Below are 230,686 nucleotides of genomic sequence, written 5' to 3'. Positions count from 1 at the left end.
TGCTCGATGGTTTGAGCGATACAAAATACGGCTTTAGTCATAACTTACTCCCACGCCTTCAAGGCGCTTTAGTTTCAAGTTGATTGTCTACCTGCAGAGTACCGGCCGTTTCTCGACTGATTTTTTGCAGTTTTATGCTTTCGTCCGTCGTTGCAACGGGGCCGCGTAAGGTCACCGACACCGCATATGTGTCTCGTCACAGCGATCGATAGAGTCGTTTTCAAGCAAAAATCGACAGTAGCGCCAAAATTTACTGGAGCTGCCGCACCGCGTCGGTGCGTTGGCCAACATTGCGGCCAAGCACGTAAGATGGGAACTCGTTGTCGGCGCATATGGCTTTACGATATCGAGCGGTGGGATGTCGACCCGGAAACTGAAGCGGAATTCATATGGGTGAACCGGTATCAACCTCGCTCTTTATGTTCGTTGCCGTACTGTGTTTTCTCCAGGCGCCGGCTAAGCTCTATGTGTATCATTCGCCGTCGATAAGGAATAATCATGAGACAGCTGGTTTTAGGTTTCCCGGCGATACAGCCGCTATATCGTCTTTCTTTGGCTCTGCTTCACGCAGTTCGCGGTATCGGCTGTGTGGGTAATGAATCGGAAGATCCAGTGCCGGCAAACGGCGGCAGGGTAAGCGCAGTGATGTCTTGATGAACGATTTTCCTGTCGTTTGTGTGGGTGGTTCGGCGGGCGGGCTCGATGCTTACATTCGGTTATTGCAAAATTTACCGGCTAACTTGGATGCGGCTGTCATCATTGTTAATCACATCACCAAAATGCCGACCATGCTGCATGAAGTGCTGCCGCGCTTCACCAGCATGCCGGTTGAGCTAATCACGGAAAGTTTGCTGATCAAACCTAACTGCGTGTTTATCATTCCAGCCAATCGGGATCTACACGTCACCGATGGAAAGTTTCACTTAAAGTCCATATCAAAGCCTCGCGGCTGGCCCGATGTCATCACGGTCTTCCTGCGCTCTTTGACTCAGCACTGGGACGGTAAGCTGATTGCTGTGATTGTCTCCGGCTATGATGGCGACGGAGCCGATGCGCTTTGCGGCATCAAAGAAGTTGGCGGCATCACTATCGCGCAACAGCTCGATACCGCTATACAGCCGGATATGCCGGAATCAGCCATTGCCAGTGGTTGCATCGATTTTGTCCTGTCACCGGAAAATATCGCTCAAGAAATTGCGCGCATCGCCCAACGGGAATTGTAGTGACCGTTGAATAAACGCATCGACCAAATGTTTGGTGACTAACTTTTAGGGCTTTGGAAAACTTAGAATTTGAAAGCTGATTGTTAAGGCTTTTTCTATAAAAAGCCAAATAAACAAGCATTTAAGTGTGGTACACCGTACAGACCCCAAGCGCTAGGTGTCGGATGATCTTTCGATCATAAGCCGACACGCTAAATCCATTGGGGATGCATCATGAGTAAAGCAAAAACACCTGTTTCAACCGTAGCTAATGCATCAGCCCAGGGAGGGGAGGGAGCATCGATAATCTCGATCGGCCATGGCGGCGAGTGGCACCAGTCAGCCATCGCCGACCAGCCAACTTTGACGACAAATCAAGGTTTACTGATTGCCGATAATCAAAACTCCCTAAGAGCCCATCCGAATGGCCCGACACTGCTGGGAGATTTTATTCTGCGCGAAAAAATCACCCATTTCGACCATGAGCGCATCCCGGAGCGCATCGTCCACGCCCGCGGTACCGGTGCACATGGTTATTTCGAGCTCACCGAATCCCTGGAAAAATACACCACTGCCAAAGTGCTGACCGAAGTGGGCGCACAAACGCCGCTGTTTACACGGATATCCACGGTTGCCGGCGGCTCCGGGTCCGCCGATACGCCGCGCGATGTACGCGGTTTTGCCGTCAAGTTTTACACCAAGGAAGGCAATTGGGATTTGGTCGGCAATAATATCCCTGTGTTTTTCATCCAGGACGCCATCAAATTTCCCGATCTGATCCATGCCGTTAAAATGGAGCCCGACCGCGGCTTTCCGCAAGCGGCGTCGGCGCATGACACCTTTTGGGATTTTATTTCGCTGACGCCGGAAGCCATGCATATGGTGATGTGGGTGATGTCTGACCGCGCCTTGCCGCGTTCGTTACGCATGATCGAAGGCTTCGGCATTCATTCGTTTCGTTTGATCAATACCGCGGGCGAATCGACCTTCGTGAAATTTCACTGGCGGCCGAAACTCGGTTTGCAATCCACTCTTTGGGATGAGGCCGTGAAGATCGCCGGCGCTGATCCGGATTTTCATCGCCGCGATATGTTTGACGCGATTGGCGCCGGCGATTTTCCAGAATGGGACTTGGCGGTACAATTGTTCTCGCAAGAAGAAGCCGATGCCTTCCCGTTCGATCATCTCGATCCGACCAAACTGATCCCGGAAGAGTTGGTGCCGTTGCGCGTTATCGGCCGCATGGTATTGAATCGCTGGCCGGACAATTTTTTCGCGGAAACCGAACAAGTGGCGTTCTGTCCATCCCATGTCGTGCCCGGCATCGATTTCTCCAACGATCCCTTGTTACAGGGGCGGCTGTTTTCCTATCTGGATACGCAACTGTCCCGGCTGGGTTCAGCGAATTTTCACCAAATCCCGGTCAATGCGCCGCAGTGTCCCTTCGCCAATCAGCAACGCGATGGACATATGCAAATGGCGCAACCACAAGGACGGGTGGCCTACGAACCCAATACGCTGGCAATGGATTCGCCACGCGAACAAGCGGAAACCGGCTTTCATAGTGCGGCAATTGAAGAAAGTGGTGCCAAGGGGCGGATTCGACCCGAGAGCTTTGCCGACCATTACAGTCAGGCCAGGCAGTTTTATCTAAGTCAGTCTGCCTACGAACAATCGCATCTGGCCTCGGCCTTGGTCTTTGAGCTATCCAAGGTAGAACATCCGCATATCCGTGTCGCGATGGTCGGTCACTTGCGTCACATCAACGAGGACCTTGCGCACCGGGTTGGATCGGGCCTAGGCCTGATTGAATTGCCACCAGCGCCAACTGCGGCGGTGGCGCCCCAGGAACTGGAGCCATCGCCGGCGTTACAGCTGATCGGGAACATGAAGAATACACTTGAGGGCCGGAGTGTTGGGATATTGATCGCGGAGGGTTCGGATGCGGCAAGTATTGCCGCTGTGCAGCAAGCTGTGACCGGTGCCGGCGCAACCAGCAAAATTATCGCTACGGTAATCGGTGAAACGACACTCGCTGACGGCTGGCTGATGAAAGTCGATGGCCAATTGGCGGGTACGCCGTCAGTAATGTTCGACGCGGTCGCCATCCTCCTGTCCGAACATGCCGCCATGCTATTGGGAAAGGAAGCCGCCGCCATCGATTTCGTGCGCGATGCGTTTGGTCATTTGAAAGCGCTAATTGTTGACGAGGGCGGCGCAGTCTTACTGACCACGGCGAATATTAAACCCGATGTCGGCGTGTTTAACATTGATTGCGTGGATGATTTCATCGCTGCTGCCAAGACCCGGCAGTGGGAGCGCGAAGCCAGTATCAGAACATTGGCTTGATCACTGCGACTTCCACAGCTTGTGCCGCACCTTTAACTTCCAGGCGTAAAGCGCTTAATACGTCTGGTTTGTTGAAGGGGGCATTGTTGAGCGTTTCCAATGGTACTAATCAAATTGCCACACTCTACTGGTAGGATTCACAAACATCCGATGAATTTCAAACTGATAACCCTAAACCGGTTATTTTTGGTCATTTTACTGATAGGGTTATTTGCCTTTGGCAGTATGCTAATAATATTTTCCTATTCCGATAACTTTAGAGTCTGGTTTATTGAGAATAGCGTTAATACCCAAAAGCTAAAACTTGATATAAAAGGTGAAACTGTTTTTGAATATGGCTGGCAACCTGAGCTCACTCTTCATAATATTTCAATCAAAAATACGGCTTGGCCTAGTCCTGAAAACTTTGCACAGATAGATAAAATATCATTGCAAATTTCTATTTCAAGACTGTTCCATGGCGAAATATTCATTAACGATTTAAGCATTAGCAAGCCCGAATTATTTCTTTTAAAAAATAAGAAAGGTGATGCAAATTGGCGTTTTACGGGCCCGAAAGCTGATTCAAACGCTCTTGAGTTGCCGGTTATTTTCGAGAATCTGCATATTGTTTCCGGAATATTTCATTATTATGATGAAATCCGTGATATGAATTTTGAAGGAGATATAGATTCCTTGAAAGGCTCTGGCGGCTGGCAGCTGCCGATTATCATTGAAAGTAAGGGCAGCTACCAACACAAAACGCTAAATATCCAGGTTGACGCCGGTTCCTATGCAGAATTACGCTCAGAAAATAATCCCTATCCTGTCAAATTGAATATGGTGTTCGGCCAAACGGAAATAGCAATCCGCGGCACAGTGACTCATCCTCTACAAGCGCCCGATCCAAAGCTTAAGCTTTCTTTTTCAGGAGCTGATATTGCCGAATTATTTCCTTTAATCGGCATTCCTTTACCACCCAGCCCTGCCTATAAAATAACGGGGGATTTAAGCCGTCAGGATCGCACTTGGCGCTTTGACAATTTTAATGGTGAAATTGGGCATAGCGATTTGCAAGGAACAGTTCTCATCAATCCAACACGTGAGCTCTTGTATTTCGATATGGATTTGTTCGCCAAAACGCTTGACCTTGCCGATTTAAGCGGATTCATTGGCGGCGAACCCAACCTGACAGATCAGCGTGTTACCGAAGACAATACTTTGATCCCCGAGCGTCATTTCAACTTTAAACAAATTCGTGCAGCCAATGGCAAAGCTAGGCTTCGCGCCACAAATATCATTAACAAGGAAATCCCCCTAAGCAACTTTGACGGTCAAATATCGCTCAACAACGGTGTGTTGACATTCGAACCCGTCACCTTCGGAATTGACGATGGACGGATAAACCTTTGGATGTCAGCCTATGGATCGCAAAATCCGCCAGACGTTGATATCCAAATTAATGTGATTGATCCGCCTTTAAGTAAGCTAATTGGGGAAGTTAAAGATATTCAGAACACGTTGGGGAAAATTAACGGTAAATTGAAAATAAAAGGGGAGGGCAATTCGCTTAAAGATATACTTTCAAGCGCCAACGGAGAAGCGTATTTAGTGCAATACGATGGCAAAATTAGCGCTTTGATAGTAAAGTTGATAGGCTTGGATATTTTCCACGCTCTTGGTTACTATATCTCGGGAGATATTCAAATTCCTATTCTCTGTGCGATTGTTGATGTGGATATTAAAGACGGGGTTGGCCAGTCAAAAACTTTATTGCTCAACACCAAGGATAGTGTTGTTCATGGCAATGGCTATTTGTCATTTAAAAACGAAACCTTTGAAGTGGCGATGACCCCTTATCCTCGTGAATTTAGTCCGCTTACCCTTCGTTCCACCTTAAATGTTTCCGGCACTATATTAAAACCAAAATTTTCAATTGATCCTTTGTCTACTCTCATGCTGCTACCGCCGATTGATATAGGTGAGGTTGAAAAGATCGATTGTCAAAAAATGATACGCGGGGCAAGGGACTAAACTCTGGTGCGTTTATATAAACGCTAAAATCCGTCAACATTCACCTATCAAACGCAAATATCGCTTCGTTGGGATTAGCTTTTTTGAATAGTATGTCCCTAATTATTTCCGCGGCAATGACCGAAAATGTTATGCCATTGCCACCAAAACCCAGAGAAAATAAACCATTTGGTTTGGGTGCATAATGCCCAATATAGGGAAGACCATCCTTTGTGACTCCAAAAGTACCGGACCACGAAAACTCAGGCTGGAAACGGAGTTTAGGAAACAGTTTGGCAAAATCGTCTGCTAATTGCCGCGTTTTTAACGCCAGTTTAGCTTGCCTGATCTTTGGGTTATTGGTTTCTTCATCCCGGCCTCCGAGCATAATCCGTTTATCTGCTGTTGTTCGTAAATACAAGTAAGCTTCTTTGGATTCCCAGATTAGACAGTTTTGGTACCAAAATTCTTTTTGGTGTTCTATCTGCTGACTAACAATGGCCCAGGTACTCTGTAGCTGAACTATTTTTTTATCGATTAAGTCAACCACTTCAAAACCTGTGGCATAAATCAGCTTATTACAATGAAGTTTATGTCCTTGGATGGACTTAAGGGTAACACCGCTCTTACTGTGTTTGATATCGACTATTTCTGACCGATCATATATTTTTAGTCCTTTTTTGATGCAGTACTGAAAAATCAGATGGCATAACTTATAGGCATCGATTTGCGCGGAATGATTGCTATAAAGTGCAGCCGGAGCGGAAAATCCCATTTTTTCTTTAACCGTATTTTCATCCCAATATTGAATATCCAAACCAAGCGATGTATGCAGTTCATATTCCTTTTTTAGCATAGCTACATCTTTTTTATAGGATGCAAAATATAAGCTGCTTTTCCTTTCAAAATCGTCGTACCCCACTTTTTTACTGATATTGGCCAAGGTATCAATCGACTCGGCACATAGACAATACGCCTTATTCGCATGCTTTTCGCCGCGTAGTTCAATTAATTTGCTCAAAGGCGTGTCGATCTGGTATTGCAAAAGAGCGGTCGTGGCAATGGTGCTACCAAGACCGATGCTCCTTTTTTCTATCAGAACACAGGGAATACCCGCCTCAATCAAGATAAAGGCATTTATAGCGGCAGTAATGCCGCCGCCAAGGATTATCACCTCGCATTTAATATTTTTATCTAATTGCGGATAATCGTACGGTAGCCCATTTTTGACCAGCCAGAAAGGTAAGCCTGTTGAAAGATCCATATATAAAAAACTAATAGACTCAGTTCTGGTTCAGGTATTGTTAGTACTGCCAGCTATACCTGCTGTAGCGATAAAACGTAGTGCATCCTCAACAGACATATCAATTCCTACTACATGTTCGCGTGAGATCATAACCGTTTGTCCACCCACCTGATAACTAAATGGTATATATACTGCAATCTGATCATCGGCGATAAATGTATGAGAAGTTTCTTCAAAGTCAGAAACTGTAATAAAACCGATCTGTTGGCTATTGCCAGGCGGTGTATTTACCAAAACAACTTGCTTAAATTTACCTTTATTCTCATGGGAAAATAAAGAGGTAAAATCACGCATTGTGGTATAGATGCTTTTGATAAAGGGAATCTGGATCACCTGTTCTTCAAAGGTGTTAAACACTTTTCGGAAAGATCGAGACTCCAAAAAACATCCGAAGAAAAATACCAGCGGAATAGCTAACGCAACGCCAAAACCTCTTATGTACCAATTGTCGGGAAAGAAAAACTTGAAAATATATCCCAGCGCCATCTCCAGTGTGCCTGCGAACCAGAAGAGCAAATAAAGGGTAAATATTAGAGGGATAATGGCAATTAATCCTTTGATGAAAGTTCTTCTGATTGACTTCATTTTTTATGTCCAATGAGTTTTTTTGATAACCAATTTGATATTAGCGGCATATTGCTTGGATATCCAAGGCCGTTCGTGATTCGGTAACAGAAGGCTGCACTGGAGTGTTTTGAGCGTCGCCAGGGGCTTCCAAGCATAGGCAAGGTGATGAGCAGAACAAATCTGGCAATTAATTTATACATGTTGGAACTCCCTCTAAGAACGGTTTTCAAGTTAAAGCGATTACACCGTAGATATATGCCTGCTGCTGTAACTAGTCTGTACGATTAATCACATAGCATTTTCGGTGTGCAGTTGCGGATGTTCGCGTTCGGATGATTGGTAAGAATTTAGCTATCGCAACAAAGATATGGCCCGGCAAAGGCCGAGAAAAGTTAGCGTTTTAAAGCTCCAAAACGGCTTCGATGATGTTCTGGAAAAATCAAGGAATCCCCAAAAAACGCTTGGCATTCAGCGGCTCGAACCGCCTCATAAGGTTGGTCTGGTTTGTTTCAAGAGGCGTTGCTACCAGAGAAACTTTAAGTCGCAAGCATGGTTTGTTGACTACGGTAATTCTGGATATTTCCGCTACCAATGTTGGATGCCGAACGGATCAGAACCACCAATCTCTAATAAGCTATGCTGTTGAACAGTGTGTTTTTTCAGACGATATATCAGGCCTTAGCGTATATCCTCGTAGCGCTGGACTTCATCTCCCGAATTAAACAGTTTCGGGAACTCTTTAATGCAATGATAAGACGCCGAAACTATTCATTTGCTTCAAGTTGGTTATCATGCAAAAAAATACTCCTTATATTCTTTTTCTAACCTTCGTTTTGTTAGTGACTGTATCTTTTTTCCTATTGATTAAAGATTTTTTATTAGCCTGTTTTTGGGCCATTATTCTGGCGGTGGTTTTTTATCCTGTTTACCAGTGGATTAACCGCTATTTTAAAAACTCGGAAATACTGCCGTTGATTTTGACCATGTTAACGATTATTCTGGTATTTGTTATTCCATTATTGATGATAACCTTGATGATAACGGAGGAGAGCACAGCCTATTATCAAAAAATCCAAAGTGGGGAAATTAATCCTCAAGTTTATTTTCAAGATACTCTCGCGCTTCTTTTGCCAAAATTCAATAAATTGTCTCATATACAGGAAATAAGCGTTGAGCAGATAAGCGCCTCGGCAGGGAATGCCTTTACTCAAGCAGTACAATATATAGCGCAACAACTTCCCGCATTGACCCAGAACCTATTAAATCTTATCGTCCAAGTAGCCTTGTCCTTCTACATTCTGTTTTTTCTATTGCGGGACGGCCAGCAATTGATTAGAAAATTCATATCGTTAATCCCGATTGGTGACCAAATTGAAATAGAATTATTTGAGCGTTTTACCAGCGTGGCGCGAGCGACTGTCAAAGGCGGGTTACTAGTCGCTGTCCTTCAGGGTAGTATCGGGGGTTTATTATTTTGGTTTGTGGGTATTCCTGCGGCTTTTTTATGGGGCATGTTAATGATAGTTTTATCGTTATTGCCGATAGGTAGTGCGTTAATTTGGGCTCCTGCTGCGGTCATTTTATTTTTACAGGGGCACACGTTAAAAGCAGTCATTCTGCTATCCGTCGGTATTTTTGTCATTGCTATGATAGATAATTTTTTACGGCCAAGGCTGATAGGTAAAGATAGTAAAATGTCGGATTATCTGGTACTGGTATCAACTTTGGGTGGGATAAGCTGGTTTTCATTAACAGGATTTGTATTAGGCCCTATTATTGCCGCTTTATTCATAACTTTTTGGGACATACTGGGAAAATATAATCAGGCAAGTAATTCGTAAATGGAGACTGTGTTAAACCTGGGGAGGCAGTGAGTCTTAGCGTTAATGCCGCCGCTAGCCCTCATTGTTTGCAGTGATAATTACTTGTCCCGATCAGTCGCGCTGAAGATTCTTGCTAATTAGGTTTATTTATAGGCCGGTAACAGAAGCAAGTAAGCCAGCGCGAATCAATTTGAACTCACGCTGACTTCGTTTAAAACTGCGTACTTAGGACCTGAAACTACTCAGTTTCGACGGCCAAAAGCCGATCCAAAGTTCGAATATGCTCTTGTTGAGCCGGTAAAAGTTTGGTTTCAATCAAAGAGCGGATATCCAAAGGCAGTTCGGTTTTTTGCAATGCTTCTTCATAAGCCTCTGCACCACTTTTCTCGCCGCTCTGCAAGGACCGCAATGCCACTTCTTTACCCAGCAGATTAGCGCCTCCCTGGACTATTTGCGCCCAAGTGCCCCAAGCGCCTGAATCTGCGCTCGGCGTTCCGCCCAACTGACTGATGAGTGTCTGTAAACTCGAAACGGCCTCTTTGTGCTCCTCGTACAGGAGCGTAAGGTCTTGGCATTCGCCCAGTCCGGCGTCTTCAGACAGTTTGGTCTGTACCTGTTGATAGGTTTCTGTTGCAGATAATTCATCTTCTAAAAATTTGTTGAGTGTGTCTATGTTATGCATGATAAAACTCCTGGTTGATTATATTTTTTGATGACATGCGATAGCTGCCTCTAGCTTAAACTGACGATTCGCCCGTCGAGGAAATGTCCTCGGCGTGAGCCTCCTCAAAGACTTTTTTTGCCAGATCGACCGCTTCGCTGTTTGTGGTATGGACAGAAATCAAAGCGTTGCCGCCGGTGATTTTTCCTTCATAGCGTTTAGCTTCATATTCGGGGATACCCAGCCCGATTAAAACGCCAGCCAAGCCGCCGGTGGCGGCACCTACCGCTGCTCCGCTCAACGCCCCCATAATGGGCCCTGCAGCGATAAACGGACCGACACCTGGAATAGCCAAAGCGCCGATCCCGGCTAACAAGCCAACTACCGCGCCGGTGCCTAAACCCACTGACCCGCCGATAGCGGCCCCTTCCGGCGCTTTGGTATGCTTTTCATGCGCAAAATCCTGGGTATTGGATTTGTCGGAAAACAGCACCGAAACATCATTATTTGAAAAGCCAGCGGTAATCAGGTCATTAACAATGCTCTCGGCCTGATCGGTGTTTTGGGCGATACAAAAAACTGCTTTATTCATGTGATTCTCCAACGCCTTTATGGCGCTTTATATTCAAGGTTATTAGTTACCTGAAGTACACCAGGCGTTTGCTTGGCGATATCTTGCAGTTTAATTTTTTCGGCTTCATTTTTAACCGGCCCACGTAAAGTCACAGCGCCATTACGGGTGATGATCTTTACATTCTGTGCATTGACTGATAACGACGCATTTTTAACCACAGCCTGCCGGATGGCCGCTGTGACTTTAATATCGCCCTCTGTTTCTTTTTGATCTTCCGGGGTTAACGTCGAGTTATCCTTATCGCGAGCGTTGATCTCGGTGTTTTCCAAGGTTGAGTCGGCCGCTAGATAAATGGCGCTGTTCTGTTCGGCGCGAACAGTCCCCGTCATCATTATTAAACTGCCAGTCAAAGTGAACATAACTAACAATAGATTTGTGGACATAATAATCTCCTAAATAGTGAGTGTTTCTTTTTTGAAATAATTGAGCGGCATTGGTCTTATCCTGCTGATTTAACGTCCACTCATTAACCGACTTAATAGAAAACCGGCTCCGGCAGCGATACCCAATGAAGTTGCGGGATTTTTATCAATGAAACTGCGGCAATCTTCTAAAAACTGCTGCTCTGCATTTTTCAATTCCTCACCTTTTTGACCTAGCGATTCTGCCGCCTGACTGGTTGCATTGGCTACTTTGTCAACGGCCGAGTGAACACCTGATCTAAGCCGGTCAACGGTGTCATCGATCGAGTTGGTATTGTCTGTTGCTTGCATAATGGAGTCCTTATAAAAAATGAAAATCATAAATTAGTTTTAAAGTATGGTTATTTCAAAACTCTAATGATTAAAGATGGCACACTGACCTTTACAGTCTTTTAAATAGATACAGATCAACTGAACGATTAATGATTGAAAAATAAATAAATAATTATCAATACAATCGTCGGCACGCCCAGTATCCAGCCTATAAAATATTTGCCCATGACTAATCTCCGAAAATATTTGTGTATAAAAGTCTGCTTATTGATTTTTGTTTACATTAAAACAGGGTGTTTAAAGACATCAAGAAGCAAGCTAGGCAAAGTTTCTATTAAAATCGTCTTAGAGTCGGTGTGCTGTCGCACATTGAAGAGGAATTGCTTTATCTAAACAGGTTCAGGTTTTATGAAAAATATTTTGCCCGCCCAAATTTCTCTTTAGGTCAATATTCATCCGGTAAATAATCCAATATTTATGTAGATGACAAGGTACGGCATTTCAATTTTTCTCCAATCTGGCTTTCAATGCGTACTTTTCGCGGTCGATTTCTCCTCGGGTCCGAATGCCCAAGCGGCGTAATAAGGGTAAAGGCGGACACCAGCCTTGTAAGCCGTGTTGAAGTAGAAATGGCAAAACTATCCCCGGCAAAAACAACCATTTGCGATTGGCCGTTAGCCCCATAATCAGGCCGGTTAGGGCTAAAGTCGAGGCATTGACCTCAAGCAACCTCTCGATATCCCATTCTTTATCCAAGGCTTGAATACGCTCCAGGGTTTCCGCCCGATTTTTGTCTTTGTATAACTGAATATTGAGATCCGTTTGATGATCTATTGCTGCGTTTACATGGACGGCAGTAGATTTACGCACGCGATCAGGACTAGATTTTGTTGAATCTTCGGCTTTGAATAATGACATGATACTTCTCCAATTAAGGTCTGAATCCAACGTCAATTTAATGATTGAGTGTTTTTGCGCAACGCCAATGGGCCGCATTAAAATCGACTTCCGCGCCGGCTTCTTTTTCCATGCAAAGCCAATATTTGGCCGGCTTCAATTCCGTTTTGCAAGAAGCGGAGAGCGACGCGAGTGCAGCTTTTCCCGTTCCCTTATCTTTTTCCTGTTGTTCGAAGCGCTGAGTGGCGCGTAAGCAGATCTCGTAAGCTACGCTTTGCGTGTCGGTAGCCCCTCCGTTGGTTTCTCCGGAGGTTTCGGTGGCGGACGAGCGAACCGGAGAACGTTGAGCGCTGGTAGGCACTTCGGCCTGACAAAGCAAGGGCAATGTGATGATCAGTAAAAATCCGGCAATTGATTTACGCATGTTGGAACTCCCTCTAAGAACGGTTTTTAAGGAAAAACGATTTCACCGTATGTATATGCCTTGCCGCTTTAGGTAGTCTGTACGATTAATCACATAGCGTCTTGTGGTGAGCAGATGTTGGCTTGATTGATCAAGTTTGAAATGAGATTTCGGGATATACGTCTTTTAGTCGATTCGTTCTAATTCGGCTGACGAAAGAGATGCGACCTATCAGAAGCGGAGACTACGCCAGGCTTAAAGCCGAGTTCTACAAGCAGTACCGCACCGATCAATAGAAAAACTTAGTCCGCGAGCATTTTTCTTGGTTTACGGCGATTCTGAATAATTCCGCCACCAATGTGGGATGCCGAACGGATCAGAACCTTCAATCCGCTTATAGTCAGTGACAGTCAAAGGGTTTTAATAAAACTCGCTATTCATTCGATGAGCGCCCGGCGACATGCAGGTCAAAATACCGAGCCGGTAATTTCAAAATGACTGGCTTTAATTAAGCCAAAAGGAGAAGCACTATGATTCGTCCCGACCAGATTAAACCCGATATGCCTGTTGTCTGCTCAGAAGACGGCCAGTTTGCCACCGTCGATCATATGGAAGGCAGCAATTCTATTAAACTGAAAAAAGATGAAGCCGGTCAGCATCATTTCTTTCCACTGTCTTGGGTAACTTCGACCGAGCACGGCAAGGTTAAGGTGGACCGTCCGGGTGATAAGGCTATGCAAGAATGGTCTACAGTCTCCCCAATACTTTAAACGTATTAAAGCCCGAGCAATTTTTGTTCGGGTAAAAACGTTATCGCCAACTCAAGCCAACCATAGTCCCAATATTGTTACTTGACTGCGGTTGAGGTTCGGGTCTCGGGTTTAAATGCCAAATTTGATCGATCAAGATAGACCACGGTCGCTCAGTAGTATCGCTTATTACCGGTTAACACCGGCCAAGATTGCGGGCGTCGGCTATCTTTAATTCCGAGTATTATTTTTAGGTTCAATCGGCATCGCCCGGATGCGCGATTGCATTTTTGGAAAACAAATAAACCTGAAGCTTATTGGAGAAGCGCGAGTCCTGGCGTTGAATCCACTCCAGCAGCATCGCCGCGTGCTCCTTTTCTTCGTCCCGATTGTGTTCCAGAATAGCTTTTAGTGCTGTATCCACACACACATCGGCACGTTGATTGTAATTGTCGATGGCGTCCAACTCCTCCATCAACGACACCAGAGCGCGGTGCATGTCACGTGTCTCAATGGATAGCGCTTCTATAGGTTCCTGATACCCGGTACTGGACATTGCTGTCTCCTGTTTGCGGTGAATGTGAATGCCAAAATGGCTAGACTAGGGATTGGTAAACTAGTCCGCGTAAAGGTGTGTTGTACTATTGCGGTGCTAAAGCCGTAACCCGCCAGATGGTATTGCCGACATCATCGGCCACCAACAATGCCGCCCGTTTATCGATCGCAACACCCACCGGTCTGCCGTAGGCTTCATCGTTTTCGTTAATAAAGCCGGTCAAAATATCAATGGGTGCTCCGCTGGGTTTGTCTGCCTGGAAGGGCACGAAGATGACCCGATAACCGCTGCGCGGCTCGCGGTTCCACGAACCGTGTTGACCGATAAAAACGCCGTTATTGAACGGTGCCGGCCAATGGTTACGGTGAGAATAAACCAGACCGAGCGATGCCGTATGCGGCCCGAGTGCATAGTCCGGCGCTGTGGCTGTTGCCACCAGATCCGGCCGTTGCGGCTGTATGCGTTGATCCAAATGGTTGCCGTAATAACTGTAGGGCCAGCCAAAGAAACTGCCTTGGGGGACGGAAGTCAGATAATCCGGTACCAGATCGCTGCCGATTTCATCGCGCTCGTTAACTACCGTCAAAAGTGCTCCGCCGTCCGGCTCCCAGGCCAGCCCGTTGGGATTGCGCAGGCCGGACGCGTAAATCCGGTAACTGTTTTGCCGCGGATCGACTTCCCAGATGGCGGCGCGCTCTAACTCTTGATCCATACCATTTTCGGCAACATTACTGTTAGATCCCACCGTCACATACAGCCGTGTGCCGTCGCGACTGGCCAGTAGATTTTTCGTCCAGTGATGATTGATAGGGCCGGCCGGCAGATCTAATACTTTGACGCCCGGTCCAGCAATATGTGTTTCGCCGTCGTTATAGCGAAACTTCAGCAAAGCATCCGTGTTGGCTACATAAAAATCGTCTCCGATCAGCGCCATGCCGAACGGGGAGTTGAGTCCCTCCAGAAATACCGAGCGGGTCTCCGCTATGCCGTCGCCATCGATATCTCGCAGCAAAGTGATGCGATTAGCGCTGGGCGTTCCTGCACCAGCCTTGCTCATCACCCGCTGCATCAACCAGCCTTTAATGCCCCAGCCATCGTCTGGCCGTTGCGGGGCATTGGTTTCGGCCACCAGCACATCGCCGGTCGGTAGCACATAGAGCCAACGCGGGTGATCAAGCTTTTCGGCAAAGGCATTGACCGTCATGCCGGATGCAGGTATCGGTTTAGTATCGGCTGGCCAACCCACTGCCTGGGCAATGTTTACCGTCGGTATTACGGTGGGATTGGGTTTCGGCAATTGCGGATGGGGCCCAATGCCGGCAGAAATCGGCAACTGGGCCGATTCGCCGCACGCCGATAGCGTGATCGCCAGCGCCACGCTTAACATCCCATGCTTACTATTCGGTAGTGTGATCATGGAAACCTTAGGCCTCGTGCTGGGTACTGAGTATTTGCCGGCAACTGTCGGCGCTGTTCATCATCAGCTGGAAATGTTTGGCTTTGACTGGTTTGCTACATGTTTCCGGACTGTGATTCATCGCGGTTTGTAGGCTAACCCGATGGCAATTGCAGCAAGCATCTATAAAAGCTGGCATGGCATGTCCGGATGGGGAATATTGATGCATGGACTACTCCTGAAGTAAAGGCAGCCAGCGCGACTCTGTATGGATATGGCATATTCGATCTGGAGTCGGGTGCCAGCGCCGGCAGTATTCGCAAACAGTTGAATGTGATCGCTTGCTTAGCGTTTCGAAGATGTCGGCGGATCCAAGTTACCGGTCTTTCTGTGCGGTGTCGGTGCGGTATCAAACATTCCGGATATTCCGTCGAACAGTACCGTTTTCAGACTAGACATCCGGCCTGAGTTTTGCGCGTCTCGTTTATTTGGACCTTAAGGACCATCGGTCCGGGCGTTGGTTAGATATCGCTAAAAACCGGCATGGATGAACGGGCTGCGCTTGGTATTTACGGTCTAGCGACTCAGAAGACCGTGTTTTGTCTTTGCCTAAGCCTAGTCTATCGTTAAGTTCGTTAACGCACAGAGTTATTCCCTTTGGTTCAGTATGCTTTTTTTGAGTTTAGGCGAATTGAAATATAAGTCTGATAAAACCGTTTAAAGCGAACTCATTAGAAAAAACATAGGGAGCTACAAAGTGACGACACCAGAAAATCCTAGACAAAATTTATTATTAGGTGCGCTACCGCTGGACACCTATAAACGACTACTTCCACATTTCGAATTGGTACATATGAACTATGGTCAAGTCATTTACGAATGCGGGCGTGCGCTGAATTACGTTTACTTTCCGACGACTTGCGTCGTGTCGAAGGTGAATTTCATTGAAAACGGCACATCGAGCGAACTTGCGTTGGTCGGTCATGAAGGCTTCGTGGGGCTTGGACTTTTAATGGGGGGAGGGACGATGACCCATCAAGCCATTGTCAGCCGCGAGGGTTATAGCTACAGGCTGCGAAAGCAACTTTTCATACAGGAGATCGATCGTCATGCCGGACAGTGTAACGATCCGGTGTTGTTACAGCTGTTATTACGCTATGTCCAGGCGATGATTACCCAAATAGCGCAGACCGCGGCTTGTAATCGCCATCATTCAATTTACCAGCAGCTATCGCGTTGGTTACTGGTCAATCTCGATAGACAATCCTCGAATGAATTGATTGTGACTCAGGATCACATCGCCGCTATGCTGGGGGTGCGCCGTGAAAGCGTTACCGATGCAGCGGGAAAATTACTGCAAAAAGGTTTGATTAGTTACAGTAGGGGGCATATTAAAGTCTTAAGCCGCCCTGGCCTGGAAAGTCAGGTTTGCGAGTGCTACAACGTGGTTAAAACCGAATACGACCGCCTTGCGCCAATACTTTCCGACATAGCCGCTTAAAACATTAAGTCCGGCATTGCGATAATAATCGCGATTATTCAACCAGCGCCTTGGTTCATCTGTCGGTCGAAAAATCGATCCCAAGGCCAAACCGCCACCATCAAACAACGTCATTATTTCGTGGATTTACGTGCGTTACCGTACTGTGTTTATAAGTTCTTCCGCCTAATCTGAGCACAGTAATTTACTGGGCAGCTTTACCGTGTGGCGCTCCATACGCCGCAAGCAGCTAGCACCGAATTACTGTTAACTTCCATACCGCTACCGGAGAACTCAGATGAGTCACCAACTTAAATTTGCAAATTCGCCAGTGAAAGCCTCGAATATCATCGGCACCCCTATCGCCAATCCGAAAGGTGAAAGCCTGGGCGATATCAAAGAAGTCGTTATCGATCCCAACTCCGGCCGAGTAGCCTATGCCGTCGTGTCGTTTGGCGGTTTTCTGAGCATGGGCGAAAAACTGTTCGCGATTCCGTTTAGCGCGTTCGAATATAACTTGTCGAAAAATCAGTACATTCTTGATGTTTCGAAAGAGCGTTTGGAAAAAGCCCCCGGTTTCGATGCCGATCATTGGCCTTCGATGGAGGATGAACAGTGGAACCGCGATGTGTATGACTACTACGATCGTTCGCCTTATTGGGAATAGCGGTCTCTCGGGTTCTAATCAGGAGTAATCATGACAACATTAGATCAAACTGTTTTGGATGCAACGCCGGATACAACAATATCCGGCGTATCCTGGGCTTCGATTTTTGCCGGCGCGGCCGCTGCGGCCGCGCTGTCATTAATCTTGCTGATTTTAGGCGTGGGCTTGGGGTTCCCGGCGATTTCGCCTTGGTCTCATCAGGGGGTAGGCGCGACGGCTATCGGTATATCGTCCATCCTCTGGCTTAGCTTCGCGCAAATCGCGGCATCGGGTGTGGGCGGTTATCTGGCCGGGCGGTTGCGTGTCAGGTGGGCCAGTGTGCATGGCGACGAAGTATTTTTCCGGGATACTGCGCACGGCTTATTGGCTTGGGCGGTCGCTTCGTTGGCGACGGCCACGCTGCTGGGAACAGTGGTCGGTAATGTCTTGGCGTTTGGCGCATCCACTACTAGCGATGCCGTATCGACTGCAAACGGGATAGCTGCCGTTCGTGCGGTGACTGCGGAGAAACCCAGTCATACGCCGCCAATAGAAATAGATGCCGGCAACGACAAAGGCAATGGCGAATTGGGCTATTGGTTTGATTCCTTGTTCAGATCAAGTCAAGCGTCGGACGACGCGGCACAAAGAAACTATGGCTTGGTCAGGCACGAGGCTGCGGGAATTGTTGTTAACGGCCTGCGCTTGAATGGCTTACCGGCGGAAGACCAAAAGTATCTGGGGCAAATCGTTGCCAAACAAACCGGTTTGTCCTTGGCCGATGCCGAAAAGCGCGTAATCAATGTGTTTGGTAAGTTGCAGGCTGAGATTGCAAAAGCCGAGCAGCACGTTAAGCAGACGGCTGACGCTGCGCGAAAATTTGCCGCTTATACGGCGCTGTGGATGGTGGTAGCGCTGTTGCTGGGGGCTTTTGTCGCCAGTCTGGCTGCGACGTTTGGCGGCAGACAGCGCGATAGAGTGACTTCTACGGATAGCGTGGCCTTTAGCTAATGGTTGCAGGCTTAGTCATATCTACACTTAACCTAAAATCAGGAGAAGACTCATGCGTTCGCTTTTACTGTTGTTGCTGGGTATACCCATTCCAATCATCATTTTGATTGCATTGCTGACCCATTTTTGACTAAAAATGACCGCGTTTCATTCCGAACGCGGTCATTATCGTTTGTCAGCACAGCCGAATTTATTGCAGCCAAGTGGCAAACATCGCCAATACCACAATAGTCATGCTCGCGGTTGCCAGCCAGCCGAAAATCCGTAGCCAGCGGCTAATCACAAACTCGCCCATTACATCCTCGCGCACGGCTATCAGCAACATGACGATCATAATAGGCACCGATATGACACCGTTGATCACCGCACTCCAAAACAAGGCTTTGATCGGGTCGACCGGGGTAAAATTTAGTGCCACACCGAGCACAGTGGCGACGATGACAATCGTATAAAAACCGCGTGCCTGTAACAGCTCCAGCCCCAATCCGATATGCCAGTTAAAGGCCTCGGCAATACCGTAAGCCGCCGAACCCGCCAAAATCGGCACGGCAAGAAGTCCGGTTCCGACAATGCCTGCGGTAAAGAGTACGAAGGCGAAATCGCCAGCCAGCGGACGTAAGGCCTCTGCCGCCTGGGCGGAAGTCTGAATATCGCTTATGCCGTGCAGGTGCAAGGTGACGACCGCCGTCAACATGATAAAAAAGGCAACCAGATTGGAAAACCCCATGCCGACGTAGGTATCGATATTGATGCGTTGCAATTCGGCTGTTGCCTGTTCCGGCGCATCCACTAGCGGTTCCTCGCCGGGCGCGGCGCGTTGGTCTTCAACCTCTTGCGATGCTTGCCAGAAAAAAAGATAAGGGCTGATAGTGGTCCCGAATACCGCGACCACGGCGAGCAAGTAATCTGCTTTGATCGATAACGACGGCATGACGGTCTGATAGAGGACTTCGCTCCACGGCACCTTGACCACAAATATAGTGGCCACATATGCCAGTAGCGCAAACGTTAGCGCTTTCAGTATGGGGGCATACCGCGGAAACGGCACGAAAATCTGTAGCCCTAACGAGAGCATACCAAAACCGATGGCGTACCAATGGGCCGGCCCACCGATGAGTAGCTTGAGGGCTGCGCCCATAGCGCCAATATCGGCGGCTATGTTGACGGTATTGGCGATCAGCAGCAGCAAGACAATGCCGTACAGCAGCCAGGGCGGATAGTGTCGGCGGATGTTTGCCGCCAAGCCTTGCCCGGTCACCCGGCCGATGCGGGCGCTGATGGTTTGGATACCCACCATCAACGGGAAGGTGAAGAACGCGGTCCATAGAATTGCGTAGCCAAACTTGGCGCCGACTTGGGAATACGTGGCAATGCCGCTAGGGTCATCGTCGGCGGCACCGGTAACCAGGCCTGGACCAAGTTTGGCCCAGAATGACTGTTTTTTGGGGGATGCAGTTGCTTTGTTCAAGGAAGGCTCAAACCAGCGATTCCAATTGCTGTATTGCTAACCGATTATCAGGGTGAAATTGATTATCCGCTTAACGGCCGGTCAATATGCGGCTCAGCAGAAAACCGACCGCTGCGGCAATGCCTACCGATGTCATTGGGTGTTTACTGACATAGTGGCGGCTAGTCTTCATCATTTGTCTTTCTGCCGCCAACAAGTCCTCGCCTTTCTCGCCCAGTGATTCCGCGGTGTTACTAGCGGCTTTGGCGACCTTATCGTAAGTCTCGTGTGCATAATTTGATGCTTTGTCTAGTGTGTCCATTATCGTTTCCTATCGAAGTGAGCCTTGCAGCGTTCAGGCTTGAAGTATGAATGTGCAGTCCGTGCCAACATTGTGCTGTTCGACTGCATACATGGCGTTGGTTTGTTAAAAACCCTTGGGTTAAAAGCGAGCAAATCGCGTGCGATGGCTTTGTCGGCCATTAAACGGGTAAAAAATACCCACGCATTTCAGGCGTGGGTATTGGACTTTTAAAAGTTAAGGCTTTACGCGATAAAACTGGCCGAGTGCCTCGCGTTGTTCTTCCCATTTTTCAGAATTCTCCGGCCAATGCTTTTTGTCGAAACCGGGAGCCTTTTTTAAGGTGTCTTTATCCAGATCGAGGACGTAATAATCCTTGGGACTGGTCCAATGCAACGCTCTCCAGGGGATGGCAAACAGCTTGTCGCCCATACCCATCAGGCCGCCGAAGGACACCACCGCATAGACGACTTGACCATTCTCGGGATCGATTACCAAATCCTTGATGTCGCCAAGACTGTCTCCCGTGGTGTTTTTTACTTTGGCGCCGGTAATCTTGCTGGCCCTGCTCACCTGTTGCATCGACTTGTTGGCTTCCTGTGCGCGTTCTACCGCGACTTCCTTGTTGGCTTGATTAAGTTCGACTTGCTTTTCTTTGACCTGTTCTTGTTTTTCGAGAACGTCTTTTTGTTTCTCTTTTAAGTCGTCGGCGTAGACCGGACTTATAAATGCCGCGCTCAGCACAGACACGGCTACTGCGGAAATAACTTTTTTCATACGATTCTCCATTTTGGATAATGAGCAGTGTGTTGCTTGTTTGACGGCGCGCCTTGCAAGGCTCCGCAAACTGTTTCCACTCTATCCGACCGGGCCTGCGCAGTCGGTACGCTGTCGAACATACCGACTGCGCAGGTCTAAGCGCTGTCGCATTGGTTCAGATCGTTAAGGTCTAGACAGGTTATTCAGCCGCTTTTTCGTATGCAATTTGCTTTAAACCGAGCGATGACCAATGCGTTGCGGCTTTCCGTGTTTTTTATGCCAGCTGTAAAAACCTTTTTTGGCCAGTTCTACTACGAACAGATACGACACCGCCATCGCCGCCAGGATTAAATAAAACCGGGCGGGCGGCGGTACGAAGCCGAAATAAAGGCCTAGCGGGGTAAACGGCAGGATGGCGCCGATCAACGCAATCGACAGCGAGGTGGCGACCAGCACCGGATGTGCCCGGCTTTTGAACGGGTTGCCACGCGTGCGGATGATGAAGATCACCAAGACTTGGGTACACAGCGATTCGACGAACCAGCCGGTTTGGAATAGCGCTTCGTCGGCTTTCAAGACCGTTAACAGAATGTAAAAGGTCAAAAAATCGAATGCGGAACTAATTGGGCCGATCACCAGCATGAAATTGCGGATAAAGTTCATATCCAAAATGCGCGGGGTACGGAGTTCTTCCGGATCGACCTGATCCAATGGGATAGGTATTTCGGAAACGTCGTACAGAATGTTGTTCAGCAGAATCTGCGTCGGCAGCATCGGTAAGAAGGGCAGAAATAGCGCAGCGCCGGCCATGCTGAACATATTGCCGAAGTTGGAACTGGTGCCCATCATGATGTACTTCAGAATATTGCCGAAAGTGCGGCGGCCTTCCAGTACACCGTCGTGCAGAACTTGTAAGTCTTGATCCAGCAAAATCATATCGGCCGCTTCCTTGGCCACATCCACCGCCGAATCCACCGACAGCCCGACATCCGCCGAATGCAAAGAGGGTGCGTCGTTAATGCCGTCGCCCAGATAACCGACCACATGGCCGCGTGCTTTCAGAGCCAGAATCACCCGGTTTTTCTGCGCCGGATTAACCCGGCAGAACAGATTGGCTTTTTCGACGCGGATGCGCAGGGCATGGTCGTCCATCGCCTCTATGTCCTTGCCAGTCAACACGCCGGTGATTGGTATGTTCAATTGTATACAGACGTGTTGGGTCACCAAATCGCTGTCGCCGGTGACAATCTTAACAGTCACGCCGCTATCTTTTAGAGCGGCCAAAGCCGCGCCGGCACTTTGCTTGGGCGGGTCGAGGAAGCCGGCAAAACCGGCAAAGATCAACTCGCTTTCATCGCCGACCACTGCATGCGGATGATCTTGCGGCACTTCGCGCCAAGCGATGCCCAACACCCGAAAGCCTTCCCGTTCCAGCGCATTATGCTGCTCGTGGATGCGAGCTCGACTGGCTGGATCGAGCGGCACTTGCTCGTCGCTGCCTTGTTGCTCGTAACGGGTACACAGGGTGATGATTTCTTCGGAAGCGCCTTTTACCACCAGCAAGCGGCCGCTGCCTTTATCCAGCAGCACTGATACCCGCCGCCGCTCGAAATCGAACGGCACTTCGTCGATCTTTTGCCAGGCGCTGACGTCGATGCTTTCATGAGCCAAAATTGCCTCGTCCAGTGGGCTTTTCAGTCCGGTTTCGAAAAAGCTGTTCAGATAAGCCAACTCCAGCACTCTGGCACTGGGTAGGCCTTGCGGATCGACATGTTGTTCCAATTTGATCTTGGCCTCGGTCAGGGTGCCGGTCTTATCGGTGCACAGCACGTCCATCGAGCCTAAATTCTGAATCGCCGCCAGACGTTTGACGATCACCCGTTTTTCGGCCATGTGCATCGCCCCGCGCGATAGCGTGACCGAAACCACCATCGGCAATAGCTCCGGCGTCAAGCCCACCGCCAGCGCCACGGCAAATAAAAACGACTCCAGCCAGGGTTTGCCCAAATAGGCATTCACCAATAACACGAACAACACCAGCAGCACGGTCAGACGCATGATCAGCAAACCAAAGCGATGGGTGCCGACTTCAAACGCAGTCGCCGGCGGCTTACTGGTCAGGCTATCGGCAATAGCGCCGATCGCGGTGCCGGTGCCGGTTTTGATGACGCGCATTTTGGCGCTACCGCTGATTACAGTGGTGCCCATAAAAACCGCATTGCTGGCATCCTGCAAATCGGTGGCATCGGCCGGCAATTCGCCCGGATGCTTTTCGATGGGGTAGGCTTCGCCGGTCAACAAGGCTTGTTTCACGAAAAGATCGCAGGCTTCCATTAACAAGCCGTCCGCCGGCACCATATCGCCGGCCGAGAGCAGGGCGACGTCGCCGGGTACCACCTCGGTCACCGGCACATCGGCGGGCTTGCCGTCGCGCATCACACGGGCTTTGACCGAAACCGAATGCCGCAGACTTTCCGCGGCCTTGCCGGCGCGATGTTCCTGGACAAAATCCAGGGTCACGCTGAACAGCACCATAATACTAATGATCACGAAGTTGGTGATCTCGCCGGTGAACGCGGAAATCGCGCTGGCTACCAATAGCAGTAGCACCAACGGGTTTTTGAAACGCGCCAGAAATTGCAGCAACAAGGCTTGCTGCTGACGATCACGGAATAAATTCGGGCCGAATTCCGCCAGTTTGGCACCGGCTTCGGCGCTGGATAAACCGACGGTATCGTTAGCACGGGCAGTGCGTAGTTGCGAAGCGGATAAAAGCCACCAAGCCGTATCGCCGGTAACGGGTTTTGTTCGGATAGACTTTTTCATAGGCTTAACACTAGGGCAGGTGATCGGTAGAAGTGGTCGGCGCCATTGGGAGCGTGCAGCCGGTTTATCGTTTAAGAAACGCTGAACCTATCGGCTGCTTAGATTGCCTAAATGTAAGCGCAACGGGCAATTCGGGTCTGTGCGTTAGCGAACCTACATGGGCTGTGAAGCTTAGTATCCGTCATAATTTTCAACACCGTGGCGAATATGTACGATGGCGTACAGACATCGATGGATTTTAGGCCTAGGCTGGCGCAAGCGGTTTGGCAAGCGGTTTGGCAAGCGGTTTGGCAAGCGGTTTGGCAAGCGGTGCGAGCCGGTGCCGAGACCACTCTATTTTTTCAGATGAGGTAAGTATTCATGAACACGACCATAACTACCGAAAAAACCACCGAAGATTTCGCCGCGCTGAAAAAGCTGACTGCAACGGTTTACCTATGCCAGGTATTGACTTTTGCCTTCGCCGGCTTGCCCTTATTAATCGGTGTAGCCATTAATTTTTTCTATCGTAGCAATGTGAAAGGGACTTGGCTGGAATCGCATTTCAATTGGCAGATCAAAACTGTCTGGGTCACTTTGGCCGGATTTGCTTTGTCCGGTTTGGTGTTGATGGTGGATATCCAGCTGAGTTTGATTATTCTGATTCCCACGTTATTGCTGCTAATCTATCGAATTGTCATCGGCTGGACCAACCTAACCGCCGAGAAATCCCTGCAAGATTTGAGTTAAACCGTTCCGCACCCGCTAGTCCGACACCGGTAAAACCGGCGTCGGACTAGTCTGGTTTTATTCGCAGCCCAGGATTCGATCGTAGGTCGCTTTCTCGGTTTGATAACAAGCGCAAGCCGCCGCTTCCAAGCCCGCGCGATCCAGAATCGTAATGTCGCCGCGCCGGTAACTGATCAGTTTTTTTTCCTGCAGGGAAAGCGCGGCTTTGGTGATACCGACCCGCCGCACGCCGAGTATATAAGCCAAAAAAATGTGCGTGACGTGAAAGGTATCGGCATGGGCGCGATCGTGAGTCATCAGCAACCAACGCGCCAGCCGCGACTCCACCAGATGAAAGCGGTTACAAGCCGCCGTTTGCGCGAGCTGGCTCATCGATACGTATAGATAACGTTTTAATTCCAGCTGTAATGGTTTGCTGCGTTCCAGCTCCTGCAAAAACAACGGCAGTCGAATCCGCAGTGCCGGCCCCGCGCCTTGCACCAGCGCTTGAAACGGGGCGATGTCCACACCCAATATCAGGGTGATACCCAGTATGCCTTCATTACCGATCAAGCCCACCTCCAAGCCCGAATCGCCATCCACCGGTGTTACCAGGGAAATGATGCTGCCGGTCGGAAAATACACGTGCGGAATCCTGGCGCCCGCCAAGTAGAGGACTTCGGCAAAAGCCAGATCCACCGGTTCGCAATGCGCGAGTAAATGCTGACGATCGAGATAAGGCAGCGCGGCCAGGAGACGATTGGCCGCGGGTACTGCAGGTATAGGCGACACGGGCGTTCTCCGGCGATGGATTGGGTTTGGCCCGACAGGCGTTGGGATGCGAATAGGTCTGAACGCGGTGCCGGCACATGCCAGAGACATTACTCCAACTGGTCTGAGCCCGAGATTACCGACTAAGGCGTCTGTTGTCTGTATGTTAGCGCACGTACTATCGGTCTGACGGTCGGCGTTATCGGAATAATTGTTCGAATCCGGAGGCTATGTACTCTAGCGCACAGACTTTCGCGAGACGCTGCCGTAATCTAAACCCAGCTTAGGTGACATCACCCAGCAACCGGGATGTGGACGGCCAGTTGCAGTCTTAACGTCGCGGATTCAGAGCATTATGCCAATTCGTCAGTCGCTAATTTACAGCGATCGAAGCGTGCCATCTTGCACCTATATAAAACATACACACTAGGTAAATTTATGACAATTAGACCCTTCTTGATGGCATTGCTTTTGTCTCTCGGCTCTTTCGCGGTACAAGCCGCTGGCAGCCCGTTGAACGAAAGCTTCACTAACCTGATTGCCTTATCCAACAATGCATTGGAAATCGGCAAGAAAGGCGATACCCAAGCGTTTATCGATAGCGCGACCGTCGCTTGGGAGGCACTGAAAGAACAAAACGAGAAAGGCAGCTCCATTCGTCTGCAACGGGCTAACGCCAAGCTAAAAGCCGCCATAAAGGCAGCTAAAGCCGGCAACTTGCAAGAAGGCATAGCCGATGTTGAACAAGGTATTGTGGAAATGCAGCTGGAAAAAAAATAAACTTGAAGCCGGCATAGCGGCAGGGAATGTCGTCAGCTTCAGAATAAATCGCTTTTGGTAAGCGCGTTTTAAAGCCGGTTAACACCGGCTTTTTTGTGACACATTGTCTAATATATTGCTTAAAGTAGGGGCTTAGTTCTGTAAACGCTCTTTAATCATGCGTTGCTATTTAGTTATATCCTAAGCTCCGCGGACGGTTTGCCGAGCGGAGTCGAGGCATTGCTTTATCAGAAGGCGCTTAACTCAACGGGGGGGGGAGAAGCCTATCGGATTCCGCTTTTACCACGTGGTAGCATTCGCAAACCCGTTCTTCCAGGCCCGGTCGATCCAGCACGGTAATGCGGCCGCGGCTGTAATGGATCAAGCCGGCGTGCTGCAATTTACCGGCGGCCTCGGTGACGCCTTCGCGGCGCACGCCCAGCATATTGGCAATCAATTCCTGAGTCATGGTCAATTCGTTCGACGGCAGCCGGTCCAGGCTTAACAATAACCAACGGCACAGTTGCTGATCCACCGAATGATGCCGGTTGCATACCGCGGTCTGCGCCATTTGCGTAATCAAGGCCTGGGTATAACGCAGCAACAGGTGCAACATTCCTTCGTAGCGGTTGAACTCCTTCATCAATAGTTGCCCGCGCAAGCGGTAAGCATGACCGGCACTTTGCACCACGGCGCGATTCGGCATGCTGCCGCCGCCCATAAATAACGCTACACCGATGATACCGTCGTTGCCGACGACGGCGATTTCCGCCGACGCGCCGTTCTCCATTACATATAGCAAGGATACGATGCAGGTACAGGGAAAATAGACGTAACGCAGTTCGGCGCCGGATTCGTAGATTACTTCGCCGAGCGGCATCTCCACTTTTTCCAGATGCGGTAACAAGCGTTCGTATTCGGCCGCCGGTAACGCTTTCAGCAAATGGTTGTATTGCGGGCTATCGGGATCAGTCATTTGCTACCTTGAGGTTATCGGACAAATATAGATTGGCTCCGGCAATCGAGGCTAGTGTAAACCTTAATTGTACCGAGAAATAAATTTCCGCTCCGTGCGTTAGCGAACAGAGCGCTGTGCGAGTTAAATGTTAATGCAGCCCCAGCGAAAGCCCGCTTATGTACGGTAGCGTACAGACCGAGACCGTCAAGGTCTTTAATCTGTAATTTCCGATGTCGGTGACAGCTTGTTTAACCGAGTCGCCGGCAACGATGTTTAGGTTTCGGGCAGCCTCCAAGACCATGCGTGCCACTCGCCGCAGCAACGTTTTTTTGTTGCGGCGGTTTTTTTTGCGTCCATAAGCCGCGGCGGACGCCGCTAGCCATTCCCGTTAAATCAGAGAACTAAAATCATGCTGACAGAAAACTCTTCACCGCCCGGTTCGGATGTTGGCGACTATGCTTTCGGCAAGACGTCGGTGAATCTGGATCAGGCCATTACGCTAGCCAAACGGCAATTGCTGCAGTTGCAGGACCCAGCCGGCTATTGGGTATTCGAACTGGAAGCAGACTGTACGATTCCCGCCGAATACATTCTGATGATGCACTACATGGCCGAGATCGATACGGCGCTGGAAGCCAAGATCGCCAATTTTCTGCGCGGTCAAGCCGCTGCCGACGGCAGTTACCCGCTGTATAAAGGCGGCGCGGGCGATCTCAGCTGTACCGTCAAAGTCTATTACGCGTTAAAAATGGCCGGCGACGCGATAGATGCGCCGCATATGTTAAAAGCTTGCGCCTGGATACTGGCTCAAGGCGGCGCGGCCAAGGCAAATGTATTTACCCGCATTATGCTGGCGATGTTCCGGCAAGTGCCATGGCGGGCGGTACCGTTTATACCGGTGGAAATCATGCTGCTACCGCGCTGGTTTCCGTTCCATCTGGATAAAGTCTCGTATTGGTCGCGCACGGTGATGGTGCCGCTATCGATACTGTGTACTTATCAGGTTAAGGCGCGCAATCCGCATAACATCGATATTGCCGAGTTATTCGTCACCGCGCCGGGTCAAGAAAAATACTATTTCTCGCATGTGAAAACCCCGTTAGGCAAGGCCATTCTGGTATTGGACCGGCTTGGTCGGCTGATGGAGCCTCTGATACCCGGCTTTATCCGGCGCAAGGCCACCGCCAAAGCCACGGCATGGTTCATGGCCCGTTTGAACGGCTATGACGGTTTGGGCGCCATATTTACCGCGATGGTCAACGCTTACGAGGCGATGGATTATTTGGGCATTCCGGCGGCAGACGAACAACGGCAAATCGCCCGAGCGGCCATCGATAAATTGTTGGTGGTGAAAAACGACATGGCTTATTGTCAGCCCTGCGTGTCCCCGATTTGGGATACCGGACTGGCCGTATTGGCCCTGCAAGAAGCCGATATTCACGATCATGACAGCCACAGCGGCCAAGCCACACGATCGGCCCTAAATTGGCTGGCGGATAAGCAATTACGTGAAGAACCGGGGGATTGGCAAGTTCAACGTCCGGGCTTGGCTGGCGGCGGTTGGGCTTTTCAGTTCGGCAATAGTTATTATCCGGATGTCGACGATACGGCCGTGGTGGCCTATGCGATGACGCAAGCCGACACGCCGGCGTTTACCGGGCATATCCGGCGGGCGGCGGACTGGATTGCCGGCATGCAATCGCGCAACGGCGGTTACGGGGCTTTCGATGTCGATAACGACCATTATTATTTAAACCAGATTCCGTTTGCCGATCATGGCGCGTTGCTGGATCCGCCAACCGCCGATGTTAGCGGCCGTTGCATCATGCTGTTGGGTAAATTGGGCGCCCGGCAATTGGAATACAGCGATGTAATCGACCGTTGCGTGGCCTATTTGCGCACGGAACAGGAAACCGATGGTTCCTGGTTCGGGCGTTGGGGTACCAATTACATTTACGGCACCTGGTCGGTATTACTAGGGTTTGCCGCGGCCGGTGTTGCCGCGGACGATGTCAGTGTGCGGCGGGCGGTCATTTGGTTGAAATCCAAACAACGTTCCGATGGCGGCTGGGGCGAGGGCAATATCGGCTATCACGATCCGACGATTCGCGGCGAATTCGAAACCAGCACCGCCTTTCATACCTCATTGGCCGTGCTGGCCCTGTTGGCGGCAGGGGAAACGGGATGTCAGGCAGTCGCGGACGGCGTCGGTTACCTGCTAAAAAATCAACAAGCCGATGGCTTCTGGCATGACGACTGTTTCAACGCGCCCGGCTTTCCCAAGTTTTTTTATCTGAAATATCACGGCTACGACAAATTTTTCCCGCTGTGGGCCTTGGGCCGCTACCGTAACGCGCAAAATGCCTCTCTTGAAACTCCCGTATCAGTCTAAACCGACAGCCGAATTCTTTTATGCCATTTCCGACCGCAACACGAACTAGCGCATTCATTGCCGGCTTATCGCTATCGGCGCCGCTGACCTTGCTTGCCTGCCTTAAAGCCGGCGGTCTCGTCGGCGTTGGCATTGACGATCCGCGAGTGGTAGGTTTTTCCGTGATCTACGCGGTGCTGACCGGGGCGGTGTTCGTGCTTGATGTCAGAACATTTGCGCCTAAACAGCTGAAAACCCGGATGCCATTGGTCTATTTCCCCACCGATAAGGCAGGCGTGGATTTTCTGTTGGCGGTATTCGGCAGAATGCTGGTTTGGCTTTTGGGCATGGTAGCGGGCATCGGTTTACTGGCGCCGCTCTGGTATTTTGTGCAAAAGCGCTAGGCCCAAATACCCGTTACCGGCTTGACGCAAGCTTGGCTTTGCTGCGTTTTACGGGTTTTTTCCTGGCGATCTTGGTCTCGATTTTGACTTGGGCCGTGCCGTCTTGTTTCATATCGAGTTTATTGGCCGCGCCGCTGGAAAGGTCGATGGCTCTATCCTGTTTGGTCGCCGGGCCTCTGTCATTGATGGTCACATCAACTTTTTTGCCGTTATCCAGATTGGTGACGGTGGCTTTGGTGCCCATCGGCAAACTGGGGTGGGCGGCAGTCAGCTTTTTTTGATCGAAGGTTTCGCCGCTGGCGGTTTCCTGGCCGTGGAATCCCGGCCCATACCAGGATGCCTCGCCGACTTCTTTGTGAGTCTCAGTGTTGGCTGCATCGGGTTTAACAGCCGGCTGTTCCGCGTTTTGCTCGGTCGAGCGGTCGGATCTGCAGCCGATAACAAACCCTAAACTAACCGTCGCCGCAATTAACAAAGCAAAATGTCTATGTCTTAAGTTCATGTCGATGCCCCGAGCGATTTCATGATCACGGTGCGCCGAATCTTTGGCAAAGTCTGTACGCTAGCGTACCAATTCGCAACTGCTGCAATGTGGCCTGCCGTACAGACCGGCGCGCGGGAGGCCTTCATACTGATGGCTACAATGATGCCGCCTGATTATGACCCCTGCGGCGTCGAACCGACGCGTTTTCAGTTAAGCCGGCAAAGGAGGGGAGATGAACGCCCAGGAATTGCGTACGGAATCGCGCCGATCGGCGCAGACTCGGCGTGTCGCCGATAGGCGGCAAGTCCCTTATGAATTCGGTTCGGCGGAATGGCTGGAAAACGTCAAAAATGCGTATGTGGCCTGGCCAATATCGGATAGGCGCGATCAAAACCGGCGCGCGGAGGACAGGCGCCTGTCCGATCAACGTATGGCGCAGGCATCCGAACAAGCCCGCTCCGCGCAAAAATATTCCAGGCTGTTGCTTACCCAGGACGAGAGGCGACTGATTGAAAGTCTGTATTCGACCGAAGCTGATTAGCAGTGGAGGGTGTTGTTATATCAAGGCCAGGATGCATGAAGCTCATCAGTCTGTGCCAGTTGGTCATCGTAATGCCATAAACGACTTTTACCAACAGTCTCACACTGGCCCATTGAATCAGTGTTCGCCGATTTCGCTCAGAAACACCAGCAACATAATTTGTTGTTCCGCAAATTCGCGGCGGCGGCAAGCGAGATGGGCATGAAACACCGAGCCGTCGCTGCGTAACATAGCCAGTTCGAACGATAAGCTTTTAGGTTCGGCTGCATCCATCATCTGCCGAAACTGGCGATACCACTGATCGCGGTCCGTGCCGGCGACAAAAGAGGAGAACCGCGATTGATATAACTGCTCGCGAACAATGCCCAGCATAGCCGCGCCAGTCAGATTGATTTCGTCGATTTGGTCCGCGGAGTTGACAACGATATAGCCGGCCGGCGCAAACTCGTATAAATCCTGATAACGGTCTCGCGATTCCGCGATGACGGCATGAGTTCTTTGCAGTTCTTCATTCTGCATTTCCAGTTCGATTTTGTGCACCAGCAGTTCGTGCAGCAACATTTCGGCCGGCTGGGTCTGCATGTCAGCGGGCGATAGGCTAGCTACCAATGCTTCGGCCTTCGTGCGTAAGGATTTACGCCGCTCGATTCCATCCCATTTTTGCTTCATATAGCTGGTTCTCCTGATCGATGTATCGACGTTTGTTACCCGCCACGTCGGGCTTATGTACGCTAACGAACTGTGTTGTATCGCACAAAGGCGTTTAATCGATATCGACGCTTTCCTCAACCAGTTCTCTTCTCATCCTATCACCCGCTTCGGGACGGAGCATGAAAATTTCCAGGGACGCTGAATTCATCCGGCGCAAGAGCATGGATCGGAAAGCCGGGCAGCGATGCTATTCGATGTTTAACTCACAGGACAACAATCATGACAACAATTAAATATCCCGGAACGTCTCGGACGATATACGGCATTGGTTTGGCAACGGCGGTGTTTGTCGCCGGTTGCGCCAGTTTACCGCCGCCTACCGAACAAATGGCGGTTTCCAAGGCGGCGGTGAACAGTGCCAGCAGTGCCGGCGGCAACGAATACGCGCCGATACCCTTGAAAGCCGCCATGCAGAAAATGGATGCTGCGGAGCGGGCGATGACCCAGGAAGATTATCTGCAAGCCCGGCAATTAGCCGAACAAGCTCAGGTCGATGCCCAACTGGCCGCCGCGACGGCGCGTTCCGCCAAGGCTCAGAAAGCCGCGCGCGAATTGCAGGAAAGCAATCGCGTGTTGCGCGAAGAAATCGACCGTAAAGCCCAATAATCCTCAATGGAGTTCATTATGCAAACCTACCGCGTTTTTCCGCTGACGCTGATCGCCGCCGCGATAATATCGGGCTGCAGCGCAGTGCCCAATGCATCGTTAATCGATGCCCACAATACTTACAATAACGCTCGTATCAATTCCGAAGTGGGGACGCTGGCGGAATTGGAAATGAAGCAGGCCGACGATACCTTGAAAAAAGCCGACCGGATATACGCCGAAGACGACGAGGATGAAGCGGTTACCCATCTGGCATATGTCGCCACGCAACAAGTCGGCATTGCACAGGCAACCGCCAAACGCAAAACCGCTGAAACAGCGGTGAATGACGCGGAAGCCAAACGCAATCAAGTGCGTCTCGACGCCAGAACGGCGGAAGCCGACGCTGCGCATCAGAAAGCCGCGCTTAGTCAGCAAACCGTGGATCGGCAAGCGACAGAACTGGTGCGGGCCGGCATCAACAGCGAACGCGACGAAGCCCTGATTGCTCAACAGAACATCTTGATCAACGAATTGAATGCGAAAAAAACCGCGCGCGGTCTGGTGATCACATTGGGCGACGTGTTGTTCCGTACCAATAAGGCCCAATTGCAAGCCGGCGGCCTGCGCAACGTCGATAAGTTGGGCGAATTTCTGATGCAATATCCGGACTACAAGGTATTGGTCGAAGGTTATACCGACAGCCGGGGCAGCGACGAACTGAACCAGGAATTATCCGATCGCCGAGCCTACGCGGTGCGCACAGCCTTGGTCGATGGCGGCGTGAATAGCGACCGGGTCAGAACTCGCGGTTACGGCGAGGAGTATCCGGTGGCCGATAACAATACCGCGGCCAGCCGGCAATTGAATCGGCGGGTGGAAATCATCCTGTCCGATGAAAAAGGCAATATTGTATCGCGCTAGCATGGCGCAAACAGGCGACTTAACCGCCGAATCCTAAAACGGGCGGGGCTTTTGGGCCCCGCTATGCCAGATACCAAGGAGCAAGAACGATGAAACGCATACAACTAATGCATTTTTCGCTGTGGATTCTTTACAGCTGCTCGGCGCTGGCCGACTCATCCATGTTAGAGGAGCGGAGCCAAGGCGACGTGAACTTTATTAGCGGCGGTGTCGGCGGCGAGGAGCGGGCGGCCTTGAAAACCGTCCGTACCGATTACAATCTCGGCTTGTTGTTCTCCATGCAAGGCACCGGCGAATATGTCAGCGATGTGATCGTTGGTGTCAGCAACGCGAAAGGCGAGACGGTGTTGGATACCGTATCGGAAGGGCCGATATTATTCGCCAAGCTCAAGCCCGGCCGTTATCGGGTAAGCGCCGACCACAACGGTCAAGTACTTCGCAAAGCGGTAAAGGTAGACAGTAAACACCGCGCGTCGCTGGCGTTTACCTGGTCCGGACATTGATGTTGGGCAACGCACCGACGCCGCCGACTATTGTCGTTACATTGCCGAAACCGGCTCGCGGGCCTGAAGCGTTTTCTCGTCGAACTCGGCATTGTCGTTTTCCCACCTCTACATAAGTGAAATCCATGAAATCCAAAAACGAATACATCGAAGACCTGTCGACCCAGCTGCGAGAATGGAGTGCTCAGATAGATCAATTAACCGCGGAAACCGAGAAAGCGGCGGCGCTGGCGAAACTGAATTATGGCGAAGACCTGAGCGCCTTACGCGCTAAAAAACAATTGGCCAATCAAAAACTGCAAGAATTGGAAGCAACCAGCTCGGAAGGTTGGGAGTCGCTAAAAGATACGGCCGACAATGTTTGGGACGATCTACGTATCGGGTTGGCGGACGCCGTGGCCAAATTTAAATAAATTCGGCAGCGCCAACACGGCAAGTAGTTTTACCTCGGGCGCCTGATGTTTTTGACTAGTGACGCATAACTACTGGGAATGCGCCTGGATATTCCGAATTGACTCCGAACATCGAGTAACCTAATCCAACTCACGCTCAGGCAAATCAATATGCGCAAAAATTCCAAGGCCTATCTGGTGGGAGGCGGAATCGGCTCATTGGCCGCCGCCGCTTTTATGATCCGGGATGCCGGTCTGTCCGGCGAGAATATAGCCATCCTGGAATCGGCGCCCGCCATGGGCGGCAGTCTGGATGGCGCCGGAGATCCAGTAAACGGCTATTCCATGCGCGGCGGCCGGATGTTAACCACCGATAATTACGAATGTACCTGGGATCTTTTCAAATCCATCCCTTCGCTGCAAATCCCCGGTAAGAGCGTATTCGACGAAACCGTCGAATTTAATGCCGAACATAAAGCCTATTCGATGGCCAGACTGGTGGATAGGCGGCGGGCCAAAGTACCGGTATCGTCCATGGGGTTTTCCATGCGGGATCGCATCGAATTATTGAAACTAAGCGAAGCCGACGAAACGGATTTGGCCGCCAGTTGTATCACCGACTGGCTGTCGCCGGGTTTTTTCGAAACCGAATTCTGGTATATGTGGGCCACCACCTTTGCCTTTCAGCCTTGGCATAGCGCCATCGAATTCAGACGCTATCTGCATCGTTTCGTGCTGGAATTTTCCCGTATCGAGACGCTGGCCGGGGTCAAGCGTACCATTTATAACCAGTACGATTCCTTGGTACTGCCCTTGCAAACCTGGCTGCAAGGGCAGGGCGTGCGTTTTGTTGCCGATTGTCTGGTTACCGATGTCGAACATAAAACCGTCGACGACGAGTTCATCGTCACCGGTCTGCATTGCCACCGTAATGGCGAAACCGAAGTGCTGGACGTAAACGACAATGAGTTGGTGTTTATGCAAAACGGTTCGATGACAGACGCTTCCAGCCTGGGTTCCATGACGACTGCGCCGGCCAAGTTGAATAAAGTGTTTAGCGGCGGCTGGCTGCTGTGGGAGAAACTGGCGCAAGGCCGGCCGCAGTTCGGTAAACCTGAAGTGTTTAATAGCTGCATAGCCCAATCCTGCTGGGAATCGTTTACCGTTACCCTGCGCAATCCGGCGTTTTTCGAACAAATGCTGCAATTTACCGGCAATCAAGCGGGTACCGGCGGCTTAGTCACTTTCAAGGATTCGAATTGGTTACTGTCGATTGTGTTGGCCCATCAACCGCACTTTCCGAAGCAACCGGAGGATGTGCAAGTGTTTTGGGGCTATTCGCTGTTTCCGGACCGGATAGGCGATTTTGTGGCAAAGCCGATGGCCGACTGCAACGGCGCGGAAATCTTGCAGGAACTCTGTGGTCATTTGCGTTTTGATTTGGAGACGTTGACATCGGCTAACTGTATTCCGTGCCGGATGCCTTACATAACCAGCATGTTCATGCCGCGCAGCCGCAAAGATAGACCGTTGCCGGTGCCGCGCGGTTCGAAAAACCTCGGTTTCATCAGCCAATTTGTCGAAATTCCGGAAGATGTGGTGTTTACCGTGGAGTATTCGGTACGGGCGGCGCAGATCGCCGTTTACGAATTATTGGGTATCGATCGCGCCATTCCCCCCGTCACTCCGCACGATCAATCCTTACGCGCCCAGTTCGAGGCGTTGATTAAAGCCTTGAAGTAGATTAGGCTCGCCTTTACCTGTTTTAATAAATTCGGTTCGGTTTTTAGCACCGATAGGAGTGAATAAATGACATGGCTAAATAGTAGCGAACGTTACGGCCGAATTTCCATGGCGCTGCATTGGATGATCGTATTATTGTTTGTCGCGGTTTACGCCAGCATCGAACTGCGCGAATTATTCCCTAAAGGCAGCGATCCGCGCGAGGCCATGAAAACCTGGCATTTCATGCTGGGTTTAAGCGTGTTGGTATTGATTTGGCCGCGCTTGTTGTTCATGTATCACGGGCGGTTTCCGATCATCCAGCCTGAGCCGCCGCGCTGGCAACAACTGCTGGGCAGAACTATGCATATAACGCTTTACGGACTGATGATAGTCATGCCCGTATTGGGATGGCTGTTGCTCAGCGCCAAAGCCAAACCGATAGTCTTTTTCGGTCTGCAATTGCCGGCGCTGATCGGCGAGAGCAAAACCCTGGCGGAATCCATAGCGGAATTTCACGAAACTATAGGCAACTTGGGCTATTTTCTGATCGGTTTGCATAGCGCCGCCGCACTGTTTCATCACTACCGGTTACGCGATAATACCTTGCGGCGCATGTTGCCACAGCGCTTCGACACCAATGGTGATTTAAATAATTAGCGGTATCCGCGTAAGTAAACGGCATTGTGGGTTTAGCTCTCGCAGAAACGAGACAATTAGTCATTAACTTGGCCGCTTCGGTGTTTATGGCTCGCCAATCCGGCTGGTATACCGGCCATGGTCATCGTCGGGCAAGCGATTTACTAACAAATCCCGATGTGCCAAGAAATACGCCATGCTATCGAGCTTCATGCTCCAGCGGTTTTAGTTCGGAACTCGGCGGTTCGAGTTATTTGCTGCAGTGTTCCGGATTCACGCTCGGCCAACCGAGCTTTTTGCGACAAGGTTTTAGCTTAGCGCTCGGGCGGCCGAGCTTTTCGCTAAAACGTTTCAGTTTCAAGCTCGGCGATCTTCGTTATTTGCTTCGAGGTTCGATTCTCGAGCTCGGCTATCCGGGCAATTTTCCGCACCGGCCGAGTTTTGAGCTCGGTTGTCCGAGCTTTTTGCGACAACGTTCAGGCTTAGAACTCGGCGGGCCGAGAAAATAACTCGAAAGTTTGGGTAACGGACCGGATGCTTGCTGTTCGGAACCGGTCGAGCCGGCAGCGGACGTCGAACTTGTTAAACTCATGCCAACCCCGAACGGATTTTTCTATCCGGACTGGAAACAGGGCGTTAATAAATTGGTTTCTACACCGCTGTTTTTGATACGAGATCAATTGAATAAGGCGGGAAGTGGCTGTAAATCGCTGAACATTAAAATCCCTTGTATTAGTTAGCGTTGGCGCGAGCCGGTTTAGCGCGATGACAACCCAACTTATTTAGATCAATTTAGATTTCTACTGATGTTAATTGCCGATTTGATGCGGAGAATCAAATCTCGGGGCGAGAAGGGCTTTGTAATGTAATCATTGACCCCAACTTCAAACGCGCGAATCCGGTCATTTTTTTCCGCACGTGCGGTCAGCAGAATAACGGGCAGCATGCTGTACCGCGGATCGTTTTTTAAACGTCGAGTCATTTCGATACCGCTGATACCCGGCAGCATCCAATCCAGAACCAGCAAATCCACCTCGGTTTTTGTCAACGATTGCTGTGCTTCTTCCGCCGTTGCAGCAGTCGTAACATTCATCCCGGCGTTTTCCAGCGCCATCATCAGCATCTCTCTGATGGATTCCTCGTCGTCTACGACAAGAATATTTAAATTAGGCATAATTTTTCATCGTGAAGTGATTGCTGATAGCCCCCATGTTTGGCTACGCACAATGCAGACTAAATATTGAATTACTTGAGTAGGCGAATTAATGAGTCGGTAAAATTGCGGCGCTGAATGGCATTATCCAAAATACAGCTGTTTGGAATATGTCAAGCATACGACCGATATATGACAGAAATATGACATATCAGGAGCATCTCGGCAAACGGTGGTTTGAACAGCGAATTGAAATGCTCTCGGACCAGCCGGCTACCAAGTTTGTAATAAGCTATTACAGGCAAAGCGCGCGGCTAAGGAAGCCAAAGCAAACTTGGGGGGCAATGCCTGCTTAATGCGCAAACGGATTATTAATCCTTCGTCGAGCTGGGGCGGCCGGTCTGCACTTTTTCCACTTTTTCCATGGTTTGCTTTAGTGCTTCCGCGTCTAGTTGCGTCAGTAAGTACAAGCCGGCCCGGAGTACTTCACTTTTCTTGACGTGCATGCCGGCGGATAAGCAGGCTTTTTTGAGTTCAGAAATTTTTCGATAATCGGATTCAGGAAAGGAAAAGCTGTCTCTAATGACTTTGGTTTTTCCTGACTTTCTTTTTTTTATCGAAGATTTTTCTTCGCCATCGGCCGTTTCAAACGGGGTTTCAGGTTCGGGGTTTAAATTCGATTCAGCAGTAACCGGCTCGTTTATGGTCGATTGGATTACTTCATGCTTTGTCTTTGGCTTCTTGCTATTCATCACTGTTTTCCATCAGGGTATCGGAGCTATCAGTATAAACCGTTTATACTGTTTTGTGAGGAATGAATATTACGCGGTGGGAATATGCTGAATCAAATGCGATTAACTCAAATATTCAAGATCAAAAATTGTTATTAGCCGCTAAGAGGTTCGTATTGTCCGCGCAAGTTTTTCAAGCCACTTTAAATTGGGAAATCAAATGCTGTAATTTAGCATTCACGGTAGAGATAGCGGTGGCACTGAGCTTGTTACTTTGCGCTTCGCTGGAGGTTTGCTTGGCCAGATCGGCAGTGTGCAGGAAACTGCCGGCAATTTGTTCGCTTACTTGGGATTGTTGCTCGGATGCTGTGGCAATGGAATGGCTCTGACTGAAAATATGGCTGATCGATTCCTTGATACCGCTAAAAACTTGATGAACCGTTTCGACCGCTTGGGTTGTATTGCGCACGGCGGCTTGCTGACTCGCCATTAGCGTAACGGTGTTATTCGTTGCCCGATTCAGTTTTTCCACCAGGGACCGAATCTGATCCGCCGAAGACGCTGTCTGCGTGGCGAGTTTTCGGACTTCATCGGCCACAACGGCAAACCCCCGCCCGTGCTCGCCGGCCCGGGCCGCTTCGATTGCGGCGTTTAAAGCCAGTAGGTTAGTCTGCTCGGTAAAGCTTTGAATGACGCCCAACACATTTTCTATGGCCGCCGCATCGTTTTGTAATAAGGTCAGGGCCGCCGCGGTTTCCTCCATCTCCCGTACCAGAAAAATGACATGTTGATGGGTGTTTTGCATTTGTTCCATCCCCTGATCGGTCAAGTTGCGTGCCAAAGTCGTTGCTGTTTTGGATTCGGCGGCATTTTGCGCAACATGCCTGAACGAACTGGACAATTCTTGCATTTGATAGGCGGCTGCTTCGGTTGCCGTTTGCTGATCGGCAATAATGTTCTCCAGACTTTGCGCAACCAGCAGGATATTTTGTCCGTAGTTATCGAGCACCGAAGATTCGTGATTGATGCTTGCAATTAATTCGTTGAAATAATTATGCAGTTTTGTCAGAGAATACGTGAGCGTCTGTATTTCGCTGATTTTGCTTTGCAATACAAAGGCTATCCGTAAATCGCCATTGGCCAATTTATCGATATAGTCGCTGATTTGACTGATGGCGGCGGCTAAATGCCGTTTTAACGCAATCATCATAGTGCTGATAACGATTAGCAACAGGGCGCAGACGCCTATGATGATGTATAGCGTACGTTCATAGAATTGATAATCCTTGGTAACATCCGCTTCCAACACCGTTAACTTCTGCTGTAGTTCCTGCATTTGTCGACCGATTTTGGCCTGACTTTCCAATTTTTGCCGATATAGCCGCTGTGCATTTTCCAGCTCTTTACCATATCGCTGGGTAAGTCCGGCAATTTCGCTAAGAGGTTCAATCGCTATATCTTCGGCTAAAGAGGATTTAATCTCTCCGAGACTGAATTCATCCGAATCGCGCTTTTGCTTGCTCATTACCCCCAATAGCGGCAGCTTTTTCAGCTCTTCCACTTTGACCAGCATGTCTTGCAGCCTGCGACTAATTTGCTCGGGTGATGCCCCTTTGCCCGCGGTAAAATAACTTTGCCTGGCTTTGGACAGGTTAAACAAGCATCCCTGAATTTGCCCCAGGAGTTGCCAATAGTTTTGCTTATCCGTTTGCGGGGCTGAATGCGCTTGGGCAACATAATTTAGTAAGGTCTGTAGATGAACGGATAATTGGTGCTCATTATTTAGCAGCAGGACCTGAGGATCGGCCAACTTACCCGCTGAAGTCAATTCGACGCCGATGGATTGCAGCACGGCATTCAGCAAGGCGATAAACGGGGTTTTCACATCACCGGACAGATCGGCTTTTTTTTGCACATTCTCGATAGCTTGTTGGGCGTTATGTTCTATGTCGTGCAGCAAAGTCGTTTCGCCGCTAGCAAGATAAGCGAAAATCGGCTGACTGATTTGAGTATAGAAAATAGCCTTTTGCTGTCCAAAAAACTCCACCGTGGCGAATGAGTGGCTTAAATGCCTGAGCGACCAGCTTACCGAAATCAAAAAGCCAAGAAGAATGACGATCAACGAGAAGCTGATGAGCTTGGAGATGTGACTGATTTTCATAAATACAGGGAGCGGTAGATAGGCTGCCAATGTAGCCATCCTCTATGACAACTTTGTTACAGGCTAAATAGCCGACAGCCGATTTGTGATGTTTATAGCAATTATCGACTAAGTGGTGTACGCCACTGCCGAATCTACCGGGCGAAAATGTGTTGCAGTGGATTGCATTTTTGCCGCAGGATGCGATCAAAATCATGGTCGAAGATAGCTGGATTACGCTGTCCGGTGTTGCCTGGGAGTAGCGCTATCGAGGCCGACCTTGTAAGGGCGTGCGCTTGAAATAAACGCGCATATTCCGAGTAACAAACAATTTTTGAGTTGACCTATGCCGAAAACACGAACCGTTTTCTTATCCGTCATTTTTTTGCTAATCGCAGTTGCCGGCCTGATGTACTGGACGCTGGCCGCCTCGTTGCCGAAACAGAACGGCGAACTGAAACTGCCCGGTTTGACAGCCGCCGTTAGCGTTCAGAGCGATACCCTGGGCGTGCCGTTCATTGCCGCCAACAGCAGAGAGGATGCCTTTCGTACCCTGGGTTATCTTCATGCGCGCGACCGCTTGTTTCAAATGGAACTGATGCGGCGCAAAAGCGCCGGCCGTCTGGCGGAATTGTTCGGCGCATCGGCACTTAAACTGGATCGCAAGCAACGGACTTATCAGCTGTCCCGAACCGCCGCTACCATCGTCAAGGATTTGCCCGCAGGGCAGCGGCAGGCCCTGCAAGCTTATGTCGAGGGCGTCAACGCCTATATACTGCAAGCCCGTGTGTTGCCACCGGAATTTCTGGTATTGCGGCATAGCCCGGAACCTTGGCGAGCCGAGGACAGTATTTTGGTAGCGTTGGGGATGTTCCAAACCTTGAACGGCCAGGAGCAGGACGAACGTATGGTGAGCGTGATGGAACAAGCCCTGCCGGCCGATTTGTTAACGTTTTTGACGCCCGATACCGATACTTTCGCCACTGTGTTGGTTGGTGGTAATAGTTCGCGGCGTTTCAGCGAAACCATCCCGGTGCAAGCCCTGGCGGCTTTGCCGAATGTTGACGCAGATCTGGCTTACAACCGCGTCGATGCCGAGAATGTGGTTGCCGGTTCCAACAATTGGGTAGTGGCCGGCAGCAAAACGGTGGATGGCCGAGCCATCGTGGCGAACGACATGCATCTGGGTTTGGGCGTTCCCAACGTGTGGTACCGCGCGGATTTGAAGTATGGAGACAGACATATCTACGGCGTTACGCTGCCCGGTCTGCCCGCCGTAGTCGTTGGCGGCAATGACGATGTGGCGTGGGGCTTTACCAACGTCACCGCCGACTTGGTGGATTTGGTCCGGCTGGATATCGATCCCGCTAATCCCCAACATTACCGGACGCCGCAAGGCTGGCGCGACTTCACCGGCCACATAGAAACCATAAAAGTGAAGGGTGCGGCCGATGTCGAAATGAGCTTACAAGACACAATCTGGGGACCGGTTTCCGATCAGCTGTTGCTGGGCCGGCCGGTTGCGGTGAAGTGGGCAGCGCTGGAACCGCACGCGGTAGACCTGGGCTTGCTGGAGATGGATAGTGCACGTAGCACCCAACAGGCCATGATTATCATGAATGCCGCGGGCGGTCCGCCGCAGAATGTGGTGTTCGCCGACCGGCGAGGCCATATCGGTTGGACTTACATGGGGCGTTTTCCGAAACGAGTCGGTTTCGACGGCTTAGCCAGCCGCTCCTGGGCCGATGGCGGTCCGGCGTGGCGGGGTTATATCCCCCCGGAAGAATTGCCGCGCTTATTGGATCCGGCCGAGGGGTTTATTGCCACGGCCAATAATAGGACCTTAGGCAGCGAATACCCTTATGTCATCGCCCACAACTGGGCACTAGGCTATCGTGCATTTCGCATCGCCGAACTATTGCGCGGCCGCCAGGGCTTAACCGAACCGGATTTATTGGCTATTCAACTGGATAGCCGCAGCGGGGCCTTGGATTTTTATCGTCAATTGGCATTGGCCGAGATGGGCGGCTTAAATACCCAGGATACCGAGCTACAAGAAGTGAAACTTGCCTTGCAGGCTTGGGATGGGCAGATGCGGACCAGCAGCGTCGGCGCCGCATTTTTGCAAGAATTTAGAAAACGTTTGGCGGAACAGGTATTTGCCAAGGTCGTGGCCGCTTGCCGCGCGCACGATCCCGATTTCCATTACGCCTGGCGGGAAATGGAAACGCCGCTACGACAGGTGCTTACGCAGCGGCCGGCCGGTATGCTGAGCAGCCGTTATCATGACGACTGGCGGCAGATGATTACCGATACCGTCCGCCAAACTCGCCAGGAGTTGCACAGGCAATATCCGGACACGGATTTGAGGAACCTAAGCTGGGGCCTAACGCACGGCATGACTTTGCAGCATCCCTTCAGCAGAGTAGCGCCTTTTTTAGGCAATGTTTTGGATATGCCGGCTTTTGCCAGCGATGGTTGCGCCAGCGTATGTGTCAGAGTGATGGATAACGGTCACGGTGCCAGCGAAAGGCTGGTGCTTTCGCCGGCCCATCCGGACGATGCAATCTTTCATATGCCAGGAGGACAGTCCGGGCATCCCTTATCGCCGCATTATCGCGATCAACAGCTATTTTGGCAGAATGGAATTGCTAGCCCCTTACAAACAATTATCAAACCTTACACCTTGTCTGTTACACCTGAGTAAGAGGGCGAATTGTAGGATGGAAGATTGTTAAGTTTTCCAGTTCGGGTTCGGCCAATTGCCATCAGGCGTCCAGCTCGAGCCACTCGAGCTGTTGTGGAGTCTTGCCAGGAAAGCGGCTACGGTAACTACGGTAAACGCCTGCATCGGGTAAAAAAGCGATCATGAAAATTTCCGCAAGTTCGCTGAGTACTTATGCCATCATAACTTTTGAAGAATTTCATCCGGCCTCGGCAAGTTTGATTTTAGTGTCGAGATTTAAACGGAAAACGTTCTAGCGTTGCTGGTTAGCGAGGATTTCACTTTCTCGCCCTTTTTTACATGGGAAGCGCCTGTGTCTACCCCGCAGGAAGTGTTACTGGAAAAGATCAAAGCTCCGGAAATTGAATTGATTGCGGAGCTACAAAAACAAGAGGAAGAACTCTTTTACGAAATTCGCAAAAGCATATCCATTTCGATGAAAACCTCTGCTGGCAGATAAATTCAGCCTTTAGACGTGTGGGATTATTAGACCATTTCAAACCTTTCCTCCGCCCTTTAGGAGTACCTCATGCCCGTCGTAACATTGGTAATATTTTTGGTGATGTCGATGCTGCTGGTCGCCATGATCCAGGTACAGTTTTTTGAGATTGCTTTTACCAAGCTTGGATTGACGCCTCATGCCACGCTGATGGTATTGCTAGGTACTTTAGCCGGCAGCGGTATCAATCTACCGATTTTTAAGATGAAGACTCGGGAAACCGGGCATCTGGTGACGTTACCAGGGAGAAAACCGGTATGGGAATTGTTTCAACCGGCGCGTGAAGGCAGCACGGTCATCGCTGTCAATGTCGGCGGCTGTGTAATTCCGGTGGGCTTGTGTCTTTATTTCATCTCATTGCAAATGGTTGATCCCTTTAAATTGGGTATCGCACTCACCGCCGTTACCGCATTAAGCTACCGGCTGAGCCGTCCTGTTCCGGGCGTGGGTTTTGGGATGCCGCTTTTCGTCGCTCCCTTGGTGGCGGCCGTGTTGGCACTGATATTGGACTCGGAACATGCGGCTCATCTGGCCTATATCGCGGGTGTCTTGGGTGTATTGATCGGCGCCGATGTATTGCATCTGAACGACGTCGGCAGCCTGGGCGTTCCGGTCGCGTCGATCGGCGGAGCCGGCACTTTTGACGGTATCTTCATGACCGGCATCATTGCAGTGATTTTGGCCTAAGCTTGAACATTTTTAAACGGGCTCGCATTCGCTATATTCTGCACCGCTATCCGATTCCACATGCACTCTGGTTTGAGTTTGCCGAAACCTTACTGGTACTCCAAGGATTGACGGCAGTCGAAAAAGCCCATCTTAGAGAACTAGCCACCTTGTTTTTGCGTGAAAAAAACCTAATTGGCGCGCAAGGGCTAGCGGTAACCGACCGTATGCGCGTCAGTATTGCCAGTCAAGCCTGTTTGCTCGTCTTGCGACTGGGCCTAAGTTGTTTGTCGGGTTGGTCGGACATTATCGTTTATCCGGATGCGTTTCGAATCAGCCGGGATACCACCGATAGTGCCGGGGTAGTGCATCGGCAGGAAAAGGTCTTGAGCGGCGAATGTTGGTCCCGCGGCCCTATCGTTCTGTCATGGGGCGATATTGAGCAGGATCTTCGGGAATATCATTCCGGTCGAAATGTTGTGATTCATGAGATCGCCCATAAGCTCGACGGGTTGAATGGAAGTACCAACGGCTATCCGCCGCTGCATTATCAGATGTCGGTGCCGCAATGGACAGCCGCGATGAGTGCGGCCTACGAAGACATCCTGCAACGCTTGGAGCATAAGCAGTGCACGATGATCAATTCTTGTGCCGCAAGCAGTCCGGCGGAATTTTTTGCAGTCATCAGCGAATATTTTTTCTGCTCGCCTGAGGTGCTTTATCGGCATTTCGCCGACGTCTATCGGCAATTGCAACTGTATTATCGGCAGGACCCATTCCAGCGTCTGGATTTGAATTAGATCGCTTGAAGGCTAGGTTATGAAAATACTGCTTACCATCGTTTTGCTTTGGGCTTCCCCATCGGCCCATGCCGTTTTCTTTTCCGGTTCCGATCTGTTGCGATGGCTGGAAAACGACATGAACGGCATCGAAACCTACGAAGGCGGCATGGCCAAAGGCTATTTGATGGGGGCATTGGATATGTTGGCCGGCGCTGTGCCGCCAACAGTGTGCTATCCCAAAAATACCGGTATCAGCGCCTACGAGGTGAAATCGGTTGTTTATAGTTACATGCTCAGCCATCCCGATAAAATCAAACTCGCACCCGATAAAGTTGTCTATCATGCGCTGACGGAACATTGGCCTTGCAGATAATTAAGCGCGGGCGATAAAGTAAACAGGCGCACATCAATCGGCAAATCCAGCGCTGTCAAACGGCAATACGGAACTCGCAACTAACCGAGGTGCCATGCTGTATGAAAACAATTGCCAGGAATGCCATACCCAGCAAGTCCATTGGCGAGACAAAACGCTGGTAAGAGATAGCAAGCCGCCTATTCGCCGAAGTGCCCAGTTGGCGCCCCTATGCGCTTAGATCATCTGATTAGATTAATTTGGCAACTATTTTCCCGGCTAACGCGAATTTAAAGCGGCTAATCGAACCGTTCCAGCTCATCCTCATTAATCCCTCTGGCTGCTGAATAAGCAACAGCTTTCCAGCAGAATGCGTTGCGTATTCAACACATAGGTAATCCGCCAACTGCCACAAGGCACGTATTTTCTGCACGTTTCCGTTGGCACGTTAGCTGCAATCTTGGTTTCGAGCCGGCGCGCACAGTTTACAGGCGCCTGCTTGCTTGAATTTGGCCGGCGTTGTTGCTCACGACCAAATTAGGGATGTCATCAAAATTACAACTGAGAACGATATGAACGCAAAAAACGCTTTGAAGCTTTCTACGGCGATACTGGCCTTGGCTATGTCCGCCAATGCATCCGCCGATTTCGTCGGGGCATACGACACGGCTAACTGGACGATCAGCAACCCCGGCGGCGGCGCGGTGGACCTGAGCGCGGCTCCCGGTTCCATTACGCTGACCAGCGGCAATGCCGGTATAGCCGGGGATACGTTGTTTACCATAGCCGCTGTCAACGCCGCAACGGTATCGTTCGATTGGTCTTACGTAACTAACGACTTGTGGGGTGAGTCGGGCACCGATGCGTTCGGCTACGTGCTAAACGGCGCGTTTACCTCGTTGATCGATCCGAACCAGGATTTTACGGTTTCCACCCAATCCGGCAGCACGACATTCAGCGTAAACGCCGGCGACGTGTTCGGTTTTAACGCCAATACCTTTGACGGTCTATACGGTTCATCGGTCACGACGGTGTCAGCTTTTAACGTCGCCGCGGTACCGGTTCCGGGTGCGGTGTGGTTGTTCGGTTCTGTTATGGGCATGTTCGGTGTCGCGTTAGGTAAACGCGGCAGCCGTGGCTGAATCCCGAGCGCTCCAACATACTGCCGTTCATCTATTCATATCATTTAATAACAGGATTTGTTTATGCCTACCGTCAATTCGAACAAACGCAGCGTGCCGAATTTTGCTCGCACGCTGATCTCCGCCGGATTAAGTACCTCCATACTGGGCAGCGCATTTGCCCCGATATCCGTGGAAGCAGTGGTCCAAGGTCCGCTAGCCGCTTCAAAACCCAATATTTTGTATATTGTTGCCGACGATCTGGGTTACTCCGATTTGAGCGCATTCGGCGGCGAAATCCGCACGCCCAACCTGGATCAGCTGGTCAAGACCGGCCGGGTGCTGACCAACTACCATACATCCACCGTGTGCGCGGTGACTCGCTCGATGCTGTATACCGGCACCGATCATCACCTGGTCGGCGAAGGCACCATGGGCGCGCCGAACGACGAACGTCGCGGTCTGCCAGGCTACGAAGGTTACCTGAACAACCGGGCGCTGAGTGTCGCGGAACTGTTGAAAGACGGCGGCTACCATACCTATATCGCCGGCAAATGGCATTTGGGTTCGTTAACGCCAGGCGCGCAAACCGTTAGCCCGGCAATCAATAAAACGCCCGATCAATGGGGTTTCGAACGTTCGTTTACTTTGTTGGGCGGAGCTACCGGTAATCACTTCGGTCACGATCTGGCGACTGCCAGGACTTATACCGAAAATGGTCAATACGTGGGGATTCCGGCGACCGATGCCAACGGCAAACCTTGGTACGACACCAACGCCTACACGCAAAAACTGATTCAGTACATCGACGCAAACATCGGCGACGGTAAACCGTTTGCCGCGTTTGCCACCTACACTTCGCCGCACTGGCCGCTGCAGGTGCCTGAGCCCTGGTTAAGCCAGTATGCCGGATTCTATGACGCAGGCTACGAAGCGGTGCGCAATCGCCGCCTGCTGCGGCAAAAGCAATTGGGTTTACTGCCGAACGACTATACAGTTGCCAGCCAACGCTTGCCGGACGCCACCAGCGCATCGCCGGCCACCGCCAATAACGGTACCGCCAATGCCAGTTACATTAATGCCGATACGGTACAGACCGGCAATCTACAGAATGTCGATCACGGTGCGGGCAAGGTCAATCGCGACTGGAACAGCTTGAGTACGGCGCAGAAAAAAACGCAGGCGCGTTACATGGAAGTCTATGCCGGTATGGTATCCAATCTGGATTACAACGTCGGTCTGTTGATTCAACATCTTAAGGACATCGGTCAATACGACAACACCTTTATCGTGTTTCATTCCGACAACGGCGCCGAAGGCTGGCCGATTTCCGATGCGCAGGATACGACCAACTTCAACAACTTTGCCAATCTCGGTAAAGATCAGGCCTTGTTCCCGGTTGCTAATCGCACCAACATTCAGTACGGGCTGCGTTGGGCGGAAGTCGGGGCCACGCCATTCCGCCTGAGTAAAGGCTTTACCACGGAAGGCGGCACCTCGGTACCGACTATCGTGCATTTGCCGGGTCAAACCCAACAACAGCCAACCTTGCGCGACTTCGCCCATGTACGTGATGTAGTGCCGACGCTGTTGGAACTGGCCGGCATTCCCCAACCCAGCGTACCGTCGGCCAATGTCGGGGTCAACAATCTGCCGTTGGTGTCTTATAACGGTCGAGACGTTTACCCGATTACCGGTAAATCCTTCCTTGGCCAACTGGCCGGCACCAGCAATAGTCCGATTCACAACGACGTAGTGGGTGAAGAGCAATATGGCCGCGCCTATTTGCGGAAAGGTCAATGGAAGGCCTTGTGGGTGGAACCGCCTTACGGTCCGGCCGACGGCCATTGGCAATTGTTCGACATCGGAGCCGATCGCGCCGAAACCAAAGATGTGTCGGCCGCACATCCGGACGTGGTTAACGATCTGTATCTGGAATGGAAAGACTATCTGTACAGCACCGGAGGCGTCAATCCTAAGCGTCCGCTGGGTTATTACTAGGTCGGCGGCATGGATTTGACCAGCAAATCCCTGGCCGGCGCGGGCACAGCCTGCGCCGGCTTTGCCGTTCTCGGGTTAATCGCTTATGCCAATCTGCAACCGCTTTCCGCAAGCCCGTCGATGCCGATTCTCGGTGGCCGGCAGGCCTGCGAGGCCTATTCCGGACTGCCGGCCGATTGGCAGCGTAACCCACGTAGCGGTATGGTCCGCATCGAAGGCGGAGGCTTTACTTTAGGCACTCGCCTAGGCTACGAAGAGGAACAGCCGGAATTGCCGGCACAAACACAGACGTTCTGGATCGATCAAACCGAAGTCACAGTGGCGCAATTTGCCAGCTTCGCCGAGGCAACCGGCTATGTCAGCGAGGCAGAACGCGAAGGCGGGGCGGTGGTGTTTCATCAACCCAGTCAACAGGAATTACAACAACGACCTTATGCCTGGTGGGTCTATCAATCGGGCGCCAGCTGGCGACATCCGTCCGGTCCGGGCAGCACGCCGCTCGGCAATCGTCCGGTAACCCTGGTGACCTTTAACGACGCTCTCGCCTACGCCAAGTGGCTGGGTCGCGACCTGCCGACCGAACGGGAGTGGGAATATGCGGCCAAGGCGCATCGTCAGGACGGCGAATTGGAACACGAACCGCGCAATGCGCAAAATCAACCGCTCGCAAACTTCTGGCAAGGCAGTTTTCCGCAACAGAATCTGGCGGAAGACGGCTATAGCGGGCTGGCGCCGGTCGGTTGCTTTGCCGCCAATCCCTGGCAGTTGTTCGACATGATCGGCAACGCTTGGGAACAAACCAAAGATCCATATACCCCATCGCACGCCGTACTGGCTAATACCGCCGATACCGCTGCGAATCGCGCCATGGTGGTCAAAGGCGGATCGCATTTGTGCGGCCGCGACTTCTGCGTACGTTACCGACCGTCGGCACGGGAAGCTCACGAGGCTAATTTGCCGATTTCGCATATCGGCTTTCGCACCGTGATGCGCGAGACTGCCGAAACGGTCGCCGCCTTCGAGGTATGGTAATGGGCAAACCCGAGTTTACAATGGCTGCGGCATCGCCTGTTGCCGGCGACATCGGCTTCTCGTGCAACGCTTGCGGCAAATGTTGCAACAGCCCGCCGCTGATGAGTATCGGCGAACTATTGCATCACGAGGACCGGTTTATCGGGGCTTTAAATTTGCGCGGCGTGCCGTCGTTGCGGGCCGGCGACATTTACGCCGGCTATGTTTTATCCGACACCGATGCGGCAGCGTTTGACCGACTGGCCGAACAGCAATTGTTCAGCTTGCCGCGCGAGCAGCGTTATCGACTGGCGCTGATGACCCAGGCGGTCGATTACGAAACCTTGGCGCGCTGCCCGGCTTTGGCCGAAGACAATCAATGCGGCGTATATAACGACCGCAAACCGGCAGTCTGCGACATGGTGCCGTTCGACGCGCTCTACCCGGACGATTTGCAGCATCTGGTACTCAATGGCCGGCGTTATGACGCGGCTTGTATCGTGCAGGGTCCGGTGCCGGATAACTACGCTAAGGTGGTACTCAATCGCCGCGTCAACGACGATGGCTATCGTGAGGCATTGCAACTGCGGCGCAACGATTTGGCGCGGGAAAAACAGCTGTGGGGCGATGCCTTGTTTGCGTCACTGAATGCGGAATTGCTCGCCAATCCGGCGGCGTTGCGGCAATTTGGCGAGCAAAATTCGGCAATGATATGGCCGCTCGCACCGGTACTGGCCATTATTGCGGCCTATTCGGACGCCGCCCGCGAGCGCTGCCTACATTACGCCGAACGGCAACTGATACTACTGGAACAACAGATACAGCGCGCTATTGTGCGCAAGGTGCCGGCCGACAAACCGATGACCGCACTACTGCGCAGCTTCGTTCAGCAATATTCCGCGTTTATTGGGCAGGCGTCCGCCGGCGGCCCGACGGCAAGAACCGGCGAGCTTACCCTGTCAGAAATTCACCGCTATTTGGGTGCTTAAAAACGATACGCGCGAGCCAAGCACTCGTCGGGATAATTTCCGACGCCTACCGCTTTTTATCCGCACCTTTGACTTTGCATCCTTCACTGACACGTAGCGTAAATTTGCAAGGGGTTGGCTGTTGAGTTACCTGGCGGTCAACGCCGACAGAACAGCCCGCGTCTTCCATAATGGCTTGAGTTTCGTCTAAGGTGCACAACAGTAGTACTGCATAGGGGCTTTGATATTGCACTTTTAGGACATAGGATTCGAATTCGTCGGCCAACAGCTCAGGCTTGTGGTGGGTGGCTTCCTTAAGCAGGCTGCTGGGGTCCTTGCCGGTAGGCGCCTCATGTAGATCGTTAAAATATTGATCCACTACCGCACTCAGATTCGCCAATTTCGTGGTCAATAGGTTACGCAACTTCGGATCGGGCAAACTGGTCGGCAGATGGAAACCATAACATCCGGCTAATAGCGTGATAAAGCCGAAAATGATCAATACCCGGTGTTTCAACATGTCAATTCCTGTAAATCATAAATAGATTGCAAAGTGCGGTTTCATATCGCCATTACGGGATTGGAAAAAACGCACGAACCTTCTAAGCAGAAATCGCGCCTAAATAAAACAAGGCCCGGCAGCAAATGAAATTAACCATAGCGTTGCCTCATCTTGTTGTTTTTTAACCAATAAAAGTAAGTCACCTTCGATAAGTTTTGCAAAACCGCCTTTGTCGTTGCGCCGGGACAATCAGTCGGCTGCTTAAAGAGCAACAAAATTTATAAAAAATGCTGATTATGTGCTGAGTTTGAAGCATCGAACGAACTTCGGTCATTCGCAATTAAACCCGGATATCGTCTGATCACCTGGGAACAGTTCTGCTTTCGATATGCTCGACCAAGCCTCGGCTTGCAATAAGTAATTGCGGGCCCGGATTTGTCGGCGGCTCCCGTCGAAATGCTACGACGCTTGGCATAGGGATTTTTCCCAAATAAGGAGATTTCGGTTAATAGCCGATAAGGAACGGCAAGTGCGACCTGAAACAGGTGTGTGCGATAGCGTACAGACCCAACAGGCACTTGGCGTTAAGCTCCAATCTCCACTATTCGAGGAGGTTTATCATGAATCTGGCAATCGAACCCTTATTGGCCTTAGTAATCGGGATCTTGATTTTAATAGTCCCCCGGTTTCTAAATTATTTTGTGGCGGTCTATCTGATCGTTGTGGGGGTGTTGGGCCTAATACACCGCTAAGCAGTGTGTTTAGTTCAAACAATTTTACGCCGTCTCAAGTTAACGTCCTCACTCCATAAGGAGCACTACCATGTCACTTAGCACACTGATACTCATCATACTGATCCTGATGCTGCTGGGCGTAATCCCGGTTTGGCCGCACAGCCGTTCCTGGGGCTATGGACCCAGCGGCGGCTTAGGTTTGGTACTGGTCATCGTATTGATTCTACTGGTTCTCGGCAGAATCTAGTTAAACCACCTCTGAAGAAACGTTGGGTTCGATTTGCTTCGGCCCAACCGGTCTTTGCCAGCACCCTCCCAGCGAGGAACCAATCAGCATCGTCGACAGGCGATTCGCGACCACATTCATCAGATCGGAGCATTAATCCATGGCCAAGCGGCGAGAACAACGGCGGCATGTTAGAAGCGAGCATCCGGGAGGCGAGGAAGCACCGATACGCTTTGAATTGTTCAACACGGAACGCCTGGAACAGCACGCGGTAAGCCTGGCAAAAGCGCAAAAAATCACCACGCTGAAGAAAGGCCATAAATTGATTCCGCGAGTGCGCGAGAACGCCTTGGTATTGCTGGAAGCTTATAAGTCGGTCGCCAAGGCCGTGCGCGAGCAACACGCCATTACGCCTGCCGCCGAATGGCTACTGGACAATTTCCATGTCATCGAAGAACAGGTTAGCGACATTCATGTCGATCTGCCGGAAAGCTATTCGCGGGAACTGCCTAAACTAGCAGAAGGGGTGCTGGCCGGTTATCCGCGCGTTTACGGCATAGCTTGGGCCTTGGTGGCCCATACCGATAGCCGGTTTGCGCCGGATTTACTGACTTTGTTCGTTAAAGCCTACCAAAGTGTAGAGCCGCTCACGCTGGGTGAGCTGTGGGCGATCCCGATTACCATGCGAGTGCTGCTGGTGGAAAATCTGCGCCGTTTAGCCGTAAGTATCATGCGCTCGCAAAACGGTCGGCGCCTGGCGGACCAGTTCGTCGATCACGTCGAACAAATCGTCGCCCGCAGCGACAGCCCGGATCAGGCAATTCCAGCCGGCGTCTTACCGGCCGAGTCCTTACGGCAAGCCTATGCCGTACAAATTTTGCAACGGTCGCACGATCCGCATCCGGCAATAGCACTGTCATTGAAATTCCTCAGCGATTGGCTGGGCGAACAAGGGCTGAGCCTGGACGATATTGTGCACCGGGAACACGCAGCCCAAATCGCCGACAATATGACGGTGCGCAACATTATTACCAGCATGCGCGCGATCTCCGCATTCGAATGGCCGCAGTTTGTCGAGGATGTCAGCCTGGTGGATGCTTGTTTGCGCACGCATGAGGGTTATTTGGCCATGGATTTCCTGACCCGAGACCGTTACCGGCATGCAATCGAAGAACTGGCCAAGCGCTCTCCAGCCTCGGAAGTCGAAATCGCGAGGCGGGCAATTGCCGAGGTCCAAATCGCCGTCGATCAAGACAGCGGTGACGAACGCCAAATGGAGCCCGGTTACTACCTGATCGGTGCCGGCCGCTACGCTTTCGAAGCAAAAGTCAAATACCGCTCGACTTTCAAACAACGCCTGTTGCGCAGCTATGTTGCGCATGCCGGCTTGGCCTACGTCGCCAGTCTCGGCGTATTGACGCTGCTGTTGCTGGGATTGCCGTTAAGCGTATCGGCTGCTGCGGGACTAAACGGTTTTCAGTTGCTGTTGCTGGCCTTGGTATTAATGTTCCCGGCGTCGGATATCGCCGTTGGCCTGATGAATCATTTTATCGTCGCCGGTTTGCCGCCCAATCATTTACCGCGTCTGGAACTGAAAGACGGCGTGCCGGAAGCCTTGAGCACGTTTGTGGTGGTGCCGACGATGTTTGTCAGCGAAGCCGGGGTACGTCAACAAATCGAACAAATGGAAATCCGCTATCTGGCCAACCCGGACGGTGCGGTGCGTTTTGCCTTGTTGTCGGATTGGGCCGATTCGGAGCAGGAAACCCAAGCCAACGACGGTAAGTTGCTGAGCGTGGCTGTTGGAGCCATCAACGCATTGAATGCCAAATACCGGCAACAACGATTTTTTGTGTTTCACCGTAAACGCTTGTGGAATGCCAGCGAAAGCAAATGGATGGGTTGGGAACGCAAGCGCGGCAAATTGCAGGAATTCAATCGCCTGCTGCGCGGCGCCACCGATACATCATTTTTGCCGACAGCCGGGCAAGCGGCAGTCGCGCCATCCGGTATCTGCTATGTAGTGACCTTGGATGCCGACACCAAATTGCCAATGGGCGTGGTCGCGCAATTGGTCGGCGTGGCGGCGCATCCGTTGAACAAGCCCGTATTCGATGCCGACAGTCAAACCGTCGTGGACGGCTACGGCATCTTGCAGCCCCGCGTGACGCCGACCCTGCCGCAACGCCAGGAACGCTCGATGTTCCATCAAATATTTGCCGGCGCTTCCGGCACCGACGCTTATTCCAGTTCGGTATCCGAGCTATATCAGGACTTGTTCGGCTTGGGCACCTACAGCGGCAAGGGCTTGTATCATGTGGACAGTTTCGAGGCGGCGCTGGCCGGGCGAGTACCGGATAATACCCAGCTCAGCCACGATTTGTTCGAAAGCGTTTACGTGCGTTGCGGTTTGGTTAGCGATATCGAGTTTTTCGAGGAATTCCCGTCGCATACCGAAGTGGCGGCGTCGCGGGAACACCGTTGGACACGCGGCGACTGGCAGCTGATACCCTGGATTTTCGGCGCGCGCGGCAAAGGCATGCCGATGATAGGCCGCTGGAAAATGCTGGATAATCTGCGCCGCTCGCTGTCGGCGCCGGCGGCGTTTTCCGCATTGGTGGTTAGCTGGGCCATGCCGCATGCGCCGCTATTGCCCTTGATCGGTTTTGTATTGACGGCTCTGGCTTTTCCGGCGGTGTTAGCGATCACCGCCGGCTTTGCCGCACCTCGCCGCGGTATTAGCCTGGCGACGCATCTGCGCGGTGTAGGCGAGAACGTGGCTTGGGCGCTGTGCAATAGCCTGGTGGCGCTGACGCTGCTGGCGCAACAGGCCTGGTTGATGACCGATGCCATCGTCACCACCTTGATCCGGCTTTTTATCACTCGCCGCAAGTTACTGAAATGGGTCACGGCCCTGCAGGCTAAAGCCGGGGCAGGGCATGCGCTAAAGAATTTGATCCGTCCGTTGAGCCATTCGTCCTCGGTGGTATTTGGTGCCGGCGCGCTGGTAGTGCTGTTCAACCCGGACGCGATTGTGGCGGCCGCGCCGTTTTTGATGCTGTGGTGGTTGGCGCCTGTGGTGGCGCGGGCCTTGAGTCTGCCGCCAAAAATCGATAGCGCCGAAGCCTTATTGCCGGCCGATAGCGCGCAATTGCGTTTGTACGGGCGGCGCATCTGGCGATTTTTTACCACCTTTGTCACGGCCGAAGAGCATTATCTGCCGCCGGATAATTTTCAGGAAGATCCGCAGCCGGTGATCGCCCACCGCAGTTCGCCGACCAATTTCGGTTTGTATCTGTTATCCGTGGTTTCCGCCCGGGATTTTGGCTGGCTGGGTTTGAGCGATACCGTTACGCGCCTGGAAGCCACGCTGGCAACCCTTGCTGAATTACCTAGGTTACACGGCCATTTTTATAACTGGTACGACACCCGCGATTTGCAGATGCTGGAACCGCGCTATGTGTCCACTGTCGATAGCGGCAACTTGGCCGGCCACTTGTTGACGCTGGCGCAAGCTTGCCGGGAAATGGCCAGCCGGCCGCTGGACCTTAGCAACGCCCTGAGCGGATTGGCCGATACCCACCGCTTATTGCTTAAGGCCTTGGCGGACATAAAAGACGACCGCCGCACGCTGACCGTAACCTTAGCAGAATTACGACAAAAAACCGACATTCTGGGCAGGCTGTTAGCCTGTCGTCCAGTCGATGCCGCAGCCTGGAGTGCGTTATGGCAACAACTGACAATTTGCGCCAATGCCTTGCACGATCTAGCCAACGCCCATGCGGTCGAACGCGGCGACAGCCTGGACAACGAGGTATTGGCTTGGGCCGGTCAGTTATGCGATGACATCCGTTCGCATGCGCGAGACGTGGCTACTCTAATACCGTGGATTCATTTTCCGGCTCAATATGCTTCGGTCTGTTCGCAGGCTGCCGATTTAAGCCAACAATTCGGACTGGAAACGCCGCTTTGCCTGCTCGCCGCCAGTTATGCGCTTTGGTCTGATCACGAAGAGTGTTCGCAACCGGAACCGGCCGCATCGGAAGTAAAAGCGCTGATTGTCCTGCTACGCCGGGCCGGCGACCAAGCCAAGGCCTTACATGATCGTCTGGAAAGCATGGCCGAACTGCTGGAAGGCTTGTTCCGGGATATGGATTTCCGATTTTTGTACGATGCCAATCGGCACATGTTTGCTATCGGTTATCGGGTCGCGGAAGGGGCTATCGATCCCAGTTATTACGATCTGCTGGCGTCGGAAGCCAGACTATCCAGCATTATCGCCATCGCAAAACGCGACGTGCCGAGTACTCACTGGTTCCATCTGGGTCGGCGGGTGACTCGCGTCGCCCATGGCACGGTGCTGCTGTCCTGGTCCGGTTCGATGTTTGAATATCTGATGCCTTCCCTGGTGACATTTACCCCGCGCTACAGCCTGCTCGATCAGACCTGCCGCTTGGTGGTAAAACGGCAAATCGAATACGGCAAACAGCGCGGCGTGCCCTGGGGCGTGTCGGAGTCGGCCTTTAACGGTCGTGATTTGTATTTTACCTATCAATATTCCGCGTTTGGCGTACCCGGTCTGGGCATGAAGCGCGGCTTGGGCGAGGAACTGGTCATTGCGCCCTATGCCACGGCATTGGCGGCGATGTATCTGCCGCATGCCGCGGTCGAAAATTTCACTCGCCTGGAACGGGAAGGCGCGCAGGGGCGCTACGGTTTCTACGAGGCTTTGGATTTCACGCCGATCAGGTTGGCGGAAGGACAGCGCGTGGCCATGGTGCGTTGCTATATGGCGCATCATCAGGGCATGTCGTTGGTTGCGTTCGCCAACGTGGTACACGACGGTGTGATGCGGCATCGTTTTCATCGTGCAGCGCTAATCCAGTCGGCGGATTTATTATTGCAGGAACGCATTCCGCACGGTGCCGACACCAGTGTGCTGCCGTTGTTGCAGGAACTGTCCGATGTGAAGGAAACCGTGCAACCGCCGGTACGGCGAGTGCCGTCGCCGATGTCAGCCGTGCCGTCCACACTGCTTCTCTCCAATGGCCGTTACTCGGTGATGATGACCGCCGCCGGCTCGGGTTACAGCCAATGGCGAAACTTGGCGGTGACCCGTTGGCGCGAAGATACCACCCGCGATGCCTGGGGCAGTTATTTATATCTTCGCGACGTCGACAGCGGCCAGGTTTGGTCGGCTGGCTACCAACCTACAGTCGCAGCACCCGAACACTACGAGGTGGTGTTTGTAGAAGATAGGGCCAGAATCACGCGCACCGACGGCGCCATAGTCAGCACGCTGGAAATCGTGGTGTCGCCGGAAGACGACGCCGAAATCCGCCGGCTGAGTTTGACCAATAACAGCATGCATGAGCGTGAAATCGAAGTGACTTCGTATGCCGAAATCGTGCTGACGACCATGCAAGCCGATATAGCGCATCCGGCTTTTTCGAATTTGTTTGTACAAACCGAATATCTGCCGCAAACCCGGTCTTTGCTCGCGCATCGTCGGCAACGTTCCGCGGATGACCCGCAATTGTGGGCCGCGCATGTTTTGGCCGACCGGCAAACCGGCGACGGTTTGCAATACGAAACCGACCGCGCCCGTTTTATCGGTCGCGGCCAAACCCTGCGCGCGCCGCTGGCGGTGATGGACGGCCGGCCCTTGAGTAATACCGTTGGCTCGGTGCTAGACCCAATATTCAGCTTGCGCACGCGCATTAAAATTGCGGCCGGCGCTACCGAACATTTGACCTTTACCACGCTGGTTGCCGCATCAAGGCAGGCGGCGGCAGATTTGGCGGACAAATATCATAATTTGATGGCCTGGGAGCGCGTATCCGCCTTGGCCTGGACCCATGCGCACGTGCAATTGCACCATTTGCACACTAAGCCCGACGAGGCCCAGTTATTTCAGATGCTGGCCAATCGTTTGCTTTATGCCGACCCGTCCTTAAGGCCCGCCGGTAAATTGCTGCAAAGCAATACACTAAATGTGACCGGCTTGTGGCGCTACGGTATTTCCGGCGACAGACCCATTTTATTGTTGCGGGTCGGCGAGCCGGAAGACCGCGGGATTGTCGAGCAACTATTGTGCGCCCACGAGTATTGGCGAATCAAAGGCTTGGCGGTCGATCTGCTGATTCTGAACGAGAAGGAAGTGTCTTACGTCGAGGATCTGCAAAATTTACTGGAAAGTCTGGTGCGGGAAAGTCGGGCCCGTTCGGCCTCGGCGGAATACGAACCGCACGGCGCTATTTTTGTGCTGCAGGGCGGTTTGTTATCCCTGGAAGAACGGCGTTTATTGCAAACCTCGGCGCGGGCGATGCTGGTCGGCAATCGCGGTACCTTGGCCGAACAATTATTACGCCACCCTCGGCCGATCGCGTTATACGTTGCGGAAAGAACCGCGCCCAAGGAAACACCGGAACAGCCGCCGTTGGCCGTGCCGCCGCTGGAGTTTTTCAACGGTCTGGGCGGCTTTGCCGATGACGGCCGAGAGTATATGATCGTGTTGGACAAAGGCCAGAACACGCCCGCACCATGGATCAATGTAATTGCCAATCCCGAGTTCGGCTTCACGGCGTCCGAACTGGGCAGCGGCTGTACCTGGTGCGGCAATAGCCGCGAAAACCAATTGACGCCGTGGTCGAATGATCCGGTCGGCGATGCGCCGGGCGAAGTATTTTACATACGCGACGACGACAGTAACGTATTGTGGACGCCAACCGTGCTGCCGATCCGAGTCGAGAATGCCGGTTATTTGATTCGGCACGGCCACGGCTACAGCAGTTTCGAGCACACCTCGCACGGCATCCATAGCCAATTGTTGCAGTTCGTCAGCAAGGACGACCCGGTCAAAATCTCTTCCTTGACCTTGACCAATGTCTCTGGGCACCGCCGATGCCTGACCGTAACGGCTTATCTGGAATGGGTGCTCGGTGCCTCGCGTAGTGTCACCGCGCCGCATATCGTCACGGAATTGGACCCGGAAACCGGGGCCATGCTGGCTTACAACCCTTGGGATCAGGAGTTTGGGACACGCGTTGCCTTCGCCGATCTGGCTGGCAAGCAGACCGCCTGGACCGCCAATCGCACGGAATTTCTCGGCCGTAACGGCAGCCTGGAATCGCCGGTCGGCTTATTGAACCGCAAACCGCTGAAAAACCGGGTCGGTGCCGGTATGGACCCGTGCGCGGTTTTGCAAACCACCATTGAGTTGGAACCGGATGAGAAGATTGAGATAGTATTTTTACTGGGACAAGGCAAGGATAAACCACATGCGGCCGAATTGATCCGGCGCTACCGTATGGCCGATGTAACAGCGACGTTTGCCGAGGTCAAGCAGTCTTGGCGGACGATACTGGGAAAGGTGCAAATCAAAACCCCGGACCGCGAGTTGGACGTAATGTTAAACGGTTGGCTGTTGTATCAAACCTTGAGTTGCCGGATGTGGGCGAGGGCGGCGTTCTATCAGGTGGGCGGCGCCTTTGGGTTTCGCGATCAATTACAGGACAGCATGGCCTTGGCGGTGACCAGGCCCGATTTGACCCGCGCACATATTCTACGTGCCGCCGCCCGCCAATTCGAGCCGGGCGACGTGCAACATTGGTGGCATCCGCCCACCGGTCGTGGCGTACGCACCCGTTTTTCCGACGATCGGGTCTGGTTGCCGTTTGTGGTCGCGCATTACCTCAAGGTCAGCGGCGACATCCCGATACTGGAGGAATTACTACCGTTTCTGGAAGGGCCGGAGTTGGCGGCGGAACAGGACGACGCGTATTTTCATCCCACCGAAACTTCTCGGGAAGGCAGCCTGTTTGAGCATTGCGCACGCGCGCTGGATTTAAGCTTGGCAACCGGCGCGCACGGCCTGCCGTTGATCGGTAGCGGCGACTGGAACGACGGCATGAACCGAGTCGGCAACCGGGGGCAGGGCGAAAGTATCTGGCTGGCCTGGTTCCTGATCAAAACTCTTTCGGAGTTTGCCGACATTGCCGAAACGCGCGGCGCCAACGAACGGGCCGAACGTTGGCTAGCGCACGCCGGACAACTACGGATTGCCGTCGAAGCGGAAGGCTGGGACGGTGCTTGGTATCGGCGCGCCTATTTCGACGACGGATCGCCGCTGGGTTCGGCTGCCAATTCCGAGTGCCGCATCGATTCCATCGCGCAAAGCTGGGGCGTCATTTCCGGCGCCGCCGAGCCTGAACGCGCTCGGCGGGCGATGGAATCGGTACGGGAATATCTGGTGCGTTACGGCGACGATCTGCTGTTGCTGTTCACGCCGCCGTTCGACAAGACCGAACGCGATCCCGGTTATATCAAAAGTTATCCGCCCGGCATTCGCGAGAACGGCGGGCAATATACCCATGCGGCGATATGGTCGGTGATTGCTTATGCGATGCTCGGCGAAGGCGATCAGGCCGGGGAGCTGCTGCGCATGCTGAATCCGATCAAGCGCACCGCCAGCCGCACCGGGGTATATGCGTATAAGGTTGAGCCTTATGTACTGGCGGCGGATATCTATTCAGAAGCGCCGCACGCCCGGCGCGGCGGCTGGACTTGGTACACCGGCGCTTCCGGCTGGTTTTACCGGGCCGGACTGGAATCCATTCTGGGTTTGCAAGTGCGTGGCGACCGTTTGATGTTCGAACCGTGCATACCCAGAGCGTGGCAAAGTTACAGCATGGTTTATCGGCACGGCGCCAGTGTTTACCAAATCAGCATTGATAACCCGAACGGTGCGACCCGAGGTATTTACAGCCTGGAACTGGATGGCGTCGCGCAAACGCTTGGCAACGGTATCAAATTGGCGGATGACGGACAACCCCATAAGCTTAAACTGGTGTTAGGTTAGTTAGGGGTTATGCATTTGTTCGCTGCCGTACCGACAGCGCCTTGCATTTAAGCTATGGTACGGACTGAGCGTCGCAATAATTAGTCTTCGCTTTGGCCGTGGCCAATCCGGTTAAGGTCAACATTTCAAGGAGATCGCCGCATGCAAGAAGAATCTAAACCTAAAGATCGCATCCAACCAGCCAAAAACAATGTGATAGATATTACCGGCAATAGCCGGAACCAACAGTTAACCGGCAAGGAAGAAGACCTGGAAATGAACGCGGGCAAGGATAGGGTGGGGTTCGTCGCTCTTAGACGCAGCGCCAAGAAAGACGGCAAGAATGATCGCTACTAAGATGCCGCCTAGTTCAGATAACTGCCATATCAGACTGGGCGGATTATTTACCGGACTGGTTGTGACGATTTGGGCCGGCAACGCGTATGCAACGGAAAGTCATATGGCGCTCGCATTGCAACATGCGCAAACTGCCGCTAAAACCAACGATACCAAAGTCCTAGTCAATCATGCGGATGCAGCGAAAAGCCATCTGAACGTTGTTGACGAGCACCTGAAGGCCGGTAATTCGAGTCTGGATGCCGCCATAGAGCATGCTAAACAAGGTCACGCCGAGCTGGCGAAAAAGTCCGCGGAAGCGGCAGTGGAGCATTTGCAAGCCGCGCAATAGCTACCCGGCGTAATAAAAAACGGCAGTCTATTCGACTGCCGTTTTTTATTACCGAATTGCCACCGATTGCTGCGTCGAAAATAGCCGGACGCGCAATCCACGCGTCCGGCGCTAACGCCTAGAGTTTAGGCATATGCCACATCGGATTTACGGCGTCCGGAATACAACACGCCCAGCAATGCGCTGGTCATCAGCCATATAGAAGCAGGGAGAGGCACTGCCGTTATCGGGCTTTCAACCGATTGAATTCCAGCCGCGACCAATAGCTTCAAATTATTAAAGCTATTGCCGGTTCCGAAACCAAAAGTAATGAACGGCTCGACTTCATCCGAATTGAACAACTCCGATTTCCAACCGGTATTGGACAGGTAACCTATTTGAAAGCTACTTGATCCGGATAACTGACCGGTATTTTTGGAGAACAATGTCGACACATCATAATTTCCACCGTTAGCGGTAAATGTGACTGCATCGAACCCTGTAAATGACACGACAAAATTGCCTTGGCTGATATCGGCAGTATCTTCAAAAATACCAAACGTACCAGTAAATACAGGTTGACCCAGTAAATTAGTCGCAAACAAAGAAGCAACATTGCTTGTAGGCGCCCAAACACTAGCGGAGCTGGCAGTAGATGCGGCAAGCAGGCATACGGCTAGCGAGCTTTTTACAAAATGATTCATATTCATAGGTTTTTCCCAACAGTTAAACATTAACAAATGGCCATCCTGGCCGCCTTACCCCGCAGCCGGTTTTGCTTTGCAATTCCGGCTTTGACAGAGTTTTTTCGACCGTTTATTTCGGAGGATTACAGATCCGAACGGTCTTTATTCCGCTCGCAGCAAGCGTGTTGCCGAGGGAATAACCACCTGCCAAAAAATTTCCGCAGATAAAAAATTGTGCTTCGTGCGATTGATAAAGATCGTGCTCCACCACCGGCCAAGCCGATGCCGGCTAGCCTGCGCGGAATTACCGTCTGGAAATTTCTGAATTACTGCTTCTGTGCGCAACAAAAACGGAGCGTTGCGAATAATTCAGGAAGTGAGTAGGAAGTCTGGGGACTTTGTTGACCTGGGATTTGACCTCCAAGCTTAGAGTAAAAGTCTATATAACAAGTCCCTAGGTGTCGGTGCGTTGCCCAACATAGCTTGCTATGAGGGTGCCTGGCAGATTGAAAGCCTTGGAGAACGAGTTAGTGAGATCCACACTTTCCAAGGATAGATTGGACCTGGCAGAGAATTGGTGGACCTTTGACATAGCGATAGGATTTTGCCGGTCGATATGCCGAGTGCTGGTTATGGGATGTGAAAAGTACATTAGGATGCGATAGCGCTAACCGAGGAAGCCCTCGGCTGCGCGGAGAAATTTAACTGTTTTTAGCCGAGAATAATGCTGGCGTTTGCTTCAGGAAATCAAATAAGTCGACTGTGGTTCGTCGGCTGCCTCGAGTATCTGTTGCATGCTGACTTTATCGTAACCGCCGGAAAGCAGCACAATAAAGCGCTCGCGCAGCATCGGGCTTTGCCTTGAACGCAGGATAATATTATTGGCGTCTTTTTGTTCCAGAATCCGGTACCAGTTATAAATCATCTGGAAAATCCGCTCCATCGGCTCGCGGATGCGATCCTCGTAAGCACTCAATCGGGCTGCGCTGAAATCTTCGCCGTTAGCAAATCCGTCGAGAATGGCATCGGCGGCGAAAACGCCGCTGCGCATGGCCAGTGTCACGCCTGCGGAGAAAACCGGATCGACGAACATCGAGGCATCGCCGACCAGTAAAAAGCCGTTGCCATGAAAACGTTCGTTCATGTAACCAATGGAAGAAATGGTTTTGATCTCCATGGCTTGTTCGGCCCCTTCAAGCCATTCGCGCACGCAAGCGCAACTTTCTATGGCCTTCTCGAAGCGCTGCTGTGGCGAATCGCCTAGGCTTTTTGCAAAACGGGTGTCCAATACGGCGCCGACACTGGTGATATTGTTTCTTAGCGGGATATACCAAATCCAGCCGCCATCGATGGTGTGGATGTCGGTGGTCACCGAGCCGTCCATCACCTCGCCAAAATTGATAAAACCGTGCGGATTGCGGCGAAAGCCGCCTTTGAAATGGGCGAAATGGGCGATTTTGTTCAGTTCCGGTAAGGGCCGCCGCCAATTGAGTTTGCGGGCGATCATTGACTCTCGACCCGACGCGTCGATCACGACCGAGGCATGAATTGGCGCAGGGTCAGAACCATTTTTACCGGCACTGACACCAATCGCTTGCTCGCCTTCGAATAGTACGTCGGCGACCGCCCATTCCCGGCGTACATCGACACCGCATTCCGCAGCATGTTCCAGCAAGATTTCGTCGAAACGCGCGCGTTCGACGTGATAGGTGTAAGGCCGTTCGAAATATCCAGGGTATTCGGCTGTCAGTAGCAACACATCCGGCTTTTGGTTGAACATGCCGAAATTGGCTCCCTGTTTCACTGTAAACCCTTCGGCTTCAATTTTTTCCGTGACGCCGAGCCGGCGCCAGATTTCCCAGCAAGCCGGCAATAATGATTCGCCGATCTGAAACCGCGGAAAGCGCGAGCGTTCGAACAAGACCACGCGTTTGCCGGCCTTGGCCAATATGATCGCCGCGCTGGTGCCGGCCGGTCCGCCCCCAATAACTGCGGCGTCAAAGCGTTCAAATTGCGACATCGGATTTCACCTGTGTTTCAAAATAGTTTTTATATTGTGCTCAATCGCCTGACGGGTTTCATATCGCTTAACCCTTTGCTCAACGATAGACAACGAGTGTTTTGATCGGAGCAGCGGATTGTAAAACAGCTTCTTGTATTTTCAGTTCGTAACTTCTGAATTTTTAGGCAAACACTCGCGCACTTTGCTTAAACGCTAATTTTGCAATAATACCCGGCTAACGAACTACAACACTATTGGCCGATGAACACCACAGAAGTATTCCTGATTGCCGTCACCATTATCTACAGTCTGCCATATCTGATTTGGCGCATCGGCAGGACAGACTATTTCGCACCCTTGGTAGTGGTGCAGATCATTACCGGCATCCTGCTCGGGCCCGGCATTCTGGGTGCGGCATTTCCAGATTATTATGCCTTTGTGTTCAACAAACAGGTGATACAAGCGCTAAACGGCATCGCCTGGTGGTCGGTGATGCTGTTTGTCTGGGTCGCCGGCATCGAACTGGATCTGCGCCAAGCCTGGCAACATCGGCTGGAAAGCACCGTCACCGCCGGTCTGGCGCTGGGAGTGCCCTTGGGGTTCGGCTGTATCGCCGCTTTGGGCATGTTGATGTTCGACGGCTGGATAGGCACTAAGGCGATGCCTTGGCAATTCGTGCTCGGCATAGGCATGTCTTGTGCAGTGACGGCGTTGCCTATCCTGATTTTGTTGATGGAAAAGCTGGAAGTTTTACGTCAACCTATAGGCCAGCGTATCCTGCGTTATGCCAGCATGGATGATATTGCGATATGGGCGGTGTTGGCATTGATCCTGTTGGATTGGGAGAGGGTAGGCCGGCAGGGCGCATTTTTGATGGGTTTTGCGATTGCGGCGTACGGGCTTCGCAAACTGATGGCCTGGCTACCGGAGTGGGATCGTTGGTATGTCGGTATCATCGCCTTGGCGGCTACCGGTTTTGCCGCCGATTGGGCCGGGCTGCATTTTATGGTGGGTGCCTTTCTGGCCGGCGCCATCCTGGATGGCCATTGGTTTAATCAAACCCAAATGGACCTATTACGCCATCATCTGTTGCTGACAGTGATGCCGGTGTATTTCATCAGCGCCGGCTTGAAGACCAATTGGGCCATGGGCGGCACTGCGGTGCTGGTTGTTGCTGCGGTGCTGTTGTTTGTCTCGGTATTCGGAAAGCTGCTCGGTACGCATCTAGCCGGAAAAATCCTGAAATGGCAACGCGGCGAGTCGTCGTTGATCGGTTGGCTATTGCAAACCAAGGCTTTGATCATGATCATTTTCGCCAATGTCTTGCTGGATAAAGGAATTATAACCAGCGAGACCTTCACTGCTCTGTTATTGATGGCCGTGCTCAGCACCATGCTGACGGTGCCGGTGGTTTCGCCGAAACTGGCGCGGATGAAGTCGATTATTTTCCGGTCAAAATAACCTCTAAAAATTCCCTCTCCCTTTGGGCAATGCCGTTAAGTTAAGGTGGGCAGTCCCTTCTCCCTCCTGGAGAAGGTTAGGATGAGGGAGTTAAAAAAGGTTTTTTTGCTTAATTTGATTCTCCTCACCCCAACCCTCTCCAGCAGGAGAGGGAGCTTAACTTAACGGCATTGTCCCTCTGGGAGAGGGCTAGGGTGAGGGATATAAATAATTGATTTTAATTTCCTCATCCCAACCTTCGCCTTTATACCTTGCAGGTACTAAGGGAGAAGGAGTTATTTAAACTTAATCGTCCAATCCTAAATATTTCCAAAAATCTTCCTGTTTAACAATGCCGAGCACGGCTTGCGCGGCGAGCAGAGCCGAGACACTCACGCCCGCCACCCCGCCGCCCGGCCGAGTCCAATGGCCGGTGTGAAACAGGCCGGGCAGGGCGCCAACTACGCCGGGCCGGTTCGGGCCGATCTGGTCCGGACTGGGCGCAAAACCGTAGGCCGAGCCTTGCTGATTAAGCGTGTAGCGCTCCATGGTGCGCGGCGAACCGGATTCCACCACCAGCAAATGGTCGTTAAGGCCGGGAAAATGCCGCTCGGCTTTTTCCAGCAAGCGTTGCTGAAAGCCGCGCTTGGCTATGCGCCAGGACTGGCCAACATCGAACGGGCACAGTGTGGTCAGCATGATGATGCTTTGTCCCGGCGGTGCCAGGGAGTTATCGGTCATAGAAGGCAGCGTCGCCGAAAACCAGTTGCTTTGGCCGGCTTGGCTCAGCGAGTAGCTGGCTTCGTGGTCGAACGATTCGAAGAAAAAGCCCTCATGGGCATGGTCTTGTTCGGAGATAGGCAGATCGGTAGCAATATAGCTGGCGAAGATCGACAAGGACGGCGACAGCTTCGCCAGACTTTCGCAATAGCCGTTCGGTAGGTGCTCCCGGCCGACTAACAATTCGGCGGTGTGCCGGGAGTCGATGTTCGAAACCACGGTTTCTGCCCTGATTAACTGGCCGTTTTCCAAGACGATGCCACAGGCTTTGCCTTGCTCGACACAAATCCGCCGTACGCTGGAATTCAGCAAGACTTCGCCGCCCTGATTTTCGATGGTGGCGGCCAGTTGATTGGCGTAAATCTGGAAACTGCCACGGCAATAATAGCCACCTTCGTAAGTGTAACCCGCCATCATCGAGGCCCAATACAGAAAGGACAGTTGCGACGGCGGCAGCCCCAAGTAAGGCCAGAGCATCGCACAAGCGCTTTTCAGACGGGAATCGATCAAAAATTCGTCCAACGCTTCGGCCAAAGTAGTTCGACGATAGCGGAATAAATTGCCCAGCATTTGCATCGGCGAAACCCGCGTTGCCTTACTTTGGGCCAACACTTCCTCGGCCAGCATGGCTTCTTCCGCCAATACTTTGCAAAGCCGGATCAGCGCCAGCAGGCCTTCTTTTTCCTGCGGAAAATGCTCGGTCAAGCCGGCCACGAACGCCGCCTCACCGGCCCGCAACGGGATTTCCAATTCAGGAAAAACCGCGCGGGCGTAAGATGGGACCGGGATAAAAAGAGCCTCCGGATCTATGCCCACTGCCCGGCAGATCTTATTGATGGTGTTGCCGTTGCCGTAGCCTTTCGAACTGCAACCGCTGACCAAATGCACGCCGGAATCAAAATGAACGTTTCGGCGTTTGAAGCCGTGAGCATAACCGCCCGGCCGGTCGTGTCTTTCCACAATCAGCACGGACTTGCCGGTTTTCGCCAACAATGCGCCGGTACTCAGCCCGCCAATGCCCGCGCCAATGACGACGACGTCGTAAACTTCTTTTTCCGATTCCGTGTGAACGCCGCGCATTGAGTGTTTTGTATGAGAGTAAATAGCGGGCTAGCTTAGGAACAAACTTAACGAAAAACAAGTGTGTGGTTTTCTTCCCCGGGAAACCAGGATACAAAATTTGTTAGTGATCTAGCATTGCGCATAATTTAGCTTTTGCGGCGTAACACCCCCCAAATCGCCAACGCAGAAGTAAACAGGCCTAATGGTGCGGGTAACGGAACGGGGGCCGGAACGACGTCTTGGAAGGTGCCGGGTAAAGTCGCAACAGACAATCGCGAGAGAAACACAGCGCTATCCCACAGCGGGTCGTTGGAGTCGGCAATAACGGCTTCCAGGCTATGTTTCGTCAACGCCGGGTTTAGCAAGGCATTGACGGTCAGAACGGCGGTATAGCCGTCAAACTCGAAGGGAACTGCGGTGGCGCCGGCATTGGGCGTCAAAAAGCCGTTGTCGTTTTGAGTGGTGTCGGTGCAGGGATAAACACCATTACTACTGCAATTGTCCAGCACGACGAAATTCGAGGCGTCGAAGTGTGCGTAATTTATGCCGTCGACGACCAAAGCAAAGCCATCGCGAAAAATCCCCGTCCACTCCGGATATTCCTCGGAGGCAAAGACGAACTTGGAAGTGATGCCGTTTGCGCTCGAAGCCGAATTGTCGAGGGTAAAGTCAAAGCGCAGGGAGTTGGCATCGTAGGTAAATTGATTGCTGAGTTTGGAAACCGCGTAGCTTGCGCCGGTTCCGGTGACGCCGGTCGCCCCGCTGGATGTATTGGCGTTGGCGAAGTTGGCGTTGCCGGTGGTCAGTACGATGCCGTCGGTGTTAATTACACTGCCGAATTCGTTGCCAGTGTAAACACGGGCCTGGTTGCTCTGGCCGATATAGCTGATGTTCTGCACGAGAATGCTGCTGTTGGGCGCAAGCCAGGCATTGACCAATTGGCTGCCGCTGGCGCTGGAAACCGGGGTCTGCACGGGAGGTGGAGCCACCTGCAAGGCCTCTAGTTCGGTTTCGGTGATGTCGGGCGCGTCCGCGTCATTCTGCTTCTCCGCCCCATACTGCAACACGTAAAGATCCGAAGCAGACGGATTATCGTCCGCGGTGCCGCCGCCATTGCCGCCATTTCCTCCGCTATTACTACCTCCAGCCGCCAAAGTAGCACCCGAAGCAGCGAGCAGCGTCATCGATACGGCCAAATTCAAGATTTTCATTCTCATGTGTTACTTACCTACGGATAATGTTTAGATTGGTAAAGATTTGAGGTGATCACCGGCGCGTCTTACGACATCACTACTTGGCATCACCAACGCGGGTTAATTCGGAATTCCGTAGAAAAGGTTCAATGCTGTACAAATTTTATCGGCTTGTGTCCTCCACACGGGAAACACAGGGTCCAAGCAGGCTGATATTTAGCCCGGTAGGTCGGCTTGGCAAAGCCTTAATTTGCGCGATCTTTGCTGGCGAGTCTTTAATGCAGTTGGAGGATTGCGTTGAAAAACAAGCGCGCCAAATTTATCAAACCAAAATCGCCAACAGTTTTTCCAGCTCAACTTTCACCAATTTGCCCGTCTCATTGCGCGGAACCGCAGTAACGAAGTGAATTTTTCGGGGCAGAAACACCTCGTCCACATAGGGCTGTAAGCCCAGCCGAATGGCCTGGCTGTTTAGTTGACTGACCACGACAGCCGCCAATCGGCCATTGTCCTGGACATAACAAAAGCCATCTTCCACGCCGTCGATGTCATTCAAGCGCCGGTTCAGTTCGGTCAAGGAGGCGCGCTTGCCACCGATTTTCACCATATCCTGATCTCGGCCCAATACCGCGAAGCGGCCGTCTGCTTCGATTTGCAAGCTGTCTTGCAGCGGTACCGCTTTTGGCAAATGCTGAGATTCCAGTCGTGTCTTCCCGCTTGTATCTTGAATCAAACGGCAACCCGAGTAAGGCCGCCACAGGTTTTCGCGTAAGATTTCGCGGCTGGCAAATGACAGGGTTTCGGTGCTGCCATAGATTTCGCGCGGGGATTGCCCTAAAATTGCCGCGGCTTCGCCGGCCAGCTTTTCGGATAGAGTGTCCGTGGCGGAAATGATGCCAGCCAGATTGTCCCAAGAGGCTTCGGCTTTGATCAAGGAACGCAAATGGGTGGGCGTGGAAGCCAGTAGCGTGGGCCACGGCGCGGTTTTAATGGTTTGGCGAATGTCTTCGGCAAAAAACGGCCGGCCATCGTGTAACACCAACCGGGAAAACAGCGGCCAAAACACCGAGGTTTCCAGACCGTACATGTGTTGCGGCGGGGTGGTGGACAGCATCAACAGTTGCTGCTCTGCTAATCCCAGACTGCTTACCGCCATCTCGGCGGATGTTTTGAAAGTATTTAGGCTATGGTGGCAGGGCTTGGGTTTGCCGGTGCTGCCTGAGGTGAAGGCGATTACTGCACTGCGCTGCCAGCCGAAATCGGGTGGGGATGCGGTGGTTTTAGAATTCGGCGCGGCGACTTCGAACCAATCCAAACCCGCTTGCTGCGGAGCGTGTTCTCGGGCGATATACGCACCGGGATAATCTTGGAGAATTTCCAGGATTACCGCCATTTGCCCGGCGGGCGGCAGCAAACAAATCTGTCCGCGCGCCGCCGCGGCCAACAGGCAGATGCAAAACAGGTAACGGTTTTCGCATAAATTAAACAGATAGGGGCGGTCCGGCAATTGCGCGGCTATGGCAGTCACATCCGTCCATAAATTGCCACGGCTTACCAGCTGGCCGTTGTAGAGAGCAAACGGGACTGTGTCGGTCGAATCCATTGGTTTTTGTGGGGCGGGAGATTTGCGGGTTTCCTGCATCGAATGGGATTTTATTGGGGGTAATACCGCTAAGTTAACTCCCTATCTTGCTAGAGATTGTCGTAAAAGCTCCCTCTCCTGCTGGAGAGGGTTGGGGTGAGGAGAATAAAAAAGGCTTGCCTTCTCTTGATTCCCTCAGCCTAACCTTCTCCTTTATACCCTCGAGTACAGAGGGAGAAGGAATACTCCAATTTAACTTGACGGCATTGCCGTTGTTTCTGAATTTTGTGCTGGGCGTATTTTAACCGGATAAGAGGGTTGGTAAGTAAATGGATGCGGATGTATTGATTATCGGGGCCGGCCCCTCCGGCAGCCTGGCTGCCAAGATGCTGAAACAACTCGGCCACCAAGTGGTGATTTTGGAAAAAGAACAGTTCCCGCGCTTCTCGATTGGCGAAAGCCTGCTGCCGCAGTGCATGGCCTTTATGGAAGACGCCGATATGTTGCCGGCTGTGACGGCGGAAGGCTTTCAGTTCAAAAACGGCGCGGCGTTTTCCAGGGCCGGCAAACTGACCGAATTCGATTTTACCCAGAAATTTAGCCCAGGCTGGGGCACCACTTTTCAAGTGCCGCGAGCGCATTTCGATAAGGTATTGGCCGACTGCGCCGAAGCAGCCGGCGTGCCTATCCATTATCAACAAACCATCCTGGCCGCCGATTTCAGCGATCCAGGACAAGCCCGCCTGACCAGCGTCGATGCCAATGGCGTCCGCAAAGACTGGACCGCTGCAATGGTGTTGGATGCCAGTGGTTTTGGCCGGGTATTGCCGCGCTTATTGGATCTGGAAACGCCTTCTTCGTTGTTGCCGCGCCGGGCGCTGTTTACTCACATCGAGGATAGGATTACGGTCGCGGATTACGACCGCAATAAGATTCTGATCGCGATTCATCCTAAATTTCACGAGATTTGGTATTGGCTGATTCCGTTCAGCAACGGCAGATGTTCTTTGGGGGTGGTCACGCCCGCCGGCTTCCTGGACGAGCGTAGCGGTGAGCTATTGGAGGTGCTGAAAGAAATTGCGTTCGAGGAACCTCGGCTCGCTGAGCTGTTGGCGGACGCCCGTTTCGATACCCCGGCTAATACCATCGGCGGCTATTCGGCCAACGTTACGCAACTGTACGGTCAGGGATTTGCCTTGCTCGGCAATGCCGGCGAATTTCTGGATCCGGTATTTTCGTCGGGTGTGACGATTGCGATGAAATCTGCTTCTCTGGCCGTACCTTTGGTCGACCGGCAATTGCGCGGTGAGTCGGTGAACTGGGCCGTCGAATACGAGCGGGCCTTGCGCAAGGGCATAGAGGTGTTTCGGGCCTATGTGGAGGCTTGGTACGATGGCCGCTTCCAAAAAATCATCTTCGAAGAAAACAAGTTGGCCAGTATCAAGGCCATGATCTCTTCGATCCTGGCCGGCTATGCCTGGGACGAAGAAAATCCGATGACGCAGCGTTCCGCCAACAAAATCGAGGCCATCTTGGCAACCTATCCGACCGACTGATTGGTGTAGTTTTTGTATTTACATGATTTAGGCATGGTCTGCGACCTGGGCGACAGCAAGACTGATATTTTAGCCGGATGGCTTGCCGGGCGCTCTGCGCAGCCGATCCCGATCCCGCCGGATTGGCTGGATTCGGCAATTCCCGCATTCGGCGTGCCAACCGAGCTACCGGCCATTCCGAATAGCCTTAAACAATACGATTGTCGTAACAACCGTTTGTTACTGTCGGCGCTAAATCAGATCGAGTCATCGGTCGGCACAGCCATAGCCCGTTACGGCGCGGATCGGGTCGGCATAGTGGTCGGTACCAGCACCTCCGGGATAGCCGAGGGTGAAGCCGCAGTGCAGGTGTTGCGGGAAACCGGGAACATGCCAAGCAACTATCACTACAAGCAGCAGGAACTGGGTGGTGCGACGGAATTTTTAGCGGCTTGTCTGACTATTCGCGGCCCAGCCTATACGGTCTCCACGACCTGCTCGTCCAGTGCCAATGCCTTGGCCTCGGCACGGCGCTTGTTACGCTTGGGTATCTGCGATGCAGTCGTGGTGGGCGGTGCCGACAGTTTATGCCGCACCACGCTGGAAGGTTTTTTTGCGTTGGGAGCTCTCAGCAAAACGACTTGCAATCCGTTCAGTAAGAATCGCGACGGCACCACGATAGGCGAAGGTGCGGCTTTATTTCTGATGACCCGCGAGCCGGGCGACATTGCCTTGCTGGGCGTCGGCGCCAGTGCCGATGCTTATCATATTTCCGCGCCTCGCCCCGACGGCAGTTGCGCGTCACTGGCGATGCAGGCCGCGCTGGACGACGCGAGGCTAAAGCCTGAGCAAATCGATTACATCAACCTGCACGGCACGGCAACCTGGCAAAACGATGCGATGGAAAATCGGGCGGTCGGGCAGTTGTTCGGTAGCGAGACGCTTTGCAGTTCCAGCAAGCCGTCTACCGGCCATTGCTTGGGGGCGGCCGGTGCGCTCGAAGCAGGTTTGTGCTGGTTGCTACTGTCTGATTTACCTCAAGAAATTCGTTTGCCGCCGCATCTGTGGGATGGCGAGCCTGATCCCGATATGGTGCGGCTGAATTTGGTCGGGCTGGAAAACCAATTGCCAAAGCCGCTACAATACTGCCTCAGCAACTCTTTTTCATTCGGCGGAAACAATGTGTCCTTGCTCATTGGACATCCCTGACAGCTCAACAGTTTTTCCTTACCCCATCGAAACCCTAGTACCTCAGTCCGGGCGTATGGTGCTTCTGGATAGGGTGCTGGAAGTCGGTGACAGCCATATTGTCGCCGAACTCAATGTCCGCGACGACGGCCTGTTTTCCAGTGCTGAAAATAACGTGCCGGCCTGGGTGGGATTGGAATATATGGCGCAGGCCATTGCGGCGTACTCAGGGTATCACCGCAAGTGCCGGGGCGAAGCGATTGGTTTGGGGTTTTTATTGGGTACCCGTTACTTCGAGTGCTCGGTCGGTAGTTTCACTTGCGGCACGAAGCTAACCGTGAGGGCAGAAAAGATTATCGAAGCGGCCAACGATATGTCGGTGTTCGACTGCACGATAGCGGGGCCAAATATCAATGCTAGCTCGAAGTTAAATGTGCTGCTGCCACAGGATTCAAAAAAATTTCTCGCCGGAAAAGGAATATGAGCCAACCAACCATCCTGGTGACGGGATCCAGCCGAGGCATCGGCAAAGCCATTGCCTTGCGCCTTGCTCGCGAGGGCTACGATATTGTCGTCCATTGCCGCAGCCGGCTGGATGAGGCAACGCAAGTACAAGACCAAATTATCGAGATGGGCCGCCAAGCTCGCGTGCTGAGTTTTGATTTAGCCGACCGCAGCGCAGCTAAAGACAGTTTGGAAGCCGACATCCTGGAAAATGGCGCTTATTACGGTGTGGTCTGTAATGCCGGGCTATCACGAGACAATGCCTTTCCGGCGCTGAGCGGAGACGATTGGGACCAAGTGTTGCGCAGTAATCTGGATGGCTTTTACAACGTTCTTTATCCGCTGGTAATGCCGATGATACAGCGGCGTAAGCCGGGGCGTATCGTGACCCTGTCTTCCGTTTCCGGTTTGGTCGGCAATCGTGGTCAAGTCAATTACAGCGCGGCCAAGGCTGGTATCATCGGTGCGACTAAAGCCCTGGCGGTCGAGTTGGCAAAACGCAAAATCACCGTCAATTGCGTGGCCCCTGGTTTAATAGAAACCGAGATGCTGGAGGGATTGCCCCTTGAAGATGCACTTGCAGCTGTGCCTGCCAAGCGTTTAGGTGCGCCGGAAGAAGTCGCCGCATTGGTGGCGTTTCTAATGTCGGAAGATGCCGGCTACATTACCCGCCAAGTAATTTCCGTGAACGGAGGTTTGTGTTGACACGACGTGTGGTCGTTACCGGTATGGCCGGCTTTTCGCCCATCGGCAACGATTGGGAGGAAATACGCGGCAGACTTCTGGCAAAGCAATCCGGCATCCGTTACATTCCGGAATGGGAAATTTATAACGGCCTGCTGACCCGCCTGGCCGGGCCGGTGGAAAACTTCACACTGCCGGCGCATTACACCCGTAAAAACACTCGCAGCATGGGGCGTGTTTCTTTATTAGCGACCCGAGCTACCGAATTGGCCATGATAGATGCCGGTTTGTTGGGCGATCCGGTGATCAGCAGCGGCCGCACCGGTGTGGCCTACGGCTCGTCGGTAGGATCGACGCCGGCTATCGCCGATTTCGGCAGAATGCTGATTAATCACGACATCGGCAATCTCAATGCCACTACCTATTTGAAGATGATGGGCCATACCACCTGCGCCAACGTGGCATTGTTTTTCCAGGTGCGCGGCCGGGTCATCCCCTCCGTCAGTGCTTGTACCTCCGGTAGCCAGGGCATAGGTTACGCCTACGAGGCTATCAAATTCGGTTTGCAGGATGTGATGCTGGCCGGCGGCGCGGAGGAGCTTTGTCCCACCGAAGCCGCGCTGTTCGATGCGCTGTATGCCACTAGTACCCGCAACACAGAGCCTGAGCTGACCCCCAGGCCTTTCGATCGCGACCGCGACGGTTTGGTGATAGGCGAGGGTGCCTGCACCCTGGTATTGGAGGAGCGGGAACGGGCTTTGGCGCGCGGTGCAAGGATCTACGCCGAGATAGGCGGTTTTGCCACCAATGCCGACGGCGTCCACGCCACCCAACCCAACGCGGACACCATGCAAGTGGTTATGCGTCTGGCATTGCAGGACGCACAGCTTGAACCCGAGCAAATTGCTTATATCAGCGCGCACGGCACCGCCACCGAACAAGGCGATATTGCCGAAAGCCAAGCTACTGCGGCAGTGTTTGGCGGCAACATCCCGATTAGCAGTTTGAAAAGTTTCACCGGCCATACCTTGGGTGCTTGCGGGGCCTTGGAAGCCATGGTGGCGATTCAGATGATGCGGGATGGTTGGTTTCACCCTAACCTAAATCTGCACAATCCCGACCCGCGTTGCGCTGAGCTGGATTATCTGACCGGCGACGGCCGCAACATTAATGCTAAATATATAGTCAGCAATAATTTTGCATTCGGCGGTATTAACACCTCCTTGGTTTTCCAGCGCTGGGATACCTGAGTTGACCGACAGCATGGACGCGACTGGTTTGCAAAGCAGCCTGGTTTTTACGCTGAAACATTGGTGCTTCTGGCAATCGGCGCCGTATCTCGATACGAATAGCTGGCCGGACGGTGAAATATTGCCGTATAACCAGGGTAATGCCGATGTCGGATTTTTACCGGCAATGCAACGGCGCCGACTGTCGCCTTTAGCCAGGGCGGCCTGTGCTGTAGCCTGGCACTGTCGCAGCGAAAACGGCGACATGCCCTCGGTATTTTTCTCGACCCACGGCGAAAGCCAGTATTATTTCGAGATGTTGGAAGGTTTGGCCGAGGGCGAGCATGTTTCGCCTAGCCGGTTTAGTCAGTGTGTGCATAACGCCATCGCCGGCTTGTCCAGTTTCCATAGCTCAAGTTATCTGCCTTATTTGGCCTTCGCCGGCGGCACGGAAGGGTTGTTTTCAGTCTTTTCGGAAGCTGGCGGCATGTTGTTGGATGCGCCTCAGGTTTTAGTCGTCTGCTATGAACAGCCTTTGCCAAAAATTTACCAAGCCTATCTACCCGGCAGCCAAACCACCTGGGCTTTGGCGATGACGCTAACCAGGGCCGGCGGAACGGGGCGGCAATTGCGACTAACACGCGAGCCGGCAAACGGCCCGGCGTTGCCGGAAAATGGGCTGCCTAAACTTATTCAAGCGGTCATAGCCGGCCAGCGAAGCGGCTCTTGTCGGCAGGATAGGGCTATCTGGCATTGGCGTTTGGACGATACTTCATGATTTCGGCGTAAGCTATCTGCTGTAACCCAGGGTATAATCCATACCTGGCGTAGTAATTTATTCGCACAGATGGCAGAGACGCTTTTGAATTTGGCGTGGCTCCGCAGAAAATAAAATATCGACCGATACGCGTTCGATGGTACATGTTAAGCATTTGCTTCGGAACAAACCCTGCTCGGTTTTAGCGTGTCGCAATAGGAAACAAAACCCGTATGAAGACCCAAGAAGACGTATTCGCCACCTTAAGACAATTGATGTCGGAAATGTTCGAGTTAGCGCCCGAGGACATCACTTTGGAGGCTAATTTGCGGCAGGATTTGGATATCGACAGCATAGATGCCGTAGATTTAATGGTCAGGTTGCGCGAGATTACCGGCAAGCGCATCAATCCCGAAGATTTCAAAAACGCCCGTACCATTCAGGATGTGGTCGATACCGTATATCGGATCAGCGCTGAATAGGCTGGATGTTTAAGGACTTTCTCAACAACCGGGTTCCGGCCGAACGGCAGGAAAATCCCGACGGAAGTGTCTGCCTCAAACCTAAAGGCGCCCAGCAGCCAACCATCCTTAATGTAATTATTGGGGCGCTGACCGTCAGCTACCCCTTTTTGATTTGGTTTACCGCCGATTATTTTCAGCCGCGCTCCATGGCCTTGGGACTAGCCGGATTGTTTTTGCTGCGCTACTGGCTGCAAAAGCATGGCAAATCCGGTGGCGAAGCAGAATCTCGATTGATATTGGCTTGCGCGCTATTTTTGTTGATTGGTGCATTGGTTAACGATGCCGGCTGGTTACTGGCTTATCCGGTGTTCGTCAGTCTGCTGTTTTTTGCGGTGTTTTCGTTCAGTTTGATTCATCCGCCGACGGTGGTGGAACGGCTGGCTAGGCTGGAATTTCCGGATCTGCCCGCCCATGGCGTACTGTATACCCGGAAAGTGACGCTGGTGTGGAGCGGTTTTTTTCTAGGCAACGCGGTAATTTCTCTGCTGACTATTTGGCATGGCGACCGCTGGTTGTGGAGTCTTTACAATGGTTGCATCTCTTATGTGCTAATGGGTTTGTTGATGGCGGGAGAAATGGCGATCCGCCGCAAAGTGAAGGCCAGCTTTTGAATACAGTAATGCAAGGAAACGAACCGGTCGTTTTATTTCCGGAGATGCTAGTCGAACAAGTTCAGGCCGACGACGTGGTGCTGGCGCTACGTATTCCCAAGGATCTAACCTATTTCAACGGTCATTTCGATGAAATTTCGGTGGTCCCCGGCGTCGTGCAAATCCAATGGGCAGTACATTATGCCAGGCATTATCTGGGGTTAACCTGGATCTTCAGTCATATGGAATCGGTGAAATTTAAAGAGTTGTTGTTGCCTGGGCAAGAGCTGGAGTTGGAGTTGCAATATTCGCGGCAGGCCGGCAAACTCAATTTTTGTTACCGTTCGGCTGCCTGCGAATACAGCTCGGGTAGAATCTACTTTCATGACGGCCTTGTTTAATCCTTGTATCCTGATTCCGGTTTATAACCACGGAAAGCCGCTCCCCGGCATTGTTGAGCGTTTGGCTGTGTATCAATTACCTTGTCTGTTGGTGGACGATGGTAGCGATGCGTCCTGCGCCGAGGTTATTCGCGGCTTAGCCGAACAATATGCCTGGGTGCAAGGTATCAGGCTGGATATAAACCAGGGGAAGGGGGCGGCGGTCAAGGCCGGGATTCTGGCTGCTCAAGCCCTGGGTTATTCGCATGCGCTGCAAATCGATGCCGACGGCCAGCACGATTTAAACGATCTGGATAAATTTTTAAGCGCAGCCCGGCAGGCACCGGCAGCAGTTGTCATCGGCCGCGCACTATTCGACGCATCGATTCCTAAACTGCGCTATTACGCCCGCTACCTGACCCATGTCTGGGTGCATATCAACACCTTATCATTCGCCATCCCGGACTCGATGTGCGGCTACCGGGTTTACCCTCTGGCGTCTTGCGCAAAGTTGATTCAAAGCCTTGCCATGGAAAATCGCATGGGCTTCGATACCGAGATTTTGGTTAGGCTTTATTGGCAAGGCGTGGCAGTCATTTCCATTCCCACTCAGGTTCGTTATCCGCTCGACGGTTTATCGCATTTCCGGGCCTGGGAGGATAATCTGCTCATCAGTCGAACCCATGCGCGCTTGTTTTTCGGCATGTTGTTACGCTGGCCAAGCCTGTTGCTGAGGCATTTTCAATGAAACCCTCGAACATCGCCACCCGTCATTGGGCCGCTGTCGAGGAAAACAGCCTGCTTTGGGGAATACAGGCTTTGGTGTGGGTATATCGGCTATTCGGCCGTTGGGTATTTCGTCTATTTTTGCGACCTGTGGTGAGTTACTACTTTCTCGCCGGTCGGATTGCCCGTGAGGCATCACTTGACTATTTGCGTCACCTGACCCGGCATTACCCGGACTTGGATTTAAGCAGCGGGCTTTGGCAAAGTTACCGGCATTTCCTCAGCTTTGGTGAAACCTTGCTGGATAAAATTGTGGTTTGGACCGGCAATATCACGCCGGAACAAGTGGACTTTCCCAATCGTCAACTGCTGCTGGGTTTGATCGAACAAAAACGCGGCGCCATGCTGCTGTCCGGCCACATCGGCAATCTGGAAATCTGCCAGGCCATCGCCACGATGCGCGGCCACATCCATCTGAATATCTTGGTGCATACCAAGCACGCCGAGAAGTTCAATCGTTTGCTCGGCAGTCGCGGCAGCGCCACCATTCAACTGATTCAAGTGACCGAGTTAAGTCCGGCGATTGCGATTACCTTGCAGGAAAAGATCGAGCGCGGCGAGTTTTTGGTGATGGTCGGCGACCGGGTGCCGGTGCAAGGTGGCCGTACGGTGTCGGCCAGCTTTCTGGGAGAGGACGCCGAATTTCCGCAAGGCCCCTATCTGCTGGCCTCGCTGCTGCGTTGTCCGGTATATACCTTGTTTTGCTTTCCGGTGAACGGGCAGTTCAAAATCCATCTGGAACTATTTGCCAAAGCTATCCGCATCCCGCGCGGCGAGTCAAACAGGCAGTACATGCTGAAAACCCTGGCGCGACAATATGCCGAACGACTGGAAGCATATTGTCGGGTAGCGCCGCTACAATGGTTTAATTTTTACCCGTATTGGGGCAAGACTGCTGCAGCGGATACTAACCGGATAGCTGTCGAGGACAAGTAATATGCTGCGCGCCGAAGTGGAATTGACCGTGCCTTTTCATGACATCGATCTGTTGAACATCGCCTGGCACGGGCACTATTGCAAATACATCGAGATTGCCCGCTGCGCGATGCTGGACAAAATCGGCTACGGTTATATGACCATGAAAGAAACCGGCTACGTTTGGCCGATTGTGGATTTGCAATTGCGTTATGTGCGCCCCGCCCAGTTTGAGCAACGCATTCTGGTATCTGCGGAGTTGGTGGAGTGGGAATACCGTATGAAGATTAAATACCTGGTCGCGGATGCCGAAACCGGCGAAGTCTTGGCCAAGGGGCATACCATCCAGGCCGCCGTTGATGCGGTTAGCCGCGAAATGTGCTTTGCTTCGCCGCCTGTGTTTTTGGAAAAACTCGGGATTAAAATCGAAGCGCAATAACCAAACTCTGGCGCTAGCGATTCGGCGCCTGTTAAGGTTACTTGTTTTTAGGATTTTCCCCGCAGTACTATTTGATGTTTCTTCCCGGCGCTTTTTTAGGCGGGCGCCGGCATTTTCTTAACCTTTTGCTCGAGGGATTTTGGTGATGTTCAGAAAAAACTACATTTTGCTGCTGTTGTGTCTGGCTGTGCTGACGGTTGGGTGTAAAAAAGAGCTTAAACCCGGCGAAGGCGCGGCTGCGGCAGTCCAACCCGCTCAGGTTTACTATACGCAGTTCAGTCTGTTCCAGGAGCAGAACCGCTTTCGCACCACCAATTATCGTAAAGGCCAATTGATTCCGATCAATACACCTGTGGCGTTACTGTCTCTGAACACCGACGAGGCGGTACTCAGGATCGAATCTAGCGGTCAAGTGATTACGATCGAAAACGTGCAGAAATTTACCAAGGACGATATGCCGATTGCTTTCAGTAAAATCGCCGGCACCAGCAAAGTTGATCTCAATCAATTTACCACCGCCGAACGCGAAAGCATCCTGGCGGGGCAAGTTAAGAAAGATATGAGTAAAAAATCCGTGCTGGCGGCCATCGGTTACCCGCCGCAACATGTGACGCCTTCGTTGGACGGCAACGACTGGACTTATTGGTCCAACCTGTTCAACCGCTTTGTGGTGAAATTCAAAAACGGCAAGGTAGACAGTATTGTCGAATGAACCCCGATCGTTTTGATGCGGCTATGAACCGGCGGAGTATTCGCCGGTTTTTGCGATCGCACAAGCAACTAGCTCAAATCTTATTCAAACCCAAAACCCGCTTTTTTCCAGGCTTTGGTGCCCCCTTCCAGATTACTTAAATGTTCGTAACCCAATGCATGCAGCGTTTTGGCTGCGGCATTGCCCATTGGCCCGCCTTCGCAGTACAAATAAATCGGGGTGGATTTATCCTTGGGCAGCTTGTCCAGGTATTTCTCGACGTCGTTGTAGGGAATGAATGCGTCCGTGCCTTTGATGTGCGGTTGTTCGGGCACATGTACATCCACCAAAAAAATATCCTGGTTTTGTAACAGTTGGTTTAACTCGGGTGCGGCTATTACTTGCAAATAGTCCGGCGCTTGAAAGCTACAACCGCTTAAAAAACACATCAATGCGGTCATGGGAAGGTATTTTTTCATGGTTTAAATCTCCGCAAATAAATGCATTAAATTAACAGGATGTTTGTCGGCAGCGATCCAAACTTTCACCCAGCGTGACCGTACGTAATTTTGCGGTAGCGATGGCATCCAGCAAGGGCGGCAAGACTTCCAGAATCACCGGCTGGCCGGTGCTTGAATGGGCGACATTACTGTCGTGCAATAACAAAATGTCCCCCGCCTTTAAATCTTTCAATAGTTTTGCCAATACGACTTGCGGATTGCGCTCCACCGTATCGAAACCGCGCCGGGTCCAGCTCGCCAATTGCAGATTTAACCGGCTGAGTACCGGGTCCAGCAAAGGATTACGCAAGCCAACCGGCGGCCGGAAAAACCGGGGGCGGATACCGGTTACCTTAGTCAGAGCATCTTGCGCTGCGTTAAGTTCGGCCATCCAACCGCCGAGCAATAGAAACGGTAAATGGTATTGATGGTGCATGCTGTGATTTTCCACCGCATGCCCCCGCCTGACGATGTCTCGGCACAGTGCCGGGTAGCGCTGGGCTTTATCGGCGATACAGAAAAACGTGGCTTTGGCACCGTATCGATCCAGCACATCAAGCACGGCGGGTGTAATTTCAGGATCGGGGCCATCGTCAATGGTGATGGCGATTTCTCCGCGCTCTGTAGCTGCTGGCGGCAACGAAGTCCAGTTCGATCCCACCCAGGAACAGCGCGGCCAGAGTCCGGCAAAGGTTAGTAACAAGTGGTCGGCAACGACAACAGCCAAAGCCCAGGGCCAGATGGCAGGATGGATAGCAATCGCTGCTAGTGTGGCTATCGTCAGCAAAAACGAAGCCTTCATCAACGGTGTCGGCTGCCAGTTGCGGTAAGCGGAAAAATTCATCATGAATGGGGTTGAGGGTTAAGCCGGTAAGCGTCGCCGGTGCCAAGCAGGGCGGCGATCAAATTCTTCTGCACTTCCGAGCTGCCGGAAAACAGCCAGGCCACCGCGTCCTGTACCAGTTCGGCCATCACGCTCTCGGATTCCAAGCCGGTCGCGCCCATGATCTGCAACGCATCCAGACTGGATTGCAAAAAGGCCTCGGCCGCATAGAGTTTCGTTTGCGCCGACGCCAGCGTCAGCCGTTGCCCGGCGTCGCACAGCCGCGCGCATTCTCCCAACCATAAAGCTATGGTATCCAGCCGCAGCTTCATGTCGGCGATTCTATGACTAATGGCCTGATGCTTACCCAAATGCACGCCGCCTGAGCGCCGTTCCCGGCTGTAACGAACCACTTCAGCCAATTGCCAGTCCATGATTCCGGCGATGCCGGCAAAGACAAAGGCGCGTTCGTATTCCAGCGCCTTCTGGATCATTTGCGTACCGGCGCCAATCTTTCCCAGCAGGCGATCAGGGCCAAGCCGGCAGTCATTCAAAATTACGCTACCGGTGGCGCTGCCTCTACAAGCAGCCAACGAACCCTGGTTGTTGAAATTGCAACCGTCATCGTCGCGGGAAACCAGGAACGCGGAAATTTTGCCGTCAAGCTTGGCGTAAATCACTAACCAGTCGGCCAACGGCACATTGCTGATGTAACGCTTTTCGCCGCTCAATACATAACCATCACCAGTTTGCTCGGCGTGAGTGATCATCGCTTGCACGTCGGAGCCGCACGTCGGTTCGGTGATAGCATGACCGCCCAGCCATTGACCGCTTAACAAAGGCGGCAGAAATTTTTCTTTTTGCGCCTCGTTGCCGTACAACAGGATAGGAAAAACCGAGCCCCACAAATGGGCGTTGATCGCCAGCATCAAGCCGGGGTCGCGGCAGGCTTCACCAAGGCGGCGATGGGTTTTGACCAACGCGGCGAAGTTGTCGCCGAAACCGCCGATGGCTTCGGGCAGGGTATGGCGGAATACACCCAGGTCGGCAACGGCGCGCAAGCGAGAGTAGATTTCGGCTTCGTTCGGTGGGCCTACGTAAGCAGGGATGCCGGAAAAGTCAGTGGCTATAGTCATGGTTTAGGATGTGGGCAAACTCAATGAAGTTGCGTTGTATTGTATCGTTCCCACGCTCCAGCGTGGGAATGCAGCCTCAGACGCTCCAGCGTCCCGACTACCATACATCAATATCAATAGCCACCTTGTTCGGCATAATTAGACGCACTGGAGTAACGCCGATGCTCGGGTAAATTCACATAACCCCGCTTTACTAGATTGGCATGAATATAATCCAACTTGTCGCGCATCATCGTTTCGCTAAGAATCAGCTCCGCATGCACACCTTCCTGCCAAAACTGAAACTCCCGATCATGCTTGTGTGCGCATTTAGCAAACCGCAATCTCTTCAGCAAATGTTCTACTTGTTTTCCTGCAAATGATTGATGATCCGCCGCGCGGCAAAGGCTTTAAAGCTGGCAAAACATTTATCCAGCGCAGTACTCTGATCGATAAAATGCAGATGGTTTTCCAGAATCACGTAACCATACAGTTTCAAACCGACCTGTTGCGGTTGAAATTGCCAGCAGTCGAGCAGAATTTGCACGGTATCCGGCATGGTACACCGGCAACCATTCTACGACTGTAAAGGTCATGAAATGCGCTTGCTCAGGTTCAGTGATGACGTAACGGCTTCGGCCCATTGGATTTGTTTTGGACGCAGGAGCATCCGAGGAGGCGTTCCCAATAGGAATGCTTTTTTCTGACTACTTATATTTGACGCACCGCTTCCACAGTTCATCTACGTCAACTCCAATGCCGTGGAAATTCGGCTTTAGGTGGAAGATAGGGCCCTTTACGTGCTTGGCCTGCTCCAACATCTGATAAGCGACCTCGACATACATGTTGTTTTTCTTAATCCGTCTCTCAAACCCTGCGATTAGCCCTTGTTCTATTTGTCTCGGGAAATCGCTTATAAGTGACTCAATAATTGATTTCACCGCTTCCATGTACGCGGCCTTTAACTCATCTCTTTGTTCAAACGACTTCGTCTGAAATAACGTCTTAGCACTTGTGACCGTGTCCTGTTCCTTGCACAAGCTACTGTGGGAAACGACAAATTCTTTTAGAAAATCACATCGCAACTCAAATTCTGCGCAAAAGAAATTAGCCAGGGCTTGAAGTGTCATTGAAGAGTGCAGCAAGCCTCGGGCATTCATCGCGCTTTTCTCTCTAGTGACAGCTTGTCGAATGCAAGCATCTCGCTCCGAAAATTCCAGAGCGGAAATTTCTTCTAAATAGTGTTTGAGCATGGGATCTCTCGCTTACCTAAGGGAAAAATAACACGTTATTTAAAATTTCTGTATACCGTCTCTGATTGACTGTATCCAATCAATGAATCATATTTCTGGCTATCACCTGACTCTTGTTTCATCCTATAGCTTCCGTCAAAACCCGTATTCGCTGAAAATCCAACTTCTCATTAGCCAATCGCGGCAACTCCTCCAAAACCAAATAACGACTCGGCTGCATGTATGCCGGTAATTGGCGGCTGAGCGTTTTGCGAATCACACCGATGGTCATGTCCGCTTCCAAAACCACTGCTAGCGCCGGGCGCTGGCCGGCGGTGGGGTCGTCTATGCCGATCACGGCGCAGCCTTTTACACCGACGATGGCATTCACGACTGCCTCGATTTCCGCCGGCTCTACTCGATAGCCGGAACATTTCAGCATTCGCCCCAGGCGGCCATGGAAGCGGTATTCGTTTTGCTCCAGGCTGGTGCGGTCGCCTGTGGCATACCAGTCCTGGGCGTTTAGAAAAGACTGCACACGGCCGTCGTGCCAGTAACCACTGGCTAGCGTTGGGCCGCGTACCCATAACTCTCCGGTTTCTGTATCGATATGCAGTTCGCAACCAGCGGCGGGCAGGCCGATGGGGATGGATTGCTCGGCGACCAAGCGCTCGCGCACGACCGGCCAGTAACAGCAGACATTGGTTTCGGTGGGACCGAAGAAATTGTAAAGGGCCGTCTGCGGCAAACTGGCGGCCAGATCGATCAGGGCCGGGGTGGGAAACACTTCGCCGGCGAAGATTAAAAAGCGCAACGCAGCTAGTGGGGTTTGCGCCAGGTTGCCTTTATAGGTCAGGAAAGCCAGCAGCGAAGGCACGGTGTACCAGCCCGTGATAGCCTGCTCGCTCAGCCAGGCGCTCAAGCGGGCAGGGGCCATGGTCACACCGGCTGGCACGAAATGCAGGCTGGCGCCGGCGCCCAACACAGCATACAGGTCGAAGGTCGATAGGTCGAAGAAGAACGGTGCGCTGCTGGCGATACGGTCGGCCGGCGTTAAAGCCAGCAAGCCGGCGGCCCAGGTTGTAAATGCCAAAATCGCGCGGTGGCTGAGCGCCACGCCGCGCGGTTGGCCGGTGGAACCGGAGGTGTACAAAATCGCGGCCAGCGATTCGGCGGGGATTTCGATCGGTGTTGGAATGGCTTCGCTACAGCTGGTGATGTCTAGCCACAAACTTTCATCCAGCCAATCAGGCGTTGAACCCGATCCCAATATCGCGTGAACCTTGGCATCGGCGACGATAAAGCTCAGTCTGGCGATTGGGTTTTTTAGGTCGAGCGGCACATAGCAAGTTCCGCTCAGCAGGACGCCGAACAGCGCGATGGCTGCGTCTATGCCGCGATTGAGATAAATCGCTACCGGCTGGCCGGATTGGATGCCCTTGGCTTGTAAAGCAGCGGCGATGGATTGCGCCTGTTGCAGCATATGCCGATAACTGACTCGTCGATTTTGCTCTTGCAAGGCCTGCGCGTCGGGTTGATGTTGGCATTGGTGTAGAAAAGGTGTCAGCAGCATGAGCTAAAAATAATGGCCTACGGATGGTTTCCTCTCCTCAATACCCATGGGGCGTAAAGGCGAGGGTTGGGTAAGATAGATAAATAAGGAAAACGCTTTTTTAATTCCCTCATCCCTACCTTCTCCTGCGGGGAGAAGGGGCTTTGCCTTAACTTAATGGTCGTTACGCGAAGCGTCGGAACGATAATGCCCTAATGCCGTTAAGTAAAGTAGGCATAACCTTTAGGGTCGCATTTATTCGATTTGTAGCCGACAGTGCGAATGAGTTTGCACCTACAGTTTTAGCTCAACGGCGATGTTCGTCGTTCAGTTTTCATGGGTTTCCAACAACTCAGAGTTCATCCTGGCAATCACCGCATCCAGCCAGGCTTCGTCTACCGCCGGCGATAAGTAGCTATAGGACAAAACCAGCTTACCGTCGAGTTGGCTAGCCAATAATGCCAAACCCGGCGGCAAAGTCATCCAGCACATCAGGGATAGATTGGTGACCGGCACGCCGAGAAAGCCTTTCTTGCCCCAGGACAGTTCGCCGATATCGGAAAACCACAGTGAGCTCAATTCGCCGCCGCTGTGTTGTTTGCGTAGGACTTTTGCGTATTTGTCCGGAGTCAGCCATTGGCCCAGCCACATCAATGGCAAATAGGCCAGATCCAATTCATCGCGTACCACTTGTTTATGTTCGTTCAGCAGATGCGCGAATAAGCCTGTTTTGTCTCGAACTTGATCGCGGGTGGCGCGGGCGAACAGACAGCCAATATGGTTGCCAAACACCGGTGTCGGTGCGTTCTGCCGCCGCAGGTTAAACGCGTAAGGGATGCAATAACCGTCTTTTGCGGCGGGCGGGCCGACTAGTTCCATCGCCCGCATGAAGCAGCCGAGATAATACAGCGTGCGACCGCTCAGGCCGGTACTTTGATGCGCCAGTTTGGCAATGCGCTGAGACTGATCTGCGTCGAAACGCTGTACTTTCAAACGCAGGGTCTGCGGTCCCTGTTCAACTTGGGTTGGCAAGCAACTGTCAAGGCTATTGGCTACGGTGTTGTGGCGTTTAGCTTTGAAAAATAACTGTAGTTTTTTCCAGAAGCTCCACTGCGCCAATTTGGCTTCGATCAACGATGGCGATTCCTTGAAGCTTTCCGGGCGATCCGAAGACAGGAAATCCAGCAATATCTTGCAACCGCGCGCATCTAGCAGAGGATGCAACCAGATCAGTAGTAAAGTGCCGCCGTCTGTGCCGGCTATCCAGTGCACCGTCAGCGGACGGGACTCCGGCCGATTGAAAATATCCAGTAATAAGCGTTGCGATTCGTCCGCTTCATCCGCACCCGGCTGACATTCGTGGAGTTCCAGCGGGATAGGGCGGCCGGTGGCTACCCAAGCGAAGCGCTTGCCACGAGGCTGGATGACGGCTGATGCTTGCGGAAAGCGTTCCACCAGTAGATCCAAGCGCTGTTGCAAATTCGATAAGTCGGGTGTTTCAGCCAATTGCAACCCAAAACCGCAATAGCCGCCGGGCATGCCGGCGTTGCGAATTTCCTGATCAAGTACGTAGGTAAAATAATCGCCGGGATTGAAGAGCTGTGCCGCGGAATCCGTCATCCGGCATAACCGCTGCGGCGGATCCAGCTTTCTAAAGAACTCAGGCTGCCGACATTATCCGGTTCGATTTCCGTGTCCGGTAGCGTCACCCCGAATTCCTTTTCGGCGAACATGATCAGGCGCATGATGCCCATGCTGTCGAGGCCCGCGTCCAACAGGTTATCGTCGTCGCCGAACGAGGCTGGGTCTTCATGATAGATAAGTTCGGCAAAGATGAAGCTTTTGAGTTTTTCCTTCATGGTATCGATGTTGGTTGGGTGTGGGTGCAAATTATATTGAGTTTGGAAGCAGGCAAAGGTTTCCGGGCGTTTACTCGGAGTCCGAGGAAAAAGCCTGTAAGGCAAAGCCCCAGCGTGGGACTTTACGGCAATACGTACTGTAGGACACGCCAAAACGGCTGGCAAGGCCGGGTTCTTCATGAAAAACCACGGCAACATGAAAAAGCAGCGCTATCGAGCCGGCATAAATTAATAGGGCCGGATCGGTATACAGTAAACATTCAGCCAACAATAGTAGCAATACGCCCTGAAACATTGGATTTCGAGTCCGGCGATACAGCCCGGTAACCACTAGCTTCTTCGGCGGATCGATAGGTGCCGGGGTACCCAGGCCCTCGACGGCGAAGGCCCAGGCGCAATGCAAATAAATCGCTAGACCGAGGATCAGACAGACGCCGGCTGGCAGCGCCCAGGCCAAGTTGGCCGGTTGCAGGTCGCCGTTCGGATCGGAAAGCAGCCAGTAAGGCAAATAACATAACACCGTACCGGGAACGATTAGGGTGAATAGCAGGATCTTGAAGGCCAGGAAGGGACGCACGTATCTGTCTGTCGGGATTGGAATGGCTGATGATTCGGGTTTCGGCCAATTTTGGCATTCCCCGCGCCGCAATCCAAGTGTTTTTGAACCGCTTCGGGAATTTGTGTAGAATCCGGCGTTTGTTAATGGAACTTAAACAGCCATGTCAGATGACTTGATTCGCCAATTGAAAACCATGCTTATCGAGGGCTTGCTCCTGGAGGACATCGTGCCCGACGATCTTTCGCCGGATGCGGCTTTGTTCGGTGGCGGACTGGGATTGGATTCAATCGATGCGCTGGAAATCGGCGTGATGCTGGATCGCCAATTCGGTATCAAGATCACATCCGGCGACGAACGCAATAACCAAATTTTTCTATCTCTCCGCTCACTCGCAGAATTCGTCGCCGCTAACCGCACCCGTTAATCATGGGTCAAGTCATCAAGCCGATCCTCATTGCTTGTATTCTTATCGCTTACCCTTTCCTCAGCGCTTATCTGGCCGGCCTTGGTTTTGCCAGTTTTGAACTGATGGTATTCGCTGTTCTGACACTGTGGCGCGGTATTACGGCGACCGGTACGGTCGCGCGCTTGGGTAGTTTTATATTGGCGCTTGTCCTGCTGGCCGGAGCCTATTTCGCCAACGCCTATTTTATCTGGCTGGTTCCTTCGTTTGCCTATTTGTGGCTGGCGGTCTTATTTGGACATACCTTATGGTCACCGCCGTCGTTTTGCGAGCGCTTGGTGCGTTTGCAGTTCCCCGATTTAGTACCCGGTATTGCCGAATATTGCCGCGAGCTGACCTGGGTTTGGACCCTGTTCTTTGCCGTCAATATCGTGATCTGCGCCTTGCTGCCGGCTATCGCCGGACAAACCGTGTGGGCGCTGTATACCGGTGTGGTGGTTTACGGTTTGATGGGCTTGCTGGGAACCGGCGAGTGGTTTTACCGGCATCGGCGCTTTCCCGATCTGGAAATTCCGCCGGCGCTGGAGACCTTTAAATGCATTGCCATGAACGGTCATAAGGTATTCAAGGGATGAGCATTAAACGCAGCCTGCTTTGGTGCTTGGCTTTATTACCTGCTCTGGGATGGGCCGACGAAACCTTATTGAGCGAATTGTTGACCCGCATTCGCCAAAATAGCCAAGCGCAATTTCGTTACGAGGAAACTCGCATACTGGAACTGGCCGCGTCGCCATGGCACGGGCAAGGTTACATGCTGTCCGGCGCCGACGGCAGTCTGGTCAAGCTGCAGTTGCAACCGGCGCGGGTAATCATGGCCATCGCCGAGCAGCGCATGTATTACTGGGATCCGCAACAAAATCAACGCCACAGCGCGGCTCTGGATTCGGCAGGTCCTGCGGGCGAGCAGATCAAGGCATTCCGTTCCATTCTGCAAGGCCGCACAGATGAATTACAAACAAGCTATGATCTTGCCGCCGAAAAGCAAGGCAAGCAATGGAGCTTGCGGATGACGCCAAAACCGGAATTGAACGCCGATCTGATTCCGGCCATCGAAATTTCCGGCGACGACGAGGACAAACAGCGGCGCATCCTGATCAAACAAGCCGACGGCGAGTCCACCGAATACCGGATGCAGAAAGCCACCGAAGCCCAGCAACAAGAATACTCCATCCGCGGTTTGTTGCGGGAAGCCAGCGGAGAATAGGGCGTGTCTTTTGCTTGGAGAAAGCGCTGGTTCGTACTGCTGTTTCCGCTGTTGTTGGCGGTCACCGTTTGGCAAATCCGCGTAGAAACCGACCTGAACGCTTTTTTTACCGCGACCGACGACGAGGATTCCCGGCTGTTGTCCGGCTTGTTGAAAACAGGCGAACTATCGCGGCGCTATTTACTGGTAGTCGAAAAAGCGGTTCCTGCGGTTGACGCAAGCAATACCCCGGAGAGCTCGATTGCCGTTGCCGTGTTCAGCGCTCGTCTGATTCAGCAACTTTCCAAACTGGATGATGTGGAGTTGGCATGGCCGGCCGACCAGCCGCCCCGCGACTGGATCGACGCCGTGGCCTCTTACGCACCTTACCATGCCCGCATATTCAGCCTGAACCCCGGAACAGACGGCCGGGAGCTGTTAGACGCGGCCAAATTGGCGGCCAAGGCCGAGGGGCTCAAACAAGCCTTGTTGTCCCCGCAAGGCAGTTTTGTCAAAGCCATCGCCAAGCAGGATCCGTTGCTACTGTCTCTAAACGGCTTTAAGGATTTACAGAGCCAATTCCAGCAGCAAGCCAAGCTCGGTAGCGGCGGCGCGTTAATCTTGCAAAGCCGGCCGGCGGCGCTGGATTCCGAAGCGCATACCCGGCTGCAAGCGGCGATTCGCACCAGTTTCGACAGCCTGAACGTAGAAGCCGGCAGCGTTTTCCGGCTATCGATGGCCGGCGTGCCGGTGTTCAGCGTGGCCGCGCAAAGCGAGATCAGCCAGGACGTGACCCTGGTTTCGGCGGTGTCCAGCCTCGCCGTGGTCTTGGTGTTTTTATTCCTGTTCCATTCGTTTTCCGCCTTGCACTGGGTAATGATGGTGCAGGGCGCTTCCTTTGTAATCGGTACTTTGGCCACCGCGTTGGTGTTCCCGCAGGTCCACAGTTTGACGTTGGCTCTGGGTGCCAGCTTGATCGGCATCTCGTCTGATTATCCGATTCACGTCATGGTGCATTGCGCCAAACACCGCAATACACCGCTTGCAGCCGTTCGGTTGTTGTGGCCCAGTCTGGCCATGGGCGGCTTGACCACTATCATCGGTTACGGGGCCTTGGGATTAACTGGGTTTCCCGGCTTCGAACAAATCGCCGTGTTTGCGTTGGCCAGTATTGCCGGGTCCTTGGGACTGACCCGCTGGGTATTGCCGGCCCTGCTGACCAAATCCACGCTGCACTCAGCGCATTTGCCCGGCATCGCCGCTTGGGTGGATTTCTGCGATCGTCACCGAAAGGTATTGCTGGGGCTGTTTGTTGCTTGCGTGCTTTTAGCCGGGTTTGCCCTGCCGCAAATACGCTGGATGGACGATATGCAGAAGTTGGCGGTGGACATGGATTTATTGAAAAAACAGGATGCGGCCGTCCGCGCCCATTTCTCCAGTATCGAGCCGGGCCGCTTTGTGTTCATAGAAGCCAACGATTGGGAAACTGCGCTAATCCGCTCCGAGGCTGCCGAGCGGCGCCTGAAGGCACTGAAACAAGCTGGTGTCGTCAGCGAATATCACGGCTTATTTCCGTGGCTGGTGTCCGAACAGTTACAAACCGAAAACGCCAGCGTTTACGCAGACCGCGTCGGACCTGCGTTTCAGCAAGCCTGGCAAGCTGGATTATCCAAGGCAGGCCTGTCGCTGGAGAAACTGGGCACATTGTTACCCGCTATGCCCGAGCCATTGCGACCCGTCAAGGTTATGGATTCGCCGGTAAAACAGATATTGTCCGGGCAAATATTGGCAGGGCAAAGTGGCGTGATTTTGTCGCTGTGGCTGGGCGAACACGATCCCGAAAAACTGATAGCCGGCTTGGCTGGCTTGGAAGGTACGCGTTATTTCAGCCAAAAGGACCAATTGGATCATTTAGCAGGCAAGTATCGGGACAGGTCGTTAGTGATGCTGGGCGTAGGGATCGGAGTGATGGCATTTTTCATCTGGCTGCAACAGCGCGATATGCGTAAAGTATTACTCACCTTGCTGCCGTCCGTCGCCTCGGTTCTATTTATCTTCGCTACCTGGGCATTGATGGGGGAGGAGGTCAGTTTCCTGCATGTGATCGGCTTATTGTTATCGGTATCGCTATGCGTGGATTACGGCATATTTTTTATCGACAATCGCGGCAAGGATGCCGACGTTACTTATCATGCCATCGCGGCCTCCACGCTCACTACCCTGGCCTCTTTCGGCGCCCTGGGGCTGGGCAAGACGCCAACCTTGCCAATTCTGGCGCTCTCGGTAAGCTTGGGAGTGACCTTGGGTTTTCTACTCTGTCCTTTATTGATCCGTAAACCGAAGAATTAATGAGTATCTCCCCGCTGATATCTCCAGTTGCCGTTAAGGCCTACCAGTGCGTCAGCGCGGGCGGTGACGGTGTGGAAGCCTTGTATGCCAGCCTGATCGCCAACCGCACATGCCTGAAACAGCTAACGCTATTCGATATTTCTTTCGAAACCGTTGTCGGTGAGGTGACTTCGCCCTTACCCAAAATTCGCCCCAGTCTCAAAGCCTACGATTGCCGCAACTCCAGATTGGCGCTGAAAGCTTTGGAACAAGGCGATTTTCGGGCCGATGTCGAACGAGCAATCGTAAGGTATGGCGCCGCACGTGTGGGGTTGATATTGGGTACCAGCACATCGGGTATTTACGATTCGGAAAACGCCTATACCCGGCTTGGGCAGGATGGGGTGATGCCTAACAGCTTTCATTTTCTACAAGTGCAGACGGCGCAGGCTACGGGCGAATTTTTACAGCGGGAGCTAGGCTTGCGGGGGCCGTGTTACGCGATATCCACAGCCTGCTCCTCCAGCGCCAAGGCTTTGGCGGTTGGGCAGCGCCTGATTGCAACCGGCTGTTGCGATGCGGTTTTGGTGGCAGGCGTGGATAGTTTGTGCCGTTTGACGCTGCGCGGGTTCAACAGTTTGCAATTGATTGCGCCGGATGCCTGCCGGCCCATGGATGCCGAGCGCCAAGGTATCAACATTGGGGAAGGTGCTGCTTTACTATTGCTGGAAAAACCAAGCGCCGAAAACGGCCGGCCAAAGTTATTGGCGGTGGGCGAATCTTCCGATGCCCACCATATGAGCGCCCCGCACCCGGACGGCGTCGGTGCCGCCGTGGCCATGGCCCAGGCGCTACGGCTGGCGGGACGTGATGTTAGCGAGGTCGATTACATCAATCTGCACGCGACAGCCAGTTCGCTTAACGATCTATCCGAAGCCAAAGCAGTAGTGAGTTTATTCCCAGAACCTCCCCCCTGCAGCGGCGTAAAAGGTTTGCTGGGGCATACCCTAGGCGCGGCCGGAGCGGTGGAGACTGTAGTCAGTTTGCTGGCGTTGGAGCGGGGATTCTTACCTGGGACTTGCGGCTTGCGGCAAGCTGCTCCGCAATGCCTGTTCCCGGTTGTCGCCTCGCCGAACCTGGCAATCGGCCCTAGACTCTTATTGAGCAATGCCTTTGGCTTTGGCGGCAACAATGCCAGTGTCCTGCTGGAGGCTGCTTGATGGACCGCATGAGTCTGCTTGGTTTTGGCGCCTGCGTGCCGGACCCCGAATTTCGGGCCAGCCTGCCGTTCCCGGCCTTCGATATTAATCGCGAGACGATTCCGCCGCTGCTGCGCCGCCGTAGCAGCCAGGCGATGCAAATGGCGTTCAGCGCGGCGACCGCTGCCTGCGAGCAAGCCGGACGTTCGCCAGCGGCGCTACCGTCGATATTTGCCAGCGTCGCCGGCGAAATTAAGACCACCGATCAGCTTTGCAGCGAATTAGTCAAAACGGATGGGGTGATTTCTCCCGCCGCTTTTCACAATTCCGTGCAAAACACTGCTGCCGGTTATTGGAGCATCGCCCAACAATGCACCCAGCCCGCGAGCGCGTTGGCGGCCGGAGAAGATACCTTTGCCATGGCCTTGTTGGAAGCTTGGTGCCAGTTGTCTAGTCAGGGCGGGGAGTTATTGGTGGTGTGCTACGATGAAACCTGGCCGGCCTATCTGGCTCCGGACTCTGGCAATCCGGCATTTGCCTGTGCCGTGATATTTGCGGCAAGCGCGGCGGCTGACAGCCTTCTGCAAATTGGCATGCCGTATTATGGCGATACGGCGTTTCCGCAAGCCTGGACGGCTTTGGCGGAACGTATGCCGATTTTAGCGGCGGTTCCCTTACTAAGCCTGATTTCAAGCGCAGAGCAGCCTAATACTGTCGCCTTGTCTCCCATTAACCCCGGCTGGCAAGTTGATCTTGGCGTTTAGGCCTAGCTCAGGGTTAAACGATTCAATGCATAATAGACAATTTCGTTAAGTGAACTACTATTCGCCGTTACCGAAACTTAGCAAAAGGCATAAGCCGTGACACATTATAAAACTTTGGCATTCTTCACTGTTCTGGCACTGGGTACGGGTTGCGCATCCAGCAATAAAGCGCCTGCTCAAGCATCGACGCCAGCGGCGCAGTCGAGCACCGCACCGGAGTCGCGGATTGACGGTAATTTTCCGGCCAATAGCCCGTTCGCTAAACTCAAACTGGGCATGACCCAGGGCCAGGTTCACGAAATTTTGGGTCAGCCTACCGACACTAAGTCCTACCAAACCGGCAAAGCCTGGATACCGTTTTATTTCGGCCCCGATGTCATGCGGACCGACGAGTTTTACAAGGGAGTAGGCATTATTACTTACACGGGTGCCGGCATAGGCGGAGTGCATTGGACGGTGTTCCGCGCCATTTATAACGCGGCCGAAGACGGTTATCCGAACGATTAACCATTTAAGCATTCAGACGATGTTCGACAACATGCAAGACGGTTTCGACTATGAGGTTGTGGTTGTCGGCGGCGGCCCGGCCGGCTCGACGGCCGCGACGTTGCTGGCGCAGTATGGCCACAGGGTTTTACTGTTGGAGAGCGGCAGGCATCCGCGCTTTCATATCGGCGAATCGATGCTGCCGTTCAGCGAGCCGGTCATTCAACGCTTGGGGATAGATTGGAGCACGGGTAATCTATCGAAAAGCGGGGCGGTTTTCATGGACGAAGCCACCGAACAGCGTATGTATTTTCCGCTGAGCGTGCAGCGCAAAACCTATCAGATCGAACGCGCTCCGTTCGACCACATGTTGTTTGAAAACGCCGCTAAATACGGCGTCGAAACGCATCAGGAAGAGAAGGTATTGAACGTTTCCTGTCAGCCGGAAGGGGTAGGTATTGAGTCCGACAAGGGCCGATACCGCAGCCGCTATCTGATCGATGCCACGGGCCGTAGCGCGCTGATGGGCAGGAAGGGCAAAACCATCGAACGTATCGAAAACTTAGGTAAGTTTGCGGTGTATACCCATTTCGAGAATATTCCGTCGGGCGATGAGGCCGACGAACTGTTCCGTTCCGGCAATATTTATGTGCCGGTGGTGGATATAGGCTGGATCTGGGTCATTCCCCTGACCGGGCGACGCTTGAGCGTGGGCTTGGTAGTACAAAAAGATCGGCCCAGGGACTGTGATGCCGAAGAATTGTTGCGCCGTTATCTGGCAGCTTCACCTATCTTGAATAGCCTGCTGGCAGGGGCCGAGCAATCCGCATCCGTACGGGTCGAAGCGGATTTTAGTTATACCAACCAAAGCCGCTATGGCGCCCGCTATGCATGCTGCGGCGATGCGGCCGGCTTTCTCGATCCGGTATTTTCGTCCGGCGTATTTCTGGCGTTTACCAGTGCCGCCCGCGTTGCCGACCGGGTCCACCAGGGGCTTGCCGAAGGGCGAGAAACCGACCCCGAGTTACACGCCGAGGACGATCAGAATTACTTGCTGGGTTTCAACACCATGCGGCTGTTTGTGGAACGTTTTTATCAATCCAACATCGTGCATAACTTGTTTTTCGAGGCCGACCGGGATCCGGAATTGAAAGCCCAGATTGCTCAACTGTTGGCGGGCGATGTATGGGGGGTAGACAACAATTCGCTGCAGCAAAGCCTGCTGGCCGGCCGCCGCGGTATGCGCTAATTTTTCCGACGGCTTCCGGGCCTTATGCGCTGACGACGTAAGCACTCTCGGTTGTAAAGCATTTCCATGATAGCGGAATAGTCGCAATCTGGAATGCCGGTTAGTTTTGGGAAAGATTATTCCGCAAATACTGATTGATTTGCTCTAAGTCAGGCTCGCCCAAACTGCCGGCAGCTTCCTTAAGTTTGATGCCGTTGATCAAATAGTCGTAGCGGCTTCTGGCGTAGTCGCTTTTGGCTTTATATAGATTACGTTGTTCGGTGAGTACGTCTACCATGGTTCTAGTGCCCACTTCGAAACCGGCTTCCGCGGCTTCCACCGCCATCTCGGCGGATTTGCTGGTGGCATCGAGAGCCTTGACCCGGCTAATACTGGAAACGACCCCGCGGAATGCGTCTTTAACGCCACGATTTATACTGCGCTTTACTTTGATTAAATCTTCCTTGGCAGCCTCGTATTCATGCGCGGCCTGACGGCTACGGGACACGGTACCGCCGCCTTCGAATAAAGGCAGGTTCAATTGCAAGGTGACGCTTTCGTTATCTCCGCGTAAGCCGTAGCGGTTACCGTTGTCCTCTTCGCCGTATTGGGCGACGATATCCAACGTCGGCAGATGCTTGGATTGCTGCAAGTCCACGTTCTTACGGACGTATTCGGCTTGATTGATTTGCGCGACAATCGAAAAATTATTGTTTTCGGCCGAATCCGACCACGAAGCCAAATCTTCGGGAGCCGGAGGGCTGAGCGGAATCTGCGTTTGCAAACCGTTCAAATCCGCGGCGTTTTCGCCGATGATTTCCCGCAAAGCTTCCTTGCTATTATCGAGCTGGTTTTGCGCTTCGATTTCGCTGGCGTTGGCACGGTCGAAACCGGCTTGCGCCTCGTAAACGTCGGTAATTGCGATAATGCCCACATCGAAACGTTGTTTGGCTTGTTCGAGTTGTTTTTCGATGGATTTTTTTTCAGCGGTAGCAAACTCCAGATTGTCCTGGGCGGCGAGAATATTGAAATAAGCTTCGGCGGTTCTGCGTATCAAGCTTTGTTGCTTGGCCTGAAACTGTGCTTCGGCCTGGGCAATTTTATTGTCGGCCTGATCGAGCTGGATCCAGTGGTCCCAGTGGAACACCGGCTGCTTTAAATTAAATCCTAGCTTGTGGTCCCAATAGTGTTGCAATGTGGTACCCAAAAAGCTGGAGCTTTCCAGCCGATTACGGCTGCTATTGGCGTTAAAGGAAATATTGGGCAGCATTTGCGCAATGCTTTGCGATTTTATCTCTGCGGTAGCAAGTTTATTGATGTCCGAGCTTTTAAATTCGGGGTCATTTGCTTTTGCCAGTTGATAGGTTTCCAGCAGATCCTGGCTAAAAGCCGTTTTTGCCGGTATCAGCGCGACCAAAAACGTGAATAACAGTTTTGTCATTGCTAAATCTCGTACGGAGAGGTGAAAATAAACTTACATTATCGCCTAAAATAAGGACCTTACAGTGTTATTTTAAGAGTGCCATAAGGTTAGGCACACATTATCCATTCGTCAAAATAAAACCTAAACCCAAAAAGAGTCATTATGAGTCAGAAAATTACCAAAGCTGTTTTTCCTGTTGCCGGCCTGGGAACGCGTTCGTTGCCGGCTACCAAGGCCGTTGCCAAGGAGATGCTGCCTATCGTCGATAAGCCGTTGATTCAATATGCGGTGGAAGAAGCGATAGCCGCCGGTATCGATACCATGGTGTTTGTGACTGGTCGTAATAAAAACTCCATTCCCGACCATTTCGATAAGTCCTACGAACTGGAAAAAGAACTGGAAAAAAGCGGTAAAACCGAGCTGCTGAAAATGCTGCGCGAACTGTTGCCGCCCCATGTTTCTTGCGTATTTGTGCGTCAAGCCGAAGCATTGGGCCTTGGCCACGCCGTGCATTGCGCCAAACCGGTGGTCGGTAACGAGCCGTTTGCGGTGATTTTGCCGGACGATTTGATTGAAGACGGCAGCCGCGGTTGCATGAAGCAAATGGTGGAACTGTTCAATCAGGAACAAAGCAGTATATTGGGTGTCGAGCGAGTCGATCCGAAGGAAACCCACAAATACGGTATCGTGGAACATGCCGAAACCGCGCCTCGAATCGGCAAATTAAGTTCTATCGTGGAAAAACCGAAACCGGAAGTCGCGCCGTCCAATATCGCGGTGGTGGGCCGTTATATTTTGACCCCGGCAATTTTTGAAAAAATCGAAAATACCGGGCGCGGTGCCGGCGGCGAAATTCAATTGACGGACGCGATTGCGGCTTTGATGAAAGACGAACAAGTGCTGTCTTATGAGTTTGAAGGCAATCGTTACGATTGCGGCTCCAAATTCGGCTTCTTATTGGCTAACGTCGAGTACGGACTGTTGCACAAAGAGATTAACGCAGAGTTTGCGTCATATTTAAAACAACGCGTCGGCAAAATTTAAACGCCAGACGGCGGAATGGCGATCAAATGCCATTCCGTTGTTGCCGGCGGTTCACTACCTCGTAAGTCAACAGTGCGCACATAATCAAAGCCGTGCCTAGCATGGTTTTCACCGTCATCGGTTCATGGTTGACACTATAGCCTAGCCCCAAGGACATGAGCGGGGTCATCAAATTCATCATCGCGACATTGGTCGCTTCCATGTTATTCAAGACAAAGTAATACAACGCAAAGCCGATCGTCGTGGCTATGATTCCCAGATAGGCGATCGAATACATGGCACGAAGTGGGATTTTTACCGGAAAAACGCCGTCGTCCAGCCAATACCAAGTAAGGAAATACAAGGGTACGGCCAGCAATAAGCCGCCCGTCACTAACTGCAAGGCGGATAATTGCGCATGTATTTGCTTCACCCATACCGCGCTAGCCGCGTGGATAAAGGTGGCAAGCAATACGCCCAGCAAACCTTGTAGAGCCGGTTCGGCCAATTCCAGCGCCGAACTGAACATCACGACCAAACCGCAAACGCCCAGACTATATGCGCATAACTTACCCCAGCCCAGGCTGCGTTCTTTTAAATACGCTGCCGCCATGAAAGCAGTCAAAAACGGGCTCAAGCCGAAAATAACCGAAATCCAGCCCGACGGTACGAATTGTGCCGACCAGTAAGTGACCAGCATGCTACCGTAGAGCTGAACAGCTACAGCGAGATAGCTCAACAACGCAGAGCGGTGCCGGGGCAGGGGTCGACGCAACAACAGTAACAGCAAGGACAAGCAGACTAAACCGGTCGTCATTCGCGCCATTGCCCCAAACACGAAGCTGACGCCGATACTGCTCCATTTTATCGCCAGCGGCGTGGTGGTCCAGATCAGGATGACGCCGATATAAGCTAAGGCCAGGCGTGTCTTCACCTTAAGGTAATTTCAGGCGGTTGGCGATTAGTTGCTCGACGACAGACGGATCGGCTAAGGTTGAAGTGTCGCCGAGATCGTGGAATTCATTGGCGGCGATTTTACGCAAGATGCGGCGCATGATTTTGCCGGAACGAGTTTTCGGCAGGCCCGGCGCCCACTGAATCAGGTCGGGCAGAGCGATAGCGCTAATTTCCTCGCGCACCAAGTCCTTCAGTTCGCCTTTTAGGCTGCTGTTCCCCTCAATGCCGACATTTAGGGTGACATAAGCGTAAATCCCCTGGCCTTTGATCGGATGTGGAAAACCTACCACTGCGGCCTCCGCAACCAGATCGTGTAGCACCAAAGCGCTTTCGATTTCCGCGGTACCCAGGCGGTGGCCGCAAACGTTCAATACGTCGTCGATGCGGCCGGTAATCCAGTAATAACCGTCCGCATCGCGCCGCGCGCCGTCGCCGGCGAAATAATAGCCGGGGAATTTGGCGAAATAGGTGTCGATAAAGCGTTGGTGATCGCCGTAAATCGTCCGGGCTTGGCCGGGCCATGGGCAGGTCAGTACCAAAACGCCTTCCGCTTCGCCTTCCAGGACATTGCCATCCGGATCGAGTATTGCCGGTTTTACCCCGAAAAACGGCAAGGTCGCCGAACCGGGTTTTAACGCCGTGGCGCCAGGTAACGGCGTGATTAGAATGCCGCCGGTTTCGGTTTGCCACCAAGTATCCACTATCGGGCAGCGTTTGTTGCCCACCATCTGGTAATACCATTCCCAGGCTTCCGGATTGATCGGTTCGCCCACGCTACCCAAGATGCGTAATGAACTGCGTTTGGTGCGGGTGACAAAATCGTCGCCTTGCGCCATCAACGCCCGTATCGCCGTCGGTGCGGTATAAAAAATATTGACCCGATGTTTATCGATGACTTGCCAGAAACGATCGGGATGCGGATAAGTCGGTACGCCCTCGAACATCAAGCTGGTGGCACCGTTACATAACGGTCCGTAGAGCACATAGGAATGGCCGGTGATCCAGCCGATGTCTGCGGTGCACCAGTAGACATCTCCCTCTTGGTAATCGAACACGTATTTGTGGGTCATTGCCGCGTACAGCAAATAGCCGCCGGTGGTATGCAGCACACCCTTCGGTTGACCGGTCGAGCCAGAGGTATACAGGATAAACAAGGGATCTTCGGCGTCCATCATCACCGGTTCGCAATCGCTTGATGCTGTTTGCATGGCCTCGTGATAGCAAATATCGCGACCTACTGTCCAGGGGATGTCGTGACCGGTATGCTTGATCACAATGACCGTATTCAGGTTGGGGCATTGATTGGCGGCTTTATCCACATTCAATTTGGAATGCACAATCTTGCCGCCGCGATAACTCTCGTCAGCGCAGATCAAAACCCGGCAATCGGCATCGATGACACGGTCGCGGAGCGCGTCAGCGGAAAAACCGCCAAATACTATCGAATGAACCGCGCCTATCCGCGCGCATGCCAAAATCACCACTGCCGCTTCTGCAATCATCGGCAGATAAATACAGACTCTATCGCCTTTTTGTACACCTTTGGCTTTTAACACATTCGCAAACTGACAGACTTGGGCATGGAGTTCGCGGTAGGTCAGTTTGCGGTCATGGGCAGGATCGTCGCCTTCCCAAATGATGGCCAATTGGTCGCCACGCTTTTCGAGGTGTCTATCCAGGCAGTTGACGGTGACGTTAAGTTTTCCGCCCAAGAACCACTGTATTACACCCTTGGGATAGTCGTATTGCATTACCTGTTGCCAAGGTTGATGCCAATCTAAAAATTTGGCCGCCTGTTCGGCCCAAAACGCTTCCGGATCATTGATCGACTGTTGGTAAAGCTGCCGATAATTAGCGCTATCGATATGTGCGCTGGCGGCGATCTGCGGGTTAACCGGATAAGTTTTTTGGTCTGACATAACGTGGCTTCCTTCGTTGAACGTTATTGTTGGTGTTTTAGATCCGAAACGGTTTGAGTTTTGGCCAGTCGCTCGGGCTGCCAATGAGCTATCGCCCATTCCAGGATACTGTCGATAGGAGTCATTCGCAAATCGAGCGGTGGATTTTGCTGGAGTAAGGTTAGCAGCAGAAACAAGGTTGGTCCGGCTTGATGTGGATTAACGGCTTCGGCCCGGGTTTGCTTGCTTAGTTTATTACCCTCTTGATCGACAATCAGCGGAATATGCATATAACTAGGCGTCTGGTAACCCAGCAACTGCTGCAAATATAACTGTTTGGGGGTGGAATCCAGCAAATCGTAGCCTCTTACCACCCGATTGACCGATTGCCGCTGGTCGTCGACGACACAAGCCAACTGGTATGCGATGATGCCATCCTTGCGTTTCACGACAAAGTCGCCGTGCTCGTTAGCTAGGTTTTGGCTAATTTCACCCTGCAGTTTATCAACAAAACGCGTTGAAATATTCGGGGTTTTTACCCGCAGCGAATGTGGTGCATTAGTCGATTGTGCTTTTGTGCGGCAATGGCCTGGATAAATCAAAGGCGAATTCGCCAATAAACTGCGGCTGCACGTGCAAGGGTAAAGTACATGCCGGCTTTGCAATTCGACAATGGCTTGTTCGTATTGGTCGAGATGATAGCTTTGATAATCCACCTCGCCATCCCAATGCAACCCGAAACTTTGCAGGCAATTCAGGATTTCGGCGCAGGCCCCCGGCATATTGCGCGGCGTATCGAGATCGTCGATGCGCAACAACCATAGTCCTTTATGCTGACGGGCATCTAAATAACTGGCGAGGGCAGTGTATAAAGAACCGAGATGAAGCGGGCCGGTAGGCGAGGGCGCAAACCGGCCGATATACGATGCGGAGTTGGGCAGAATTAACCCAGTTGTTTTTCCCTGATCTCATCGAGTGTTTTGCAATCGATGCACAGGGTGGCGGTAGGACGTGCTTCCAGACGGCGAATGCCTATCTCAATACCGCAGGTTTCGCAGTAACCGTAATTGCCGGACTCGATTTCCTTCAAGGATTCGTCGATCTTCTTGATCAACTTACGTTCGCGGTCGCGGGTGCGCAGTTCCAGGCTGAACTCGGATTCCTGCGTAGCCCGGTCGTTCGGATCCGGAAAGTTGGCCGCTTCGTCCTGCATGTGGTGGACGGTACGATCCACTTCCATCATTAGTTCGGATTTCCATTTATTTAAGATGGCGGAAAAATGGCTCAACTGCGCCTCGTTCATGTACTCTTCGCCTTCTTTTTCCTCATAAGGCTTAAAAGTAAATTCCGATGCGGCAGGGTTAGTATTGTTCATCCAATGACTCCTGGCGGTCTATAAAAAAATCGGGGCTTTTTAACAGAATAGCCGGGGGCAAGCAAGAAGTTTGTTATGATGCATGCGCTTTCTACTAACGGAATTTGTGCATGAAACACCACGTCGCCGAGCGAATGCGCGGCATCAGCTCATTTTATGTGATGGAATTATTACAGCGCGCCAAGCAACTTGAACAGCAAGGTCGCGACATCATTCACATGGAAATCGGCGAGCCGGATTTCGAGACGCCTCCGGCAATTTTGGCGGCCGGAAATACTTTCATGCAAGGCAGGGAAGTCAAATATACCGCCGCTGCCGGATTGCCGGAATTGCGCCAAAGCATTTCCGATTATTACCAGGCGCAATACGGTGTAAAGCTGGACCCGAAACGGGTTTTTATTACGCCGGGCGCTTCCGGCGCGTTTTTGCTGGCGTTTGGGATTAGTTTAAATCCGGGCGAGCAAATCTTGATGGCCGACCCGTGCTATCCCTGCAACGACAACTTCGTGCAATTGTTCGATGGTAAAACTCGCTTCGTCAATGTCGGCGCCGAAACCGCTTATCAACTCAACGCCGAGCTAATTCGGCAGCACTGGCAACCGGCCAGTAGAGGCGTATTGATCGCTTCACCGTCTAATCCTACCGGTACCATCATCGGCAACGATGCGCTACGCGATGCGATTCAGCAGACACATGCTTTGGGTGGCTGTTTTTATTCGGACGAGATTTACCATGGTCTGGTTTATGGCGAAACAGTCAACAGCGCGTTGGAGTTCAGCGACGAAGTGTTTGTCATCAACAGTTTTTCCAAGTTCTTCAGTATGACCGGTTGGCGCATCGGTTGGTTGATAGTGCCGGAAGATTTTATCGATGCCGTGGAAAAGCTGGCGCAAAATATATTTATCTCTACGCCCACTCATTCTCAGTATGCAGCTTTGGCCTCCTTTAGCCCGGATAATATGGCTGAATTGTATCGGCGCCGCGATGAGTTTGAAAAACGCCGGGATTTTCTTTACGAAAATTTGCTGCGCTTGGGTTTTAAAATAGCCTGCAAACCACAGGGAGCTTTTTATATTTATGCCGATTGCAGTGCGTTTACTGACGACAGTTTTGAGTTCGCCAAACAACTGCTAGAACAAGAAGGCGTAGCGGTAACGCCCGGCAAAGACTTTGGTCAATACCTAGCCAATCAGCACATTCGATTTGCATATACCGCTTCAATCGATAGAATGGCCGCCGCGCTTCAAAGACTGGAAAGATTCATATGCCAATAAGCCAATACACACCGCAACAGTTACAACAACACTTACAGGACGACCCATCGGTATTTTTACTGGACGTCAGAGAGCCTCACGAATTTGCCTACGCCAAGATTGCGGGAAGCGTATTAATACCGCTGCAGCAAATACCCGCGCGCTTCGACGAAGTGCCTGTAGATCGAGACGTGGTGGTGATCTGTCATCACGGCATGCGCAGTCAACAAGCCTGCAATTTTTTGCAGCATTCCGGATTTCAAAGGTTGTTCAATTTGAAAGGCGGTATCGATGCTTGGTCCGTCATTTGCGATCCGTCTGTCCCACGTTACTAAATAATAATTAAAGCTATGTTTTTGAAAGATTACTATGCCATCCAGGATGGCAGTGTCGCTATCAGCGCCGCACAGGCCAGCATGTTTGCCAAGGAAGTCGCCCACGACTTCAACCCCTTGCATGACGAAGACGCAAAACGTTTTTGCGTGCCGGGTGATTTATTGTTTTCTTTGGTGTTGGATAAATACGGCCTTAGCCGGAATATGCATTTCATTTTTTCCGGGATGGTCGGTCATGGTGTGCTGCTGAACTTTCCCGATAGTAGTGCCGATCGGATCGATGTTACCGACAATCAAGGTAAAACTTATTTGCTAATCGAACGCTCCGGCGAAGTAATCCGCGATTCTGCTTTAATCGAGACCTTGATCCGCGATTATGTAGCGTTTTCCGGGCAGAATTTCCCTTACGTTTTGGTGCCGCTATTAGCCAAAGAACAAGTCATGTTCAATATCGACAGGCCACTGGTGATATACGAAAGCATGACGCTGAGTCTGAGCCGGATGGATTTCCACGAACCGCGCCTGGAAATGTTGGAGCCGAAAATGGAAGTGAACGGTAAACGCGCTACGGCTTATCTTTATTTTCAAATCAAATGCGGCGAGGAAGTCGTCGGTTCGGGCTTTAAGAAGCTGGCGGTAAGCGGGTTGCGGGAATATGAGGCCGAACCCATGCAGGCCTTCGTCGATGAATATTTGGCCAGAAAGCACGGTTATTTGGGAAATTTAGCGGAAGCCAGCGTCTAAACGCGTTTCGAAATTCTTTTGCCGACAAGTTACGATTCATCGAGTTCGATAGTGACAAATGCCTGAAGGGAATGAGTGTTTTCAAAACGCTGACATTCAGCCGCTATGGTGGTTTTTCGCCGATTTATCTGTCTTTGATGAATCGGCAAATGCCGGATTTCGTTCCCACTAAGCACAATGTGTCGGGTTAGCGGCGAGATCTAAAGTACGGTCGCAAACGGTTCGACAATCACATTTTCGCCGGGTTCGACACCTGTGTTGTCGACATCCAGAACAATAAAACAATTGGCCATGCTGGCGATTTTCAACTGATGGGAGTCTTGCGGTCCGGCGATGTTGACTACTAACTCGCCGGTATCGGTTTGTCTGAGTATGCCTCGTTGATATTCCTGGCGCCCCGGCGATTTTTTAAGATGGCTTTCGCAACGAGCCCACAGTCGCAATGTTCTAGTCGCGGGTGCGCCTGCTAGCTGTTCCAGTGCCGGCCTGACGAATTTGTCATAAGTTACCAATACCGCCACCGGGTTACCGGGCAGGCCGAAGAACCAACAGTCGCCTATCTTACCGAATGCCAGCGGCTTACCCGGTTTGAGAGCTATTTTCCAGAAATTGACCTGTCCGCACTTTTCCAAGGTTTGTTTGACGAAATCGGCGTCTCCCACCGAGGCGCCGCCAGTCGATATCACGACATCATATTGTTTCGCGGCGTCAGTTAAGGTTTGCTCCAGTTGGGCTTGGTCGTCGCCGACAACGCCTAGATCGCAGACAGTATGATTCGAGTCGGCTAAGAAACCGGCCAATAGATAGCGGTTGCTGTCATAGATTTTGCCTATAGCAAGCGGGCTTCCAAGCGTAACTAATTCATCGCCAGTCGAGAAAAAACCGATTTTCAGTCGTCGTTTGACGCTGATTTTAGTAATGCCGGCCGCAGCCAGTAGACTGATATTGCGAGCGTTGAGCTTTTTCGGCGCGGTAATCAACACCTCATGCTGTTTGACGTCACTGCCGGCCGCTCTAATATTTTTATACGATTGCCAGTCGCGAGTAAGTGATACAGTAAGCCCATCCACTTCAACCTGTTCTTGGGGAATTACGCTATCCGCAAAATCGGGCACGACAGCGCCGGTAAATATTCTGACACACTGGCCGGAAATCTTCGGCCCGAGATAGGGCCGCCCGGCCCAGGACGTGCCGATTACTTGCAATTGTGAAGAATGCCCGGCTGTTAAATCCCCGGCAGCAAAAGCATAACCATCCATCGCGGCATTACGCTGCGGCGGAATATCGATCGGCGATATGACGTTTTCGCTGAGGATTCTGTCTTGTGCTTTCGCTAAATCGATTAGCTCGTTCTCGGCAACCGCAGTTATGGCGTGGCGAATCTCAGATAGCGCTTGTTCTACGCTTAGTAAGGTGTTTTTTTTCGGGTAGCAAATGTCAGTCACGTTGGTTTTTCAAAAAGGTGTCGATGATGAATGCGGTGATGGCTTGAGGATCGTTTAGATCAAGCTGCGGTAAGTTCGGCGGCGTCGATAAAGCCTGATCGCTTGCTATCGCGATAATCGATGGATCGCTCGGATAAAGCATTGGTTTACCCAGGCTGGGCCGGCATAATTCAATTTTCGGATAAGACTCGTGCCTGAATCCTTCCACTAAAATCAAGTCCAGACCCGATGAGGGAAATGCGGCAAGTTGCTCGGACAGTGAAATATCGATGGCGGGAGGTAATTCGCTAATGACCGCGCGCCGATAGCGCGAGACCAGCATTACCGGCGTGGCGCCAGCCTTGCGCAACTTAAAGCTGTCTTTATCGGGTTGGTCTATTTCGAAATCGTGGTGACTGTGTTTAATGACGCCTATTCGCAAATTTTGTGCTTTGAGTAGTGGGATTAGTTTGGTCAATAGGCTGGTTTTGCCGGTGCCGCTAGTAGCGGCAAAACCGAGAACCGGAGGGCTGAGCATGGTGTGTCTCTGCTGTTATCGAACTATGGGTATTCTAAGTTATTATGGCTTTTATTGGTTATCGCGTTTGGAGAGTTGGTGATACGCATAGTAATGCTGCTGTTAGTGATTTCCGGCGTTTTTACGCTGCATTGGTTTTTTAAGGCGCCTGCGGAAGCACGAAGCAAACGCTTTAAGCAAATAGCTTGGATCGTTGCAACGATTGTGGTGATACTGCTAGCGGTTAGTGGAAAACTTAGCGGCCTGATTGCGTTAATCGGGGTGATATTTGCTTTTTTTATGCGGTCGATGCCTCTTATTATCAAATACGCGCCGCATTTACACAGCGTTTGGCAGCGGTTCAAAGGCGGCGGAGCGGCTGGTACTCCCGCTACGCCATCCACTTCCATGAGTAAAGCGCAAGCATTCGATATTTTGGGGCTCCGGCAGGGTGCGACGGAAGACGAGATTATCCAGGCGCACCGAAAACTTATTTCTCGGGTCCATCCCGATCGCGGAGGTTCCGATTATTTGGCTGCGCAAATTAATCAAGCGAAGAAAGTTTTGTTAAGTCGATGATGACTGCGGGGCAATTACGCATCTGCAGTCGCAATCCGCAGTTTAATTAAATATCTGTGATAAACATCACCTTATTCTTTGGATAATTTAGAGCCAGTTCAGATTTTAGCTTGTTTTGGCCGATTTTGGCAGTTTGAAAAGATATTTTGAGGTAGTCAGGTAAAAATCAAAAAGGAGATGTAGACCACAAAAATATCAGTAAATTCAATTTATAAGACAAATCTTTTAAAGTTATACTGGCACTCGCCGTTAAGGTAATCGGCCTCGAGTCAACATCTAAGAAATTTAGAGCGAGAGGCGCGATGTTGTAAAGATTGTTTTGATGAATTAAGTGACTTTTGACTATTGCCAACAGATAACGAAAAGTTGGTTTTAAGCTTTCGGCATTTTAAATTGATAAGGGATTACTAGTTTACCCGGCTGGACACTTACCAATAAAAATAACAGAATCAGCAAGCCAAATACCTGGGAGATTAATCATGATGGAAGAAACGATAGATGTAATAAAAGATATGGATATTCCAGATTTCATTTCTTTTGAAGATGGTGATGACGAGATCGTCGAAATCGATACAAATGAAACGTTTAAACTGGCAGATATTGAAACTAATGAGTCGCAAAATGAGGGCACGTTCGATGCGACGCGAGCATATCTTAACGAACTTAGTAAATCTCAATTGCTAACTGCCGATGAAGAAAAAATTTATGGCAGACGCACGCAACAAGGTGACCCCAAAGCTCGAAAAATCATGATAGAAAGCAATCTGCGTCTGGTTGTAAAAATCTCCCGACGTTACCTCAATCGGGGTTTGCCGCTGCTCGACCTAATTGAAGAAGGAAATTTAGGTTTGATTAGAGCGGTTGAAAAATTCGATCCGGATCGCGGCTTCAGGTTTTCAACTTACGCGACCTGGTGGATCAGACAGACGATCGAACGCGCAATCATGAATCAGACGCGAACCATCCGTCTGCCGATTCATATCGTTAAGGAAATGAATATTTATTTGAAAGCTCAACGTAATTTAGCGCAGCAGCTTGATCATGAGCCGACTGTTGACGAGATTGCAAGGCATCTGGATAAACCCGCTAAAACCGTCAGTAAAATGCTCAAACTCAACGAGCGTGTTACTTCCGTCGACGTTTCGTTTGGTAAGGATTTCGATAAACCCCTATTAGAAACTATTTCCGAGGAAGAAAGCCGTAACCCAGCCGAAATCCTGCAAGACGATTTTATCCAAAATAATGTCACTTATTGGGTTTATCAATTAGCCGAAAAACAACGCGAAGTCATTTGCCGCCGATACGGTTTGTGCGGATTCGAAAACGCGACGCTGGAACAAGTGGCGCTCGAACTCGGCGTTACTCGGGAGCGGGTTAGACAAATACAAATGGACGGATTAAAGCGACTTAAAGAAATTCTTGAAAGTAGCGGCTACTCCTTCGAATCCATTTTTAGCTGAGCTAGATATATTGCATCAAGCCGATCTGGCAAACACTGTCAGATTAGGCTTGAATGCTACAAAGCCCATCTTTTATTCGGTCAGTGTTGTTGATACAGCGGTAAGTCGTTAATCCGGGCATCTATTTGCTGGATTACTTGGTTGTAGGCGGAACTGCCTATCGCATCAAATCTCAGCTTGAACGTTTGCTCATCCATATTCTCAGGTAAATCCAGCATATCCGGAATGATTGCTGAATAATCTTTTATGCTAGACATAATTTTCTGCAATTCTCGAGCCTCCTGCGGCGACGCAATCGCTAGTTGACCAAAACGGGTACCCGCGCGGTCAGCCATCAAGTCGATGAAGCTGAATCCGCTGCCTTTGTGCGCATCTCCCAATTCCTTATCAATCCCGATTTGTTCGCCAAGGAAAGAAGAATCCACGATAGCCAGTAGTGCGGAAGCAATAAAATGCTGAGGAATATCGACGCGTTTATAGGCAAACACCGGATACTCTTTGCTGTACACCAAGCCTAATGGCAAATAGCGCCTTAAATCGTGTTTATAAATGTAACTGCCGACGGCGATAATAATCGCGCGATTTTCTTGAATGGCATCGTTTGCAGAGGTTTGTTGATAAGCCGATAGAAACAGCGGTTGTAATAAATCGGTTAGCGACAAACGCCAGTCAGGATCGTGCTGGCTGACTATTTCGTTAATTTGCTGCTGATAGCGATGTAAATTGGGGTAATCCCGATGTTTCTGGATAGCCAATTGTTTGGCGGCATCGACGATAGACCCCAGATAGCTAATTTCCAAAGCTTGAGGATTGATGCGCACCTGCTTAACGTATTGGCTTAGCAATTGCCAGTGTTGTTCCAGCGGCGAGTTATGAACGATGGCAGGGATCAAAATATTTGCCGCCGGATCCGGAATCGAAATCTCCCCGACCTTTAATGACTTAATTAGGATCGAATCGCCTACCTGGCGCAGGCTGAAGCTAAAATCTAAATATCTGCCCCAGAGGCTTTTGGGTACGAATATCGCAATCTGGACAAGTAATCTGTCGTTAGCAATTTGAATCTGTGTAGTATTTTCCACAAAGTGATTCAGCAGATAACTCACCGCGATATTCAAATCCTTTTGATCGAGACTGACTGTTTTAAGCTGATTTCGCTCTTCGGGCGCAACATGCAACAGCTGCTTGGCGCGCTGAATATCTTCGCGATTCAAGCCTTGATGGATTTTTAACAGCGGCGTATCGTCAATCGCAAAAAATAATAGTATCGCCAGCAAAATCGCTGTCGTAAAAAAAGTGTACAGCAAAAATCTTAGCATTGATCGAAGATCAGGTTGAAACGAGCCTCCTTCAAATATTGCATTTCTTGTTTGAGATCGGCATGGGTCAATGGTGCCTGTTCCAGCCAATGTTCCGGAAAGTCGATTTTTATGTCGTTTTGATCTATCGAGATTTTAAAGTCCGGACGTTGACTGTGCCGATTTCGATGCAGCAGCGATGCCAGCCGAAATACGATGGCCATAATCGGCGCTCTTTGACGCCAAGGCGAGGGTAAGTCTTCGAAGCGGTTCAGACTCAATTTTTTGCGGTGGCTACGCACCAGTTTGGAAATCAGTAATTGATCCTGTTTGGAAAATCCCGCCAGATCGCCGTTTTCGATAATATAAGCGCTATGCTTGTGATACTGGCTATGCGCGATCTCAATGCCGATCTCGTGAAGCTCTGCGGCCCATTCCAAAAACTGCAAGCACTCGGGGTTGTCTTTAAAACAAGGATGGCTATCCAATTGCCGCGTGATATACCGTAAGGTGTCCTTGAGTTGTCCGCTATGCGCGATATCCGTATGGTAACGTGCTGCTATGGTTTGACTGGTTTGCGAGCGAATGTCGTCGTCGTATATTCTTCCCAGAAGATCCTGCACCAAACCTTCGCGCAATGCGCCGTCGGACACCGTCATTTGGCGGATATTTAAGGTTTTAAACGTGGCATAAACGATAGCGACCGCGCCGATAAACACCGGCCGCCTTTCGATACTCAAGGCCGGAAAGCAGATGTCCTCGATACGATTCAGCTTCAACAAGTGCGCCACCAGCTGTTCCAGACCTTCGTTGGTAATGCCGTTATTGCTCCAACCCATGGTTTGCAGCACGTTGCTGATAGCCTTCAGGCTCCCGGAGGCACCGATGGCTTCGTCCCAATTTTTAGCGTTAAAGGTACTCTGAAACGGTTCCAGATGTTGCTCGGCAAACAACATCGCATTACGGAAGGCTTTTTTGGACAGTTCGCCTTTTTTGAAAAAATATTGGCTCACGGTGACGCAGCCCATGTTAAGACTTTCCTTGGTATGCGCAACATCGTCGCGGCCGATAATGTATTCCGTGCTGCTGCCGCCAATATCCATCACAAAGCGGTTATTGGCATTGCTGCCCAAGCTGTGAGCGACGCCCTGGTAAATCAAGCGGGCTTCCTCGATACCGGAAATAATATGGATAGGATGTCCTAACGCTTTTTCCGCCTTGTTAATGAATTGTTGCGAATTTCTGGCGATGCGCAGGGTATTGGTACCGACGATAGCCACGCTATTGGGAGCAAAATTCCGAATGCGTTGGCCGAAACGTTCCAGGCAGGCTAGGGCTCGCTCTTGCGTGGGTTGGTCGAGATTTTTGTGCTGATCCAATCCGGCAGCCAGCCGCACCATTTCTTTCAAACGGTCGATAGTTTGCAATTTGCCGTTGTGGAGACTGCAAATAATCATATGGAAACTATTGGAGCCAAGATCCACGGCAGCAACACTGGTCGGTATTTGTTGAGGCAAGAGTCTATTCCTTTCAGGCTGCTGAGAATTTATGAATTCTGATAGAATCGGAAGGCTTAATTGGCGGTTTTATTTCGGATTACGCCAATTCCATTGCCAGAGATTATAACATTAGAGCATGACGGCTTTATCCATCCAAAACCTAAAAAAAACCTATAACAACGGCTTTGAAGCCTTGAAAGGCGTCGATCTCGACGTGCAGCGCGGCGACTTTTTTGCGTTATTGGGTCCCAATGGCGCCGGCAAATCGACCTTGATCGGCATTATCAGCTCGCTGGTCAACAAAACCAGCGGCACGGTCAGCATCTTCGGCCACGACCTGGATAAAGACAATGTTGCGGCGAAAACCTGTATCGGCGTAGTGCCGCAGGAAGTGAACTTTAATCAGTTCGAAACCGGCATGAGCGTAGTGATGAACCAGGCCGGGTATTACGGTATTCCGCACAAACAGGCTTTACAGCGGACAGAGCTTTGTTTGCGGCAGATGGAGCTGTGGGATAAGCGCAATACGGTGTCGCGCCGCTTGTCCGGCGGCATGAAGCGCCGCTTGATGATAGCGCGGGCCATGGTGCATTCGCCGCGCCTGCTGATTCTTGACGAACCTACCGCCGGCGTGGATATCGAGATTCGTCGTTCGATGTGGGAAATGATGCGGGAAGTTAACCAGCAGGGCACCACCATCATTCTGACCACGCATTATCTGGAAGAAGCCGAAAGCTTATGCCGCAACATCGCGATTATTAACAACGGCCAGATTATTGAGAAGTCGGCCATGAATAGTTTATTGAGCCGTTTGCATACCGATCATTTTGTGATGGATATTGCGCGGCCGCTGCCGGCCGCGCCCGTGATCGAGGGTTACGGCATCACGCTGAGCGCCGATACCGTATTGGATGTCGCCGTCCCGAAAAGCCTGGGTCTGAATAAATTGTTTCAAGAGCTATCCGCGCTGCATATCGAGGTGCTTAGCTTGCGTAACAAGTCCAATCGGCTTGAACAATTATTTTTGGATCTGGTGCAATGAACTATTCAGTCGCTTTTTTTACGATTTTAATCAAAGAAATCCGCCGATTTACCCGGATTTGGCCGCAAACCCTGTTGCCGCCGGCCATTACCACGGCACTTTATTTTCTGATCTTCGGCAAGCTGATAGGTGACCGTATCGGTCTGGTGCACGGCGTAAGCTACATGGATTACATCGTACCCGGCATTATTCTGATGTCGGTGATCAGCCATTCCTATTCCAACGTGGTGTCCTCGTTTTATTCCACCAAATTTCAGCGCCATATCGAAGAATTGCTGGTAGCGCCGGTGCCGAATTACGTGATTTTGGCCGGCTATGTCTGCGGCGGCATCGCGCGCGGGGTATTGGTCGGTATCGTGGTGGCGGGTATTTCGCTGATGTTTACTCATACCACGATTTTGCATTGGGGAATCTCGTTGGCGGTGTTTGTGCTAACCGCGACTTTATTTGCGCTCGCGGGATTCATCAACGCGGTGTTCGCCGATAGTTTCGACGATATTTCCATCATCCCCAACTTTGTATTGACACCTTTGAGCTACTTGGGCGGTGTATTCTATTCGGTGGAAATGCTACCGGGCATTTGGCAAAAAATAGCCCAGGCCAATCCGATTTTGTACATGATCAACGCCTTTCGTTACGGCATGATCGGTGTAAGCGATGTAGAAATCGAACTGGCTTTTGCGATGACGGCCGGATTTATTGTGTTTTTAACGGCGCTTAGCTTGCTGCTGTTACACAAGGGTATCGGCATTAAAAACTGATTTTTATTCCAAGGGCAGCAGCATATTTCTTAGGGCGCTTAGATCCTTGATCGCGATAAAACGGTTCTGCACCGCAATCAAATTTTCGTCCTGAAATTTCTTCAGCAAACGGCTGACAGTTTCCAGCGCCAACCCCAAATGATTGCCGATCTCCTGCCGAGTCAGCGACAGCTTGAATTCCGAAGACGAAAATCCGCGTCTTTTCAGGCGCTCCGACAAACTGATCAAAAAATAAGCCAGGCGTTCTTCGGCCGGTCGTTTGCTGAGAACCAGCTGATTTTTGTCCTCTATCATTTTTTCGCCGGTATGCCGGAACAATTCGCGCGTCAAACTAGGCATATTCCGGAATAGATCTTCCATATTGTCGGCAGGCAGGATGCAGAAGCTCATGGTTTCTAACGCAATGGCCGCGCAGCCGTGTTTTTCGGCGGATAGACCGTCGAAACCCAGCAATTCGCCCGGCAACAGAATATTCAAGATGTGTTCGTTACCGTGGCTATCGTTAGCCACCAATTTGGCGCTACCGGATTTTATCGCCAGGATGCCGCGAAAATTATCGCCTTCGCGATAAATGAAATCGCCGCGTTGCAAGGTTTTACGGGCCTTCACCACTTGGCTGATGTTATTGATCTCCGCTTGAGATAGGCCGCGCGGTAAACAAATATTATCCAGGCTGCAATTCACGCAATTGACTTGGTTTTTGATCGACACGTTGGATTGAGATTTCGATGTAAGAATTAGGTTGATTCAGCAGGCCGCGGCTTACCGCGTTTAATCTTGCTGGTGGTAGCTAATAATCCGCTCCACTTCGGTTTTTGAGCCCAAAATCAGCGGGACACGCTGATGAATACTGCCGGGCTTAATATCCAAAATCCGTTCGCGTCCTGTCGAACACATACCGCCGGCTTGTTCGATAATAAAAGCCATCGGATTGGCTTCGTACATTAACCGCAGCTTGCCCGGTTTGGACGGATCGCGTAAATCATGCGGATACAGGAAGACGCCGCCGCGATTCAAGATACGATAAACTTCGGCGACCAGCGACGCCACCCAGCGCATATTAAAGTCTTTGCCGCGAGGGCCGTCCACGCCGGCCACGCATTCGTCTATATAACGCTTGACCGGCGGCTCCCAGAAGCGTTGATTGGACATATTGATCGCAAACTCGCTGCTTTCCTCGGGGATTTTCATATTGCAGTGGGTAAGGATGAATTCGCCGACATCCTGATCCAGCGTAAAGCCGTTAACGCCGTTGCCGGTGGTTAATACCAGCATCGTGGACGGGCCGTACAGCACAAAACCGGCGCACACTTGCTCGGTACCTTTGCGCAGAAAATCCTCGGTTTCCGGCTCCACACCCTCGCGGCAACGCAAAATCGAGAAGATCGTCCCCACCGTTAAATTAATGTCGATATTGGATGAGCCGTCTAACGGGTCGAACAACACCAGATATTTGCCCTTCGGATATTGATTCGGAATTTTGATCGGATCGATGATTTCCTCGGAAGCCATTCCGCCCAAGGAACCGCTCCAATCCAATGCATTCACCATAATGTCGTTGGTGATGATGTCCAGCTTTTTCTGTACTTCGCCCTGCACGTTTTCCGATTCGGCACTGCCCAATACCCCAATCAACGCCCCGCAGTTAACGCGGTGCGAGATCTGTTTACAGGCCGTCACGATATTATTCAGTAACAGGGTGAATGTACCGGATGCGTCCGGCAAACCTCGCTGCTGTTCGATAATGAACTGGGTTAAGGTGACTTGCTTGGTCATGCGTTAAATCTCCGTGGCATCGGCTTTTGGGTAATGAGTAACTTTGTCGGACAAAGTAGGCGTCTAATGTGACGGACTCATGTAATAAAGGGGGCGTTAGCAACTCAGGGTTTTGCCTGTTTATCGCGAATTTGCTTATCCATCGGCGATTCAATGGCGTTGGTTTCCGGTTTCAGACTTTTTCACTTAACAGATTTTGCGGTGGCAGAGTTTGCGGGTTTGGTTGCGCGGGTTTGCCTTGTTGAACATCCATAAATCCAGGTTTTAATCCTTTTTGTTCGAATTGCTCTCGCAGATAATCCAGACGAGCATTGATTTTATCGACAGTATCTGTCGATTCGCTCCAGAAACGGGTATTTACGCTACCGTCGTAACAAGAGATCTTGCAGTGTATTGTAGCAAGTTCGGGGGGGGTAATGGTAATGCTCACTACCCAGTTTTTTTGACCGCTCTCGCCGGCGGCCTGTTTATCTTGCTCAACGATCAGTTGCAGGGTTTCCGGCGAGGTCTTATTGAAGAACGGCAATTCCAAAATCCAGACTTGTTTCGGCGAGTCGTCGCGCGGTAGGGAGTTGAGCTGATCCAGGGTTAGTCTGGCGAGATTACCTTCGGCTTTCTGCAAGGTTTCCTTCAGTAAGTCGCTATCAAGCTTTTGCGCCGATTCCGTATCTGCCGGCCCGGCAAGGTGAAAATTCAGCTGGGCGATGAGTTTGCTGAGTTTAAATTTGAAATCGTCTTGCAGATGCAAGGGAGGCGAGTTCGCCGTCTCCGCGTTGACTAACTCATGCTCCATAAACAAACCCGATTGCGCAATGGCTTGTTTTAACGTGCCCGGCTCGAATAACTTCGACTTGTCCGGTATCTGCAGCAATATTTCCCGAGCCAGTTGTTTGAGTATTTCGCCGGTGGTTTTATCGCTGTCAGCGGGTTTTAACAGGGGACCGAGCTGGGTAAGCAACTCGGCGGGCGAAACTTGTATGGGTAATAGCTGTTTAAAGGCAGACGTGATCTGCTCCTCGACGGACGGCACGGCCAGCGCCACATTAAATACCGGTTTGTCGGCATTTTTTACCAGCATTAAGTCTATCCGGCTGCCTGGCATCAAGGCTTGTTTAGCCTGCGGATCGTTCCACAACAGTTGCTTGCTGTCCAAGCTTATCCTGATATCGCCGGTCGAAGACGCCGTTTGCGCGCCTTGACTGGCGCCAGGCGATGCCGGAGTCAATTGTATGGTCAGGGTTTGTTTCCCGACCTGGATCACTTGCGCCTGCACGCGTTCGCCGCTAGCCAACGCCGCCGGGAGATTGCCGGGTAGGGGAGGCGTTGCAGCGGCGGTAGCGACAGTAGCCGGTAATAACTTCAATAACGTCGCTTCCGCTGCTTGAGCGGGTATCGCGTTCGATAGCGCCGGTTGCGTAGCGCCGACGATTTTAAATTCTAGCGTCGGCAGTAGTTTCACGACTTGCAACTGCAGGGTTTGCCCCGGTTGAAAAGCCAGCGCTTTAGGGCTTTGCAAAGTCACGGTCTTGTCGCCGATACTGACGGTCAGCGCATTCAATATGGCTTGATTGGTGACGACTTTGGCGTCCAGCACTTGATTGAGTTTCAGCTCAGGCAGGGCGCCAACCGACTTCTCGATTGTCATTGCAAGCTTGGCATCTAAGAGTAGCTTTACATCCATGACATTCTCACCTGGGCACGTTGGGGTTTAAACGTAGTAAACCAAATTTATCGGGCCAGTTAAACCCGGAATCCGCTGCGGATAGAAAGAATAAATGCTTGGCGGCGAATATTCACCCTAAGTCGGCGCAGTGCCGACGACACCGGACAACATTTCAGCACCGGCTTTGCCGGTAAAAATTCAACGTTAGATAAAACAGCCCAATTACCTCAATATTTAAGGGATTGACAGAGCAAGCACTCACGCTCTAGGCTCAGTTGACATTCAACTGGGGAGAGTGAGCCATGAAATTCATACGATTGGGTTTTATCTGTACGGTTTTTTGGGTTAATGCCGCGCTTGCGGTTAGCGTGACGCAACGCGCCGGCAACAATTTTCGCACCGCGGCCAACAATCAGGAATTCACGCTAAACAAAAGCAACGTCAACGCCGGGCAATTCGGCCTACTGCGTACTTACGATTTCAACGCCAAAGTCGAAACCCAGCCCTTGGTAATCGAAAATGGCGCCGGCTCCGACGATTTGGTGATCGTCACCACCATGAAGAACGAAGTGATCGGCATCAATGCCCGCACCAATGACACGGTCTATAAAGTCAAACTTGGTCCCGAGATCAGCTCGCAAGACATGGATATGTGGAAACACACGCCGACCTGGGGCATTTCCGCCACACCGATTATCGACCCGGCCAGCAACACGCTGTTTGTCGCCTCCTGGCAAAAGAAAAACAACGACAACCGGTTCCGCGATTACTGGGTGTACGCCTTAAATCCGCTAAACGGTAGTCAGAAAAGCCAGCCGGTGCGTATCTTCGGGCAATCGCAGGAGGGTAACGGCTGCTGGTTTAATGATGCCGGCGCCACATACCGGCAGAATAACCAAACCAAGCAATATGTCTATCCCAAAATGCGCGCCGGCTTGGCGCTGACTGCCAACAACGGCTTAGTCATGGCCTTTGCCGCCAACGGCGAAAGTTACCAAGGCGGCCGAAAAAATCCGCACGGCTTTGTAGTCGCCTTCGATACCAGGGCTTTGCTGGGTCAGCCCGGCTTTTCCAAGAATGCGGCGGTATTCTGTGCAACCGCGTTCAACTCCTGGGGCGCCGGCATCTGGCAAGCCGGTGGGGCGCCAGTCACCGAAGACGATATGGTTTATGTCGCGACATCGAACGGCACCTCGAATAACGGCGATGTCGATCTGGCCGAAAGCATGATCAAATTGCGCTTTAAACCCAGCGTCGGCGGCGCTAGGCCGGAATTGCAGAAAGTAGATTTTTATAAAGCCTTTCTGGACGAGCGCGTAGCCAAGAGTAAATGCTTGTGGCAAGACAACGATTCCGAAGTGTCCTGCGGCCGGGCAGGGGCCGGCAGTGCCGGCGCCGACTGGGATTTCGGCGCGGCCGGGCCGATGTTGGTGCCCGGCTCCCGCTTGCTGTTGCAAGGCACCAAGGACGGCATCATTTACTCCCTGGACAAATTCCAGCTGGGCCAAAACGACCGTTTCAATCAACTATTGTCTAAACCGCCCTTGGTGGCAACCTACTATGGCGGCGGAACCGCCGAAAACTGGGACCGGGTTCAGCATCTAAATCGCAGCTTACCGTGTCCGGCGGCCGGCAATAGCGACCACGGCTGGTTCGTGCCTTGCGGCGACCCGGAAAACAACAAAATGCACCATATCCATTCCCTGGCCTTGGCGCAACGCGACGAAACTGGCGGCGTGGTCTTTGTTTGGGGCGAAAACTCCCGCTTGAAAAGTTACAACTTTTCGACGCAGGACGGCAATCTGCCGACCTTTCGCGCCGAAGCCGACGACTTGGCCTCGGTCGGCGTCGAATCGCCCGGCGGCATGCCCGGCGGGCTGTTGATGGTATCCGGTAAACCGTCCACCACCAGCGGCTTTGCCCATGCCATCGATTTCGATTCGGCCATCGTTTGGGCGGTATTTTCCAAATTCGGCGACGCCAACAAAGAGTTCGCCGAAGGCCAATTAATTGCTTACGATGCCGCGACGACGCTGCCCGGCAATAAATTGCAACGTCTGTTCCGCACCGGCGACGACAATAACGGCGGCTTGGGCAAAATGTCGCGGATGATTCCGCCGGTCGTGGCCAACGGTAAAGTCTACGTCATGATTTACCGGGTCGGCACCTCGGACTGCACCGTACCGGATAATCAATTGCCGGTTTGCAGTCAGTTGAAGGTTTACGGCTTGAAATAGTCGGTAAACCTGGCGGTTTGCAAGCGATCCGAAGAAAATTTCCGCATCATTGCTGTTCGGAACTGAATCGCCGGCCTTATTTTCGCCGGCGTTTTAGCGCAGAGCCGAAACTTCCGAGCAATTTACCAAAATGGCCGAGCATTTAACGCGGCCGTTCGAGAAAATTTCTTCAATAATTCGGTTCAACGATCGAATCGTTGCCGCTTTTTTCGCAAACGATCTCGCTCGGAACCGCAACATTTCAGTCAGGCGCTAAAACCTTCGAGTTATTTTGGAACACGATCCGGAAAAAAGCCCGATTGCTGGGGAAAATTAGCGCAACCGTCAACCCTGGAACTCGATAAATGGCCCGCACCGGCTTTCAGCCCCGATTCGCCGCCACCTTGGATAAGCATGCCTATCGTACGACCGACCATTTTAGCCCTGGACCTGGAAGGCACGCTGATCTCAACCGCTTACAGTCAAATTCCCCGGCCCGGACTCAGACATTTTTTAACGCAGTGTAAAGACTGGTTTTCCAGGATTGTGATCTTCACTGCCGTGGAAGAAGCGAGATTTAGACCTATTGCTAAACGGCTGGTCGAAGACGGTTATGCGCCGCCGTGGTTTGCCGACATCGAATATATCCAATGGCAAGGCCCGGTCAAAGACCTGGGGTTTATTCCGGATGCCCAAGTTAACGATGTCTTATTGGTTGATGATTTCGAACCGTTCATTCACGCCCGGCAAACGCCGCAGTGGATCAAAATCGACAGTTTCGATCCACCTTACTCGGAAACGGATGCCGAGCTTGAGCGTGTATTAAAGTTGCTGGAGCATTTCCTGTCCTTCCTGAATTAGGCGAGTCGAATCTGTCGCGCAAACAATATCCCATTGTCGGTTCGATTAATTGCCAACCTGGGCTATATTTCCTAGGCTTCAAGCTGGGTGAGAGCAGACGGAAAGTTGCGGCTGTTCTCGCGGTGTGGTGGATCTTTAGCCGGAAGGAAAAATCGTGATGAAATACTTAAGTTGCTGTCTATTGCTTATTTTTTTAACCGGCTGCGCGACGCTTAGCCAACAAGATTGTCAGCGTGGCGATTGGTTTGGCTTGGGATTGCAAGATGGCCGAACCGGGGCGGCGAACGACCGTTTGCACGATCACCAAAAAGCCTGTTCCGAATACGGCATCGCGCTCAACGATACCCAGTATCTTGCCGGCCGCGAACAGGGCTTAAAAGAGTATTGCCGGATCGAAAATGCTTTTAAAGAGGGTTTGGATGGGCACGATTATCACCATGTCTGTCCGCCGGCTATCGATGCGGTATTCAGCCGCTACCATGCGGCGGCCTTTGCGGTACATAAGGAACGCGCCGAACTGGATAGGATCGATAGCGAACTCTCGAGCAAGGAAAACAATTTGTCGGATAAAAAACTATCCGACAAAGACCGGGACAGAATTCGTAACGATATCCGGCAGTTATCCCGCAACCGGGACCGGACTCGCGACGATCTCTACTACCACGAGCGGCAACTCGACGATTTTCGCCACGAGTCATTATCTTATCGTTGAGAACTTCAAGCCCGATTATGTCCGGTGATATTTGATATTTCAAAATCAGTTTCCTAACCAAAAAACTCAGAAATACCGGAGTTTAATCTTGCAGTTAATAGTCTGGAAGACTGCGTGTTTAATGCTGGTATCGACACGTTGTGGTCATTCGGTTATCAATTCGAATGCCGGCTTTAATGCGAATTTCAGTCATTGAGGATGCAAAAAATTAAAATGTAGGGTGGGCAATGCTTTTCTGCCCACCAATTGAAGGCAACTGCTTTAAATCCGCGTGGGCACAAAAAGCGTGCCCACCCTACCGGGCTGAGTGCATTTTGTTGAATGCAAAGAAACTCGTTTATTTCAAAGCATTTGCTGGGCTTCGCTTCTCTCTACCCAGCCTACGGCCCTATAGCGTTGAAGTGTATATAAACGACTTCCTGTTGTTATATTTATACACAGTACCATCATAACCGAAAAAAATTAGCATAACTTATGCCTCAGCCATTTAATGAAAGATATAAAGATTCACGCCCCCTTATTAAAGGTGGCAGAGATTGTCTTATTACAAGACCATCCCATGCTGCGTATATTGCTAATATCGCACATATGTGGACCCATATTGATGTATTGTTTGGTGTGCTTCTTGGAGTATTAACAAAAAGTGATGCATCTACATCCATGATGATCTACACATCTATAGTTAACAATGGTACAAGATTTGACATATTAAAAAAATTCGTCAACGCTGAACTCAACGATGAGTTAATCCAACAGTTCAATAAAATTATCAAAAAATATCGCGAACTAAGCCCGTCTAGAAACAAAATAATACATGGGATGTGGGCTATTTCAGATGAAAAACCAGATGAGATATATTTAGTTGATCCGAATTGGCACCTTAACAACCTCGCGTCATGGTTTGGTGGAGAGGTTGTTATTAAAAATAAAAGCAATATGGAAATAAATGTCTACACGATAAATGATTTTATTGACATTCAAGGCAATATAATAAACTTCGAAAAGTTATTAAATGAGTTTTGTTCAACTTCTGAAGTTTATATTTCAAGCAATTAGCAGGCTGGTGAAAAACTCCGAAAGCCCTACATTCCAAGGCCTGTAGGGCCGTAGTCATCCGCCTTAGGATGCCACTCGATGCATGACGCTATCGCTTATGCATCCTACGACTGCGGACGATTATAGGGCGGCAAACGAACAGTTAGATGTCATTGAAATTGCTTCAGTATGAGCCAGTTCTTGACTGGCAGGAGCCAAATTTGACGCAAGAACAGATCAAACTCAGCCGAGCTTATGCAGAGTCGAAACTCTCCAAGCCGTGTCGCACAAACCCATTATTTGTTAAACAACTCCGCCATCGAAATCACGTTCTTGGCCATTTCGCCGATGGCGATGTTGCGGTCCATCGCCAGTTTGCGCAGGGCGTGATAAGCCTGATCTTCCGTGTAGCCTTGCGATTTGATTAAAATCGCCTTGGCGCGATCCACCAGCTTGCGGTCTTCCAGCTGGGTCTTGGTTTTTTTCAACTCTTCTTTTAACGCATGTTGCTCCTTGAAGCGGGCGATGGCGATATCGAGGATGGCTTTAATCCGCTTAGGCTCCAAACCGTCGACGATATAAGCACTGACGCCGGCCTTGATGACTTTATTGATGGTTTCGGTTTGCTGGTCCTCGGCGAAGATGACCACCGGCAGCGAATAGCTGTGGTTGATGTCGACGATGGTCTTTAACACCGCTTCGCTGGGTGTATACAGATTCAATACCACTACGTCCGGATGCAAAGTCTGGACGATTTGCAGCATATTCAGCTCCTTCAACCTCAGCGTCAAAACCTCGCAGCCGTGTTGGCGCAGGGCCGCTTCCAGCAAGCGTTCGCTGTCGAATTCGTCGACGACTAAAACGTTTAGCGAGGCCATGTTCAATCCAAGACTATTTTCAACAAGGAGCCGTCAGGCATGATTTCGGTGATGTAGTTTTTCGGCTCCTCCAGGTAATAAATCAAACCCAGCAGCAGAAAGCAGGATAAACCCAGTATCAGAAAGAATTGGCTGGTCGAAACGAAGGTCAGCAATATTAAAAACACGATGGCACCGGCGTTGCCGTAAGCGCCGACGATGCCGGCCACCTCGCCGGTAATGGCGCGTTTGACCAGGGGCACGAACGCGAAAATCGCGCCTTCCGCCGCTTGCATGAAGATGGAACAAAGTAAGGTAACCGCGACCGTGATCGTGATCGACCATTGCGGCGAAATCATCGCCATCAGCCAATAACCGCCGGCCAGGCCGGCCACGAATAAATACAGCGACAATTTGCGGCCAATCTTGTCGCTGAGCCAGCCGCCGGCCGGGCGGGCGATGACATTGGTCACCACGAAACTGGAAGCCAAAAAGCCGGCATCCAGCATGCTGGTGCCTTGGGTTTCGTTGAAGGTCTTAAAGAAAAACATCGGCAGCATCGACAATACCGCCAGTTTGGAGCCGAAGGTAATCAAATAGGCTATCGCCAAGATGAATACTTGCCGGTACTGATAATGATGGATGCTGGCAATGGGTTGGCTGAGACGGTCAGCATTGTTGTTGACCAATTGAAACACGTGAATCAGGAACAGCAACCAGACGACTGCGTGGATGGTCAGGTTCCAGCCTTCGGTCAGGACGGGTGTGGCTGGTGTGGACAGTTTCCAGGCCAGTAGCGAGATCGTCGCGTACAAAGGCACCAGGCTGAGCATGTATAAAAACAGATCGCGGATACTGGTGACTTCCATCGCCATCGGCCGGCGGGTTTTTAATGCTGCAATTTCCGGCGGCAGGTTTTCCACGCTGAAATAATAAATCACCGAATAGACCAAGGCGATGACGCCGGTCAACGCAATCGCCGAGCGCCAGCCGTGTTCGGCGCCGAAATAAAAGGCCAGTCCCGGCAGGAAAATCGCCGCAACCGCCGAACCGAAATTGCCCCAGCCGGCGTAAATACCCTCGGCGGTGCCGACCTGGCTGGCCGGAAACCAGTCGCCGATGATGCGCACGCCGACCACAAAGCCGGCACCGATAAAGCCCAGTAAAAATCGCGACCAGGCCAGTTCGGTGAAATTCTCCGCCATCGCAAAACTGAAGCAGGGCAGGCTGCATACCGCCAGTAATACGCTGTAACTGAGTTTTGCGCCGAATCTATCCACCAGCATACCCGTGACAACGCGGGCGGGTATGGTTAGCGCCACGTTGAGCAGCATCAGGATTTCGATTTGGGTTTCGCTGATGCCGAGGTCTTGTTGGATCAATACTAATAAGGAGGCGTGATTGAACCAAATCACAAAGCTGATGAAAAACGCGATCCAGCTCATGTGCAGCACTTTGGCCTTGCCGCGCATGGAGAGTAATTTAAAAGGCGTAAAAGACATGAATTATCCGTGGTTTTGGCTATCCTTGGCTTGTGTTAGCAGCTTATGTGCCAGCTATGCGCCTACGGCAATCCTGATATTCGGCGCCAACATGGCGCCATAGTGGTGCAATTTGCAGGTTATTTTGCGTTATTTAAGTGCATCACTGCTCGCCGATACCGGTGCTTGGCTTTGAATGCCGGATAATTCGCAGGTTGTAGATGTTGGCATTAATTTTGTTAAAGATTTATCGAGTCTTGTCGTTAGACTTACCCCCGTATAAAACCTGGACAAAGGCGTCCTGCTTGAATGAGTTACTCATTCGATCAGGATGCCTTTTTTTTTGGCTCGAAAAAGGGTAGCGACGAGACCTTAGCTCATTTAACCGCGGTATCGCGCCAGTTCGGCCGGATAGCGCGCTTGGATAAATCCGAAGTAAACAGAGGCCCACAAATGAATATGAAACAAACCCTGGTTGTTATCGGCAACGGTATGGTCGGCCAGAATTTGCTGGCCGGGTTGGTCGCCAGCAGCGCGAAAGATCGTTACCGGATCGTCACTTTCTGCGAAGAGCCCAGAGCGGCTTACGATAGGGTGCATTTATCCGAGTATTTCTCCGGTAAAACCGCCGCCGATTTATCCTTGGTGGCCGACGGCTTTTTCGCGGAACACGGTATAGAAATTTATTTACGCGATAGGGTGGCCAGTATCGACCGGGAGCGCAAGCAGGTGACCTCCGCCAATGGCGTAGTCGTCGCTTACGACAAACTGGTATTGGCGACCGGTTCCTATCCCTTCGTGCCGCCGGTGCCCGGCCATGAAAGACCGCAGTGTCTGGTGTACCGCACTATTGAAGATTTGGAGGCAATGACGGTCGCGGCGGCCAAATCCAAAGTCGGCGTGGTAATCGGCGGCGGCTTGCTGGGTTTGGAAGCGGCCAAAGCGCTGAAGGATTTGGGATTGGACACGCATGTGGTCGAATTTGCGCCGCGCCTGATGGCGGTGCAACTGGACGATGGCGGCGGCGCGATGCTGAAACGCAAGATCGAAGCGCTCGATGTGAAAGTGCATTTAAACAAAAACACGACCTTAATCGACGACGGCACGGAATGCCTGCATAAAATGAATTTCGCCGACGGCGAAACCCTGGAAACAGACATCGTATTGTTCTCCGCCGGCATCCGCCCGCGCGACGACATTGCGCGCGGCTGCGGTTTGGAAGTGGGTCCGCGCGGCGGCATCGTCATCGACAATCAGTGCCGTACTTCCGATGCCGATATTTACGCGATAGGCGAATGCGCATTGTGGAACGGCCAGATTTTCGGTTTAGTGGCGCCAGGATACGCGATGGCTCGCACCGTAGTGGCAGATTTCAGCCGGCGAAGCGGGCAGCTTCACCGGCGCCGACATGAGCACCAAACTAAAACTGATGGGGGTCGATGTCGCCAGCATCGGCGATGCGCATGCCAGAACCCAGGGCGCCATGGTCTATACCTATCAAAACGGTGCCAGCGAAATCTATAAACGTCTGGTCGTCAGCGAAGATAAGAAACGCTTATTGGGTGCGGTGTTGGTTGGCGAGGCTTCCGGCTACAGCACCCTGTTGCAATATTGTCTGAACGGCATCGATCTGCCGGAAAACCCCGATTCCTTGATTCTGCCGCAACGCCACGACGAATCGGTGGGCCTGGGACCGGACGCATTGCCGGCGTCGGCGCAAATTTGTTCCTGTTACGACGTCAGCAAGGGGCAGATTTGCAGTGCAATCGAAGCCGGTTGCACCACGATAGGCGGTTTGAAAGCGGAAACCAAGGCCGGTACCGGCTGCGGCGGCTGTTCGTCGCTGTTGAAGTCGGTACTGGACAGCGAATTAACCAAGCTGGGCGTGGAAGTCAGCACCGATATTTGCGAGCACTTTCCGCATACCCGCCAGGATTTGTATAACCTGGTAATGGTGGACGAAATCAAAACCTTCGACGAATTGCTGGACAAACACGGCAAGGGCTTGGGCTGCGAAGTCTGCAAACAGGCGGTCGGCTCCATCCTGGCCTCGTACTGGAACGATTACATCCTGAAACAAGAGCATATCGGCTTGCAGGATACCAACGATATCTTTCTGGCCAATATGCAAAAAGACGGTACCTACTCGGTGGTGCCGCGCGTCACCGGCGGCGAAATTACGCCGGATATGTTGATCGTGCTGGGACAAGTCGGCAAAAAATATCAGTTGTACACCAAAATCACCGGCGGCCAGCGCGTCGATTTATTCGGTGCCCGTGTCGAACAATTGCCGCTAATTTGGCAGGAATTGATAGATGCCGGTTTCGAATCCGGCCATGCCTACGGTAAATCGCTGCGCACCGTGAAATCCTGCGTCGGCAGCACCTGGTGCCGTTACGGCGTCGATGACAGCGTGGGTCTGGCAATCGAATTGGAGAACCGTTACAAGGGCTTGCGCGCACCGCACAAAATCAAATTCGCGGTATCGGGTTGCACCCGCGAATGCGCGGAAGCCCAAGGCAAGGATATCGGCGTGATTGCTACCGAGAACGGCTGGAATTTATATGTCTGCGGCAACGGCGGTATGAAACCGCGTCATGCCGATCTGTTTGCGACCAATCTGGACAAGGAAACCCTGATCAAATACATCGACAGGGTACTGATTTTTTACATCCGTACCGCCAACCGCCTCCAGCGAACCTCGGTCTGGATGGAAAACATGGAAGGCGGCTTGGACTATTTGAAAAGCGTGGTGATAGATGATCGTTTGGGCATAGGCGAGCAATTGGAAGGGCAGATGCAGCATGTGATCGAGACCTATCAATGCGAATGGAAAACCACGTTGGCTGACGAGCAACGCTTGAAACGTTTCCGGCATTTCGTCAACAGCGACCAAGCTGACGACAACGTGGTGTTCGTCGAAGAACGCGGTCAGGTCCGTCCGGCTAACGCCATGGAACGCAAGCATTTCAAATTGATAGAGGAGGCCGCGTAATGAGTGCGTGGATAGACGTGTGCAATGTCGACGATCTGCAAGCCGATTCCGGCGTCTGCGCGTTGGTGCAGGGCAAACAGGTGGCTATTTTTTATTTACCGCGCCGGCGCGCCGTGTATGCGATTGGTAATTTTGATCCATTTAGCGAGGCTAATGTCCTGTCGAGGGGTATGATAGGCGATATCGGCGGTCAGCCGATGGTGGCGTCACCGATGTACAAACAGCATTTCAATTTACAGACCGGGGTGTGTTTTGAGGATGCGTCAGTTACGGTACCGGTGCATCCCGTGCGTATTGAAAACGGCAAGGTCGCAGTGATGGCCGCGCCGAAATATGCTCAACCCAAGTCGGCTGTGCCTGCGGCCTGTGAAATGGAGTAACGCGTGAAATACCAATACTACATCGCCGATGTTTTTACCGACCGGATTTTCAATGGCGCGCAAATCGCCGTGTTCCCCAAGGCCGACGGCTTGGATGCGGAGATGATGGCTTTGCTTGCCAAGGAATTGAATCTGTCGGAGACGGTGTTTATTTTTCACCGCACCCAAGATGAGGATGGATGCCGGCGTATGCGGATATTCTCGCCACTGGGCGAGATTAATTTCGCCGGCCACCCGATTATTGCCGCGGCTTACGTCTTGGCGATCTCCGGCGACATAGCATTAACCGATCCGCTGACCAAGTTGGTAATCGAACAAAATGCCGGGCGTATCGAAGTCAATATTTCCAGTAAGGACGGCCAACCCGGCCTGGTGCAGTTTAGCCGCAGTTCCGCTTCCATCATCGACCGCTTTGCGCCGAGCGACGACGAATTGTGCCGCTTACTGGGTCTGCAATTGGCCGATTTGGATCATAAAAAGTACTCGCCGCGCCTGGTTTCCTGCGGTTTCCCGTATCTAGTGGTGCCGGTATGGAATTACGAGTCGGTGCGCAAAGCTCGATTCAATTATGCGGCGTGGTCACAATCCGCCGCCCCGCAAACCGCGGCGCAGGAAATTTTATTGTTTGCCCCTAAGTCGTCGGGGCCGGAAGCGGACTTTAACGTGCGCTTACTCGGGCCGAATATCGGCATCCACGACGACCCGCCGGTCGGCAGTGCGATGCCGGCATTTTGCTGTTACTTGTGTTCGTTCGAGCAAACCCAAAAAGGCACTCACGTGTTTGCCGTCGAGCGCGGCGACCAATTTAGCCGCCGCAGTTTGATTCAGTTGGAAATGGACAACAAAGGCTTGGAGAATTTGACGATCAGAGTCGGCGGGCAAGCCGTGCTGTTTGCGGAAGGCTGCGTTAATTTGCCCAACTTCAATTAGCCCGCTTGCGCAACACCCCAAAGCTCGGGTTTTGCCGATGTTGGCGCCACAAATAAACCGCCCAGGCCACAAGCGCAATTTCCAAAGCAAAAGAGCGGTGCAATAGAAAATTTAACCACCAGGTGTCGTAAACGGTCGGTACCTTGAATAAGGAAAAAGGCTTTCTGATGAATGGTGCCAGCCAATAAATATTGGTGGAAATATAGTCCAGCAGCATATGTAGTAAGCCGTTTAACGCCAATATTGCCGCAAGTAACGGGTGCTTCTTACATTTGGCAGCGCGCTGAACAAGCAGCGTTAAACTTAACGTTAACAGCCAGACGCTTGGAAAATGGCTGAAATAACTGTGGTGCGGGTGGGCGCGGTGATCGAAAAAATAAAAATAGATCATGTCCAGATCGGGAGCTATCGCACCGAATAATCCGGCGCGAATAAAAGCCGAACGGGAAACGCCGTAGTTCTCGACGCGAGGAAAAAGCAGCGTAGACAGAATATAGCCGGCGGGCAGATGCGCAATAATCATAAATACCTCGAGTTTGCCGATGCGGGCCATCGGCCCGGTGTTAGGATTAAAGCGTCGTTATGTTATTCGCGTTGGTTTGTGCGAGGTCGTACCAATCCAGGCGCCGCGTGGTGACCATGGCCAATGCCAACAAGGCAAACATCAGCAAGGAGCCCAACATCAGCGCGTTGTCCTCGGATTCCAGCAAACCGTAGAGACAGCCGAACAATGCCGCCAACAAGCCGGCTGCCGCCACCCCGCGTCTGCGGCTATGCAACACCGCACTAAGATAAAAACCGATCAAACTCACGCATGCCGAAGTGGCTAACAAGTAAGCGATAACAAAGTCCAGGTGTTCCGACAGGCTCAACAGCAGTAGGAAAAACATCGCCAGCGCCAAACCGACCAGCGCGTATTGCGCGGGATGGATAGCCAGGCTTTTCAGAATTTCGAACAGGAAGATCGCCGCGAAGGTCAGACATACGAACAAGAAGCCGTATTTGCTGGCCCGGTCGGACAATGAATAGATGTTGATGGGCTCCATTAAGCGGATGCCAAAGCTGTCGAAGCAGCCGATAGCCCGGCATTTGTATAGGTTTTCCGCGACATTCGAAGCCATGGCATCGACCGTCCACAACGCATGGAAACCGGCTTGTCCGACCTGCTGAGTTTGCGGGTCCGGCAAAAAACGGCCGTAAAAACTGGGGTGTTGCCAAGGCGAGTTTATTTCCACTCGAGTTTGTTTACCGGCGGGGATGAAATCCAACGACTCGATGCCACGCAGTTTAAGATTGAAAGCAAACGGTACGCTGATTGGCCCATATTCCACCGGTAAAAGATCCAACTCGGCATGCATACCGTTAATTGCATCCATCGGCAACTCGGCGCCCTGTTCGAATGCATAATGTTTGCCCATCCAGTCCAGCCCCGGCGCTTCCAGGACGCCGCGCATATCGGATAGCATCACGCTGACATAGGGCGCGCCGAAACTGATCCGGCCCTTGTATTTGGGCTTAGGATCGCCAAAGTTGCCCGGAAGTTTAAGCTCGCCCTTGACGCTAATGTTCAGTACGTAAGATCGCACTTTGAACAGGCCGCGTTGTTTGGTTTCGGTGGATAAATCGCCGCTTATGTTCAATTGATCCGGCAAGAAATACAGCAGGTGATTGTCGGTATGCTGTACCTCTTCGCGTTTGGGGATACCGTCCTGGCGAGTTTCGATTACATCCGTCCAGTGTTCAGTGTACGGTACGACCAATAAGGGGCCAAACACCTGCTGCGGACCGGCCGAACTGGCGGCAATGTCGTTGACCGCTTGTTGCTGGCGATTCGCCCGCTCCCCGGACAGATCTTTTATCATGCCTATCGGTATCAACAGTAATAATGTCAGAGCCAGCATTATCGCGAGCTTTTGCCAAAGTTTTTTTTGCATCGAGATTCTCCATCGGATTTGAAAGACGATGCACAGCATGCGCCGGCAACGTGAGCGGACAATGATGGGAATGTGAAGCGAGGGTGAAGTGTTGCTTAAATCGGGCCGGCGAGCTTGCCGCAGAGCGATCAGGGGGTACGGCGAAGGGCTATAATACCGGGCTACGATAGGACGCGGCCCGGCGAGATTATTGACGTTTTATGGCTGATTTTTTCCGCGTTTCGATGGTGAACCGACGCGCTTTTTGCTTTTATCTTTTTTTACCAAAGCTGGATCGAATTTGGAAATATCCAAGGATTTACCGGCCACCCGGACTTTTTTCAAGGCTTGGAATAAGTCCTTGGGCATGCCGGCCGGTAATTCCACGGTACTGTAATGCTCCTCGATCTTGATGCGGGCGATATGGTCGCCGTCGATACCTGTTTCATTGGCAATGGCACCGACGATGTTGCCTGGTTTTACGCCGTCGCTATGACCCACTTCGATACGAAATGTTTCCATTTCTACCGCGCCTACCCGGCCTTTTTCCCGTCTTGGGCCACGATCACCGCGTTCATTGCGGTCGGAACGGCCTTTTTCCTCGGCGTCCTTGCGTGGCTTTTTGCTGGGCTCTTTCATCAACAAAGGGGTATCGCCTTGCAGCAACTTGGCTAACGCCGCAGCAACGTCCAATGCCGGTACATTGTGCTCAACCTGGTATTGGTTGATCAGCTGGTTGTAAAAACTGAGTTCTTCGCCGGCCAGCGTATCCGTGATCCGCTGTTTGAAACGATTGATTCTAGCGTTGTTAATGAAATCGGTCGAAGGCAACTGCATTTCTTCGACTTTCTGTTTGGTGGCTTGTTCGATATTGGCCAGCAAGCGTTTTTCGCGCGGCGAGACGAATAAAATCGCGTCGCCGGTACGGCCGGCGCGGCCGGTGCGGCCGATGCGATGGATATAAGATTCGGTATCGTAAGGAATGTCGTAGTTGACGACATGGGTGATGCGATCAACATCCAAGCCGCGAGCGGCAACGTCGGTGGCAATCAGAATGTCCAGTTTGCCGCTTTTCAGATTATCGATGGCCCGTTCGCGCAGGGCTTGCGACATGTCGCCGTTGATGGCCGAGGCGGAAAAGCCGCGTGCTTCCAATTTTTCGGCAACTTCGATGGTGGCGGTTTTGGTTCTGACGAAAATAATCATGCCGTCGAAATTTTCCGCTTCCAGAATCCGGGTTAGGGCGTCCATTTTATGTAAGCCGCTAACAAACCAGTAACGCTGCCGAATATTGGCGGCGGTGGCGGTTTTAACTTTGATCGTGACTTGTTCCGGATTGTTCAGGTATTTCTGCGCGATTTTGCGGATTTCAGTTGGCATGGTTGCCGAGAACAAAGCGGTTTGCCGGGTCGATGGGGTTTGTTCCAGAATCCATTCCACATCGTCGATGAAGCCCATGCGCAACATCTCATCGGCCTCGTCCAGTACCAGCGTGGTGAGTTGGTCCAATTTCAAGGTGCCGCGACGCATGTGGTCCATGACCCGGCCTGGCGTACCGACCACGACATGGGCACCGCGATTCAATTGGCGCAGTTGGCTGGTGTAATCCTGGCCACCGTAGATAGGCAATACATGAAAACCTTTGATATGCGCGGCATAACTTTGAAAAGCTTCCGCGACCTGTATCGCTAGCTCGCGGGTAGGGGCTAGTACCAAAGCTTGCGGGTCTTTTTGCTTAAGATCGATGCGCGATAAAATCGGCAAGGCAAACGCAGCGGTTTTACCGGTACCGGTTTGCGCCTGACCCAACACATCGCGGCCGGCCATCACGAATGGAATAATCTGCGCCTGAATCGGAGACGGGGTTTCGTAACCGACACTTTCCAAGGCTTTGAGAATGGGGTCTGAAAGCGATAACTCTTTAAAGGAAGGCGTGGCGGAGGAGGGGGTGTCGGACATTAATAATACCTGTAGAAAAAAAGAGAGTGGCCTGCCGTTGGCGAGCAATGCTCGGCATTGTACCGCAACTTGGCTTAATATTGCTTAACTTATTGATAATTACAGTAAAAATCCTAGCGCGCCCGGCTCGCGCTATTGCTTGAATAATTCAGGCAGATAAAGATAAAAAATTGCGCGCCGAAGATCAGATTAGCCATCAACAGATGCACCGGTTGGGCTAGGGCGGGGAAACCCAGTCTGTCCAGGCTGACGCCGGCCAAAATTGCGGTAACGATCAAGCCCATCAGCACGTAGGCCGTGCGTAGCAATAGACTGCGCTTATAGGCTTGCTGATAAATTTTCCAGGCCAACCATAGATTGGTGAACAGAATGACGGATGAAAACGAGCGGTGGACATAAAAAATGATTGGAAAACTGTCGCGCCAATATTGTCTGTCGATGTAACTGTGTTCATGCGCGATATAATCGACGGCCTCCCGGACCTGAGTGCCCATTGCTACTTGCAGCAAGGTCATGCCCATCGCAATCTTTAGCACCAAACCGAATCTGGGGGCAAGCCAATGGCTGTCAACCGCTTGTAGCAGCGATTTTTGCGATCTGGCGATGGCATAAATTAACAGCGCGACAATGAATAAAGCCAGCAGCATGTGCAGCGTGATCATCAACGGCTTTAAATTGCTGGCTACCACGGCCGAACCCAACCAACCTTGAAAGCCCACCAGCACAAAAACCGATAGCGCCAGATAAAAAATAGCTTTGTCGGCTTTAAGATAAACTCTTGAAGACCAAGCCGTGAGAAAGATTAAAAAACCGATGGTCACTCCAACCAATCGATTCGTGTATTCGGTCCAGGTTTTGACCGGGTTGAAGGCAGTGCTTTCATAACCGCGCGCCGCGTAAATTTCGTGGTAATTGACGGGTAGTTGCGATTCGTCGGTGGGCGGCACCCATTGGCCGAAGCAGGTCGGCCAATCCGGACAGCCCATGCCGGCACCGGATGCACGGACGATGCCGCCGACCAAAATAACAAAATAAACGGCAAAGATGGTGAGTGTGCCTAAGCGGCGAAAGCGTGCTGCGGCTTGAGTATCTATCATGGTCGGTGGAATTCTTAAAGAAACATGGAGTGAGCGAGTTCGATTTCTTCCGAGACCCCTTCGATTTCCAGAATTTCCGCATCGGGTTGGATACCGAGCTTAGCAAAAGCCGGCACTGTGCTCCAGTCGACTCGACAAGCCGGATGATCGGTGCCGGCTATGCTTTGCAGAAATGCGACTTGCACCAAATCCACATAATCGGCCTTGGCCCCGGAATCGCGTTGAAAATCGACATATTCGGAAGGCACCAGTTTGAGTTCTTCCGGAAAATTCCAGGTATTCATAATGATTTTGCCCACGTGAGGATGGGCTTTTTCCAGTAATTTATCCAGCCGGGATGGGCTGTCTCTAAATTCCGGAATTTTTTCGACTAGAGTCAGAATCGGCAATTTACCTATTTGGTGGATCAAGCCGGCCAACATGGCTTCGTCGGCGTTTAAATGCGGTACGAATGCACTCAAGGCGCGACTGATCGCCGAGACGTTAACGCCTTGTTCCCAGGTACTGCGAAAATAGCCTTCCAATAACGCTGTGGTAGGCGTGAACATTTGCTGCATGATCAAACTGGTGATCAAGGTACGTATCGTGTTGTTGCCGAGGCGGGTGACCGCCATTTGAATATTCTTGATTTCCAGCGTGCCTCGGTACAAGGGGCTGTTCGCGACTTGTATCAAGCGCGCGGAAATGGCTGCGTCGGTGGCAATGATTTCGGCCAGACTTTGTGCCGTGGCATCGCCTTTACTGACGGCATCGCGCACTTTAATGGCCACGTCCGGCAGGGTGGGTAGTATTAAACGGTTGGCGTCCAGTTCCGCTTGCACATGAACCAGAAAGTCTTGAACAGATTTGAATTGCATGGGTTGAATTTCCGCTATTGATCCGAAATTATCGCCACAGAAGTACGATACTCGTCATCAAGTATAAGGTTTTTTGGCAGACCATCAACTATTTGCAGGACTAACAGCAAACGGGTTGTGCCTACGTAACTGCTGTGCGTTAACACGCAGCCGATATTTTGCCCACTTGCGTTATCTAACACGCCGCAACCGGTGTTGATATCGCCAGACGATTGGATGCACTCGGCCACAAACAACGCACGTTTGACTTTTCCCAGATAATGCGTACGTGCGACGATCTCTTGGCCGGTATAACAGCCTTTATTAAAACTGATGCCGCCTAATCGATCGATGTTCAACATTTGCGGGATATGTTGCTCGGACTGGCTGCTGCCGAACCAGGGCAGGGAGGAGGATATATCCTGCTGCCGCCATTCTGCTAGACTTCCTGGCTCATAGCCGTGTTGCGAGGCCAATAATGCGCAGAATTGCTGGCTTTGCTCGGGTGAGCTAATACGCAAATAGCGATCTTGCCCAGGCAATCGAATCGTGGAAAATGGCGATTGCGCGACGGCGAAATTGTTGGCCGATGGAGTGTCATTGGTATCTGCGGGCAGGGATTGCAACCCCGTGAGCTGTAAGATTCCGGATTGGTCTTGCAATTGCACATCGGCACGCAACACGTACATACGCAGTTTTTTTAGCACCGTTTCCAGCAAATCCGTTGGCACGATTAGCAGAAACCCTTGCGGGGTTTTAGCGACTATCAGCGTAGTGATTACCCGGCCTTTGGCATTGCAAAACGCGGCAATACTGGCTTGAGACTCAGAGATATCGTTGATATTGCACGTTAACTGGCCTTGCAAAAGCTTATCGGCATCTTGGCCGCTTACCGCAATAAGGCTTAGACCTGTCGATGGAAATATTTTTCTAATCGCCGGCTTAACATCGGTTTTTTTAACAGTGTATTCGGAGTCCATCGGTTCTTCAGGTGTGGCGTTTTGGGGCATAGGTGTCAATATGAAAACAAATTTGCTGGGTAGTTTACCGTAGCTCGGAAAAGGCGCGACGATTATGGCGAAAAATCTTGTCTCGAATATGGATTTTACCGTGAGTCGTTCGCGGTTACTGAAACTGCTAATCCATGGCATTCATGGTTTTACAGTTTTAGCCTGTTGGCTTAATTCCTTGCCGGTGATTTACCAGGCAGCATTGTCGGTGCTGGCGCTTTTAAGTTGGCGGCATGGCCTAAAATCCCGCCAAACTGGCTTGTTTTATCTACGCTATACTCCTGACCGTGGATGGTCAATCAGTCTCGCCAATGAGTATCGACCAATAAAGATTGCATCGTCGACAACGATAAGTCCGTTTTTGATCGTTCTGCATTGGTTAGATAACGACAATGCCGGCGGTTGTCTGTTGATTGCAAAAGATGCAATGCCGGCGGACTCCTTCCGAAAACTGGTTGTCTGTTTAAAAACATCAGGTTACAGGCCTGTCTAATGAATGCCAAATTAAGGCAAGCTATTGAGCTACAAATGAATTCGTTGAAAAATTTGCCGGCTTTACCCGAGGCAAGCCTGCGGATTTTAGACGCTATTAATACACCGGATATAGCAATCGATGAATTAGCCGACGCGCTATCCTTGTCGCCCGGTTTAGTAGCCCGATTGCTTGGCTTAGCCAATTCAGCCTATTTCACCAGGGGACGCAGCGTGGCCGATATCCGCGCCGCGATATTTCAGGTTTTAGGCCTGGACTTAGTCAAGGCGTTGGCTCTGGCGATTATTTTTAACGTACAGTTCGATACCCGTAATTGCCAGACATTCGATTCGGAACAGTTCTGGATGCGCTCGCTGATGACGGCCGTATCCGCGCAAAAATTGGCGGCGGAAACGCCATTATTCCGAGAAATGACGCCATCTACGGTGTACGCAAGCGGTTTACTGTTGGATATTGGAATATTGGTGCTAGGTTATCTGTGTCCGGAAGCCTTAGATGCCATTTTCACAGATTGTAAACAAAACCGTATATCCGTCCGCGGCGAGATTGCCCGACGCATGGGTCAAAGTCATTTTCAATTAGGCTATTTCTTGTTGAATAAATGGCATTTACCCGAGTTATATCAGCTTGTTTTACAAAACTACGAGAACCAGGAGTTTGTTGGCCCGGAGCAAGCATTATTAATTTTATTGCGGATTAGTCAGCGATTAAGTGCCGCAGTCGTTGTCGACAACACAATTAATTCGGTAGAGTTCGACGCGGATTGCCGAAGCATTCAAGTCGGCATAGACCACTTGAATACACTCGCCGAACAATTAATGGAACATAAAACGGCTATTCAAAAACTTGCGTCTATTATGGGGAACTAATGAGCCAGTTTAGCGCGGGCATGCAAAACCCAGTATTAGCCGGATTAGGCATGCAGGATTTGCTTGTGGATTTGGTTAATGCGCTATCCGCCGTAAAACAATTATCCGAAATAGATTATCAGGTCGATGACGAAAAAAGCCTGATCAGACAGGCATTGGCTAGCCTTATTCAGTATCAGGACATGGAGCGATGTTCCTTTTTCATCCTGGATGACGGAGGCTTGTTAACCAACATCGTCGGCATCAGTATCGATGAATTAAACGAAGCTAAAATCGATAATCCGGCCCCTTTACGTTTCAAAATCGGCGAAGGATTAATTGGTGCGGCAGCCGCAAGCGGTATATTGCAGCATTGCCAAAATTGCCGCGACGATCAACGTTTTGAAAAAATCGCGAATCCCAAGCAAACGCCCGGCTCCGTTATCAGCGTGCCTGTGTTCACGTTAAATCGTAATTTGATTGGCGTTTTGAACGTATCTCATCCCGAAGTTAATTTCTTTACCGAGTGGCACATACGATTATTGGAAGTTTATAAAAATATCCTCGGGCAGTTGATCACGACGCGCCGTTTGGTTCAACACATGGAGCAGCAAATTGCTTCTAGAACTGCCGAGTTGGAGAGTTTGGTTGCGGAAACCAATCAGTTGAAAGACCATTTTGCCAGCATGTCCATGCACGATCAGTTGACAGGTTTGCATAACCGGCGTTTTTTTTATGATCAGGTGGAAGTTGTTATTGCCCATCATAAACGTTACAAAAATAGTTTTTGTCTGTTGGTGATGGATATCGATCATTTTAAAGTTATTAACGACCGTTTCGGCCATTTGTTCGGCGATCAGGTATTGATCGGTGTTGCCAATGCATTGAAAAGGCAGGTTCGTAGCAGCGATATTTTGGTGCGTTTCGGCGGTGAAGAGTTTGTAGCTATTTTTACGAATACGCGCGGCGATAACGGTAAAACTTTTGCGGAACGTATTCGGCAGGAAATTAAATCCCTGCAATGGTTTGTCGATGAAGAGCCGGTTAATCTGACTATGAGTATTGGTTTGTATTGTCTTAATTGCGATATGTACGCTCCGCAACAAATACCGGATATCGATCAGATGATTAATTACGCGGATAATGCATTGTACAAAGCGAAAGAGAATGGTCGCGATCAAACGGTGGTGTTCGACGGATCCGGATTGGAAGCCGGTTGACGTCACGCCGTCAAATCAGTTGTTGCGAACGTTTATCAACTTTACAATCTTAGCCAAACCATGCACAGTTTTTGCGAACTGAGAACAGAGGAGGGGGTATAAACAATGAAAAGAATTTTATTGCAATGCTTATTGATGGCGGTTTTAGTCGCTAACCATACTGTCGTAACAGCCGATCAAGCTAGCGACACGCAAAAAATGCTTAATGATCAAGTGTTGGCTAAACCTTTTAGCGTGGAGGACGAAGCAAAGTTAAACAGCTATATCGAGGAGGCGACTAAACGAGGCACACCACCCAAATCTCAACCCAGTAAATATTGGCGCCAAGGCTATACCTGCAACGATTTGAGGCGTTATTCCTGGAACGATTACCGCGATTGTAGTTATTACCATCATTATTACGGCTATTATTGGCCTTATTAAATTGATATTTTCAGTATTTTGGATAACTTTTTGGAGATTTAAATGGCAATAGAGAGAGCTAAGTTGGTTAAGGTTGCTGGCATTTTAGCGGTAACAACGTTGTTGGGCGGTTGTGCCGCCGTGCACACATCGATCGCAAAAAAAGACTTGGATGTGCAGACCAAAATGAGCGACACGATATTTCTAGACCCAGTTGGCCCGGAACAGCGCACTATTTATTTGGACGTGCGAAATACCTCCGATAAAGCCAACTTTGACGTGCTATTGCCGGTCAAGGAGGCGTTACAATCCAAAGGGTACATAATTTCCAACGATCCGGAAAAGTCGCATTATTGGCTACGTGCCAATGTATTGAGCGTTGATAAAGCCAGCCCGACAGCGGCGGAGTCGGCTTTGCATTCCGGTTACGGCGGCGCATTGGCCGGCGCGGCGGCCGGCGCGGCAATTGGCGGCGGACTGGGTGGCTGGTCGGGAGCCGGCATCGGCGGTTTGGCAGGCGTTGCAGTGGGCGGCGCCATCGAAACCATTGCCGATGCCGCAGTGAAAGATGTGACGTATATGGTAGTCACCGACATTGAAATTGCTGAAAAGGCCAAAAGTGGTGTCGTGGTAAGACAGGATAGCCAGCAAGACGCTAAGCAAGGTATCGGTGGCTCGCGCCGTCAAACTTCGTCGGAAGTTAGCGACAGAAAAAAATATCGCACACGTGTCGTCAGTACTGCCAATCAGGCTAATCTGGAATATGAAGCCGCAGCGCCAAGCCTGACCTCCGGCTTGGTGAGATCGATTTCAGGCTTATTCTAAAAGCCGTTCAAAACCCTACCTCCCCGTGATCTTCATGATCGCGAGGAGGGCGCTTTGGTTTTCAATTTTCAATTTCGCTGTATAATCCCGCCTCGCTTCAATTCCGGTATACACCGGAAATCTCCTTAAACTCATCTACTTAATGCTATGGCACTCTATTGCGGAATCGTTGGCCTGCCCAATGTCGGTAAATCAACTCTATTTAACGCGCTGACTAAAGCGACTATCGCCGCCGAAAACTATCCGTTTTGCACCATAGACCCCAACGTCGGCGTAGTTCCGGTTCCCGATCCGCGTATGGATAAACTAGCTGAAATTGTTAATCCGGAGCGTGTGCTTCCAACAACGATTGAGTTTGTCGACATAGCGGGTTTAGTCGCGGGCGCTTCTAAAGGCGAGGGCTTGGGCAACCAATTTCTGGGGAATATTCGGGAAACTGATGCCATCGTACATGTAGTACGCTGTTTCGTAGACGACAATGTGATTCATGTTGCCGGCAAAGTCGATCCGATTAACGATATTGAAGTCATCAATACCGAATTGGCTCTGGCGGACATGGCGTCTGTTGAAAGAGCTTTGCAAAAAGCGGCAAAAGCGTCAAAGTCGGGTAATAAAGACGAACTTTCTAGAAAAGAAGTCCTGGAACGAGTCCTGGAGCACCTCAATGCCGGGGAAGCGGTGCGGACTTTAGGTTTGACGGAAGACGAAACCAAGCTTATTAAAGAATTATGTTTGATTACCATCAAGCCAACATTGTACGTCGCGAATGTTCAGGATGACGGGTTCGAGAACAATCCGATGCTGGAAAAGGTTAGAGGCTTTGCTGAAAAAGAAGGATCGAAAGTTGTCGCCGTCTGCGCCGCGATAGAGGCGGAGATAGTGCAATTGGATGAAGAGGAAAAGAAAGAATTTCTCGATGATCTAGGGCTTGAAGAACCTGGATTGAATAGGGTAGTGCGCGCAGGGTACGAACTATTAAATCTCTCGACTTATTTCACGGCCGGAGTTAAAGAAGTACGGGCGTGGACGATCCCGGTTAATGCCACGGCACCGCAAGCAGCAGGCGTAATCCATTCTGATTTTGAGAAAGGCTTCATCCGCGCCGAGGTGGTGTCTTACCAAGATTTTGTTGCATACAAAGGCGAACAAGGCGCCAAGGATGCCGGCAAATGGCGCCTTGAAGGTAAAGAGTACAAAGTTCAGGATGGCGACGTGATGCACTTTCGTTTCAATGTTTGACAAGGGAAGCAGGGCATCCTATAATGCGCGTCTTTTCAAAGCCGTACCCAGTGGCGATATAGCTCAATCCGGTTAGAGCGCGGGATTCATAACCCCGAGGTTCCAGGTTCGATCCCCGGTATCGCCACCATTTATAGATTCAACAACGGTCAATAAGATTCAAGAAACCCGCAAGCTGCCTGGCACGGTGTTCACCGAGATTCATTGAAAATCACTTCAGAACAGGGGATAAGGGCAACCCATTTACCCCAAATGGAGTTACCCCCATGCTCATATCTGATATGGCTTGCAAGAACGCCCACAAAAACGAAAAAGCTAGCCAGGGCATCCCCTGGTTATTACGGCGCCTGCTTCCACTTGTTATTTTTCCTATTGCTACTATACTCTCGCCACCGCTCAAGGTTCCGGCATTTGCCTCAGCAAAACCGCCGTTATTAACCAAGCCGTTTCTGATCGCATCGCCGTGAACCTGGAATGGTGCCGCTGTTGGTGATACTACCCCCGCAACTGTGATCTGTACTTATTCTGTCGGTGGTAGGGCGTTAATGTTATCTGATGAGATAGATAGCGAGGTAGTTACTTCCCTCAGCTACAAGCTGCCGAAAAAGGTTTTCGGCCTGTATAAGTCCGCGAGTCTGCATACCAAGCAGGAACGCAAGTTGCCGGTTCAGTTGTATGTTCTGGCCGCTTGTGTGGTCTTGATGATCGTGATTGGTTCGCGCTTTAAAACCCGTTATGGTCACATTACCGCATCGTCCGAAGTGGCGGTCGCCAGTCCGGCGCCGGCCAGGGCTTACCGTTACGAAACGCCGGCGGTACCGCTAGCGAATCTTCGGCCGGCCGACAATTTCCTAGCGATCAATATCCGCCGCCACCTGATAGCCTGGCTAAGTTCGACTATAACCCCGAGCTGCCGAATGTGCCTGAATCCGCGCCGGCCTTTGCCGATCTGGCTAAGCCCGTGGTGTTTCCCAAGCTGTCCGGTTGTGTTGTCGATCGCAAGGAACCCGAAGGGTGCCGATGCTACACTCATCAGGCTACGCCGTATTTTGTCAGCCCCGATCAGTGCCGCGCGTTTGTGAAATATGGCCACTTTGATCCGTATAGGCCCGATGCCGGTGGTAGCGTAGCGAGTGCCGGTGCCGGTGGAGACACGCCAGGGCCGACAACACGCGGCCGGCCAGCGACAGCTAGCCGGTTGCAGGCTCGCCACCTCGAACCCGCCCCCCCCCCAAACCCACTCACTAAAAAACCGGTTTTGATGTTAAAAGACCGTGTTGCCGGTTTGGTTTTTCATAATCCCTCGACCTTGATCTGTGTCTAGGCAAGTTCCCATAGTCCGCTCCCATTCGCTTTTCCAGCTCCTCAGGCCGTGCAGCGGCGTAACAGAGCACCAGCGGTGCGAGACGGCCTTAATCGCAGGATATGCGCTCTGCCTCCGTTAAGGTGGTTACTGGCGTAGCCGTTGAGCTTATATCGCAGTGAGGTCTATTTCAGGTCTTTATCGAAGCGGGTTTTAGTGTGCCTTACCCTCACCCATGACTTCGCATAATGTATATTATGTAAAATAATAGGGGCTGTTGCCGTTTTACCTAGGCACCCAAATAAAAGCGCAAGCCAAAGTGATGACGCTTTCAAAATTGCGTTTCAGTTTGTCATAGCGTGTCGCGATGGCTCTGAAATGTTTCAGTCGCGCAAACATATTTTCAACCAGGTGGCGATATTTGTAGAGGTACCAATCCATGGCATCATTGCCAATGGTTGAATTCTGCTTTCTGGGAATGACGGGCATAGCACCTTTCTCTCGAATTTGAATCCGTAAGGGTTCGCTGTCGTAGCCCTTGTCAGCAATCATATAGTGAGCTAAGGGAAGCTTAGCCACTAATCCCGGCGCTTCTTTACAGTCGTGGACTTCGCCACCCGTGACCGAGAAATGAATAGGCAGCCCGCAGGCATCCACGGCCATATGGATTTTCGTCGTGTTACCCGCAACCGATTTTCCGATGGCTGTTTCCTGCGGATCGGCAGCGTCGCTACCCTGTTGATGCGCTTTCACGATACTGCCATCAATAAACACCCATTCCAAATCCGGCTCCACAACCAGCATCCAAAAGATACTCATCAATTTTTCTTGAAGCGACCAGGCATTGAATCGCTTATACACGGCATTCCACTTGCCAAACGTTTACCGGCAGATCTCGCCAAGGGCAACCTACTCGCAGACGATAAAAATCCCTTCTACCGTTTGCCGAAGCGTGGGCTTGTCGTAAACCCTCAAGCTCAACAGGAGGCTTTGAATTTATTCCAGTATTCATCCGTAAACATTTATAGTTTGCTTGCCTTTTGATTGAAAAATCAATCAATGAGGCAGAGCAGTTCAATTTCAAGGCTGTCGTTCCAAAATGGCAACAGCCCCTAATCTAAAAAGCAGATTAATCGTGACGCCGCGCATCCTTGGCTAACTTATTAAATAAAATGTTTTTTGCGATGCCGTAGCGCTCAGGATAATACACCGCAGCCAGATGTAAGCCATGCGGAGGTGCCGTCATAGCGGCTTGCGAGCGGTCTTTTAACGCCAGCAGTTCGAGCATCCACTCTACCGGACGCCGACCCATGCCGATTTCCATTAGTACGCCGGCGATATTTCTGACCATATGGTGCACAAAAGCATTAGCGCATAGATCGATTATCACGCGCTGACCGTCTCGATGAACATCGGCAAAATGCATCAAGCGGCTGGGGCTGACCGATTGACAGCTTTGAGCGCGAAACGAAGAAAAGTCATGTTCGCCAATTAAATGCTGTGCAGCCTGATGCATGATCTCGGCATCCAGCGTTTGGTAACACCAAGTTGCTTGACTGCGTAACAATGCCGATTTCATGGGACGATTTAAAATAACATATCTATAAGCACGGGCAATTGCGCTGTAACGTGCGTGAAAATCGCCAACCGCCGGTTGCGCCCAGGTAATGCGAATATCGTCCGGCAACTGACTATTGCCGCCCATTAACCAAGCGCGCATATCCCGCGCTACCCCGCAATCGAAATGCACCACTTGCTCCAGTGCATGCACACCTGCGTCGGTGCGGCCGGCGCACAGCACTGTAATCGGATGATTGGCGATTTTACCTAAAGCTTTTTCCAACTCGCCCTGCACTGTGGCCTTTCCTTCCTGCCACTGCCAACCGGCGTAATTGGTGCCGTCGTATTCGATGCCTAAAACTATTCGCGACATAGCAATTCGGCAAATAGGCGATTATTCATGAATCCATACCAAACAGCCGTTTGGTACCCGCTCGAATAAGGCAATTACGTCGATATTTAACATTCGGACACACCCGTGCGATTCGGGTAAACCAGTCATCTTTTCGTCCGGTGTTCCATGAATGTAAATGTAGCGCCAAGTACTATCCACCACGCCGTACCGGTTTTTACCCGGCTCCAAACCGCCAAGCCAGAGTATCCTGCTGAGGATCCAATCCCTTTCCGGATGTTCTAGCGCCAGTTGTGGGCTATAGATTTCGCCGGTCGCCCGGCGACGCACGAATACGCTATTGATCGGAAGACCACCGCCAATTTTGGCGCGAATCCGGTGCCAACCGGTAGGAGTGCAAAAACTACCCATTTTTTCGCCCGGACCGTTTTTTGCCGTTGAGACCGGATATTCGGCCACTACCATGCCGCTCTCCAATAAACGCATTCGCTGTTCGGCGATAGATATATCCAAATAATCCGTAGCGGTGACTAATGCATCCGCTCTTGTATTTGCGTCTTTCATTTCACGAACAAAGCTATCGACTCAACATGCGCGGTTTGCGGAAACATATCCATAACCCCGGCTTTCAGCAGTTTATAGCCCAGTTCATTCACCAAAATACCGGTATCACGCGCTAATGTCGAAGGATTGCAGGATACATAAACGATACGTTCGGGTTGCCAATGCTTTAAATTGTGCAGCACCTCCGATGCCCCGGCCCGGGAAGGGTCCAGCAAGACCTTGGTGAATTTTTGCTTCGACCATGGTTGATCTTTCAGGTCTTTGGTCAGATCGGCAACGTGAAACTCCACGTTGTCTAGCTTATTTAACTTCGCGTTTTCGCGGGCATGTTTGACCAGCGGCAAGTCCCCTTCTACGCCAACCACCTGCCCGGCTTGAGTTGCCAACGGCAGAGTGAAATTGCCCAGACCGCAGAACAAATCCAGCACCCTGTCGTCCTTGGTCAACTCCAGCGCCGCCAGCGCCCGCGTCACCATTTTTTGATTGATCGCATAATTGACCTGGGTAAACATCGCCGGACGGAAATTGAATTTAACGCCCTGCTCTGTCAGCGCATAACTCGGAATGACTTCGGGTTCGCCATCCAGAGGCACTATTGTGTCCGGCCCTTTAGGTTGCAGACAAATAGTAAGATCATGTTGATGGGCAAATTCGCGCATTCTTTGTTTATCGGCATCGGTCGGCGGCTCGAGTAGACGAAATGCCAACACACATTCCTTGTCGCCTATCGCCACTTCGATTTGCGGAATTTTGTCTTTCACCGTCAGACCGGCGATCATCTCGCCCAACGCGATCAATTTCTCGCCGACGATGGGGTTCATTACCTTACAGCTATCGATTTCCGCCAGAAACGGATTACGCCGTTCCCGAAAGCCCACCAACACCCTATTCTTTTTCGCCACCCATTTCACACCCATCCGGGCTTTGCTGCGGTAACCCCAATGCGGGCCGGTCAAGGCTTCCCAAATTTGCGGGATCTCTACTTTGCCGATACGCCGGAACTGATCGCGAAGTAAATCTTCTTTGAAGTTGATCTGTTCGGCATCGTCGACGTGCTGAAAACTGCAACCGCCGCAACTGCCGAAATGCGGACAAGCCGGCTCGACACGGTGTTCCGAGCGAGTCAATAAATTAACCACCTTGCCTTCTGCGTAGTCTTTACGGCTGTCGGTATACACAAATTCCAGAGTTTCGCCGGGCAACGCTTCGTCGATAAACACAACTTTACCATTGACGTGGCTGACGCCGCGGCCGTCGTGAGACAGCGATTCGATAGTGACAGTAACGGGATCTAGCGGGAGTTTTTTCTTGTGAGCCATTAAATATAGATGAGCGTAGGCCGGAATAAACGTAAGCATTCCGGCAAAAAAGTCTGCCGGCAAATCCCGGCCGAGATAAATTATGTCGGAAATACTCCGGTGGATAAATATCGATCGCCACGGTCGCAAACGATACTGACGATCAGAGCGTTTTTCACCTGCTTAGCAAGTTGTAGCGCTGCGTATACCGCACCGCCCGATGAGACGCCGGCGAAAATACCCTCGGTTGCCGCCAACTCCCGTGTGGTGTTTTCCGCATCGAGCTGATCCACCTCGATAATTTGATCGACGCGCGCGGCATCGTAAATTTTCGGCAGATACTCCTTGGGCCAGCGGCGGATGCCGGGAATTTTCGATTCGCCTTCCGGTTGCACGCCGACAATCTGTATCGCCGGATTTTGTTCTTTTAAATACTTGGACGTACCCATGATGGTACCGGTGGTACCCATCGAACTGACAAAGTGCGTGATCTGACCTTGGGTGTCTCGCCAAATTTCCGGGCCGGTGCCTTCGTAATGCGCACGGGGATTATCCGGGTTGGCGAATTGATCCAGAATGCGCCCCTCGCCGCGCGCTTCCATCGCACGCGCCAGATCGATAGCCCCTTCCATACTGCCCTTGGCAGGGGTCAGGATGATTTCCGCGCCGTAAGCTTTCATCGAAGCGATGCGTTCCGCGCTCATATTATCCGGCATGATCAAAGTCATTTTGTAACCTTTGATAGCCGCCGCCATCGCCAAGGCGATGCCGGTGTTGCCGCTGGTAGCTTCGATTAGGCGGTCTCCGGGTTTGATTTCGCCGCGTGCCTCGGCATGTTTAATCATACTGACTGCCGGTCTGTCCTTTACCGAACCGGCGGGATTGTTGCCCTCCAGCTTCAGCAATATAGTGTTGCCGCTCGCCACGGGCAAACGTTGCAGGCGCACCAATGGCGTATTTCCGACAAAAGACTCTATGGTTGGAAAATTCATGACTCTAACATCCGGTTATCGTTACGGCGGCGATTATAGCAAGTTCCAGGCCTTAAGCGCCGCTGTAACCCAAGGCTAAAAAATTTCCTTTATAATCGACTTACCGCAATCCAACCCGCAGCCGACATGGAATCCATCGATCTAACTAGCCCCGAGCTTTATCTCAACCGCGAACACAGTCTGCTGGAATTTAATGTCCGCGTCTTGGCGCAAGCCCTGGACGAAACCCTACCGCTATTGGAACGACTGAATTACTTATGCATATCCTGTTCCAATCTTGATGAGTTTTACGAAGTACGTGTCGCCAGCTTGATACAAATGGCGGAAATGGACCCCAATCTGGTTAGTTCCGACGGTTTGACCATTAACGAACAATTCGAAAAAATTTCAATTAAGGCCCACGAACTAGTCGCCGAACAGTACCGCGTGCTGAACGAAGTACTTATCCCGCGCCTGGAATCCGAAAATATCCGCTTCCTACGCCGCGACCGCTGGAGCCCGGCGCAGAAACTCTGGCTGGAAAAATATTTCAACGAAGAACTGCTACCGATTCTGACCCCGGTCGGCCTGGATTCCGCTCATCCGTTTCCGCGCATTCTGAATAAGAGTTTAAATTTCATCATCTCTTTAACAGGCAAGGATGCTTTCGGCCGCAACAGCGGCCGCGCAATTTTACAAGCGCCACGCGCCCTGCCCCGTATCGTACAACTGCCGATCACGGAGACTGATAGCGGACCTTACGATTTCGTGTTTCTGTCCTCCATTATTCACGCCTTCGTCAATGAGCTATTTAACGGCATGATGGTCAAGGGGTGTTATCAATTCCGGGTCACGCGCAACAGCGACTTTTTCGTCGATGACGATGCGATAGACGATTTGATGTTGGCCGTGGAAGGCGAGTTGGCGATGCGCAATTACGGCGACGAAGTGCGCTTGGAAATCGACGGCAATTGTCCGGAAGAAACCGTTAATTTTCTGTTGGCCCGCTTCGACTTAAAACACGACCGTTTATTTTTAGCCAACGGCCCGGTCAATTTGAGCCGTATCCAAACCATTTTGAACATGGTGGAACGGCCGGATTTGAAATTCCCGCCATTCAAATCCAGCCTGCCGTCGGCATTGGGCCGCAATAAAGACATTTTTGCCAGTATCCGTAAGCAGGATATTTTATTACATCACCCGTACGAGTCATTCTCGCCGGTGGTGGATTTCATTCGTCAGGCCGCTGCCGATCCGGATGTGCTTGCCATCAAACAAACTCTGTATCGTACCGGCGTGGATTCGCCCATCGTCGCGGCTTTGATCAAGGCTGCCCGCGCCGGCAAGGAAGTGACTGTCGTCATCGAGTTACGGGCCCGCTTCGACGAAAAGGACAATATCGGCTTGGCCGCCAAACTTCAGGAAGCCGCGGCGCATGTGGTGTACGGTGTAGTCGGTTATAAAACCCACGCCAAAATGTGCATGGTCTTACGCAAGGAAGGCGCCACGTTACGTAATTACGTTCATTTGGGTACCGGCAACTATCACCCGAAAACCGCCCGACTCTACACCGATTACGGTTTGTTTACCTGCGAAAAAGAATTGGGCGAAGACGTGCGCCGGGTATTCATGCAATTGACCAGCTTGGGCAAGGTGAGCAAGCTGAATAAGCTGTTGCAATCGCCGTTTACTTTGCATCACGGCATCATAAAGATGATCGATAGGGAAATCGAGCATGCCAAAAAAGGTAAGCCTGCGAAAATTATTATCAAGGTCAATGCCGTGGTCGAGGAACAAGCGATTCAAGCCCTGTATCGGGCGTCGCAAGCCGGGGTGGAAATCAAAATGATTGTGCGCGGTGTCTGCTGTTTGCGGCCGGGCGTACCCGGCGTTTCGGAGAATATCGAAGTGCGCTCCATCGTCGGCCGCTTCTTGGAACACACCCGCATCTACGCATTTTGCAACGGCGGCGACTGGTCCGTTTACGCCTCCAGCGCCGATTTGATGAACCGCAACATGTTCCGCCGGGTGGAAGTCTGCTTCCCTATCGCCGACCGAAAGATAGCCGAACGGATACTTACCGACCTGGATGCCTATTTGCGCGACAACTCTCAAGCCTGGCAATTGCAGAGCGACGGCCAATACCGGCATTTACGCGCCGATGATCAACCTGTTTACCAAGTACAAAGTGAATTACTGAAAGCTTTTTGCGGATAGGATAAAGTCATGAGTCAACGACCTCGCCAAATTCGGCAAGTGGTACTGGATACCGAAACCACCGGCATCAATCCCAAGGAAGGCCATAAGATTATCGAAATCGGCTGCGTGGAGTTGATTAACCGGCGTTTAACCCGCAACCATTTTCACGTGTACCTGAATCCGGACCGGGAAATCGATGCCGGCGCTATTGAAGTGCATGGCATCACTAATGAGTTTTTAAAGGATAAGCCTCGCTTCGCCAATGTCGTCGAAGACTTTATGCGTTTTACCCAAGGAGCGGAGCTGATTATTCACAACGCGCCGTTTGACGTTGGCTTTTTAAATCACGAATTAGCGTTGCTATCCGGCGAACAGCGCCGCGTCGAAACCAACAGCACCGTGTTCGACACCTTGGCGTATGCCCGGAAAAAACACCCCGGAGCACGCAACAGTTTGGATGCGCTGTGCAAACGCTACGGCATAGATAACAGTCACCGTGAGTTGCATGGCGCGTTGCTTGACGCGGAAATCCTGGCCGACGTGTATCTCCTGATGACCGGCGGCCAGGCTTCTCTGTTGGATGAGGGCGATCATGCGAGTAGCGGTAACGAACAAAGCATCGTGCGTTTATCCGGCGACAGGCCGGCATTGAAAATCATCACTTGTAGCGTCAAGGAGGAGGAGGCTCACCAACAAAGACTGGCTAAAATCGCCAAAATCAGCGGAAATTGCCTCTGGCAACAATAAGCTGTCAAAAGCCCCAGAACTCGGTATCTTCAAACGAAAAAAACGGCGTCTCGGGTGGCAGCTCAACCACCAGTTCGCTTAACGGCATCGGCTTATGTACGCCATAACCTTGGGCATAGTCAACGCCGATTTCTCTTAATAACTCACGTATATCGTTATTCTCCACATATTCGGCAATAGTGGCCAAGCCCAATGAATGCGCAATTTCATTCATGGATTTCACGATGGCAATATCGGCTTTATTATGCAAAATATCCTTAACAAACGCACCGTCTATTTTTAGATAATCGATATTCAAATTCTTTAGATAAGAATAGGAAGAATATCCCGAGCCAAAATCGTCCAGGGAAAATTTGCAGTCGAATTGCTTGATGGTGGCAATGAATTTATTCGTAAAATTTAAATTTTCCGCAGCAACCGTTTCGGTAACTTCAAAAATAAGCTTATTGGTCGGCACATTGCTTGAACGCAAAAACTCCGTTAAAAATATCAAAAACTCTTCGCTATTAATAGATTGACCTGATAAGTTAATAGCAAAGCCGTCAATATTGTCGAAATATTTTTTGTTGAATTCGATCCAGTGAAATACGTTCTCAATGACCCAACGATCTATTTCCGGCATGCGTTTACAGCGTTCCACGGCAGGTATAAACTGATCCGGCGGAATAATCTTGTCGTTTTCGTCTTTTATACCCAGCAGAATTTCGTAATGCTGATGACCGCCATTCGATTTATCTACCGGGGCAATCATTTGGCAACGTAAAAATAATCTATTGTCGGAAAATACTTTATCGATATTACCTATCCATTCATATAGTTTATTTTGCCGGTTTAAACTTTCATCGTCGTAAGCAAAAATCAGTACTTGGTTTTGCCCGGAACGCTCCGCAGCCATGCTGGCCGCGTCGGCATGTTGCAGTAATTCATTGACATCGTAATTGTCCTCTGAAAATGGAACCAAGCCCATGCTCACACCGATAGAATAACTCTTGTCTTGCCATTGAAATCTGGCGTCGCTTATGATTTTCACCAGTTTTTTCGATAGTTCATACCCCTCATCGACATTACAGCTTTTGAATAAAACGGCAAAGGATTTATCTCCTAATCTGCCGAACAAATCAGTTTCCCTTAACTGATCTTTTATCAATTGAATCAGATGTTTTAGGAATTGTTTAGAGCCAGATGGGCCGCAGATATTCGTAATATCCCGAAAATCCAAGACCTCTATATGGTTAAGCATGTGGGAAGAGTTATCAAGTTTGGCGACTTCAAGCTTAAGTTGTTTAACAAACTCGTCTCGAGTAAGCAGGTCGGTGTCGGTATCGTGAGTTGCGTTGTAAATCAGCTTACTATGCATTTTCTGCAACATTAAGTTAGTTGCGCGCTCCATTAGTGGTGCATCGAGACTTTCAATTCGACTGGCACCGCCGCTTTCCAAAAGATCGGCTAATTCTATTTTATTAAATTCCAGTTTATTTAAACCATCGCGATTAACAAATACGCAAATTGGAATAACATCGCCAATCCACACTAATTTCATCGGCTCAAAACCCTGTGAACCGTGAAAAATCATTAACCATTCGCCAACGCGTAGCGGCTCCAAATGCGCAGGCCAATCATTGTCCGCTAAGTGACGAGCCGGTTTCGAAGCATGAAACTTTACTGTTTCTATCGGTTTTCTAACTTTCGGTAAGCCAGTACCTAATAACTGGGCAGTTAACTCTTCTATAACATTATCGCGTTGAAATAAATTAGTACAGACCGAACCCAAAGACTCCTCTATGAATTTAAGCGTTTCTTCGATACTGATGGACTGCATTTTTAAAAGAGATTCTTGCTCGTAGAACCAAAACATCAAGTCGTCTATCACTTTTAAATATTTTTGCTTTTCTGCCGGATCCTGTTCTAAGTTCAATTCGGCTATGACCAACAAATTTTTCCACCCCGATTCCAATAAAGTCGGAATAATCGCTGGAACGGTCTTACCAGCCAAGCGCTTATCGATTTCCTGCCGAATGGAAAGCCTGGCGGTTTCCAGTTTTTGTTGGCCTTCGTAAGGCTCTACGGTACGTTTAATATTGATATCTAATGACTTGGCGACTTGTTTGGCGACGTTATCCAATTCATGTTCCACTTCCGCAAAAACCTTAGGGTTACTGATCGACTCATTCGAAATGCGGGCAATCGCTTTTTCTATCGTATCTTTAATATTAATGTTTTTAATGACTCGATTACTCTTTACCGCCGGCTCCAAAACCGCGAGCTGGTTGAGTATATTCCGAACCGGATGCGACTCGGCGTCGAGAAAATCATTGCCTTGCAAGGGTAGGGAAAGTAATGGTAAGTAAATGCTTTCCAGATAAGACTTTATTTCTGATGAAAATGTCAAATCGCCCAATAGGGTTTCAAAGAATTTTCCATAGACTTCAAGATGATGAACGTCTGCATTGGAAAGTGATTTCGCTGTATCGACACTATTTTTCAAGCTGTCGTTCAGATTTCTTTGCAACGCGCTGGGATCCAAATGAGGCAGGGATTTAGCCGTGACGTTTTTTTGTATTCTGGCGATTGCGGATAAAACCTCATCGGCATTAAAAAAAGAATGTGTCTCTTCTAAGGATTCTTTATTGTCACCGTATAAACCTGCTGCCGACATGACGGCGGTTTCATTTAATATGTTTAGTAATTTCCCCGTGACCTGCGCCAACGGTTGTTTGGAGCCATGACTCGAAAACGCTACCGGATTTAAAAAACTATCCTGTGAAACCGGTACTTGCTGCGAGAGCGGCTTTGGCGAATCTTGTACCCGGCTTCCTTGATAGCCGTAGATAGGCGTGACGATACTAGCCGACTTGCATTTGGCTAATATTGTTTCCGTCTTTTTATACAAAACAGGCAAGTTATGAACTAATGTTTTTCCAAAGCCGCTATAAATAGTTTTTTTGACGTTACCACTTAACTCCAGTTGCAAAATTATTTCGCGAAAACTATCGCATAGAATCGCTGGGCTAATCGGATTGTTGATGTCGGCATTCGATAAACGACCAAATACCCGGCAAAACTCTCTAACTAATAAGTTTAGCTCTTCATCAAAGTAGCTGTTAAGCTTCCTGATGATGGCAGACATATTTAACCAATCTTCAAAATCCTGTTTTTCGATCAACGCTAATGAATCATGAGATAAGGGGTCGTGTTTTATTTCGATACTATCGGAAATATAATCGACTTGATAGACAACAGAACAGCAAAATTCGCTGGCAATCAAGCCTCTATTCAGCTTTAAGGTTGTAACAAAGTCATCTAAAACCGAGCTGTTCTCAAATAACTCGAAATGTTCGTTAGCCCGCTCCAGATCTTCATTAATGGTTTCAAAAAAATTACCCAATAATATCGGTAATTGATCTAACAACATATTTTTGAAGGCGTGCTTGAAGTTTTCCTGATTTAACTCTTTTGAAGGAGCATCGAGACTCTCTGAAGAACCCGCGTTGGTAGAGGAATGAGCGGCTTTTTTTAGGGCTTCAAATGTCGCTACCGGCATGTGTTCCACGAAAACACCGACACCGGCGGCCGATACGCGGCATATTTTTGCATTGACTTCATAGGTCTTCAATCCAAATTCTTGCTGAATCGCGAAGCGGACTGTAATGATCTTATTTAAAGAAATGTCTGCGCTAGAATTTCCCAAACCCAGGAAAAAACCGCCGGTGCAAAAATCCAAAATACGGCAATCTATGGCGGTTAATTCTTCTATTATTAACAACGCCTTTAGGTCTATCGCATACCGAATATAACGACGACGTTTGCTTTTTATAATACTGGCCGGCATAAATCAGAAGAAATATAAAATCAAACTACGCAAATTCATTTAGCAACCACATCAGCAACCTGAGGTTAGGGAAAACTTCAAAGTTATCGATCAAGTCCTTCTGAGCCGGTAAGAATGACGGTAAAACTACCTTGTAGCCTAACGACAGTACTACCCTCACACTATACCATGTCCATTTAGAGTATATGTACCTGAACAAGCGCCAGATGCCGCTATTGTCGAATCAGTTTAGTCCAAAGATGCTTTACAGTTCAGCGCAGCGTAAGGAGGTGTTGTGAATTTACTTGCCGTTTACGCGCTAGTTTGGGATAAATGAAGCGAACCCTCAAACCACTCAAATCAAAGAGATCTATGAATTACTGGCTAATGAAATCCGAACCGGATACCTTCGGCATCGACGATTTATTCAAGCGTCCCGCGCAAACCGAGCATTGGGACGGTGTGCGCAATTACCAAGCTCGGAACATGATGCGCGACGACATGAAAATCGGCGATCAGGTGTTTTTTTACCATTCCAACTGCGAGGAGCCGGGTATCGTCGGCATCATGCAAGTGGCGCGCGAATCCTATCCCGACTTTACTGCTTTCGACCCGGACGACAAGCACTTCGATCCGAAAAGCAATCCGGACAAACCCACCTGGTACATGGTCGATGTTAAGTTCGTCAGAAAGCTATCGCGCAATATCAGTCTGCGCGAACTGAAACTGAAAACCGAACTGGCCGATCTGGCTTTGCTGCGCCGAGGGAACCGTCTGTCTATCATGCCGGTGAATGCCGAGCAATGGGCATTTATTCTTAATTTGGAGTAAGTCTAAGCTTTAGGATCGTTTAGGGACACGCTCATTACCGTCACGCGGTGGTCACGATAATATTCGTCGTCCATCGCTGTCCAGCCAAGTTTTGCATAAAAATCTACTTGATCCGGCGTGAACAGATAGAGTTTAGTAACCCCGGCTGTCTTGGCTTGTAACATGACATGCTGTACTAGCTTCGCCCCTATGCCCTGTCGGCGAAACTCGAGGGCCACATAAACGCTGGCCAACCACGGCGTCAGTTCGGGGCGGGTATCCATATCGCTTTCTATGATGGCTGCCGAGCCGGCTAGCTGGCCTTCATGTTTGTAAATGAAAGTACTCGGGATTAGTTTGTTACCTAGATAGGCTTGCATTCTTTCGATGCGCTGTTCGATGGTTTGGCCGGGATTCAGGTTTGACCACTCGGCTTGGTGCCATTGGGCTAGGGTTGGGATTTGGTGGGGTTCTTGGGAGAGGTTGATGATAGTCATAATTTGATGTCGCTACCGCGACGGACTGTTTTGAAGTCGGGTCTCGGCCCGACAGCCGAGATCCTTTTCTTTGCTTGTCCAAAGAAAAGGATCCAAAAGAAAAGACACCCGGATTTCGCCCTGACCCTGTGCTTCTCGTTTTTTGCTGGGGTTGGCGAAAGGGGCTTCCTGCCCCCTCGCCAACGAGCGGCATCCCTGCCGCTCCCCTCCGGGCTATTCCTGCAAAAAACTGCGATGCTCGGGGTCGAAATACGGGACCAAAACTCTCCCGATGACAAAAACCTCTTGATTAGCAACCTGCTTCAGCTAAACCATAAAGTCCGTCATGCCCGCTGGTAGCGGGCATCCAGTGCCATGGATGGCAAGCTTCTAGATATCCATGCAGTCTTGATTTCGGCATTCCCCTTGTGCCCCAGAGGGTATGCCGAAACGACGATTTACCGGATGCGTGAGGAATTTTTATAAATAACCAATACACATCTGCTACACAGCGGCGGTGTTCCCCCGTATGCCGCGCCGAGCACCGGAGCTTTTATCGAGATCAGCCCGAAGGGGCACCGCAGGGATGCGGTGCGTCGGCGGAGGGGCTGGGAAGCCCCTTCTGCCGACCCTCGATAAAAGCTTCGGCGCGCAGGATCAAAGCGGCATCCGGGCCGCCTTTTCTTTGGATACTTTCTTTTGGCGGAGCAAAAGAAAGTATCTCGCCTTCGGGTGCGAGAACCCGATTAAATTAAGCAGTCGCGATAGCGACACATAAATGCAAGCCAGCGCGAGCGCAAAAAACGTGAGCACCCGACTCAACTAGGCCCAGTAAGTTAAACGAATCATTTCGGCCAATCTCCAGCCAATAAAAAATAATGCCCCAACGATAAGCATTCGAAATTGCCAAATACCATAGAATTGAGCTTTACCGACATTATGAGAGATAGCCTTCCTTACATCTGAAATAGCAATATCTGTTAATTCCGGGTGCGGTGGCTGGTCTGGATGAGCCCCTAACATTAGCTGCAACAGACTGTAGTTTGAGTAAATATATGTTTGAACCCAGATCAAGTTCTTACAACCAAAATAAAAACTAATACCCCAGAACAAAATTGCCAACGCAGCAGGACTTAGCCACCAAGACAAGGTCATTCCATCAGCTTTCTGCACGGCAAATCCAATAGCCGCCCCAGCAGCAGTCAATAAAAAATACGTGTATTTTTCCTGACCAGCTTGGTGCTGTCTATGTAATTCAAGCAGATCTGTTTTATCTGGCATATGAATAAATTGAATACAAGTAGAGTTCCAAAAAACTATGCAACGACAGCTTTCAATCGATTAGAAACCCTCACCAAATCCTCCACCGTATCCACTCCCGCCTCCGGCGTCCTATCAACAATCTTCACCAAAACCCTCTCCCCATGCCAAAGAATCCTAAGCTGTTCCAACGACTCAACACTCTCTAACGGCGACGCAGACCAACTGCAGTATCGCTGCAAAAAGCCCACCGTATAAGCATACATGCCAATATGCCTGAGATGCGACAAACTGGAAGACGCTATATCGTGCTGATCAGGAAAAGTCGCGCGGTTCCAGGGAATCGGCGCCCGGCTGAAATACAGCGCATACCCGTCTTTGTCCAATACGACCTTAACCGCATTCGGATTGAAAATCTCCTCCGCATCCAAAATCTTCGCAGCTAAGGTCGCGATGCCAGCCTGATCCTGTCCCGCAAGAGCCAAAGCCGCATCGCGAATATAAGCCGGCGGAATCAAGGGTTCGTCGCCTTGCAGATTGACCACGATCTGCTCGTCGGCCCAACCCATCACCTGCGCAACTTCGGCGATCCGCTCGGTGCCGGATTGGTGGTTGGGATCGGTCATCACTGCTTGCAAACCTAAATCGCCGACCGCATCGAAAATGCGCTGGTCGTCAGTCGCCACCACCACTTGCTCGGCGTCGGCTTCCAGCGCGCGTTCGCAAACGTGCACGATCATCGGTTTACCGGCGATGTCCAGCAAGGGTTTACCCGGCAAGCGGGTGGAACCGTAACGAGCCGGAATGACGACTTTAAAAGCGGAGCTCATTTGCGCAGAGCGTCCGCTTCTTCAAAACTCAATTCGCGGGCTTCGTCTTCCAGCATCACCGGGATATCGTCGCGGATCGGAAAGGCTAAATTGTCGGCCTTGCAAATCAGTTCCTGCTTGTCTTTATCGTAAATCAACGAGCTTTTGCATAGCGGGCAGGCCAGAATCTCGAGCAGTTTTTTATCCATGAGCTTTGTCTTTGAGTAGTTTTAAGAGTTGTTGGGAAAATGCCTCGGGCAGCGTGGCATCGATAGGTAGATACCAGTGCCGGTCATTGGCGAGGCGTGTGCACTTCACCGCGTCTTTTTCGGTCATGATCACCGGGCGTTGATCTTTAAATTGCAAATCTTCGGCAGTAAACAAGTAATGATCGGGAAATGCGTGAGTTTGGCAATCCAGGCCGGCTTTGGTCAGTTGCGTAAAAAAACGCTGAGGGTTGCCGATGGCGGCGATCGCATGACAAGCCACGCCCTGAAATTCTAGCAGCGGCTTACGCTCGCCGGTTTTGAGATTGACCAGTTGCTGCCCCTGGCATTGCATCGGCCACTCGCCTTCCAGCAATTCTTCCGGGCCGTTGACCACCACCAAATCGACCTGCTTCACCCGTTCCGGCGGCTCGCGTAGCGGTCCGACCGGCAGGCAGTAACCATTGCCGAACCGGCGCTGGCCGTCTATCACCACAATTTCGATATCACGCGCCAACGCGTAATGCTGCAAACCGTCGTCGGAGATCAGGACATCGCAGGCGTGCGTAGCCAATAATTGCCGGCCTGCCGCTACCCGCTCCGCCCCCACCACTATCGGGCAAGCACAGCGCTTGGCCAGCAATACCGCTTCGTCGCCAACCTGGGCCGGGTCGCTGTCTGCGCTAACAGCTAGCGGGCCGTTACCGGCGGCGCCTGCGTAGCCGCGGCTGATCACGCCGGGTTTGTAGCCGTTTTGTTTCAGGAGCTCGACCATCCAGATCACCAGTGGCGTCTTACCGGTGCCGCCGACCGTGATGTTGCCGACAATAATCACCGGTACCGGCAATCTGGTTTTTTTCTTGATCCCAACGCGGTACGCAAAGCGTCGCAAGCGAACCGCATCGACATACAGCATCGACCACGGCATGAGCCAGGCGGAGATATACATCTCTTTATACCAGGCATCCTCAAACCATTTGACTAGCTTCTTGTTCACGGTTTTTCCGGTCTGTTAATGGCAAAGGTAATGTGATGAAAACCCAGCTGATTAGCCGCGTCCAGCGCGCTGACAACAGCCTGATGCGGGGCCTTGCCATCGGCGCTGATGATAAACGGCAACAGCCTGGATTCACCGGCGGTTTGCGCCAAGGCCGCCTTCAAGCCATCGAGATTCTGATTTACCAGCTCGTGAAACTGGTTGTCGTCGCCGGCCAAGGCATATGTGCCTTTAGCATCGACATATAAATTGATCACTTTACCCTGCTCCGTCGCATCGCTGCCTTGGGCTTCCGGTAAATTGATCTTCAATTCGGAATGATGGCGAAAGGTGGTGGCCACCATGAAGAAAAACAGTAAAACCAACAACACGTCTATCATCGGGATTAAACCGATGTCGACCTGCGTGCGGCGTTTGCGGCGGAATTGCATTAAATGTCCTCGCGCGCGCCTTGCATGATGTCGATCAGGCGCAGCGATTCTTCTTCCATCCGCACCACATGATCGTCAACCAGCCGCTCGAAATAGCGATGAAAAAACAGACTGGGGATAGCGACGGTTAAACCGGTGGCGGTACAAATCAAGGCTTCTGAAATGCCGCCGCTCAGCACGGCCGGATCGCCCATACCACCAATCGCGATGTCGGAAAATACCCGAATGATACCGTCCACGGTACCCAGTAATCCTAATAAAGGCGTGATAGAAGCGATGCTGCCCAGAGCGTTTAAATAACGCTCCAGCTCGTGAGTCACCTGACGGCCGACTTCTTCGATGCTGGATTTCATGATCTCCCGGCCGTGCTTGCGATTCAGCAAACCGGCGGCCAAAATCCGGCCCAAAGGCGAGCTTAGTTTGATGCGGCGTATTGTGGCCTCGTCCAACTTATGTTCGCGATGCAATTGCCAAATATAAGGCACCAGATCGTTGGGAATAATACGTCTACGCTGCAGGGACCAGAAGCGTTCCCCGATGATCGCCATCGCCACGATTGAACACAGAATGATGGGCGCCATCATCCAGCCGCCGTTTTTGATAACTTCAAACACTTTTATTATTCCTCATTGATGAAACCAGCCGATTTTAACCCAATCGCGGCCGAGTTTCGCGGGCCACGCCGATAAAGGCAATCAACAGCGCCAGGCAGCACACCATGGCCGCGACGATATAGACCAGCCGCCCGCCCAGCAAGTCCCAAAAATAACCGCTATATAGGCTGCCGATCATGCCGCCCAGGCCGAAACTAATGCTACTGTACAACGCTTGCCCCTTGCTTTGATGGCGTTCGCCGAAATACTGATATAACAATTGCATCGCCACCACATGCGCCACGCCGAAAGTGGCCGCATGCAGGATTTGTGCGGCAATAGTTAATGGCAGGGACTCCACGCCGTCGGCAATCAGCAGCCAACGCAATATGCTGAGTAATACCGCCCAGAGCAGCAAGGTACGGGGCGTAAACCATTTCAACAATTGCCGCATGGCGATGAATAGCAACACTTCCGCGGCGACACCGGTCGCCCACAGCAAACCGGTTTCGGTAGCCGAATAGCCGTGCTGTTTTAAATAAACCGAATAAAACACGTAGTACGGACCGTGCGCAATTTGCAGCAGCATGTAAACCAGCAAAAACGCAAGCAACTCCGGCTTCAGTAAAATCTGCCGGATGCCGCCGATTTCATTATGTGTGCGGCAGGGTTTGGCTTCCGGGGTCATCAAAGCCATCAGCCAATTCAGCAGCATCAATCCGCCGATAATCCATGGCAAATAAGCAATGCTGAAATAGTCCAAAAACCGACCTATTCCCAATACAGCGGCGATAAAGCCGATAGAACCCCACAGTCTAATATGGCTATAACGCTGCGGCTCGGCTTTTAGATGAAACAAAGTCGCGGCTTCGAACTGCGGCAGGGTGGCGTTCCAGAAAAAACTGAAAACTACAGTGACGCCGGCAAACCATAGATAATCGCTGCGGTACAAAAACGCCGCGAAACACAAAACGGATAACAGCGATGTAATTCTTATCAGGCTTAAATTACGCCCGGTCTTATCTGCCAACCAGCCCCAGTAGTTCGGTGCGATAATTTTGGTAGCCACCAAAAACGCAGTCAACTCGCCGATTTCTGTGGCAACGAAACCGACTTGTTTCAGGTATAAACTCCAAAACGGCAGGAATGCGCCCAGCGTGGCGAAATAGCAAAAGTAAAAGCCGGATAAGCGCCAGTACGGTACGCTCATTCAGCGCAGGATCGGCAATCCGGAATTTACATGCAGATTCTGCGCGCGGTGCCTTAACAAGTGATCCATTAATACTATCGCCACCATCGCTTCGGCGATGGGAGTGGCACGGATACCGACACAAGGATCGTGACGGCCTTCGGTGACCACTTCTATGACTTCGCCTTTGCTGTTGATACTACGGCCCGGCAAACGCAGGCTGGATGTGGGTTTCAAAGCAACCCGGGCCACGATGTCCTGACCGCTGGAAATACCGCCCAAGATACCGCCTGCATGATTGCTTAAAAAACCGTCCGGGGTGATTTCATCGCGAAATTTGGTACCTTTGGTATCGATGCAATCGAAACCGTCGCCAATCTCCACGCCTTTTACCGCATTGATGCTCATCAAGGCGTAGGCTAATTCAGCATCCAAACGGTCGAAAATCGGTTCACCCAAGCCGGGCGGCACATTGCTGGCAATCACTTCGATCTTGGCACCTATCGATTCGCCTTCCTTACGTAAGGCATCCATGTATTTTTCCATTTCTTCGACCTTGCCGGCATCGGGACAGAAGAAGGGGTTGTTGGGGATTTCGTTCCAATCGAACGCGCCGATCTTGACTGGACCCAATTGCGACAAATAACCGCGCACCAGGATGCCGTGCTGCTGAAACAGATATTTCTTCGCAATTGCGCCGGCCGCAACCCGCATTGCGGTTTCTCGCGCCGAGGAGCGGCCGCCGCCGCGATAATCTCTAAACCCGTATTTATGCTGATAGGTGTAATCGGCATGGCCCGGCCTAAAGCTCTCGGCAATTTTCGAATAATCCTTGGAGCGCTGATCGGTGTTTTCAATCAGCAAGCCAATAGGACAACCGGTGGTTTTACCTTCGAACACGCCGGACAAAATTTTCACTTCGTCGGCTTCGCGGCGTTGTGTGGTATGCCGGGAGGTGCCCGGCTTGCGCCGGTCCAGATCGAGCTGCAAATCGGCCTCGGACAATTCCAGCCCCGGAGGGCAGCCATCGACGATAGCCAATAAGGCCGGGCCATGGCTTTCGCCAGAGGTAGTAACGGTAAATAATTTTCCTATGCTGTTTCCGGACATGGTTATAAAGCGCTGGCAAAATGTGAATGATAAAGAGTGACTTGTACGGCAGTTAGTAAAAATACGCCGTCGCCGCCGCGCTCGAATTCCAGCCATTGGAACGGCACGTCCGGAAACATCTCCTGCAAAGTTTCGGCACTGCTGCCCACTTCGACGATCAAGATGCCCTGCTCCGCCAAATATTTTTTGGCATCGACCAGGATCCGCAATACCAGATCCAGACCATGCTCGCCGCCGGTAAAGCCCATTTCGGGTTCGGCGTGAAATTCGGCCGGCAGACTTTCCCATTCGGCGATGGCAACATAAGGCGGATTGCTGACGATAATGTCGTAAGGTTTGGCCGGCAATTCGTTAAACAAATCGGATTGATAGAGTTGGACTTGCTCTTCCAGTTGATGTTTTTCAATATTGATCTGTGCCACCGCCAAGGCGCCGTCGGATAATTCGACTGCATCGACTTGCGCATCGGGAAAAGCATAGGCGCAGGCGATCGCGATGCAGGCGCTGCCGGTGCATAAATCCAGGATGTTGAATACTTGCGTTTCATCGACCCAAGGTTCGAAGCGATCAGCGATTAATTCCGCAATCGGCGACCGCGGCACTAAAACCCGTTCGTCGACATAAAACGATAGGCCGGCAAAAATCGCTTCATGGGTTAAATAAGCCGATGGCTTGCGCTCGACAATACGGCGTTCGATCAGGCTGACGACTGCCTGCCGTTCGGTCATGGTCAACACGGCATTTAGATAGGCGTGATCCAGGTCGTATGGCTGATGCAAAGTATGTAACACGATGGCCGCTGCTTCATCCAACGGCGTGACGGTGCCGTGTCCCAAGAACACCAGGTGCTCGGCGAAACGGCTGGCAGCCCAGCGAATATAGTCTCTAATGCTGCTGAGGGTTGTGATAACATCCGGGCCTGTTATATTCATAGCGTGTGTATACTTAAAAATACGTTTAAAAATGCAGCAGCGGATTTTAAACCAATCCCCCGCCGCTTGTCCGAATAAAGCAAAGTTAATGACCGAGGCCCACTCTCATCCGCTGTCCGCCAAACTGGCCAAAAATCGTCTGTATCAGGATTGTTTTAAGTACATGCAATCGGATTCTTTGGCGTTGCCGACTATTCCCGATGTCTCGGTAAAAATTCGCCGCGCGATTAACGAACCGAACGCAAACAGCAATAAAATCGCCCGCGTGGTACAAATCGACCCCAGCATTACCGCGCGCTTGGTTAAAATCTCCAACAGTCCGCTGTACCGGGGCCGGCGCAAGATAGAAAGCTGCCCGGAAGCCTTGACGCGTCTGGGTTTAAAAGCCGCCCAGGACATCATTACCGCATTTGCGTTAAAAGCCGTGTTTAACGCCAAATCGCCGGTGATTCGCCGCAAGATGCAAGAGCTTTGGGCGCACAGCAGTTATGTCGCCGCGATCAGCGCGGTGTTTGCCCATAAAACTCCCGGTTTCGATCCGGACCGAGCCATGTTGGCCGGCTTGATCCACGACATTGGGGTGGTACCGATTTTGGCTTATGCCGATCGTCAACCCGAAATTCTGGCCAACCCCGGCGATTTAGCCGAAGCGGTGCGGGAGTTACGCAGCCCGATAGGCGTGCAAATCGTCCGAAAATGGGATTTTCCCTCCGATTTCGAAGACGTAATCATCCACGCCGAAAACTGGCATCGCGACAGCGGCGAACAAGCCTGCTACAGCGACATAGTCATGATTTCGCAATTGCACAGTTTTATCGGCAAGATAGACATCAAACAGATGCCCAAGTTGGACGAATTGCCCGCCTACAAAAAACTGGCTAAAGGCAATCTGGATGCGGATTTAAGCATCAATATTCTCGATCAGGCCAAAGACGAAATCGAGCATATCCGGCAAATGTTAAGTTAAAGCCAGCATCTATTAATTCTATGCGGCGTTGGCATCGGCCCAAACTTGCAGAACAATCTTTCCGGCCTAGCCGTCGCGTTTGAAAACAGCCGGCGAAGCGTTTTTTACTACCAATAATGGAGAGTTAGCTAATGAAAAACACGTTACTGTTTTCCGGTATGCTGGCGTCTGCGCTGGCGCTTCCGGGCTATGCCGGCAGCTTAAGCAACGGCAGTTGGCAACCCAGCGGATGCGGCACCGTACCCGAAGCGCCTACCGTGAGCGGCGATGGCATCGATTCTTACAACAAAAGCATCGCCGCTATTAACACTTGGCAACAAAAATCCCGCGATTATTTCGAATGCTTGATCAAGGAAGCCAATACCGATAACACTATTATCGCCGAGCACGCCAATCAGGCCCAAGCCAAGTACCGGCAAACCGTGGAAAAAATCGGCGCGGAAGCCGATGCCGCCAAAAAAAAATTGGACAAGGAATAAAAGCTTAGGTTTGGCGTGCCTCTCCACCGTTAGGCGCGCCGCTCGCCCAAAGTCACGCGATGCGGTTTCCCAAGCTCGGCGTTTGTCATAAAATCCGCACAACAAAATAATCGGCCTGTAGCGCCGCGACTCGTCCTCTTTTCCCAATCTCTAGCAAACCCAGAACCAGGATATGAATAAATTCGACATCAAGCTGCTGATACTGTCTATCGGGGTACTGTTAACCGGTTGCGCCAGTCTCGGCAAAGGCATTACCGAAGCCATTCTGGAGAAACAGGAACAGGAAGACACCCGGATTTGCGAGATTAAAGGCGAAAAATTCGACGGCATCAAACCGCAATTGGAAGTCCCCGATCGCAAAATGAAGTTACTGATGGTGCACGGTGTCGGCAACCACTTGCCGGGCTACTCCACGCAATTCATGGAAAAGCTGACCAAAGAGCTTGGTCTGACGGTAACCAGCAGAAACGTAAAAAACATCCGCCTGTCCGATGCGAAATCCGAGGAGCGGCCGCTCGGCAATTTGCGTATACACCGTTATCTGGACGCCGGCAAATCCCAGGAAATGCTGTTTTACGAGCTAACCTGGTCCGAGATTAGCGCCAAGGAAAAAGAAGTGCTGTCTTACGATAACTCGGGAGAGCAGTCGTTTCGCCGCGCCGAAGTCAACGATCTGTTAAAGAAATTCTCCAACGACACCGGCCCCGACCCGATCATTTATCTAGGCGAGAAACGCGACGATATTCTGTCGGCGTTCGCTCAGTCCTTCTGCTGGATGATCCACGGCGACTGGAACAGTTTGCCGGATGCAGTCAAGCAAACCTGTTCCACCAAGAACGTCACGCCATTTTATAACGATAGCTACGCCTTCATCTCGCACAGTTTGGGTAGCCGCATTACCATAGACGGTTTGCAACAGATCGCCTCTAAGTTGAGCAACGGCGAAACCGCCGCGTATTACACGGCACTGACCAACGTCTTAAAGAATAAAGAGATACCGATTTACATGATGTCCAACCAACTGCCGATGTTGCAGTTGGGGCGGGCTCTCCCAGAAGTCGCCAATCAGGCCGACAACTATTGCCAAGCCGCCGGCAGCAAATACAACGAAAGAATCCTGGCCAAAACTTCGGTAATCGCATTCAGCGACCCTAACGATTTACTGAGTTATGCCATCCCGCACGACTTTGTGAATAAATATCTGGATTCGCGGCTCTGTATCAACGTCACAAATATCAACATCAATGTTGCCAGAGTCTATGACGCTTTTGGTTTGGGTAAACTTGCCAACCCTATGGACGCTCATATCGGCTACGACACCGACGACCGCGTGATAGCCTTGATTGCCAAAGGCGTAGCCAATGAACGCACCGCACCCCTTGTAAATGAACGCTGTCATTGGATAGAGACCATTCCATAAGCGGGGCGGCGGCGAAAACAGTACGTCGCCAGCGGGAGAGGATTCCAGAATATTAGCGCTGTTGGCACTACCGGCGTTCCACTCAGCAGCAGCGCCTAACCCCGTTCCATTTCCGCCGCGTCTCTGCGGCAAAAAAAGCCTTGCGGCTTAAGGGTTGGCCCTGATCGGCGTGATGCATTTGCCAATGCCGCAGATAACGCGCATATGCCGCCTCACCGTTCATATCCTGCCAAAGAATGCGTAACACCGAAAACACCGCGTGCTTGGGTTTAGTATCAGCCATTGCGATTGGGCACTAATTTCACGCATTCGAACATCAGGTCGTCGAATTCGTCTTCGCTGTGTTTATCGAGATCGTATTGCAAGCCACATTCGCGATCTTCGCGGATGTGTTTGATATTGCCGTGTATCGACATCGCCACCCGCGATTCCGGCAAGATAATAGAAATCCTCAATTCAGCTTCTTCCACGGTTTGGCCCAGCGGTTCTTTCAAGCGAATCTTGATACCGCTGTAGCTCATGTCCACCACTTGGCCGTCGATGACAATTTCGCCGGCGGGCGGTGCCGGCTCGATAATGATATGCGCCATCAGTCCTTCCGGATTAAAACGTATTCGGGTACGGTTTTCGTTCTCCACTGCAATGCTCCATATTGGGTTCTCGAGAGTATAGGCAGAAACCTCGGGACGGCAAAATTTATCTGACGACTACGTTCTGCCGATTCGATGCCGGCGCCATCCAGTATCGCTGACGAACTTCGCGCTCGGCGACCGTCCGCAGATGTTCCCGGTCGCTGTATACGGAAATCGCCCCGGTTTCGGCGACATTCATCCAGGGTATGCCAAGTTGCCGATAACGTTCGAGTACCTGCTGATGCGGGAAACCAAAGCGATTCAAATATCCGGCCGGGATCAGAATCAAATCGGGCCGAACCTGCTCTAGTAAAGCCTGACTGGATGAGGTTTTGCTGCCGTGATGCGGGGCTATCATGACCTGACTGTCTAGTTTGGCGCCGTATTCGCTTACCAACCAGCTTTCGGCGGTTTGCTCGATGTCTGCGGTCAGCAGATAACGCCGATGCGCGGTGCTGATCTGCAATACGCAGGAGTTGTCGTTTTCGCGCGTAAATGGGCTTTCGGGCGGCGACAATACCTGAAACGTCACATCGTCCCAACGCCAAAACTGCCCTGCCCGACAATACTGTCCATTTTCCCGTTCCGCCCATGCCGCGGCGCTGCTGATAATCCGCGTCACAGGCAGTTCCGCGATCACTGAATCCGCGCCACCGCTATGATCGTTATCCCCGTGACTGATGACCAAGGTGTCGATACCGGCAATACCTTGATGGTTCAGAAACGGGATAATCACCGAATCACCCATATCGGTGTATTCCGAATACCGGGCACCGGTATCGAACACCAAGGTGTGCTCGGCGGTCTGTGCGACTGCCGCCAGCCCTTGACCAACATCCAACACACTTAACCAAACGTCGCCGGGTTTGGGTTTATCAACGTCAACAAAAAACAGCGGCAAAAATAATATCGCACTTAGATAACGGCAGGGAAAACCGCGCGGCGCCAATAACAGCAACACGCCAGCTCCGGCGAACGGCAAGGCATACCAGGGTGGAGGCAGACAAGACATGCTGGCTAAAGGTAAGGCCGCCATCTCCGAGAGTAAGTACCATAACCATTGCAAAATTTGATCTAGTGCCTTCAGCAACAAAACGGCTAGCTGCGGCCAAACAAATAGTAAACTTACCGCCAGCAACGCCACCGGTACGATCAATACGCCTATTATCGGTACGGCCAACCAATTGGCGACGGGCGAAATTAACGAAACTTGCTGAAAAAATACGATTAGCAATGGCGACAGGCCGACAGCGGTTGCCAACTGGGCAAGCGTTGCTTCGCGCCAATACCCCGGCCGCGCCAACCTGCCCGCCGACACGTAAATCAATAAAGCCACAGCCGCGAAAGATAACCAAAAACCGACCGACAACACCGCTAAAGGATCTAACAGCACTACAGCTGTCAACGCCAGCAATAGAATCTGCGACGGTGCGGTATTACGCTGCCAGGCAATCGCGGCTAATGCGACACCGAGCATGATCACCGCACGCAAGGTAGGCACCGAATAGCCCGCCAAACCCGCATAAAATAAGGCGGCCAGCCAGGCCGCCACAGCAGCTGCACGTGGCGGCGATATGCTAAGAACCCCAATCCGCGCCCAAAGCCGCCGGCTAAAAACATAAACCAGACCGGCGATCAAGCTGATATGCGAACCGGAAATGACGATTAAATGCACCACTCCCGTAATTCTGAATACCTCCCATTGCCGCTGCGTGATGGCATTCTGGCTACCTATCGTCAAAGCTTTGATGACGCCTAACTGCTCGCTATCAGGTAAGACCGCGTCCAGCTTATCGGCGATTATTTGCCGGCAAAGTGCAAAATATCGGTTTAGGCTAGGTGCGGATTCGATAGGCTTAGGTGCCGGTTTGCTGCGCACATAACCAGTCGCGCCGATGCGGTTGGCAAATAACCAAGCTTCGAAGTCGAAGCCGCCGGGGTTAAGCCGGCCGTGCGGCTTGCGCAGTTTTACCGGAAGTTCCCAGCCTTGGCCTGCCGCTAAGCTTACGCCGGGGTGATACCAGCTTAGCCGAATTTTATTCGGAAAGTCTTGATCCGGATCGGTGACAATAAAATCGAAACCGAGCCGTTGTTCCTGTTGCTGCGGTAGACTGGCGATATAGCCCCGTACGACAAGCTCGCGATTTTGATACATATTAGGCAACCGGGAAGATACAAGCCAAATACCGTAGCAACTAGCCCATAATATGCCGGCAAGCAAGGCAAAAGGCCGCCAGTAGCGGCGGTAAGCCAGTATAAGGCCCAGGCAAATCAAACCCGTTAACTCAATCGCGTCGGGTAGGCGGCTAAATTGCTGCACGGCAACGATGCCGGCCAGAAATATCAGGCTGTTAAAATTCACTGTATCATCGGAACTAGTGCCATTTTTGCTAATGGGCATGCCGCTTTCATCTAGCGGATAAAATACGCGGCAAGAACGGATTGCCGCAAGTCTAGCCGAATTTTAAGAGTTGTTCTTGTTACCAAACACGAACCCGACTGGTTGTTATCGAACTAATCCTGCAAAATAGCCGGCTGCGGTCTTTGAAAATGTAATCAAACGACAAATACGGCGGCGATGCCGCATAGTTGGCCGCCACTATGTGTCGATACTACAAAACCCAAACCCTTGCCACGCATGTCTGAAACTCAATATCCTTTAATCGTTCGCCCGCGTTTCGTGGTTAATGCCCGCAAGTGGTGGCGGCTTTGTCATATTTATCTGGCGCTAAGCCTGGGCCTATTATTTGCGCTGATTGGCCTGACCGGCAGTTTAAGTATTTACCGCGAAGAATTGGATAGCCTGTTCAACCCGCAATTGCGCGTCGACGCCCCGCAAGCTCAATTGTTATCGTTGGATAAAATTATAGCCGCGGTGCGCACGGCCAATCCCGATCGGCATGGCTCCTGGACCTTGGAGCTGCCCCGAGCCGCCGACGGCGTGATCACCGCCTGGTTTGAAAAACCTAAGGAAAGCGTTGACGCTTTCTACGCGCCATTGATGGTGTCGGTTAATCCATACACCGGCCAAGTGGTCGATAGCCGTTTTTGGGGGCAGACACTAGGCACCTGGGTGCTGGACTTGCACACTCAATTGCTGCAGGATGGTTTCGGTCGTCATTGCGTGGCGGCGCTGGGCGGCCTATTGCTGTTGTCCGTCATCAGTGGTTTGTATTTGTGGTGGCCCGGTTGGCGTCGCCTAGGTATTGCCTTTAGCGTGCGTCACGATACCGGTTTGATGACACTGCTGTTCGATTTGCACCGATTGCTCGGTTTTGCGAGTTCAGGCCTATTACTTCTGCTGGCCTTTACCGGCTTTCATCTGGCTTACCCCACTCTACTGGAAAACCTGACCGCCGCGTCCGGCATGGGTCATGGCGATGCCGGACCAAATGTGCGCAGTACCGCTATCCCCAACGACCGGCCGGTCACCCTCAGCGAGGCGGTCTTGGTGGCGCGCGGCCCGTTTCCGAGTTCGGAAGTCCGGCGCATTACCACGCCGGCCGGAGAACTGGGCACCTATCGAATCAATCTGCGCCAACGCCACGAGATCAATCAGCACCACCCGTTTACTACAGTATGGGTTGATCGGTGGAGCGGGCAAATTCGCGATGTGCAAAACCCAAGCAAATTTTCGCCCGGACAAACCTTTACCACCTGGCTCTGGCCGCTACATACCGGCGAAGCTTTTGGCAACGGCGGACGTTTGTTGTGGTTTTTTGTAGGCTCTATGCCTGCCCTGCTCTTTGCGAGCGGTTTGCTGCATTGGCTGTACCGGCACGGATTCATCCCCGACCGGGAAATAGACTTGAAACAATCCGCGATAACGATACGGAGCCGTGGAATAACGCTGATACAACGAATTGCGGCGCTATTGAAACCTGTATTAAACAAAGCGGTTCAAGTAATATACGGCAGGTTAAGCCGCATAAAACGACTTAAATAACATTAAAAACGACTACCGAAACAGCACTTTGGCTAATTCCTGAGTCTTCAGCAACTGGTTCTGCAGATCGACAAATGTCGCGGCCTGACTGGCCTGATTGACCGCCAGTTTCTCCAGTAGGCCGACGGGCCATACAGTTTGGTTATCGAACAAACAGCCCACCATTTGCGCGGCAGCACCAACTACCGCCGCTTGCTGCCAATACTGCCCGCTGTAAACTAGGCTGCGGTGATGCCGAATCACGGTAACCAGCGCCTCGGGTATGCCCCAAGCCCCTGCCAGATGAGCACCGACTTCGCAATAATCGGTTTGCAGCACCTTGCGTAAGGCCTGATTCAAGTCCGCTTCCGGATTGGCCCGTTTGAAACGTAAAGCCCTATGCGTTTCTTCCGGCATGATGTCCGCCATGCAAAGCAAACCGATGTTATGTAGGATGCCGCCGGTATGCACAGTTTGGGCGAATTGATCCTTACCGCCTAATTCCTCGGCCAGTGCGCGCGCACCATGAGCTACCAGCATGCTGCTGACCCAATAACGCTTGATATCGAATCCCGGACAGCTCCGCACGTTAAACGGCTTCATCACCGCCAAGCCGATACCGACGCCGCGCACCACATTCAAGCCCAGTTTTAAGCAGGTTCGTTCCAGCGAAGTCACCGGTTCGCTGGAGTTGTTAAACCATGCCGAATTCGCCAACGCAATTAAACGCGAGGATATCGTGGCATGTCCCTCCAAAATTTTGGCTAATTGGGCATAGTCCAAATCGTCGCTGGACAAAGCTTTGACCACTTGATGGACATCGTGTGGCAACGATGGCAACCGTTTTATATCCAAAAACCGTTCCGGTAGTTCAAGATCAGTCATGCTCGATTCTTTGCCTGTCGTTATAAGCTTGGTTTGATTGAATAAACTCCAGCCGAAAATCTTTGTAAAACAAAGGCGGCAGTTCGCTCGCGGTAAGCGGCGGGCTGAATAAATAACCTTGAACGATTTCGCACCCCAAGCCGCTCATCACCATGGCCTGATCTATCGTTTCCACACCCTCGGCAATCAGCGAGAAATTCATCGCATTGGCCATGCCGATAATCGTGCCCAACAAAATGGGAGTCTGCGGATTGAACAACACGTCTTGCACGAAAACACGGTCGATTTTCAGACAATCCACCGGCATGTCTTTCAATGATGCTAAACACGAATAACCGGTGCCGAAGTCATCGATCGCGATTTGTAGCCCCATCGATTTCAGCCTCTTAAATATATCCATATCCACCGGCGTTTGCATCGCGCTCTCCGTCACCTCGAGTTGCAAATATTCCGCCGGCAATTGCGTTTGTTTTAGTATCTCCGCCACGGTACTGATCAATTGCGGATCGCGAAAATAGGTTGCCGAGATGTTTACCGCCACTGTCTTCAACGGCAATCCCTGTGCCTGCCAAGACATCATTTGCCGGCAAGCCTGACGAAGCGCCCAGTCGCTAATTTTGCCGATCAGACCCAGCGCCTCAGCCAGAGGGATAAATTCGCCGGGGCCGATCAAACCTCGCACCGGGTGTTGCCAGCGCAGTAAGGTCTCTATTCCTACCAGCCCACCGTCCAACATACTGACTTGCGGCTGGTAATACAGTTCGAACTGTTGATGTTCCAATGCATCCCGCAAGGTTTGTTCGTCTTGTAGCCGCTTAATGGCCAAGCCGGTCATTTCCGGGCGGTAATACGCATAGCGCTGTTTGCCGGCGCTTTTGGCTGAATACATGGCGGTATCGGCGGCTTTCATCAAATCGTGTTCGTTGTCGCCGTCTTTCGGATAAATGGCTATGCCGATACTCACCCGCGGTTTTAAATGATAGGTGTCGAGAATTAAAGGCCGATTGATTTCCTGCAGACAGCGCTCGGCAATATCCATGGCTTGAAATTCGTCGGTGATGCTGCTGGCGATAATACAAAATTCGTCTCCACCCAGTCTGGCGGCGAAATCCTCTTCGCGCACGACGCTTTGAATACGCTGGGCTATCGCTTTTAAAAACTGGTCGCCGATATTGTGACCGAAGCTGTCGTTGACGTATTTAAATTCATCCAGATCCAAAAACAAAAACGCGAATTCCTGTTTGCTGCGCGCAGCCGATTTTATGGTTTGTTGAATACGTTTGTGATAATGCACACGGCTGGCCAAGCCCGTCAGCTCGTCGAAAAACGCCAGATGGTGGATCATCCGTTCCGATTGTTTTTGCTTGGATATGTCCTGCACCGTACCAGTAACAAAGGTCTGCAACCCGCTACTGATCAATGCGGTATCCTGGCGCACATTGATTGCCTGATCCAGGTCGGGACGCAGCCTATATTCCACACATTCCACTTTTTCGCCTTGGGCGACGGCTTCTATCAGGCTTTGCACGATTTCGCGGTCGGCCCGATCGATCAAATCCAGATAATTGTGCAGTTCACCATTAAAGTAGGCTGGCGGTACCAAGCAAATTTCGGCTAAGTACGGTGATATTTCGAACTTGTTTTGCCGCGGATCCCAAGTCCAATATCCCAAACCCGCGATACGTTGCGCGGCGGACAATTGTTGCTTGCTGTTACGTAATTCGGCGGTATCGTGACTGGAGCGCAGCAAAAACCGAATATGATGAACCAGCACGATGTGGTTTAGCGGTTTGATTATGAAATCGGTAGCGCCGACCTTAAACGCGCGGTTGATCGACTCGATATCCTCCAAACCGGTGGACATGATGATAGGGATATCGGTCAATTCCGGCTTGGCGGACATGCGCCGGCAGGTTTCGAAACCGTCTATGCCCGGCATAATCGCGTCTAAGATCACCAGGTCGGGAATGGTCGAATCCAAATACCTCAGAGCCGCTTCGCCGCTGTCGGCTTCATCGACCTGAAACCCGGATGCTCTCAGTTGTTCGCCTGTGATCAATCGGAAATTAGGATCGTCATCGACCAATAACAAACGCAAGGGTTTTATCGGCGCGCCGGATTTGCTTGCTTGGGCAGATATTTGCGGTGTGGACGGTATCGACTGGGCGGCAATGGCATGCAGGGTATCAAGCGCCTGTTGTAACTGAATGTCGAAAGCTTCGCGTAACAACTGAATATCGTCGAGCGCGGCCTTCCGCCCTGCCTGCTCCATTGCAAGACAGGTCTTCGCCAACGCTTTCGCACCCAGATTGGCGCTTGACGACTTAAGTGTATGCGCCATACCGGCTACGAGGTCCGGCTTGCCGTCCGCCAAGGCTTGCTTCAGTTTTTCCGCGGTTTCCGGCGCGGTTTTCAAGTACAAATCGATAGCCTTGGTTAGTAAACTCACCCCGTCGGCATCGGTAATTTCCCGCAATTGCTCCAAGTCCGCAAGATGGATGGGGCCGTCATCTATAGCATCCTCCTCTGCTATCTTGTCCGCTGTAGGCGGTAAGGCCGGGGCTATATTTTCGGATGGGATGGGTAACCAATTGCTTAATAGGATGCGCAATTGTTCCTTACTGAACGGCTTACTCAAATAGCTATCCATGCCGGCGGCCTGACATTGATCGTGGATGCCTTTTTGCACATCCGCCGTCAAGGCGATAATCGGGGTTCTGTCGGTGCCGGATGTACGTTCATGTTCGCGAATTTTAGCCGTTGCCGAAAATCCGTCCATTACCGGCATATGGCAATCCATTAAAATCAGGTCGTAACTCCCCTGACAGGCCGCTTGCAAAGCCTCTCCGCCGTCTTTCACCACAACGGTACTGCAGCCCATATTTTCTAAAAAGCTTTTCACCACTTCTTGATTTACCAGATTATCCTCGGCAACCAAAACATGTCCGTAAAACTTATTCAGTTCCGGTTGCGGATCGGCCGACGGCATAGGCGTTGCGGCTTTAAAGGTGGCGATTTCCAGCAAGCAATTCAGCAAGCGGTTTTGAAAAACCGGTTTGTTAAGATAGAAACTGATGCCGTATTCGTGACTCAGTCCGGCTTTGACGTTGACGTTTTCGGAACTCAGCATGATTAATGCCAGCTTGGGAATGCGCCGGTCGCGTTGAATGGCTTTAGCCAGGGACAAACCATCCATAATCGGTAAGTGCCAATCCAGCAATGCCACTTGAAACAGGTTATTCAGGTTGGCCGCTTCCACCAATATTTTCAGGGCTCTCGGTCCACTATCGACAGTCGTCACGTGTGCGCCCCAAAGCGTCAACTGGTCGAAAAGTATTTCGCGATTGGTGGCATTATCGTCGACCACCAGAATATTCAAACCTTCCAATGCGCTGGTATCTGCTCGTTCTATCTCAACCTGAATCCCCAAGTCGAAACCCAGAGTGAAATAAAACCGGGAGCCGCTACCGGTTTTACTATCAAGCGTTAATTCGCCGCCCATCAATTCCACCAATTGCTTCGATATGGTCAAACCCAAACCGGTACCGCCATAACGACGGGTGATACTGCCGTCCGATTGGGTAAAACTATCGAAAATTTCGGCTTGCCTATCATTGGCTACGCCGATGCCGGTGTCTATCACTTCGAACAACAATTCCACACTTTCGTGCGCCGAATTGTTCGTGTTAGTTACTTTGAGCTGTACATCGCCTTGCTCGGTGAATTTGATCGCGTTACTCAATAAATTGAGCAGTACTTGCCGCAATCTTTCCGCATCGCCCTGCACAATGAAATTTAATTGATGCGGAATGTTCAGAATTAACTCCAAGCCTTTTCGGTGGGCTTGTTCCGCCATCATTTCCACCGTCTCTTCCAGTAGACGCCGCAGATCGAATTCCTGCACGATCAGCTGCAATTTGCCGGCCTCGATTTTAGAAAAATCCAGAATGTTATTGATAATGCCCAACAAAGAATTGGCGGAACGGTAGGAAGTTTCGGCAAAACGGGTTTGCCGCTCATTTAACCCGGAAGACATTAACAACTCTGTCATACCCAGGACGCCGTTCATTGGTGTTCTGATCTCATGGCTCATTGTCGCCAGAAACTGCGATTTGGCTTTGCTGGCCTGTTCAGCTTGTTCTTTTGCGGTAAGCGCTTCGGCAATACTTTTACTAAGCTCTTGATTTTTTTCTTCCAATTGCTGGGTGCGGTCGATTACTTGTTGCTCCAAGGAATTGCGATGCATGGCCAGTTGATCGTCGCGAAATTGGATTTCGGCAAGCATGGCATTGTACACATCGGCCAGATCGCCGAATTCATCGTTACTGGTTTTGTTGATACGATGCGAAAAACTCTTCTCATGGCCCACCGATTGCATCGCGTCCATGAGCTTAAGTAAGGGCGCCAGGAAAATCTGCTGCAATTTAGTCGTTAAAATGCCGATCAAGATCATGGTAAACACCACAATCAAACCCATAATCGAATAAAAGGTTTTTAAAATGGCATATAAACCACTTTGATCATCCACTAAATGCAAAATACCGACAACATCCCGATCCAAATAAATAGGACGAACAAGATGCAAATTATTTTGCGTATCGTACTCGAATATATCTCTGATGCCGGCCTGGCTAATTGGAACTTTATTATCAAGAAATAATCGGTTTAAGGCATAGCTGAATATTCTGAGTGGGTTTTCGGTAAAGTCAGCTTTATGCGGATCTTCCAAAATAGCCAATACTTTAGACGCTGTCCAATTTTCGCCACCGGCATTTCGTCCATGATAATCGGCAAATAATATACCATTCTTGTTATATAGCTCGGCATTTAAAATACTACCACGGGTTTGCATACTAGCGAGCATGGAGCTGGCGGCGGCCACATCTTCAAACACCAAGGCCGCTGAAATATTAGATGCAATAATATCGGCAATTAAAACTAATTGCTGTTCCGTCTCTTTTTTCTTTGCAAAATATTCATTAACAATAATTGCTGCCGTTGCCAGAAACAAAGTCAGCATAGCGGTAAACGTTAATATATATACCAATTTAATTTTAATTGGCGCATTATTAAACCATTTAAACATATTCGCTCATCTCGTCTAATTTTCGCCGACTATTTTCGCAAGTCGCAGTAGATTCGAGCTAATATTCAACCGTGCCGCTTTCGCAGCCGTCAAATTAACATATAGTTGAATCTTACCGTCCTTATTGATCATGCCTACCATACCGCCGGCATCCATGAACTCTTCGTCCTCTCCCATCGTCAAAACCGGGTGAGACTTAATGTCCATAAAAACTTGTAAAACCAAATTCTTTGCCAGTTCGCTAATAAATAACACATGACATTGCGTTAAATTACGCAACCGATCGGCGTAGATTATTTTAATCGTCCTCTCTCCAACACTTTTACCATTGATAGACTCAAAAGATTGCTGTACCAGATTATCACCGACCAGACATACATTTAGCGAGTCGCCGGATTCGGTAAATGCCTGCTCCGGCCATTGCGTGAATCGGGCAAAATTCAAGGTTAACGCCGCCAACACCGTATATTGCTCCATTGCCTGCGGTGCCGGGTTCGCTACCGGCGACGTCACTAAACATGCCGAAACCGCTAAATATCGAATTAACTTTTCCATGTTATTAGTGCGGCAACTTAGCATTCAAACTAATTATCGGACTGGTCAACAAAAACAATCGGAAAGACCATTTAGCGAAAGCCAAGGTTTATGGTTGCCTGCCAATCGATATAAATCAAAAACTCCAACTGACTTTACCGTACATGCCGCGATCAATTAAAGTTGGCATAATCATATTTTCTTGTTGGTATTCTAGATGACTCGATGTAAATAAATTCTGTCCTACTAACGACAGCTCCACTTCACGAACCGGTCGCCACGCTAGGCGAGCATCCATCGTCACGTAATTCTTAATATGGTTCATACCGTAAATTGTCACACTGGTATTGTTGTCAACGTACTTAAACCACAAATCAAAATCCAGGTCCTTACTCACCGATAATGCGCTGCGCAAGCTTACCCGCTGTTGCGGACTGACGCCGAATGGAGGGGATGTATCTTGCAGATCGGTTTTCAGCAAACTGTAACTGGCATCCCAACGCCACCAATCCAGCATCTGCCAAACGGTAGCCGCCTCAAAGCCGTAAGTCTTGGCTTTGTAGTTGTTTCCCAACGGGAGCGGTTGTACCACAACGAATCGCGTGGGATCGAAGTAATAAGCAGCCTGGATTGGGTTACGTAAATTATTGTAGTCGTTATAGAATCCGGTAATATCGATCGAGAGGGATTTTATAAATGTCGTTCTATAACCCAATTCGTAAGCAATCACATCTTCGGTGCGGAAATTACGGGTGCCTTGTAAATTCACCTCGGTCGGGAACGGGTTCAAACCGGACGGCGGCACCACGGTTTGCAACAGGGTCATGTTATGCTCGGCGCGAGACGGCGTGCGCACTGCCCTTGACACAGCGCCCCATATTCGATGTTGAGAATGCGGCGTCCACATTAAACGCGCGGTAGGCTGCCCCTCGAATCCGCTGTAGTCGTTATGTTCCAGTTTGGTACCCAAGGTCAGCCACAACATTTGTTCGATCAATTCCATTTCATCCTGCGCGAACGCGCTGAATAATTGATCGTTACGACTGGCGGGGTTTAGGCTTAATAATCTACCCGCGCGGGTATCGTCATGGGTGTACTGATAACCGAATCCCCAGATAACTTCATTGTTATCAAGCAAACTAAACCGGTGCTGAAAATCCAAATCCAGCGTATTCCTGCCCTCGCTGAACCAAGCCTCGTTGCGCCGGTAGTAATCGTAATAAAGTTGCAGGGAATAATCCGAGCTGGTTGAAACGGTATGTTGCCAGCGGCCTAGAATATTACCGCCATAGGTTTCCGCTTTGTCGCGAAAAGTATCGGCATAAGGCGCCGAGATCTGCGGAATCGTTACCGTTTGATTAAGGTGGCTGTGATACAAATCGCCTTGTAGCTTTAGTTCGTCTTTTAAGGTCAAATTGGAATCTATTCTAAAGCCGCCTTGCGCCTTGTCCCAATCGTCGCCGGCACCCGCGCCCAGTGCATTTGTGTTTTGGTTGCGTTTAAAGCCTTTCACATAAGCGCGGCCGGTGGTATCTTCACCCAATTGCGCGCCGTAACGTAAAGCACCAAAGCCTTGTTCCTCGCTGCCGCCACCGCCCGTCAGCAAGCCGCCCGCCGTTTTTGAAGAATGCTTGGTAATGATGTTGATAACGCCATTAACCGCGTTAGCCCCCCAAAGCGTGGCTCCCGGCCCTCTGATAACCTCTATTCTTTCCACGTCTTCCAGCATCACATCCTGGTTTTCCCAATAAACGCCGGAAAAAGAACGGGTATAGGTATTGCGGCCATCGATTAATACCAACAATTTATTGGCAAATCGACTGTTAAAGCCGCGCGCGCTCACCGCCCATTTATTCGAGTCTATTCTTGCCACGTCCAAACCCGGCGCCATCCGCAGCGCTTCTGGAATACTGGTAGCGCCTGTACGCTTAATGTCGTCGTGGGAAATAACAAATATCGCCGCCGCGGAATCGTTTAGGGCTTGAGCTTTCTTCGAAACCGACGTGACTTCGACATTCAGCAAATCCTCCACATTAAGTTCGAGAGGATCCTGAGATGCGGCCCGCAATAGGCAGATATGGCCCGTGAATAAAAAAAATCCGGCTATATATTTTTTCATAATGGCTTCTTGATCAGCACTATTAGCAATTCAGTAAATTCATTTCACCATCGTCCCATGGCTATATTCAGTATGTCGTTTTGACTAAAACATTGCCTGCAATGACTCTATCGTCATTTATTGGGTATATCGGCAAGTCTAGTTCAATTAACAAAATCGGGCAGATGATGTGTCAGTGGCGGGATGCAGCAAAGCCGCAAAAAATTGCCAACGCCTAGTTCAGTCGGCGCTTGCTTAGAAGTGTCCTACAGTTGATTTATGTGGGCAAACGCCCTTAATTGATTGCTTTTATATTTTCCGCGCCAAAAACCGATAATTGTTGCAATTCCTTGCCATGGGCGCAGATATATAGATTTTTACACGTTCCCATGCGCCGAACATCGGCCGCCAGCGGAATATTAAAGATTCAACTTATCTTCTATCTTTTGTTTGTAATTCAGAAAATGCACGGTCTGCAATTGCTCGAAATGCTCCGTGCCCAGGATCCGGCAGGGCACGTCGATTTCGGTGATATGAAACGGATAATCGTCGTGGTTTTTCCGATAACCTAGAATATGCGTTCGTATTTGTTTGACGCTGTCGGGGTTAGCGACGGAAAACTTCTCTTCGTTGCAATATACCGCCAGCGTACCAGCCTCTTCGCTGGCTATACGTACCCGCAAATCCATCACACTGCCGGCCAGTTTGACGGGAATGAGCTGACAGGACAGCACTCCCGCTGAATTTCGTTGAATCTCGTAAAACTTGACACTTAGTCCATCCGCTAATTGGCCGCGCGCCAGCAAAGTCTCCAGGAATACCGAATAATGGGTAACGACGTGTTCTGCATTAGCATTGGTATGCTGGTGGACAAACAGTGCGCCTTTTTCATCTAACACATAAACCCCGACGTGTTTGCTGGTAGCGTGATAGAACACCTGAATCACATCCGCGGCGTTGTGAATGTATAAAGAAGGGATATAGGTTTGATCCAGTACATAGGCATCAAAAAAAACCGCGGAAAAGCACGAATTAGGTTTGGCCAATTCTTGCAAAAGTTGGTTATGGGTATCCAGTCGGTAATACCCCAAGCTGCCGTTTCTGAGCTGGAACAGACAATAACCGCTCTCAGCGGCTACGATATAGCGCTGCGAGCCGTCGCAGCCGGATGCAAAAAACTTTAACAAATTGCCGACCAAGGCTTCGATACGCAACACGATGCTTCTGCCGCGGACCTGGTTGTAACACAAGACCTGCAATTTATCGGCCGATATGGGCGAGACACTATTGTTGAATACATCGACGAGGCAGTTAAAAATACCTTCTACACCAAGATAACGCTGCAAACTGGCTTCGCCCCAACTGGACACGGACAAGCGTTGGACACTCTGCACGAAACACTGCCGGCTATCGCCGTAACTTAACGGGTCCGAGCGCTCACTCATTACCAGTTGCAGATTATTCGAGTCGATAGCCAAACTTTCGCCGAGATTGATCAATAACAGCGAGGACGAGATGCGATTAGGCTCGCCGTAGACCTCCAGATCGTTCTCCCTCCCCGCTAAGTGCCGGTTTAAAAAGGCATTCAATTCGTTGAATAATTGATATAGCTCGTTAGTGCTTATTTTAAGACTCGATGTGACTAACTGTAGGTTAAGCGATTTTTTGTACAGTCCGTTGACTACCGCCCAACATAAGACTTCGAGCAAGCTCTCGCCGAATTTAATCGCCGTTTCCGGCGAGGCGTTTTGCGCAGCAATTCTATCGATATATAAACACCAGCTAGGCAATGCGTCGTCGGAGATTACTTCGACAACGAACAAAAGGTCCGGTTTGGCATGTACTGTGCCGCGAGTGGTTAACACTTCAATTTTGTCCGGCCGCAGATCCAGCGCCGCGCGTAATTTACGACCGATCAGCCTCAAGTCTTTATTCTCACGCTGAGCCTGATCCAGCGGTAAACCGGAAAACTGCAAAATCATCCGCAGACACTGTTGCAGCTGATCGCGAATCACCACATGCTCGGTGCTGGCTTTTTTTATATCCCAAAATTTTTGGCTGGCGAGATTGTCCAATAAATCGTCCGGCCATTGCCATTGACTGGCTACACTGTGCAGATAATCTTCGCGCTGTAAACGTATGCGATTCTCCGTGAGAGTTCCGGAAGCAGCCATGATCTTCATGTAAAAACATTCCCGAATCAGGCTCAATCGCCGCCTGGAATGCGCTTGCCGCAGATAGTCGTCCACTTTGCGATACATCAGTAAGTAAGGATCCAGGCTATCGACGCTAAAATCGCCCGCATAAACTGCTTGCTTCAATGACAAGCATAACCATTGCGGGTTGGGAAACTCGCTGGCATAACTTTCCATCAGCAGCAGCTTCAATAAAGATTTATGCGGCGATGTTAGCGACTTGTATATATGCCATAGCGTGGCACTGACGAATTCAGCCATTGGCATATCTTGTAAGCCGCCGAAATCGATCACATCCGCTTCCGAGACAAACCGGTTTTCCAGTAAATGCGCAACATACTGCTTATAGTTTCTTTCTTGTTGCGGGGGCACCAACCACCAAACCGGTACCCGACCGGCGATATAAATCGAGGTGCGGTAAAACTCTTCCAACAATAAATAATGTTGCGTCTCGCCACTGCTTTCCTTGGAGATAGGCGTATTTTCACCGCGCGAAAATTGCTCGGCATCGACCAGAAAAAAATGCGCCTCGATTTTTAAAGATGCGGCCCATTTCTCAATTTCTCGCGCTTTTTGCCGCAATTCGTTCAACTCGTCGGCAGCTAATGCCGGCGAATGGCAAAGCCAAATATCGATATCGCTATCTTTCGAAAATGCCATACTGCCAACGCTACCCATTAGAAAGACAGCTTGAATCGGATAGTGCCTCAGCGCCTTGCGTTTATAAACAAAGCCCTTGGAAAACTGCTTGGCGACATCGGTTGTTTGCTTATTAGGCGTGTAATCGGGGATGCCGGCGGGGCCTTCCAGCGACACGAAGCCGGGTAACAAGGGGTGGTTTTGATGAAACAGTAAAGGCAGGAGCTTTAAGAAGTCTTGCTGGCGCGGTTGCAGAAAACCCTGCACATGTTGCAGACGCAACTGATTGAAGTGCTTGAAACGTTGCGCTACCGCATACAGATCCTTTTTGCTGATCTCTTCGCCCGGCGCGCCCAAATGGATAGGTAGGAATCGATTCGTCAAAGTCGCCGCGCCAAAATCAAGTGTGGGGCAAGTATAGAAGAATCAACCCGGCTTGTGAAAGTTGAGCTGGACGAAGCGGCTATCGCCGTCGTCGAAACTGGTAAAACGGGTTAAACAGGCATGTGGCAAATCGATATGAAAAGTTTTGGCGACGGGCATATCGAAGACTTCGGCGAATAACGCCCTAATGACGCCGGCGTGGGTAACCACCAGCACCCTCTGCCCGGCATGGGCAGCCAATAAATTTTCCCATCCTTGCCGCACGCGATCCGCAAACCGTGAATAACTTTCGGCGTTCGGTGGTGAAAAATTCTCGGGATCTTGATAAAACGCCATCAGCGCATCGGGCCACTGACTTGAAATCTGTTCGGCGGATTGGCCTTCCCAATCCCCGAAATCAATTTCGCTCCACGCCGGTTCAATCGATAGTTGCAATTGCTGTTGTTCGCACCAGACAGCAGCAAAAGATCGGCAGCGCCGCAGCGGCGAACTGATCACCGCATCCCACTGCCCTTCCCCGCATTGCCGGTACATCTGATGCCAGCCGCGTTCCGTGAGAGGATCGTCGGTAGTACCCCTGTAGTAAGAACCGCCGCGGGCCTCGCCATGCCGCAAAAAATCGATTACCGTCGATTGATTCATCTGGTTTGACTCCGCTACGACCGCAGCATCTCAGGTATTTAAGGTATCCATTAAATCGATCATAAACTCCATTTCTTCGTCCTCGATCCGTTGCCAAGCGTTGAAGCCAAGTGCACTCAGTACACCGCTACCTTTTTCATCCTGATCCATTTCCACCAATATTTTTTGCATATCGTCGCGGCGGCTTTGCAATCTCGGACCTATCATCAGAGAATGGTAGATCACACTGATTTGACTGCGCACCAATACCCGTAGTTGTTTTTTGATCATACTGGAAAGGTTATCGTAGGCCTCCGCCAGAATAATGCCGACATCCGCCTCGCCTTTCAACAGATGTTTGGCGACCAGGACGTGGTTATCCGATAGCAGCGGGACGATATTGCCGGCATGCAAATCGGCGGGTTCCAGCATGATCATGCCCATCAGCCGCACATCAGGATCGTCGGTAAATGCCACGCGGGTATTTGGCTTTAAGTCGGCTACATCGTCGATACCGCTTTCGGCATTGACGGCAATGATCGCTTCGTCCGATTCGCCCTTGGCGCGCACCAAGGGCAAAAAACCCTTTTCTCTGACCAGCATCGCCGCATCGAAGGGATTGGCGTAAATCAAATCGATCTTGTCGGCCGCTATGGCCTGATGCAGATCCTGGTAGTGATTATACATTTCCAGATGGATAGCCTCGGCGCTTTGTTTTTGTAGCCAAGTATTGAAGATATACCAGCCGGAAAGGCGGTCCGGGGCAAAATCCGGGCTAACTGTAAACATGAAAGACATGATATTCCCCAATCAAAATAGTGTCGGATACAGCGCGATGCATTCATCGACTTTGCTGCGCGAAGGTTTTCGGCGCACCGAGGTATAGCCAACGACCTTGCCGCCGCGCACATTCGGAATTACCGTGGCTTTTACCCAATAATAACCGCCGTCCTTGCGTAAATTTTTGACGAATCCTTGCCATTTTTCTCCGCGTAGCACCGTATCCCACAGGTCTTTAAAAGCCGCCGCGGGCATGTCCGGATGCCTGAGTATGCAATGCGGCGCCCCAAGTAACTCGGCTTCGGTATAACCCGACATCTCCACAAAAGCCCGGTTCACATGACTGATGATGCCATCCGGGGTGGTTGTGGAAACGATCAATTTGCCGTCCGGATATGGGGTTTCCAGCTCGGTGTACAGCACTTTTCGGGATTTGCCATTGCAATAGGTAAGAGTCGCTTCCTGGTACTCGCCAACGATATCTTCGGGTTTCATATCAACGATCATGATTTGCTCCGGGTTGCCGGTTAGGGTTTACAACATTTCGGAAATACTCTCCGCCGCTCGCTTGACGTCAAGGAAGATTAGCCCGAGTTTGGCGTTGGGCTTGGCGAGCACCGTGAGCACGGCTTCGTTACCGGCATAGGTCATTAACACATAGCCCCTGGCACCTTTGATCAGAACCTGCTCCAAATTGCCGCGGTTTAATTCCTGCGCGGTTCTATCGCCCAAGGACAACATGGCAGCGCTCATAGCCCCTACCCGGTCCTCATCCATGCCTGCGGGCAACACCGATGCCATCATCAAACCGTCGGTGGAAATCACGCCGGATGCTTCTATATCCGCCGAAGTACCGTTCAGCTCGGTCAAAACCGACGTCAGCATGTCTGCTTTCATAATTTAATTCCTCTTAAATAATGGGTGATGGTGCGATGCGCTTAATTTGAAGCGTCAGCGGCTTTTGTTAAATAACGGGTAATCAAAGCCCAGGCCAAAGTCACAAACTCCGCCTGATTGAAATGCGGGACACCGGTTATCGCCAATACGAAGCGGTGCTTGCCGACGAACATCGGCCAAAAACCGATTTGGCTGTTACCGAAAGGATCGACGATGGCCCAAGCATGGCTGGATATGCCCATATTGTTTATCAATAATCCGGAGCGGCGTTTATGGACGGTCGCCAGCTCCGCGCTAAGCGCCGACAGCTCTTCTGCGACTTCATGGGCAAAGCCGCTACAAGCCAAGTAAAAACCCTGATCGTCGGCCAATAACACTTTGCCGTTCTCGGATATTGCCGCTAACAAATCGGGTAAAATTTCCTCCAGCGCGGTATGCGGGGCCAGTAAAGGTTTATCGACACCCTGCACCCAACCCAGCTTTTGACAGTACAACAGCAACTGCATGGCTTTGTCCTCGTCTTCGATTTCCATCAATTTTTGCAATTGCTCGATGTTCAACTCGGGGGTTTGCTCCTGCTGCAGCAGACGAATTAAAAACCGCCGCGGCTTGTCCGATTCTGGGGACGATATGGCGTAATAAGCGCCAGCGGGCGTAGGGTATAAATAGAGTCCATCGATTAACGTAAATCTTTCCATCGCACTCAACCCACCAGGCCGGGGTCCAGAGAATATAACAAGGCTTGCACCAGCAGCGAGACATCGTTCTTTTCCCGCGCATCCACCGCAAAAACCGGCGGCTTAAGACCGTATCCCTGCAATTGCGCGTGGTAATCTTCTATTGAAGGCGTACTACTCAAATCCATTTGCGTTACCCCGATGGCAACGCTGGTATCGTTGATAAACTTGCCGAAGGCATCCAGAAAAAAACGCATATCCTGAAAAGGATCCGCGCGAGTATTGTCTAGTAACAAAATTAAGCCGATACCGCCGTTAGTCAAAATATCCCACATGAAATCGAAGCGCTCCTGGCCGGGCGTGCCGTATAAATGAATTTTTTCGCCGCCCGCCAAATTCATCACGCCATAATCCATCGCCACCGTCGTCGATGCTTTACGGTTTTTAGTCATATCGCTGGCTGCCGCATCGGTTTTCACCGGCGGCACATCGCTTATGGCATTAATTGCAGTGGTTTTGCCGGCGCCCACGGGGCCCGTGAAAATTATTTTGTACTGACTCATCGAGATTCCTTATCGTTTCTAAGCGCCACGCAACTTGTTAAGAATTTTGCTTAATAAACCTTCGTTTTTAGGTTTCTTGGTCTGTTCCACGGCAATTACCGTATCGACTTGACGTTCGCTTTGTTTCAATATGCCTATCGCTTGACAAGCACTGATGAATACAAATACGTACTGCGGTTTGACATGTAACAGGCTGGCAACTTCTAGCGGTATTCTCGGTGCCTGAATCAACAATGCGGCAATGCGTAAGGCATCCGGCGTGATGACCAACCGGGTAAAATTGGGCCATCGGTCCAAAAAAACCGGGCGTTGAATATCCAAGCCTATCGGAAAGCGACCCTTGGATGTCCAAATTGCCAATTTCCAAACAAAGGCGTTCATATCCTGAAACTTATCCTCGGCCCTTTGTACCGTTGTTGCGATATCGACAGCGGTCAACATCATATTGCTGACCGAACCCTTACCCAACGGCATCCCGGCGAACGCACGGGTTTGCTTATCGTCGGCATCCACCCAAACTTCCTGATTTTCCGGAAAAATCGTCAAAGGCTTCCAAATCGAACAAAGCTGCAGGACGCGCGACTGTAAATTGGCGGTTTTATACGCCGACATCACATAGCCTAAAAAATACTGCCTAGGGTCGTAACAAGCGGTTAATAATTGCGCTTCATCGTCGAAATCGATATTACTCAGGTTTCCCAAAAATGCGGTAAAGCCGCCTTCGTTCAACTGCATCGCCGATTGATGTTTGCCTGCTTTGTGCTGCGCTGAGGATGCGGCCGCTTTAGTTGCCTTGGACTTATTGACATAAACCTCCATGGCCATTTTTTTCGGCGATTCGACTTTAGGCTGTTCCGGCACATCGGATGTTTTAGATAGCACCTGGGACATTTTTGTGGTGTCGGCGTCGGCTTTACGAGCCTGCGCAACCGCCTTGATTTTGTCTAGCACCGCCAACATTTGTTCGACGTTGACCGGCTTTTTAATGAAATAAGTATTGTCCAATTGCAGGTTTTGCAAAGACAGCAAAATTATCGGTCGATTCGGCGCCGCTGCTTTTCTGGCATCCAGAATATCCCTGGCTTTTGGATGATCCGCATCGATCATATCGATATTGGCGTCGACCTCGTCGACCACGACGGCAACCCCGCGACAGGGCCCCTTCAGATACATTTCCATGGTTTTACAGGTACGGCTATCCATGCCGTGAAGAGCGATTCGAAACGGTGTCTTAGTCGCCTTGTTCATGATAGCCGGCCTTCAAAAAAGTGTGCCAATACCAACCATTCGTTTACTAGCGCAATTCCAGCATCGCTGAATCGTTGCCGTTGGCCTTGAAAGCGCTCCCGGCTTTCGGTGGATTTGTAAAGCTCCAATAAGGCCAGCTGTAAATCCGCACGATCGGGATACAGGTCGATTCCGATTTCCAACACATCCATGGCCTGCTCTAGCTGGCTGTACTCGATAAAGTCGTTGGCTAACGCCAGATAATCGTGTTGGGTTTCCGTTTGCCGTTTAGACCTGACCAGTTCGCGGCTACCCAGAATACCGCTGCTAAACAGCGAATAACGATTACCTAGCTGCTCATATTCCGTCACTTTTTGCAATGTCTGGAATTGCCCGCTATTTAGCCGCGAACGGCTAGCTTGTAGCATACGGCGACTTAATAACGCACCTTTGCCCGCCAGAACAATCACCAAATCTAATAGAGCCGCATAGAGTTGCTCCGGCAAACGCTGTTCATAACAAAAATAAATCCGCCTTAGATGCGCCTGTAGATCTTTGGGATTTCTACTGACTTTGAAGACTAATGCTGTTAACGCCTGAACGGAGTTGCCGTCGGGGCTACCGAATAAGACTAATTCCCGGTCGCGCCAAAAACCGGATTCTTGCGGAATCTCATCGACGTTTTGTCCGGCAAACAACCGGGAAAAGTATTGGGGCATTGCCACCCTCCGAATCAAACGATGTTCGAAGGGTAGCAGTTAAATAACTAATTTCCGGATTTTAGTAGGGTATTTTGTCTTGCGTCACAAATTGCCTGACGAACCGCTTCCGGAGCTGTACCGCCGATATGATTGCGAGCGGCGACAGAACCTTCCAATTTCAGAATATCGAATACGTCGGCAGTAATCGTGTCGGCAAAGCCCCGCAGCTCCGTCAGCGCCAATTCCGACAAGTCGCGATTAGTTTGCAACCCCAGCCGCACCGCTTGCCCGACTACTTCGTGGGCATCGCGAAATGGCATGCCTTTACGTACCAAATAATCCGCGAGATCGGTGGCAGTAGCAAACCCTCGTTTCGCGGCCTTATACATATTTTCCCGTTTGGCCTGAATCCGCGGCATCATGTCGGCAAATGCCCGCAGGCAATTTACTAGCGTGTCGGCGGTATCGAACAGCGGTTCTTTGTCTTCCTGGTTATCCTTGTTGTACGCCAGTGGCTGACTTTTCATCAGCATCAATAACGAGACCAAATGACCGGTAACCCGGCCGGATTTGCCTCGCACCAGTTCCGGTACATCCGGGTTTTTCTTTTGCGGCATGATCGACGAACCGGTGCAAAACGCATCCGGAATATCGATAAAATTGAATTGCGCGCTGGCCCACAACACCAGTTCTTCGGAAAAACGCGACAGGTGCATCATGATCAGACTGCCGGCGGCGGCGAATTCGATGGCAAAATCGCGATCGCTAACCGAATCCAACGAATTATTCGACGGCCGCGAAAACCCTAGCAATTCGGAGGTCATAAAACGGTCGATAGGGTAACTGGTGCCGGCTGAAGGCCGCAGCACCCAAGGGCATCACATTCAGGCGCTTACTGCAATCTTGCAAACGTTCTTTGTCGCGCGTCAACATTTCGAACCAGGCCATCAGATGATGGCCGAATGTCACCGGCTGCGCCACTTGCAGATGAGTAAAGCCTGGCATGATGGTATCGGCTTCGCGTTCTGCCAAGTCCAGCAAGGCGATTTGCAAACGTTGCAGTTGCGCCAAAATCGTTTCGATTTCACTGCGCAAGTACAGCCGAATATCGGTCGCCACTTGGTCGTTGCGCGAACGCCCGGTATGCAGCTTTTTGCCGGCAATCCCGATCAGATCGGTCAGACGCGCTTCGATATTCATGTGCACATCTTCCTGCTTGATCGACCAAACAAACTCGCCGCGTTCGATCTCACCGCCGATTTGCGCCAGTCCGCGCTGAATATCGGCCAGTTCTTGTTCGGTTAATATACCGATTTTGCACAGCATGGCTGCATGCGCCAGCGAGCCTTGAATATCCTGGTGCGCCATCCGTTGATCGAAACCGACGGAAGCAGTGAATTCCTCGACAAAAGCATCGGTGGCTTCGGCAAAACGGGCGCTGGAGAGTTTTTCGGTGTTAACGGTAGTCATAAGCAATCAATCGGGGCAGAAAAAATAACAGGCAATTATACCGTTGCTGACGCGGTTCACCTCGGGAATTGCACATTTACCATCAAACCGCCCAACTCTGCGCAGCGTCCGATAGTCAGCGTGCCATGGTAAAATTCGGCAATATCTCGGACGATGGCCAAACCCAGACCATGCCCCTGCACCGCCTCATCCAGACGCAGACCTCGCTGACTGAGTTGCTGCATGTCAAACTCCGAACAACCGGGGCCGTCGTCTGAAACACTTATAATCATGCCATACCGGCTCTCGACGGTAAGCACGACATACCGATCCGCCCATTTGCAAGCGTTATCAAGTAAATTACCGGTCAACTCCAGCATGTCTTCCCTATCAAAATGGATTAATTGATCCGGCGCATTCACCTGAATCGTTAAATTTTTCTCGACGTAGATATTGTGCAGCAGCATAGCCAGGGCAGTCAGTTCTAGGCGCGGATTAAACACCGTTGCGGTTTGACTGTTGCCGGAGATACGCGCGCGTTTTAACTCCCGATCTATGCGCTGATGGATGGTTTGAGTTTGCTGCTGCAACTGTTTACGCAGTTCCGGATGATCGTTTAACAGCGGACTTTCGGCCAGGCGAAACAACATCGCCAACGGCGTCTTCAAAGCATGCGCCAAATTTCCGATCGCCGTACGAGACTGATGCAAGCGACGTTCGACCAGTACCAACAAACGATTGACCTCCTTGACCAAGGGCTTGATTTCGGCTGGCACTCGGGCCTGAATCTGCTGTTGCCGGCCATTGGCGATCTCGGCCAATTCATCGCGTGCGGCCTTCAACGGATTGAGAGACCGGCGCACATCGGCACTTTGCAGCGCAATTGCCGCCAGCAATACCAAAACTGTCAACACTAGGTACGCCAGCCGTATACCGTCTATGTCACGGCCAATATCGGTCAGGTCTTCAGCGATGCTGATACTGATTGGCCGACCAAAACGCTCAAAACCGCGGCTTAAAACCAGTAACGGCTGATGGCGTGGGCCGTCCTGAAAATGAAATTGTTGACTGGTACCAACCGACATGGCGGGGAACGGCAATGGCTGATCTTGCAACGATGTCGAATAATAGGTACGACCGTCGATATGGATCACAAAATAGTGTCCGGAAAAGGACTGTCCGTAAACGGTGCCCGCATGCGAGCTATCGAAAATCGGCTGACCGTCGCCATCAAGCGTTAAGGTATCCAGCACTGAGTCACCATCGTGCTGTAATCGAGTCATCATCTGTTTTTCGGCGACTGCGCGAATCACCCAGTCAGCTGCCAGCCAATGCCCTATAAACACTAGGCTGAGAATGATGACCAGGCCGCGGTTAAGCCGCCGCCGCAACGACATCATGTCTTTTCGCCGAAGACATAGCCTTGGCCGCGCCGGGTGGCGATAAGATCTTTACCCAATTTGCGCCGCAAGCGGTTGATATACACTTCGATGACATTGCTGGCTGGGTCGTAATCACACTCGTAAACGTGTTCCAGCAAATGGGTTTTGGTCAGTAGCTTTCCGGAATTCAACATGAAATAACGCAACAAACGAAACTCGATGGCCGTTAATTCTACCTGCCGCTCGCCATCCACGCAGACCGTTTGGGTGTCCTCATCCAGGGTCACGCCACTAGCGGATAACTGCGGCTGCGTCCTGCCGTGCAGGCGTTTTAATAATGCCTGGATCCGCGCCATTAATTCTTCGATGTGAAAAGGCTTACCCAAATAATCATCGGCGCCGGCTTTAAATCCATCGACTTTCTCGTGCCAAGCATCCCTGGCTGTGAGCACGATGACCGGGACATGATTCCCGGATTGCCGCCAGCATCGCAACACTTCCAAGCCCGACATCTTCGGCAAACCCAGATCAAGGATCACCATATCGTAGGTTTCCGTCATGCCCATAAACTCGCCGCTGACGCCATCGAGTGCCGCATCCACGGCAAATCCGGCCCTTTCCAGATCGGTTTTTAATGATCTGGACAAACCAGCATCATCTTCCACTAGTAATAAGCGCATATTATTTTGTTTTAAGTCAGCCCCGCCAATCTTCTGGCATTCTAATTCTTATTTTTCAAAGGGTGAATTTTAAGATTGGTTTCAAACGTGACGGGCGTCAGCCAAAGGCTGTTGGGGGTGAACCCACTACAAGCCTATCCCCTTTATAGATTCTTGTAGCCGAAGTTTCTCCAACCTTTAGTTAAACTCTCGGTTTACAGCTCATCAACGCGTGTCCAAAACCCCATTCGTAATCCGTGATTTTAATCACAGTTTAATCTTGGTTTCATCTCCATGTGCTGCAATGCGGTCGTTTTTCCTAGGCAATTCGATTTGTACTTTACAGCCCCTGAAACAATGGATCACAACATGCGAAAACTCATAATTCCGGCACTTCTTCTACTTGGTACCAATGACATAAGCGCCTCGACCGCTTACGGCTCGCTGGGCAATTTCGACGCGGTAAACGATACCGGCGAAACCTGCCATGGTTTTGAAATTGAAATTGACGATGTCCATAGCACCGCTATTGGAGGCACTTACTCGTGGAATCATTATGGCGTGCCAAAAATTCGCGAAGATAATAGCGATCCGGCTCACCCGAAAGTATTTGTGCGTTATGAGGCAACAAACCCGAGCGGCACCACTACGGGCTTTACCAACCCGGCGAATCCTGGCTCCATCTCGCCCACCAACGGTCACTTGTGCACCAATCCCGCGGTCAATCAAGGCTGCGAGCATTTCGGCGTAGGCATTTACGCGCCGGCCTCGGCCATTAAATACAACTGGTTAATAAAAAATCCGGCAGGTCAAATCGTTACCGGACCGGCCGTGTCTGTCGGCACACCTACTTACGCCTATCAACCGCCGGTATTCGTGCGCCCACCGGTCATCCAACCCAATCCGGTTCCAAATTTACCGCCTATCGTAATTGAGCCGGCAGTCGTACAATTTCCTGCCCAGGTAGTGGCGGCAATTCCGGCACCCGTCGTGCCGATTCCCGCTGCCAAGCAATTTGGCGAGCCGAGTTGGGTTAAAGTCATTAAAACCAAGACGCATAAAAAACGGGTTCTAGCACTGGAAGAACTGGTCGGTGACGACAAGGACAATGACGGCCATGCAGACTGGAGTAACGGCGAACCCGATGAAGTTGAATCGGAATGGTATCTTTTACAAACCAATAATCAGGGCAAAAGCAATAAATCCAATTTAGCAGGCAAAGCTGACGATATGGGCGACGGCAGAGACGTCGTCACCCGCCGTTATGAGTTTTATGAATACGTCGCCCCTGCCGCCTCGATAGACGGCGAAAACGGTGAAGCAATGTGCGATGCCGTGGGACCGGATAATATCAGCGGAGTAGATGTCGTCACCGTCACGGATATCAACGGCAACGACACGGAATTCGATTGCTCCAGCGTGGCCATCGTCGGCGCCTACCGTGGCGCGCAAATGGGCGAGTTTAATGCAGTAGCGCCCTTATCGTTAATCAACGACATTCAAAGCGGGAATGTCGGCGAGGCGTTTCCGAATAGAGCCGTGGTATTTGGCGGCAACACCCCTTACGTGACAAACACTAGCGGTGCTCTACCGAACGGTTTGGCCCTTGACTCTGCAACCGGCGTACTGTCCGGCACACCCGCCAGAGTGGGCGTATTCAGTTTTTTTGTTGAGTCCACCGATACCGACGGTAGCATCGTCAACAAAAACTACACCGTTAAAGTGACTGGTCCAGGCGATGTGGACGCCGACAATGATATCGACTCTGCCGATTTAGCGGTTATCAAAGCGAAATACGGCCAAAATGCAGCAGCAAAAGATCCCGCCGATGTAAATCGCGATTTGAAAATCAATATCCTGGATTATCGAAAAGCAGCATCGCTTTGCACCAAACCGCAATGCGGCTTGTAATCCGTCCGAAACTTGTACGATCTAAATAATGCCGAGCCAAGCAGGACTCGGCTTACTGATATAGGGAACCCAAAAATGAACAAACATATGCTTATTAAATTCATGGCACTAGCTTTCGTCGGGAGTTTTCAAATTGCTGACGCGGCTATTCCCAACCTGAGCGTGAAATTGCCAGGTAACACTTCGGTTTACACTTCATCGGTCGGTGCTGTTTTTAATGCCGATATTTACATCGATTCCGTTGACGATTTTGCACTGTTCGATTTTAACCTCAGCTTTAACAGTGCCAAGCTGGAAGCTCTATCGTTAACGAGTGCTAGCGTTTTTGGCGCAGCAGACACCGAGACATTTTTCAACGCTATTACGCCGGGCAAGGTACATTTTGCGGAAACCATTTCCGGCACATCCGCGCTAACCAGCGGTATCAATATCGCGGCGCCCACCTTGTTGGGAACAATTCAATTCAAAGCGCTAAGTAGCGGTATAAATAATTTTATTAACTTCACCAATCCCATCATCGCCACCTGGGATAGCACCTCTTTGGCCGGCAGCGCGTTACCCGCCAATGTCACCATCAGTCCAGCTGCAGCGGTGCCCTTACCTGCTTCGGTGTTTTTATTCTTGCCGGGCTTATTCGCGGTGTTCGCCGGTAGAAAGCATAAAACGCGACCGCTAATCTCTTAGCATGATCTGAAGCTCATTAACAAAATCATTTAAAAAACACAGACCTTCGGCGGAGTGTTTAGATCTTGTTCACTATTCGCCTCCGATAAGCTAAAAATCGGGGCGAATATCCGTGAAAAGGCGAAAACATACCTCAAAGCGGCGTGATTCGAATTACAAAAATAGCCAATACTGTCGCTTCGAGGAAAATCAAATATTCAAGTTCTTCAGCAGCATTTGTTCGGCTAGTTGCTTGCCAGCCTCGACCAATGGATGAATGACAAAACTGGCGCCTTGGCGTTTTAGTTTTTGCTCGTCTTCTACTTGGTAGCAAATGGTGCCGATTACCCCGGCGAAACCGTGTTTACGTAGTTGTTTGATGGCGTTCATTCGGTTGTCGTAAGACGGTAAAGTCAAAATGATACCCTTGACTCGCTCCAGCGGTAGTCTGCCCCAAATTTCACTCTCTACCACATCGGCGTAGACCACTCTACGTCCCGAGGCCAGCACGCTTTCTAAAACGGTTGGGTCCGAATCCAGCCCCACCACCCGCTGATCCTGGTTGCAGAGCGATTGATAGGCTGATACGCCTGTTCTGCCCATGCCCACAACCAGCCACTCGGCAACACCGAACGAATCCGGCAAGCGATCAGGATGCAGCGATTGTTTTTCAAATTTAATCAGCGCAGGCTCCAACCAGGAAAATAAGCGATGAGAAAATCGATTGAGCGGAGCCGCCAACGCTAAAGAGCCGGCAACTGCAAGGCTGATGATGGATTGCCATTCCGGCGGCAGTAAATGGGCCTGAACGACTGCGCCCGTGGTAATCAATGCAAACTCGGAATACGTCATTAATGCCAAAGACGCAACAAATGCTGTTCTGGCGCGCAATCGTGCCAGCAGAAATAAAAAGAAAAACAGCATGCCCTGCACAGGCAACAACGCTAACAAGATTAAGGCTAAATAGATTTGTTCCTGGTTCGGTAGATCCGTTAAGCCAATTTGCAGAAAAAACGCGACGAGAAAAAGCTCTTTCAGGCTCCATAATTTATTGCTTAGCTCATCAATCTTGGCGTGATTTGCCAAGGTGACGCCGGCGAGTAAGGCGCCGATATCGGCCGCGACGCCGACACTCTCGGCCATCGCTCCCCCGGCCAGCGCGAACGAAACTCCCAGTAACAGCTTCAATTCCGATGTTTGACTGGCTGATAACAGACGATGCGCAAGAGGCCGCACCAGCGGTAAGAGTATGACCAACAATGCCCAGGGTGACGGGTGCTTACCCTCCGCAAAGGCTAATAACGCAATGGCAACCACATCTTGCAAAATCAAGATGCTTAACACGCCTCGACCGTGTAAAGACGATAACTCTCCACTATCTTCCAATACTTTGATCGCGAAAATCGTACTTGAAAACGCCAAGCTGATACCAAGCACCAAGCCGCCGGTAACGTGCTTGTCTATCCATAGGAAAAACAACGCGGATGCCAGCGCCATAACCAATACATGCGATCCGCCGACACTCAGCACTTCACGGCGAATCAGCGAACTGGGTTTCAGCTTTAAACCTACCGAAAACAACAGTAATTCGATACCGATATCCGCCAGGTGACTTAAATTCTGTAGCGGGGAGACATGTAGAAAATGCAAAAAATAGCCGGCGACCAAGTAACCCACCAACGGCGGCAACATGAGTCGAGTAGCCAATAAGCCACTGACGAACGCAGTACTAATCCAAATTAATTCCATAACATCCAAGGCAATGTTTATCGGGATATTAGCATAGCCTCACAGGCGGCAGCGCTCCGCATTCGGCTTTTAAGGCGGGTTAAATAATTTAAAGCAAGCAGCTGTATTGTCCAGGCAACTTGGCTGGCGGCAAGATTTCATAAAACGCCAATACAGTCTAGTAACCTCGATCTTATGCGCCAGAGCCGGATTAGCCTTATTTGGCAAGCAGAGACAAATAAAAATGCCAAATTAATTGAACAACGATTAATTAATGTTTATAGTACACCCCGGCAAATCGCAATCTGTCTGCTAATATGCGCGCACGGGAGGAATACTATGTTAAAAATTGTTCTACGCTGGCTGTTGACGCTGGTCTATCGAGTGAAAGTCCACGGACTGGAAAATTACGCCAAAGCCGGCAATCGCGTGTTGATCGTCGCCAATCACACCTCATTTCTCGATCCATTGTTGTTGGGCGTGTTTTTGCCGGACGACATCACCTTTGCGATCAATACCCAAATTTCGGAACGCTGGTGGCTGAAACCATTTTTGCGTTTATCCAAGGTATTTCCGATGGACCCGACGCATCCGCTGTCTTTAAAGGCGTTGATCCATCATTTGCAAAACGACACCAAAACCGTGATTTTTCCGGAAGGCCGCATCACCGTAACCGGTTCGTTGATGAAAATCTACGACGGTACCGGTATGGTTGCGGACAAATCCGGCGCAACCTTGCTGCCGGTTCGCATCGAAGGCGCCGAATACAGCCGGTTTTCCAAATTGGGTGGCACAGTCCGTCAACAGTGGTTTCCGCGAATTACCATTCACATCCAGCCGCCGACCTTGATCGAGACTCATGGTGACGTGACCGGTAAAGCCCGCCGTAAACATAGCGGCCATATTCTGGCCGACATCATGACCGAAATGATGTTTGCCACCAGCCATTACCAACAAACCATCTTCGCGGCCTTGCTGGAAGCCCGCGCACTCCACGGCGGGCGTTACACCGTGGCGGAAGATCTGGAGCGCAAGCCTATAAGTTACGATGCGCTGATCACTCGCAGCATCATCGTAGGCAAACTGATCAAAGCCATCACCCAAACCGGCGAGAATGTCGGCGTCTTGCTACCCAACAGTTGTAAGACGCTGAATGTGGTGCTGGGTTTGCAGATTTATCAACGAGTGCCGGCGATGTTGAATTATTCGATAGGCGCCGCCGGCATGGCTGCGGCCTGCCGCACCGGACAAATCAATATTGTGCTAACTTCTCGCAAATTTATTGATTTAGCAAAACTGGGAGACGAAGCCGCGATCCTGGCACAACACGTCAAACTAATTTACTTGGAAGACTTGGCGACATCACTAACAGGTTTCGACAAATTGACCGGCTTGTTACAAGCTAAAACCGCAAGATTTTGGTACAAAAGCCACGACTACGATGCCGATGACGCGGCAGTGGTATTGTTTACCTCGGGTTCGGAAGGTTTGCCCAAAGGCGTGGTGCTGTCGCACGCCAATATCCTGGCTAATCACAAACAAATCAGGGCACGCATCGATTTCGGACCGGGAGACGTGGTGCTGAATTTTCTGCCGATGTTCCATTCCTTTGGTTTCACAGTAGGCACGATGATGCCGATTTTGAACGGCATGACCAGTTTTTTCTACCCGTCGCCACTACATTATGCAGTCATTCCGGAAATGGCTTACGAGGTGGGCGCGACCATTATGTTTGGCACCAATACCTTTTTAGCGGCGTATGCCAAAAAAGCCCATCCTTACGATTTTTTCTCCTTGCGTTACGTAGTAGCCGGTGCGGAAAAACTGCAGGAAACCACCCGAAGCACTTGGCTGGATAAATTCGGCATTCGTATTCTGGAAGGCTACGGCGCTACCGAAACCTCGCCGGTAACCTCAGTAAACACGCCGATGGATTACAAAGCCGGCAGCGTGGGCCGATTTATGCCGGATATGCTGCACAAACTTGAACCGGTACCCGGTATCGAAAATGCCGGCAAACTGCATGTCGCCGGCCCCAATATCATGAAAGGCTATCTGCTGCCGGATAATCCCGGCGTGTTGGTGCCGCCCTGCTCCGCTGTTTATGGTGAAGGCTGGTATGACACCGGCGATATCGTGCATGTCGACGAGGAAGGATTCATTCATATTCAAGGCCGCAGCAAGCGTTTCGCGAAAATCGGCGGAGAAATGGTGTCGCTGACCGCCGTCGAACAATTGGCCATCCATGCCTGGCCAGAAGCGCAACATATCGTCGTCAGTCTGCCGGATCCGAAAAAAGGCGAACAACTGGTACTGTTAACCACCCGACGCGATGCTAATGCCAAGCAGTTGACCGAAGCCGCCCCAGGCGTGGCCAGTATTAATCTGCCGAAGAAAGTGTTTGTGCTGGATAAATTACCGTTGCTGGCCACCGGAAAAACCGATTATCCAGGTGCAACTGCATTAGCGGCTCTATTGCTGGAAGGCGGCAAGGTTACGCCGGATTAAACCGGATATTCAACGGTAAACGACACGGTGTAAGCAATCTGTGCATTCGCGTCGTCGCTTAATCTTCCAATCAACTATCATCCCAGACCATGAGCAAACACCTCTACCCTCTGCTTATCGCGCAATTCCTGTCGGCATTTGCCGACAATGCCATTTTGTTCACGGTAATCGCAATGGTGATGCAGGATGCGCATCCCGTTAGCTGGTACGTACCGGCCTTACAAAGCGTATTTTTGGTGGCTTTTGTGGTCTTGGCGCCCTGGGTTGGTGGATTTGCGGATAGTCACGCAAAATCGAGGGTATTGATTGTCGCCAATCTGATCAAAGCCGGCGGCGCCGGCTTGTTGTTGGTAAAAGTGGAACCTTTGCTGGCCTATAGCCTGGTCGGGGTTGGTGCGGCGCTATACAGCCCGGCCAAATATGGCATTTTACCGGAACTTGCCGGTCATAACGGCCTGGTTAAGGCCAATAGTTGGATCGAAGGTTCAACGATATTGGCAATATTGACCGGCATGGTGGTCGGTGCCAAGTTGGCGGACTACTCTATCAGTTGGGCCTTGATTGCAACGATCATGCTGTTTTTGATTTCAGCGGCAACCACTTTGTTCTTACCGATGGGTTTACGTAAAGTGCCGCCATCCGGGTCGAAAATCTTGTTATTTTACCAAGAAGTCAAAACATTTCTGGCCATGCCGCGCTCGCGGTTTGCGGTGCTAGGCGCCTCCCTGTTCTGGGCCGCGGCGGCCTGTGTGCGGGTCATTATCATCGCTTGGGCGCCTTTGGTATTAATGACGCATAACGCCAGCGATATCGCCAATCTGACGCTATTTCTGGCTATTGGCATCATCGCCGGTTCGGTACTGGTTCCGCGCCTGATTCCGCTGGAACATCTGCGGCGTGCACGGATTCCTGCTTATTTGATGGGCTTGTGCATCATCGCCCTGAGTTTCACCGAAGCAGTGTGGCCGGCGCGTTTTGTATTGTTTTTAATGGGCATGGCCGGAGGCATGTTTATCGTTCCCATCAATGCCGCGTTGCAGGAGATCGGCCAACACAGCATAGGCAGCGGTGGCGCGGTGGCGATGCAGAACTTTTTCCAGAATGTAGCGATGCTGTTATCGGTCGGCGGCTACACCCTGGCTACGGCCGAACAGGTAACACCAATTGCCGCGCTGATCGGCCTAGGGTTATTGCTGTTGGCCGCTACTTTCCTGGTGGTATGGCATTTGCCTGAAGTGGAGCGGCCTTCCAACCTTGAATAAATGTATTGACCAATAAGTCCACGCTTTGTTTGGACGATGCAACATCGCTGCCCTGCGGTTTGGCGGTCAAAGATAGAATGCAGATACCGTGTACCCCACTCCACAGCGTTCTGGCCGCCAATCGATTTTGTTCGGCCGAGCTGCCAGGTGTTAACTGTTTGAACAATACTTCGACGATAGCAAACAGTTGTTCGATTTTTTGCTGATACCATTCCGGCGGCGGTTCTTCGCTTTGTACATCGAAAATCATCCGCCAGCGGTTGAAATGCAGGGCTGCAAAGTTCAAATAAGTCTCCGCCAAAGCCAGGATGTGATGTTCGACGCTGCTGGCTGGTACATAATCACTTAACTGCTTGGCCAGCTCATCCAAGGTACGCGCTTTCACATGTGTTGCCAAATCGTTCATGTTGGCAAACACCATGTAAATACTGCCCACTGTGTAGCCAATCTCCATCGCGATTTTGCGCACCGTCAACGCGTTAAAGCCATCCTCTACGACTATGGTTTCCGCCGCCACCAATACCATTTCCTTGATCTGTTCCTGACTATGTTCGCTTCTTCTGGCCATATGTTCTCTGCGACAAGCACTAAAAACGGCTACCATACACGACCTTGCTTCAGGAATCGATAGTCAAACATGCACAACGAACTTCTCGATGTTGTCGACACCGACGATGTTGTTACCGCCCAACAACCAAGAGCCGAAATCCACGCCAACGGCCTGCGGCATCGGGCCGTGCATATTATGGTTTTCAATGATCGAGAGCAGTTGTTTCTGCAAAAGCGCTCAATGAAAAAAGACCTGAATAAGGGCTTGTGGGACACCTCGGCTGCTGGCCATGTCGACGCCGGTGAAAGCTATGCCAGTTGCGCGCCGCGCGAACTACAAGAAGAACTGGGTATATCTGTCGATAATCTGGAGCCATTATTCAAATTGGAACCTTGCCCAGAACTAGGTATGGAATTCATTCAGGTCTACCGCTGCCGACATAACGGCCCGTTTAATCTGGCGGCCGAGGAAATCGACGAAGACTGCTGGCTGGAACTGGCTATCGTGGACAAACGCGTAGCCGGTAACGATCCGACTTTAACGCTTACGTTCAAGATAATCTGGCATCAGTTCCGGAATTCCACAAACTAAATAGATGCTTGAGCCATGAAGGTAGCTAAAGTTACCAGATGAAAACCACAAAGAAGTGGCGGAGCGGACGGGGCTCGAACCCGCGACCCCCGGCGTGACAGGCCGGTATTCTAACCAACTGAACTACCGCTCCGCAGTAGAGAGCCGCGCATTCTACAGCATATCATCCATGCGTCAAGCAAAAGCCTAAATTAATTATGCCGGCACTACCCTGTCCACTCTGTACCAGTAACGATACCCGCCTTTTTCACAAAGACTCAAAACGCGAATTCAGCCGTTGTCGGAACTGCTTCCTGGTGTACGTCGATCGTTCGCAACACTTGTCGCCAAGCCAAGAACGAGCCATATACGATCTGCATCAAAACGCTATTGACGACCTAGGCTACCTTAAATTTCTATCGCGATTGGCAAAGCCGTTGCTCGACAGATTGCCTGCCAATTCTCAAGGACTGGATTTCGGTTGCGGCCCTGGTCCGGCGCTGGCAGAACTGTTCAAAGCTCAAGGCCACCGAATGAATCTCTACGATCCATTCTATGCGGACTTTCCCAAACATCTGCAACAAGCTTACGACTTTATCGTTTGCACGGAAGTGGTAGAACATTTCCGTACCCCGAAAAGCGAATTCGACGCACTGTTTAATTTATTAAAACTCGGCGGCTGGCTGGGCATCATGACCAAATTGGTCATCGATGCCGAAGCGTTTACAAAATGGCATTACAAAAACGATCAAACCCACATTGCATTTTTCTCTCAGTCGACTTTTTATTGGCTGGCGGCGCGTTACCAGTGTCAAATCGAGTTTATCGGTAAAGACGTGATTATTCTGCAACACAATCCTGGCCGTTACAGCGATTGACCTCCACGGTGATATGGTCTAACTGTGCGAATTTCGCCAGCAGGGCTTTGTAATGATTGGGCGATTTAGGTTGTTGCGTAACCAAAACCACGATTGCCGAATAATGATTTGCGCTGACGGGCCAGACATGCAGGTCGCTGACGCGGCATTCGCCGTCTCCCTCCAACGCGGCTTGCATCGCCTGGAGATAGCGTTGATCCATGCTTTGGTCCAACAATACCGGACTGGTTTCTTTGATTAAACCGTAAGCCCAGACCAAGATAACCGTGGCACCGACAAAACCCATCACGGTGTCCAGCCAAACCCAACCATAATATTTACCGGCAACCAATGCCACAATGGCTAATACCGAAGTTAATGCATCTGCCATTACATGCAGATATGCCGCTCGAAGATTATGATCCTGATGATGGGGATGATGACCGTGGTCATTGTCATCGTGTTCGTCATGGTCATGGTCATGGTCATGGTCATGGTCATGGTGAGAATTATGCCCGTGTCCATGGTGATGATCGTGATGGTCTCGCAATAATAGCGCGCTTAACAAATTGATCAGCAAACCCACTTGCGCTACTAAAATCGCCTCGTCAAAGCGAATGATTTCCGGCATCAGCAGCCTTTGTACCGAGTCGGCAATCATCACCAAGGCCACCATCGCCAAGGCAATGGAACTGGCAAATCCGCCCAATACGCCAACCTTGGCGGGACTAAAAGCAAAAGTCTGGTCGTCTTGGTGAATACGGCTATAACGATAGGCGAAGATCGCAATCATAAACGCGACCACATGCGTCGCCATGTGCCAACCGTCCGCCAGTAGAGCCATCGAATGAAACTGCATGCCGGCGACAATTTCCACAATCATTGTCGCAAACGTCAGTAGCAGCACCCATTTGGTACGCCGCTCGCCTTTGCGATTAATCCGCGCGAAATCGTGCGAATGTTGCCAGTTACTTAATTGATGTTCATGCATCCGTAGTTCCTTGTTCTCCAAAGCCAAAACGTTCACCGAAGCGCCATTCTAGCGCAGCTTGCTGAGAAACACTCTCCGCAACGCAAAAGCTTCTGCAAATTGGTTAAAGCGCCGTAAAATAAGGTTTTTAACTGATTGACCCTCCACTCTCAATTATTCGATGAGTAATCCCGAGCATATATTCAGCGTATCCCAGCTAAACCGCGAAGCCAAACGTTTACTAGCCAGCCACTTTTTGACTGTACAGGTGCAAGGCGAGATTTCCAATCTCAACCTGCCCTCGTCCGGCCATTACTATTTTACGTTGAAAGATGCGCAAGCCCAGATCCGCTGCGCCATGTTCAAGGGCCAACAGCAACGCCTGCGTTTCAAACCGGCTAACGGTAATTTGGTCGTCGCCACTGCCCAGGTCAGTTTGTACGAGCCGCGCGGCGATTACCAGTTGGTGGTGGAGCAGTTGGAAGAAGCCGGCGACGGCGCGTTGCGACTGGCCTACGAACGCCTGAAACAAAAATTATTGCTGGAAGGCATGTTTGAACAAAGCCGCAAAAAGCCAATACCGCCATTGCCGAATCAAATCGGTGTCATTACCTCGGCCAGCGGCGCGGCAATTCACGACATCCTCAGCGTATTGAAAAGGCGCTTCCCAGCAATTCCGGTGCTGATCTATCCGGTGGCCGTACAAGGCGACAGCGCCAAATTTGAAATCAGCGCGGCACTGGAGACTGCAAATAAACAAGACTTGGTAGATGTAATCATCCTGGCGCGCGGCGGCGGTTCGCTTGAAGACTTGTGGGCTTTTAACGAAGAAATAGTCGCGAGGGCAGTAGCTGCGAGCTGGATCCCGGTGATTTCCGCAGTTGGCCACGAAGTGGATTTCAGCATCGCTGATTTCGTTGCAGACTTGCGAGCTCCGACGCCATCAGCCGCCGCTGAACACGCTGTGCCGGACCAATCCGTCTGGCTGAACCGTTTTACTAGTCTTGAACGCCAATTAGTTCGGCTAGTTCAAAGCAAATTGCAACAGCAACAACTGCGATTAAACTGGCTGAACAAAGCCCTGCAAACCCAACATCCCGGCGAAAAACTGCAACGCAATGCCCAGCGTCTGGATGAACTGGAACAACGCTTGAATCGTGCGATACAAGGCGGCCTCCATCGATATAAACAGCAACTAACATTAACTGAGCATCGCCTAAATCGCCAACAGCCATTGGCGGCGATTCATGGTTATCGTCAGCAACTTGACTTCTTCCAACGGCGTTTAAGCCATTCCGTGCAACTTAAATTAACAACTTTGAAAAGCCGGCAACAGGCGGCGGCACAAACCTTACACGCGGTTAGTCCTCTGGCGACGTTGGAGCGTGGTTACGCTATCGTGCAAAGACATGATAGCTCACGGTTAATCAGGTCGGTTAAATATATAGCCGAGGAAGAACTGCTCGAAACCCGGTTGGCTGATGGTCGCCTCGTTAGCGAAGTCAAGGAGATAATCCCAGATTAAATCACGCGCTGATTTAACCACCACTAACGATTAAATAACACGCTTCCCTCTCGCTTCTCGCCGACAATTACCAGGCACAAAACATGCTTGGTTGAAGTAGTTTACGAACCATACGAGTGCTTACATGACAATATTTGAAAAAACCACAGCTCTCACTGTTGGCTACGATCTTATCGATAACGATCACGACGTATTTATTGATTTGGTAAATCAATTGGATAAGGCCAACAACACCGACTTCCCCGGATTGTTTCAGCGATTGTATGAACACACCGAGGAACATTTCGAATCCGAAAACCGGTTAATGGCGCAATTCGGATTTCCGGCGGAAACTGAACATAAAGGCGAACATCAACGGGTTTTGGGCGAATTCAAACAGTTTAAAACTCGCATCGACAAAGGCCTGATTACGTTTGGCCGTTCATTTGTCAGAGAGCGTCTACCGCAATGGTTTGTGCTACACATTACCACGATGGACAGTGCGTTGGCCGCACATATAAAAATGCAGCAGGAATCGCGTGGCGAATGACAGCCAACAAAGAACTTAGGGTAATCGAGCATTTTTACGACACAGCCGAAAGCGATAGTCTCTATCGGCGTTTGCTGCTGGAACAAAATTGGCCCGGCAACTGTTACAGTGTTGCCGGTCGGGAGTTTATGTTACCGCGCCTGCAAACTTGGCATGCCGATCCTGGAATAAGTTATAGCTACAGCAATAATCTGTTACAAACTCGGCCGTGGACGCCATTACTGTCGGATATACGGCAAAACATCGAACACTTCTTAAATTTCTCGTTTAATTCGGTATTGGTTAATTTATACAGAGACGGCGAGGATTATGTGGGTTGGCATGCGGATAACGAGGCAGAACTGGGAGAGCAGCCTTATATCGCCTCATTGACTCTGGGTGCGACCCGGAAGTTTGCATTTCGGCATAAAAAAACTGCGGAAAGTGGCAGTATCTTACTCGGTAGCGGTACGCTATTGATTATGCAGCCGGATTTCCAACATCACTGGCTGCATAGTATCCCTATCGACCGGGAACTGACTCAAGGACGTATAAACTTAACTTTTCGGAAAGTTATCGTTCCCAAATAATTTGTTTTACGTCTCTAATTGCAGCGTTTAGTGTTGTTCCAACGCTTGAGCTTGTTCTGCTTCAAATTTCTTTCTTTTATCGCATTTTTCGCTGCAGACACAGTTACCGGTGCCGCCACAGGAACCTTTGATTGCGTTCCGACCGAAAATCACACCGACCGCCATTACCGCAATCACGATCAGCATAAATAAAAACGTTACTAAAAAATAACCCATCTTTTTCTCCTTTTTTTCTAATCGCTGAAACGAAAAAAGGAGCGATCCGAAAACCGCTCCCTGTTATTCGCGTCAGATTAATATAAATTAACCGCCGAAATCATCCAACATGATATTTTCAGGATCAACGCCATTGGCCAACAGCATGTTGATCACTGAAGAGTTCATGATTGGAGGTCCGCACATGTAATATTCACAGTCTTCTGGATTCGGGTGATTCTTAATGAACTCTTCGAACAATACGTTGTGAATGAAGCCGGTATAACCTTTCCAGTTATCTTCCGGTAACGCGTCGGACAAGGCCACATGCCATTCGAAATTATCGTTTTCTTTGGCCAGCATATCAAAATCTTCTACATAGAACATTTCGCGTTTGCTACGTGCGCCATACCAGAAGGTCATTTTACGCTTGGATTTCAGTCTACGTAATTGATCGAAGATATGCGAACGCATCGGCGCCATACCGGCACCGCCGCCGATAAATACCATTTCCGCATCGGTTTCCTTGGCAAAGAACTCGCCATAAGGACCGGATACGAACACTTTATCACCTGGTTTCAGATTGAAGATAAAGGAAGACATGATACCCGGAGGAATCCCATCCGGCGCTCCTGGAGGCGGCGTGGCAATCCTGACGTTCAGCATGATTTCCTTTTCTTCAGGATACGAAGCCATGGAGTACGCGCGCAGAGTCGGTTCCTTTACATCGGACACATAGCGCCACAGATTGAATTTATCCCAATCAGGACGGTATTCCTCGGCAACATCCATATCCGCATATTTTGAAATATGTGGCGGACATTCGATTTGGATATAACCACCGGCCCGATAGTTGATAGCTTCACCATCGGGCAACTGCAACACCAATTCTTTAATAAAAGTAGCAACGTTGTCGTTGGACTTAACAGTGCATTCCCATTTTTTAACACCGAATACGCTGTCTTCAACTTCGATGTCCATATTCTGTTTGATGGACACTTGGCAAGCCAGACGTTCGCCGTGCGCAGCTTCGCGCTTGGTGATATGCGATTGCTCAGTCGGCAGAATATCACCACCACCGCTATGCACTTTAACTTTACATTGGCCGCAAGTACCGCCGCCGCCGCAAGCTGAGGAAACAAACAGTTGGTTATCCGCCAATGCCGTTAGCAACTTAGAACCAACCGGTACACGGATTTTCTTCTCGTGATTGATCAGAATTTCCACATCCCCGGAGGCCACCAATTTACTCTTGGCGCCGATGATTAAAAACACCAGCGCTATCACGATGACCGTGAAGAAAATAACACCTAATGCAATTTCCAGCATTACGATACCCTTATAATTGAATTCCAGAGAAAGCCATGAAGCCCAGAGACATCAAGCCAGCGGTGATAAAAGTGATGCCCAGACCTTGCAATGCAGCAGGAATATCGCTGTATTTCAATTTCTCACGCACACCGGCCATGACGGTTATTGCCAAAGCCCAACCGAAACCACTACCTATACCGTAAACCACGCTTTCGCCAAAATTGTAGTCACGTTCGATCATGAACAAGCTACCGGCCAGAATTGCACAGTTCACGGTAATCAGCGGCAGGAAGATACCCAAGGCTTGGTACAGCGCCGGAAAGAATTTATCTAGAATCATTTCCAGAATCTGTACGATCGCAGCAATCATACCGATACAACTCAACAAGCTTAAAAAGCTTAAATCGACGCCGGTAATCCCAAGCCAAGCCAATGCATCTTCTTTCAACAAGGTTTGATAAATGAAGTTATTCGCGGGTACCGTCAAGGTTTGTACCACCATAACCGCAATGCCCAAACCCATGGCGGTAGATATCTTCTTGGAAACCGCCAAGAAGGTACACATACCCAGGAAGAATGACAGCGCCAGGTTTTCGATGAAAACCGCTTTAACAAATAGACTGATGTAAGCTTCCATTAGTGGTGCCCTCCTTCACCGTGAGCAATCGACATGATTTTGAACTCATTGTGTTCAACCTGTTTAGGTTTCCAAGTACGGAAAGCCCAAATTATCAAGCCGATGATGAAAAACGCGCTAGGCGGCAGCAGCATCATACCGTTTGGCACGTACCAGCCACCGTCCTTGACCAACGGTAACACGTCGAAGCCGAGCAATTTACCGGAACCCAGCGTTTCTCTGAACAGAGCCACTATGACAAGAATCAAACTGTAGCCCAAACCGTTACCGATACCATCGACAAAGCTTTGCAGCGGCGGATTTTTCATCGCATACGCTTCAGCGCGACCCATCACGATACAGTTGGTGATGATCAAACCGACGAATACCGATAGCTTTTTGCTGACGTCAAAAGCAAAGGCTTTCAACAACTGATCGACCACGATAACCAGCGAAGCAATAATGATCATCTGAACGATAATCCGAATGCTGCTGGGCGTGTGCTGACGTACAGCGCTAATCGCCGCACTGGAGCAAGCCGTTACCGAAGTCAGGGCCAAAGCCATGATCAAGGAGGTAGACATTTGCGATGTGACCGCCAGCGCCGAACAGACCCCGAGCACTTGTAAAGTAATCGGGTTGTTATCGACCAACGGCTCGAATAATACTTTTTTAGTTTCTTTATCCATTGTTTTGCCCTAACCGTTTGTTCTAATCTTGCTTAAATAGGTAGCGAAACCTTCCGCGCCCATCCAGTATTGGATCAGGTTGCTGACACCGCGACTGGTTAGTGTGGCACCCGCCAAACCGTCTACCTTGTAAACTGAATCGGGACGGCTGGAATCGACACCGCCTTTCACCAATGTCAAAGCCACTTCGCCTTTGTCGGAATAGACTTTCTTGCCTTTCCACAGTGCGCGCCAATTTGGATTGACTACCTCGCCACCCAGACCAGGGGTTTCACCTTGATCATACAAGTTGATGCTTTGTACGGTTTGCGCATCAGGCTCTAAAGCCAAAAAGCCGTACATAGTAGACCACAAACCGTAACCGTTGATCGGCAAAATGATAGATTGCAACTGATCGCCTTTCTTAACCAAAAACACTTTTGTGTATTTGGCTTTTTGGCGGATGCTGGCAATGTCCTTCTCAACCGGAATCAGTTCATTCTGAGCTGGATCCTTAGCGGCCTTGCGCTGATCGTATTCGTCGACATTGATATTGTCTACGTAATCACCAGTTTTAAGGTCGACAATCTTGCTTTCGATTCTGTCGGCGAAAGCTTGGTCGATATCAGTGCCTTCTTCAAGCAAACCAGCCACATCAAGAATATTCTTCTTCATGTCCAGGGCTTTGTTGTAGCCTTGCAGAGGACGTAAAGCCACCGTTGCAAGAGACACCAACACCGCGCAAACCAAGCATAGGGCCAAAGCCACGTTAACGGTTTTTTCCAGGCTGTCGTTGCTTAAAGCCAGGATACGGTCGGCATAAACTCTGAACTGTTCGTAGTACTTGCAGAGCTGCTCGTTAAACTTACCAGTATTTTTCTCAGCATTAAGCATGGCGTTTGATCCTTCTTCTAATATTTGCTTGGACAACAAAGTAATCAATCAATGGTGCAAACATGTTTGAGAAAAGAATGGCAAGCATTACACCTTCCGGGAACGCCGGGTTAATAACCCGAATGATGATAATCATCACGCCGATCATCGCACCATAAATCCAGCGACCGGTGTCGGTTACAGCCGCAGATACCGGATCGGTTGCCATAAACACAGTACCGAATGCAAAACCGCCCACAACCATATGCCAGTACCAGGGGATAGCGAACATTGGATTAGTGTTGCTGCCAATAATATTTAGCAAAGTTGACATCGCTATCATACCAATCAACACACCGCCCATGATCCGATACGAAGCAACGCGTGTATAGAGCAGGAACGCCGCACCCAACATACAAGCCAAAGTCGATGTTTCTCCCATGGAACCAGGAATGAATCCCAGGAATGCTTGTATCCAGCTAAAGCTTTCTTTAATGGCTTCCAAGCCGCCGGCGGAAGCCAGAGACAGTGCAGTCGCACCGCTATATCCGTCCACGGCAACCCATACTGCGTCCCCGGAAATTGAAGCCGGATAAGCGAAGAATAGGAATGCGCGACCGGTTAGCGCAGGGTTAAGGAAGTTTTTACCGGTACCACCGAAAACTTCTTTACCCAGCACGATACCGAAAGAGATACCCAGCGCCACTTGCCACAACGGCATGTCGGGCGGCAGGATCAAGGTATACAGCATCGAAGACACTAAGAAGCCTTCGTTAACTTCGTGTTTACGTACGGTAGCGAACAATACTTCCCAAACACCACCCACGGCCAACGTGGTGAAGTAGATCGGGAAGAAATACAGCATGCCGTGCACTAGGCATGAGAACGGGTTGTAAGGGTTGTAACCGAGCAAGGCCATGATCAGGCTGCGCCAGCCATTGGTCTCTTCCAATCCCATGCCCTTCATCGCCAAATTGGCTTGATAACCGGTGTTGTACCAGGCCATCAAAATGCAAAATGCCGTGGCAATGACCACAAAAGTCATGGTCCGTTTCAGGTCGTTACCGTCACGAACGTGAGTTTTACCGCGCGTTACATCGGCCGGCGTATAGATGAAAGTATCGACCATTTCGTACAGGCCATAATACTTCTCAAACTTGCCGCCCTTTGTAAAATGCGGCTCTATGCTATCTAATAAGTCTCTAGCCGACATTATCCTTCCTTCTCGATTTTAGTTAAATTAGCTCTCAGCACAGGCGCAAAATCGTGCTTGCCCGGATCGACAAACGTGAACAAGGACACGTCTTCTTCACTCAGCTCCAGGCAGCCCAAAGACTGTGCAGTATCCGTATCGCCGACTACAATCGCCTTCAGTAAAGGTGTAGCCAAGATATCCAAAGGCATGACGGACTCATACACGCCGACCGGCACGATGGCCCGGTTGCTACCGTTCTTATCGGTAGTTAAAGGGAACAGCCTGTTATCTTTGCGATCTTTGCTGGATACGTAAACATTCAATGCGGAGTATTTATCTTTACCGGGAACGATCCAACCGAAAAACTCGCGATCGCGACCTTCTTTAATAGCCGAAACTTGCAAGCTGTAAGCACTCAAAAATGCTGCGGACCCTACTGCTTCGTGACCGTACAACACCGAACCTGAAATTACGCGATTTTCAACATCTTGCAATTCGCCGACCACCAAATCGTCCAAGTTGGCGCCAACACGCGCACGAATCAGTCTTGGATTTTTTACCGTCGGACCTGCTAAAGAAACAATCCGCTCAACATTCAATTTGCCGGTGGTAAACAGCGCACCGATAGCAATCACTGCTTGATAATCGATATGCCAAACGAATTTATGAATATTGACCGGATCGATGAAATGGATATGCGTACTGGGCAATCCAGCGGGATGCGGACCGGAAAACTCGGCTACTTGAACGGCTTGATTGGCAACCATATCGGTACCGGAAGCCTTGCAAAGATAGGTTTTACCGGATGTCAACTTGGAGATTACAGTTAAGCCATTAGCAAAGTCGGCGGCTCGGTCTTTGATAATGACAGCTGGATCCGCCGCAAGCGGACGAGTATCGATGGCCGTGACAAAAATTGAACTCGGCGTGGTATCGGCGGCAGGTACTTTACCGTAAGGACGAGTCAGGAACGAAGTCCACAAACCCGATGCCAGTAAATTTTCCTTCACCTGCTCCTGAGTCAAATTGCCTAACTCGGCTTCGCTGTATTTCGCGAAAGACTCTTGCTGATTACCCTGCAATTCAATCACCACCGACAACAAAGCGCGTTTGTCGCCTCGGTTAATGGCTTTAACTACGCCTGCACCGGGAGAAGTGAAGTTAACGCCGGGATTTTTCTTGTCGGAAAAAAGGGCCTGTCCTAATTTGACCTTATCTCCTTCGGCGACCATCATTTTCGGCTTCAGATCAACATAATCGACACCCAACAGGGCGACCGATTTGATGCTGTTACCATCGCTTATCTTTTGTTCGGGTCCGCCCGTGATAGGCAAATCCAAACCTTTTTTAATAGTAAATTGCATAGTGAATACGCCTGCTCTCCAGACTAGTTGCAGCAAAAAGCCCCCTTGAGAAACACCATTCCCAGAGGGCACTTCAAGACATAAAACTTGATCATTACATCACAAGTTATCGGCTTTCTCAACGAGAAATCCTGAGCTTTGCCTACCGACACGTCAGTCGATAACGCCCAACTTGAGCGGAAATACAACTCAAATATCGACTACTTTATTAATATCAAAACCGCTCACAGCTTTACGTCCGACATAACCCCGGGTATTACTTAAAATTCGGGCATCCGCGATCCTGTAATCACCCAGATTATGTACATGACCGTGAAACCAGGCGGTGATTTCGAATTCGTGAAACAAGGGTTTTAAATCATTACAGTAGGCCAGTTTTTTCAAAACATTAGGCGAGTCGATCCAACTCCACTCCGTTGGCGCATGATGCGTAACCACCACCGTTCGCCCGGCATAGGGCAATGCCAATTGTTGGTTAAGCCATGATTTGGCGTCTTGATGTAAATCAGCAAAGTGTCTTGGTTCGAATAATTGTCCGGAGAATGACACTTTACGAAAATCATTCAATGTTTTTCCCAGCGCTTCGGCTTTTTCGGCACCCTCGATAAATAAATCGGCCCATAGCGTACAGCCCAGAAAACGCACACCCTGAAAAATTAACTGATCTTTTTCCAAAAAGTGAATTTGACTGCCGGCACATTCATTACGCAGCATATTGATCGTTTGCTGGTACTCGTAACCATAAAACTCATGATTACCTGCCACATATATGACCGGTTTTCCGATAGCCTTTAACCATTCGACACCTTGCTTGAAAATCCCAATATCCCCAGCGGCCACCACAATATCGGCGTCCGTATCCGGTAGACTCTGCTCACCAAACTCTAAATGCACATCAGAAAAGTAATTTATCCGCACAATTTGCTCTTTCGTCTCATAACTAAGGAGGTATAATTTAATCCTAAGTGATTTACTTGGTATTTTTCAGATAACTTTGATTTTTTGCAAACAACAATTCTATGTCGATTAGCCCCAGAAAACACACCCAACAGGTTTTGGTAGGAAACGTTAAAGTCGGCGGTGGTGCTCCGATTGTAGTTCAATCCATGACTAACACCGATACAGCTGATGTTGCAGGAAGCGTTCAACAGATCATGGAATTGTCGACAGCAGGATCTGAACTGGTACGGATTACGGTCAATACCGAAGAAGCTGCAAAGGCTGTGCCTGAAATCGTTAACCTGCTAGAGCAAAAAGGTTTTTCAGTGCCGATTATCGGCGACTTCCATTTCAACGGCCACAAATTGCTGGAAAAATATCCGGATTGCGCGCAAGCGCTCTCCAAATACCGGATCAATCCCGGCAATGTTGGCAAGGGAAAGGCTCGCGATCCGCAATTCCAGCAAATGATAGAATTTGCCTGCAAATACAACAAGCCTGTGCGGATCGGCGTCAACGGCGGCAGTCTGGATCAAGCGGTTCTGACCCGCCTGCTCGACGAAAATCGCCAGCTAGCGAACCCCAAGGAATTACCAGCCATCACTCGAGAAGCCATCGTGCTTTCGGCTTTGGAAAGCGCCGCAAAAGCCCAGGAACTTGGCTTAGGTAAAGACAAAATTATCTTGTCCTGCAAAATCAGTAACGTGCAGGAATTGATCAGCATTTACGAAGACCTGTCTAACCGTTGCGATTATGCGTTGCATCTAGGCTTAACAGAAGCCGGCATGGGCTCGAAAGGCATCGTATCTTCCGCCGCCGCATTGGGTGTATTGATGCAGCAAGGCATCGGTGACACGATTCGAATTTCATTAACGCCGGAACCGGGCGCGGCCAGAACCAAGGAAGTCATCGTCGGCCAGGAAATCCTGCAAACCATGGGTTTCCGTTCATTCACACCTATGGTTATCGCCTGCCCCGGCTGCGGCCGCACCACCAGCGACTATTTCCAAAGATTGGCGCAAGACATTCAAGGCTATCTGCGCGACCAAATGCCGGTCTGGAAAGACAAATACAAAGGCGTGGAAACCATGGAAGTGGCGGTAATGGGCTGCGTGGTCAACGGCCCTGGGGAAAGCAAAAACGCCAACATTGGCATCAGCTTGCCGGGTAGCGGCGAATCGCCGGTGGCACCGGTGTTTGAAGACGGCGTAAAAACCGTAACCTTAAAAGGCGACAATATCTCTGGCGAGTTCCAGGAATTGGTCGAGCGCTACATCCAATCACACTACAGCGCGCAATAAAAAGCGTTACTCAAAAAAAGGCGGCTATCAAGCCGCCTTTTTTATTGCCTCAAAACTTTAACCAGCCTGACCATCCAATCTCGGCGCAGTCAGTATCGGCGCATAATAAAATGCGAACAGCGAAAACGCCGCCAACCAACAATAAGTGGAAACCATCACCAAACCGCCGTACCAAGCCGGTAAGATGGCAGGAAACAGTACCCGAAACAAGGCTGCAAAATTAATCAGCACAAACGCCAACGCCATAACATTCGACGTTTTCAATGCCCGCCCGGTATGCCCCAACGCGACGCGCGCCATCATGCCCAGCGTCAAAACACCGATTCCGCCCACGGTAAAAGCATGTAAAGCCAAAGACTGCGGTACCATGCCTAAAGCGGACAAGGACACCAAACCAAAGCCAAGAATCAACCAGCCGTAACCTATATACAAAACCCACAACAACGGCACAAACCAAATCCGCGGATTGTACCAAGCCGCTACCCGCACAATATTAATCACAATCGCCGCTACCGCAGCAAAAGCTAACAAGGCACCGGACATATTCAGCATCAACAATACAAAAACCGCTAGGCTGACTGCGACGGCGGCAATATCCAACGCGGGGTTGCGGATACAAATGACTCCGGACAAGCCGCGTTCGGTGAAAAACGGAAATACCCGGCCGGCAATGACCAAAATCATCGCGACAATGACGGTAACCACCAAGATCAGACCGAGCGCGGCGCTATCGGCCATAAAACCCAACACTTGGGCATGAATCAAGCCATTACCCAAGGCCAATAACAGTAATAAGCCGATAAAAACCAAATTTCTGTAATTTCCGGTTTGTAAAATCGGCTTACTAACGAAATAAGCCAGCACCGGTAAAAAAGCGAAATCGACGCCACCAATCAACATATCAGGCAGTAATTCCGAATAAAACGGCAATACCCTGCCATAAATCCACAGAAAACAAAGCGACGCCAACTGGTCGGGACTAACTGTTTGCAGACCGGTCCAGTTTCTAACCGCCGTCAGTAAAAAACCGGCGATCACTGCCGTGGTGTAACCCAGCAACATTTCATGAGCATGCCAAGTACTGCCGGCGAAGTAGTTATCGATATGCAAAGAGCCGTTGGACATCGAGTTCCATAACGCAATCAAAGCCAGAGCAGATAGCCCCGCCAGTGCGAAAAAGGCCCTAAAACCCATCGCAAACAGCGGATAATCAAAAACCGGTTTGTTATTCATGCAAACGCTCCTCCAGCCAGTCAATTTCGTTATTCGAGAAGCCGGCGATTATACGCACTTCTCTATTAAATGGGCCCCTGGGTTTGCCCTGGTAATGGCTCAAAATCAATTCCTTATAATGCCGCTCCGGATCGAACCCCTCCATTTTTGCCAAGAGATTAAACCAATACGAGCCACGCTCGACATGCCCGACTTCGTCTTGATATATCCGTGTCAAGATCTCCACTCCGGTTTCATCGCCCATTGTTTTAAGCTTGCCTATCATTGCCGGCGTCACATCGAGGCCTCGGGCTTCCATGCAGCGCGGCACGACCGCCAATCTGGCCAATATATCGTCGGCGGTATCTTCGGCATGCGACCAAAGCCCGCGATGCGCAGGCAAATCGCCGTAATCGAACCCCAAGCTCTGCAGGTGCTTGCGAATCAACGCAAAATGCTGCGCCTCTTCGTCGGCAATGATTAGCCAATCCCGATAAAACTCATCGGGTAAACCGCGAAACCGGAAAATAATGTCCCAAGCCAAATAAATTGCGACAAACTCGATATGCGCCAGCGCGTGAAAAAAAGCCGCCTTACCCTCCATAGTATCCAGGCGGCGTCTGGGCATATCGCGCGGCATTAACAGTTCCGGTTTATCAGGGAATACGGTAGAAGCGATCAACCCTGGATCACCCTCCACCGGAAACTTTAGTAATCCGTTATCCAATATCTGTTTGGCTCGGTGAGTTAAAGCAAGCTTTCGCTCTACATCACCATCGAATAAACAGCACTCGGCAAAATCGAATATAGAATGCACGTGCTCTTCCAAAACCGAAAATCCTCTCATCCTGCTCACCCCGGCCCAGCATTCTAACGCCGGATGCGGAAAATCGTGACGACAGGAATACTCGAAAATGCTTATTTTTTAGACATGAAAAAGTAAACGGTTTGGCACTTCAACACCATAGTGCTGCCCGTTTTTTCAAGGGCTTCGCAGGTTTCCATTTTCGAACGGCCTGGCGCCGCCTGCTTGACAATTTTGCCACCTTCGACCGAATAATTAAGCACCGCGCGCATTTGATCGATTCTGGCGTGCGAATCATTTTCGTGAGTCATGCCTTCGATAGTGCCGTCCTCTTTAAAGGTCCAGGTGGTATTTGAACTGCGCGCCTTGCTGCCGTCGCTGGTATTCGATTCTTTATCGATCTGCCATATACCCAAGATCTCGGCTTTGGTTAGCTGCACTTCCGCTGCCGCAGTGAAAGACACAAACAACAAAGCGATAGCGGGGAGTTTAATTAATTGCATGGTAAAGCCTTATAAGGTTTATTTTTAGAGCCTGGATTGTAACATGTAGCCCAAGCCTATCCTTTTTAGTTGGGGATAGCCGCTATACTGCAGTCCGACTCAACGGCAAATGGACCTTGCCAGTCTTTGACACGAACCCATACAATCGCCGAAACCCTAGGCAAAGACATATGTCACTTGTTTAAAGTAATCGCACACCTGCTTGTGAAAACCTATGCCGAAAAACATCCTAAATTTCACCTATCGGCTAAGCGCGGCGGATTACGACAGCACCGACTTCGTCATCGAAGTCGACAAACATAGCATGACACTGGTGTCCACCCCGCAACCGCCATACCCATTTTGGACGGCGCTTTCGTATCAGCAATGCCGTAATTGTCCGTTACAGCCGGAACAGTTTTCGCATTGCCCTGTGGCGGTTAATTTGATGCCTTTGTTAGATCTTTGCGGCCATTTGGTTTCCCATAAACCCATGACTGTGGAAGTCTTAACCGACAGAAGGAGTATACGCGCCGAAACGACCGCCCAGCACGTCGCCAGCTCGATTCTCGGTTTAATCATGGCCACCAGCCCTTGCCCCCACACCGAGTATTTGAAACCGATGGCCCGCTTTCATCTGCCCTTGGCCGACCAAGACGAGACCATTTATCGCGTCACAGCCATGTTTTTATTGGCGCAATATTTTCGCTATAAAGAAAATTTGCCGTATTCGCTGGAACTGGACGAATTACTTTCGATTTATCATAACCTGCAGATTATCAACTTACATTTAACCAAGCGACTGAAAACAGCAATACGCGAAGATGCCGCGATTAATGGCATTATTTTGCTGGATTTGCTGTCAAAATCGGTTTCTTGGTCGATAGAAGACGGCCTTGAGGAAATTCATCATTTATTCAACAGCTATCGCAAGCTCCCCGAATAGTAACTAAACCGCCATAGCGCCTTACCTCCCCCCAGATTATCTTTATACGAAAACACGCATGGATCATGCTTGCTGAGCATTCTCTGCCGCAACGCCAAGTATTGTTATTAAAGGGTTTCGGCTTTTGTATGCTCTACGATTTATCCGACGAATGGCATTGGTCTTCCGTAGCGGGGCGCCATTCCTACGCATTGGACTGGCTGGTCGATAGTGTAGGCGGTTTGGCGGGCGGTACTAAATATATAAAAAGCAGTTAAGACCTGACGGCTTCTTTGCCCGACTTCTACGCCCTTTCGCGGGCATGGATAGTCTGGTTTGATTATTGTCGACAAGAACACTAAGCGACACATCTAGCCTACTTCTGGAGCAGGCTAAATGCTTACGGTATTTGAAATATTCCAGGCTTTATTGCTTTATTCTTCAATCCATATTAATTCGACACGGCGATTTTCCGCTTTACCGGCTTCGGTAGCGTTATCGCCGATAGGTTGGGTTTCGCCGTAACCTTTAGCGGATAACTTGTTAACAACGCCTTTCAGCTTCAAGTAGTCAACTACCGAATGTGCTCGGCGTTCCGACAGTTTCATGTTGTACGAGTCGCTGCCTTCGCTACTGGCGTGGCCTTGTACTTGGATTTCATTTTTCTGCGGAAACGCAATTAAATCCTTGGCAACACCGTCCAGCAATTCCTTGGCATTTAAGCCAAGCTCGGCGGAATCGTATTTGAAATGTTCTCCTTTCAGTATTAATCTGACGGCGCAACCTTTAAGGTCAACGGCGGCACCTTTAATCGTACCGGGGCATTTGTCCAAACAATCGTTGACACCGTCGGCGTCCGCATCAGTTTTACTACAATCGGCCTTTGGCGACGCTACAATCGGAGTAATCGGCTTGGGAGCATCGGATTTTGCCGCATATTTCGGTTTGTCGCCAAACGGAATCACCACCCCCAGATTGACCGTCATATCGTGAAATTCGTCTGTACCCGGTTGAACGTGAGCGTTGAAATTATTGTTGTAGCGGTAACGTACGTCGCTGCGAATCAATAGATTGTCATTCACTTCATAGCTGGCCCCGACGCCGGCTTCGCCGATAAAACCGATACCGCAATTGGCCGAGGCGCAAGTATTCATGCCGCCCAAACCTATCACCGCATACGGCGAGAATTTATCGCGAAACAAATAATATTGCACATCGGCACTGCCGCCCGCCAAATCCCAAGGGCCGTTATCGCCGCCAAAGCCTTGATAAAAACCTTTTAATTCCACATTGAAATGTTCGTCGATGATTTTGCCGACACCCAAGCCGCCGCCCCAACCGTCGCGCGCATGCCTGTCCCCGCCGCTATTGATAAACGTCGCAAACGGAGCCACATACCAGCGGTTATCCTGGCTTTGATCGGCGGCTTGAACGTGCGGCGCCATCGCTAATCCGACTAACGAGGCGAAAGGCAGTAAGCGTTTAGTAAGCATAAGTTTTTCCTATAAATGTAAGACTGAAAAGTCATGACACCTCACCGCTCTAGCAAATTATTTCGACATCGTTTGACGTAATCGATGCCGTCGGCACCGGCGGGTGTTGTTGTAAAAAAGCTGTTAAGTAGCTTATTCGCAACAGAGAACCGCTGTCGGTGCGGTACCGAACATAAGCGGATACCGCGCAAAATTTCTTGGCAAGTCTAATTATCCCATGTCACTTGCTGTCGGCCTAGGTATGTACGCTAGCGTACCGACTGATTCCCGATTTTTGCTTAAAGTGCTTTCAAGGTTTCATAGTTCCAATCCTGCTAAAACCTGCCGCCGCTCCCCATTCGCCTGAAACCGCTAAGTATTAGGCGGAAAGCTGCGTATTTATTTCTCAAATCCGGAGAGTTACCGATGAAAAATCTGACTAAATTATTATCCGCCTCGATTGTGGCCGTGACCTTACTGGTCGCATCGGGTTGCGCATCGACTCATAAACACGAAGGCACCGGTGAATATGTCGACGACAGTGTCATCACCACCAAGGTAAAAGCAATGTTGTTTGATGAACCCAACCTAAGATCAGGCCAGATCAACGTTGAAACCTTCAAGGGCGTCGTGCAATTGAGCGGTTTCGTCGGTACTCAAGCCGATATTAACAAAGCCGTGGAAATCGCTCGCGGTGTCAAAGGCGTAGATTCCGTCAAAAACGATATGCGCCTTAAATAAGCCAGGAAACCATTATGGAAACCATAGACAAAGCATCCAACTACGCCCATGAAGCGGTAGACAAAATAACCAACGCCTCGCATCAAGCCGCGGAAACCCTAGACCAAAAAAGCGAACAACTAAAAACCGCCGAGCAGCGTATCGTAAAAAACTGTCAAGTCTATATCCGCGATAATCCAGTGACTTCGCTAGGCATCGCGGTCGCCACCGGATTTTTGCTAAGCCGCCTATTGAGCATCCGTTAGACCTGAAACCTCGTGAAACCGGACGACATCGCGCAAAACCATGAATCCGCAGCCTCATCCACGCCTGACACGCCGTCCGGCGAAGCAGGCGTGCTGGCGGCAATTCAAAGCCTGTGGAATGAATTATACGGCTTAAGCCATGAGCGTTTGCAGCTCGCCGCCCTGGAAACGCGGCGGGCGGGTCAAAGCTTGGTAACGATGATTATTGCGGGAGTGATGCTCGCGTTATTACTAAGCGCGGCATGGTTGGGAATTTTGGCTGCCGTCGTATTCCGGCTAGTTGAATACGAGTTGCCGGCCAGCACCGCAATATTAATCGCAGTAGCTTCTAACTTACTATTGGCGTTAATGCTTTGCAGCATCATCCGCCACCGTAGCCGTTACCTACAGTTTCCGGCCACACTGCGTAGCCTTAAACCGCAAACCGGACAACGTTCGAGCCGGGGACATCAATGATACCGGCTTGGTTTAAGCACAATACGCCCCTACAAGCACAGATACGCGATGCAGAGCGACGCGTATTGCAACGTGAAGCCTTAGTCAGGCTCGGCAAAATTAAGTTACTCGAGAATTTACGCCACCAAATAACCTCCATTCCGAACTTGGCGCTGGCGGGCGGCATTGGTTTTATCAGCGGAGAACTTAGCAAATGCCCGAAGCGCCAATTATCGTCATCCGCCGTAAATGTCCCCAATACCGAAAAAACGCCTTTTAGAAATGCAATCACGCTGATTTTGATGGCTCGCACTTTCTACACCAGCTTTCCTGTGACTTGGTTAATAAAACGCTTCAAACAATCCGAAATCTCAGCACGAAAACCGGATTAAGGAATCACCGAAGCAAGCGATTTTCAAGACCGTATAGGGGTTGATTTATCCTACGTTTATATTTGTACCGTGATTAGTTTTTTGGCCAGGAACTAATTCTGTAACACCGAGGCATTGATGTGCTATATTGCGATTTAATGAGAACTATTATTAATTAGATTATATGTCGACATATCTAAAAGCGCTGGCGACTGGCGATACAGGCCGTATAGTTGGGTTCGACCAATCCGGCGGTGTCTATCGTAAGAAACTATTGGCGATGGGCTTAACGCCGGGCACAGAGTTCACTATTACGCGTTTCGCACCCATGGGTGATCCGGTTGAAATCAAAATCCGCGGATTTTCTTTGTCGCTACGTAAAAACGAGGCGTCAGTCTTACTCATAGAAAAAGTATGAGTACGGACTTCACCGTCGGCGTTGTCGGCAACCCCAATTGCGGAAAAACCACGCTGTTCAATGCCTTGACCGGCTCCAAGCAGCATGTCGGCAATTGGCCAGGGGTGACTGTCGAACAAAAAACCGGCGAATACACACACCAAGGCAAACACATCAGTCTGGTCGACCTGCCCGGCACATATTCTTTAGAGGCCGATGACGACAGCATATCGCTGGACGAAAAAGTTGCCCGCGATTACGTGGCTTCCCGCCAAGCCGATTTGATCATTAATATCGTCGACGCTTCCAACATAGAACGTAACCTTTATCTAAGCTCGCAATTGATCGAAATGCGGGTGCCGATGATATTGGTCCTGAACATGATGGACGCGGTACAAAAACGCGGCATTAAAATCGACATCGAAGTACTCGCCAAACAAATGGCCTGTCCGGTAGTACCTATTACCGCGGCTACGCGTTCGGGCATCAAAGAGTTACGGGATGTTATTAACAAAGCTTGCATCAGCAAACCGATTCCGGCCTTACAAGTCGATTACGATCCGGCTATTGAATCGGCTGTCAGCCAATTGCAACCGCAATTAGCCCAGAGAGCTGTTGATTTAGTATGCGATAGCCGCTGGCTGGCGCTACGTTTGCTGGAAAACGATACCTTGGCCAAACAATTCGCCGGCCCTGAATGGCAAGCGGCGGCTGCTCAATTGCGCGCCGAAATCGAAGAGCAAACCCAAGACGAAATCGATATTCTGGCGGCGGATGCCCGTTACGGGCTAGTTAATCGTCTTGTACAGGCCTGCGTCTGCAAGCTCAACGAAGTGTCCCGCAATACCACCGATAAAATCGACAGCGTTGTCTTGAACCGCTTCCTGGGCATACCCATTTTTTTAATGGTGATGTACGCGATGTTCATGTTCACCATCAACATCGGCAGCGCTTTCGTAGACTTTTTCGACAAAGCGGTTGGCGCCTTATTGGTAGACGGCTTAAATGAATTGCTGACTTCTCTGGACTTACCAGACTGGCTGGTGGTATTGACCAGCAGCGGCATCGGCGGCGGCATTCAAGTGGTGTCTACGTTCATACCCATCGTCGGCTTTTTGTTCATATTTCTATCGATGTTGGAAGACTCCGGATATATGTCCAGAGCGGCGTTTGTGATGGACAGATTTATGTGCATCATCGGCCTGCCCGGCAAGTCGTTTGTACCGATGATAGTCGGCTTTGGCTGCAATGTGCCGGCCATTATCGCGACCCGTACCCTGGACAATCAACGTGATCGGGTATTGACCAATTTGATGAATCCGTTCATGTCCTGCGGTGCGCGTCTGCCCGTTTACGCCTTGTTTGCGGCCGCGTTTTTCCCGGTCGGCGGCCAAAATCTGGTGTTTGGCTTGTATTTGTTCGGTATCGTGGTGGCGGTGTTGACCGGTTTAATCATGCGCCATACCTTGTTACGCGGCAACCCTACCCCCTTTTTAATGGAACTGCCGGCATATCATTTACCCACTTTACAAGGCGTTTACACCAAAACCTGGGAGCGTTTGAAAACCTTTATATTCAACGCCGGCAAAGTCATCGTACCGATGGTTCTGGTGTTGAACGTGTTGAACTCGCTGGGCACCGATGGCAGTTTCGGCCGGGAAAATAGCGATAAATCGGTACTAAGCGAAATCGGCCGAACTTTGACGCCGATATTCCAGCCCATGGGCATCGCCCACGATAACTGGCCGGCTACCGTCGGTATCTTTACCGGTGTTTTGGCCAAGGAAGCTGTAGTCGGCACCTTGGATGCGTTGTATAGCCAAATGGCTGCTTCCGATCAACCGGAGGAAGACAAAAACTTCGATTTGCAACAGGCGTTGCTGGAAGCCTGTCAAACGGTACCCAATAACCTGATGGCGATTGCCGACAAGTTGCTGGACCCTTTGGGATTGGGCATCGCCAACATCTCCGACCAGGCCGCGGCAGCCGAACAACAGCAAGTCAAACTCGATACCTTTGGTGTGATGCAAGTACATTTCGATGGACAAATCGGCGCGTTTGCCTATTTGTTGTTTATTTTGCTTTATGCACCCTGCGTAGCTGCCACGGCGGCAATATATAAAGAAACCAACGGCGGATGGGCGTTATTCGTGGTGTGCTGGACGACCTTTGTCGCGTATTTAACAGCAACTCTCTTTTATCAAGGCATGACCTACGCCCAACACCCAAGTTCGGCTATCGGCTGGATATTAGCGCTAACGATTATCTTCGCGGGTGTGTTGTTTCTGTTACGCTTTTACGGGGTTCGCCACACCGTGAATGGAGTTGTGCAATGATATTGTCCGACTTACGCAGCTATTTGCAGGAAAAACGCCGGGTAACCTTGAGCGATCTTGTTTTGCATTTTCATATGGACGCCGACGCCTTGCGCGGCATGCTGGGGAAGTGGATCAATAAGGGCAAAGTACGCTTAAGCCCGGCGGGCGGATCTTGCGGCACCAGCTGCTGCAAATGCGATCCTACGCTGACAGAGATTTACGAGTGGGTGGAATAGCATAGCGAGGCGCAAACACCTCGCTAGACTGAAATTTTTATTTGGCTTCCGCCAACCAGCCTTGCAGCGCTTCGATTAACTCTTGCGCCTGTTTTTCGCTGGAAATATTGAATTTCGATTTTTGCTGATATTCGCCGTTGCGCTTTTGATAGCGGCGAATACTAAATCTATCCTGGCTATATTGGTTTTTAGCCGGCTCCCAATCTTGATAACGGTAAATGACCGTGGCCCAAGCGCCCTTGCTCAGGATTTTTTTGTCCAGTTCCTTGACAGTTTCGACGCCGCCGTCTTCGTAACTAATGGTTAAATCTTCAACGGTTTCAGCCATATATTTCTCAATGAGGTTAGCAACGGCGCGCAGTCTACCATACAAGCGCGGCCATCAAAATGCCGAATCGTCTAGCGCGCGATGAACTCACCGAAGGCGCGGCTGCCCTCTCCCGTTTTGATGGTATTTATCACCTGCAGGGTTTTGGCGTCGATTACCGAAACATTGTTGTCGAACCAGTTAGCCACATAGATGTGCTGGTCGTCAGGGTGCGTACTTATACCTTCCGGTTTATCGCCCACGGCGATTACCTCTATCTGTTTTAGCGTCGTGGTATCCACTACCGAAACCGTACTGTCGTCCTGATTGGTTACAAACAGCAATTTATCGTTTGAAGCTAAGGCTACCGCATAAGGCCTGGCCCCTACCTTGATAGTCGCCAGACGCTTCAGGCTACGCGCATCCAGCACGGTCACATCGTCGCTTTCGACATTCGCTGAATACAAGCGTTTACCCTGACTATCCACTGTTATCCCGAACGGATGCGCTCCAACCTTGGTGGTGTTACGTATCGTCAGTTTTTTTATGTCAACCTGCGAGATGGAATCGTCGATGCGATTGGCGACGTATAGCCAGCGATTGTCCGGACTAACCGCCATACCGGATGGCGATTTACCGACGGTGATGGTTTTTTGTTTGACAAAGTTTTTCGTATCGAAAACTGTCACCGAATTTTCATACCAATCGGCCACAAATACCTGTTCGCCTTTTTTATCGGCGGTAATTCCCAGCGACGCGCCGCCCACTTTAACCGTACGCAGTTTGCTCAGCTTCTCGCTGTCCAATACCGCAAAACCGCCGCCTTCCGGCGTGCTGATATAAATTTGTTTCAACGGCTGATTGATTGCCACGCCCGCCGGTTTGCCCTCAACTTTAACGGTCTCTATGACCTGCTGGCGTTGGGTATCGATTACCGATACCGAGTTCTCCAGCTGATTGGTGATAAAGGCCCGAGGATCGGCGCTAACCTTAGCTTCGAAAGCACTTAACAGCGTAAAAGCCAAAAACGAATATCTGATGAGCATAGTGAGGATGTGTGGAATTTTGCAGCGGGAGGGTTCTCGGCCGAATACCGAGAACCGGATGACAGCGATTTAGCGTTTGATGTCGATTTCAACGGAAACAGCGCCCGCACCGACTTTTTTAGCGATAGATTCCAGGCCGGATTTCAACACGTTAGTAACTGCTTTGTCGGCAGCTTCCTCGTTCAACTCAGCAGGCGGGTTGTTGTTGACGTAAGCGCGGTAATAAGTTGCTACCCATTCCACTTCGGCTTTACCGCCTTTATCGGTAACTGAGATTTCCGCGGCGTAATTGCCCACCGGCAATACCGGAATATGCTCGTCTTGGCCGGCGTGTTTAATAGTACCGGATGAGCTCATCTCGGTAATTTTGTACTTATAGGCGAATTTGGCTGCATCATAGGCTTTCAGCTCTTCGGTGATGGTACCGCCACTGCTCAGATGCAGAGTGCGGACCGCACCTTTATTGTTGGTGCCTTCACCTGTTACGCTTCTAACGGCCGGCAACCAGGATAGATCGTCGTAGTTTTTAATCACATCCCAAACTTTTGCCGCAGGCGCATCAATGGTTACAGTCGCAGTTAGTTTTGCTCTAACCGGGCCATGAGCATTGGCCATGCTGGTAAACAAAAACAAAGCGGCTGAAACGAATAGCGAGGTTTTTTTCATAACACTTTCCTATGATGGTCACATAAAATGGAGTGGGCGATTATAAAATAAAATCCTTCCTCGGGTATCCGCAAAACCATATTTGCGGAAATATTCCCTTGACCACCCCTCCGCGTCCTCGAGCATCGAATGACTACAGCAACTTTTTTTTGGCACGATTACGAAACTTTCGGCATCGATCCGCAACGCGATAGGGCATGCCAGTTTGCCGGCATTCGCACCGACTACGATTTCAATATCGTCGGCGAACCTGTCATGGTCTATTGCCAGCCGGCGGACGACTATTTACCGCATCCGGAAGCTTGCCTGATTACCGGCATCACCCCGCAACTCGCCGCCCAAAAAGGCGTTTGCGAAGCTGAGTTTGCCGGCATCATTCACCGGCAACTCGCCGATCCGGGCACCTGCGGCGTGGGTTACAACAGCATCCGCTTCGACGATGAAGTCACCCGCAATTTACTGTATCGAAATTTTTACGATCCTTATGCGCGCGAATGGCAAAACGGCAATTCCCGCTGGGATATTATCGACATCGTGCGGGCCACCAAGGCTTTACGGCCGGCCGGCATCGAATGGCCGGTTACCGGGGACGGTGTCGCCAGCTTCAAACTGGAAGCACTCACCAAAGCAAATGGCATAGCCCATGAAGCAGCGCATGATGCGCTATCCGATGTGTATGCGACGATTGCAATGGCTAAGCTTGTCAAACAGCGCCAACCGAAACTATTCGATTATTTGCTGAGTAACCGCCACAAAAACGCCGCCTTAAAACTACTGCAGCTCGGCAGCTTTACGCCTTTGATTCATATATCCGGCCGCTTTGCCTCCCGCAACCATCATTTGGCCGTGGTGTTGCCACTGGCGCAGCATCCAAGCAATAGTAACGAAGTGATCGTTTACGACCTTTCGGTTGACCCGGCTCCATTGCTCGAGTTAAGCGCGGAGCAAATCCAGCAACGGCTATTTGTTGCCAGCGACGCATTGCCGGAAGGGATTGCCAGAATCCCGTTAAAAACCGTGCATATTAATAAAACCCCTGTGTTGGCGCCTTTGTCCGTGATAAGGCATGAGGACGCCGAGCGCCTGCAACTGGATTTGGCTTTGTGTAAATCCAACGTACAACGAATTCAGGCCGCGCCGTCCCTAACCGGAAAGCTCGCCGAAGTGTTTACCCGTAAATATCAAGAGCCCTCTAGCGATCCCGACTTGATGATTTACAGCGGCGGATTTTTTAGCAACAACGACAAGGCTATCATGGCCCAAATCCGGCAAGCTGAGCCAAGCGAGTTATCCGATTTCGATGCCGGTTTCGACGACGCCCGTCTGCCGGAAATGCTGTTTCGCTATCGCGCCCGAAATTACCCGCAAACGCTATCCGAGGCGGAAGTCCAACGCTGGCAACAGTATTGCCGGCAAAAGTTAAACGACGCCTCGACCGAAGGCATGCTCACGCTGGAACAGTTCACCGCCAAAATTGCGGCACTGCACGAAGAACTTGATGCGGATCGACAGGTACTGAAAGCGCTCGCGGATTATGCCGAAGAGCGGCGTTTAAGATTTCAAAATTAAGGACGCCGTGCCGATTAAAATTTGGTACTTATCTGCTCAGGAACAAGGCGATTTATGCGTTATGCCGTATAATGCAGCCCATTTGAGTGAATTTTCGATCGAGGAATCATGAGCATTACACTGTCCAACAGAGTTAAAGCGGTAAAACCGTCACCCACCCTGGCCATCACCGCCAGAGCGGCCGCGATGCGTGCCGCCGGAAAAGACATTATCGGCCTAGGTGCCGGCGAACCGGATTTCGATACGCCGGATCATATTAAAGCCGCCGCCATTAAAGCCATCAACTCCGGGTTTACCAAGTACACTGCTGTAGACGGTACCGCCGGCCTCAAAAAAGCCGTTATTCAAAAATTCAAGCGCGATAACGGCTTGGACTATCAGCCTAATCAGATATTGGTATCCTGCGGCGGCAAACAAAGCTTTTTCAATCTGGCGCAAGCACTGCTTAACCCCGGCGACGAAGTCATTATCCCCGCCCCTTATTGGGTGTCCTATCCGGATATGGTGCTGCTGGCGGACGGCGTCCCCGTGATTATTGAAACCGGTCAGGCGCAAAACTTCAAAATAACCCCTGCGCAATTGCGTGCGGCCATTACGCCGAAAACCCGACTGTTGGTAATCAACAGCCCTTCCAACCCGACCGGCGCCGCTTACAGTCTGGAAGAATTAAAAGCCCTGGGCGATGTGTTGTTGGATTTTCCCGAGGTGTTGATCGCTACCGACGACATGTACGAATTAATCCTTTGGAACAAAGGCGAATTCGTCAACATTCTCAACGCCCATCCGGATTTTTACGATCGCACCATTGTACTGAACGGCGTTTCGAAAGCTTATTCCATGACCGGTTGGCGAATCGGTTATGCCGCGGGTCCCGCGCCGCTGATCGAAGCAATGTGCATCATCCAATCGCAAAGCACCTCCAACCCTACCTCTATCTCGCAGGTCGCGGCGGAAGAAGCGTTGAACGGGGATCAAAGCTGCATCGACACCATGATGGTTGAATTTAAAAAACGTCACGACTATGTCGTCGCCGAACTAAACAGCATACCCGGTGTCGAGTGCTTGCCAACCGACGGCACTTTCTACGTGTTCCCTAACGTCGAAAAGCTATTAAGCAAACTGGACGGTATCAACGACGACCTGGAGTTTGCCGAATATTTAATCGAAAAAGCCGGCGTGGCACTGGTGCCAGGTTCCGCATTCGGCTGCCCCGGCCATATCAGAATCTCCATCGCCACCAGCATGACCAATCTGGAAAACGCCTTGATCAGAATCAAACAAGCGGTTTGATTGTAATTGGCGCCATATGCTTCGGAAACGATGGGCCGCATTAATTTGCCAATTAATAATTGACAAATTTAGTCGATGCTATAGAATTCGCGGGCTTCGCAGTTAAGCAGTAAGAATGCCTCGGTGGCGAAATAGGTAGACGCACGAGACTTAAAATCTCGCGACCGAAAGGTCGTACCGGTTCGATTCCGGTCTGAGGCACCATTTATGCATCCAAACGGGTGCAACCCAATCCAAAAACCCGCAAGTTTACTGGCTTCGCGGGTTTTTTATTGTCCGACGCAATCCAACGAAAACTAGCCAAGTACACACCAAATCGTGTATTTTTTCGTGTACTCACTGATAACCAGCATCAACGCCAAGCTATAGGCATCAATCGGCACCAGTCAACCACCTAATCGTCAGTGCCGCGCGTTGCTCGATCAGCTGTACGATTTGTTCGATCACCGAGTTTCCGGCGAATTCGTTATCCGCCGATGTCTGCAACCTGCGTGCAACAATGGGTAGCCTTTGGCACAAGCCGAGGACTCGTTTTCGGGTTTGCGCTACCGATAAACCCGCCGCCTCGGCAAAGCGATTGCACTTCGCTGAATTTGTATTTGCCACCCAACTGCATCGCCATCTGTGGCGTCAGGCTGGGATAAACGGCGGTTGACAATTCGTCGTAGAGCGGCGCCAAAACGGCACCCTTCTCTGCACAAGATAGAAAAGTTCTTGGCATCGGCGCCGTGGTTGCCGGTCAAGGCATTGAAAATAACCGCATCCTGCAAACGCAGTACCTGTGGCGCACTCGGTCGGGTCACTATATTCGGCAGGCCATCGAGCATGACCTGACCACCCAATGCTTCAATAACTCGCATCACCGTTTCCATACGCACGGCCGGCTTGCCGGCTTCGAGATCACGATAAAGCGAACGCCAACACCTGCCGACAACGCTAGTTCGGATTGGTTTAATCCGAGCCGTTTGCGAGCGGTGCGGAGCGCTTGACCAAGTTGCTGGGCAGATTGGATGTTGATCATAGTTTTTCCCGTTCGGGAAAAAACAGCCCTTTTCGGAGTCAGCTCTATTCAGCTCAGTCTGGCTGTGATGGTTAGCGCTGAATGCTGATGATATAAATTAGGGCACTTACCGAGCAATCACACACAACTGGCTAGTCAGTGGTGTAGCGGTTGATTGAAAAGCCGGAGTCAAACACTAGTCAAATCAGACTAAGAGCAGTTCTCAGACAATGGTCTAAACTGAGCCCGGTCTAACTAGAGAACTACAGCGATGAGTGACGAGAAACGCCTATCCACCACCCAATTGGCCAAACTGCGCGGGATTGCCCAGGAGCAGATGTTCGGACAATTGACGACGTTGGGACTGATTGAAAAACTAGATGACAAATGGCAATTGACTGACGCTGGCACTGCCGCCGGCGGCGTCTATCTCACCGGAAAATACGGCCAATACGTGGCCTGGCCTGAGGGTTTTCAATTACCAACCGCCGCTGCCAAACCGGAAGCGGCTAAACTGCTGACCGCCACCGTGCTGGGGCAACATTTCGAGCTCCCCGCCAACAAAATGAATTACATCCTGTCCGAATTGGGCTGGATCAAAAAAGGCTTGAAAGGCTGGTTGGCTACCGAGCAAGGGCTAGCCATGGGTGCCGAGCAAGGCGAAGACAGCCGCTCCGGCATTCCTTACGTACGCTGGCCGGAGAAAATCACCAGGATTCGCGCACTGAAAGACAGCATAGACAACATCAAGGGCGTCGATAAACCTAAAACCGACACCGATAAAATGGACAGCTTCCGCCATAAATTCGAAGCCACCCACCGCACCACCGATGGCCACTTCGTGCGCTCCAAGGCGGAAATGCTGATTGACAACTGGTTGTACATGGCGGAAATCGTCCACGCCTACGAACGTAAACTGCCGATCGAAGAGGAAATGTACTGCGACTTTTACATCCCCACCGGCAAGGTTTATATCGAATTTTGGGGTTACGAAAACGACGCCAAGTACCTAGCCCGCAAACAGGAGAAACTCGCTATTTATCAGAAGTACAATTTCAATCTGATTGAGTTGACGGACAAGGACGTGTTGAATCTCGATGATATATTGCCGAGGTTGTTGTTGAAGTTTGGGGTGCAGGCGTATTGATTATTCGTTAAATATTTATATAGGATTAAATTTGATGTTTTTAAAAACGTTCAAAGCAATAAATGTCTATGGTTATCTTGATTTTGATATTTCTTTTAACAAGGATATAAATTTTTTAGTGGGCGGCAATGGGACTGGAAAAACAACAGCGTTGAAATTGGTAAATGCGCTTTTAGTTCCGAACTTCAAAGAATTGCTTACAATATCTTTTGATTTAATTGAGCTAACTGTTGATCACAATGAAGATATTATTCAAATCCAAGCAAAAGCCAATGGTGAATACGTCGAGCTATCCATTAATGGCGTTGATGAAAAATTAGATTTACCCAATTATTCTAAAGAAGAGTTTGAATTTTATGCCGCAAAAAAAGAGGGAATGGATGAGCTAATTAATGAAACCAATAGAAAGTATGCTGACCATGCAATAATAAAGAAAATTTCAAAACTTCCCTCGCCAATATTTCTTGGCTTAGAGCGACGCCGAGAAAATGTAGAATCAGAGAACAGAAGTTATTATGTGGAAAGAGAGTTATGGCTAAAGCATTCTTCGAATAGTAGAGCCATTTCTGCAAAAAGATTGATTAGAGGATCCTTAGGCATTAGCCTTATGGAAACAGAGTTTCTAGTTCAAAATGCGTATCGAGAGCTTAAAAACAGTGAAGAAAAGCAAGCCGATAAACTAAGAGATAGCATTCTGTCATCATCATTTCAATATACCGAATTTGACTTCAGCTTGACACCTAATAAAGAAGATTTTTGGTCTGAAAAAACAAGCTTGTTGGCTAGACGCAAAGAAATTAAAGATGCTCTTTCAAAAATTGGCACTCGAGATAATAGATTAATAACCGAGGTTGATACATTTTTTGACCGATTAACATCACTGTTCGAAACTATGCAGTCACAAAAAGATGAAGGTGGTGTAACTATAGAATGGCTTACAAACAAAGCTCAGATTGACCGTATATCAAAGGTGGTTGAAGTAATCGACGAGCATAAATCTAAAATAGACGCTCTTTTCAAACCAATTAATGACTTTTTATCTACTGTTAACGAATTCTATGAAGACTCAAATAAAAAGCTTTCGATAGATACTGTAGGCCGCTTAGATGTAGAAAGGCCAGATGGCAAACATTGTAGCATAGAAGGGCTTTCCTCAGGGGAGAGGCAATTATTAGTGATATTTGCTCATGCATTTTTTAATCAATATGGTCGTAAAAATACTGTGTTTATTATTGATGAACCTGAACTATCGCTACACTTGGTCTGGCAAGAAAAATTTGCAGAAACAATATTAAAAATAGGTCCATCTTCTCAGTTTTTGCTCGCCACTCACTCTCCAGAGATAATTGGGATTAATAAAAATAAAGCCATTAAATGTAGGCAACAAAATGCTTCCAGAACGTAGTCTCGCTGCCAAGTCAGCCAAGTCAGTATTATTTGAAGAGTTTAACGATATTGATATATATATTGAAGATACCGCTGAAGGATATGAAAAGATATTCAAAGAGCTCTTTAGCCGCGTCTTCCAAGGACAGTACAAAGTTTCAAAAGTATTTCCTTTGGGGGATAGATATTCAGTAGTTAAGGAGCATCGCAAGCAATACAGCAGCTTAACAAGACCAACTCTTTTTATTGTTGATGGCGACCTATTTTTAATGCAAGAAAATAGATTAAGCAGCGAAAGAGGCCTGTTTGTATTACCCTGTTATTGCATTGAAAATATATTACTGGACATTAATCAAATATATCAATTATTGAACGAAGAATGCCACAAAGTTAGCCGAGATGAATTAATACATAATTTTAATTATACCCAGTGGCTTGAGGATAATTACAAGCATCTTCTTTATCTATTTATTGAATATGGAATAAGTTTTACCTTAACTCCAGAGTTACAAACTGTCAATTATCCAATAACAAAGTTAGTGTCATCAGATAGAGGAGTTGTAGATAAAGACAAGGTTCAAAAAAGGATAAAAGATTTAGGTAATGAAGTATTAAGCAAAGCAAGTCATGAAGAAATTGACATTTTAAGAAGAAAGATCGAATCGATCGTTCCCATTAACCAGGATAGTTTATTTACTTACGTGTCGGCAAAAGATTATTTATTACCCCTTCTATTAACTCGCTTCAGAACTGTTACTAAATCTAAAGCCACAAATATAAATATTAAGTTACGGCTTGCAATGAGGTGTAATGTTGAATTATTGAATGAATCCA

General features: G+C 50.8%; 222 protein-coding genes, 3 tRNA genes and 2 pseudogenes (2 of these 227 only partly in view). 113 read left to right on the top strand and 114 right to left on the bottom strand.

Annotation, left to right across the window (positions count from 1 at the left end; genetic code table 11):
* A protein-coding gene (locus tag ACH50O_RS07420) for a hypothetical protein (RefSeq protein ID WP_446811384.1) crosses the window boundary here: on the bottom strand, positions 1-41 show its start. 481 nt of this gene lie to the left of the window's left edge; only the first 41 of its 522 coding nucleotides appear in the window; it begins with the start codon at positions 39-41; its stop codon lies beyond the left edge, outside the window.
* Between the two features lie 612 nt (positions 42-653).
* On the opposite strand from ACH50O_RS07420, the gene ACH50O_RS07415 reads away from it, so the two are divergent.
* The 3 genes from ACH50O_RS07415 (at position 654) to ACH50O_RS07405 (ending at position 5,564) form a co-directional block, all read left to right on the top strand.
* Complete coding sequence (locus ACH50O_RS07415) at positions 654-1,223, top strand: chemotaxis protein CheB (RefSeq protein ID WP_446811383.1); 570 nt, start codon at positions 654-656, stop codon at positions 1,221-1,223.
* A 213-nt stretch (positions 1,224-1,436) separates the two neighbouring features.
* A complete protein-coding gene (locus tag ACH50O_RS07410; protein ID WP_446811382.1) occupies positions 1,437-3,551 on the top strand; it encodes a catalase in 2,115 nt (704 codons plus the stop codon).
* A 150-nt stretch (positions 3,552-3,701) separates the two neighbouring features.
* Positions 3,702-5,564, top strand: a complete 1,863-nt coding sequence (locus tag ACH50O_RS07405; protein ID WP_446811381.1) for an AsmA family protein — start codon at positions 3,702-3,704, stop codon at positions 5,562-5,564.
* 40 nt (positions 5,565-5,604) lie between these two features.
* On the opposite strand, the gene ACH50O_RS07400 is transcribed toward ACH50O_RS07405, so the two are convergent.
* Together ACH50O_RS07400 and ACH50O_RS07395 are read right to left on the bottom strand one after the other, a co-directional pair.
* Positions 5,605-6,807: an NAD(P)/FAD-dependent oxidoreductase gene (locus ACH50O_RS07400; RefSeq protein ID WP_446811380.1), complete on the bottom strand. Its 1,203-nt coding sequence runs from the start codon at positions 6,805-6,807 to the stop codon at positions 5,605-5,607.
* Between the two features lie 30 nt (positions 6,808-6,837).
* Positions 6,838-7,434, bottom strand: a complete 597-nt coding sequence (locus ACH50O_RS07395; protein ID WP_446811379.1) for a DUF502 domain-containing protein — start codon at positions 7,432-7,434, stop codon at positions 6,838-6,840.
* A 773-nt stretch (positions 7,435-8,207) separates the two neighbouring features.
* Between ACH50O_RS07395 and ACH50O_RS07390 the strand changes: the two genes are divergently transcribed.
* Positions 8,208-9,257 (top strand): AI-2E family transporter, encoded by a 1,050-nt coding sequence (locus ACH50O_RS07390; RefSeq protein WP_446811378.1) that lies wholly within the window; start codon positions 8,208-8,210, stop codon positions 9,255-9,257.
* 220 nt (positions 9,258-9,477) lie between these two features.
* Here the strand turns inward: ACH50O_RS07390 and ACH50O_RS07385 are convergent, their stop codons facing one another.
* The 6 genes from ACH50O_RS07385 to ACH50O_RS07360 form a co-directional block, all read right to left on the bottom strand.
* Positions 9,478-9,921: a DUF2383 domain-containing protein gene (locus tag ACH50O_RS07385; protein WP_446811377.1), complete on the bottom strand. Its 444-nt coding sequence runs from the start codon at positions 9,919-9,921 to the stop codon at positions 9,478-9,480.
* A gap of 55 nt (positions 9,922-9,976) precedes the next feature.
* The gene (locus ACH50O_RS07380) at positions 9,977-10,492 is read right to left on the bottom strand and encodes a hypothetical protein (RefSeq protein ID WP_446811376.1); all 516 of its coding nucleotides are present in this window, start codon (positions 10,490-10,492) and stop codon (positions 9,977-9,979) included.
* Between the two features lie 17 nt (positions 10,493-10,509).
* The gene (locus ACH50O_RS07375; protein ID WP_446811375.1) at positions 10,510-10,917 is read right to left on the bottom strand and encodes a BON domain-containing protein; all 408 of its coding nucleotides are present in this window, start codon (positions 10,915-10,917) and stop codon (positions 10,510-10,512) included.
* Between the two features lie 69 nt (positions 10,918-10,986).
* Positions 10,987-11,247, bottom strand: a complete 261-nt coding sequence (locus ACH50O_RS07370; protein WP_446811374.1) for a DUF883 family protein — start codon at positions 11,245-11,247, stop codon at positions 10,987-10,989.
* 483 nt (positions 11,248-11,730) lie between these two features.
* The gene (locus tag ACH50O_RS07365; RefSeq protein WP_446811373.1) at positions 11,731-12,147 is read right to left on the bottom strand and encodes a hypothetical protein; all 417 of its coding nucleotides are present in this window, start codon (positions 12,145-12,147) and stop codon (positions 11,731-11,733) included.
* A 37-nt stretch (positions 12,148-12,184) separates the two neighbouring features.
* A complete protein-coding gene (locus ACH50O_RS07360) occupies positions 12,185-12,550 on the bottom strand; it encodes a hypothetical protein (RefSeq protein ID WP_446811372.1) in 366 nt (121 codons plus the stop codon).
* A 509-nt stretch (positions 12,551-13,059) separates the two neighbouring features.
* Here ACH50O_RS07360 and ACH50O_RS07355 point away from each other — a divergent pair.
* Positions 13,060-13,299 carry a DUF2171 domain-containing protein gene (locus tag ACH50O_RS07355; protein ID WP_446811371.1) on the top strand — a complete coding sequence of 80 codons (240 nt, stop codon included), beginning with the start codon at positions 13,060-13,062 and terminating at the stop codon, positions 13,297-13,299.
* Positions 13,300-13,534: 235 nt separating this feature from the next.
* Here ACH50O_RS07355 and ACH50O_RS07350 read toward each other — a convergent pair whose 3' ends face one another.
* The 3 genes from ACH50O_RS07350 to ACH50O_RS07340 all read right to left on the bottom strand — a co-directional run bounded on the left by ACH50O_RS07350 (position 13,535) and on the right by ACH50O_RS07340 (position 15,429).
* The gene (locus ACH50O_RS07350; protein ID WP_446811370.1) at positions 13,535-13,834 is read right to left on the bottom strand and encodes a ferritin family protein; all 300 of its coding nucleotides are present in this window, start codon (positions 13,832-13,834) and stop codon (positions 13,535-13,537) included.
* An 85-nt stretch (positions 13,835-13,919) separates the two neighbouring features.
* Positions 13,920-15,251: a PQQ-dependent sugar dehydrogenase gene (locus tag ACH50O_RS07345; RefSeq protein ID WP_446811369.1), complete on the bottom strand. Its 1,332-nt coding sequence runs from the start codon at positions 15,249-15,251 to the stop codon at positions 13,920-13,922.
* Positions 15,252-15,258: 7 nt separating this feature from the next.
* Entirely contained in the window at positions 15,259-15,429 is a 171-nt protein-coding gene (locus tag ACH50O_RS07340) for a hypothetical protein (protein ID WP_446811368.1), read from the bottom strand.
* A gap of 558 nt (positions 15,430-15,987) precedes the next feature.
* Between ACH50O_RS07340 and ACH50O_RS07335 the strand changes: the two genes are divergently transcribed.
* From ACH50O_RS07335 to ACH50O_RS07325, 3 genes are all read left to right on the top strand, one after another.
* Positions 15,988-16,731: a Crp/Fnr family transcriptional regulator gene (locus ACH50O_RS07335; protein WP_446811367.1), complete on the top strand. Its 744-nt coding sequence runs from the start codon at positions 15,988-15,990 to the stop codon at positions 16,729-16,731.
* A gap of 277 nt (positions 16,732-17,008) precedes the next feature.
* A complete protein-coding gene (locus ACH50O_RS07330; RefSeq protein ID WP_446811366.1) occupies positions 17,009-17,377 on the top strand; it encodes a PRC-barrel domain-containing protein in 369 nt (122 codons plus the stop codon).
* Between the two features lie 30 nt (positions 17,378-17,407).
* The gene (locus tag ACH50O_RS07325; RefSeq protein WP_446811365.1) at positions 17,408-18,367 is read left to right on the top strand and encodes a hypothetical protein; all 960 of its coding nucleotides are present in this window, start codon (positions 17,408-17,410) and stop codon (positions 18,365-18,367) included.
* 190 nt (positions 18,368-18,557) lie between these two features.
* On the opposite strand, the gene ACH50O_RS07320 is transcribed toward ACH50O_RS07325, so the two are convergent.
* The 4 genes from ACH50O_RS07320 to mgtA all read right to left on the bottom strand — a co-directional run bounded on the left by ACH50O_RS07320 (position 18,558) and on the right by mgtA (position 23,700).
* On the bottom strand, positions 18,558-19,835 hold the full coding sequence (locus tag ACH50O_RS07320) for an Nramp family divalent metal transporter (protein WP_446811364.1): 1,278 nt from the start codon (positions 19,833-19,835) through the stop codon (positions 18,558-18,560).
* A 70-nt stretch (positions 19,836-19,905) separates the two neighbouring features.
* Positions 19,906-20,136 carry a DUF883 family protein gene (locus ACH50O_RS07315; protein WP_446811363.1) on the bottom strand — a complete coding sequence of 77 codons (231 nt, stop codon included), beginning with the start codon at positions 20,134-20,136 and terminating at the stop codon, positions 19,906-19,908.
* Between the two features lie 216 nt (positions 20,137-20,352).
* Positions 20,353-20,892 carry a PRC-barrel domain-containing protein gene (locus tag ACH50O_RS07310; RefSeq protein ID WP_446811362.1) on the bottom strand — a complete coding sequence of 180 codons (540 nt, stop codon included), beginning with the start codon at positions 20,890-20,892 and terminating at the stop codon, positions 20,353-20,355.
* A gap of 213 nt (positions 20,893-21,105) precedes the next feature.
* Positions 21,106-23,700 (bottom strand): magnesium-translocating P-type ATPase, encoded by a 2,595-nt coding sequence (gene mgtA / locus ACH50O_RS07305; protein ID WP_446811361.1) that lies wholly within the window; start codon positions 23,698-23,700, stop codon positions 21,106-21,108.
* A 360-nt stretch (positions 23,701-24,060) separates the two neighbouring features.
* On the opposite strand from mgtA, the gene ACH50O_RS07300 reads away from it, so the two are divergent.
* Positions 24,061-24,429 carry a DUF4870 family protein gene (locus ACH50O_RS07300; RefSeq protein WP_446811360.1) on the top strand — a complete coding sequence of 123 codons (369 nt, stop codon included), beginning with the start codon at positions 24,061-24,063 and terminating at the stop codon, positions 24,427-24,429.
* A 57-nt stretch (positions 24,430-24,486) separates the two neighbouring features.
* Here the strand turns inward: ACH50O_RS07300 and ACH50O_RS07295 are convergent, their stop codons facing one another.
* Complete coding sequence (locus ACH50O_RS07295; protein WP_446811359.1) at positions 24,487-25,200, bottom strand: Crp/Fnr family transcriptional regulator; 714 nt, start codon at positions 25,198-25,200, stop codon at positions 24,487-24,489.
* A 417-nt stretch (positions 25,201-25,617) separates the two neighbouring features.
* Between ACH50O_RS07295 and ACH50O_RS07290 the strand changes: the two genes are divergently transcribed.
* Positions 25,618-25,959, top strand: coding sequence for a hypothetical protein (locus tag ACH50O_RS07290; RefSeq protein ID WP_446811358.1), 342 nt, complete (start codon positions 25,618-25,620; stop codon positions 25,957-25,959).
* Between the two features lie 238 nt (positions 25,960-26,197).
* On the opposite strand, the gene ACH50O_RS07285 is transcribed toward ACH50O_RS07290, so the two are convergent.
* Entirely contained in the window at positions 26,198-26,914 is a 717-nt protein-coding gene (locus ACH50O_RS07285; protein ID WP_446811357.1) for a Crp/Fnr family transcriptional regulator, read from the bottom strand.
* 391 nt (positions 26,915-27,305) lie between these two features.
* Here ACH50O_RS07285 and shc point away from each other — a divergent pair, with 391 nt between their 5' ends.
* Positions 27,306-29,288 carry a squalene--hopene cyclase gene (gene shc / locus ACH50O_RS07280; protein ID WP_446811356.1) on the top strand — a complete coding sequence of 661 codons (1,983 nt, stop codon included), beginning with the start codon at positions 27,306-27,308 and terminating at the stop codon, positions 29,286-29,288.
* A 20-nt stretch (positions 29,289-29,308) separates the two neighbouring features.
* Positions 29,309-29,671, top strand: a complete 363-nt coding sequence (locus tag ACH50O_RS07275) for a hypothetical protein (RefSeq protein ID WP_446811355.1) — start codon at positions 29,309-29,311, stop codon at positions 29,669-29,671.
* A 13-nt stretch (positions 29,672-29,684) separates the two neighbouring features.
* Here ACH50O_RS07275 and ACH50O_RS07270 read toward each other — a convergent pair whose 3' ends face one another.
* Positions 29,685-30,173 (bottom strand): septal ring lytic transglycosylase RlpA family protein, encoded by a 489-nt coding sequence (locus tag ACH50O_RS07270; RefSeq protein WP_446811354.1) that lies wholly within the window; start codon positions 30,171-30,173, stop codon positions 29,685-29,687.
* Positions 30,174-30,387: 214 nt separating this feature from the next.
* On the opposite strand from ACH50O_RS07270, the gene ACH50O_RS07265 reads away from it, so the two are divergent.
* A complete protein-coding gene (locus tag ACH50O_RS07265; protein ID WP_446811353.1) occupies positions 30,388-30,696 on the top strand; it encodes a hypothetical protein in 309 nt (102 codons plus the stop codon).
* Positions 30,697-30,813: 117 nt separating this feature from the next.
* Here the strand turns inward: ACH50O_RS07265 and ACH50O_RS07260 are convergent, their stop codons facing one another.
* Positions 30,814-31,365 (bottom strand): PAS domain S-box protein, encoded by a 552-nt coding sequence (locus tag ACH50O_RS07260; RefSeq protein ID WP_446811352.1) that lies wholly within the window; start codon positions 31,363-31,365, stop codon positions 30,814-30,816.
* Between the two features lie 261 nt (positions 31,366-31,626).
* On the opposite strand from ACH50O_RS07260, the gene ACH50O_RS07255 reads away from it, so the two are divergent.
* The 7 genes from ACH50O_RS07255 (at position 31,627) to ACH50O_RS07225 (ending at position 36,681) form a co-directional block, all read left to right on the top strand.
* Complete coding sequence (locus ACH50O_RS07255; protein WP_446811351.1) at positions 31,627-32,013, top strand: DUF4398 domain-containing protein; 387 nt, start codon at positions 31,627-31,629, stop codon at positions 32,011-32,013.
* Positions 32,014-32,031: 18 nt separating this feature from the next.
* Positions 32,032-32,916, top strand: coding sequence for an OmpA family protein (locus tag ACH50O_RS07250; protein WP_446811350.1), 885 nt, complete (start codon positions 32,032-32,034; stop codon positions 32,914-32,916).
* Between the two features lie 89 nt (positions 32,917-33,005).
* Positions 33,006-33,419 (top strand): carboxypeptidase regulatory-like domain-containing protein, encoded by a 414-nt coding sequence (locus ACH50O_RS07245; RefSeq protein WP_446811349.1) that lies wholly within the window; start codon positions 33,006-33,008, stop codon positions 33,417-33,419.
* A gap of 125 nt (positions 33,420-33,544) precedes the next feature.
* The gene (locus tag ACH50O_RS07240) at positions 33,545-33,832 is read left to right on the top strand and encodes a coiled coil domain-containing protein (protein ID WP_446811348.1); all 288 of its coding nucleotides are present in this window, start codon (positions 33,545-33,547) and stop codon (positions 33,830-33,832) included.
* Positions 33,833-33,982: 150 nt separating this feature from the next.
* A complete protein-coding gene (locus ACH50O_RS07235; protein ID WP_446811347.1) occupies positions 33,983-35,554 on the top strand; it encodes an oleate hydratase in 1,572 nt (523 codons plus the stop codon).
* Positions 35,555-35,620: 66 nt separating this feature from the next.
* Positions 35,621-36,193 (top strand): cytochrome b, encoded by a 573-nt coding sequence (locus ACH50O_RS07230; RefSeq protein WP_446811346.1) that lies wholly within the window; start codon positions 35,621-35,623, stop codon positions 36,191-36,193.
* An 86-nt stretch (positions 36,194-36,279) separates the two neighbouring features.
* Positions 36,280-36,681, top strand: coding sequence for a hypothetical protein (locus ACH50O_RS07225; RefSeq protein WP_446811345.1), 402 nt, complete (start codon positions 36,280-36,282; stop codon positions 36,679-36,681).
* 278 nt (positions 36,682-36,959) lie between these two features.
* Here the strand turns inward: ACH50O_RS07225 and ACH50O_RS07220 are convergent, their stop codons facing one another.
* The 3 genes from ACH50O_RS07220 to ACH50O_RS07210 all read right to left on the bottom strand — a co-directional run bounded on the left by ACH50O_RS07220 (position 36,960) and on the right by ACH50O_RS07210 (position 40,217).
* A complete protein-coding gene (locus ACH50O_RS07220) occupies positions 36,960-37,346 on the bottom strand; it encodes a response regulator (protein ID WP_446811344.1) in 387 nt (128 codons plus the stop codon).
* 350 nt (positions 37,347-37,696) lie between these two features.
* Positions 37,697-38,077 carry a hypothetical protein gene (locus tag ACH50O_RS07215; RefSeq protein ID WP_446811343.1) on the bottom strand — a complete coding sequence of 127 codons (381 nt, stop codon included), beginning with the start codon at positions 38,075-38,077 and terminating at the stop codon, positions 37,697-37,699.
* A 172-nt stretch (positions 38,078-38,249) separates the two neighbouring features.
* Positions 38,250-40,217 carry a methyl-accepting chemotaxis protein gene (locus ACH50O_RS07210; RefSeq protein ID WP_446811342.1) on the bottom strand — a complete coding sequence of 656 codons (1,968 nt, stop codon included), beginning with the start codon at positions 40,215-40,217 and terminating at the stop codon, positions 38,250-38,252.
* Between the two features lie 325 nt (positions 40,218-40,542).
* On the opposite strand from ACH50O_RS07210, the gene ACH50O_RS07205 reads away from it, so the two are divergent.
* The 9 genes from ACH50O_RS07205 (at position 40,543) to ACH50O_RS07165 (ending at position 50,342) form a co-directional block, all read left to right on the top strand.
* Positions 40,543-42,903: a penicillin acylase family protein gene (locus tag ACH50O_RS07205; protein ID WP_446811341.1), complete on the top strand. Its 2,361-nt coding sequence runs from the start codon at positions 40,543-40,545 to the stop codon at positions 42,901-42,903.
* 331 nt (positions 42,904-43,234) lie between these two features.
* Positions 43,235-43,381: a hypothetical protein gene (locus ACH50O_RS07200; RefSeq protein WP_446811340.1), complete on the top strand. Its 147-nt coding sequence runs from the start codon at positions 43,235-43,237 to the stop codon at positions 43,379-43,381.
* Between the two features lie 69 nt (positions 43,382-43,450).
* Positions 43,451-44,107, top strand: coding sequence for a DUF1614 domain-containing protein (locus ACH50O_RS07195; RefSeq protein WP_446811339.1), 657 nt, complete (start codon positions 43,451-43,453; stop codon positions 44,105-44,107).
* 2 nt (positions 44,108-44,109) lie between these two features.
* Positions 44,110-44,886: a M90 family metallopeptidase gene (locus ACH50O_RS07190; protein ID WP_446811338.1), complete on the top strand. Its 777-nt coding sequence runs from the start codon at positions 44,110-44,112 to the stop codon at positions 44,884-44,886.
* A 19-nt stretch (positions 44,887-44,905) separates the two neighbouring features.
* The gene (locus ACH50O_RS07185) at positions 44,906-45,241 is read left to right on the top strand and encodes a Rap1a/Tai family immunity protein (protein WP_446811337.1); all 336 of its coding nucleotides are present in this window, start codon (positions 44,906-44,908) and stop codon (positions 45,239-45,241) included.
* A gap of 551 nt (positions 45,242-45,792) precedes the next feature.
* Positions 45,793-46,362: a hypothetical protein gene (locus ACH50O_RS07180; RefSeq protein ID WP_446811336.1), complete on the top strand. Its 570-nt coding sequence runs from the start codon at positions 45,793-45,795 to the stop codon at positions 46,360-46,362.
* Positions 46,363-46,425: 63 nt separating this feature from the next.
* Positions 46,426-48,342 (top strand): arylsulfatase, encoded by a 1,917-nt coding sequence (locus tag ACH50O_RS07175; RefSeq protein WP_446811335.1) that lies wholly within the window; start codon positions 46,426-46,428, stop codon positions 48,340-48,342.
* A gap of 9 nt (positions 48,343-48,351) precedes the next feature.
* Positions 48,352-49,374: an SUMF1/EgtB/PvdO family nonheme iron enzyme gene (locus ACH50O_RS07170; RefSeq protein WP_446811334.1), complete on the top strand. Its 1,023-nt coding sequence runs from the start codon at positions 48,352-48,354 to the stop codon at positions 49,372-49,374.
* 20 nt (positions 49,375-49,394) lie between these two features.
* Positions 49,395-50,342 (top strand): YkgJ family cysteine cluster protein, encoded by a 948-nt coding sequence (locus ACH50O_RS07165; RefSeq protein WP_446811333.1) that lies wholly within the window; start codon positions 49,395-49,397, stop codon positions 50,340-50,342.
* A 46-nt stretch (positions 50,343-50,388) separates the two neighbouring features.
* Here ACH50O_RS07165 and ACH50O_RS07160 read toward each other — a convergent pair whose 3' ends face one another.
* Positions 50,389-50,841, bottom strand: coding sequence for a hypothetical protein (locus ACH50O_RS07160; RefSeq protein ID WP_446811332.1), 453 nt, complete (start codon positions 50,839-50,841; stop codon positions 50,389-50,391).
* Positions 50,842-51,443: 602 nt separating this feature from the next.
* Between ACH50O_RS07160 and ACH50O_RS07155 the strand changes: the two genes are divergently transcribed.
* The 5 genes from ACH50O_RS07155 (at position 51,444) to smbP (ending at position 61,310) form a co-directional block, all read left to right on the top strand.
* A complete protein-coding gene (locus ACH50O_RS07155) occupies positions 51,444-51,575 on the top strand; it encodes a DUF3096 domain-containing protein (protein ID WP_301938338.1) in 132 nt (43 codons plus the stop codon).
* 70 nt (positions 51,576-51,645) lie between these two features.
* Positions 51,646-51,804, top strand: a complete 159-nt coding sequence (locus tag ACH50O_RS07150; RefSeq protein WP_446811331.1) for a DUF3309 family protein — start codon at positions 51,646-51,648, stop codon at positions 51,802-51,804.
* A gap of 139 nt (positions 51,805-51,943) precedes the next feature.
* Positions 51,944-60,643: a GH36-type glycosyl hydrolase domain-containing protein gene (locus ACH50O_RS07145; RefSeq protein ID WP_446811330.1), complete on the top strand. Its 8,700-nt coding sequence runs from the start codon at positions 51,944-51,946 to the stop codon at positions 60,641-60,643.
* A 141-nt stretch (positions 60,644-60,784) separates the two neighbouring features.
* Complete coding sequence (locus tag ACH50O_RS07140; RefSeq protein ID WP_446811329.1) at positions 60,785-60,979, top strand: hypothetical protein; 195 nt, start codon at positions 60,785-60,787, stop codon at positions 60,977-60,979.
* Positions 60,966-61,310, top strand: a complete 345-nt coding sequence (gene smbP / locus ACH50O_RS07135; protein ID WP_446811328.1) for a small metal-binding protein SmbP — start codon at positions 60,966-60,968, stop codon at positions 61,308-61,310. Before ACH50O_RS07140 ends, smbP begins: the two co-directional genes overlap by 14 nt.
* A 125-nt stretch (positions 61,311-61,435) precedes the next feature.
* Here the strand turns inward: smbP and ACH50O_RS07130 are convergent, their stop codons facing one another.
* Positions 61,436-61,999, bottom strand: coding sequence for a hypothetical protein (locus ACH50O_RS07130; protein WP_446811327.1), 564 nt, complete (start codon positions 61,997-61,999; stop codon positions 61,436-61,438).
* A gap of 715 nt (positions 62,000-62,714) precedes the next feature.
* Positions 62,715-63,995, bottom strand: coding sequence for an NAD(P)/FAD-dependent oxidoreductase (locus ACH50O_RS07125; protein WP_446811326.1), 1,281 nt, complete (start codon positions 63,993-63,995; stop codon positions 62,715-62,717).
* Positions 63,996-64,238: 243 nt separating this feature from the next.
* Here ACH50O_RS07125 and ACH50O_RS07120 point away from each other — a divergent pair, with 243 nt between their 5' ends.
* Entirely contained in the window at positions 64,239-65,438 is a 1,200-nt protein-coding gene (locus ACH50O_RS07120; protein WP_446811325.1) for a cation:proton antiporter, read from the top strand.
* Between the two features lie 285 nt (positions 65,439-65,723).
* On the opposite strand, the gene ACH50O_RS07115 is transcribed toward ACH50O_RS07120, so the two are convergent.
* The 3 genes from ACH50O_RS07115 to ACH50O_RS07105 form a co-directional block, all read right to left on the bottom strand.
* Complete coding sequence (locus tag ACH50O_RS07115) at positions 65,724-67,277, bottom strand: phytoene desaturase family protein (RefSeq protein ID WP_446811324.1); 1,554 nt, start codon at positions 67,275-67,277, stop codon at positions 65,724-65,726.
* A 128-nt stretch (positions 67,278-67,405) separates the two neighbouring features.
* Entirely contained in the window at positions 67,406-68,476 is a 1,071-nt protein-coding gene (locus ACH50O_RS07110; protein ID WP_446811323.1) for a choice-of-anchor L domain-containing protein, read from the bottom strand.
* Between the two features lie 298 nt (positions 68,477-68,774).
* Entirely contained in the window at positions 68,775-70,055 is a 1,281-nt protein-coding gene (locus tag ACH50O_RS07105; protein ID WP_446811322.1) for an AMP-binding protein, read from the bottom strand.
* A 308-nt stretch (positions 70,056-70,363) separates the two neighbouring features.
* On the opposite strand from ACH50O_RS07105, the gene ACH50O_RS07100 reads away from it, so the two are divergent.
* From ACH50O_RS07100 to ACH50O_RS07040, 13 genes are all read left to right on the top strand, one after another.
* Positions 70,364-71,590: an NAD(P)/FAD-dependent oxidoreductase gene (locus tag ACH50O_RS07100; protein ID WP_446811321.1), complete on the top strand. Its 1,227-nt coding sequence runs from the start codon at positions 70,364-70,366 to the stop codon at positions 71,588-71,590.
* A 12-nt stretch (positions 71,591-71,602) separates the two neighbouring features.
* The gene (locus tag ACH50O_RS07095) at positions 71,603-72,778 is read left to right on the top strand and encodes a beta-ketoacyl-[acyl-carrier-protein] synthase family protein (protein ID WP_446811320.1); all 1,176 of its coding nucleotides are present in this window, start codon (positions 71,603-71,605) and stop codon (positions 72,776-72,778) included.
* 55 nt (positions 72,779-72,833) lie between these two features.
* Positions 72,834-73,241: an ApeP family dehydratase gene (locus tag ACH50O_RS07090; protein WP_446811319.1), complete on the top strand. Its 408-nt coding sequence runs from the start codon at positions 72,834-72,836 to the stop codon at positions 73,239-73,241.
* Entirely contained in the window at positions 73,238-73,966 is a 729-nt protein-coding gene (fabG, locus tag ACH50O_RS07085; protein ID WP_446811318.1) for a 3-oxoacyl-ACP reductase FabG, read from the top strand. Before ACH50O_RS07090 ends, fabG begins: the two co-directional genes overlap by 4 nt.
* The gene (locus ACH50O_RS07080) at positions 73,960-75,195 is read left to right on the top strand and encodes a beta-ketoacyl-ACP synthase (protein WP_446811317.1); all 1,236 of its coding nucleotides are present in this window, start codon (positions 73,960-73,962) and stop codon (positions 75,193-75,195) included. Before fabG ends, ACH50O_RS07080 begins: the two co-directional genes overlap by 7 nt.
* A 1-nt stretch (position 75,196) precedes the next feature.
* Positions 75,197-75,952 (top strand): beta-ketoacyl synthase chain length factor, encoded by a 756-nt coding sequence (locus ACH50O_RS07075; protein ID WP_446811316.1) that lies wholly within the window; start codon positions 75,197-75,199, stop codon positions 75,950-75,952.
* A 212-nt stretch (positions 75,953-76,164) separates the two neighbouring features.
* Entirely contained in the window at positions 76,165-76,413 is a 249-nt protein-coding gene (locus ACH50O_RS07070) for an acyl carrier protein (protein ID WP_036279649.1), read from the top strand.
* Positions 76,414-76,418: 5 nt separating this feature from the next.
* The gene (locus ACH50O_RS07065; protein WP_446811315.1) at positions 76,419-77,066 is read left to right on the top strand and encodes a hypothetical protein; all 648 of its coding nucleotides are present in this window, start codon (positions 76,419-76,421) and stop codon (positions 77,064-77,066) included.
* 8 nt (positions 77,067-77,074) lie between these two features.
* A complete protein-coding gene (locus ACH50O_RS07060; RefSeq protein WP_446811314.1) occupies positions 77,075-77,446 on the top strand; it encodes an ApeI family dehydratase in 372 nt (123 codons plus the stop codon).
* Complete coding sequence (locus tag ACH50O_RS07055; RefSeq protein WP_446811313.1) at positions 77,430-78,173, top strand: glycosyltransferase family 2 protein; 744 nt, start codon at positions 77,430-77,432, stop codon at positions 78,171-78,173. The genes ACH50O_RS07060 and ACH50O_RS07055 overlap by 17 nt, the downstream gene beginning before the upstream one ends.
* Positions 78,170-79,147: an LpxL/LpxP family acyltransferase gene (locus ACH50O_RS07050; protein ID WP_446811312.1), complete on the top strand. Its 978-nt coding sequence runs from the start codon at positions 78,170-78,172 to the stop codon at positions 79,145-79,147. The genes ACH50O_RS07055 and ACH50O_RS07050 overlap by 4 nt, the downstream gene beginning before the upstream one ends.
* A 1-nt stretch (position 79,148) precedes the next feature.
* The gene (locus ACH50O_RS07045; protein WP_446811311.1) at positions 79,149-79,565 is read left to right on the top strand and encodes an acyl-CoA thioesterase; all 417 of its coding nucleotides are present in this window, start codon (positions 79,149-79,151) and stop codon (positions 79,563-79,565) included.
* A gap of 145 nt (positions 79,566-79,710) precedes the next feature.
* Positions 79,711-80,277 carry a hypothetical protein gene (locus ACH50O_RS07040; RefSeq protein ID WP_446811310.1) on the top strand — a complete coding sequence of 189 codons (567 nt, stop codon included), beginning with the start codon at positions 79,711-79,713 and terminating at the stop codon, positions 80,275-80,277.
* An 80-nt stretch (positions 80,278-80,357) separates the two neighbouring features.
* On the opposite strand, the gene ACH50O_RS07035 is transcribed toward ACH50O_RS07040, so the two are convergent.
* The 10 genes from ACH50O_RS07035 to ACH50O_RS06990 all read right to left on the bottom strand — a co-directional run bounded on the left by ACH50O_RS07035 (position 80,358) and on the right by ACH50O_RS06990 (position 87,914).
* A complete protein-coding gene (locus tag ACH50O_RS07035) occupies positions 80,358-80,735 on the bottom strand; it encodes a rhodanese-like domain-containing protein (RefSeq protein ID WP_446811309.1) in 378 nt (125 codons plus the stop codon).
* 31 nt (positions 80,736-80,766) lie between these two features.
* Entirely contained in the window at positions 80,767-81,603 is an 837-nt protein-coding gene (locus tag ACH50O_RS07030; protein ID WP_446811308.1) for a polysaccharide deacetylase family protein, read from the bottom strand.
* Positions 81,600-82,715 (bottom strand): acyl-CoA dehydrogenase family protein, encoded by a 1,116-nt coding sequence (locus ACH50O_RS07025; protein WP_446811307.1) that lies wholly within the window; start codon positions 82,713-82,715, stop codon positions 81,600-81,602. The genes ACH50O_RS07030 and ACH50O_RS07025 overlap by 4 nt, the downstream gene beginning before the upstream one ends.
* Before the next feature lie 113 nt (positions 82,716-82,828).
* A complete protein-coding gene (locus ACH50O_RS07020) occupies positions 82,829-83,050 on the bottom strand; it encodes a hypothetical protein (protein ID WP_446811306.1) in 222 nt (73 codons plus the stop codon).
* 5 nt (positions 83,051-83,055) lie between these two features.
* A complete protein-coding gene (locus ACH50O_RS07015) occupies positions 83,056-83,253 on the bottom strand; it encodes a hypothetical protein (RefSeq protein WP_446811305.1) in 198 nt (65 codons plus the stop codon).
* A gap of 148 nt (positions 83,254-83,401) precedes the next feature.
* Positions 83,402-83,947, bottom strand: a complete 546-nt coding sequence (locus ACH50O_RS07010) for a hypothetical protein (RefSeq protein ID WP_446811304.1) — start codon at positions 83,945-83,947, stop codon at positions 83,402-83,404.
* Between the two features lie 118 nt (positions 83,948-84,065).
* Positions 84,066-85,499, bottom strand: a complete 1,434-nt coding sequence (locus ACH50O_RS07005; RefSeq protein ID WP_446811303.1) for an AMP-binding protein — start codon at positions 85,497-85,499, stop codon at positions 84,066-84,068.
* A gap of 306 nt (positions 85,500-85,805) precedes the next feature.
* Entirely contained in the window at positions 85,806-87,098 is a 1,293-nt protein-coding gene (locus tag ACH50O_RS07000; protein WP_446811302.1) for a hypothetical protein, read from the bottom strand.
* Positions 87,095-87,337 carry a phosphopantetheine-binding protein gene (locus ACH50O_RS06995; RefSeq protein ID WP_446811301.1) on the bottom strand — a complete coding sequence of 81 codons (243 nt, stop codon included), beginning with the start codon at positions 87,335-87,337 and terminating at the stop codon, positions 87,095-87,097. Before ACH50O_RS06995 ends, ACH50O_RS07000 begins: the two co-directional genes overlap by 4 nt.
* 70 nt (positions 87,338-87,407) lie before the next feature.
* On the bottom strand, positions 87,408-87,914 hold the full coding sequence (locus ACH50O_RS06990) for a methyltransferase family protein (protein WP_446811300.1): 507 nt from the start codon (positions 87,912-87,914) through the stop codon (positions 87,408-87,410).
* A gap of 142 nt (positions 87,915-88,056) precedes the next feature.
* Between ACH50O_RS06990 and ACH50O_RS06985 the strand changes: the two genes are divergently transcribed.
* The 8 genes from ACH50O_RS06985 (at position 88,057) to ACH50O_RS06950 (ending at position 95,568) form a co-directional block, all read left to right on the top strand.
* Complete coding sequence (locus tag ACH50O_RS06985; protein ID WP_446811299.1) at positions 88,057-88,320, top strand: phosphopantetheine-binding protein; 264 nt, start codon at positions 88,057-88,059, stop codon at positions 88,318-88,320.
* A 2-nt stretch (positions 88,321-88,322) separates the two neighbouring features.
* Positions 88,323-88,934 carry a hypothetical protein gene (locus ACH50O_RS06980; RefSeq protein WP_446811298.1) on the top strand — a complete coding sequence of 204 codons (612 nt, stop codon included), beginning with the start codon at positions 88,323-88,325 and terminating at the stop codon, positions 88,932-88,934.
* Positions 88,931-89,563 carry a LolA family protein gene (locus ACH50O_RS06975; protein WP_446811297.1) on the top strand — a complete coding sequence of 211 codons (633 nt, stop codon included), beginning with the start codon at positions 88,931-88,933 and terminating at the stop codon, positions 89,561-89,563. Before ACH50O_RS06980 ends, ACH50O_RS06975 begins: the two co-directional genes overlap by 4 nt.
* 3 nt (positions 89,564-89,566) lie before the next feature.
* Positions 89,567-91,891, top strand: a complete 2,325-nt coding sequence (locus ACH50O_RS06970; protein ID WP_446811296.1) for an MMPL family transporter — start codon at positions 89,567-89,569, stop codon at positions 91,889-91,891.
* A complete protein-coding gene (locus tag ACH50O_RS06965) occupies positions 91,891-93,090 on the top strand; it encodes a beta-ketoacyl-ACP synthase (protein ID WP_446811295.1) in 1,200 nt (399 codons plus the stop codon). Before ACH50O_RS06970 ends, ACH50O_RS06965 begins: the two co-directional genes overlap by 1 nt.
* Positions 93,090-93,833 carry a beta-ketoacyl synthase chain length factor gene (locus ACH50O_RS06960; RefSeq protein WP_446811294.1) on the top strand — a complete coding sequence of 248 codons (744 nt, stop codon included), beginning with the start codon at positions 93,090-93,092 and terminating at the stop codon, positions 93,831-93,833. The genes ACH50O_RS06965 and ACH50O_RS06960 overlap by 1 nt, the downstream gene beginning before the upstream one ends.
* Before the next feature lie 96 nt (positions 93,834-93,929).
* Positions 93,930-94,340 carry an outer membrane protein assembly factor BamE domain-containing protein gene (gene bamE / locus ACH50O_RS06955; RefSeq protein WP_446811293.1) on the top strand — a complete coding sequence of 137 codons (411 nt, stop codon included), beginning with the start codon at positions 93,930-93,932 and terminating at the stop codon, positions 94,338-94,340.
* Positions 94,341-94,359: 19 nt separating this feature from the next.
* Positions 94,360-95,568, top strand: coding sequence for an NAD(P)/FAD-dependent oxidoreductase (locus ACH50O_RS06950; protein WP_446811292.1), 1,209 nt, complete (start codon positions 94,360-94,362; stop codon positions 95,566-95,568).
* 100 nt (positions 95,569-95,668) lie between these two features.
* Here ACH50O_RS06950 and ACH50O_RS06945 read toward each other — a convergent pair whose 3' ends face one another.
* Complete coding sequence (locus ACH50O_RS06945; protein WP_446811291.1) at positions 95,669-96,988, bottom strand: TolC family outer membrane protein; 1,320 nt, start codon at positions 96,986-96,988, stop codon at positions 95,669-95,671.
* Positions 96,989-97,132: 144 nt separating this feature from the next.
* On the opposite strand from ACH50O_RS06945, the gene galU reads away from it, so the two are divergent.
* Positions 97,133-98,014, top strand: coding sequence for a UTP--glucose-1-phosphate uridylyltransferase GalU (gene galU / locus ACH50O_RS06940; protein ID WP_446811290.1), 882 nt, complete (start codon positions 97,133-97,135; stop codon positions 98,012-98,014).
* A 22-nt stretch (positions 98,015-98,036) separates the two neighbouring features.
* Here galU and ACH50O_RS06935 read toward each other — a convergent pair whose 3' ends face one another.
* The 4 genes from ACH50O_RS06935 to dksA are packed head-to-tail and all read right to left on the bottom strand — an operon-like array spanning position 98,037 to position 102,223.
* Entirely contained in the window at positions 98,037-98,927 is an 891-nt protein-coding gene (locus ACH50O_RS06935; protein ID WP_446811289.1) for a DMT family transporter, read from the bottom strand.
* A gap of 1 nt (position 98,928) precedes the next feature.
* The gene (gene acs / locus ACH50O_RS06930) at positions 98,929-100,869 is read right to left on the bottom strand and encodes an acetate--CoA ligase (protein WP_446811288.1); all 1,941 of its coding nucleotides are present in this window, start codon (positions 100,867-100,869) and stop codon (positions 98,929-98,931) included.
* Positions 100,870-100,892: 23 nt separating this feature from the next.
* A complete protein-coding gene (gene gluQRS / locus ACH50O_RS06925) occupies positions 100,893-101,768 on the bottom strand; it encodes a tRNA glutamyl-Q(34) synthetase GluQRS (RefSeq protein ID WP_446812123.1) in 876 nt (291 codons plus the stop codon).
* Positions 101,769-101,791: 23 nt separating this feature from the next.
* The gene (gene dksA, locus ACH50O_RS06920) at positions 101,792-102,223 is read right to left on the bottom strand and encodes an RNA polymerase-binding protein DksA (RefSeq protein WP_033156319.1); all 432 of its coding nucleotides are present in this window, start codon (positions 102,221-102,223) and stop codon (positions 101,792-101,794) included.
* A gap of 110 nt (positions 102,224-102,333) precedes the next feature.
* Between dksA and ACH50O_RS06915 the strand changes: the two genes are divergently transcribed.
* From ACH50O_RS06915 to ACH50O_RS06905, 3 genes are read left to right on the top strand one after another with little or no spacing between them, the layout of a single operon-like run.
* Positions 102,334-103,497 carry a pyridoxal phosphate-dependent aminotransferase gene (locus tag ACH50O_RS06915; RefSeq protein WP_446811287.1) on the top strand — a complete coding sequence of 388 codons (1,164 nt, stop codon included), beginning with the start codon at positions 102,334-102,336 and terminating at the stop codon, positions 103,495-103,497.
* Positions 103,488-103,811: a rhodanese-like domain-containing protein gene (locus ACH50O_RS06910; protein WP_446811286.1), complete on the top strand. Its 324-nt coding sequence runs from the start codon at positions 103,488-103,490 to the stop codon at positions 103,809-103,811. Before ACH50O_RS06915 ends, ACH50O_RS06910 begins: the two co-directional genes overlap by 10 nt.
* A 15-nt stretch (positions 103,812-103,826) precedes the next feature.
* Positions 103,827-104,555 (top strand): DUF3581 domain-containing protein, encoded by a 729-nt coding sequence (locus ACH50O_RS06905; protein WP_446811285.1) that lies wholly within the window; start codon positions 103,827-103,829, stop codon positions 104,553-104,555.
* 200 nt (positions 104,556-104,755) lie between these two features.
* On the opposite strand, the gene moeA is transcribed toward ACH50O_RS06905, so the two are convergent.
* Positions 104,756-106,000, bottom strand: a complete 1,245-nt coding sequence (gene moeA / locus ACH50O_RS06900; RefSeq protein ID WP_446811284.1) for a molybdopterin molybdotransferase MoeA — start codon at positions 105,998-106,000, stop codon at positions 104,756-104,758.
* Entirely contained in the window at positions 105,993-106,517 is a 525-nt protein-coding gene (gene mobB, locus ACH50O_RS06895; RefSeq protein ID WP_446811283.1) for a molybdopterin-guanine dinucleotide biosynthesis protein B, read from the bottom strand. Before mobB ends, moeA begins: the two co-directional genes overlap by 8 nt.
* A gap of 3 nt (positions 106,518-106,520) precedes the next feature.
* Between mobB and ACH50O_RS06890 the strand changes: the two genes are divergently transcribed.
* A complete protein-coding gene (locus ACH50O_RS06890) occupies positions 106,521-107,075 on the top strand; it encodes a DnaJ domain-containing protein (protein ID WP_446811282.1) in 555 nt (184 codons plus the stop codon).
* A 479-nt stretch (positions 107,076-107,554) separates the two neighbouring features.
* Complete coding sequence (gene rpoS, locus ACH50O_RS06885) at positions 107,555-108,535, top strand: RNA polymerase sigma factor RpoS (RefSeq protein ID WP_446811281.1); 981 nt, start codon at positions 107,555-107,557, stop codon at positions 108,533-108,535.
* Between the two features lie 80 nt (positions 108,536-108,615).
* On the opposite strand, the gene ACH50O_RS06880 is transcribed toward rpoS, so the two are convergent.
* Positions 108,616-109,842 (bottom strand): hypothetical protein, encoded by a 1,227-nt coding sequence (locus ACH50O_RS06880; protein WP_446811280.1) that lies wholly within the window; start codon positions 109,840-109,842, stop codon positions 108,616-108,618.
* Positions 109,843-109,847: 5 nt separating this feature from the next.
* A complete protein-coding gene (gene ppx, locus ACH50O_RS06875; protein WP_446811279.1) occupies positions 109,848-111,350 on the bottom strand; it encodes an exopolyphosphatase in 1,503 nt (500 codons plus the stop codon).
* 118 nt (positions 111,351-111,468) lie between these two features.
* Between ppx and ACH50O_RS06870 the strand changes: the two genes are divergently transcribed.
* On the top strand, positions 111,469-112,374 hold the full coding sequence (locus tag ACH50O_RS06870) for an ABC transporter ATP-binding protein (protein WP_446811278.1): 906 nt from the start codon (positions 111,469-111,471) through the stop codon (positions 112,372-112,374).
* Entirely contained in the window at positions 112,371-113,135 is a 765-nt protein-coding gene (locus ACH50O_RS06865; protein WP_446811277.1) for an ABC transporter permease, read from the top strand. The genes ACH50O_RS06870 and ACH50O_RS06865 overlap by 4 nt, the downstream gene beginning before the upstream one ends.
* 3 nt (positions 113,136-113,138) lie before the next feature.
* Here ACH50O_RS06865 and ACH50O_RS06860 read toward each other — a convergent pair whose 3' ends face one another.
* From ACH50O_RS06860 to fliK, 3 genes are all read right to left on the bottom strand, one after another.
* Positions 113,139-113,846, bottom strand: coding sequence for a helix-turn-helix domain-containing protein (locus tag ACH50O_RS06860; RefSeq protein ID WP_446811276.1), 708 nt, complete (start codon positions 113,844-113,846; stop codon positions 113,139-113,141).
* A 60-nt stretch (positions 113,847-113,906) separates the two neighbouring features.
* Positions 113,907-114,911 carry a class 1 fructose-bisphosphatase gene (locus ACH50O_RS06855; protein WP_446811275.1) on the bottom strand — a complete coding sequence of 335 codons (1,005 nt, stop codon included), beginning with the start codon at positions 114,909-114,911 and terminating at the stop codon, positions 113,907-113,909.
* Between the two features lie 172 nt (positions 114,912-115,083).
* A complete protein-coding gene (fliK, locus tag ACH50O_RS06850) occupies positions 115,084-116,592 on the bottom strand; it encodes a flagellar hook-length control protein FliK (protein ID WP_446811274.1) in 1,509 nt (502 codons plus the stop codon).
* A gap of 284 nt (positions 116,593-116,876) precedes the next feature.
* On the opposite strand from fliK, the gene ACH50O_RS06845 reads away from it, so the two are divergent.
* From ACH50O_RS06845 to ACH50O_RS06830, 4 genes are all read left to right on the top strand, one after another.
* Entirely contained in the window at positions 116,877-118,811 is a 1,935-nt protein-coding gene (locus ACH50O_RS06845) for a hypothetical protein (RefSeq protein ID WP_446811273.1), read from the top strand.
* A 393-nt stretch (positions 118,812-119,204) separates the two neighbouring features.
* The gene (locus ACH50O_RS06840; RefSeq protein WP_446811272.1) at positions 119,205-119,651 is read left to right on the top strand and encodes an NIF family HAD-type phosphatase; all 447 of its coding nucleotides are present in this window, start codon (positions 119,205-119,207) and stop codon (positions 119,649-119,651) included.
* Between the two features lie 157 nt (positions 119,652-119,808).
* Complete coding sequence (locus tag ACH50O_RS06835; RefSeq protein WP_446811271.1) at positions 119,809-120,363, top strand: DUF2799 domain-containing protein; 555 nt, start codon at positions 119,809-119,811, stop codon at positions 120,361-120,363.
* A 474-nt stretch (positions 120,364-120,837) separates the two neighbouring features.
* On the top strand, positions 120,838-121,419 hold the full coding sequence (locus ACH50O_RS06830; RefSeq protein WP_446811270.1) for a hypothetical protein: 582 nt from the start codon (positions 120,838-120,840) through the stop codon (positions 121,417-121,419).
* 275 nt (positions 121,420-121,694) lie between these two features.
* On the opposite strand, the gene ACH50O_RS06825 is transcribed toward ACH50O_RS06830, so the two are convergent.
* Positions 121,695-122,276 (bottom strand): ANTAR domain-containing response regulator, encoded by a 582-nt coding sequence (locus ACH50O_RS06825; protein WP_446811269.1) that lies wholly within the window; start codon positions 122,274-122,276, stop codon positions 121,695-121,697.
* A 2-nt stretch (positions 122,277-122,278) separates the two neighbouring features.
* Positions 122,279-123,757, bottom strand: coding sequence for an MFS transporter (locus ACH50O_RS06820; RefSeq protein WP_446811268.1), 1,479 nt, complete (start codon positions 123,755-123,757; stop codon positions 122,279-122,281).
* 288 nt (positions 123,758-124,045) lie between these two features.
* On the opposite strand from ACH50O_RS06820, the gene ACH50O_RS06815 reads away from it, so the two are divergent.
* From ACH50O_RS06815 to ACH50O_RS06800, 4 genes are read left to right on the top strand one after another with little or no spacing between them, the layout of a single operon-like run.
* Positions 124,046-125,260, top strand: coding sequence for an FAD-dependent oxidoreductase (locus ACH50O_RS06815; RefSeq protein WP_446811267.1), 1,215 nt, complete (start codon positions 124,046-124,048; stop codon positions 125,258-125,260).
* Positions 125,145-126,731, top strand: a complete 1,587-nt coding sequence (gene nirB, locus ACH50O_RS06810; protein ID WP_446811266.1) for a nitrite reductase large subunit NirB — start codon at positions 125,145-125,147, stop codon at positions 126,729-126,731. The genes ACH50O_RS06815 and nirB overlap by 116 nt, the downstream gene beginning before the upstream one ends.
* Positions 126,731-127,111, top strand: coding sequence for a nitrite reductase small subunit NirD (gene nirD / locus ACH50O_RS06805; RefSeq protein WP_446811265.1), 381 nt, complete (start codon positions 126,731-126,733; stop codon positions 127,109-127,111). The genes nirB and nirD overlap by 1 nt, the downstream gene beginning before the upstream one ends.
* Before the next feature lie 3 nt (positions 127,112-127,114).
* Positions 127,115-128,041: a PhzF family phenazine biosynthesis protein gene (locus ACH50O_RS06800; RefSeq protein WP_446811264.1), complete on the top strand. Its 927-nt coding sequence runs from the start codon at positions 127,115-127,117 to the stop codon at positions 128,039-128,041.
* Here the strand turns inward: ACH50O_RS06800 and ACH50O_RS06795 are convergent.
* The 6 genes from ACH50O_RS06795 to ygfZ all read right to left on the bottom strand — a co-directional run bounded on the left by ACH50O_RS06795 (position 128,034) and on the right by ygfZ (position 134,826).
* Positions 128,034-128,564: a metal-dependent hydrolase gene (locus ACH50O_RS06795; protein WP_446811263.1), complete on the bottom strand. Its 531-nt coding sequence runs from the start codon at positions 128,562-128,564 to the stop codon at positions 128,034-128,036. The genes ACH50O_RS06800 and ACH50O_RS06795 overlap by 8 nt on opposite strands.
* 46 nt (positions 128,565-128,610) lie before the next feature.
* Positions 128,611-129,975: a cell envelope integrity protein CreD gene (gene creD, locus ACH50O_RS06790; RefSeq protein WP_446811262.1), complete on the bottom strand. Its 1,365-nt coding sequence runs from the start codon at positions 129,973-129,975 to the stop codon at positions 128,611-128,613.
* A 198-nt stretch (positions 129,976-130,173) separates the two neighbouring features.
* Entirely contained in the window at positions 130,174-131,913 is a 1,740-nt protein-coding gene (locus tag ACH50O_RS06785; protein WP_446811261.1) for a DEAD/DEAH box helicase, read from the bottom strand.
* A 113-nt stretch (positions 131,914-132,026) separates the two neighbouring features.
* Entirely contained in the window at positions 132,027-133,010 is a 984-nt protein-coding gene (locus tag ACH50O_RS06780) for a COX15/CtaA family protein (RefSeq protein WP_446811260.1), read from the bottom strand.
* A 14-nt stretch (positions 133,011-133,024) separates the two neighbouring features.
* Positions 133,025-133,867 carry an HDOD domain-containing protein gene (locus ACH50O_RS06775; RefSeq protein ID WP_446811259.1) on the bottom strand — a complete coding sequence of 281 codons (843 nt, stop codon included), beginning with the start codon at positions 133,865-133,867 and terminating at the stop codon, positions 133,025-133,027.
* A 14-nt stretch (positions 133,868-133,881) separates the two neighbouring features.
* Positions 133,882-134,826, bottom strand: a complete 945-nt coding sequence (ygfZ, locus tag ACH50O_RS06770) for a CAF17-like 4Fe-4S cluster assembly/insertion protein YgfZ (RefSeq protein WP_446811258.1) — start codon at positions 134,824-134,826, stop codon at positions 133,882-133,884.
* 94 nt (positions 134,827-134,920) lie between these two features.
* Here ygfZ and ACH50O_RS06765 point away from each other — a divergent pair, with 94 nt between their 5' ends.
* The 9 genes from ACH50O_RS06765 (at position 134,921) to ACH50O_RS06725 (ending at position 140,965) form a co-directional block, all read left to right on the top strand.
* Positions 134,921-135,349 (top strand): protein YgfX, encoded by a 429-nt coding sequence (locus tag ACH50O_RS06765; protein WP_446811257.1) that lies wholly within the window; start codon positions 134,921-134,923, stop codon positions 135,347-135,349.
* Positions 135,349-136,218, top strand: a complete 870-nt coding sequence (locus tag ACH50O_RS06760) for an HDOD domain-containing protein (protein ID WP_446811256.1) — start codon at positions 135,349-135,351, stop codon at positions 136,216-136,218. Before ACH50O_RS06765 ends, ACH50O_RS06760 begins: the two co-directional genes overlap by 1 nt.
* A complete protein-coding gene (locus ACH50O_RS06755) occupies positions 136,218-137,417 on the top strand; it encodes a diguanylate cyclase (RefSeq protein WP_446811255.1) in 1,200 nt (399 codons plus the stop codon). Before ACH50O_RS06760 ends, ACH50O_RS06755 begins: the two co-directional genes overlap by 1 nt.
* A 105-nt stretch (positions 137,418-137,522) precedes the next feature.
* Positions 137,523-137,840, top strand: coding sequence for a hypothetical protein (locus ACH50O_RS06750; RefSeq protein ID WP_446811254.1), 318 nt, complete (start codon positions 137,523-137,525; stop codon positions 137,838-137,840).
* A 42-nt stretch (positions 137,841-137,882) separates the two neighbouring features.
* Entirely contained in the window at positions 137,883-138,644 is a 762-nt protein-coding gene (locus tag ACH50O_RS06745) for a complement resistance protein TraT (RefSeq protein ID WP_446811253.1), read from the top strand.
* Between the two features lie 147 nt (positions 138,645-138,791).
* Complete coding sequence (ychF, locus tag ACH50O_RS06740; protein ID WP_446811252.1) at positions 138,792-139,883, top strand: redox-regulated ATPase YchF; 1,092 nt, start codon at positions 138,792-138,794, stop codon at positions 139,881-139,883.
* Positions 139,884-139,935: 52 nt separating this feature from the next.
* Positions 139,936-140,013 (top strand) — tRNA-Met (locus ACH50O_RS06735).
* Between the two features lie 136 nt (positions 140,014-140,149).
* Entirely contained in the window at positions 140,150-140,350 is a 201-nt protein-coding gene (locus tag ACH50O_RS06730; protein WP_446811251.1) for a hypothetical protein, read from the top strand.
* Between the two features lie 78 nt (positions 140,351-140,428).
* Positions 140,429-140,965 carry a hypothetical protein gene (locus ACH50O_RS06725; protein WP_446811250.1) on the top strand — a complete coding sequence of 179 codons (537 nt, stop codon included), beginning with the start codon at positions 140,429-140,431 and terminating at the stop codon, positions 140,963-140,965.
* A 506-nt stretch (positions 140,966-141,471) separates the two neighbouring features.
* Here ACH50O_RS06725 and ACH50O_RS06720 read toward each other — a convergent pair.
* The 5 genes and pseudogenes from ACH50O_RS06720 to cysM all read right to left on the bottom strand — a co-directional run bounded on the left by ACH50O_RS06720 (position 141,472) and on the right by cysM (position 145,952).
* Positions 141,472-142,208 (bottom strand): annotated as a pseudogene (locus tag ACH50O_RS06720) (IS5 family transposase).
* Between the two features lie 107 nt (positions 142,209-142,315).
* Positions 142,316-143,119 carry a tRNA pseudouridine(38-40) synthase TruA gene (truA, locus tag ACH50O_RS06715; RefSeq protein ID WP_446811249.1) on the bottom strand — a complete coding sequence of 268 codons (804 nt, stop codon included), beginning with the start codon at positions 143,117-143,119 and terminating at the stop codon, positions 142,316-142,318.
* 21 nt (positions 143,120-143,140) lie between these two features.
* Positions 143,141-143,662: a L,D-transpeptidase family protein gene (locus ACH50O_RS06710; RefSeq protein WP_446811248.1), complete on the bottom strand. Its 522-nt coding sequence runs from the start codon at positions 143,660-143,662 to the stop codon at positions 143,141-143,143.
* Complete coding sequence (rlmD, locus tag ACH50O_RS06705) at positions 143,659-144,981, bottom strand: 23S rRNA (uracil(1939)-C(5))-methyltransferase RlmD (protein ID WP_446811247.1); 1,323 nt, start codon at positions 144,979-144,981, stop codon at positions 143,659-143,661. Before rlmD ends, ACH50O_RS06710 begins: the two co-directional genes overlap by 4 nt.
* Before the next feature lie 80 nt (positions 144,982-145,061).
* Positions 145,062-145,952, bottom strand: coding sequence for a cysteine synthase CysM (cysM, locus tag ACH50O_RS06700; RefSeq protein WP_446811246.1), 891 nt, complete (start codon positions 145,950-145,952; stop codon positions 145,062-145,064).
* Between the two features lie 126 nt (positions 145,953-146,078).
* On the opposite strand from cysM, the gene ppk1 reads away from it, so the two are divergent.
* The gene (gene ppk1 / locus ACH50O_RS06695) at positions 146,079-148,148 is read left to right on the top strand and encodes a polyphosphate kinase 1 (RefSeq protein ID WP_446811245.1); all 2,070 of its coding nucleotides are present in this window, start codon (positions 146,079-146,081) and stop codon (positions 148,146-148,148) included.
* Positions 148,149-148,157: 9 nt separating this feature from the next.
* Positions 148,158-148,877 (top strand): DNA polymerase III subunit epsilon, encoded by a 720-nt coding sequence (gene dnaQ / locus ACH50O_RS06690; RefSeq protein WP_446811244.1) that lies wholly within the window; start codon positions 148,158-148,160, stop codon positions 148,875-148,877.
* Positions 148,878-148,881: 4 nt separating this feature from the next.
* Here dnaQ and ACH50O_RS06685 read toward each other — a convergent pair whose 3' ends face one another.
* The gene (locus ACH50O_RS06685) at positions 148,882-152,706 is read right to left on the bottom strand and encodes a DUF1631 family protein (protein ID WP_446811243.1); all 3,825 of its coding nucleotides are present in this window, start codon (positions 152,704-152,706) and stop codon (positions 148,882-148,884) included.
* 351 nt (positions 152,707-153,057) lie between these two features.
* On the opposite strand from ACH50O_RS06685, the gene ACH50O_RS06680 reads away from it, so the two are divergent.
* Positions 153,058-153,516: an EVE domain-containing protein gene (locus ACH50O_RS06680; RefSeq protein ID WP_446811242.1), complete on the top strand. Its 459-nt coding sequence runs from the start codon at positions 153,058-153,060 to the stop codon at positions 153,514-153,516.
* Between the two features lie 2 nt (positions 153,517-153,518).
* Here the strand turns inward: ACH50O_RS06680 and ACH50O_RS06675 are convergent, their stop codons facing one another.
* From ACH50O_RS06675 to prmB, 10 genes are all read right to left on the bottom strand, one after another.
* On the bottom strand, positions 153,519-153,992 hold the full coding sequence (locus ACH50O_RS06675) for a GNAT family N-acetyltransferase (protein WP_446811241.1): 474 nt from the start codon (positions 153,990-153,992) through the stop codon (positions 153,519-153,521).
* Positions 153,993-154,793: 801 nt separating this feature from the next.
* Positions 154,794-155,252, bottom strand: a complete 459-nt coding sequence (locus ACH50O_RS06670; RefSeq protein WP_446811240.1) for a hypothetical protein — start codon at positions 155,250-155,252, stop codon at positions 154,794-154,796.
* Positions 155,253-155,287: 35 nt separating this feature from the next.
* A complete protein-coding gene (gene kdsB, locus ACH50O_RS06665) occupies positions 155,288-156,061 on the bottom strand; it encodes a 3-deoxy-manno-octulosonate cytidylyltransferase (RefSeq protein ID WP_446811239.1) in 774 nt (257 codons plus the stop codon).
* Positions 156,058-156,249, bottom strand: coding sequence for a Trm112 family protein (locus ACH50O_RS06660; protein ID WP_033156289.1), 192 nt, complete (start codon positions 156,247-156,249; stop codon positions 156,058-156,060). Before ACH50O_RS06660 ends, kdsB begins: the two co-directional genes overlap by 4 nt.
* The gene (gene lpxK / locus ACH50O_RS06655; protein WP_446812122.1) at positions 156,242-157,195 is read right to left on the bottom strand and encodes a tetraacyldisaccharide 4'-kinase; all 954 of its coding nucleotides are present in this window, start codon (positions 157,193-157,195) and stop codon (positions 156,242-156,244) included. The genes ACH50O_RS06660 and lpxK overlap by 8 nt, the downstream gene beginning before the upstream one ends.
* A 44-nt stretch (positions 157,196-157,239) precedes the next feature.
* On the bottom strand, positions 157,240-157,674 hold the full coding sequence (locus ACH50O_RS06650; protein WP_446811238.1) for an ExbD/TolR family protein: 435 nt from the start codon (positions 157,672-157,674) through the stop codon (positions 157,240-157,242).
* Positions 157,674-158,288, bottom strand: a complete 615-nt coding sequence (locus tag ACH50O_RS06645) for a MotA/TolQ/ExbB proton channel family protein (RefSeq protein ID WP_446811237.1) — start codon at positions 158,286-158,288, stop codon at positions 157,674-157,676. Before ACH50O_RS06645 ends, ACH50O_RS06650 begins: the two co-directional genes overlap by 1 nt.
* Positions 158,289-158,322: 34 nt before the next feature.
* Positions 158,323-159,477, bottom strand: a complete 1,155-nt coding sequence (locus tag ACH50O_RS06640) for an MFS transporter (RefSeq protein ID WP_446811236.1) — start codon at positions 159,475-159,477, stop codon at positions 158,323-158,325.
* Positions 159,478-160,566, bottom strand: a complete 1,089-nt coding sequence (gene aroC, locus ACH50O_RS06635) for a chorismate synthase (RefSeq protein WP_446811235.1) — start codon at positions 160,564-160,566, stop codon at positions 159,478-159,480.
* Between the two features lie 2 nt (positions 160,567-160,568).
* The gene (gene prmB / locus ACH50O_RS06630; protein WP_446811234.1) at positions 160,569-161,498 is read right to left on the bottom strand and encodes a 50S ribosomal protein L3 N(5)-glutamine methyltransferase; all 930 of its coding nucleotides are present in this window, start codon (positions 161,496-161,498) and stop codon (positions 160,569-160,571) included.
* A gap of 88 nt (positions 161,499-161,586) precedes the next feature.
* On the opposite strand from prmB, the gene ACH50O_RS06625 reads away from it, so the two are divergent.
* The 3 genes from ACH50O_RS06625 to ACH50O_RS06615 all read left to right on the top strand — a co-directional run bounded on the left by ACH50O_RS06625 (position 161,587) and on the right by ACH50O_RS06615 (position 164,364).
* Positions 161,587-162,465, top strand: a complete 879-nt coding sequence (locus ACH50O_RS06625) for an HDOD domain-containing protein (RefSeq protein WP_446811233.1) — start codon at positions 161,587-161,589, stop codon at positions 162,463-162,465.
* A 131-nt stretch (positions 162,466-162,596) separates the two neighbouring features.
* The gene (locus ACH50O_RS06620; protein ID WP_446811232.1) at positions 162,597-162,944 is read left to right on the top strand and encodes a hypothetical protein; all 348 of its coding nucleotides are present in this window, start codon (positions 162,597-162,599) and stop codon (positions 162,942-162,944) included.
* 172 nt (positions 162,945-163,116) lie between these two features.
* Positions 163,117-164,364, top strand: a complete 1,248-nt coding sequence (locus ACH50O_RS06615; protein WP_446811231.1) for a hypothetical protein — start codon at positions 163,117-163,119, stop codon at positions 164,362-164,364.
* Positions 164,365-164,446: 82 nt separating this feature from the next.
* Here ACH50O_RS06615 and ACH50O_RS06610 read toward each other — a convergent pair whose 3' ends face one another.
* Genes ACH50O_RS06610 through ACH50O_RS06600 form a run of 3 tightly spaced genes read right to left on the bottom strand, consistent with a single transcriptional unit; the run spans position 164,447 to position 167,397 of the window.
* Positions 164,447-164,647 (bottom strand): CstA-like transporter-associated (seleno)protein, encoded by a 201-nt coding sequence (locus ACH50O_RS06610; RefSeq protein WP_446811230.1) that lies wholly within the window; start codon positions 164,645-164,647, stop codon positions 164,447-164,449.
* Entirely contained in the window at positions 164,640-165,002 is a 363-nt protein-coding gene (locus ACH50O_RS06605) for a PilZ domain-containing protein (protein ID WP_446811229.1), read from the bottom strand. The genes ACH50O_RS06610 and ACH50O_RS06605 overlap by 8 nt, the downstream gene beginning before the upstream one ends.
* 58 nt (positions 165,003-165,060) lie before the next feature.
* Positions 165,061-167,397 (bottom strand): DNA internalization-related competence protein ComEC/Rec2, encoded by a 2,337-nt coding sequence (locus tag ACH50O_RS06600; RefSeq protein WP_446811228.1) that lies wholly within the window; start codon positions 167,395-167,397, stop codon positions 165,061-165,063.
* A 237-nt stretch (positions 167,398-167,634) separates the two neighbouring features.
* Between ACH50O_RS06600 and ACH50O_RS06595 the strand changes: the two genes are divergently transcribed.
* Positions 167,635-168,942, top strand: a complete 1,308-nt coding sequence (locus ACH50O_RS06595) for a PepSY-associated TM helix domain-containing protein (protein WP_446811227.1) — start codon at positions 167,635-167,637, stop codon at positions 168,940-168,942.
* 12 nt (positions 168,943-168,954) lie between these two features.
* Here the strand turns inward: ACH50O_RS06595 and ACH50O_RS06590 are convergent, their stop codons facing one another.
* From ACH50O_RS06590 to ACH50O_RS06515, 16 genes and pseudogenes are all read right to left on the bottom strand, one after another.
* Entirely contained in the window at positions 168,955-169,806 is an 852-nt protein-coding gene (locus ACH50O_RS06590) for an HDOD domain-containing protein (RefSeq protein WP_446811226.1), read from the bottom strand.
* The gene (locus ACH50O_RS06585; RefSeq protein ID WP_446811225.1) at positions 169,799-174,826 is read right to left on the bottom strand and encodes an EAL domain-containing protein; all 5,028 of its coding nucleotides are present in this window, start codon (positions 174,824-174,826) and stop codon (positions 169,799-169,801) included. The genes ACH50O_RS06590 and ACH50O_RS06585 overlap by 8 nt, the downstream gene beginning before the upstream one ends.
* An 81-nt stretch (positions 174,827-174,907) precedes the next feature.
* The gene (locus ACH50O_RS06580) at positions 174,908-175,447 is read right to left on the bottom strand and encodes a YfiR family protein (protein WP_446811224.1); all 540 of its coding nucleotides are present in this window, start codon (positions 175,445-175,447) and stop codon (positions 174,908-174,910) included.
* 115 nt (positions 175,448-175,562) lie between these two features.
* The gene (locus ACH50O_RS06575) at positions 175,563-177,545 is read right to left on the bottom strand and encodes a TonB-dependent receptor plug domain-containing protein (RefSeq protein WP_446811223.1); all 1,983 of its coding nucleotides are present in this window, start codon (positions 177,543-177,545) and stop codon (positions 175,563-175,565) included.
* 398 nt (positions 177,546-177,943) lie between these two features.
* Entirely contained in the window at positions 177,944-180,742 is a 2,799-nt protein-coding gene (locus ACH50O_RS06570; RefSeq protein WP_446811222.1) for a class I adenylate cyclase, read from the bottom strand.
* A 42-nt stretch (positions 180,743-180,784) separates the two neighbouring features.
* Entirely contained in the window at positions 180,785-181,384 is a 600-nt protein-coding gene (locus ACH50O_RS06565; RefSeq protein WP_446811221.1) for a histidine phosphatase family protein, read from the bottom strand.
* Positions 181,385-181,414: 30 nt separating this feature from the next.
* Positions 181,415-182,161 (bottom strand): phosphate/phosphite/phosphonate ABC transporter substrate-binding protein, encoded by a 747-nt coding sequence (locus tag ACH50O_RS06560; RefSeq protein ID WP_446811220.1) that lies wholly within the window; start codon positions 182,159-182,161, stop codon positions 181,415-181,417.
* Positions 182,162-182,173: 12 nt separating this feature from the next.
* Positions 182,174-182,650, bottom strand: coding sequence for a PAS domain-containing protein (locus ACH50O_RS06555; protein WP_446811219.1), 477 nt, complete (start codon positions 182,648-182,650; stop codon positions 182,174-182,176).
* A 27-nt stretch (positions 182,651-182,677) separates the two neighbouring features.
* Positions 182,678-183,040: a roadblock/LC7 domain-containing protein gene (locus ACH50O_RS06550; RefSeq protein WP_020481940.1), complete on the bottom strand. Its 363-nt coding sequence runs from the start codon at positions 183,038-183,040 to the stop codon at positions 182,678-182,680.
* Between the two features lie 41 nt (positions 183,041-183,081).
* Complete coding sequence (locus ACH50O_RS06545) at positions 183,082-183,738, bottom strand: hypothetical protein (RefSeq protein ID WP_446811218.1); 657 nt, start codon at positions 183,736-183,738, stop codon at positions 183,082-183,084.
* A 5-nt stretch (positions 183,739-183,743) separates the two neighbouring features.
* On the bottom strand, positions 183,744-184,280 hold the full coding sequence (locus ACH50O_RS06540) for a GTP-binding protein (protein WP_446811217.1): 537 nt from the start codon (positions 184,278-184,280) through the stop codon (positions 183,744-183,746).
* An 18-nt stretch (positions 184,281-184,298) separates the two neighbouring features.
* Positions 184,299-185,528, bottom strand: coding sequence for a hypothetical protein (locus ACH50O_RS06535; RefSeq protein WP_446811216.1), 1,230 nt, complete (start codon positions 185,526-185,528; stop codon positions 184,299-184,301).
* Positions 185,525-186,226 carry a type IV pilus assembly protein FimV gene (locus ACH50O_RS06530; protein ID WP_446811215.1) on the bottom strand — a complete coding sequence of 234 codons (702 nt, stop codon included), beginning with the start codon at positions 186,224-186,226 and terminating at the stop codon, positions 185,525-185,527. Before ACH50O_RS06530 ends, ACH50O_RS06535 begins: the two co-directional genes overlap by 4 nt.
* A gap of 47 nt (positions 186,227-186,273) precedes the next feature.
* A pseudogene (argH, locus tag ACH50O_RS06525) lies at positions 186,274-187,678 on the bottom strand (argininosuccinate lyase).
* Between the two features lie 56 nt (positions 187,679-187,734).
* Entirely contained in the window at positions 187,735-189,057 is a 1,323-nt protein-coding gene (locus tag ACH50O_RS06520; protein WP_446811214.1) for a sensor histidine kinase, read from the bottom strand.
* Positions 189,054-189,719: a response regulator transcription factor gene (locus ACH50O_RS06515; protein WP_446811213.1), complete on the bottom strand. Its 666-nt coding sequence runs from the start codon at positions 189,717-189,719 to the stop codon at positions 189,054-189,056. Before ACH50O_RS06515 ends, ACH50O_RS06520 begins: the two co-directional genes overlap by 4 nt.
* Before the next feature lie 348 nt (positions 189,720-190,067).
* Here ACH50O_RS06515 and ACH50O_RS06510 point away from each other — a divergent pair, with 348 nt between their 5' ends.
* Both ACH50O_RS06510 and ACH50O_RS06505 read left to right on the top strand, forming a co-directional pair.
* The gene (locus tag ACH50O_RS06510) at positions 190,068-191,609 is read left to right on the top strand and encodes a putative Ig domain-containing protein (protein ID WP_446811212.1); all 1,542 of its coding nucleotides are present in this window, start codon (positions 190,068-190,070) and stop codon (positions 191,607-191,609) included.
* Between the two features lie 75 nt (positions 191,610-191,684).
* Positions 191,685-192,293, top strand: coding sequence for a cohesin domain-containing protein (locus ACH50O_RS06505; protein WP_446811211.1), 609 nt, complete (start codon positions 191,685-191,687; stop codon positions 192,291-192,293).
* Positions 192,294-192,482: 189 nt separating this feature from the next.
* Here ACH50O_RS06505 and ACH50O_RS06500 read toward each other — a convergent pair whose 3' ends face one another.
* Positions 192,483-194,021, bottom strand: coding sequence for a cation:proton antiporter domain-containing protein (locus ACH50O_RS06500; protein WP_446811210.1), 1,539 nt, complete (start codon positions 194,019-194,021; stop codon positions 192,483-192,485).
* A gap of 318 nt (positions 194,022-194,339) precedes the next feature.
* Between ACH50O_RS06500 and ACH50O_RS06495 the strand changes: the two genes are divergently transcribed.
* Complete coding sequence (locus ACH50O_RS06495; RefSeq protein WP_446811209.1) at positions 194,340-196,508, top strand: AMP-binding protein; 2,169 nt, start codon at positions 194,340-194,342, stop codon at positions 196,506-196,508.
* Between the two features lie 89 nt (positions 196,509-196,597).
* Positions 196,598-197,770: a lysophospholipid transporter LplT gene (lplT, locus tag ACH50O_RS06490; RefSeq protein ID WP_446811208.1), complete on the top strand. Its 1,173-nt coding sequence runs from the start codon at positions 196,598-196,600 to the stop codon at positions 197,768-197,770.
* On the opposite strand, the gene ACH50O_RS06485 is transcribed toward lplT, so the two are convergent.
* Positions 197,712-198,338, bottom strand: coding sequence for a TetR/AcrR family transcriptional regulator (locus tag ACH50O_RS06485; RefSeq protein ID WP_446811207.1), 627 nt, complete (start codon positions 198,336-198,338; stop codon positions 197,712-197,714). The two genes, lplT and ACH50O_RS06485, sit on opposite strands and share 59 nt — an antisense overlap.
* A gap of 69 nt (positions 198,339-198,407) precedes the next feature.
* Between ACH50O_RS06485 and ACH50O_RS06480 the strand changes: the two genes are divergently transcribed.
* Positions 198,408-198,911 carry an NUDIX hydrolase gene (locus ACH50O_RS06480; RefSeq protein ID WP_446811206.1) on the top strand — a complete coding sequence of 168 codons (504 nt, stop codon included), beginning with the start codon at positions 198,408-198,410 and terminating at the stop codon, positions 198,909-198,911.
* Between the two features lie 56 nt (positions 198,912-198,967).
* Here the strand turns inward: ACH50O_RS06480 and ACH50O_RS06475 are convergent.
* Positions 198,968-199,044 (bottom strand) — tRNA-Asp (locus tag ACH50O_RS06475).
* Positions 199,045-199,207: 163 nt separating this feature from the next.
* Between ACH50O_RS06475 and ACH50O_RS06470 the strand changes: the two genes are divergently transcribed.
* Positions 199,208-199,768 (top strand): class I SAM-dependent methyltransferase, encoded by a 561-nt coding sequence (locus tag ACH50O_RS06470; protein WP_446811205.1) that lies wholly within the window; start codon positions 199,208-199,210, stop codon positions 199,766-199,768.
* Here ACH50O_RS06470 and dmeF read toward each other — a convergent pair.
* Positions 199,731-200,738, bottom strand: coding sequence for a CDF family Co(II)/Ni(II) efflux transporter DmeF (gene dmeF / locus ACH50O_RS06465; RefSeq protein WP_446811204.1), 1,008 nt, complete (start codon positions 200,736-200,738; stop codon positions 199,731-199,733). The genes ACH50O_RS06470 and dmeF overlap by 38 nt on opposite strands.
* Before the next feature lie 160 nt (positions 200,739-200,898).
* Between dmeF and xseA the strand changes: the two genes are divergently transcribed.
* From xseA to ACH50O_RS06450, 3 genes are all read left to right on the top strand, one after another.
* Complete coding sequence (gene xseA, locus ACH50O_RS06460; RefSeq protein ID WP_446811203.1) at positions 200,899-202,242, top strand: exodeoxyribonuclease VII large subunit; 1,344 nt, start codon at positions 200,899-200,901, stop codon at positions 202,240-202,242.
* Positions 202,243-202,366: 124 nt separating this feature from the next.
* Positions 202,367-202,771, top strand: coding sequence for a bacteriohemerythrin (locus ACH50O_RS06455; protein ID WP_446811202.1), 405 nt, complete (start codon positions 202,367-202,369; stop codon positions 202,769-202,771).
* Positions 202,768-203,340 carry an alpha-ketoglutarate-dependent dioxygenase AlkB family protein gene (locus ACH50O_RS06450; protein ID WP_446811201.1) on the top strand — a complete coding sequence of 191 codons (573 nt, stop codon included), beginning with the start codon at positions 202,768-202,770 and terminating at the stop codon, positions 203,338-203,340. Before ACH50O_RS06455 ends, ACH50O_RS06450 begins: the two co-directional genes overlap by 4 nt.
* Before the next feature lie 27 nt (positions 203,341-203,367).
* Here the strand turns inward: ACH50O_RS06450 and nqrM are convergent, their stop codons facing one another.
* From nqrM to ACH50O_RS06410, 8 genes are all read right to left on the bottom strand, one after another.
* Positions 203,368-203,556 carry a (Na+)-NQR maturation NqrM gene (gene nqrM, locus ACH50O_RS06445; RefSeq protein ID WP_036277824.1) on the bottom strand — a complete coding sequence of 63 codons (189 nt, stop codon included), beginning with the start codon at positions 203,554-203,556 and terminating at the stop codon, positions 203,368-203,370.
* An 87-nt stretch (positions 203,557-203,643) separates the two neighbouring features.
* Positions 203,644-204,864 (bottom strand): NADH:ubiquinone reductase (Na(+)-transporting) subunit F, encoded by a 1,221-nt coding sequence (gene nqrF, locus ACH50O_RS06440; RefSeq protein ID WP_446811200.1) that lies wholly within the window; start codon positions 204,862-204,864, stop codon positions 203,644-203,646.
* 10 nt (positions 204,865-204,874) lie between these two features.
* Positions 204,875-205,483, bottom strand: coding sequence for an NADH:ubiquinone reductase (Na(+)-transporting) subunit E (gene nqrE, locus ACH50O_RS06435; protein ID WP_446811199.1), 609 nt, complete (start codon positions 205,481-205,483; stop codon positions 204,875-204,877).
* On the bottom strand, positions 205,483-206,151 hold the full coding sequence (locus tag ACH50O_RS06430; protein WP_446811198.1) for an NADH:ubiquinone reductase (Na(+)-transporting) subunit D: 669 nt from the start codon (positions 206,149-206,151) through the stop codon (positions 205,483-205,485). The genes nqrE and ACH50O_RS06430 overlap by 1 nt, the downstream gene beginning before the upstream one ends.
* 9 nt (positions 206,152-206,160) lie before the next feature.
* Entirely contained in the window at positions 206,161-207,024 is an 864-nt protein-coding gene (locus ACH50O_RS06425; RefSeq protein WP_446811197.1) for a Na(+)-translocating NADH-quinone reductase subunit C, read from the bottom strand.
* Positions 207,017-208,216, bottom strand: a complete 1,200-nt coding sequence (locus tag ACH50O_RS06420) for an NADH:ubiquinone reductase (Na(+)-transporting) subunit B (RefSeq protein WP_446811196.1) — start codon at positions 208,214-208,216, stop codon at positions 207,017-207,019. The genes ACH50O_RS06425 and ACH50O_RS06420 overlap by 8 nt, the downstream gene beginning before the upstream one ends.
* Positions 208,216-209,562: a Na(+)-translocating NADH-quinone reductase subunit A gene (locus ACH50O_RS06415; protein ID WP_446811195.1), complete on the bottom strand. Its 1,347-nt coding sequence runs from the start codon at positions 209,560-209,562 to the stop codon at positions 208,216-208,218. Before ACH50O_RS06415 ends, ACH50O_RS06420 begins: the two co-directional genes overlap by 1 nt.
* Before the next feature lie 189 nt (positions 209,563-209,751).
* Positions 209,752-210,480 (bottom strand): metallophosphoesterase, encoded by a 729-nt coding sequence (locus tag ACH50O_RS06410; RefSeq protein WP_446811194.1) that lies wholly within the window; start codon positions 210,478-210,480, stop codon positions 209,752-209,754.
* Positions 210,481-210,581: 101 nt separating this feature from the next.
* Here ACH50O_RS06410 and ispG point away from each other — a divergent pair, with 101 nt between their 5' ends.
* Positions 210,582-211,802: a flavodoxin-dependent (E)-4-hydroxy-3-methylbut-2-enyl-diphosphate synthase gene (ispG, locus tag ACH50O_RS06405; protein ID WP_446811193.1), complete on the top strand. Its 1,221-nt coding sequence runs from the start codon at positions 210,582-210,584 to the stop codon at positions 211,800-211,802.
* Positions 211,803-211,859: 57 nt separating this feature from the next.
* Here the strand turns inward: ispG and ACH50O_RS06400 are convergent, their stop codons facing one another.
* The 3 genes from ACH50O_RS06400 to ACH50O_RS06390 form a co-directional block, all read right to left on the bottom strand.
* A complete protein-coding gene (locus ACH50O_RS06400; RefSeq protein WP_446811192.1) occupies positions 211,860-213,035 on the bottom strand; it encodes an NnrS family protein in 1,176 nt (391 codons plus the stop codon).
* Positions 213,028-213,861 carry a ferritin-like domain-containing protein gene (locus ACH50O_RS06395; RefSeq protein ID WP_446811191.1) on the bottom strand — a complete coding sequence of 278 codons (834 nt, stop codon included), beginning with the start codon at positions 213,859-213,861 and terminating at the stop codon, positions 213,028-213,030. The genes ACH50O_RS06400 and ACH50O_RS06395 overlap by 8 nt, the downstream gene beginning before the upstream one ends.
* 71 nt (positions 213,862-213,932) lie before the next feature.
* Positions 213,933-214,322 (bottom strand): lipocalin family protein, encoded by a 390-nt coding sequence (locus tag ACH50O_RS06390; protein ID WP_446811190.1) that lies wholly within the window; start codon positions 214,320-214,322, stop codon positions 213,933-213,935.
* Between the two features lie 214 nt (positions 214,323-214,536).
* Here ACH50O_RS06390 and ACH50O_RS06385 point away from each other — a divergent pair, with 214 nt between their 5' ends.
* Together ACH50O_RS06385 and ACH50O_RS06380 are read left to right on the top strand one after the other, a co-directional pair.
* Complete coding sequence (locus ACH50O_RS06385; RefSeq protein ID WP_446811189.1) at positions 214,537-215,247, top strand: DUF6901 family protein; 711 nt, start codon at positions 214,537-214,539, stop codon at positions 215,245-215,247.
* Positions 215,248-215,312: 65 nt separating this feature from the next.
* Complete coding sequence (locus ACH50O_RS06380) at positions 215,313-215,504, top strand: VanZ family protein (protein ID WP_446811188.1); 192 nt, start codon at positions 215,313-215,315, stop codon at positions 215,502-215,504.
* A 156-nt stretch (positions 215,505-215,660) separates the two neighbouring features.
* Here ACH50O_RS06380 and ACH50O_RS06375 read toward each other — a convergent pair whose 3' ends face one another.
* Complete coding sequence (locus ACH50O_RS06375) at positions 215,661-216,719, bottom strand: OmpA family protein (RefSeq protein ID WP_446811187.1); 1,059 nt, start codon at positions 216,717-216,719, stop codon at positions 215,661-215,663.
* Between the two features lie 405 nt (positions 216,720-217,124).
* Here ACH50O_RS06375 and ACH50O_RS06370 point away from each other — a divergent pair, with 405 nt between their 5' ends.
* The 7 genes from ACH50O_RS06370 to ACH50O_RS06340 all read left to right on the top strand — a co-directional run bounded on the left by ACH50O_RS06370 (position 217,125) and on the right by ACH50O_RS06340 (position 221,441).
* A complete protein-coding gene (locus ACH50O_RS06370; RefSeq protein WP_446811186.1) occupies positions 217,125-217,439 on the top strand; it encodes a BON domain-containing protein in 315 nt (104 codons plus the stop codon).
* Between the two features lie 14 nt (positions 217,440-217,453).
* The gene (locus ACH50O_RS06365; protein WP_446811185.1) at positions 217,454-217,684 is read left to right on the top strand and encodes a DUF883 family protein; all 231 of its coding nucleotides are present in this window, start codon (positions 217,454-217,456) and stop codon (positions 217,682-217,684) included.
* Positions 217,685-217,696: 12 nt separating this feature from the next.
* On the top strand, positions 217,697-218,140 hold the full coding sequence (locus ACH50O_RS06360) for a phage holin family protein (RefSeq protein WP_446811184.1): 444 nt from the start codon (positions 217,697-217,699) through the stop codon (positions 218,138-218,140).
* Positions 218,137-218,511, top strand: coding sequence for a hypothetical protein (locus tag ACH50O_RS06355; RefSeq protein ID WP_446811183.1), 375 nt, complete (start codon positions 218,137-218,139; stop codon positions 218,509-218,511). Before ACH50O_RS06360 ends, ACH50O_RS06355 begins: the two co-directional genes overlap by 4 nt.
* A gap of 163 nt (positions 218,512-218,674) precedes the next feature.
* Positions 218,675-218,908 (top strand): FeoA family protein, encoded by a 234-nt coding sequence (locus tag ACH50O_RS06350; protein ID WP_446811182.1) that lies wholly within the window; start codon positions 218,675-218,677, stop codon positions 218,906-218,908.
* Complete coding sequence (feoB, locus tag ACH50O_RS06345; protein WP_446811181.1) at positions 218,905-221,223, top strand: Fe(2+) transporter permease subunit FeoB; 2,319 nt, start codon at positions 218,905-218,907, stop codon at positions 221,221-221,223. Before ACH50O_RS06350 ends, feoB begins: the two co-directional genes overlap by 4 nt.
* A complete protein-coding gene (locus ACH50O_RS06340; RefSeq protein ID WP_446811180.1) occupies positions 221,220-221,441 on the top strand; it encodes a FeoC-like transcriptional regulator in 222 nt (73 codons plus the stop codon). Before feoB ends, ACH50O_RS06340 begins: the two co-directional genes overlap by 4 nt.
* 37 nt (positions 221,442-221,478) lie before the next feature.
* Here the strand turns inward: ACH50O_RS06340 and ACH50O_RS06335 are convergent, their stop codons facing one another.
* From ACH50O_RS06335 to ACH50O_RS06325, 3 genes are all read right to left on the bottom strand, one after another.
* On the bottom strand, positions 221,479-221,769 hold the full coding sequence (locus ACH50O_RS06335; protein WP_446811179.1) for a hypothetical protein: 291 nt from the start codon (positions 221,767-221,769) through the stop codon (positions 221,479-221,481).
* A gap of 71 nt (positions 221,770-221,840) precedes the next feature.
* Positions 221,841-222,794 carry a YncE family protein gene (locus tag ACH50O_RS06330; protein WP_446811178.1) on the bottom strand — a complete coding sequence of 318 codons (954 nt, stop codon included), beginning with the start codon at positions 222,792-222,794 and terminating at the stop codon, positions 221,841-221,843.
* A 69-nt stretch (positions 222,795-222,863) separates the two neighbouring features.
* On the bottom strand, positions 222,864-223,460 hold the full coding sequence (locus ACH50O_RS06325) for an SRPBCC family protein (RefSeq protein ID WP_446811177.1): 597 nt from the start codon (positions 223,458-223,460) through the stop codon (positions 222,864-222,866).
* Between the two features lie 129 nt (positions 223,461-223,589).
* On the opposite strand from ACH50O_RS06325, the gene sbcB reads away from it, so the two are divergent.
* The 3 genes from sbcB to ACH50O_RS06310 all read left to right on the top strand — a co-directional run bounded on the left by sbcB (position 223,590) and on the right by ACH50O_RS06310 (position 226,523).
* Entirely contained in the window at positions 223,590-225,029 is a 1,440-nt protein-coding gene (gene sbcB, locus ACH50O_RS06320) for an exodeoxyribonuclease I (RefSeq protein ID WP_446811176.1), read from the top strand.
* A 108-nt stretch (positions 225,030-225,137) separates the two neighbouring features.
* The gene (locus tag ACH50O_RS06315; protein ID WP_446811175.1) at positions 225,138-226,319 is read left to right on the top strand and encodes a pyridoxal phosphate-dependent aminotransferase; all 1,182 of its coding nucleotides are present in this window, start codon (positions 225,138-225,140) and stop codon (positions 226,317-226,319) included.
* Between the two features lie 117 nt (positions 226,320-226,436).
* Positions 226,437-226,523: transfer RNA gene (locus tag ACH50O_RS06310), tRNA-Leu, on the top strand.
* Between the two features lie 341 nt (positions 226,524-226,864).
* Here ACH50O_RS06310 and ACH50O_RS06305 read toward each other — a convergent pair.
* Positions 226,865-227,191: a hypothetical protein gene (locus tag ACH50O_RS06305; RefSeq protein ID WP_446811174.1), complete on the bottom strand. Its 327-nt coding sequence runs from the start codon at positions 227,189-227,191 to the stop codon at positions 226,865-226,867.
* Between the two features lie 399 nt (positions 227,192-227,590).
* Between ACH50O_RS06305 and ACH50O_RS06300 the strand changes: the two genes are divergently transcribed.
* The 3 genes in view from ACH50O_RS06300 to ACH50O_RS06290 are tightly spaced (at most 34 nt apart) and all read left to right on the top strand, a layout consistent with a single transcriptional unit that may run on beyond the window.
* The gene (locus ACH50O_RS06300; RefSeq protein WP_446811173.1) at positions 227,591-228,466 is read left to right on the top strand and encodes a glycerol kinase; all 876 of its coding nucleotides are present in this window, start codon (positions 227,591-227,593) and stop codon (positions 228,464-228,466) included.
* Positions 228,467-228,500: 34 nt separating this feature from the next.
* Entirely contained in the window at positions 228,501-229,871 is a 1,371-nt protein-coding gene (locus ACH50O_RS06295; protein ID WP_446812121.1) for an AAA family ATPase, read from the top strand.
* Positions 229,855-230,686, top strand: the 5' portion of a protein-coding gene (locus ACH50O_RS06290) for a DUF4435 domain-containing protein (RefSeq protein WP_446811172.1). Its footprint extends 20 nt past the window's final position; the window shows 832 of its 852 coding nt (coding positions 1-832); its start codon is at positions 229,855-229,857; the stop codon falls past the right edge of the window. Before ACH50O_RS06295 ends, ACH50O_RS06290 begins: the two co-directional genes overlap by 17 nt.

It is taken from the genome of Methylomonas sp. 2BW1-5-20 (genome assembly GCF_052474515.1).
Note: the sequence above shows the minus strand (reverse complement) of the source record. Positions and strands in the feature narration are given on the sequence as shown.

What these genes read in the sequence shown, in the direction of transcription:
- ACH50O_RS07415 (WP_446811383.1), top strand. Translation starts at nt 654, where the DNA reads ATGAACGATTTTCCTGTCGTTTGTGTGGGTGGTTCGGCGGGCGGGCTC.
- ACH50O_RS07410 (WP_446811382.1), top strand. Translation starts at nt 1,437, where the DNA reads ATGAGTAAAGCAAAAACACCTGTTTCAACCGTAGCTAATGCATCAGCC.
- ACH50O_RS07405 (WP_446811381.1), top strand. Translation starts at nt 3,702, where the DNA reads ATGAATTTCAAACTGATAACCCTAAACCGGTTATTTTTGGTCATTTTA.
- ACH50O_RS07400 (WP_446811380.1), bottom strand. Translation starts at nt 6,807, where the DNA reads ATGGATCTTTCAACAGGCTTACCTTTCTGGCTGGTCAAAAATGGGCTA.
- ACH50O_RS07395 (WP_446811379.1), bottom strand. Translation starts at nt 7,434, where the DNA reads ATGAAGTCAATCAGAAGAACTTTCATCAAAGGATTAATTGCCATTATC.
- ACH50O_RS07390 (WP_446811378.1), top strand. Translation starts at nt 8,208, where the DNA reads ATGCAAAAAAATACTCCTTATATTCTTTTTCTAACCTTCGTTTTGTTA.
- ACH50O_RS07385 (WP_446811377.1), bottom strand. Translation starts at nt 9,921, where the DNA reads ATGCATAACATAGACACACTCAACAAATTTTTAGAAGATGAATTATCT.
- ACH50O_RS07380 (WP_446811376.1), bottom strand. Translation starts at nt 10,492, where the DNA reads ATGAATAAAGCAGTTTTTTGTATCGCCCAAAACACCGATCAGGCCGAG.
- ACH50O_RS07375 (WP_446811375.1), bottom strand. Translation starts at nt 10,917, where the DNA reads ATGTCCACAAATCTATTGTTAGTTATGTTCACTTTGACTGGCAGTTTA.
- ACH50O_RS07370 (WP_446811374.1), bottom strand. Translation starts at nt 11,247, where the DNA reads ATGCAAGCAACAGACAATACCAACTCGATCGATGACACCGTTGACCGG.
- ACH50O_RS07365 (WP_446811373.1), bottom strand. Translation starts at nt 12,147, where the DNA reads ATGTCATTATTCAAAGCCGAAGATTCAACAAAATCTAGTCCTGATCGC.
- ACH50O_RS07360 (WP_446811372.1), bottom strand. Translation starts at nt 12,550, where the DNA reads ATGCGTAAATCAATTGCCGGATTTTTACTGATCATCACATTGCCCTTG.
- ACH50O_RS07355 (WP_446811371.1), top strand. Translation starts at nt 13,060, where the DNA reads ATGATTCGTCCCGACCAGATTAAACCCGATATGCCTGTTGTCTGCTCA.
- ACH50O_RS07350 (WP_446811370.1), bottom strand. Translation starts at nt 13,834, where the DNA reads ATGTCCAGTACCGGGTATCAGGAACCTATAGAAGCGCTATCCATTGAG.
- ACH50O_RS07345 (WP_446811369.1), bottom strand. Translation starts at nt 15,251, where the DNA reads ATGATCACACTACCGAATAGTAAGCATGGGATGTTAAGCGTGGCGCTG.
- ACH50O_RS07340 (WP_446811368.1), bottom strand. Translation starts at nt 15,429, where the DNA reads ATGCCAGCTTTTATAGATGCTTGCTGCAATTGCCATCGGGTTAGCCTA.
- ACH50O_RS07330 (WP_446811366.1), top strand. Translation starts at nt 17,009, where the DNA reads ATGAGTCACCAACTTAAATTTGCAAATTCGCCAGTGAAAGCCTCGAAT.
- ACH50O_RS07325 (WP_446811365.1), top strand. Translation starts at nt 17,408, where the DNA reads ATGACAACATTAGATCAAACTGTTTTGGATGCAACGCCGGATACAACA.
- ACH50O_RS07315 (WP_446811363.1), bottom strand. Translation starts at nt 20,136, where the DNA reads ATGGACACACTAGACAAAGCATCAAATTATGCACACGAGACTTACGAT.
- ACH50O_RS07310 (WP_446811362.1), bottom strand. Translation starts at nt 20,892, where the DNA reads ATGAAAAAAGTTATTTCCGCAGTAGCCGTGTCTGTGCTGAGCGCGGCA.
- mgtA (WP_446811361.1), bottom strand. Translation starts at nt 23,700, where the DNA reads ATGAAAAAGTCTATCCGAACAAAACCCGTTACCGGCGATACGGCTTGG.
- ACH50O_RS07300 (WP_446811360.1), top strand. Translation starts at nt 24,061, where the DNA reads ATGAACACGACCATAACTACCGAAAAAACCACCGAAGATTTCGCCGCG.
- ACH50O_RS07290 (WP_446811358.1), top strand. Translation starts at nt 25,618, where the DNA reads ATGACAATTAGACCCTTCTTGATGGCATTGCTTTTGTCTCTCGGCTCT.
- ACH50O_RS07285 (WP_446811357.1), bottom strand. Translation starts at nt 26,914, where the DNA reads ATGACTGATCCCGATAGCCCGCAATACAACCATTTGCTGAAAGCGTTA.
- shc (WP_446811356.1), top strand. Translation starts at nt 27,306, where the DNA reads ATGCTGACAGAAAACTCTTCACCGCCCGGTTCGGATGTTGGCGACTAT.
- ACH50O_RS07275 (WP_446811355.1), top strand. Translation starts at nt 29,309, where the DNA reads ATGCCATTTCCGACCGCAACACGAACTAGCGCATTCATTGCCGGCTTA.
- ACH50O_RS07270 (WP_446811354.1), bottom strand. Translation starts at nt 30,173, where the DNA reads ATGAACTTAAGACATAGACATTTTGCTTTGTTAATTGCGGCGACGGTT.
- ACH50O_RS07265 (WP_446811353.1), top strand. Translation starts at nt 30,388, where the DNA reads ATGAACGCCCAGGAATTGCGTACGGAATCGCGCCGATCGGCGCAGACT.
- ACH50O_RS07260 (WP_446811352.1), bottom strand. Translation starts at nt 31,365, where the DNA reads ATGAAGCAAAAATGGGATGGAATCGAGCGGCGTAAATCCTTACGCACG.
- ACH50O_RS07255 (WP_446811351.1), top strand. Translation starts at nt 31,627, where the DNA reads ATGACAACAATTAAATATCCCGGAACGTCTCGGACGATATACGGCATT.
- ACH50O_RS07250 (WP_446811350.1), top strand. Translation starts at nt 32,032, where the DNA reads ATGCAAACCTACCGCGTTTTTCCGCTGACGCTGATCGCCGCCGCGATA.
- ACH50O_RS07245 (WP_446811349.1), top strand. Translation starts at nt 33,006, where the DNA reads ATGAAACGCATACAACTAATGCATTTTTCGCTGTGGATTCTTTACAGC.
- ACH50O_RS07240 (WP_446811348.1), top strand. Translation starts at nt 33,545, where the DNA reads ATGAAATCCAAAAACGAATACATCGAAGACCTGTCGACCCAGCTGCGA.
- ACH50O_RS07235 (WP_446811347.1), top strand. Translation starts at nt 33,983, where the DNA reads ATGCGCAAAAATTCCAAGGCCTATCTGGTGGGAGGCGGAATCGGCTCA.
- ACH50O_RS07230 (WP_446811346.1), top strand. Translation starts at nt 35,621, where the DNA reads ATGACATGGCTAAATAGTAGCGAACGTTACGGCCGAATTTCCATGGCG.
- ACH50O_RS07225 (WP_446811345.1), top strand. Translation starts at nt 36,280, where the DNA reads ATGGCTCGCCAATCCGGCTGGTATACCGGCCATGGTCATCGTCGGGCA.
- ACH50O_RS07220 (WP_446811344.1), bottom strand. Translation starts at nt 37,346, where the DNA reads ATGCCTAATTTAAATATTCTTGTCGTAGACGACGAGGAATCCATCAGA.
- ACH50O_RS07215 (WP_446811343.1), bottom strand. Translation starts at nt 38,077, where the DNA reads ATGAATAGCAAGAAGCCAAAGACAAAGCATGAAGTAATCCAATCGACC.
- ACH50O_RS07210 (WP_446811342.1), bottom strand. Translation starts at nt 40,217, where the DNA reads ATGAAAATCAGTCACATCTCCAAGCTCATCAGCTTCTCGTTGATCGTC.
- ACH50O_RS07205 (WP_446811341.1), top strand. Translation starts at nt 40,543, where the DNA reads ATGCCGAAAACACGAACCGTTTTCTTATCCGTCATTTTTTTGCTAATC.
- ACH50O_RS07195 (WP_446811339.1), top strand. Translation starts at nt 43,451, where the DNA reads ATGCCCGTCGTAACATTGGTAATATTTTTGGTGATGTCGATGCTGCTG.
- ACH50O_RS07185 (WP_446811337.1), top strand. Translation starts at nt 44,906, where the DNA reads ATGAAAATACTGCTTACCATCGTTTTGCTTTGGGCTTCCCCATCGGCC.
- ACH50O_RS07180 (WP_446811336.1), top strand. Translation starts at nt 45,793, where the DNA reads ATGAACGCAAAAAACGCTTTGAAGCTTTCTACGGCGATACTGGCCTTG.
- ACH50O_RS07175 (WP_446811335.1), top strand. Translation starts at nt 46,426, where the DNA reads ATGCCTACCGTCAATTCGAACAAACGCAGCGTGCCGAATTTTGCTCGC.
- ACH50O_RS07170 (WP_446811334.1), top strand. Translation starts at nt 48,352, where the DNA reads ATGGATTTGACCAGCAAATCCCTGGCCGGCGCGGGCACAGCCTGCGCC.
- ACH50O_RS07165 (WP_446811333.1), top strand. Translation starts at nt 49,395, where the DNA reads ATGGCTGCGGCATCGCCTGTTGCCGGCGACATCGGCTTCTCGTGCAAC.
- ACH50O_RS07160 (WP_446811332.1), bottom strand. Translation starts at nt 50,841, where the DNA reads ATGTTGAAACACCGGGTATTGATCATTTTCGGCTTTATCACGCTATTA.
- ACH50O_RS07155 (WP_301938338.1), top strand. Translation starts at nt 51,444, where the DNA reads ATGAATCTGGCAATCGAACCCTTATTGGCCTTAGTAATCGGGATCTTG.
- ACH50O_RS07150 (WP_446811331.1), top strand. Translation starts at nt 51,646, where the DNA reads ATGTCACTTAGCACACTGATACTCATCATACTGATCCTGATGCTGCTG.
- ACH50O_RS07145 (WP_446811330.1), top strand. Translation starts at nt 51,944, where the DNA reads ATGGCCAAGCGGCGAGAACAACGGCGGCATGTTAGAAGCGAGCATCCG.
- ACH50O_RS07140 (WP_446811329.1), top strand. Translation starts at nt 60,785, where the DNA reads ATGCAAGAAGAATCTAAACCTAAAGATCGCATCCAACCAGCCAAAAAC.
- smbP (WP_446811328.1), top strand. Translation starts at nt 60,966, where the DNA reads ATGATCGCTACTAAGATGCCGCCTAGTTCAGATAACTGCCATATCAGA.
- ACH50O_RS07130 (WP_446811327.1), bottom strand. Translation starts at nt 61,999, where the DNA reads ATGAATATGAATCATTTTGTAAAAAGCTCGCTAGCCGTATGCCTGCTT.
- ACH50O_RS07125 (WP_446811326.1), bottom strand. Translation starts at nt 63,995, where the DNA reads ATGTCGCAATTTGAACGCTTTGACGCCGCAGTTATTGGGGGCGGACCG.
- ACH50O_RS07120 (WP_446811325.1), top strand. Translation starts at nt 64,239, where the DNA reads ATGAACACCACAGAAGTATTCCTGATTGCCGTCACCATTATCTACAGT.
- ACH50O_RS07115 (WP_446811324.1), bottom strand. Translation starts at nt 67,277, where the DNA reads ATGCGCGGCGTTCACACGGAATCGGAAAAAGAAGTTTACGACGTCGTC.
- ACH50O_RS07110 (WP_446811323.1), bottom strand. Translation starts at nt 68,476, where the DNA reads ATGAGAATGAAAATCTTGAATTTGGCCGTATCGATGACGCTGCTCGCT.
- ACH50O_RS07105 (WP_446811322.1), bottom strand. Translation starts at nt 70,055, where the DNA reads ATGGATTCGACCGACACAGTCCCGTTTGCTCTCTACAACGGCCAGCTG.
- ACH50O_RS07100 (WP_446811321.1), top strand. Translation starts at nt 70,364, where the DNA reads ATGGATGCGGATGTATTGATTATCGGGGCCGGCCCCTCCGGCAGCCTG.
- ACH50O_RS07090 (WP_446811319.1), top strand. Translation starts at nt 72,834, where the DNA reads ATGGTGCTTCTGGATAGGGTGCTGGAAGTCGGTGACAGCCATATTGTC.
- fabG (WP_446811318.1), top strand. Translation starts at nt 73,238, where the DNA reads ATGAGCCAACCAACCATCCTGGTGACGGGATCCAGCCGAGGCATCGGC.
- ACH50O_RS07070 (WP_036279649.1), top strand. Translation starts at nt 76,165, where the DNA reads ATGAAGACCCAAGAAGACGTATTCGCCACCTTAAGACAATTGATGTCG.
- ACH50O_RS07065 (WP_446811315.1), top strand. Translation starts at nt 76,419, where the DNA reads ATGTTTAAGGACTTTCTCAACAACCGGGTTCCGGCCGAACGGCAGGAA.
- ACH50O_RS07060 (WP_446811314.1), top strand. Translation starts at nt 77,075, where the DNA reads ATGCAAGGAAACGAACCGGTCGTTTTATTTCCGGAGATGCTAGTCGAA.
- ACH50O_RS07055 (WP_446811313.1), top strand. Translation starts at nt 77,430, where the DNA reads ATGACGGCCTTGTTTAATCCTTGTATCCTGATTCCGGTTTATAACCAC.
- ACH50O_RS07050 (WP_446811312.1), top strand. Translation starts at nt 78,170, where the DNA reads ATGAAACCCTCGAACATCGCCACCCGTCATTGGGCCGCTGTCGAGGAA.
- ACH50O_RS07045 (WP_446811311.1), top strand. Translation starts at nt 79,149, where the DNA reads ATGCTGCGCGCCGAAGTGGAATTGACCGTGCCTTTTCATGACATCGAT.
- ACH50O_RS07040 (WP_446811310.1), top strand. Translation starts at nt 79,711, where the DNA reads ATGTTCAGAAAAAACTACATTTTGCTGCTGTTGTGTCTGGCTGTGCTG.
- ACH50O_RS07035 (WP_446811309.1), bottom strand. Translation starts at nt 80,735, where the DNA reads ATGAAAAAATACCTTCCCATGACCGCATTGATGTGTTTTTTAAGCGGT.
- ACH50O_RS07030 (WP_446811308.1), bottom strand. Translation starts at nt 81,603, where the DNA reads ATGATGAATTTTTCCGCTTACCGCAACTGGCAGCCGACACCGTTGATG.
- ACH50O_RS07025 (WP_446811307.1), bottom strand. Translation starts at nt 82,715, where the DNA reads ATGACTATAGCCACTGACTTTTCCGGCATCCCTGCTTACGTAGGCCCA.
- ACH50O_RS07015 (WP_446811305.1), bottom strand. Translation starts at nt 83,253, where the DNA reads ATGCCGGATACCGTGCAAATTCTGCTCGACTGCTGGCAATTTCAACCG.
- ACH50O_RS07010 (WP_446811304.1), bottom strand. Translation starts at nt 83,947, where the DNA reads ATGCTCAAACACTATTTAGAAGAAATTTCCGCTCTGGAATTTTCGGAG.
- ACH50O_RS07005 (WP_446811303.1), bottom strand. Translation starts at nt 85,499, where the DNA reads ATGCTGCTGACACCTTTTCTACACCAATGCCAACATCAACCCGACGCG.
- ACH50O_RS07000 (WP_446811302.1), bottom strand. Translation starts at nt 87,098, where the DNA reads ATGACGGATTCCGCGGCACAGCTCTTCAATCCCGGCGATTATTTTACC.
- ACH50O_RS06995 (WP_446811301.1), bottom strand. Translation starts at nt 87,337, where the DNA reads ATGAAGGAAAAACTCAAAAGCTTCATCTTTGCCGAACTTATCTATCAT.
- ACH50O_RS06985 (WP_446811299.1), top strand. Translation starts at nt 88,057, where the DNA reads ATGTCAGATGACTTGATTCGCCAATTGAAAACCATGCTTATCGAGGGC.
- ACH50O_RS06980 (WP_446811298.1), top strand. Translation starts at nt 88,323, where the DNA reads ATGGGTCAAGTCATCAAGCCGATCCTCATTGCTTGTATTCTTATCGCT.
- ACH50O_RS06975 (WP_446811297.1), top strand. Translation starts at nt 88,931, where the DNA reads ATGAGCATTAAACGCAGCCTGCTTTGGTGCTTGGCTTTATTACCTGCT.
- ACH50O_RS06965 (WP_446811295.1), top strand. Translation starts at nt 91,891, where the DNA reads ATGAGTATCTCCCCGCTGATATCTCCAGTTGCCGTTAAGGCCTACCAG.
- ACH50O_RS06960 (WP_446811294.1), top strand. Translation starts at nt 93,090, where the DNA reads ATGGACCGCATGAGTCTGCTTGGTTTTGGCGCCTGCGTGCCGGACCCC.
- ACH50O_RS06950 (WP_446811292.1), top strand. Translation starts at nt 94,360, where the DNA reads ATGTTCGACAACATGCAAGACGGTTTCGACTATGAGGTTGTGGTTGTC.
- ACH50O_RS06945 (WP_446811291.1), bottom strand. Translation starts at nt 96,988, where the DNA reads ATGACAAAACTGTTATTCACGTTTTTGGTCGCGCTGATACCGGCAAAA.
- galU (WP_446811290.1), top strand. Translation starts at nt 97,133, where the DNA reads ATGAGTCAGAAAATTACCAAAGCTGTTTTTCCTGTTGCCGGCCTGGGA.
- acs (WP_446811288.1), bottom strand. Translation starts at nt 100,869, where the DNA reads ATGTCAGACCAAAAAACTTATCCGGTTAACCCGCAGATCGCCGCCAGC.
- dksA (WP_033156319.1), bottom strand. Translation starts at nt 102,223, where the DNA reads ATGAACAATACTAACCCTGCCGCATCGGAATTTACTTTTAAGCCTTAT.
- ACH50O_RS06915 (WP_446811287.1), top strand. Translation starts at nt 102,334, where the DNA reads ATGAAACACCACGTCGCCGAGCGAATGCGCGGCATCAGCTCATTTTAT.
- ACH50O_RS06910 (WP_446811286.1), top strand. Translation starts at nt 103,488, where the DNA reads ATGCCAATAAGCCAATACACACCGCAACAGTTACAACAACACTTACAG.
- ACH50O_RS06905 (WP_446811285.1), top strand. Translation starts at nt 103,827, where the DNA reads ATGTTTTTGAAAGATTACTATGCCATCCAGGATGGCAGTGTCGCTATC.
- mobB (WP_446811283.1), bottom strand. Translation starts at nt 106,517, where the DNA reads ATGCTCAGCCCTCCGGTTCTCGGTTTTGCCGCTACTAGCGGCACCGGC.
- rpoS (WP_446811281.1), top strand. Translation starts at nt 107,555, where the DNA reads ATGATGGAAGAAACGATAGATGTAATAAAAGATATGGATATTCCAGAT.
- ACH50O_RS06870 (WP_446811278.1), top strand. Translation starts at nt 111,469, where the DNA reads ATGACGGCTTTATCCATCCAAAACCTAAAAAAAACCTATAACAACGGC.
- ACH50O_RS06865 (WP_446811277.1), top strand. Translation starts at nt 112,371, where the DNA reads ATGAACTATTCAGTCGCTTTTTTTACGATTTTAATCAAAGAAATCCGC.
- ACH50O_RS06855 (WP_446811275.1), bottom strand. Translation starts at nt 114,911, where the DNA reads ATGACCAAGCAAGTCACCTTAACCCAGTTCATTATCGAACAGCAGCGA.
- fliK (WP_446811274.1), bottom strand. Translation starts at nt 116,592, where the DNA reads ATGGATGTAAAGCTACTCTTAGATGCCAAGCTTGCAATGACAATCGAG.
- ACH50O_RS06845 (WP_446811273.1), top strand. Translation starts at nt 116,877, where the DNA reads ATGAAATTCATACGATTGGGTTTTATCTGTACGGTTTTTTGGGTTAAT.
- ACH50O_RS06840 (WP_446811272.1), top strand. Translation starts at nt 119,205, where the DNA reads ATGCCTATCGTACGACCGACCATTTTAGCCCTGGACCTGGAAGGCACG.
- ACH50O_RS06835 (WP_446811271.1), top strand. Translation starts at nt 119,809, where the DNA reads ATGAAATACTTAAGTTGCTGTCTATTGCTTATTTTTTTAACCGGCTGC.
- ACH50O_RS06830 (WP_446811270.1), top strand. Translation starts at nt 120,838, where the DNA reads ATGCCTCAGCCATTTAATGAAAGATATAAAGATTCACGCCCCCTTATT.
- ACH50O_RS06825 (WP_446811269.1), bottom strand. Translation starts at nt 122,276, where the DNA reads ATGGCCTCGCTAAACGTTTTAGTCGTCGACGAATTCGACAGCGAACGC.
- ACH50O_RS06820 (WP_446811268.1), bottom strand. Translation starts at nt 123,757, where the DNA reads ATGTCTTTTACGCCTTTTAAATTACTCTCCATGCGCGGCAAGGCCAAA.
- ACH50O_RS06815 (WP_446811267.1), top strand. Translation starts at nt 124,046, where the DNA reads ATGAGTTACTCATTCGATCAGGATGCCTTTTTTTTTGGCTCGAAAAAG.
- nirB (WP_446811266.1), top strand. Translation starts at nt 125,145, where the DNA reads ATGAGCACCAAACTAAAACTGATGGGGGTCGATGTCGCCAGCATCGGC.
- nirD (WP_446811265.1), top strand. Translation starts at nt 126,731, where the DNA reads ATGAGTGCGTGGATAGACGTGTGCAATGTCGACGATCTGCAAGCCGAT.
- ACH50O_RS06795 (WP_446811263.1), bottom strand. Translation starts at nt 128,564, where the DNA reads ATGATTATTGCGCATCTGCCCGCCGGCTATATTCTGTCTACGCTGCTT.
- creD (WP_446811262.1), bottom strand. Translation starts at nt 129,975, where the DNA reads ATGCAAAAAAAACTTTGGCAAAAGCTCGCGATAATGCTGGCTCTGACA.
- ACH50O_RS06785 (WP_446811261.1), bottom strand. Translation starts at nt 131,913, where the DNA reads ATGTCCGACACCCCCTCCTCCGCCACGCCTTCCTTTAAAGAGTTATCG.
- ACH50O_RS06780 (WP_446811260.1), bottom strand. Translation starts at nt 133,010, where the DNA reads ATGATAGATACTCAAGCCGCAGCACGCTTTCGCCGCTTAGGCACACTC.
- ACH50O_RS06775 (WP_446811259.1), bottom strand. Translation starts at nt 133,867, where the DNA reads ATGCAATTCAAATCTGTTCAAGACTTTCTGGTTCATGTGCAAGCGGAA.
- ygfZ (WP_446811258.1), bottom strand. Translation starts at nt 134,826, where the DNA reads ATGGACTCCGAATACACTGTTAAAAAAACCGATGTTAAGCCGGCGATT.
- ACH50O_RS06765 (WP_446811257.1), top strand. Translation starts at nt 134,921, where the DNA reads ATGGCGAAAAATCTTGTCTCGAATATGGATTTTACCGTGAGTCGTTCG.
- ACH50O_RS06760 (WP_446811256.1), top strand. Translation starts at nt 135,349, where the DNA reads ATGAATGCCAAATTAAGGCAAGCTATTGAGCTACAAATGAATTCGTTG.
- ACH50O_RS06755 (WP_446811255.1), top strand. Translation starts at nt 136,218, where the DNA reads ATGAGCCAGTTTAGCGCGGGCATGCAAAACCCAGTATTAGCCGGATTA.
- ACH50O_RS06750 (WP_446811254.1), top strand. Translation starts at nt 137,523, where the DNA reads ATGAAAAGAATTTTATTGCAATGCTTATTGATGGCGGTTTTAGTCGCT.
- ACH50O_RS06745 (WP_446811253.1), top strand. Translation starts at nt 137,883, where the DNA reads ATGGCAATAGAGAGAGCTAAGTTGGTTAAGGTTGCTGGCATTTTAGCG.
- ychF (WP_446811252.1), top strand. Translation starts at nt 138,792, where the DNA reads ATGGCACTCTATTGCGGAATCGTTGGCCTGCCCAATGTCGGTAAATCA.
- ACH50O_RS06730 (WP_446811251.1), top strand. Translation starts at nt 140,150, where the DNA reads ATGCTCATATCTGATATGGCTTGCAAGAACGCCCACAAAAACGAAAAA.
- ACH50O_RS06725 (WP_446811250.1), top strand. Translation starts at nt 140,429, where the DNA reads ATGTTATCTGATGAGATAGATAGCGAGGTAGTTACTTCCCTCAGCTAC.
- truA (WP_446811249.1), bottom strand. Translation starts at nt 143,119, where the DNA reads ATGTCGCGAATAGTTTTAGGCATCGAATACGACGGCACCAATTACGCC.
- ACH50O_RS06710 (WP_446811248.1), bottom strand. Translation starts at nt 143,662, where the DNA reads ATGAAAGACGCAAATACAAGAGCGGATGCATTAGTCACCGCTACGGAT.
- rlmD (WP_446811247.1), bottom strand. Translation starts at nt 144,981, where the DNA reads ATGGCTCACAAGAAAAAACTCCCGCTAGATCCCGTTACTGTCACTATC.
- cysM (WP_446811246.1), bottom strand. Translation starts at nt 145,952, where the DNA reads ATGAATTTTCCAACCATAGAGTCTTTTGTCGGAAATACGCCATTGGTG.
- ppk1 (WP_446811245.1), top strand. Translation starts at nt 146,079, where the DNA reads ATGGAATCCATCGATCTAACTAGCCCCGAGCTTTATCTCAACCGCGAA.
- dnaQ (WP_446811244.1), top strand. Translation starts at nt 148,158, where the DNA reads ATGAGTCAACGACCTCGCCAAATTCGGCAAGTGGTACTGGATACCGAA.
- ACH50O_RS06685 (WP_446811243.1), bottom strand. Translation starts at nt 152,706, where the DNA reads ATGCCGGCCAGTATTATAAAAAGCAAACGTCGTCGTTATATTCGGTAT.
- ACH50O_RS06680 (WP_446811242.1), top strand. Translation starts at nt 153,058, where the DNA reads ATGAATTACTGGCTAATGAAATCCGAACCGGATACCTTCGGCATCGAC.
- ACH50O_RS06675 (WP_446811241.1), bottom strand. Translation starts at nt 153,992, where the DNA reads ATGACTATCATCAACCTCTCCCAAGAACCCCACCAAATCCCAACCCTA.
- ACH50O_RS06670 (WP_446811240.1), bottom strand. Translation starts at nt 155,252, where the DNA reads ATGCCAGATAAAACAGATCTGCTTGAATTACATAGACAGCACCAAGCT.
- kdsB (WP_446811239.1), bottom strand. Translation starts at nt 156,061, where the DNA reads ATGAGCTCCGCTTTTAAAGTCGTCATTCCGGCTCGTTACGGTTCCACC.
- ACH50O_RS06660 (WP_033156289.1), bottom strand. Translation starts at nt 156,249, where the DNA reads ATGGATAAAAAACTGCTCGAGATTCTGGCCTGCCCGCTATGCAAAAGC.
- lpxK (WP_446812122.1), bottom strand. Translation starts at nt 157,195, where the DNA reads ATGTATATCTCCGCCTGGCTCATGCCGTGGTCGATGCTGTATGTCGAT.
- ACH50O_RS06650 (WP_446811238.1), bottom strand. Translation starts at nt 157,674, where the DNA reads ATGCAATTCCGCCGCAAACGCCGCACGCAGGTCGACATCGGTTTAATC.
- ACH50O_RS06640 (WP_446811236.1), bottom strand. Translation starts at nt 159,477, where the DNA reads ATGAGCGTACCGTACTGGCGCTTATCCGGCTTTTACTTTTGCTATTTC.
- aroC (WP_446811235.1), bottom strand. Translation starts at nt 160,566, where the DNA reads ATGTCCGGAAACAGCATAGGAAAATTATTTACCGTTACTACCTCTGGC.
- prmB (WP_446811234.1), bottom strand. Translation starts at nt 161,498, where the DNA reads ATGAATATAACAGGCCCGGATGTTATCACAACCCTCAGCAGCATTAGA.
- ACH50O_RS06625 (WP_446811233.1), top strand. Translation starts at nt 161,587, where the DNA reads ATGACCGAGGCCCACTCTCATCCGCTGTCCGCCAAACTGGCCAAAAAT.
- ACH50O_RS06620 (WP_446811232.1), top strand. Translation starts at nt 162,597, where the DNA reads ATGAAAAACACGTTACTGTTTTCCGGTATGCTGGCGTCTGCGCTGGCG.
- ACH50O_RS06615 (WP_446811231.1), top strand. Translation starts at nt 163,117, where the DNA reads ATGAATAAATTCGACATCAAGCTGCTGATACTGTCTATCGGGGTACTG.
- ACH50O_RS06610 (WP_446811230.1), bottom strand. Translation starts at nt 164,647, where the DNA reads ATGGCTGATACTAAACCCAAGCACGCGGTGTTTTCGGTGTTACGCATT.
- ACH50O_RS06600 (WP_446811228.1), bottom strand. Translation starts at nt 167,397, where the DNA reads ATGCCCATTAGCAAAAATGGCACTAGTTCCGATGATACAGTGAATTTT.
- ACH50O_RS06595 (WP_446811227.1), top strand. Translation starts at nt 167,635, where the DNA reads ATGTCTGAAACTCAATATCCTTTAATCGTTCGCCCGCGTTTCGTGGTT.
- ACH50O_RS06590 (WP_446811226.1), bottom strand. Translation starts at nt 169,806, where the DNA reads ATGACTGATCTTGAACTACCGGAACGGTTTTTGGATATAAAACGGTTG.
- ACH50O_RS06585 (WP_446811225.1), bottom strand. Translation starts at nt 174,826, where the DNA reads ATGCTGACTTTGTTTCTGGCAACGGCAGCAATTATTGTTAATGAATAT.
- ACH50O_RS06580 (WP_446811224.1), bottom strand. Translation starts at nt 175,447, where the DNA reads ATGGAAAAGTTAATTCGATATTTAGCGGTTTCGGCATGTTTAGTGACG.
- ACH50O_RS06575 (WP_446811223.1), bottom strand. Translation starts at nt 177,545, where the DNA reads ATGAAAAAATATATAGCCGGATTTTTTTTATTCACGGGCCATATCTGC.
- ACH50O_RS06565 (WP_446811221.1), bottom strand. Translation starts at nt 181,384, where the DNA reads ATGAATCAATCGACGGTAATCGATTTTTTGCGGCATGGCGAGGCCCGC.
- ACH50O_RS06560 (WP_446811220.1), bottom strand. Translation starts at nt 182,161, where the DNA reads ATGTCTTTCATGTTTACAGTTAGCCCGGATTTTGCCCCGGACCGCCTT.
- ACH50O_RS06555 (WP_446811219.1), bottom strand. Translation starts at nt 182,650, where the DNA reads ATGATCGTTGATATGAAACCCGAAGATATCGTTGGCGAGTACCAGGAA.
- ACH50O_RS06550 (WP_020481940.1), bottom strand. Translation starts at nt 183,040, where the DNA reads ATGAAAGCAGACATGCTGACGTCGGTTTTGACCGAGCTGAACGGTACT.
- ACH50O_RS06545 (WP_446811218.1), bottom strand. Translation starts at nt 183,738, where the DNA reads ATGGAAAGATTTACGTTAATCGATGGACTCTATTTATACCCTACGCCC.
- ACH50O_RS06540 (WP_446811217.1), bottom strand. Translation starts at nt 184,280, where the DNA reads ATGAGTCAGTACAAAATAATTTTCACGGGCCCCGTGGGCGCCGGCAAA.
- ACH50O_RS06535 (WP_446811216.1), bottom strand. Translation starts at nt 185,528, where the DNA reads ATGAACAAGGCGACTAAGACACCGTTTCGAATCGCTCTTCACGGCATG.
- ACH50O_RS06530 (WP_446811215.1), bottom strand. Translation starts at nt 186,226, where the DNA reads ATGCCCCAATACTTTTCCCGGTTGTTTGCCGGACAAAACGTCGATGAG.
- ACH50O_RS06520 (WP_446811214.1), bottom strand. Translation starts at nt 189,057, where the DNA reads ATGATGTCGTTGCGGCGGCGGCTTAACCGCGGCCTGGTCATCATTCTC.
- ACH50O_RS06515 (WP_446811213.1), bottom strand. Translation starts at nt 189,719, where the DNA reads ATGCGCTTATTACTAGTGGAAGATGATGCTGGTTTGTCCAGATCATTA.
- ACH50O_RS06510 (WP_446811212.1), top strand. Translation starts at nt 190,068, where the DNA reads ATGCGAAAACTCATAATTCCGGCACTTCTTCTACTTGGTACCAATGAC.
- ACH50O_RS06505 (WP_446811211.1), top strand. Translation starts at nt 191,685, where the DNA reads ATGAACAAACATATGCTTATTAAATTCATGGCACTAGCTTTCGTCGGG.
- ACH50O_RS06500 (WP_446811210.1), bottom strand. Translation starts at nt 194,021, where the DNA reads ATGGAATTAATTTGGATTAGTACTGCGTTCGTCAGTGGCTTATTGGCT.
- ACH50O_RS06495 (WP_446811209.1), top strand. Translation starts at nt 194,340, where the DNA reads ATGTTAAAAATTGTTCTACGCTGGCTGTTGACGCTGGTCTATCGAGTG.
- lplT (WP_446811208.1), top strand. Translation starts at nt 196,598, where the DNA reads ATGAGCAAACACCTCTACCCTCTGCTTATCGCGCAATTCCTGTCGGCA.
- ACH50O_RS06485 (WP_446811207.1), bottom strand. Translation starts at nt 198,338, where the DNA reads ATGGCCAGAAGAAGCGAACATAGTCAGGAACAGATCAAGGAAATGGTA.
- ACH50O_RS06480 (WP_446811206.1), top strand. Translation starts at nt 198,408, where the DNA reads ATGCACAACGAACTTCTCGATGTTGTCGACACCGACGATGTTGTTACC.
- dmeF (WP_446811204.1), bottom strand. Translation starts at nt 200,738, where the DNA reads ATGCATGAACATCAATTAAGTAACTGGCAACATTCGCACGATTTCGCG.
- xseA (WP_446811203.1), top strand. Translation starts at nt 200,899, where the DNA reads ATGAGTAATCCCGAGCATATATTCAGCGTATCCCAGCTAAACCGCGAA.
- ACH50O_RS06455 (WP_446811202.1), top strand. Translation starts at nt 202,367, where the DNA reads ATGACAATATTTGAAAAAACCACAGCTCTCACTGTTGGCTACGATCTT.
- ACH50O_RS06450 (WP_446811201.1), top strand. Translation starts at nt 202,768, where the DNA reads ATGACAGCCAACAAAGAACTTAGGGTAATCGAGCATTTTTACGACACA.
- nqrM (WP_036277824.1), bottom strand. Translation starts at nt 203,556, where the DNA reads ATGGGTTATTTTTTAGTAACGTTTTTATTTATGCTGATCGTGATTGCG.
- nqrF (WP_446811200.1), bottom strand. Translation starts at nt 204,864, where the DNA reads ATGCTGGAAATTGCATTAGGTGTTATTTTCTTCACGGTCATCGTGATA.
- nqrE (WP_446811199.1), bottom strand. Translation starts at nt 205,483, where the DNA reads ATGGAAGCTTACATCAGTCTATTTGTTAAAGCGGTTTTCATCGAAAAC.
- ACH50O_RS06430 (WP_446811198.1), bottom strand. Translation starts at nt 206,151, where the DNA reads ATGGATAAAGAAACTAAAAAAGTATTATTCGAGCCGTTGGTCGATAAC.
- ACH50O_RS06425 (WP_446811197.1), bottom strand. Translation starts at nt 207,024, where the DNA reads ATGCTTAATGCTGAGAAAAATACTGGTAAGTTTAACGAGCAGCTCTGC.
- ACH50O_RS06420 (WP_446811196.1), bottom strand. Translation starts at nt 208,216, where the DNA reads ATGTCGGCTAGAGACTTATTAGATAGCATAGAGCCGCATTTTACAAAG.
- ACH50O_RS06415 (WP_446811195.1), bottom strand. Translation starts at nt 209,562, where the DNA reads ATGCAATTTACTATTAAAAAAGGTTTGGATTTGCCTATCACGGGCGGA.
- ispG (WP_446811193.1), top strand. Translation starts at nt 210,582, where the DNA reads ATGTCGATTAGCCCCAGAAAACACACCCAACAGGTTTTGGTAGGAAAC.
- ACH50O_RS06400 (WP_446811192.1), bottom strand. Translation starts at nt 213,035, where the DNA reads ATGAATAACAAACCGGTTTTTGATTATCCGCTGTTTGCGATGGGTTTT.
- ACH50O_RS06395 (WP_446811191.1), bottom strand. Translation starts at nt 213,861, where the DNA reads ATGAGAGGATTTTCGGTTTTGGAAGAGCACGTGCATTCTATATTCGAT.
- ACH50O_RS06390 (WP_446811190.1), bottom strand. Translation starts at nt 214,322, where the DNA reads ATGCAATTAATTAAACTCCCCGCTATCGCTTTGTTGTTTGTGTCTTTC.
- ACH50O_RS06385 (WP_446811189.1), top strand. Translation starts at nt 214,537, where the DNA reads ATGCCGAAAAACATCCTAAATTTCACCTATCGGCTAAGCGCGGCGGAT.
- ACH50O_RS06380 (WP_446811188.1), top strand. Translation starts at nt 215,313, where the DNA reads ATGCTTGCTGAGCATTCTCTGCCGCAACGCCAAGTATTGTTATTAAAG.
- ACH50O_RS06375 (WP_446811187.1), bottom strand. Translation starts at nt 216,719, where the DNA reads ATGCTTACTAAACGCTTACTGCCTTTCGCCTCGTTAGTCGGATTAGCG.
- ACH50O_RS06370 (WP_446811186.1), top strand. Translation starts at nt 217,125, where the DNA reads ATGAAAAATCTGACTAAATTATTATCCGCCTCGATTGTGGCCGTGACC.
- ACH50O_RS06365 (WP_446811185.1), top strand. Translation starts at nt 217,454, where the DNA reads ATGGAAACCATAGACAAAGCATCCAACTACGCCCATGAAGCGGTAGAC.
- ACH50O_RS06355 (WP_446811183.1), top strand. Translation starts at nt 218,137, where the DNA reads ATGATACCGGCTTGGTTTAAGCACAATACGCCCCTACAAGCACAGATA.
- ACH50O_RS06350 (WP_446811182.1), top strand. Translation starts at nt 218,675, where the DNA reads ATGTCGACATATCTAAAAGCGCTGGCGACTGGCGATACAGGCCGTATA.
- feoB (WP_446811181.1), top strand. Translation starts at nt 218,905, where the DNA reads ATGAGTACGGACTTCACCGTCGGCGTTGTCGGCAACCCCAATTGCGGA.
- ACH50O_RS06340 (WP_446811180.1), top strand. Translation starts at nt 221,220, where the DNA reads ATGATATTGTCCGACTTACGCAGCTATTTGCAGGAAAAACGCCGGGTA.
- ACH50O_RS06335 (WP_446811179.1), bottom strand. Translation starts at nt 221,769, where the DNA reads ATGGCTGAAACCGTTGAAGATTTAACCATTAGTTACGAAGACGGCGGC.
- ACH50O_RS06330 (WP_446811178.1), bottom strand. Translation starts at nt 222,794, where the DNA reads ATGCTCATCAGATATTCGTTTTTGGCTTTTACGCTGTTAAGTGCTTTC.
- ACH50O_RS06325 (WP_446811177.1), bottom strand. Translation starts at nt 223,460, where the DNA reads ATGAAAAAAACCTCGCTATTCGTTTCAGCCGCTTTGTTTTTGTTTACC.
- sbcB (WP_446811176.1), top strand. Translation starts at nt 223,590, where the DNA reads ATGACTACAGCAACTTTTTTTTGGCACGATTACGAAACTTTCGGCATC.
- ACH50O_RS06315 (WP_446811175.1), top strand. Translation starts at nt 225,138, where the DNA reads ATGAGCATTACACTGTCCAACAGAGTTAAAGCGGTAAAACCGTCACCC.
- ACH50O_RS06305 (WP_446811174.1), bottom strand. Translation starts at nt 227,191, where the DNA reads ATGGAAACGGTGATGCGAGTTATTGAAGCATTGGGTGGTCAGGTCATG.
- ACH50O_RS06300 (WP_446811173.1), top strand. Translation starts at nt 227,591, where the DNA reads ATGAGTGACGAGAAACGCCTATCCACCACCCAATTGGCCAAACTGCGC.
- ACH50O_RS06295 (WP_446812121.1), top strand. Translation starts at nt 228,501, where the DNA reads ATGTTTTTAAAAACGTTCAAAGCAATAAATGTCTATGGTTATCTTGAT.